Source organism: Microbacterium sp. NPDC057658 (assembly GCF_042799975.1).
In the GTDB taxonomy this organism is placed as follows: Bacteria; Actinomycetota; Actinomycetes; order Actinomycetales; family Microbacteriaceae; genus Microbacterium.
Map to the genome: position 1 here is coordinate 1991809 of NZ_JBHVHT010000001.1, position 223395 is coordinate 2215203.

Below are 223395 nucleotides of genomic sequence, written 5' to 3' on the forward strand. Positions count from 1 at the left end.
AAGTGGGTGCACTATGAGCACTGAGACCCTCGTCCGGCCCACCGGCACCGCCCCGCGGCGTCAGCGCGAGCGGGAGCGGGCCCGCGGAGCGGCGACAACGCCCGGCGCGCGTGCCCGGCTGATCCTCGCGCACGTCACCATCTACGTCGCGGCGCTCATCTTCATCGCGCCGCTCGTCTACGCGTTCTTCTCGGCCCTCAAGCCGAACTCGGAGATGTTCTCGATGCCGCCGACCCTGGTGGGCTCCGAGATCCGCTGGAGCAACTTCGTCGACGTCTTCGCCTACGGACCGTTCCTGACGTACATCATGAACTCGTTCATCGTGGCGATCGGCGGCACCCTGGTCGTGCTGGTGGTGTCGACCACGGCCGGATACGCGTTCGGGCGCCTGCGGTGGAAGGGCAGGGACGCGGTGTTCGTCCTCTTCCTCGCCACGCTGATGGTGCCCGCCGAGGTGCTCGTCATCCCCATGTTCCAGGTCATGCAGTGGTTCAACTGGGTCGACACCTATCAGGCGCTCATCCTGCCCTTCGCGTTCGGCGCCTTCGGCACGTTCCTGATGCGGCAGTTCTTCCGCGGCATCCCCTACGAACTGGAGGAGGCGGCCCGTGTCGACGGCGCAGGTCCCGTCCGGTCGTTCCTGCAGATCATCCTGCCGCTGTCGAAGTCCGCGGTCGCCGTGCTCGCGGTCTTCACGTTCCTCTCGTTCTGGAACAGCTACCTCTGGCCCCTCATCGTCACCGTCGACTACAACGCGCATGGCACGCTGCCCGTCGGTCTGGCGAGCTTCGCCGGCCTCACCGGCACCCGCTGGGACCTGCAGATGGCCGCCGCCATCATCTCGATGATCCCCACCACCCTGCTCGTCATCGTGCTGCAGAAGCACCTGGTCAAGGGCATCGCGATGGCCGGGCTGGGCGGACGATGAGCGCGGTCGGGCAGCAGACGGACGACCCTCGACGAACCACCACGGGCCTCGCGGCCGACCTGGCGCTGGCGGGGGTGGACATCGGGGGCACGAAGATCGCCGCCCTCGTCGTGGACGCCTTCGGAGCCGTCCTCGCACGCGGAAGCGTGCCGGCGCCCGCGAGCGTCGGCGGCGCGGCGATGGCGGATGCGGCGGCCGGTCTCGTCGCGCGGCTCGCGGCCGAGGCCGGTGTCACGGTCGCCGCGGTGGGGGTGGGTGCCGCGGGGGTCATCGACCACGAGAGCGGCACCATCCGCGCCGCGTCCGCCCTGTTCGCGGACTGGGCGGGTTTCCCGCTCGGCCCGGAGCTGGCGCAGCGCCTCGGCGTCCCGGTGCGGGTGGAGAACGACGTGAACGCCTTCCTCCTCGGTGAAGCCGCCGCGGCGGGTCCGAGCGTGCCCGATGTGCTCGGTGTGATGCTCGGCACGGGCGTCGGCGGCGCGCTGGTCATCGGCGGGGAGCTGCACCACGGCCCGCACGGCGCGGCCGGGGAGATCGGGCACACGCCCGGCTACAGCGACCTCGTCTGCACCTGCGGGCAGACCGGCCACCTGGAGACCCTGGCCTCCGGGACGTCGATCGCCCGGCGCTTCGCGGAGCGCACCGGGCGCTCGGTGAACGATGCCAGGGAGGTCGCGGAGGCCGCCAGGGCCGGCGACGCCGACGCCCGCGCGGTGTTCGACGCCGCCGGACGTGCGCTCGCTCTCGCCTGCGCCAGTGCGGCGACGCTCCTCGACCTGCCGACCGCCATCGTCGGCGGCGGGGTCACGGCGGCCTGGGACCTCCTGGCGCCGTCGATCGAGCGAACCCTTCGCACCGACGCCCCGGTGTCCGGCATCGCGCTGCGCATCGTCCCCGCCGTCCTGGGCGCTGACGCCGTCGCGCTCGGCGCCATCGAGAGCGCCCGGCGCGCCCTCGCCCCCGTTTCCTGACCACGACTGCGACCGCAGAGGAGAACAGCACCGTGACCGCACGCCCGGAAGCCCACGAGATCTGGATGGGTCCGCTGCCGCCGCTCGCCGAGGGCGGGCTCGCGCGGCCCCGGATCGGCATCGGCGGCATCTCCATCGAGTCGAGCACCTTCTCCCCGCACATCTCCGGGGACGAGGCCTTCACGATCCGGACCGGCGACGCGTTGCGGGCGTACTACCCGTTCCTCGATGCCGGGCGTGAGCTCGCCGAGGCCGCGGAGTGGGTCCCGCTCACCCACGGCCGGTCGCTGCCCGGCGGCGCCGTGGACCCGGACACCTATCAGCGGATGAAGGATGCGCTCGTCGAGGGGATCCGCGCGCAGGGGCCGTTCGACGGCTTCTTCTTCGACATCCACGGCGCGATGAGCGTCGTCGGGATGGACGATGCCGAGGGCGATCTGGCCCTCGCGGTGCGCTCGGCGTTGGGGGCGGACACCCTCGTCTCCACGTCGATGGACCTGCACGGGAACGTGTCGGAGACGCTGCGCGACGCGGTGGATCTGCTCACCTGCTATCGCATGGCCCCGCACGAGGATTGGCTGAACACGAAGGAGCGAGCGGTGTGGAACCTGCTCGACCGTCTCCGTGGCCCGCACGGCGGCGACGTGCAGGCGCGGCGGCCCTTCACCGCCTGGGTGCCCGTTCCGGTGCTGCTACCGGGGGAGAAGACGAGTACGCGGCTGGAACCCGCGCAGAGCATCTATGCCGAGCTCCCCGGGATCGAGGCCCTGCCCGGTGTCGTCGACGCCTCGGTGTGGATCGGCTACGCGTGGGCGGACGAGCCGCGCTGCCAGGCCTACGTCGTGGTCACCGGCGACGACCGGGAGGTCATCGCCCGGGAGGCGGAGCGCGTGGCCCGGATGTTCTGGGAGGCGCGGGAGGACTTCGTCTTCGTCGCGAAGACCGGAAGCCTCGACGACGCACTGGAGGAGGCTCTGGCGTCCGGAGCCCCGCGTCCGTACGTGATCTCCGACTCCGGGGATAACCCGACGGCCGGGGGAGCGGGCGATGTGACCTGGACCCTCGCCCAGCTGCTCCAGCGACCCGAGCTCACCGACGGGACGCACACGACGCTGGTCGCCTCGATCTTCGATCCGCGGGCCGTCGCCGAAGCCGTGGAGGCGGGCGTCGGTGCGACGGTCACGCTGTCCGCCGGAGCTGCGGTCGACTCCGGGCCCCACGGACCGGTCGAGATCACCGGCACGGTGTTCTCCGTCACCGACGGCGACCCGGACGCCGGCACCCAGGTGGTGATCGCTGTCGGCGGGCTGCACGCCATCGTGACCGCGCGCCGCAAGCCCTTCCACCATCTCTCCGACTTCCGGATGCTGGGGCTCGAGCCGACGACGGCCGACGTCGTGGTCGTGAAGATCGGCTATCTGGAGCCGGAGCTGTACGAGCTGGCGGCGGGATGGACGCTGGCGCTCACCCCGGGCGGGGTGGACCAGGACCTGCTCCGCCTCGGACACCATCGCTTGCGCCCCGGGGTGTTCCCGTTCGACACGACCGGCGACCCCGACCTGACCGCGGTGGTCGTGCGCCGCGGCGCCGAGGAGGAGGACACGGCATCATGATGAACTTCGAGAAGCGCACCGGCCCCGACTTCGGTGCGGCGGCCCCGGTCTACCCGGCGAACGGCGTGCCGGACTGGTACCGCGACGCCAAGCTCGGCTTCTTCGTGCACTGGGGCCTGTACTCCGTGCCGGCGTGGGCCGTGCAGCACGGGGAGGGCGTGAACATCCCCACCGAGGACGCCTATGCGTGGCACCAGTACGCGGAGTGGTACGGCAACACGGTCCGCATCCCGGGCAGCCCGACGTGGGAGCGCCACCAGCGCACCTACGGACCCGGGACCTCCTACGAGGACCTCGCCGACCGATGGGACGCCGCCGCGTTCGATGCCGACGCCTTCGTCGGCGAGCTCGTCGCGGCCGGGGCCCGCTATGTCGTGCCTACGACCAAGCACCACGAGGGGTTCTGTCTGTGGGACACCGCCACGACGGGATTCAACGCCGTCGCGCGCGGCCCTCGTCGCGACCTCATCTCCGAGTTCCACGACGCCACGCGGCGGGCCGGAGCCAGGTTCGGTGTGTACTACTCCGGAGCGCTCGACTGGCACGTGAGCGACTTCCCGCCGATCGAGTCGGACACCGACCTGTTCCGGTTCCGTCGCAACGACGCCCCCTTCTCCCGGTACGCCGCCGCGCAGCTCGAGGAGCTCGTGGAGCGGTTCGCGCCCGACGTGCTCTGGAACGACATCGAGTGGCCGGACGGCGGCAAGGGCACGGAGGACTACGCCGTGGCCGCACTGCTGCGGCGTTACTTCGACGCCGTCCCGGACGGCGTCGTCAACGACCGGTGGGGCGTGCCGTACCACGGCTTCCTCACCCGCGAATACACGGACATCCCGGACATCATCCCCGAGCCCTGGGAGTCGACCCGCGGGCTCGGCTACTCGTTCGGGTTCAACCAGGCGGAGGACGAGCGGCACTCGCTCTCCGGGGCGGCCCTGATCAGGCTCCTCGTCGACGTCGTCGCGAAGAACGGCAACCTGCTCATCAACGTGGGCCCCGCGGCGGACGGGTCCATTCCGGCGCTGCAGCGGAAGGCGATGCAGGAGCTCGGCGACTGGCTGGCCGTGAACGGCGCGGCGATCTACGGCACGCGGCCCTGGACGCGGATGGGGGAGCGGACGGGGGCTCCTCGTCGCTACACCACGTCGACGGATGCGGTGCACGTGCACGCGCTGGACCCGGCGGCAGGCGAGTTCGAGCTGCCGTCCGAGCTCGCGGGCGCTGCGCTGTCGTGGGCGGACGGGACTCCGGCCCAGACGTCCGCGGACGGCGGTTCGACCCGCATCGTGGTCCCGGCCGGACTCCGCGAGGCTCCGGTCGCCGTGCTCACCGCGCACGGCGCCTGACACAGGCGCCGCAGAAGGGCCCCCGTCGGTGATCCGACGGGGGCCCTTCGTCGCTGGACTAGTGGCGCGTGCGCTCCTCGAGCACCTCGATCACGTGGCGGTACGGGCGGCCGGTGGCGCGGGTCATGCCGATCTCGCAGGTGCGGTTGGCCGACACGAAGGCGTCGAAGCCGCCGCGGGCCGCATCGGCCGCGGAGACCTCGGCCGATTCCTGCGCCGTCGCGCTCGCGGTGAGCTCGGGGTGCAGCATTCCTCGGTCGCCGGCGAACGCGCAGCAGCCCCAGCCGTCGGGCACGAAGACCTCGTCGGCGACGGCGGCAGCGATCGTTGTCAGCGCGCCCGTCGCGCCGAGCGCGGTCGTCGAACAGGTCGGGTGCACGGCGATCGAGGGGAGCTTCGCATCGACGGAGAGGCGCGGCAGCACCTCCCGCGCGACGAACGTGGTGGCGTCCTCGATGCGCAGACCGGCGTACTCCGGATGGGCGGCGACGGCCTGGGTGAGCATCACGTCGAGGCCCTCGGTGCAGGAGGCGGCGTCGCAGACGACCGGGAGCTCCCCGTGGCGGCTGGCGTCCCAGAGCGAGGCCAGCACCCGGTCCGACATGAGGCGATAGCCGTCGAGGTGTCCCTTGGACTTCCACGGCGTCCCGCAGCAGAGCCCGCCGTTCTCCTCGGGGACCACGACGGGGATCCCGGCGCGGTCGAGCAGCGCGCGCAGGGCGTCGCGGGAGCCGGGGCCCTCGTCCTCCGGGCCGAACATCGTGCCGATGCAGGCGCCGAAGAAGACGGCCTGCGCATCGGGCGGGGACAAGGGTCGCGCCGGAGCAGTGCCGCCGCGGGGGAGGCCGCCGTCATAGAGGGGCACGGTGTCGGCGCCGAGCACCGCCCGTCCGATCCGCGTCGCGCCGCGCACGAGCGGGACGGGAAGCGCGTCGGCGACCGTCAGGGCGACGCCCCCGGCGCGCGTGACGGTGCTCCAGTGCTTCGCCGCCGTTCCCCACGCGGCCCCCTCCACGGCGTTCTCCTGCTCGGCGCGGAGGCGGCGGACGAGGTCGCCGGTGTTGATGTCCACCGGACACGCGACGCCGCACATGCCGTCGACCGCGCAGGTCTGCACGCCGTCGTAGTCGTAGTCCGCGCGCAGGTCCCGCAGCAGCGTCGTGTCGCCCTGCTCCTCGGCCCAGGCCATGTCGCGGCGCAGCACGATGCGCTGCCGGGGTGTGAGCGTGATGCTCTTGCTCGGGCACGTGGGTTCGCAGTAGCCGCACTCGACGCAGCGGTCCACCTCCCGCTCGACCGTGGGCACGCGCTTCAGATCCTGCAGATAGGAGTCCGGGTCGTCGGACAGCACGACGCCGGGGTTGAGGATGCCGTCCGGATCGAACAGCCGCTTGATCTCCCACATCATGTCGGTGAGCTCGTCGCCGTACTGCCGCCGCACGAACGGCGCCATGATGCGGCCGGTGCCGTGCTCGGCCTTGAGGGATCCCTCCTGCGCGAGGACGAGCTCGACGAGGTCGTCCGTGAAGCGGCGGTACCGCGCCACGCTGTCGGGATCGTCGAAGCGCTCGTTCAGCAGGAAGTGGACGTTGCCGTCCTTCGCGTGCCCGAAGATGACGGACCCCTCGTAGCCGTGCTCCGCGAACAGCTCGATCAGGCGTTCGCAGGTGGCCAGCAGCCGGGGGACGGGGACGACGATGTCTTCGAGGAGGGCGGTCGTGCCGGACGGCCGCGCTCCGGCGACCGCCGTGTAGAGGCCCTTGCGGACGTGCCACAGCGCGGCGCGCTCTGCCGCACCCGTGGTCAGTCGCGGAGTGACGGCAAGGGGGAGGGCGTCGAAGTGCGCCTGCGCGGTCGCGCTCGCGACGGCGAGGGATTCGTCGTCGGCGGCGTGCACCTCGACGAGCAGCGCGGCGTGGCCCTGGACGTCGATCTCGGAGATCGCGGCGGGGACGTCGCTCAGGCCCTGGGCGACGCGCAGTGAGGCGGCGTCCAGGAGCTCGATCGTCGCGAGCCCGAGCTCCGTGAGAGCGGGGAGCGCGGTCATCGCCGCCGACAGCGTGTCGAAGACGAGCAGACCGGTGGCGATCGCGGGGCGCACCTCGATGGTGCGGAAACGGGCCTCCGCGACGAAGCCGAGGGTCCCTTCCGATCCGATGAGGAGGTGTTCGAGGATCCGCACCGGGTCGTCGAAGTCGAGCAGGGCGTTCAGTCCGTAGCCCATGGTGTTCTTCATCGAGAACTGCTGTCGGAGGAAGGCGACATTCTCGGGCGAGGCGAGCAGCCGCTCCCGGAGCGACGAGAGTCCGGCGAACAGGGCGGGTTCCGCGGCGCGGAGCACGTCCGCGGCGTCCGCGCGTCCGGTGTCCAGAATCGTCCCGCTGGGGAGCACGACGACCATCGAGGTGATCGTCTGGTACGAGTTCTCCGTGATGCCGCAGGCCATGCCGCTGGAGTTGTTGGCGACGACACCGCCGATCGTGCAGGCGATCTCGCTGGCCGGATCCGGCCCGAGCTTGCGGCGGTACCGGGCCAGCCGGGTGTTCACCTGCCGGACGGTGGCTCCGGGGCCGACCCGCACCGCGGCGCCGTCGTCCTCGATGTGGATGTCACGGAAGTGGCTGCGCGTGTCGACGAGGATGTCGCCGCTGATGCCCTGTCCGGAGAGGCTGGTGCCGCCGGAGCGGAACGTGAGCGTGCGTCCGGCCGCCCGGACCGCCGAGAACGCGCGGGCGACGCCCTCCGCGTCCGCGGGGGACAGCACCGCGTCCGGGACGAGCAGGTAGTGCGAGGCGTCGTGGGCGCGGGCGAACCGGTCGATGGATCGGGCGTGGACCTGCGTCTCGGCTCCCAGCAGCGCCGGGTCGAGAGGGTGGTCGAGGGTGGTGGGCACGGTGCTCCTCTGCTCCGCTCAAAGATTGTCAGACAAGTGTACTGAACGACGGACGCCTCACTAGACTGTTCCGCATGACCTCGATCGCGGAGCGCCCCCTCGGCGTGGTCGGCGTGGTCGACGCCGTGACCGGACAGCTGCGCACCCGGATCCTCTCCGGCGAGATCCGCTCGGGGGAGCCGCTCACCGAGGCGGCGGTCTCCCAGGCCTACGGCGTCGCCCGTCCCAGCGCGAAAGCGGCCATCGAGCAGCTGGTGGCCAGCGGGCTGCTCGTGCGGACGGCGCATCGCACGGCGCGCGTGGTCGGCATCGAGGCGGAGACCGTTCGCGACGTCTACCGCACGCGGATCCGGCTGGAGAGCGCGGCGCTGCGCGAACTGGCGGAGACCGCCGCCGTGCCGGCGGCCGCTGTGGCGGCGAACGCCGAGCTGCAGGCGATGGCACCGGGCCCCGATCCCGCGACGGTCGACCCCGACCTCCGTTTCCACACGGCCCTCATCGACGGGCTGGGCAGCGAGCGCACCAGTCGCATGTACCGGAGCGTGCTGGACGAGGTGCGGCTGTGCATGGCGCAGGTGCAGGGGCGGCGTCTCCTCGACGCGGAACTCATCGCCGCGCAGCACGCGGAGATGCTCGAGGCCGTCGCCGCCGGGGACGCGGAGCGCGCGGCCGCGGTGCTGCGTGCCCACCTCGCCTCGGCGGAGGATCGTCTCGTCGAGGCCCTGGGCGCCTCCTGACGTCAGCCCGCGTCGGCGGGGGCGTCCTCGATCTGGATCGGGGCATCCGTCGGGTCGGCCCAGACCGGAGCAGGCAGAGGCGTGTCGACCTGGCCGGCCTGGATCGCGCGGAGGGCTTCGGTGATCTCGTCGGCATTCTCGGGCACCGCCAGGCCGCAGGTGCGCAGCTCGGACGCGAACTGCAGGGTGAGCCGGATCTTCCCCGCCTCGATGGCCTCGGAGGTGGTGCCGGTGCGGATCTCGCTGCCGGTCTGGATCGCGGGCACCTCGTCGCAGACGTGATAGACCTTGCCGCCGTCGACCCACACGACCTCATCGGCCCCGAGGAGCTGGATCACGGCGGACTGGTCCGCGGTGTACTGCTCGACGGACGGCGGGGCGAGGCTCGTCCCGACGATCGCGGCGAGGACGGCGAGGACGATGCCGACGATGCCGGCGGTCGCCTTCTGTCCCTTGTCCATGTCCTTGTTCAGGAAGATGAGGATGACCAGGGGGAGGAAGGCGACGACCGCGATGATCGCGCCGAGCTGGTTCTGGACGAAGAACCGCGTCCTGTCCGCGCGCCGCGCCGGGTCGAGGGTGTTGGCCTTCTTCCACAGGATCGAGCCGATGATCGACAGTGCCGCGATCACGACCAGCAGGACGAGCAGGGCGATGAACGCCCACTGCGGGAACTGCGCCGTCGCTCCCTGCTCTTCCAGGAGGCCGGTGTCCGGATCGCGGACGAGCGCGCCGCCCTCGTCGACGAACTCGCGCTGGCGCAGGAGCCAGAAGATGCCGACGGCCTCGCCCGCGATCGCGAGCGCCCAGAGGAGCGCGGCGATGATGCGGAAGCGCGTCGCGGAGGCCTTGGCCTCCGGGCTCGGCGTCCAGCCCGCGGGCGGTTCGCCGGTCGTGGCACGACGCGGCGCGGCGGAAGACGTCTGCTCGTTCTCGGCCATGGTTGTCCTTTCCCCCGAAAGTGCCCGGCGACCCCGCCGAGGCATCCCCGAGCCTAGTGGCCGCGGTGTCCTACGCTGGAGAGATGACATCCGATTCGGACGACGCCCTGAGCTGGGAGGGCGACGACAGCGCGGAGCGACGCCCCCGGGACGCCGCACGGCGCACCACGCCGGCTCCGGAACCGACCCCGGCCGAGGCCGTCACCCCCGCGGCGTCCGCACCGGCGTCGGGGGACGAGACGACCGCGGCGCCCTCCGGGCTCAGCAACGCGATGCTGGTACTCGTCGGCGTCGTCGGCGGCGTCTACCTGCTCTACACCCTCGGCTGGATCGCGGGCGGTCTCCGGCTGCAGCCGCTCGCCTCGTTCCTCGTCGCGGATTTCATGTTCCTGCCCTGGTTCGTGCTGGCGATCGCCGCCCCCGCGCTGTGGTTCCTCGCGACATGGGTGCTGACGCGGGGCCGGGCCTCCTGGATCCGAGCCGCCGTGCTCCTGGCGGGCGTCGTGCTGCTCGTGCCGTGGCCGTTCGTGACCGTGGGGGTGATCGGCTCATGACCACTCCGAAGTCCCCGTCCGCGGTGGCGACCGGCTCGCCGCGCTGGCTCGTATGGACCGTCGTCGCCCTCGCCGGGCTCTTCTACGCCTACGCGGTGTGGAACGCGGTCGCCCACCTCATCACCATGGCCCAGACCGGCCTCACCGGCACCGGATGGGCGACGCTCCTGTTCGGCGTGGTGTTCCCCGTCCTCGTGTTCGGGTTCGCCTTCGCGATCGGTCGGCGGCGGCGGGTGGGCGAGCTCGCTCTGACGTTCCTCGCCGGACTCGGGATCGTCGCGGTGTTCTGGATGAGCCTGCTCGCGCTGAGTCTGACGCTGCCCAGCGCCTGAGCAGGATCCGTCACGCCGTCACACGGCACGGAGCGGTCCCGGCGCTCCGGTAGAGTTGTCGCGATCGCGCCCCCGACGGTGTGCGGCGCATCGGCCCCTCCCGCCTGTCGCGCTGCCCCGAAGGATCCACTGTGCCGAAGCCTGTCGTGCTCATCGCCGAAGTACTCTCTCCCGCCACGATCGAGGCGCTCGGCCCCGACTTCGACGTCCGCCACGTCGATGGCACCGATCGCGAGGCGCTCTTCGCCGCCCTCGCGGAGTCGGACGCGGTGCTCATCCGCTCCGCCACCCGCATCGATGAGGAGGCGCTGTCGCACGCGCCGAAGCTCAAGGTCGTCGCGCGGGCCGGTGTCGGCCTCGACAACGTCGACATCAAGGCCGCGACCGCGGCCGGCGTCATGGTCGTCAACGCACCGACGTCGAACATCGTCTCCGCCGCCGAGCTGACGGTCGGCCACATCCTCAGCCTGGCCCGCCGGATCCCGGCCGCGCACGCCTCGCTGTCCGCCGGGCAGTGGAAGCGCAGCTCCTTCACCGGCGCCGAGCTCTTCGAGAAGACCGTCGGCATCGTCGGACTCGGCCGGATCGGCGCTCTCGTCGCCGCTCGCCTCGCCGCCTTCGACATGCGCGTGGTCGCGTACGACCCCTACGTCACCTCGGCGCGCGCCCAGCAGCTCGGCGTGCAGCTCCTCTCGCTCGACGAGCTCGTCGCCGAGGCCGACTTCCTCACGATCCACATGCCCAAGACCCCGGAGACGACGGGCATGATCGGCGCCGAGCAGTTCGCCGCCATGAAGCCGACCGCCTTCGTCGTCAACGTCGCCCGCGGCGGGCTCATCGACGAGGAGGCGCTGCACGAGGCGCTCGTCGCCGGCGAGATCGCCGGCGCCGGCCTGGACGTCTTCACCTCCGAGCCCCCGGCCGAGGGTGGCAGCGCCCGCGCTCTGCTCGACCTCCCGAACGTCGTCGTGACCCCGCACCTCGGTGCGAGCACGGAAGAGGCGCAGGAGAAGGCCGGCGTCTCGGTCGCGCGCTCGGTGCGGCTCGCGCTCGGCGGCGACCTCGTCCCGGACGCGGTCAACGTCGCGGGCGGCGTCATCGATCCGTACGTGCGTCCCGGCATCTCGCTCGTGGAGAAGCTCGGCCAGATCTTCGCCGCGCTGGCCACGTCGCCGCTCACGAGCCTCGACGTCGAGGTGCACGGCGAGCTCAACGACTACGACGTGAGCGTGCTCAAGCTCGCCGCCCTCAAGGGTGTCTTCACGAACATCGTGAGCGAGACCGTGTCGTACGTGAACGCGCCGCTCCTGGCGGAGCAGCGCGGCATCACGGTGCGCCTGCTCAAGGACGACGTGAGCGAGGAGTACCGGAACGTCATCACCCTCACGGGGGCGCTGTCCGACGGATCGCAGCTCTCGGTGTCGGGCACGCTGACCGGACCGAAGCAGGCCGAGAAGCTCGTCGGCATCAACGACCACGCCCTGGAGCTGCCGATCGAGAAGCACCACGTCGTGATGCTCTACACCGACCGCCCCGGCATCGTGGCCGTCTACGGGCAGAAGTTCGGCGAGGCCGGGATCAACATCGCCGGCATGCAGATCTCGCGGCTCGCAGCGGGGGACCAGGCGCTCAGCGTGCTGACGCTCGACTCGCCCGTCTCCGAGGAGTTGCTGGACGACGTGCGCGGCGCCATCGACGCCGACCTCTTCCGCCAGATCGAGATCACCGAGGTCTGACACCGCAGAGCGGGGGAGAAGGGCGGGAGCGCGATGCTCCCGCCCTTCTCCGTATCTGCAGCCTTTTCCGGCGTCAGGCGGTGGCCCGCAGCACGAGCGCGATGAGATCGGCGAGCTCGTCGCTCCGCGGGACCAGGCGCTCCGGGCCGTGCACGTCGAGCGAGTTGTTGAAGTAGAGGCCGTCGCTCACGAGCATCACGAGGTCGAGGCTGGCGGTGTCACGGACGTGCGGACGGATCGTCTCCGCCCAGCGGCGCCGGGTATCCCGGAGCATGTCGGACGCGGCGGTCGAACCGCCCTGGGCCAGCCGGGTCGTGGCGATGAGCGCCCGATCGAGGGCGTCGTCCTCCATCACCGAGGTCCGGACGTAGTACGCGACGGGACCTTCGTCGGCGGTGCGCATGCGCTCCAGGTCGAGCGTGGTCAGGTGGTCGAGGCGCTCCAGGAGCCCGGCCTCGAGGTCGTCCTTGGAGCGGAAGTGGTAGAGCAGGCCGCCCTTCGACACGCCCGCGGCCTTCGCCGTGGCCTCGAGCGTCGCGGCGCGTTCGCCCTCGTCGATGAGAATCGCCTCGAAGGCGTCGAGGACCTTCTCGCGGGCGAGGGGAGGGCGGGGCATCGGTCATCCTCTGAGCGGAAACGGGAGGGCGGCATCTGTTACTATACCAGCCGGACGGTTTAGTAACGAGTCGTCCGCAGGAAGGAAAGGTGTTCCATGACCCGTACTGCGTCGATCCCGACGACAGAGACGGAAGCTTCCCGCGTCGGGGCTCGGGGGTGGGCGGCGCTCGTCGTCCTCATGCTCCCGGTGCTGCTGGTGTCGGTGGACAACACGGTGCTGAGCTTCGCGCTGCCCGAGATCTCGATCTCGCTCGCGCCGAGCGGGGCCGAGCAGCTCTGGATCATCGACGTCTATCCGCTCGTGCTCGCCGGACTCCTGGTGACCATGGGAACGCTCGGGGACCGCTTCGGGCGTCGCCGCCTGCTCCTCATCGGCGCCACCGGATTCGCCGTGGTCTCCGCGCTGGCCGCCTTCGCGCCGACCGCGGGCCTGCTGATCGCCGCCCGTGCGCTGCTCGGCTTCTTCGGCGCCATGCTGATGCCGTCGACGCTGTCGCTGCTGCGATCGATCTTCCAGAACCGCGACCAGCGCCGCATGGCCATCGCGGTCTGGGCGTCCGCGTTCTCCGCCGGATCCGCGCTCGGCCCGATCGTCGGGGGCTTCCTCCTCGAGCACTTCGCGTGGGGCTCGGTGTTCCTCATCGCCGTCCCCGTCCTCATCCCGTTGCTCATCGCCGCACCGCTGCTCGTGCCGGAGAGCCGTGACCCCAACCCCGGCCGCATCGACCCGCTCAGCATCGCCCTCTCGATGGCCGCGATGATCCCGGTCGTCTACGCGATCAAGTCGTTCGCGGTCGACGGTCCGTCGCTGTACGCCGGGGGATGGGCTCTGCTCGGTCTTGTGATGGGGACGCTGTTCGTGCGCCGTCAGCTCCGCGCCGACACCCCGATGCTCGACATGGCGCTGTTCCGCCGTGGGTCGTTCTCGGGCGCGATCCTGGTGAACCTGCTCAGCGTCGTGGCCCTCGTCGGGTTCCTCTACTTCGTCTCGCAGCACCTGCAGCTCGTGCTGGGGCTCTCGCCGATGGTCGCGGGCCTCGCTCTCGTGCCCGGGATGGCGGCCATGATCGTCGCCGGACTCACGGTGGTGCCGATCTCGCGGCGGGTTCCGCCGCATGTGCTCATCCCGGCGGCGCTGGTGTTCTCCGTCGCGGGGTACCTCATCGTCGCCTTCACGACGCACGAGCACGGCGTGGCACCGCTCATCCTCGCCTTCGTCGTCCTCGGCATCGGCATCGGTGCGGCCGAGACCATCTCGAACGAGCTCATCCTCTCCAGCGCCCCCGCGGCGAAGGCGGGTGCCGCGAGCGCGGTGTCCGAGACGGCGTACGAGCTCGGCGCCGTGCTGGGGACCGCGATCCTCGGCGGCATCATCACCGCGTTCTACCGCGGCGCGCTGGTGCTGCCCGAGGGGCTTCCGGCCGAGGTGGCCCGCGCTGCGCAGGAGACGCTGGCCGGCGCGTACACCGCCGCCCACGAGCTCCCGGCCGCGCTCGGCGACGCCCTGTGGCAGGCGGCGGCCGACGCGTTCGGCTCGGGAGTCACGGTCACGTCGCTCATCGGTGCGGGCCTCGTCGTCGTCGCGGCGGTCATCGCGGCCGTCACACTGCGCAAGGCACCCACGCACTGACCACTACGCTGGGGGGACCGGCCCGTCCGACCCGCGGTCGCGCCGCGGCCGGTCCACCCCCGTGCAGTGCGCAAGGAGTCTCATGTCGCGTGTCGTGAAGCTGGCCGTCATCCCGGGTGACGGCATCGGTCCCGAGGTCATCGCCGAGGCGGAGAAGGTGCTCGACGCCGTCACCGCCGACAGCGCCGTGACGTTCGACAAGACCCGCTTCTCGCTCGGTGCCGGCCGGTACCTCGAGACCGGCGACACGCTCACCGACGACGACCTCGCCGCGATCTCCGCCCACGACGCGATCCTCCTCGGCGCGGTCGGCGGCACGCCGGGGGACCCGCGCCTGAGGGACGCGAACATCGAGCGCGGACTCCTGCTGAAGCTCCGGTTCACCCTCGACCACTACGTGAATCTGCGCCCCTCGAAGCTCTTCGCCGGAGCGCCCGGTCCGCTGTCCGACCCGGGCGAGGTCGACTTCGTCGTGGTCCGTGAAGGGACGGAGGGGCCCTACGTCGGCAACGGCGGAGCGATCCGGAAGGGGACGCCGCAGGAGGTCGCGAACGAGACCTCCGTGAACACGGCGTTCGGCGTCGAGCGGGTCGTCCGCTACGCCTTCGCGCTTGCCGAGCGCCGCCGTCAGAAGCTCACCCTCGTGCACAAGACCAACGTGCTCGTGCACGCCGGTGCGATCTGGCAGCGCATCGTGAACGAGGTCGCCACCGAGCACCCCGACGTCGCCGTCGACTACCTGCACGTCGACGCCGCCACGATCTTCCTCGTCACCGATCCCTCGCGTTTCGACGTGATCGTGACGGACAATCTCTTCGGTGACATCCTCACCGACCTCGCCGGCGCCGTCACGGGCGGCATCGGCCTCGCCGCCTCGGGGAACATCAACCCCGATGGCGCCTTCCCGTCGATGTTCGAGCCCGTGCACGGCTCGGCTCCGGACATCGCGGGTCAGCAGAAGGCCGACCCGACCGCCGCGATCCTCTCCATCGCGCTGCTGCTCGACCACCTCGGCCTGACGGCCGAGTCGGCGCGTGTGAGCGCCGCGGTCGAGGCGGACATCGCCGCCCGCAGCGGTGCCCGCACCACCGCGGAGATCGGCTCCGCGATCACTGCCCGTCTCTGAACGGCGGGCGTAGGCTGACAGGGCGCGAGGATGCGCCCACCCCACGAGGATTGGATGACGACATGACGACGATCGACGCCGAGACGAGCGTGGCTCCCCTGGAGTTCGCCGTGACGAAGAACCTGAACGCGGCCTCGCCGGCACGCGTCGCCGAAGTGCTGGAGAACCCCGGTTTCGGGGTCGTCTTCACCGACCACATGGTCGACATCTGCTGGTCGGCCAAGGGCGGCTGGCACCGTCCGCGCGTGCAGCCCTACGGCCCGATCCCGCTCGACCCCGCGGCGTCCGTGCTGCACTACGCGCAGGAGATCTTCGAAGGCATCAAGGCCTACCGGCACGCGGACGGTTCGATCCACACCTTCCGTCCCGACCGCAACGCCGCGCGCCTGCAGGCGAGCGCCCGCCGCCTGGCGCTGCCGGAGCTGCCGACGGAGTACTTCATCCAGTCGCTGCGCGAGCTCATCGCCGTCGACGGCCGCTGGGTGCCCTCCGGCGCCGACCAGAGCCTGTACCTGCGGCCGTTCATGTTCGCCAAGGAGGCCTTCCTCGGCGTGCGCGCGGCGCAGAAGGTCGCCTACTACGTGATCGCGAGCCCCGCCGGTGCGTACTTCACGGGAGGCGTGAAGCCCGTGCGGATCTGGCTCTCCGAGGACTACGCCCGCGCGGGTCGCGGTGGCACCGGCAAGGCGAAGACGGGCGGCAACTACGCCTCCAGCCTCCTGCCGCAGGCCGAGGCCAGTGCGAAGGGCTGCGACCAGGTCGTGTTCCTCAACGAGAACCGCGATGTCGAGGAGCTCGGCGGCATGAACGTCGTGTTCGTGTTCAAGGACGGTCGCGTCGTCACGCCCGAGTCGGACAGCATCCTCGAGGGCATCACGCGCGACTCGCTGCTGCAGCTGGCCGAGGACCGCGGCTACACGGTCGAGAAGCGTCCGATCTCGATCGACGAGTGGCGTGAGGGCGTGGCCTCCGGTGACATCGTCGAGGTGTTCGCCTGTGGCACGGCCGCGGTCGTGACCCCGATCGGAGCGCTCGTGGGCGAGGGCTTCGACGAGCCGCAGCCGCTGGGCGAGCTGGCGCTGTCCCTCCGTGAGGAGCTCACCGACATCCAGTACGGGCGCCGCGAGGACAAGCACGGCTGGCTGCTCCGCCTCGACGCCTGATCCGATTCCCCGAGACCCCGTCTTCCCGCCGACACCCCGCCGTGTCGACGCGTGGAAGGCGGGGTCTCGGCGTGTACCGGGGGGCTCGCGCGCTGGGACTGTTCCTGCACAATGCGGGGGGAGTGGGGGAAGAGAGGTGGGGGGTGTGGAGAACGAGAGGTGAGGGGAGTAGGCGGGGGAGAGTGAGGGGATGTCGCGGCGCCTCTCGTTCTCCGAAGCCTGGGATCTTGTGCGATCGCGGGAGGACGTCCTCGACACGGGGGTCACGGAACGGGAGCTGGGGGAGGCGGTCGCACACGGCAGGCTGCGGCGCGTGCACCGCGGGGCGTATGTCGACGGGGAGGTCTGGGACCAGCTGTGGCCCGAGGGAAAGCAGCTCGTGCGGGTGTGCGCCGTCCGTCGGGCCAGCCTCGGCGGAGGTCCGGTGTTCTCGCATCTCTCCGCGGCGGCGCTCTGGGGGCTGCCGCTCGTGGGGCCGATCCGGGACGACGTGCACACCGCGATCCGCAGCCGTCGGCACAGCAGGACCGAGGCCGGGGTCGTCCGACACCAGATGGCGCTCGACGAGGGCGACATCGTCCGGCGGCACGGGCTCCGGTGCACCTCGTTGATCCGTACCGTGGTCGACCTCGCCCGGCTGCTGCGTCCGGAGGCCGTCGTCGCGGCCGGGGACGCGGCTCTGCGGATGGTCTCGATCGACGGACACGAGGTTGACCACGGTGAGGTCGACGCCTGGCGGGCCGAGGTCGACCGGCTGTGCGTGGCGGGGCTCCGGGGTGTGCGTCGCGCGCGGTGGATCGGAGCCTTCGCCGACGGACGGGCGCAGCTTCCGGGCGAGAGCGTGAGCCGCCTGCAGCTCCACCGACTCGGCTTCCGGGACATCGATCTGCAGATCCCCGTCGTCGGCCCCGACGGCGCGCGGTACTTCGCCGACTTCGGGTTCCCGCGGTCGCAGGCCTTCGGGGAGTTCGACGGGGAGGACAAGTACCGGGACGCGGAGCTGCGGACGACGCCCACGGCGGCCGATGCGGTGATGGCGGAGAAGCACCGCGAGGACGAGATCCGTGGGGTCACGGGGTGGCGCGTGGTGCGCTGGGGCTCCTCGCACATCCGCACCCCCGAGGATCTCGGGCGCCGGCTCGCCGCGTTCGGCATCCGCCCGCCCGGCTGAGGTCTGTCGAGCCCCCGGGGTCGCGTCGAGACCCCACCCCGCCTCCGCACGTGAGCCGGGGTCTCGACGAGAGAGCGGGGTCTCGACGGGGGAGCAGGGGATCTAGGGTGGAGGGATGAAGATCGCTCGGTTCCGCCACGACGACGCCATCATGTACGGGATCATCGACGACCGCGAGCTCGTGGTCCTCGCCGGGGACCCGATGTTCTCCGGGTACGAGACCACCGGCGCGCGTATCCCGCTGACCGAGGCCACGCTGCTCGCGCCCGTGATCCCGCGCTCCAAGGTCGTGTGCGTCGGGAAGAACTACCACGACCACGCCGCCGAGATGGGCGGAGTGGCCCCCGAGGAGCCGCTGCTGTTCCTCAAGCCGAACACCGCCGTGATCGGCCCGGACGACGCGATCGTGCGTCCTGTCGCGCTGTCCGAGCGGACGGAGTACGAGGGCGAGCTCGTAGTCGTGATCGGACGGATCGCCAAGAACGTGAAGGCGGAGAACGCCCTCGACCACGTGCTCGGCTACACGATCGGCAACGACGTCACGGCGCGCGACCTGCAGCGCAAGGACGGGCAGTGGTCGCGGGCGAAGGGCTTCGACACGTTCTGCCCGCTCGGCCCCGTGATCGAGACGGACTTCGACCCCGCGCAGGCCACCATCGAGACGCGGGTGAACGGCGAGGTCCGCCAGCATGCGCCGCTCACGGACATGATCCACTCGGTCGCCGCGATCATCGAGTACGCCTCCGCGGTGTTCACGCTCCTTCCGGGCGACGTCATCATGACGGGGACTCCCGCCGGCGTGGGCACCTTCGCGGCGGGCGACACGGTCGAGGTCGAGATCTCCGGACTCGGCATCCTCCGCAACACCGCGCGCGACGCCGCTCCCGCGTCATGACCGAGGTCGCCCTCACGGCGACGCAGCAGCAGGCGGTCCAGCGTCGCACCGTGCTCGTGCTGTCGCTGGGGCAGGTGCTCGGCGGTATCGCGTTCGGAGCCACCGTGTCGCTCGGTGCGCTGCTCGCCGCGGACATCTCCGGCAGCGACGCGCTCTCCGGACTCGCGACGGCGTCGGTGACCCTCGGAGCCGCGGTCTGTGCGATCCCGCTCGCCCGGATGGCCGCGCGCCTCGGACGGCGTCGCGCCCTCACCCTCGGCAACCTCTTCGCCCTCGTCGGCATCGCCGTGGTGATCCTCGCGGCATCCGTGCGCGTCTTCCCGCTCCTGCTCGTCGGCATCCTGCTGATCGGTGCGGGGAACGCCGGCAATCTGCAGTCCCGGTTCGCGGCCACGGACCTCGCGGCCCCGCAGCATCGTGGGCGCGACCTCTCGATCGTCGTGTGGTCCACGACGATCGGCGGCGTGGCGGGCCCGCTGCTGCTCGGTCCGGGGGAGATCGTCGGCCAGGCGATCGGCATGCCGCCGCAGACCGGCTCGTACGTCTTCTCGTTCGTGGCGCAGGGCGCGGCGCTCGCGCTCTACCTCGTCGCCCTCCGCCCGGATCCGCTGCTCGCCGCGCAGCGACTCGCGCAGGCGGCGGCCGCCACGACGAGCGCCGCCGTGGCGGACCGCCCGCGCGTGGCCCGCTACGCGATCTTCGCGATCGCGGGCTCGCACGTGGTGATGGCCTCGGTCATGGCGATGACCCCGGTGCATCTGTCCCACATGGCGCACGGCGCCCACGGTGCGGCGGCGACCCCGGCCGACGTCTCGGCACTCGTCGGCATCACCATCGCGCTGCACGTCGGCGGCATGTACGCGCTCTCGCCGGTGTTCGGAGTGCTGGCCGACCGCTGGGGCCGGCTGCGCGTGGTGCTGCTCGGGCAGGCGCTGCTCGGCGGTGCCCTGGCCTTCGCCGTCTTCGCGGGCACCGAGGCGTGGGGTGTCATGGTGGCGCTCATCCTCCTCGGCCTCGGGTGGAGCGCCGGCACGGTCGCCGGCGCCGCCCTGCTCACCGAGGCGTCGGCCCCCGACGTCCGCACGCGGCGACAGGGACGCAGCGACTCGCTGATGAGCCTGTCAGCCGCCGCCGGGTCGGTCCTCGCCGGCGTCGTGCTGTCGAACTTCCAGTACGCCGGGCTCGGCATCGCGGCCTCCGTGCTCGTCCTCGCGATCGTCGCGCTGTCGCCGCTCGCCCGGAGCAGCGCGCGGTGAAAGCCTGGGACGGCGTCGGGGAGGCCTATGCCGCCTCGTACGCCTCCCTGTGCGCGGGCACGGTCGATGTCCTCGCCGCAGCCCTCGGACCAGCGGAGGGTCGCAGCGTCCTCGATGTCGGGGCGGGGGAGGGTGGCGTCGCGGCCCGCTTCGCCGGTCTGGGGTGGAACGTCACGGCCTGCGAACCCGAGCCGACCATGCGCGCCGTCGCCCGCCGGCGGCACCCGACGCTGCGCATCATCGACGGCGGCCTGCCGACGCTGCCCTTCGACGACCGTTCCGTCGACGCCGTCGTGGCGAACTTCGTGCTGAACCACGTCTCCTCCCCGCGGACCGCCGCCCGGGAGCTGGGGCGGGTCGCACGGGAAGCGGTCGCCGCGACGACTTGGACCCGTTCCCCGTCGTGGTTCTGGACAGAGGTCGTCGAACGCGCGGGGCTGCCGCCGTCTGCGGGGGAGAGGCTTCCGGCCGAGGAGGACTTCGATCGCACGGCGGACGGCTTCGCGGCCATGCTCGTCGAGGCCGGACTCCCGGAGGTGGCGGTCAGCGAGCACACCTGGACCTGGCGCGCCGACCCGGACGCCCTGTGGGTCTCGGTCGAGGGCGGTGTGGCCGGCGCCGGGGCGCAGTATGCCGGGCTCTCCTCCGCCGAGCGATCCCGGTTCCGCGCGGGGTTCGAGGAGACCGTCGCGGCGCATCGGGTGGGAACGGTGCTGCCCCTGGAGCACCGCGCGGCCGTGGCGGTCTCGCGCCGGGGCTGACCGGCCCGCACCCGTAGAATCGAAGGGCTATGGCTACTCCGCATCCCCTCACCACGACCGCCAGCGGCGCCGACGTCCGCGTCCGCTTCTGCCCCTCCCCGACGGGGCTGCCGCACGTCGGCATGGTCCGCACGGCTCTGTACAACTGGGCGTACGCCCGTCACAACGGCGGCAAGATGGTGTTCCGCATCGAGGACACCGACGCCGCCCGCGACAGCGAGGAGAGCTTCCGCCAGCTCGTCGACGCGCTCACGTGGCTGAAGATCGACTGGGACGAGGGCGTCGAGGTCGGCGGACCGCACGCCCCGTACCGCCAGTCCGAGCGGCACGACATCTACCGCGAGGTCATCGACAAGCTCCTCGCGACGGGCGCGCTCTACGAGAGCTACTCGACGGCCGAGGAGATCGACGCCCGCAACGAGGCCAACGGCCGCGCGAAGCAGCTCGGCTACGACAACTTCGACCGTGGCCTCACCGATGAGCAGAAGGCCGCCTTCCGCGCCGAGGGCCGGCAGCCCGCCCTCCGCCTGCGGGTGCCGGACGAAGACCTCACGTACGTCGACCTCATCCGCGGCGAGGTCACCTTCCCCGCCGGCTCCTTCCCGGACTTCGTCGTCGTGCGCCCCAACGGCGTGCCGCTATACACCTTCGTGAACCCCGTCGACGACGCGCTGATGGGCATTACCCACGTGCTCCGCGGCGAAGACCTCATGCCGTCCACTGCGCGACAGCTCTCGCTCTACGCGGCTCTCATCGACGCAGGTGTGACGACGTTCGTGCCGCGGTTCGCCCACATGCCGCTCGTGCTGGGGGAGACCGGAAACAAGAAGCTCTCCAAGCGCGACCCGCAGGCCGATCTGTTCCTGCACCGGGAGCGCGGCTTCATCCACGAGGGCCTGCTGAACTACCTCGCGCTGCTGGGCTGGTCGATCGGCCCGGACCGCGACGTCTTCTCGCTCGACGAGTTCATCGCCGCGTTCGACATCGAGAACGTGAACCCCAACCCGGCCCGCTTCGATCAGAAGAAGGCCGAGTCGATCAACGGCGACCACATCCGCATGCTCGACGTGAAGGACTTCGCCGAGCGCACGGTGCCGTACCTCGCCGCGGCCGGCCTGTTCGACGAGCCGACCCACGAGCAGCTCGTCCTGGCGTTCCGTGCGGCTCCGCTGGTGCAGGAGCGCGTGCAGCTGCTGGGCGAGGTGCCGGGCATGCTCGGCTTCCTGTTCCGCGACGAGGTGTCGTACGACGCGGATGCGCTCAAGGGGCTGCCGGCCAACGCCGCCGAGGTGCTCGACGCCTGCGTCACCGCGCTGGAGCCGGTCACGGACTTCACCCCGGAGAAGATCCAGGAGGCGCTGTCGACGGCGCTCGTGGAGAACCTCGAGCTGAAGCCGCGGGTGGCCTACGGGCCGCCGCGTGTGGCCATCACCGGACGCCGCGTCTCGCCGCCCTTGTTCGAGTCGATGGAGCTGCTGGGCAAGGACGAGTCGTTGCGGCGCCTGCGCGCGCTCTCGGCGTTCCTCGCGAACTGATCCGCGACGCGCCCGAGCGGCGACACGGCACCGGTGGTTTTGGTGATCGGTCGCCGCTCGGGTAAGCTTGACTCTCGGTGCGAGGCTCCGGTTTCGCCCTTGGGGTATGGTGTAATTGGCAACACGGCTGATTCTGGTTCAGTTGTTCTTGGTTCGAGTCCAGGTACCCCAGCACTTCGAAAACCCCCGCTCCGGCGGGGGTTTTTCGCTTCCGGCACGGTGGCCTCAGTGCACGAAGACCTTCAGCACGATGAAGACCATGCCGAATGCCGCGGTGCCCGCGGCGCCCAGCAGCCGTACCCACCAGACGCTGCCCCGTCCGAGGAAGGCGATGTAGCCGAGCAGCGCCAGAATCACGACGCCGGACCAGAGGGCGGCGTCGTTGGCGAGGTCGTCGGGGATGAGCCGCGTCGTCCCGGCGGTGAGGATGAGGCACGGTATGGCCGCGGCGCCGAGCATCCCCAGGGAATCGGCGAGGGAGTGGCGGAGGGCCGCTCCGATGCCGATCACGTGGCCGTCGACCTCACCGTGCCGGGCCACCGTGCCGGCGTACACGTGGGCACCCCAGAAGACCAGCACCGTCGCGATGACCGTGAAGAGCACCGACGCCGACGTCTCGCCATGGGAGGAGGACAGCGCGACCAGACCGCTCACCAGGATGGTGCCGTACACGGCGGACTCGGTGCCGAAACCGGGACGCAGGGTGCGGCTGGCGTTCAGCAGGGCGGCGCTGGCGGGGTCGGGTCGCGGAGCCGGGTCGCTCATCGCCGTCACCTCCCTCCTCGCGTCGTCGGCCGTGGCCGTGCGGCGCGCACGCCGACGCGTCGAACCGTAGCGGGGAACCGGTCAGGGCACATCACCCCGGGAGTGTGACGGCTCAGGTCTCCGCCGCGCGGCCGGGATCGTCATCGACGGCGTCCTCCCGCAACCGCGGGCGCCGTTCCCAGCCCGTCACGACGCGCGCGACGACGGTGACGAGGAAGAGCTGCCCGACGACGGCCTCGCAGATCGCCACGCTCTGGGCGCCGGCCTCGACCGGGACGACATTGCCGTAGCCCGTCGTCGTCATCGTCGTGAACGAGAAGAAGAGCACGTCGGTGATGGCGTCCGGCTCGCGTCCTCCGAAAAGCGGGCCGCCGGTCAGCGCGATCGCGCTGAAGACGTAGGTGAAGAACATGCCGATCAGCAGGTAGGCGCAGACCGCCGCCCAGAGGGTCCGGGCGTCGATGCGCCGCCCCCGCAGCTCCGAGGCGATGATCACCACCAAGGCGAACAGGTAGGCGGCGGCCGCGGCGACGCTCAGCCCGACCGCGAGCACGGTGCCGGGCTGTCCCATCGCGAAGGCGGCGATGGTGACGAGCAGGACGATCCCGAGCGCGGCGTCGCCCACCGCTTCCGTCCTCCGCCGCACCCCTGCGGCGTGCAGCGCCGCCGCGACGGTGAGCAGCTGCGCGGCGAGCGCGACGAGACTCGGGCTCGCCGACGCCTGCGCCGCCGTAAAGCCGTACGACACGACGATCGAGGCCAGGACCAGCGGGTAGCCGCGCAGACGCCTCCACGTCGATCGCGTGCCCATGGCCTCAGCGCGCTCGATCGAGCCGGTCGTTCAGCGACAGTGCCGCGTCGATGAGGGCGAGATGCGTGAAGGCCTGCGGGAAGTTCCCGATCTGCTCCCCGGTCGGCGAGATCTCCTCCGAGAACAGCCCGACGTGATTGGCGTACGTGAGCATCTTCTCGAAGACGAGCCGTGCCTCGGCGACGCGCCCCGCACCCGCGAGCGCCTCCACGTAGAGGAAGGTGCAGAGGGAGAACGTGCCCTCCGAACCGGCGAGCCCGTCGGGGGACGCCGCGGGGTCGTATCGGTAGACAAGGCTGTCCGAGAGCAGCTCGTCGCCCATGGCGTCCAGCGTGGACAGCCACATCGGATCCCTCGGCGCGATGAAGCCGACCTGCGCCATCTTCAGCAGTGAGGAGTCGAGCACCGTGTCGCCGTAGTGCTGCACGAACGCCTGCCGCTCGGAGTTCCAGCCGAGCGCCATGATCTGCGCGTACACGGCGTCCCGCTCGCGGATCCACCGATCGAGCGGCGCCGGCCGACCGTGGACTGTCGCGAGACGGATGCCGCGGTCGAAGGCCACCCAGCACATTAGCCGTCCGTAGGTGAAGTCCTTGCGGCCGCCTCGGGTCTCCCAGATGCCCTCCTCGGGCTGATCCCAGTTGTCGACGAGCCAGTCGAGCAGTTCGCAGACGGTGACCCATCCCGGATGGCCGATCGGCGCCCCGTGCTGATCGAGGTACCAGATGGCGTCCAGGGCCTCCCCGTAGATGTCGAGCTGCAGCTGGTCGGCCGCGCCGTTGCCGATGTGCACGGGGGAGGAGCCGCGATAGCCGCTCCAGTGGTCGAGGGTCTCCTCGCGGAGGTCGGGGGACCCGTCCACCCGGTACATGATGGCGAGCGGGCCGGCGGCATCCGACGCGCGTTCCGCGACCCGGTCCTTCAGCCAGCCGCCGAGCGTCACCGCCTCGTCGTGGAACCCCATCCGCAGCAGCGCGTGGACCGAGAAGGAGGAGTCCCGCACCCAGGTGTACCGGTAGTCCCAGTTGCGTTCGCCGCCGATCTGCTCCGGCAGTGCCGCCGTGGGAGCGGCGACGAGGCCGCCGCTCGGCGCATAGGTCATCAGCTTCAGGGTGATCGCGGAGCGATGCAGGAGTTCGCGCCAGCGGCCCGAATACGGTGACTGTCCCACCCAGTCCTGCCAGAATCTCGCGGTGTCGTCGTGGAGCCGCTGGATCTCCTCGGGGCTGATCTCCCTCGGGACGGCGTCCGGGCTGGTCTCGAGCACCACGCCTCGGACGTCACCCGTGTGGAGCGTCACCGTGAGCGTCAGGTCTCCGTCGTCGTCCCTGAGCGCACCCGTCGACCGCTGATCGGTGGGATGGCGGACCACGCTGACGGCGAGCCGTGCGTCCTCGGCGACGAAGAGCGCACCGGCGTCGCTCACCTCGAGCGTGTGCGCCCGCCGGCCGTAGTCGAACCGCGGGGCGATCTCGACCGCGAACGTCACGGTTCCGCGGACGCAGCGGAGGAGACGGATCAGGCTGTGTCCTTCGCGGGCGGATTCCCCTGCCGTGGGCATGAAGTCGACGAGCTCGGCGACGCCGTCGTCCGTGAGGAACCGGGTGATCAGGATCGCGGTGTCGGGGAGATAGAGCTGCTTCTTCGTGAAGGAGTCGGTCTCCGGGCGGATGCGGAACCTCCCGCCGTCCTCGTCCAGCAGCCCGCCGAAGATGCTGGGCGAGTCGAACCGCGGGCTGCAGAACCAGTCGATGGTGCCGTCGGTCGCGACGAGGGCGGCCGTCTGCAGGTCGCCGATGAGCCCGTGCTCGGCGATGGACGCCGGCGCCTCGGGGGCAGGGGCGTTCATCTCGGCCGTCCCGGTTGGTCGTGCCGCGCGTCGGCGGGTGGCGGTGCGGCACCGTCCGCCTCCTGGCGCAGGAGCGCGGAGATGTCGATCGGCTGCGTGTCCGTCGCGGTGGGATCCATCGTGCGCATGGCTACTCCCTCGTTCGCGCGCCCCCGGTGGGCGCACGGCGCCACCGTACGTCCGGGGCGTGCGGAGTCGGATCACTCGGAAGGGGTGATAGTGGGACGGCGGACCGCGTCAGGTGTTCGACGGCAGCGAGCCGCGGTGGATCTCGTAGGTGCGCGTGACCCCCGGCGCCGCGGGATCGTCGACGATGGGCCGATCCGCCATGAACAGGCGGATGACGTTCGCCAGCTCGCGGGGGTTGCTGTAGTTGATGGCGTGCGCCGCCCCTTCGATGACCACCGCGAGGACGTGGTTGTCCGTGCGCGACGCCACCGCTTGCAGCCGCTCCGGTCCCGGCATCAGCGGATCCCGGTCGCCGATGACCACCAGGGTGGGGATGTCCAGGGCGAGGAGCCGCTCCAACGACGGGTAGTGGGTGAGGGCCCGGAACAGGCGCACGGTGCTCGACACCCCGAAGCGGAGGTAGTCCGGGCCGGCGATCCGCATGAGTCCCGGCGGCTCGCGCACGCCGTCCCTGGCGAGCTGCAACATGGCGCGCTGCACAGGCTGGTTGTGCACGCCGCCCGCGGGCGACACCAGGACCGCCCGGTCGATGCGGTCGGGATGAAGGCGCGCGAACTCGCAGATGACGGGGCAGCCCATCGAGTTGCCGACCAGCGTCGCGCGCTCGACCTGACGGTCGTCGAGGAAGCGGGCGACGGCGTCGGCGAGTCCGGGGACGTCGAGAGGGGTGCGGGGCCTCGCGCTGCGACCGGAACCCGGCAGATCGGGCACGAAGGTGTGGAAGTCGTGTCGGAGCACCTCCGCGGTGGGGAGCAGGTAGCGGCCGGACAGACCGAAGCCGTGGATGTGCATCATCGTGCGGGAGACCGCCGGTGCGGGGGCCTCGCGATAGAACACGTCCACCCCGTCGATCGTGGTCCAGCACTCGTCCAGAGCGGAGGCGCGGTGGCGGGGCAGACGCCGCGCACGGGGCGGGGCCGGCGCGGGGGCGGGCGCCGGGCGGGCGGCCAGCCACCGCCGGTAGTCGTCGTACGGATCGTCCGGTTCGTTCTCCGGGCTCGTGTTCCAGGGGTGCCCCCGGCGTCGGCGGTGGCTCATGGCGATGCCTCACCTCCTCCGACCGGACGACGGATCGCGCAGCACCTCGCGTGCGGTCGAGGGTACTCACGACACGCGCCGCCGACGTCATCCGTCGCGGATGATGATGGCGCGCCGAGCCACTCCGGGAAAGTCACCCTGATCGGGTGATCCGCATCTCCCGGGGTGGTGTCACCCTCAGTAGGCTCCATCGCCACGGGAACTTCGCTGTCCCCCTCTCACGGGACCTCAGAGGAAGCGTCGCTGAATGTGCTGAAGGTCGTAAGCGGTCAGTTCATCCCCTCCTACGCCGTCGACAGGCCGGCGGCGCGCGGTGAACTCGACGGCGCGCTCCTGCGGCCGCTCACGCTCGTCACCGCGCCCGCCGGCGCGGGCAAGTCCGTCCTCCTGAGCCAGTGGGTCCGTGCGCATCCCGAGCGCCGGTTCGCCTGGGTGGACCTCAGCGACGACGACAACGATCCGCACCTCTTCGTGAAGCACCTCATCGACACCGTGCGGCGGATCGCCCCGGAGATGCGGTCGGTTCCGGAGCCCGATCGCCGCGGGGGCGCCCCGGACGACGATCCTCTCCTGCTGCGGGGCGTCGCCGCGCGTCTCGGAGCCGTCGGCGAGACCGGGATCGTGCTGGAGAACCTGCACGCCGTCCAGAACAGGTCGATCGTCACGGAGCTGAGCACGGTGGCCGCCCTGCTCCCGCCGACAGTGCACCTGGTCATCTCCAGCCGGATCGACACCCCGGAGGTGTGGAACGAGAACAGGCTTCGCGGTGAGGTGGGGGAGATCGGGCAGTCCAGCTTCGCGCTCGACCTCGACGAGGCCGCCACGCTCCTCGCCACTCTCGCGGGCCGTCGTCTGGACGCCGAGGAGGTGGCGGTGCTGCTGGAGCGCACCGAGGGGTGGGTGACCGGCCTGCAGCTCGCGGCGTCGGAGCTGCGCCAGCGCTCAGACACTGCCCGGTTCGTCGCCGAGTTCCACGGGGCGGATCGCCTGGTCGCGGGCTATCTGACGAGGGAGGTCCTGGATCCGATGGCGCCCGCGGCCCGCCGTACACTGCAGGAGCTGTCGGTGGTGGACCGCTTCGACGTCGATCTGGTCACCGCGCTCGGCCACCCGCCGTCCACGTGGGATCTCGTCGGCCGACTCGAGCAGGGGGAGCTGTTCGCGACGCCCCTCGACGACTCCCGGGAGTGGTTCCGTCTGCATCCGCTCCTGCGTGAGCTCCTGCAGCATCAGCTGCGCGCGGCGGACGCGGGGGCGGAGACGCGCGTGCTGCTGCGCGCGGCCACCTGGCACCTCGATCGCGGAGAGTCCGGCACCGCGATCGAGTACCTCCTCCGCGCGCACGCCTGGGATCGCGCGATCGACGCGATCGTCGCCTGCAACGTCGATCTGTTCGAGCAGATCGACACCGTCGCGGTGGCCCGCCAGCTCAACGAGATCCCCGACTCCGCCCTCTCCGGCCGCATCGACGTGCAGCTGCTGCGTGCGGTCCTGACGGCGACGACCGGTGCCACCGCGCTCGCCGAGGACCGCCTGCGGGCGATCCTGGCGACGCCGGGCATCACGGCGGGGGAGACGACCTACGCCCAGACGTTCCTGGCGAGCCTCGTGCACTGGCGCTCCCGGCCCGACGTCTCGATCGAGTTCGCGGAGCGCGCCCTGGAGGGAATCGACTCCCTCGTCGCCCCGGAACTTCCGGCCACCTTCCTCTCACCTGCCATCCTCCGCACGATCGCACTGATGTCCCGGGGACGCGCGTACCTCTTCGTCGGGGACTTCCCCCAGGCGCAGCAGTCTCTCGAGGAGGCGCTCCGGTCGGAGGGCGCCGGCTACTCCGTCCTGCGGATCGGTGCCCTGGGCGCCCTCGCGCTCGTGCATGCGTGGTGCGGGCGCACCAGGGAGGCGAGCGACTTCGCGGCGGAGGCGCAGGCCCTGGCCCGGGAGCGCGGGCAGCAGGACCACCCCGCTACCGCGGAGGCGCATCTGGCGACCGCGCTGGTCGCCCTCACCAAAGGAGGGCTGGACCGCGCCGAGGCCGCGCTGCGGGTGGGAGCCCGACTGGCGAGCACGGACTGCCGCGCCTCGCTGAGCTGGGTGGCGTTCGCCGCGGGGTCCTCTCTCGACGACCTCCGCGGCAGCGACCAGATCCGTACGACGCCGCTCGGCTCACCGCCCCCGCTCGTCGCGGAGGCGCTGCTGGCACGCCGCGCCAGGGCGATGCGGCTGAACGGCTCTCCGGAGGGCGCGCGTCGTCTGCTGAGCACCGCACCGACGCTCACGACCGCTGTGATGTTCGAGAAGGTCGCGGCCGAACTGACGCTCGGACAGCTCCCGGAGGCGCAGACACTGCTCCGGGAGTTCACGACGCTCCCCGATGCGCGGAGTCCGCTCGGCCGCGTCCGCGGTCTGCTCCTCGCGTCGTGGTGCGCCGCGGAGGGCGCGATGGGCGGTCGCGCCCGTGCGCTTCTCCAGGAGGCCCTGCAGCTCGCCGAGGCGGACGTGCTGGTGACGGTGTTCGTCCACGCCGGTCCCTCGACGCTGCGGAGAGTGGTCGAGCTGACCGAGGGGTACCCGGCACCGATCGCCGAAGCGGTGCGGGCGCTCGCGCCGTACGGGATCGAGGCCCAGCGCGCCGACGGGCCGCCCGTGCACCTCACCGAGCGCGAGCGGGAGCTGCTCGCGCTGCTCCCCACGCGCTTCACCAACGTCGAGCTCGCGGAGAGGTTCTACGTCTCGGTCAACACGATCAAGACGCACACCGCCCACATCTACGGGAAGCTGGGCGTCTCCACGCGGAGCGAGGCCATCGCCCGCGCCACGCAGCTGGGTCTGCTGAGCACCCGCAGCACCCCCGTCCTGTCGTTCGTCGACCGCGACTACTGATCTCCCGCCTCATTCTCCGCGGGTGATGTCGGTCGTCCGCCCTGCGACCTACCCTCGATCGGGAAGGGAGCGGCACGATGACAGATTTCCCGTACGGACCCGTCGAGATCTACCTGATCGGATTCGACGGTGACCGCCCGGGCAGGGAGGTCGCCGCCGCGATCATCGACCTCGTCGGGGCCGGCACCGTGCGGGTGCTCGACCTGCTTTTCGTGTCCCGGCAGTGGGGCGGGACGATGACCGTGCGGGAGCTCGAGGAGGTCATCGACGATCACGGCCTCGCGGGGCTCGAGTTCCTCGAACTGGGCCTGACGGGCGAGGAGGACATCCGTCAGCTCGGCGCCGCCATCGAACCCGGCACCTCGGCGGCGATCCTCGTCGTCGAGCACGTCTGGGCACGGCGTTTCGCCCAGGCGCTGTTCGACGCGGGTGGGCGCGTGCTCCAGACGCAGGAGATCCCTGCCGCGGTCGTCAACGAGTTGGTCGCCGTCACCTGACGGCCGTGCACAGGAGAGGAGGGGGGATGTTCGGTCGCAGAGCGGGGCGGGGAGGGCTCATCCGCGCGGCCGCGGCCACGACGGTGGTCACGGGGACGGCCACGGCGGTCACCGGGGGCGTCCGGGCCCGTCAGGATTCGCGGGTGCCGCAGGACGTCCTCGACGAGGCGTACGCGCAGCAGCGGCAGCAGGCGCAGATCGACATGACGGCGCAGCAGGCCGTGAGCGCGCAACGGCAGCGGTGGGGGTCCCCGTCACCGGAACCTGTCTCGGCGAGCAGGGCCGGGAGCGAGCTCGTCGCGCAGATCCAGGCGCTGGCTGATCTCCATGAACGCGGACTCCTCACGGAAGACGAGTTCATCGCCGGCAAGGCCCGCCTGCTGATCTAGCCGCGCGTCGGAAGGTCGACGGCGCGGCCGGGCGAGCGCGGCGCGCCACGGGGGCGCGGCCATCGGCGTTCCGGCGCGGGAGGCGGGGCGGCCGTCGTCTCGCGGGCGGCGGCGGCGATCACGTCCTCGCGCGACCCTCCCGCGGCGAGCACAGCCCGCTGCCGGGCGGCGCCGGTGCCCCCGGCGAGGACCTCCTGCACCACGCCGACGGCGAAGCGCTCCTCCGCGTCGTCGACGAAGTGGGCGCGGACGTGGGCGAGCAGAGCGTGCACGGCGGCGGCCGCCGGGACGGGGAGCAGGGTCCGCGGATGCAGGAGCACGTCGTCGAGTCCCGATTTGCTGGCCCGCCAGGACGCCAGGCGCAGCAGGGCGGCGGGGACCGGATCGGCGTGCTCCCCGGCTCTCCACCGGTCGGCGGAAGAGTCGACGAGCGCCCGCGTGATCACGGCGAGCGCGGCGGACTCCTCCGCACGGAGGCAGACGTCCATGATCCGCGTCTCCACCGTCGGGGCGTGCCGCGACAGGCGGGCGTCGGAGTAGATCATCCCGGCGTCCAGGGAGACCCCGGTCCTGAGCATCGCCTCGGCCGCCGCGTCATACGCCGCCGCCGAGCCGAAGACCTCGTAGGCGCCGGCCGAGGGCCAGCGGCTCCAGGCCTGGTACCGATAGCTGGCGAAGCCCGTATCGATCCCCTGGAAGAGCGGCGAGTTCGCGCTGATCGCGAGGAGCACCGGGAGCCAGGGACGGATGCGGTCCAGCACCCCCACGCCCTCCTCGGCGGACTCGACGGCGACGTGGACGTGCAGTCCGCAGGTGAGCTGCTCCGTCATGGTGAGGCCGAAGCGCTCCTGCATACGGCGGTAGCGCAGTACGGGGGCGAGGTGCGATTCGAACGGGACGGTGCCCGTCGCCAGAGCGACCGCGCGGGCGCCGACCGTTCGCGCTGCGGTGTCCGCGGCCGCCCGCCCTCGACGTACGGTCGCGACGATCTCCTCGACCGTGGTCAGGGGTGGGCTCACGACCTCGATCTGCTCCTGCTTCACCTCGAACTCCAGGGCGGGGCCGAGAGGGTCACCGTCCGCGGTGGCCGCCGCCCGGACGATCCGTCCGGCGACCGGCACCGGGATCAGGGTCCGGGCGTCGACGAGGAGCAGCTCCTCCTCGATGCCGACGGTCCGCGGCGGACGCGCCGGGCCACCGGAGGTGCGGGAACCCTCACGCCGCTTCGAGGAAGGGCTCATGGCGATAGCCCGTGTCGTCGAGGATCGAGACCGTCGACTCGGGAACCTCCTGGAACACCCCCGGCAGGTCGTTCAGCGGTTCGGAGACGATGACGTGGGCGCGCCGGCCGAACGCCCGCAGCCGCTCGGCCTCGGGGTACATCTGGCGAAGGGTCTCGATGTCGGTCGAATGGTAGAGCGAGCGCGAGCGGCCGACGCTGGAGTAGCGGAAGGCCCACAGGGTGGTGCCGTCGGACACGGCGAAGGTCCCCTGCACCGGGAAACGGATGTCGTGCGCGTGCCCGATCCGCTCGGTCTCCCGGATCGCGGCCCGCATCCCCGCGATCGGATCGTCCTGCAGGCCGAGGGTCAGCGCGAGGTAGAAGAGCACCTCGGAGTCGGTGGTGCCCTGGATCTCCGGGTACAGGGAGGGGTCGACGGCGAGAGTGAGGTCGCGCTTGATCGTCAGGAAGTCCGCCAGGCCGCCGTTGTGCATGAAGAGCCAGTTCGCGTGCCGGAACGGGTGGCAGTTGGTCTGCTGGACCGGAGGGCCGGCCGCCGCGCGGACGTGGCTGAGGAACAGCGGGCTCCGGACCGTGCGGGAGATCTCGCGCAGGTTCTGATCGTTCCAGGCCGGCTCCATGCTGCGGAACAGGGTGGGCTTCGGAGGCTGCCCGGCATCGTCCGGGCCCGGCTCCGGATACCAGCCGAGACCGAAGCCGTCTCCGTTCACGGTCTCCGCACCCAGCGGTGAGTCCAGCGACTGCGCCACGAGGGAGTGCCGCGAGTCGAGGATCACCTCCGAGGGGTGCAGCGGTTCTCCTGCGTACGCCAACCACCGACACATGTCGACACCTCATCCCTGACCCGGTCGGGTCCTGGCCCGACGATACGATCGGTCGGCCGCCGGGTCGTCATCCGCCGCGGGTGATGCTGACCGTCCCACGCCGCGGGCGGGGCGCGATCTTCTCACCCGGCGAGGATGAGATCCCTCGGGAGCCGGCGGGAGGCCTTCCGCTTCCGCGTCCGACCTGGCTACTCTGCCGCTGAGCGCCGGAGCGGCGGGGTCGAAGGAGCGGGCGATGATCGATGACGGCACCCTCACCGCCGAGGCGCGGGTGGTCTCGCTGGACGGACGCCGCTTCCAGTTCGCCGGGCCGTTGGAGCCGGGCTTCGAGCCGGGAGGTTTCGTGACGCTGCGCCCGGCCACCGGAGCGCTCCAGCTCGGCCAGGTCGAGGACGTCGGGTTCACGATCGGCGGTGACGTGCACGGTGGTGGACGGATCCTGGGGGCGATCCCCGGGGAGGGCGGCGCCCCCGACAGCCGGCTGTCCGTCCCGTTCCCGATGGCCGACATGCGCCCGGCCGCGGCCTCGATGATCGCGGCGCTGTACGACGGCGTCGCGGCGTCGCTCGACATCGGGTCGCATCTCGTCGACGGCGACGTCCCCGCGCACCTGCTGCCGCGCCGCCTGAACCGGCACACGTTCTGGTGCGGTCAGAGCGGCTCGGGCAAGACGTATGCTCTCGGCGTGCTCCTCGAGCAGATCCTCCTGCGGACCGCCCTTCCGATGGTGATCTTCGACCCGAACGCCGACTTCGTCCGCATGCGCGAGTCCGATGGGGGGAGCGCGCCGCCCGCGGCCCGGCGCCTGCTGGCGGAGCGCGACATCCGTATCCTCCGGCCGACCGCCGACGGTGCGGATGCGCTGCGCGTGCGGTTCGTCGACCTTCCGATACAGTCCAGGGCGGCGGTGCTCCGTCTGCATCCGCTGGACGATCGGGCCGAGTACAACGAGCTGGTACGTCTGGAGGAGACGGTCGGCACGCTCGACTCGCACGCGGTGGTGCCGCGGCTGCTCGAACGGCGGACTCCGGCGGCCCTGGATCTCGCGGCCCGCATCCAGAACCTCGGTCTGATCGACTGGAACGTCTGGGCGCGGGGGTCGGAGCCCGTCACCGCGGTGATCGATGCGCGTCCGGATGCGACCGTGCTGGATCTCGGAGGGTTCACCGCTCCGGACGAGCCTCTGGTCGTGGCCCTGGCGGTGCTGGACGACCTGTGGGCGCAGCGCGAGCGACGGCGGCCGATCCTGATCGTCATCGACGAGGCGCACAACCTCTGCGCCCCCGACGGCGGCAGCCCGTTGCGCGCCCTCGTCCGGGAGCGCATCGTGCAGATCGCCGCCGAGGGCCGCAAGTTCGGCCTCTGGCTCCTGCTCTCCACGCAGCGGCCCTCGCGGATCGATCCGAGCATCCTGTCCCAGTGCGACAACCTCGCGCTCATGAAGATGACCTCGGCGGTCGACCTCGACGACCTCGCCAGGACGTTCGGGTTCGTCCCCGCGGGCATCCTCGCGCGGGCGACGGGGTTCCGCCAGGGCGAGGCCCTCTTCGCAGGGGGGTTCGCACCGGCGCCGTCGGTGGTGCGGGTGGGGGTACGCCTCACCCGTGAGGGCGGCGCGGACGTCCCGGTGCCGGTGCGGGGCGGCTGAGGTTCACAGCGGCTTCGCGCGGCGCTGCCGTTCCTCCTTGCGCGCCACCCGCGTCGCCTTCCGGTCGGCGTCTCTGGCCTCGATCAGCTCCTTGGCCTCGTCGATGTCCCCGGTCAGCGGGCGCCACAGTCTGGCGCGCGGATCGGCATCGATGAGGATGGTCCGCACCAGCAGCGTGAGCGGGACGGCGAGCAGAGCGCCGACGGGGCCGAGGATGACGGCCCAGAACAGCACGGACACGAAGGTGAGCGTCTGGTTCAGCGCCACGACGTTGGCCACCAGGAGGGGTTGCACGATGGACTGGACGATCACGTTGATGATGCCGTAGACGACGATGACCGCGATGCCGGTGGGCCAGCCGCCCGCGAGGAACCCGAAGACGGCCGGCGGGATGATGGCGATGAAGTAGCCGACGTTGGGGATGAAGCTGCAGATGAAGGACAGCAGCGCCCAGAGGAAGGCGGCCGGCACCTGGAGCACCGCCAGCGCGATCCAGTTCAGGGTGCTCTGCAGGACGCCGAGTCCCGTGGCGGCGATCATGTAGCGGCGCACGCTCGTGGCGAAGCCGGCGAAGGCCCCCACGAGGTCGGGACGGCGCGGACGCATCTGGTCCAGGAGTGCGGGCAGGTAGGCCCCGTCCATCGCCATCAGCATCACGAGGGTCAGGATCACGACGAGTCCGAACACGATCCCTGTCACGCCGCCGAGGAGCCCCGCGGCGAAGTCCAGGAGGTTCGACGGCTCGAGACCCGAGACGATCGTCTCCGCGGACGCCGCGTCGATCCCGAGGCCGGACAGCCACGCGCCGATGTTCGCGCCGATCTGCTGGAGCTGAGGCGTGTACTCCGGGATCAGCGTCGTGAACTGGGCGAGCGCGATGACCAGCGCCGCGGCGAACGCCGCCAGCAGGGCGAAGACGAGGAGCATGGCGATGACCGTCGCCGCGCCGCGGGGGACGCGGATCCGCTCCAGGACGGCGCGGATCGGGTGGGCGCAGATCGTGAGGACGAGAGCGAGCAGGACCGGTGCCGCGATCCCGCGCACGGCCCAGAGACCGAACGCGGCGGCTGCCGCTCCACCGCAGCCCATGAGGATGAACGCCACCCGGGGCGGGCCCGATGCGGTGGGGAGGGGATCGGCAGCCACCGGCGGGGCTGCGCCCCGGTCCGGAGCAGCGCCCGCCCCACGCCGCCAGAAGCGGAGGTTCATGGTCCGACCCCTGGCGCGGTGCTCATCCCGCCTGGAGCGCTCTGCGCTTCAGATCCGCGAACTCCTCGGCGGTGATCGCTCCGGCATCGAAGAGCGACTTCGCCTTCGCGATCTCGTCGACGGAGCTGGACCCCGCGACGCCCCGGATGTAGTCGTCCGTGGCCTGGCGGGTCTCGATCGCCTCCCGGGTGCTGCGTTCGGCCATGGAGCGCCCCCGGGCGATGAGGTACACGAACAGGGTGAGGAAGGGCACGAAGATCAGGAAGATCATCCACAGCGCCTTCAGCCAGCCGTTCAGGTCGGGATCGCGGAAGATGTCGCCGATCACGGTGAACAGCGCCATGAGGTAGGCGACGAAGACGAAGCCCCAGAAGAACAGCCAGAGGATGTCCCAGAAGGAGTACCAGAAGTTCATGATCCGCCCTTTCGTCATGTGACGAACCCAGCGTGGCCGGGCGGTCATCCGACGGCATCATCCGGGCGGGGTGATTCGGCGCACCGGGATATCACCCCGGCCGGGTGAGGCGGCGGCTGCGCGCGGAACGCCACCCTGATCTCACCATTCCGGGCCTCTCCTGGCCGTGTCGACGAGCGTCCGGAGCAGCGGCTCAGGACGACGAGGAGCGAACATGTCAACTGTCGACTCGCAGGCCGGAGGGACGCCGTCCGCGCCCACCGGCCGGGTGGCCGGACGGCCCAACTACATCAGCTGGGCCGCGCTCGCCCTGATGACCGTCTCCTCGGTCGCCAGTCTGCGCCCCGCCCCGACCATGGCGATCTACGGACTCGCCGCCGTCTTCCTCTACGTCCTGCCGGCGATCATCTTCCTGATCCCGACGGCACTGGTCTCCGCGGAACTGGCCTCCGGATGGTCCGGAGGCGTCGCCCGGTGGGTCGGCGAGGGCATCTCGCCGAACATGGGTTTCGTGGCCGCCTGGCACCAGTACGCGATGACGATCTTCTACTATCCGACGCTGCTCTCGTTCGTGGCCAGCACCCTCGCATACGTGATCTATCCGCCGTGGGCGTCGAGCGGCGTGTGGACGGCCGTGGTCATCATCTCCGTCTACTGGCTGGGCGTGATCATCGCGCTGCGCGGCGGCATCGGCGTCATCGCCAAGCTCGCCTCCAGCGGCGTGATGGTCGGCACCCTCATCCCCGGCTGCCTCCTGGTCGTCCTCGGGGTGATCTACCTGGGGCAGGGGAACGCGTCGGCGGCGCCGATGACGCCGGACCACCTGCTGCCCGCCTGGACCGGCATCGCCAGCATCGTCCTCATCGTCAGCAACTTCGGCGCCTACTCCGGGATGGAGATGAACGCCGTGCACGTCAACCGCCTCAAGGATCCGGGGAAGCAGTTCCCGAAGGCCATGTTCCTGGCGATGATCCTGGTGCTGCTGGTGCTGACCCTGCCGCCGCTGGTGATCAGCTGGTTCATCCCCGCGGAGGAGCTGAGTCTGACGGCGGGGGTGATGCAGGCGTTCGACGCGGTCTTCGCGCACTTCGGCATCCAATGGCTCACGCCGATCGTCGGTCTGGCCATCGTCTCCGCGTCCCTCGCCGGGTTCCTCACCTGGCTGTCCGGTCCGTCCAAGAGCCTGCTGCTGGCCTCGCGCGGGGGAGGGTACATGCCGCCGTGGTTCCAGAAGACGAACGCCGAGGGCGTGCAGATCAACATCCTCGCGGCCCAGGGCATCGTGACGACCATCCTGGCCCTGCTGTTCGCCTTCGTCCCGGCGGTGTCCGACGCGTACTGGATGTTCATGACCATCACGACCTCGGTCTATCTGCTCATGTACCTCTGGCTCTTCATCGCCGCGATGAACCTGCGCCGGCGCCAGCCGGATCACCCCCGGGGCTACCGCGCGCCGTTCCTCAACCTGCTCTGCGTGGTGGGCTTCACCGCCTCGCTCGCCGCGATCCTGATCAGCTTCGTGCCGCCGTCCCAGTTCGGTGACGGGAACCCCCTGATCTTCGTCGCCATCGTCGGCGGCGGAATCCTCCTGCTCGGCTTCGTCATTCCGTTCCTGCTCGTGAAGCTGCGGCGTCCGAGCTGGCAGGTCGCCCCGGCGACCACGTCCGAGGAGGCACCATCATGACCCATCGAATCATCTATTGGAGCGTCGGCGCCGTGATGGCCCTGCTCCTGGTGACGATGCTGATCACCTTCAATTACAACCGATCGACCGAGGAGGCCCTCGACAAGGCGCAGGAGCTCAACGTGGCCTTCCAGGAGGCCGGGTTGCCGGAGCTGCGGGACCCGGTCGAGGTGGCCAGGGTGCTCGGCACGGACGGCGGGTCGGTGTGCGACGCGGTGGAGCCGGGGGTGGGGCGCGGACTCGCGAAGCTGAACATGTCGGTCGGGGGTGCGTTCTTCACCCGCGCCGTCATCGCCGACCGCACCCTGGCCACCGGCCTGCTGGCCATCGTGCAGACCTACTGTCCCGACAGCATCCCCGACGCCGAGGACTTCATCGACGGCCTGAATCTCAGCGACACGATCCGCCGCTGAGTCGGAGGCCGGTGCGGAACCCGACGAGAGAGAAGACCTGATGTCCGAAGAGAAGCTGCGATCGACCATCCACGACCTCATGCCGCAGGCGCAGCGCGACCTCGCATCCATGGTGGCCTTCCGGTCGGTGCACGATGCGGAGCAGTTCCCGCCCGAGGAATGCCAGGGGATGATCGACTTCCTCGTCGACACCTTCCGCGACCTGGGCTTCCAGGACGTCCGGGGATACGAGACGCCCGACGGCAGCCAGGCGGTCTGCGGGCACAGACCGGGTCCGCCCGGCGCGCCGACCGTGCTGCTGTACTTCCACCACGACGTGCAGCCGCCGCTCGACGACGCGGCATGGGACAGTCCGGTGTGGGAGCTGACGGAGCGGAACGGCAGATGGTTCGGACGGGGAGCGGCGGACTGCAAGGGGAACATCGCGATGCACCTCACCGCGTTGCGCGCGCTCGGCGACGATCTCCCGGTCACCGTCAAGATCGTGGGGGAGGGCTCGGAGGAGCAGGGCACGGGAGGCCTGGAGGCGTTCGTCCCCGAGAACGCCGATCTGCTGCGGGCCGACGCGATCCTGGTCTGCGACACCGGCAACTTCGCGGTCGGAGTGCCGAGCCTCACCACCAGCCTGCGGGGCATGACCAAGGTCGTCCTCACCGTCCGCGCCCTCACCAGTCCCATGCACTCCGGCATGTTCGGAGGCGCCGCGCCGGACGCGCTCGCCGCGCTCATCGCTATCCTCGCCACTCTCCGTGACGAACGGGGGAACACGACCGTGACCGGGGTGGACGCCTCGCAGCGGTGGGACGGCGCCCGGTACGATGCCGAGCGGTTCCGTGCGGATGCGAACGTCATCGAGGGGGTGGACCTGCTCGGCGACGCCGTCGCCGACATGGTGTGGGCGCGCCCGACCGCGACGGTCCTCGGGATCGACTGTCCCGACGTCGTCGGCTCCTCCGCCGCGATCCAGGGCTCGGCCCGTGCGCGGATCGAGCTCAGGATCCCGCCGGGCACCGACCCCGCCGAGGCGCAGGAGGCCCTGATCGCGCACCTCACCGCCGCGGCACCGTGGAATGTGGAGGTCGAGATCGAGCCGGAGGCGGAGGGGGCGCCGTTCCAGTCGACGCTCGCCGGCCCGGGCTTCGAGACGATGCGTGCGGCGATGCACGACGCGTACGGTCGCGAGCTCATCACGCAGGGTCAGGGAGGATCGATCCCGCTGTGCGCCGTGTTCGCCGAGACGTTCCCCGACGCGGAGATCATGCTGATGGGGGTCGAGGAACCGCTGTGCCTCATCCACGCGCCGAACGAGAGCGTCGATCCCACCGAGATCGAGAACATGGCACTCGTCGAGGCGCTCTTCCTCGAACGGTACGCGGCGGCTGTCGCGGGCGATGCCTGAGCGCACCGGTCCGCGCGGACGCAGAAGGGAGTGGCGATGAGCAGCACACCGACCGCAGCGCGGACCGGAGGGGTGCTCGCGGCGACCTGCCTGTCGACCCTCGTGGTCAACGCCAACACGTCCGCCGTCAGCATCCTGCTTCCGGCGATCAGCGAGGACACCGGCATGTCCGTGACCGACCTGCAGTGGGCGGTCACCGGGTACTCCCTCGTCGGAGCGGCCGTCATCATCACGTCCGGCTCGCTCGGCGACGTGTTCGGTCGCCGACGCGTCTTCCAACTGGGCCTGCTCCTCTTCGTCGCCTCCTGCGTCCTCATCGCGCTGTCGCCGAACGGGGGGATGGTGATCGCGGGCCGGATGATCCAGGGCGCGGCGGGTGCGACGATCCTCGCCTGCGGCATGAGCCTGCTGTCGGTGGCGAACAGCGGTCAGGCACAGCTGCGCGCCGTCTCGCTGTGGGGGGCGGCGGCCGCGGTCGGTGCGGCGGCGGGACCGCTGCTGGGGGGCCTGCTGGTCGGGATCACCGGCTGGCAGGGCCTGTTCTGGGTGGATGCCGTCGTCGGCGTCGTGTGCATCGTCATCACCGCCGCCACGGTGTCCGAGTCCCGGGATGAGAACCGCTCGCACTCGATCGACTACGCCGGCACCGCCCTGGTCGCCCTCACCCTCGCTCCGATCATCCTCGCCATGAGCAAGGGGGCCGAGTGGGGCTGGGGCTCGCCGGCGACCCTCGGGTCCCTCGCCCTCGGGGTCGTCGCCGGCATCGCGTTCGTGCTCGTCGAGCGCCGGGTGAAGGTCCCGCTCCTGGATCTCGCCCTGCTGCGAAACCGGGTCCTGGTCGGCTCCACGGTCGCGATCCTGATCGGCGCCGGCACCGTGAACGCCCTGATGTACCTCCTGAGCCTGTACTTCCAAGACCCGGCGAGCCTCGGATTCAGTCCGCTCCAGGCGGGTCTGGCCACGTTGCCCGCCACGGTCGGCCTCGTCCTGGTCGCGCCCCTCGTGCCTCGCCTCGCCGCACGTCTGGGCGGCAGACAGGTCGTCGGCGCCGGATTCGCCATCTCCGCGGCGGGCTTCGCGGTCATCGGCTTCACCGGCGCCTCCTGGACGTACGCCGTCTTCGTCCTCCCGCTGATCGCCGTCGCGGTCGGCATGGGACTCTCGAACGGCCCTGCGTCGTCGGCGGCGACGGCGGCGGTGCCCGCGAATCAGGTCGGCGAGGCGTCCGGCGTCTCGAACATGGCGCGGTACATCGGCGCCGCCGTGGCCACGGCACTCGCGGCGTCGATCTACGGCTCGGTGATCGCGTCTCGGACCGCAGGCGGCGTCGACGCGTCCGACGCGCTGGCGGACGGTCTGGCGGCGACCTCGTGGGTGATGGCGGGATTCAGCCTCGCCGGCGTGCTGATGGCCGTCGTCATGGGGCGGCACCGTCCGGCGGAGGGAACCGTCGCGGATGCCGCCGCCGCGGCCGCGGCGATCAGCATCACCCTGCCGACCTCGGCGACGGCGTCCGGCGACGGGGAGCCAGCCGGGGGTCCGGCGGGCCGGGCACGCTGACGGCTCGCCGGGTCGGGATCCGGCGCGCCGACCCCGTCACTCGTACGCGCCGTCGACGGCGCTGTCGAGCTCGTCCTGATCGACGGAGAGCTCGCGCCGCGTCACCCGGGTCGCGTGGACCAGCAGCTCCTCGACCTCGGCCGCGTCGGCGGGGTCGACGACGAAGACGATGCCCGCGCTTCCTGCGTCCAGGGTCTCGCTGATGGCCTCGAGGTCTTTGGAGGGCGTCTTTCGGCCGATGTGCCCGGCGACGGCTCCGATACCGGCGCCGGCCCCTCCGGCGGCCACGACGGCCGTGCCCACGGCGACGGCGGGGAACAGCGCGAGCGCGAGCCCGCTCGCGAGTCCGATGGCCAGGCCCTTGCGGGCTCCGTGGCTCCTGCCGCCGTCATCGCGCTCGACGATCGTGAGCCTGCCGTCCAGCGCGCGGGCGATCACCGCCGCGTCGAGCGGCCCGTGTTCGTGCCTGTCATCCTCTCGGTAATGCGCGCGGATCGCGCCGAAGTCCTCGACGGCGCGCTCCTGGTCGGCGTACTGCGCCGCGACCGCGACATAGGTCTCGTCGGACATGGGTCACTCCTTCTCGTCAGCATCGACATCACGGGACCCGGCGGGTCGTCCCCGCGCTGGTCACGCGAAGCCTAGGACCGCGCGGGAGTCCGCGACATCCTCCCGATGAGGTGACGTCCGACGGGGGAGCACGGGGCCGCGAGGCGCTACTCGCACTCCCCGAGGAACCCGAGATAGCACACGGCCTCATGCGTGACGGCCGGCTCGGCATCGTCGTTCGAGACCTGGCGCGTCGCCGTCTCCGGCGTCCGGGTGAGGTGCCCGAAGTCGCCGAGGGAGGCCACGTACATCCCGTCCGCGTCCTCCGCGATCATCCGGTCGATCTCGGTACGGTGCTGCGCGCACAGGTCCGCGGACGCCGGGACGAGGTCGACCCCGGCGCATGCTCCCGCGTACTCGGCCTCCATGAGCCCGATGCAGTCCGTCCAGTCCTGGTCCACCGCGCACGGGCTCACGCCGTCGTCGGCGACGAGGTACTTACCGGTCTCGTACTCCTCGCTATGGAAGGTCTCGGGCTTCTCCGGTACGTCGATCTTGGTCCAGTGGCGTGCGGTCGCGAAGGCGAACACCGTCACGATCGCGGCGATCAGGAGCAGCGCGCCCACGATGCCCAGCGTCACCCAGAGTCCGACCCGGCTCTTCCGCTCCGGGCTCTCCGCGGGTGCGGGGGGCCACGGGTCGGCGGCGGGTGCCGGCGGGGGTGCCGCGGCGAAGGCCGGCGCGGCGGCGACGGGGAGCTCGTGTCCTCCGAGCGGTGCCGCCGCCGGGGCGGTCGGCGCCGGCGCCGTGGTCGCGAGGAAGTAGTCGTACCAGGCCCGGCTCGCCTGCTCGTCCGCGGCGACCTGCTGCGCCTCGGCATCGGTGAGCACGAGGCCCCAGGCCTCACGGGTCGGTGCGTGGAGCAGGGCGGAGCGGAAGTCTTCGAACGACACGGGCATGTTCGCAGAATATCGGCTTTGCTCCCGGGAGCCCGGCGGTCATCCGATGTCCGCGGCTCCTGGAACAATGACGAGGTGATCGGTATGAAGTCCTTCTGGAACGCGTTGCCCACCGAGGGACGCTGGCTGCTGTCGACCGTGGCGATCCAGACCCTCGGGCGGGGGATGACGCTGCCGTTCACGATCATCTACCTCCACGAGGTCCGCGGCTTCGACCTCGGGTTCTCCGGAGCGCTCATGAGCCTCATCGCGATCACGGGGCTCGTGGTCACGGGTCCCGGTGGCACGCTCATCGATCGCTTCGGCGCCCGGCGCGTGCTGATCGTGGGACTGCTGGCGATGATCGCGGGGTGCACGCTCCTCGCCTACGCCACGCATCCCGCCGTCGCGACCGTCGCGGTCGTGCTCATCGGGATCAACTTCGGGGTCTCCTGGCCCGGCTTCAACGCCCTCATCGCCTCGGTGGTCGACGGCGAGGTCCGTCAGCAGTACTTCGGCGTGAACTTCGCCCTCGTCAACCTCGGCATCGGCGTTGGCGGGATCATCGGCGGCTTCTTCGTCGACGTGACGGAGCCGTCGACGTTCACCACGATCTTCCTCATCGACGCGGCCACGAGCCTCATCCCGCTCGCTCTGCTCCTCGGCCCGCTCCGGCACGTGCGCACCCAGGCGGACCCGGACCCGGCCGTGACCACCGAGGGCGGTTACCGGGAGATCCTGCGGCGCCCTGCGGTGCTCTGGATGACGCTGCTGACCTTCTTCTCCGTCTTCATCGGCTACGGACAGATCGAGGCGGGCTTCCCCGCCTACGCCCGTCAGATCGCCCAGGTCTCGACCGCCGTCGTCGGCATCTCGTTCGCGGTGAACACGGCCGTCATCGTGCTGCTGCAGTTCGCCGTCCTCCGGCTCATCACCGGGCGCCGGCGCACCAGGGTCATGCAGGTCATGGCCCTCATCTGGGCCGTCTCCTGGGTCATGCTCGGCGCCGCGGGCCTGCTTCCCGACTCGGTCACGGCTGCGATCGCCGTCATCGCGTTCATGGGCGTGTTCGCCTTCGGGGAGACGATGATGCAGCCGACGATCCCGGCCATCTACAACGATCTCGCGACGGACCGCACCCGCGGGCGCTACAACGCCCTCAACTCCGCGGCCTTCCAGGGCGGTGCCATCCTCGGTCCGCTCGTCGCGGGCGTCCTCCTCGGCGTCGGCGTGAGCGGTTGGTTCATCGCGGTCATGGTCGCGGGCAGCCTCGCCGTCGGCGTGCTGGCGGTCGTACTGGAGCGGGTGCTCCCGGCAGCGGCCAACGGCAGCAGCGCCGAGGTCCATCGAACGGACGAGGTCGAACGGACGCCGCCGGTCTAGGCTCCGAGCATGGCCCTCGAACCGCTCTTCCTCCGTCTCGACCGGATCGCGGGTGGGCGGCAGGCCGGTGTGCTGATCAGCGACGCCGGTCGCACCCATCCGCGGACCGTCCGTGCCTTCACCTGGATCCTCTGGCTGCTCGTCGCCGAACTGGTGCTCGGGGTCGGCGCCGTGGTGGTCGCCCTGGTGCTCGCCGCCGACGGCGACAGCGTGCCGTTCGCCGTGTGGATGCGCACCCTCGTGGTGCTGGCGATGACGGCGACGCTGTTCTACTTCGCCTGGCGCGCGCGCCGCGGATGGCGTTGGGCCTACCTCCGGCTGCGGTTGTTCGCGCAGATCTTCCCCGTCATCACGCTCGTCATGGCGGCGATCCCCGGCCTCTACCCGGTCTGGATGGTCACCGAGCAGATCGTCTTCAGCCTGATCATGATCGGCATCGCGGACTTCCTCACCAGCGACCACATGCGGGCGGTCTTCGCGAAGGACGCCGACGCGGATAGCACGCCGGCGGGGTGAGACGCCACTCCCTTCCCGCCGAGACCGCGGTCACTCCACACTCGGAGGAGCTGCACGGCGGGAGGAGAGACGCATGGCGCGACTGGTGCGAGTGGTACCCGGCCAGGACCCGGGTTTCACACGGAAGCGGACGAGCTCGGGATTCCGGTACGTCGATCCGACGGGGGAGCCGGCGCCCGAGGCGGATCGCGAACGCATCAGCGACCTGGTGATCCCGCCGGCATGGCAGGACGTGTGGATCGCGGCCGACCCGCTCGCGCACATCCAGGCCGTCGGGATCGACACCGCCGGGCGCAAGCAATACCTGTATCACCCGCTCTGGCGGGTCTCCCGCGACCGTCGCAAGTTCGTCCGTGCGCTGGACCTCGCCGCAGCTCTGCCCAGCGCTCGGGCGCAGGTCACCAAGGCGCTCAAGGAGGACGGGCAGACGAAGGAGCGCGCCCTCGCGATCGCCTTCCGCCTCCTCGACGACGCCGCGCTGCGGATCGGTTCGGAACGCTACCTGGCGCGTCACGGCAGCCGTGGCCTGACCACGCTCCGCCGCCGCGATGTCCGCATCGACGGCGGCGACGTCGCCCTCTCCTTCCCGGCGAAGAGCGGACAGACTGCCGCGATCGAGATCACCGACGAATCCCTCGCCGAAGCCCTCACCGACTTCGCGAGCGGTGCCTCGACCGCCTTCCTCCTGGCGTACCGGAAAGGCCGGCGGCGGGTGAAGATCACGCCCGCCGAGGTCAACACGTACCTCAAGGAGGTGCTCGGGGCCAGCTTCTCGGCCAAGGACTTCCGGACGCTGCACGGCACGATCATCGCCGCAGACGCCCTCGCCCGCATCGGAGCCCTCGACCGCCGCGGTCAGCGGAACCAGGCCGAACGTCTCGCGGTGCAGGCGGCGGCGACCGCCCTCGGCAACACGACCGCGGTCGCCCGCAACAGCTACATCGATCCCCGTGTGTTCCGGCAGTACGGTCGGGGGCGGACGCTCGACCTCGACGTGACCCCCGAGACGGCGATCCGGCGACTGCTGGGTGGACCGGAGACGTCGCGGAAGGTCAACCGGCGAGGCACAGGGCGGCGCGGCTGAACGCGCCGACGCTCCCCGGTCGTCCCCGGGAAGATGCCAGGATGGGGGGATGCACACCGCGAACCTGACCCGTGAGGAGACCGCGGCGCGATCCGCTGCGATCACCCTGCACCGCATCCGCGTCGAGCTGGACCTGACCGGAGCCCCGGAGCGAGCGCGCACGGGCTTCCCGACCACGACCGTCCTGGAGTTCGATGCGACCGTCCAGAGCACGTGGCTGGACTTCATCGGCGAGGAGGTCGTCCGCGTCGAGGTGAACGGGGAGCAGCGGGACGTCGTCTACGACGGGGCGCGCCTGACGATCGACGGCCTCGCGGCCTCGAACGTCGTCCTGGTCGAGGCGGTCGGTGCCTACAGCCGGTCGGGGGAGGGTCTGCACCGGTTCCACGACCCGGCAGACGACCGCACCTACCTGTACACCCAGTACGAGCCCGCGGACTCCCGCCGGGTGATGGCCTGCTTCGAGCAGCCGGACATGAAGGCTGAGTACACCTTCGTCGTCGACGCGCCGTCCGGGTGGGAGGTGCTCTCGAACCAGTCGCCGGCTCACGTCGACCTCGGCGTCGGCGTGCAGCGGGTGCAGTTCGCCCCCACCCTGCCGATCTCGAGCTACATCACGGCGATCGCGGCCGGCCCCTATGCCCGCGTCGACGGGGAGTGGACCAGAGACGAGCAGCAGGTCGCCCTCGGGGTGTTCGTCCGCCGCTCGCTCGTCGATCACCTCGAGGCCGACGAGATCCTCGAGGTCACCCGGCAGGGGCTCGACTTCTTCACCGACGCCTTCGCCTATCCCTATCCGTGGGGCAAGTACGACCAGGTCTTCGTCCCTGAGTACAACCTCGGTGCGATGGAGAATCCCGGTCTGGTCACCTTCACGGAGGGCTACCTCTCGCGCGGCGCCGCCACCGAGGCGCAGCGGGCGAGCCGGGCCAACACGATCCTCCACGAGATGGCGCACATGTGGTTCGGCGACCTCGTCACGATGACGTGGTGGGACGACCTCTGGCTCAAGGAGTCGTTCGCCGACTACATGGGCTCGCACGCCTCGGCGGTGGCCACCCGGTTCCACGACGCGTGGGTGACGTTCGCCATGCGTCGCAAGGCCTGGGCCTATCAGCAGGATCAGCTCCCCACGACCCACCCCATCGTCGCCGACATCCCCGACCTCGAGGCCGCGAAGCTGAACTTCGACGGCATCACCTACGCCAAGGGCGCTTCGGTGCTGAAGCAGCTGGTCGCCTTCGTAGGCGACGAGGCGTTCTTCGAGGGGGCTCGCCGGTACTTCGCCGCCAACGCCTTCGGCAACACCACTCTCGACGACTTCCTCGTCGAGCTCAGCGCGGTCTCCGGCCGGGACATGACCGACTGGGCGGCCGCCTGGCTGCAGACGACGGGCGTCTCGACGATCTGGACGGAGACCGACGCCGACGGAGGACACCACCTCGTGCAGGACGACGTCCGTCCGCACCGCCTGCGGATCGGGCTGTACGACCGCGTGGATGGCCGCATCGTGCGGCGGGAGCAGCGGGAGCTGGACCTGATCGGGGAGCGCGTGGACATCGACCTCCCCGAGGCCGATCTCGTGCTGCTCAACGACGACGACCTCACCTATGCGAAGGCGCGCCTCGACGAGCGGTCCCTCCGCACCGTCGAGGAGTCGCTGTCCGACATCGAGGACCCGCTCGCCCGTGCGCTCGTGTGGTCGTCGCTCTGGAACGCCACCCGTGACGGCGAACTCGACGCGGCTCGCTTCGTCGCGATCGTGCGGGCGCACGCGCCGCGGGAGTCGAACGGCGGTCTGCTGGCCGCAGCGCTCCTCGACGCCGCTTTCGCGCTGCGGCATTTCGTCCGCGACGACCGACGCGACGCGGAGCAGCGCGCCTGGACCGAGGCCACGTGGTCGACGCTGCAGCAGGCGGACGCCGGCAGCGACGCCCAGCTCTCCTGGGCGCGCGCGCTGGCGGCGGCCTCGGCTTTCGATGACATCCATCACGCCGAGGTCCGTGCCCTGCTCGACGGCGATGTGCCCGAAGGGCTCGTCGTGGATCCCGACCTGCGCTGGCAGCTCCTCACGGCCCTCGTGTCGACCGGCCACGCCGATCTTGCGGACATCGCTGCGGAGGAGGAGCGGGACGACACCGGCGACGGACGCACCGCCGCCCGCCGCGCTCGCGCCTCCGTCCCCGACGCGGCGGTGCGCGCGGCCGCCTGGACGGCCGCGTGGGACGACCGGTCGCTCACCAACGACCACCTCGATGCCGAGATCGGGGGCTTCCGCGCCGGCGGCCGCCGCGAACTCATCGAGTCCTTCGACGAGGAGTACTTCGAGCGGATCGGGACCGCGTGGTCGGAGCGGAGCATCGAGATCGCTCGTCGCCTGGTGATCGGTCTGTTCCCCGCGCGGTCCTCGCTGGACCTGGTCGATGCCTGGCTGTCGGCCACCCCCGAGGCCCCGGCGGCGCTGCGACGACTCCTCATCGAGCAGCGCGACCACCTCGCGCGTGACCTGCGGGTGCGGGGCGCTCAGGGCTGACCGACAGCGATCCCGGCAGCGGTCAGCGCCTCAGGCTCTTCGCGATGGCCTTGCCCTCAGGGGACTCTGCCAGCGTGTCCCAGAGGTGCGGAGCTCAGCGACACGTACACCCCTGGCGCGCCCTGCTCGCCGCAGCCGTCCCCGTAGGACACGACGCCGATCTGGTAGGCGGTGTCGCGCGCCGGAGGTCGGCGGAAAAGCGGCCCGCCGCTGTCTCCCTGGCAGGAGTCCTTGCCGACGACGCCGGCACACATGTTCACTCCCGGGCGGAAGGAGTCGTAGCTGAGCTCGCACTCCTCCGTCGCGAGCATCGGCACCTGGACCTGACGGAGCCGGTCCGGGAAGTTCCCGAGAGCGGTGTCGGTGTTGCCCCAGCCGATGACCGTCGCCGACTGTCCAGGACGGAGGAGGGCGTCCGTCCCCTTGGTGGGCAGCTTCACGGGCACGATGCCCGAGACCGGGCGGTCGAGCGTCACGAAGGCGAGGTCGTAGGCCTCATCCCCCTGGAGGTACCGCGGGTGCACGACGACCGGGCCGCCGGCGTCCGCGCCGGCGAGACCGCGATCCTGACCCTGACTGCCGTCGGACAGCACGGTGCGGCCGACCGTCACCGTCACTCCGTCCACGTCGGGCACCGGGAGCCCGCTGAGGGGGTCGGCGCCCGTGACGCAATGCGCGGCGGTCATCACGACGCGCGGCGCCACCAGCGAGCCGCCACAGAAGGCCTCGCCGGCGAACTGGAGGGACGCCATGAACGGATAGGCGTCGTTCGGCACCGCCGTGCCTCCGATGATCCGCGAGCTGGCCCGTTCCTCGCGGTCGCCGGAATCGTCGTCCGCCCGTGCCGTCGCCGTCGTGCCGACGAGGCCGGACGCGACGAGGGCGACGCCGGCGAGGGCGAGCCCGATCCTCTTCCTGCTCTGGTGAACTCCGGTCATCATCATGAGGACTGTTCCTTTCGTGACAGGTAACACGTTACGAGCGCCCAGTACAGCATCCGGTCACGACCGGAGCAAGAGTGCCCCGGTATCCTGGCCCGCAGTCAGGAGGCGCGGCCGGCCGCGTCCTCCACGGTCATGCCCATCACGGTCCGCACGATCCATGGATGGGCGTGGTCATCGGCGATGTGGCTCATGCCGAGCTTCTCCGCCACGCCTCGTGACGCCTGGTTCTCGGGGTGGATGATGGCGGTGAGGAGTATCGGCGCGAACGTCTGCGCGACGAGGTCGACGCAGGCGCGCGCCGCCTCGGTCGCATAGCCGCGCCGCTGGCGGTCGGCGCGGACGTGATAGCCGACTTCGAGGACGGGGGAGTCGTTCACCGACTGCCAGGTGAGACCGCAGTCGCCGAGGAACTCCCCGTCGTGCGTCTCGATGATCCAGAGACCGTGGCCGTCCTCGCGGTAGCGCTGCTGCATGCGCGCGATCCACGCGGCGGCTTCGGTTCGCGACTTCGGCGCCGGGTAGTAGGCCATGACTTCCGGATCCCCGAGGAGCGCCGCCATCTCGTCGAGGTCGTCGGCGGTCATCTCCCGGAAGGCGAGCCGCGGCGTCGGGGCGGGCAGGAGGCGTCGCGGTGCGGTCACAGATCCACGGCGTCGCCGGGTTCGAGCACGAGGAACTCGCCGCCGCCCTGCTCGGTCGCCCACTGCAGCCGCTGGCGGTGCATGTTCTTGCCGATCACGGACAGGGTCATGTCGTGCGTGCCGAACGCGCGGCGGGGCTTCACGGCGAGCACGTAGTCGATGGCTTCCCCGATCTTGAGCCACGGGGCTCCGAGCGGCGCGGCGAGGGTGCCGACCTCGACGCCCTCGGGCACCGCATAGGAGTCGCCGGGGTAGTAGAACGTGTCGTTGACGAGCACGCCCACGTTGTCGATGGTCGGGATCGACGAGTGGATCACCGCGTGCGTGCCGCCGAAGAAGCGCAGGGTGAAGGCGCCGACCTCCACGGTGTCGCCGGGGGAGACGACGGTGACCTCGTAGCCCTCCGCCGCCTTCGCCACGCCCTCCGGCCCGAAGATGGGGGTGCCTGGGGCCGCGCGGAGGATCCGGTCGAGGTGCTCCGGCGTCCAGTGGTCGGGGTGCTCGTGCGTGAGCACGATGGCGACCAGTCCGCTGAGATCGTGCAGCGGGGCGGTGAAGGATCCGGGATCGATCAGGAGGGTGTCGTCGTTCTGGTCCAGGCGAAGGGTGGCATGTTCGAACTTGGTGACGCGCATGAGAAGAGTCAACTCCTTCCCGGGGTCTGCGGCAAACGGAAATCGGCGCGCCACGCCCGGGATCTCGGGTGAAGCGGCCTCGATTTGGCGCAGTGAGAATCGCCGTGGCATACTTGAACGGTTGTCGCGGAACGGAAAAGTTCCGCAAGACGGCCCCATCGTATAGCGGCCTAGTACGCCGCCCTCTCACGGCGGTAACGCGGGTTCGAATCCCGCTGGGGTCACACAACACGACGAAAGCCCTCCGGTTCTCCGGGGGGCTTTCGTCGTTCCCGAGCGTGCGCGTCAGTCGTCCGCGCAGCGACAGGGTCCGGAACGCGCGAGCCCGGAGCGGCACGAGCATGAGCGCCATCATCGCGCCACCGGCCACGACGAACGGCACCCAGAGGGCGGTGACGGTCGCGAGCGCGCCGAAGCCCGCCATCGCGAGCGGCATCAGGCAGTCGTCGCCGAGCCGGGTGAGGGAGCCCATCCGGCCGAGGAACGCGGTGTCCACCGTCGCGGCGAACGTCGCGCTCAGCAGCACGGAGGCGTATCCCGCGGTGGCGCCGACGACGGTGGCGGCGACGGCCACCGTCCAGACGGGGCCGAACCCGAGCGCGACGATGCCCGCTCCCTGGACGAGGAGAGCGCCGAATCCTCTCCGCGCCTCGTGGCGCGGCCGCCATCTCGCGACCGCGGCAGCGCCCACGGCGGCGCCGAGGCCGAGGAGGCCCTCGAACAGGCCGACCGCGGGAGCCCCCCAGCCTTCGGCGTGCGCCCGCAGGGCCAGGCCGATGCCGACGGCCGGGCCGACCGCGAGGTTGAGCCCGGAGAGGGCGATGACGAGCGTGCGCGTCGTGGGGTTCGCCCCGAGGTGCGCGAACGCCGCGCCGATCGCGCGCAGGGACGACGTGCGCGGGGCCCTGGCGAGCCGGAACCGCGGGCGCAGGCCGATCGCCAGGAATCCGACGACGAGGGCGAAGGTCACCGCGTTCGCCGATGCGCTCCCCGCGAGACCGGCCTGGGCGACGAGCAGGCCGCCCAGAGCGGCGCCCCCCATCGTGCCCAGGCGTGATGCCGTCTGGATGACAGCCGCATAGGAGGGGAGATCGTCGGTGCGTACCAGCTGTCGCCCGATGGTGCCGGCCGAGGGTTCGTAGAACGCGTCGCACACCCCGAACGCCATGGCGGCGGCGAGCAGGACGGGCACGGTGGGCGCGTGCGAGACCGTCCACACGGCGGCGGCGACGAGCACCCCCACGCGCACCGCGTTGCAGACCATCATCACCCGGCGGGCGTCGGCGCGATCCGCGATGACTCCTCCGAAGAGCAGGACCAGGGCGCGCGGAATCGTGCCGGCGGCGACGATGAGTCCGGCGAGGGCGGGGGAGGCGATCTGCACGGCCGTCCACGCCACCGCGATCGTCCACACGGCGTCGCCGGCATCGGACAGGGCCTTCACGCCGATCCACGCGTGCACCATCCGGTCGCGCCGGAACGCAGGAGGGGCCGAGAGCTCGAGGGGCGGGGTGAGTGCGGTCATCACGGTTCCGTGGGGAACGCGTGGGCGAAGAAGAACACGGGCGTGCGCTCCTGGCCGTCGTCCTCGTCGATCGATGCCTGCCAGTCCCGCAGCGCCTGCAGGACGCGTGCGGAGAGATCGCGCAGCTCGTCCGGGGTCGCCCAGGCGGTGGCCTCCGTGTTGGAGGCGTCGTAGTCCGCCACGGCGGGATCGCCTCGGCGGCGGTGCCAGCGCTGCAGACGGTCGATCTGCATACGGATGCCCTGCCGCTGTGCCTCCCGGGCGAGGAGCGCATCGCCGGGGGAGTCGGCGAAGTCCTCCACCGACCAGGTGAGGCCCCGCCGTGCGACCGTCCACCAGCTCGTGCGCCGATCGCCGGTCGGGTCGGGGGCACGCGCGACGATCCCGGCGCGCTCGAGCATCCGGAGGTGATGGCTGATGCTGCCGACCTGGCTGTCGAGCGCGCGGGCGATCGCCGTCACCTGCGACGTGCCGTAGAGCAGGAGGTGGTCGTAGATGCGACGTCGCAGCGGATGGTGCACGGCGGTGATCACGGAGATGTCTTCCACGCCCCGAAGGCTATGCAGCGGTTCGGAGACGCACAAGACTTCTTGTATACCTCGGAAAGTCGGGTTAGTCCTCCGCGCGGGGCTCAGCGGACGCGGCCCTCCGGCGCCGTCGGCCGCGGCGGACGAGCCAGACGACCAGGACGACGACGGCGGCCACCGCGAGCCAGGGGAGGAGGAAGCCGAACGCGATCACCAGGGCGTTGAGCGAGACGACCAGACCATTCCATCCGGCCCGCAACCCGTCGCCGAAGCCCGCGGGGTCCGCTGCGGCCGGAGCGTCCGCCCGCGACAGCTCCACCGTGAGGGTCGACAGGGCCACCTGATCCTCCAGTGCGGCGAGCTGCTGTTCGTACGACTCGAGCTGCGCCTGGCGATCGGTGAGTGCGACCTCGGCCTCGATGAGATCGGCGACCGAGCCCGACTGGCTCATGAGCTCCGTGAGCCGCTGCACCGAGGCGCGGGTCGACTCCACCCGGGCGCGGAGATCGATCGCGGTGGCGGTGACGTCCTGCTTCGTGACGGAGGACGACAGGACCTCCCCGGTGTCGCCGAGGGCGGCGATCACGGTGGTCAAGTCTTCGGCGGGGACGCGGACCGTGATCCAGCCGTACCCGGAATCCGCAGGGACCCGCTCGGCGGGAGCATCCGTCGCGAGCGCCTTACCGACCTCGGTGCTCTCGACGTAGCCGCCGTGTTTGACAGCGAGGTCGCCGATGGCGGCGGCGGCATCGGCGATGTCCTTCACCCGCAGAGAAGCCTGGGCCGTGGCGACGATCTCCCTGGCATCCTCGGCGGATGCCGCCGCGTCCGATCCGACGGCCCCAGGGAGGGTCGCCCCTTCGACGGCCCGGTCCGGCACGGCCGAGCCCGCCTCGTCGGTCGACCAGCCCACGACGCCGTCCGCGATGGATACGGACGAGCCGCCGCCTCCCACGGCACCGAGGATCGGCGGCGTCACCAGGACCCCGACGACGAAGGCCGCCGCGATCCCGCCGGCCGTGAGCCACCGGCGTCGACGTCTCCTGGCGCGCTCTGCGCGCGGCGGAACCGGCGGCCGCTCACCCTGGATCTCGCTGAAGACGGCGTCCTCGATCCGCGCGACGGTCGCGTCGGACACGGGCGGGAGGCTCTGCTGCGGGGTCTGGTCGTTCATGCGTCCCTCACTTCCTTGACGGCGCCGCGCAGCTGGGTGCGCACGCGCGAGAGACGGTTCCGGACGACGGCGTGCGTCACGCCGAGCTCGTCGGCGGCGGCCTGATAGGCGTAGCCCTCGGACGCGCACAGCCGGAAGATCTCCCGGTCGAGCTCGTTCAGGGTGCCCACCTCCGCGGCGATCCGCGCGGCGAGCGCCGCCGTGATCACCTGGTCCTCGACGCTGACGACGTCGGGGAGCTGGTCGTCGGCCGCGTCCGTCGTGTGCGCCTGGTCGCGGCGCCGCTGACGCAGACGGTTCGCCGCTTGGAAGCGGCAGATCGTCGCGAGCCAGGGGAGGATCGATTCTCCCTGCAGCTCCAGGCCCGGAAGCTTGCGCCAGGCGACCACGAAGGTCTCCTGCGTCACATCCTCCGCGTCGGCGGCGGCGCCGAGGATGCCGTGGGCGATCCAGTACACGGGGCGCACGTGGGCGCGGTACAGCGCGCGGAAGGCGCTCTGGTCGCCGGCCGCCGCCTGGGCGGCCCAGCGCTGGTCACTCGTCTGTCCGGGCATCCTGGTTCCGTTCGGTGTCTCTCCCTGGAGAGTGTCGGCGGATGTCCCATCGTCTCAGCACGGACGCGGATCCGCCGTCGTGTGTCGACTTCCTCGTCCCGATGACCCCCACCTCCGGTAGCATGGCCCGGGCGAGAGGGAGTATCCCGAATCCGCGCGTAACGTCATCACGAGCACCGACATCGCTGCTCCGGGCGCGCGCCGCACATCTGCGGGGGAGAGACTTTCGACTCATTCCCGACCCCTCGCGAAAGGTGCACAGCGCCCGTGGACATCCCCGTCTGGTTCGAGATCACCTCGATGGTCGTCCTCACGATCATCCTGATCGGCGACCTGCTCCTCATCCGGCTGCGCCCGCACATCCCCTCCACCAAGGAGTCGACCCTCTGGGTCGTGTTCTATGTGGGCCTCGCCCTGCTCTTCGCGGTGCTGCTGGGGACCGTGGGCGGATGGCGGAACGCCGGGGACTTCATCACCGGGTGGGCGCTGGAGTACAGCCTCTCCGTCGACAATCTCTTCGTCTTCGTGCTGATCATGGCGCAGTTCGCGGTGCCGCGACGTCTGCAGCAGCAGGTGCTGATGGTCGGGATCATCATCGCGCTGGTCCTGCGCGGGCTGTTCATCCTCGTCGGCGTGACGATCATCGAGAACTTCTCGCCGATCTTCTACCTGTTCGGCGCCTTCCTCGTCTACACGGCCATCCGGCAGGCGATGCCGGAAGGCGAGCACGAGGACGACGTCAAGCGCGAGAACTTCATCGTCCGGCTGCTCCGCCGCCGGATCGACATCAGCGAGACCTACGACGGCTCGAAGATCCGCACGACCGTCGACGGGAAGCGGATGTGGACGCCGATGATCATCGTGTTCATCACGATCGGCGTCACCGACCTCATCTTCGCGATCGACTCGATCCCCGCGATCTTCGAGATCACGACCAACGGCTTCCTCGTCTTCGCCGCCAACATCTTCGCTCTCATGGGGCTGCGCCAGCTCTACTTCCTCCTCGGCGACCTCCTGGACCGCCTCCGCTACCTGCACTACGGCATCGCCGTGATCCTCGGGTTCATCGGCATCAAGCTGATCCTGCACGCGCTGCACGTCAACGAGCTCCCGTTCATCAACGGCGGCGAGCACGTGGAATGGGTGCCGGACATCGACAACATGGTGTCGCTCGCCGTCATCCTCGTGTCGATGACGGTTGCGACGATCGCGAGCCTGATCGCCTCGTCCCGGGAGAAGCGCGCCGAGAAGCGCACCATCCCGGTCGGCGACTGAGTCCGCGCGGAGCGGGTCAGAACGCCTGCAGATTCGCCTGCAGACCGCCGTCCGCGTAGTCGCGGCGGAGGAGCCCGCGGCGGCGGAGGATCGGCACCAGCTCGTCGAGGGTGCGGTGCAGGGTCACGGGATGGAAGTCGCCCCAGAGGAGCACGCCGTCGTTGCCCCACTCGCCCAGTTCCTCCACGAGATCGGCGAACTCCTCCGCGGTACCCACGAACCCGCTGCGGTCGCGCAGCCGGCCGGTGCGGGCGAGTGCGATGAGGTGCGCGCGGAGCGGGGCGTCCTCGCCCCGATCGCCGATCAGGCGCTGGATGCTCCCGCGGGAGACGTGCGCTCCGAAGATCGACGTGTCGAGGGGGCGGTCCAGATCGAGGGTCGTGAGATCGGTCTCCAGATCACTCGACTGCTTCCGGGCGATCTGCGCGAGTGCGGCGTCGTCCGGGTGTGCGGAGGCGGCCACGATCCGGTCGGCCTCCTCGGCGGACGCCGTGATCACGGGCTGGATCGCGAAGAGGATCTTGACGTCCTCGGCCCGGCGTCCGCGGGCGAGAGCCGCGTCGTGCACCCGCTGCCGGTACTCCCGCACCGACTTCTCGTGCAGGGGAGCGAGCGCCAGCTGGACGTCGGAGTTCGCTCCCGCGAACGCCAGGCCGCGTCCGGAGCCGCCGGGGAGACGATGGCCGGCTCGCCGTCCGTGAAGGGCAGGGCGTTCAGAGGGCCGTCGAAGTCGTAGTGGGCGCCGCGGTGCTGCACCGGACGCATGCGCGTGCCGTCCGCGTAGACCCCGGAGACGGGATCGGCGACCAGCGCACCGTCGTCCCAGCTCCGCCAGAGCGCGCGGATGCCGGCGAGCCACTCCTCGGCACGGTCGTACGCCTCGTCATGGCCGAGTTGCGGGGCCGCCGAGAAGTGCCGGGCGCTGCCGGTGTCGGTGACCACGTTGAGGCCGAGCCGGTGCCCGCTCAGGTGCTGCAGGGTCGCGAACTGCCGGGCCGAGGTGTAGGGCAGCGAGGCCGCGGGGTTCACGGTGGGCACCACCCCGAGGTGACGGGTCGCCTGGAAGAGGTACGGTGCGAGCAGCAGAGGATCGTGCTTCGGGCCGCCGAACGCATGACGCACGCGCAGGTCGATCGTGTCCGCCGAGCCGAGCGAGGGGCTATCCTCGATGATCACGAGGTCGAAACCGGCCTGCTCCAGGGTGCGGGCGGCTTCCTGGTAGACCTCCGGTCGCGTCCAGTCGTAGTCCCAGTCCAGGGACGGATATCCCCACCCCTGAGGACCGAAGCCCCGGGCGAGGAACCACCCGAAGTGCTGCAGGCGGCTCATGCCACCGTCTCCCTGACGCTCTCGAGCACCCGCGCGAGGTCGCCGATCAGGTCGTCGACATCCTCGATGCCGATCGACAGCCGCAGCGTGCCGGGGCCGACGCCGAGGACCCGACGCTCCTCGTCGGTGCGCTGCGCGTGGCTGGTCGTGCCGGGGTGCAGCACGAGCGACCGCACGTCGCCGATGTGCGTCATGTGGGTGAACACGGACACCTCCTCCACGAAGCGACGGGCCGCGGGGAGACCGCCGCGCAGCGTGAAGGTGAAGATGGAGCCGAATCCGCCGTCGAGGTAGCGCAGCGCGGTCTCGTGGTGAGGATGCGAGGGCAGGCCGACGTAGTCCACGCTCTCCACGGCGTCGTGTGCGGCGAGCCAGCGTGCGACGGCGAGGGCGTTCTGCGACTGGCGCTCCACGCGCAGGCTGAGCGTCTCGGTGCCCTGGCCGATGAGGAACGCATTGAGGGGCGAGGGCGAGGCACCGAACCGCGGAGCCACCGACTCCCTGGCGTACCCGATGCGTGCGCGGCCGCCGTGCCGGGCGAAGACGCTGGGTGCGCCGCCCCGCCCCGGCAGCACGAGGTGCGGGGCGTTGTGCCCGGCGCGCTCCGCATCGAACCGGCCGTCGTCGATCACGACGCCGCCGAGCACCGCGCCCTGCCCCGCGAGGAACTTCGACGCGGAGTGCACCACGATCGCCGCGCCGTGCTCCAGCGGTCGGAGGAGGGCGGGCGTGGCCAGGGTGTTGTCGACGATCAGGGGGACGGCGATCTCGTCGGCCACGGCGCTCACCGCCGCCACGTCGAGCACGTCGTTGCGGGCGTTGGCGAGCGACTCCGCGAACAGCGCCCTGGTCGTCGGGCGTACGGCCTCCCGCCAGGCATCCGGGTCGGCGATGTCGTTCACGAACGTCGTCTCGATGCCGAGTCGGGCGAGGTTGTCCAGGAACAGCCCGCGGGTGCCCTCGTAGATGTGGGTCGAGGAGACGATGTGGTCGCCCGCCCCCACGACCGAGAGCAGAGCGGTGGTCACCGCGGCCTGTCCGCTGGCCACGAGCACGGCGTCGGCACCGGACTCCAGGCTCGCGAGCTGCCGCTCCACCGCGTGCACCGTGGGGTTGCCGGTGCGGGTGTACCCGAATCCGGTGCCGGTGCCGAAGTGGTCGGCGGCGTGATCGAAGTCGTCGAACTCGAACCCGGCCGTCAGGTAGATCGGCGTCACACGGGAGGCGGCAGCGGCTCGGCCTCTCGCGGCGTGGACGGCGCGGGTGGCGAAGCGGGCGGTCTCGACGGTCATGCGGGGGCCTCTCGGTCGATCGGGTGAGCAACAGAGTGTCACGGCGTGTCTCGGCGTGTCCGAGCGGTGGTAACCTGACGTCATGCGGACCGTGCTCCTTCTTAGCGGCCGCGGCGAGACCTCGATCTGAGCCCCTCCTCGTCGCGGAGTCCATCGTGGGCCGAACCGCCATCCACAGGAGACACGCCATGACCACCACCGCCGGTGCGGATTCCGCACGCCCCAGGACGCTCGCCGAGAAGGTCTGGGACGACCACCTCGTCGTCAAGGGCGAGGACGGCCAGCCCGACCTCATCTACATCGACCTGCACCTCGTGCACGAGGTCACCAGCCCGCAGGCCTTCGACGGCCTCCGCAGCGAGGGACGGCCGCTCCGCCGGCTCGACCTGACCATCGCCACGGAGGACCACAACACGCCGACGTGGGAGATCGACAAGCCCATCGCCGACCTGACCAGCCGCACGCAGATCGAGACGCTGCGCCGCAACGCCGCCGAGTTCGGCGTGCGTCTGCACTCACTGGGGGACGCGGAGCAGGGGATCGTCCACGTCGTCGGTCCGCAGCTCGGCCTCACCATGCCCGGGATCACCGTGGTCTGCGGCGACTCGCACACGTCCACGCACGGCGCGTTCGGCGCGATGGCGTTCGGCATCGGCACCAGCGAGGTCGAGCACGTCATGGCGACCCAGACGCTGCCGCTGAAGCCGTTCAAGACGATGGCCATCAACGTCGAGGGCACGCTGCGTCCCGGCGTCACGGCGAAGGACATCATCCTCGCCGTGATCGCCAAGGTCGGCACCGGCGGCGGTCAGGGCTACGTGCTCGAGTACCGCGGTAGCGCGATCCGCGCGCTCTCCATGGAGGGCCGCATGACGATCTGCAACATGTCGATCGAGGCGGGCGCCCGCGCCGGCATGGTGGCTCCGGACGAGACGACGTTCGCCTACCTCGAGGGGCGTCCGCACGCGCCGAAGGGCCAGGACTGGGACGACGCGGTCGCCTACTGGCGCACGCTGCCGACCGACGAGGGCGCCACCTTCGATGCCGAGGTCTTCATCGACGCCGACGAGCTGGAGCCGTTCGTGACGTGGGGGACGAACCCCGGCCAGGGCAGCTCGCTCTCCGCCTCGGTGCCGAACCCGGCGGAGATCGCCGACCCGAACGAGCGGGCCGCCGCCGAGCGGGCGCTGGAGTACATGGACCTGACGCCGGGCACGCCCCTGAAGGAGGTGCCGGTCGACGCGGTGTTCATGGGCTCGTGCACGAACAGCCGCATCGAGGACCTCCGGGCCTTCGCCTCCATCATCCAGGGCAAGAAGAAGGCCGACGGCGTCCGGGTGATGGTCGTTCCCGGCTCCGCCCGCGTGCGACTGGAGGCCGAGGCCGAGGGCCTGGACCAGGTCATCAAGGACTTCGGAGCGGAGTGGCGCTTCGCAGGATGCTCGATGTGCCTGGGCATGAACCCCGATCAGCTCGCCCCGGGGGAGCGCTGCGCCTCCACCTCGAACCGCAACTTCGAAGGGCGCCAGGGCAAGGGCGGCCGCACGCACCTCGTGTCGCCGCTCGTCGCGGCGGCGACCGCCATCCGCGGCACCCTGTCCAGCCCGAGCGATCTGGAGGCCTGACCATGGAGAAGTTCACCACCCACACGGGCATCGCCGCGCCGCTGAAGCGGTCGAACGTCGACACCGACCAGATCATCCCCGCGGTGTTCCTCAAGCGCGTCACCAAGACGGGCTTCGAGGACGCGCTGTTCCACGGCTGGCGGCAGGACCCGGAGTTCGTGCTCAACCAGGCGCCGTATCAGGGGGCGTCCGTCCTCGTCGCCGGGCCCGACTTCGGCACCGGTTCCAGCCGTGAGCACGCCGTCTGGGCGCTTCGCGACTTCGGCTTCAAGGTCGTGCTGAGCCCGCGGTTCGCCGACATCTTCCGCGGCAACGCGGGCAAGCAGGGCCTCCTCGCGGCGACCATCTCCGAGGCGGATCTGGAGCGGTTCTGGGCGATCATGGACGCCGATCCCGGCGCGCGCATGACGGTCGACCTCGAGGCGCGCACCGCCGCCATCGGCGACCCCACCGGAGGCGCGGAGGCCCGCTTCCAGGCCGACATCGGGATCGACGATTACACTAGATGGCGGCTCCTCGAAGGGCTCGATGACATCGGGCTCACGCTGCGCAACGAAGACAAGATCGCGCAGTTCGAGGCCCGTCGCGAGTCGTGGCGGCCGCGGACCCTCCCCGTCCAGTGAGACGGAGGGGGCGGGGGAGCCAGGGGTAACCCCGCCCCCGATGAATGAAGTGAGGCCCCGAATGACGACACCCGTGCGCGACGCTCTCTCCGACGACGTCCCCGCGCTGACCGGAGACGTCCTCGCCATCCGCGGAGGTCGTCCGCTGCGCGGACGGGTCGACGTGAAGGGCGCGAAGAACCTCGCCACCAAGGCGATGGTCGCGTCCCTGCTCGGGGAGACCACGAGCGTCCTGCGCGACGTGCCGGCCATCAGCGACGTCGCCGTGGTGCGCTCGCTGCTCGAGGTGCACGGCGTCCGCGTGTCGGAGGGCGACGAGCCCGGCTCCCTGGTCTTCGACCCCAGCGATGTCGAGTCGGCCCACTTCGAGGAGATCGACGCCCACGCGGGCGCCTCCCGGATCCCGATCCTGTTCTGCGGCCCGCTGCTGCACCGCCTCGGCCAGGCCTTCATCCCCGACCTCGGCGGGTGCCGCATCGGGGACCGTCCGATCGACTTCCACCTGGACGCGCTGCGCAAGTTCGGCGCGATCGTCGAGAAGCTCCCGAGCGGCATCCGCCTCTCCACGGGAGGAACCCGCCTGCACGGGGCGAACATCCACCTCCCGTACCCGAGCGTCGGCGCGACCGAGCAGGTGCTGCTGACCGCCGTCCGCGCCGAGGGCGTCACGGAGCTGCGCAACGCGGCGATCGAGCCCGAGATCATGGACCTGATCGCCGTCCTGCAGAAGATGGGCGCGATCATCTCCTACGAGCCGAACCGCGTCATCCTCATCGAGGGCGTCGAGAAGCTCCGTGGCTACGACCACCGGTCGATCTTCGACCGCAACGAGGCGGCCTCGTGGGCCTCGGCCGCCCTGGCCACGGACGGCGAGATCTTCGTCGGCGGTGCCAAGCAGCAGGAGATGCTCACCTTCCTCAACGTCTTCCGCAAGGCGGGCGGCTGGTTCGACATCCAGGAGGACGGCATCCTCTTCCGCCGCGACGGCGACATCAAGCCGGTCGTGATCGAGACCGACGTGCACCCGGGCTTCATGACCGACTGGCAGCAGCCGCTCGTGGTCGCCCTCACCCAGGCGCACGGCCGCTCGGTCGTGCACGAGACCGTGTACGAGAACCGGATGGGCTTCACCGAGGCACTGGTCAAGATGGGGGCCGACATCGTCGTGCATCCGCGCGGCCTGCAGGACGGCCCGCGGCGCGTGCCGCGTCGTGACCTGGAGCAGGCTGCCGTCATCACCGGTCCCACGCCCCTGCACGGCGCCGACATCGTGGTGCCCGACCTGCGCGGCGGCTACAGCCACGTGATCGCGGCGTTGACGGCCACCGGCGAGTCGAAGGTGTCGGGCGTCGACATCCTGAGTCGCGGATACGAGAAGTTCCTCGCCAAGCTCGACGCGCTCGGCGCCGACTTCGACGTCCTCCGGTGAGCCCGATGGCTTCCCGGTCGCCGGAGAAGACACGGCCGAGCGTATTCTGGCCGCTCGCGGCGATCGTCGTCCCGCTGGTGTCGCTGATCGCGAAGGTCCGCATCATCGGGGCGGAGAAGCTCCCGCGAGAGGGTGCTTTCGTCCTCGCGCCGAACCACTACTCGGAGTTCGATCCGCTGATCGTCGCCTTGGCGGTCTGGCGGATCGGGCGCGCTCCGCGGTTCATGGCCAAGGAGAGCCTCTTCCGCGTGCCCGTGCTCGGGTGGTTCCTGCGCAAGACGGGGATGATCCCGGTCGCACGCACCTCGTCGGCGTCGTCCGCGAAGCAGACGATGGCGCAGTCGGCAGCTCTCGTGGAGCACGGCCGCGGCGTGATCGTGTACCCGGAGGGCACGCTCACCCGAGACCCCGACATGTGGCCGATGCGCGGCAAGTCAGGCGCGGTGCGGCTCGCCCTCGCCGACGGCATCCCGCTCATCCCCATGGCGCAGTGGGGCACGCAGGCGATCATGGGCCGCTACCAGAAGGGGCTGAGCCTCTGGCCGCTCCGCAAGCCCGTGACCGTGATCGTCGGCGACCCCGTCGACATCTCCGACCTCCGCGGTCGCGCCGGCGAGCCGGCGGCTCTCACGGAAGCCACCAACCGACTCATGAACGCGATCACCGCGCTGCTGGAGCAGGTGCGCGGCGAGAAGGCCCCCGCGGAGCGCTGGAACCCGGCGAGCCACGGCCAGAAGGAGACCGGACGCCTTGACCCCTAAGAGAACCGCGCCGGCCGGACCCCGCGTCGCCGTGATCGGCGCCGGCAGCTGGGGAACGACGTTCGGCAAGATCCTCGCCGACGGCGGCGCCCACGTGACGATGTGGGCGCGCCGGGCCGAGCTCGCGCATGAGATCGACGAGGCGAAGCGCAACTCGCGTTACCTGCCGGGCATCAACCTGCCCCGCACGATGGCGGCCACGCACGAGCTGGCGACCGCGCTCGACGGCGTCGACCAGGTGTACCTGTCCGTGCCGAGCCAGTCGCTGCGGGAGAACCTCAAGGCACTGCGCCCGCTGATCGCTTCGGGCGACGCCAAGATCGTCAGCCTCATGAAAGGCGTCGAGCGGGGCACCGGCCTGCGCATGAGCCAGGTCATCCAGCAGGAGCTGCAGTGCGATCCCGACCGGATCGCCGTGGCCTCCGGACCGAATCTCGCCCTGGAGATCGCGCGGGAGCAGCCGACCGCTGCCGTGATCTCGTCGCGCAGCCAGGAGACCGCGGACGTCGTGGCCCGGGCCGCGCGCAACTCCTACTTCCGGACGTTCGTGAACACGGATGTCATCGGCACGGAGTTCGGCGGAGTGCTCAAGAACCTCATCGCCGTCGCCATCGGCATCGTCGACGGCGTCGGCTACGGCGAGAACACCAAGGCGTCGATCATCACCCGCGGCCTCGTCGAGATGACCGACTTCGCGGTCGCGAACGGCGCCCAGCCGGAGACCCTGCAGGGACTGGCCGGTCTCGGCGACCTCATCGCGACCTGCCAGTCGCCCCTGAGCCGCAACAACACCGCCGGGCGGCTGCTCGGGCAGGGCTACAGCTTCCAGGACGTCGTGAAGCAGATGCAGCAGACGGCCGAGGGGCTCGCCTCGGTCGCGCCGGTGCTGCAGCTCGCCCGCGAAGCCGATGTGCACATGCCGATCGTCGAGCAGGTGAAGATGGTGCTCGACGGCAAGATGGATCCCCGGGACATCGCCCCGCATCTCACGACGGACGACGACACCCCGCAGGGGGAGAGGACCAACCATGGACAAGCAGACGGTGGTGGTGCTCTTCGGAGGGCGCTCCAGCGAGCATTCGATCAGTTCCGCAACGGCGGGGGGAGTGCTGGGCGCGATCGATCGTGACCGGTATGCCGTGATCCCGGTGGGGATCACCCGCGAGGGTGCCTTCGTCCTCGAGGACGACGACCCGGCGAAGTTCCCGCTCGACGCCGCCCATCTCCCGGAGGTCGTCGACAACGGCACCCGGGTGCTCTGGCCGGAGCCCGGGGGCGACCGCACCCTGCGGGTGGTGCATCCGGGCGGCGAGACCGAGGGACTCGGCGAGATCGACGTCGTGCTGCCGATCCTGCACGGACCGCACGGCGAGGACGGCACGATCCAGGGCTACTTCGACACGCTCGAGGTGCCCTACGCCGGTGGCGGCGTGCTCGACTCGGCGCTGTGCATGGATAAGCACTTCATGAAGATCGCCCTGCAGGCCGCCGGGATCGCGGTGGCGCCGGGTGTGACCGTGCGCCGTCGTGAGTGGGATGCGGATCCCGATGCCCTCCGCGCCCGCGCCGCCGACTTCGGCCTGCCCGTCTTCGTCAAGCCCGCTCGCGCCGGGTCGAGCGTCGGCGTCTCGAAGGTGTCGGCGCCGGAGGAACTCGACGCCGCCCTCGCCATCGCGTTCGCCGAGGACGACAAGGTGCTCATCGAGGCCGGTGTCACCGGCCGGGAGATCGAGGTGGCCGTCCTCGAGACGGCCGACGGCGTCCGCGCCTCCCTCCCCGGCGAGATCGTGCTGACCGACCGCGGCTTCTACGACTTCGAGGGGAAGTACCTCGGCGGCGACGGTGTCGACGTGGTGTGCCCGGCGGAGCTGACCGAGGCAGAGGTGGCCGCCGTCCAGGAGGCCGGCGTCCGGGCCTTCCAGGCGGTCGACGGTCGCGGCCTCGCCCGGGTGGACATGTTCCTCACCCCGACCGGCGAGCTCGTCGTGAACGAGCTCAACACCATGCCCGGATTCACGCCCATCTCGATGTTCCCGAAGTGCTGGGTGGCGTCGGGACTGAGCTACGGCGACCTCATCACCGAACTGGTCGAGGCGGGCCTGCGCCGCTGACGGCGTGGTTCCCCGCGCGTTCTCAGCTCGCGGGGAACTCCACCCGTTCCGTGCACTGCGCGGTGGCCGGCGCCAGCCCCGACTGGATGTTCGACGACAGGCTGTCGACGATCGACTGGAAGTCGACCTGCTCGCCGCGGCGGATGATCACCTCGATGGCCGGTTCGCGACCGTAGGTGACGAGGCGCTGGCGCTCCTCCTCCTGCTCCAGGACGAGCCAGTCGACGCCGCCGAGTGTGGTGCAGACGAGATCGGACGGGGCGGGCGGCTCCACGCCGCATCGCAGGACGACCGTGGGGTCTCCCCAGGCGCCCGTGGCCTGCGCGTCGGTCCACACGCGCTCGTACCCGCCGACGGTGTCCGGCAGGAGCACGGAGACGTTCGCGCAGGCCGGGTCGTTCGCGTCGGCCGCCGGCTCGAGGTGCACGGTCGTGGAGCATCCGGCGAGTCCGGCGGCGAGGGCGATCGCCCCCGCGACGGCAGCGAGGCGGCGGGAACGAAGCATGTATCCAGGCTACCTTTGACGACATGCCCTCCCGACCCGACTCCGACGATCCGCGCCTGGGAGATCTCTCGGAGGGTCGCATCCTCCGCTCCATCCTCCAGCGCACCGCACCGGGCGCGCACACGCTCCTCGGTCCCGGGGACGATGCCGCCGTGGTCGCCGCCCCCTCGGCATCGGTCGTCGCGACGACGGACACGCTCGTGCACGGGCCCGACTTCCGGCTCGCCTGGACGAGCGGGTACGACCTCGGCTGGAAGGCGGCGGCGGTCAACCTCGCCGACATCGCCGCGATGGGCGCACGCCCGACCTCGCTGCTCGTGGCCCTGGCGGTGCCGCGCGACCTCCGGCTGTCCTTCGTGGAGCGCCTGGCCGACGGCTTCCGCGAGGCCTGCGCGGCGCTCGCCCCCGGGTGCGCGGTGGTCGGCGGGGACCTCACGGTGTCCGAGGTGCTCACGGTCGCTGTGACGGCTCTGGGCGACCTCGAAGGCCGCCCCCCGGTGACCAGGGCGGGGGCACGACCGGGCGATGTCGTCGCCGTCGCCGGAGAACTGGGTCACGCCGCACACGGGCTGGCCGTGCTGTTCGGACGCTTCCGAGACGGCGAGATGCCGGTCCCGGTCGATCCCGCGGCTCTCGCACCCGGGGAGAGCGCTGCGGTCGCCGCGCAGCTGCGGCCGTCGCCGCCCATCGGCCTCGGCGTCGTCGCGGCCGCGGCCGGCGCGACCGCGATGATGGACGTCTCGGACGGCCTCGCCCTCGACGCGCGGCGCCTCGCGGAGGCCTCCGGCGTCACCCTCGCGCTGGACGGCGCCGCGCTCGGCGCGAGTCCGCAGCGGGCGCTCGCGGGCGGCGAGGACCATGCGCTGCTCGCGACGTTCCCCGACGGCGTGCTGCCGCCGGGCTTCCGTGCGATCGGCGTCGTGCGTCCGCGCGGCGAGGAGGACCTGCTCTGCGACGACGGTCCCGTGGACGTCAGCGGCTGGGACCCCTACCGGGACTGGGACTCCGTCTCGGGCTGAACGTCCGCCGACGCGGCGTCCTGCGGGCCGGGCTCCGCCCACCACAGGGTCGTGTCGCCGTAGGTCTTCTCCCGGAACACCCGGAGCCCGGCGGCTGCGAAGTCGGGGGCGGCGGAGCGCCGGGCGCGTTCGACGACCACCACGGCATCGTCGCTGAGCAGCGGAGCGAGGGCGGCGAGGTCGCCGTCCATCGCCTCATCGTCGATGTCGTACGGCGGATCGGTGAACACGAGGTCGTAAGGCCCGGACGCGCGGCCGAGGAACGCTCGGACCGTCGCCTCCTGCACCCGTGCGGTCGCGGTACCGGAGGCCTTCGCGACGGCCGCGGCGTTGCGCCGCACGACGGCTGCGGCCTGCCGGCCCCGCTCGACGAGGTCGGCGCTCCGGGCGCCGCGGCTCAGGGCCTCGAGCCCGAGCGCTCCCGAGCCCGCGTAGAGGTCGAGCACGCGGGCGTCCGCGATCGCGTCGAGCGACTCCAGGGCGCCGAACAGGGATTCGCGCACGCGGTCGCTCGTGGGCCTGGTCCCGGCGCCGGGGACGTCGAGCCGGGTGCCGCGTGCCGTTCCGGCGATGATCCTCGTCACCCGTTCACGATACGACAGGCCGCGGACGGTCGTGTCCGTGCGGTTCCCTAGACTCGGAGCATGTCGCTCACGCTCGAATCCTCGCTCGAGGAGGCCCTCGGTGCGGCGTCGGCCAAGACGCTCGACCGCGCCTTCGGCATGAAGACCGTCGGCGACCTGCTCGCGCACTACCCGCGTCGGTACGCCGACCCGGGGGAGCTCACCCCCATCCGCGACCTCCCGATCGGGGAGACCGTCACGATCGTCGCCGAAGTCCTCTCGTCGAGCTTCCGCCGGATGCGCAATCGACCGGGGGCCATGGTCGACGTCGTCATCGGCGACGGCGTCGGTCGCATGTCGCTGACTTTCTTCGCGAAGAACGTCGGCGCGGCGGAGTGGCGCTCCAAGGACCTGGCGGTCGGGCGCCGTGGTGTGTTCTCCGGCAAGGTCGGCGAGTTCAACGGCATGACCCAGTTCGCCCACCCGGAGTACGAGCTGTTCGACGACGAGGACGCGGCGCGCCGGCGGGCGGATGCGAGGGCGGCGGTCCCGATCCCGATCTATCCGGCCACCTCCGCGATCCAGACGTGGCAGATCGCCCGGCTCGTCGGGCGCGTCCTCGACGACCTGCCGTCGGTCCCCGACCCGCTGACCCCGGAGATCCGCACCCGCGAAGAGCTGCTGACGGCGCGGGAGGCCCTGGAGGCGATCCACCGCCCGCGCTCCCGCAACGAGATCGATCCCGCGGTGCGCACGCTGCGCATGCACGAGGCGCTCACGCTCCAGACGGCCCTCCTCCAGCAGCGCGACGCGGTGCGCGCCCTGGCCGCCACCTCGCGGCCGGCGGCGCCCGGCGGGCTGCTGGAGCGCTTCGACGCCGCCCTGCCCTACACGCTCACGCCGGATCAGCAGACCGTCGGCGCCCAGATCGCAGACGATCTCGTCGGCTCCTGGCCGATGAACCGGCTCGTGCAGGGCGAGGTCGGTTCGGGAAAGACGCTGGTGGCGCTGCGGGCGATGCTGCAGGTCGCCGAGAGCGGGGGACAGGCGGCCCTGATCGCTCCGACGGAAGTCCTCGCGGCGCAGCATCTGCGTTCGATCACGAAGATGCTCGGCCCGCAGCTCGCCCCGCTGCTGATGCCGACGCTGCTCACCGGGCAGATGCCGGCGGCGGATCGCCGCAAGGCCGCGCTGCGCGTCGCCTCCGGCCAGGCGCTGATCGTGGTCGGCACCCACGCGCTCCTCGGGGAGAAGACCACGTTCGCCGACCTCGGTCTCGTCGTGGTCGACGAGCAGCACCGCTTCGGAGTCGAGCAGCGGGAGGCGCTGCGGGCGAAGGGGTCCAGCCCGCACGCGCTCGTCCTCACCGCGACCCCGATCCCGCGGACGGTCGCGATGACGGTCTTCGGCGACCTCGACACCTCGGTCATCCGCACGATGCCGGCGGGGCGCGCCGGCATCGAGTCGTACGTCGCGCCGTTGGCCGAGCACCCGGGCTGGTTCAACCGGGTGTGGGAACGGGCGGCGGAGGAGATCGCGCAGGGCCGGCAGGTGTTCGCGGTCTGCGCGGCCATCGACACCGCGGCGAAGACGGCCGAGGCGGGGGAGCAGGCGCTGCTCGCCCCGGAGGGCGGCAAAGGCCCTCGGTGGGGTGTCGTGCAGCTCGACGAGGCGCTGGCCACGCATCCGACCCTCGGCGGTCTGCGACGTGCGGTGCTCCACGGGAAGATGCCCTCGGAGGAGAAGGACGCCGTCATGCAGGCCTTCGCCCGCGGGGAGATCGACCTCCTGCTCGCGACGACCGTGATCGAGGTGGGCGTGGACGTCCCCAACGCGTCGACGATGATCGTGCTGGACGCCGACCGTTTCGGAGTGTCCCAGCTGCACCAGCTCCGCGGTCGGGTGGGACGAGGGGGCGTCCCGGGTCTCTGCCTGCTCGTGACCGAGGCCGAGGCCGGATCGGTGGCCCGCGAACGCGTCGATGCGGTCGCCGCCACCCTCGACGGGTTCGCGCTGGCCGAGGTCGACCTCGAACTCCGCGGCGAAGGCGACGTGCTCGGCGCGGCACAGGCCGGGGTGCGGTCGTCCCTCAAGCTGCTGCGTGTCGTGAAGGACGCCGCTCTCATCACCCGGGCCCGCGAGCTCGCGGAGGACATCCTCGCCGCCGACCCCGAGCTGGCCGCTCACCCCGGGCTCCGGGAGGCCATCGGGCGGCGCGTCACCGACGAGGATCGCGCGGCGCTGGCGAAGAACTGATCGCCGTTCCGGGTGCCCTAGGCTGGATTCCATGAGCAGCCGGATCGCCGTCGTCCCGGGTTCCTTCGATCCGCCGACCCTGGGTCACCTCGACGTGATCCGGCGCGCGGCCGCCCTCTACGACGAGCTGCATGTGCTCGTGGTGCACAACCCGGGCAAGGAGGCGATGCTGCCGATCGCGCAGCGGCTCTCCCTCCTGGAGCGTTCGATCGCCGAGGACGGCATGGCGGGCAACATCGTCATCGGCTCCTGGAGCATGGGACTCCTCGTCGACTATGCGCGCGACGTGAACGCCGGTGTGCTCGTGAAGGGCATCCGCTCGCAGGTCGACGTGGCGTACGAGTCGCCCATGGCGATCGTCAACCGGCACCTCGCCGACATCGAGACCGTCTTCCTGCTGCCCGACCCCGCGCATGCGATGGTCTCGAGCTCGCTGGTGCGTCAGGTCGCCGGTCTCGGGGGCGACGTCTCGCCGTTCGTCCCGCCGGCTGTCGCCTCGTTCCTCGACACCGGCGCGCGCGGTATCTGATCCGCGACCACGGTCCCGTTCCCGGCGGTCTCCCGGCCCTCCTCACCGGTGACCCGGGTAGCATGGCGGGGTGCGTTCCCGACTCAACAGCCCTTTCGTCCTCCCCGTCCGTGACATCGTCCGGCGCCCGGGGGAGATGCGCGAGCACTCCTTCTCGGTGCCCCTGACGGAGCAGTGGGGGGAGGGCATCGTCTCGTTCGAGGCGGGCTCGGAACTCGATCTCGACGTGCGGCTGGAGTCCGTCCACGAGGGCATCCTCGTCACCGGAGAGGCGGAGGGCGAGTACGTCGGCGTGTGCGGTCGATGCCTCACCGACATCGCTCGGCCCGTCGAAGTCGAGTTCCAGGAGCTTTTCGCGTATCCTGGTGAGGAAGAAACTGACTTCGAGGTTCAAGACGACCACGTGGATCTTGAAACTCTCGTCAGGGATGCGGCCGTACTGGCCCTTCCTTTTCAGCCGGTGTGTCAGCCGGATTGCCTCGGGCTCGACCCGGTCACAGGCGAGAGGCTGACCGAGAGCACCGGAACGGAGCAGGCCGCTCCCATCGATCCTCGGTGGAGCGCGCTCCAGCAGATCACAGACCAGGACGGCACGGCAGAACGCGGTGCCGCCGAGAAAGAAGAGAGCTAGTCATGGCTGGTAACCCCCCGAAGCGCAAGGTCTCCCGTTCGAACACCCGCTCGCGCCGTGCGCAGTGGAAGGCCGAGGCCCCCGCGCTCGTCAAGACCATCGAGAACGGCAAGGTCGTCTACAGCCGTCCGCACCAGGCGAAGGTCGTCACCGACTCGCAGGGCACCGAGCTCTTCCTCGAGTACAAGGGCCGCAAGGTCGCCGACGTCTGAGTCGCGAACCGTGACGGAGGTCCCCGGGGGGACGAGGCCTCTCCCAGATAAGCTCCGCGTCGAGATCGACGCGGAGCTTCTGGAGTTGGCCCTCACCCACCGCTCCTACGCGTACGAGCACGGCGGCATCCCGCACAACGAGCGTCTCGAGTTCCTCGGCGACTCGGTGCTGGGTCAGGCCGTGACCGTCATGCTGTTCACGCGGCACCCCGAGCTCGACGAGGGGGAGCTGGCGAAGCGCCGGGCGAGCGTCGTGTCGACGGTCGCGCTGGCGGAGGTCGCTCGCGGCATCGATCTCGGCAGCCACCTGCTGCTCGGGCGCGGTGAGGAGCAGACCGGTGGGCGTGACAAAGACTCGATCCTCGCGGACACCATGGAGGCCGTCATCGGCGCCACCTATCTGTCCGCCGGGCCCGAGGCCGCGACGGCGCTCGTCCTGCGTCTGACCGAGCCGCTGCTCGCCGACCCCGAGCGGTACGGCGCGGCGATGGACCCGAAGACGAGCCTGCAGGAGCTCGCGGCCCGCCTCGGCGCCACGCCTCCGCAGTACTCGGTCGAGGCCAGCGGCCCCGACCACGACCGGCGCTTCACGGCGACCGTCGCCGTCGGCGACGTGCGGATGACGGGCGCCGGCAGCAGCAAGAAGACGGCGGAGATGGCCGCGGCCCTCAGCGCCTGGCGTACGCTCAGCGAGCGTGCCTGAGCTCCCCGAGGTCGAGGTCGTCCGCTCCGGCCTCGCCCCTGCCGCGGTCGACGCGGTCATCACAGGCGTCAGCGTCTTCGACGAACGCGCCCTCACCCGGCATACCGCCGGAGCTGCGGACTTCGTCCAGCGTCTGGAGGGTCGCCGCTTCACCGCGGCCGCGCGGAGGGGCAAGTTCCTCTGGCTCCCCGTGGACGATGGCGACTCCGCTCTGATCGCGCATCTGGGCATGAGCGGCCAGATGCTGCTCCGCGCGCCGGACGCGCCGACCGAGCGCCACGAGCGTGTCCGCCTCGGGATCGAGCATCCCCGACACGGCGAGCTCGCGATCGTGTTCGCGGATCAGCGGACGTTCGGCTCCCTCGCCGTCGACGCTCTCATCGCCGACGGCCCCTCCCGCATCCCGACACAGGTCGCGCACATCGCTCGCGACCCGCTCGACCCGTTCTTCGACGACCGGGTCTTCCGGGCCGCTCTCGCCCGGCGGCACAGCGCGATCAAGCGGGTGCTGCTGGACCAGGGCGTGGTGAGCGGCATCGGCAACATCTACGCCGACGAGTCGCTGTGGGCGGCCCGCATCCATCCGGAGACACCGGCCGACGCTCTGCCGACCCGAGCCGTGAATCGCCTGCTCGCGGAAGTGCGGTCGGTCCTGCAGAAGGCTCTCGCCGAGGGCGGCACGAGCTTCGACGCCCAGTACGTCAACGTCAACGGGCAGGCCGGTTACTTCGCGCACTCCCTGAACGCCTACGGTCGCGGAGGGAAGCCCTGTCCGCGCTGCGGCACGCCGATCACCCGTGCCGCGTTCATGAACCGCTCCTCGCACTTCTGCCCACGCTGCCAGCGGAGGCGCTGACCGGGGCCGAGTCGCGCGTGGCGGGCCGGATGCACCCGGCCCGCCACCGTCTCACGCCGGGGCGAACGCGCGATCCAGCAGCGGGCGGGTCGCCCAGGTGCTCGCCCACACGACGCCGATGCCGACGGCGACGACGGTCGCGATCGTCATCAGCGAGAGGGGCGCGACGATCAGCGCGATGCCCACCAGCGGGAACACGAGCACCGCAGCGCACAGCGCGGATCCGACCGCCGTGACCAGCAGTGGCGACATGATCGCGCGACGGCGCGCGCGGTCCACGGTCTCGACGGGCATGCCCAGGTGGTGCAGGCTCGCGTGCAGGTCGCTCTTGTCGAGCACGTCCGAGGCCTGATTCACGCCGACGGAGGCGGCCACCATGAGGAACGACCCGATGAGGGTGATGATGAGCCCGGTGCGGATGTCCTCCGCGAGCGCGATGCTGGAGGGATCGTCGCTCGCCCCGATCGTGTCGAGGAGCGCGACGCCGGTGCCCGCGAAGACGGCCATGAAGCTCGCCATCGCGATGCCGCCGACCTGACGCCAGGCTGCCTTCGGAGAGTCGAGAACGAGGCGAGCGGCGAGCAGCCGCTCCGGGCGCTCCGCCCGCCGGAGCTGGCGTCCCGCCGAGACCTTCAGCACCCACGGACCGAGCAGATTGAGGACGCTCAGCGCGAGGGCGAACATCGCGGCGAGCACAGCGATCGTCGCCACGACCCCGCCGATCATCGGGAAGACTTTGATGAGCACGAACGCGGTGGCGATGCCCGCGACCGCGATGACGGCGCGGATCCAGTGCACGCTCGTCGGCGCTGTGCGCGTGCGGACCCCGAGCGGCGAGATCACGACCCGACGCAGCCCCACCACGGCGCTTCCCGCGGCGAGCAGCAGGACGCCGCCCACGACGGCGGCGATCATCACCGGGGAGAGAACGACCGCAGCCAGCCCGAGAGGCTCGCCGCGGAACGGTATCAGACCGATGAGCGGGCTCAGGGCCAGGTGACCCCCGATACCGATGACGGCGCCGGCGGCAGCGACGAGGACGGATTCGACGACGGTTGCCGTCGTCACCCCGCCGGGCGTCACGCCGAGCAGACGAAGAGTCGAGAGGCGCTCGTCGCGGCGCCGTGCCGCGAGCCGGGCGGCGGCGCCGCCGAGCGAGGTCAGCGGCACGACAAGCAGGACGAGAGCGATGGCGGCGAGGCCCTGATAGAGAACAGCCTCGTCGTCGGTCCACGTCCAGAAGGCCTGGGCCCCGCCGACGACGGTGAGGACCAGGGTCGTGACCACCGCGAAGGCGACGATCGGGAGCGCGAGGACGCTGCGCTGTCCGGGAGCCGGGCGCAGGAGCAGGCCGAGGACGGAGAGATTCATGCGTTCACCGCCGAGCCGAGGATGCGGCCGTCCCGGACGGCGACGGTGCGCGTGCAGCGTGCGGCGACGTCGGCGTCGTGCGTGACGACGATGAGGGTGCGGCCCTGCCCGGTCGTGGACCAGAGGAGAGCGTCCATGACCTCGGCGGAGGTGTGCGAATCCAGAGCGCCGGTCGGCTCGTCGGCGAAGACGAGGTCCGCACCCGTCGCCTGGGCTCTGGCGATGGCCACGCGCTGCGCCTGTCCTCCGGAGAGCTCGCCGATGCGTCGTTCCTCCATACCGCCGAGACCCAGCGCCGCGAGCCACGACGCCGCGTGGGGGAGGGCGTCCTTCTTGGCGACGCCGTTGATCATCGAGGCGAGGGCGACGTTCTCCACCGCCGTCAGCTCGGGGATCAGCAGTCCCTGCTGGAAGACGAACCCGAAGCGCTCGCGACGCAGCCGGGAGCGCGCCGCCTCACCCAGCGCGGTCACGTCGATGGCCGTGCCCGTCGAGGGCTGGAAGACCACGCGGCCGCTGTCCGGTGCGGTGATTCCCGCCAGCACATGCAGGAGCGTCGTCTTCCCCGAGCCCGACGCGCCCATGATGGCGACGGACTCGCCACGGTGCACCGCGAGGTCGACACCGGCGAGGGCGTGGGTGACGCCGTAGGTCTTGACGAGGGCGTGGGCTTCGATCACGGGTGTGTTCATGTTCCCAGCCTCGCCGTGGGGCCGTGCCGGTGTCGTCGGCCCGGCGGATGAAGCTGAGCGGTGGCCGTCATCCGGGAGGATGACGACCACCGCTCGTCGTCAGATCTTCTTCTGCCACGCCCCTGCGTACGACACGGGCACGAAGCCGATCGCCTCGTTGATGTCGAGCATCGGCCGGTTCTCCTCCGCATTGAACGTCGAGACGACGGTCGACCCGGGGACGAGCTCCCGCCAGCGCAGGAGGTTGGCGCATTTGACGATCGTGCCGAGGCGGTGACCGCGGTGATCCTTCGCGACCAGCGTCCCGAACTGGTGGGTGGTCCCGGTCTTCTCCGCGCCGATCAGCAGCTCGTTGTACGCGACGAGCGTGCCGGACGGGACATGCTCCACCGCCACGACGGAGACGGTCTGACCAGCGCCCGTGAGACGCGCATCCCGGCGGATCACCCGCTCCGCGTCGTACACCTCGGCGACGAAATCCATATCGCCACTGGGCGCATCGGTCGACAGTCGCGCGAGGACGGCGGCGTACCCGTCGCGGAGCTCCGGCGGGGTGGGCAGCTCCCACTCGACCACGCGGTAGTCCGGCCCCGCGGCCGCGAGGGCCGCATCCAACGCGCGGCGCAGGGGCTCCGGATCGGCGCGCAGATCGAGTTCGCTGTTGCGCTCGACCTGCTCCAGGGTGAAGCCGTGGGCCTCGACGACATCGCTCAGCGGTGTCGCCGGGATCCGTCCCCAGCCGGTCCGGGGCTGGAGCATGCGGTCGGCCTCCTCGGGCCGGTGCAGGGTCCAGATCTGCAGGACGCTCCGGCCCCGCTCCCTGGCCTCGGCCTCGGCGCGGTCGAGCAGCGCTTCCTCGACACCGCGCCCGGCGTGGGCGGCCGGGACGAGGAGATCGAGCTCGGCGGCGCGCGCGTCCTCCTCCTGCGGGAAGGACACCGTCACCATACCGATGATGTCGTCCCCCTCCCTGGCGACGAATCCGAGGTCCAGCGAATCGGAGTCGTCCTGCCAGTTGGGCAGCATCTGCGCGGCGTCCGGGGCGAGCTCGGGGAGACCGACCTGCTCGTCGCAGATCCGTCGGTTCAGGGCGCCGTACGCGCGGAAGTCCGCGGCGTTCGCATCGTCGAGGGTGGCCGGGACGATCAGCGGCGTGATCGTCAGTGCGGCGGTCGTCATGTCAGGTCCTTCGTGTCGGAGGGAGGAGGAGGTGCCGGGTGTCCCGGCGCCCGTCCGCGGGTGTACGGACGGACGCCGGGCCGGCGTCGATGCGGTCGTCATCGCCCGGTCAGCGCATCCCGCGCTGCATGTCGTACATGAGGAGGGCGTGCGACTCCGCGGCCGAGCGGTGACGCTGCTCTCCGACGAGGAACAGGTCGCCGGGATCGACGATCCACGACCGGCGCGGACGACGGGGCCGCTGCGCCCGCTGGAACAGCCAGAGGCCGATCCGGAGCGAGAGGCGGTCCGCGATGCCGAGTTCACGGAGCTCGTCGTCGCGGGGGATCTGGAGGACCTCGCGGTCCTCGGTATCGGGCGGATGGGTGGTGCTGCGTGACAGCGTGATGTTCACGATGGTTCCTTCGAAAGGGGTGGATGGGTGCGGAAGCACCACGTCAGGACCGAGTCGTCGGCCGCGGCGGGTGCGGACGAGAGCAGCGCCTGCGGAGCCGCGGAATGCGGAGGCCGGAGGCGGCGGGGATCCATGATCCGAGGGGATCAGAGGGTGGGACGCGACAGAACGGGCGGGAGAAGACCCGGATCGGGCCTGCGTTCCCAGACTGCGGTTCTAGCCGAGCGAGCCGTGACGGACGCCGGCGGTCACCGATGCCGCGAGGCGCGGCGCAAAGTGCGCGGGCGCGGCGAGGCCAAAGACCTCTGCGGTGTGCTGAGTGATCATCATCGGTAACCTCCTTTCATGTGGCGATCCGGAGGCCACCGTAGCGAAACTCTCAGGAGATCGTCAAGCATTTCGTGGTAGCACCGGCGTGTCGCGGTGGAGGCGGGGTCCGCGACGACCGCGCGGGATACCGGCCGTTCCGCGGGATTCCGGTAGCGTAGCGGCGTGAATCTCCCCGGACGAGCGGTCGCCCCATGCACCTGAAGAGCCTGACGCTCAAGGGGTTCAAGTCGTTCGCGCAGCCCACGACCTTCGTGTTCGAGCCCGGCGTCACGTGCATCGTCGGACCGAACGGCTCCGGAAAGTCCAATGTCGTCGACGCCCTCGCGTGGGTGATGGGGGAGCAGGGGGCGAAGACACTCCGCGGCGGGAAGATGGAAGACGTCATCTTCGCCGGCACCTCGACCCGCGGTCCCCTCGGGCGCGCCGAGGTGCAGCTCACGATCGACAACGCCGACGGCGCGCTGCCGATCGAATACGCCGAGGTCACCATCAGCCGCACGCTCTTCCGCAACGGCTCCAGCGAGTACGCCATCAACGGCGAGAGCTGCCGTCTGCTCGATGTGCAGGAGCTGCTCAGCGACTCCGGCCTGGGGCGGGAGATGCACGTCATCGTGGGTCAGGGGCGGCTCGACACCGTGCTCCAGGCCTCGCCGGAGGATCGCCGCGGCTTCATCGAGGAGGCGGCCGGCATCCTCAAGCACCGTCGTCGCAAGGAGAAGACGCTGCGCAAGCTCGACGCGATGGAGGCCAACCTCACGCGTCTGAGCGACCTCGCCGGGGAGATCCGCCGACAGCTCAAGCCCCTCGGGCGCCAGGCGGAGATCGCGCGTGAGGCGCAGACCATCGCCGCCGTCGTGCGCGATGCCAAGGCCCGCCTGTTCGCCGACGACGTCGTGGCGCTGCGCACAGCCCTCGCGGACCACACCCGGACCGAGCAGGAGCGGCACACCGAGCGGCTCGTGCTGTCCGACCAGGCAGAGACCGTGCGCGCCGGGATCGCTCGGCTGGAGAAGAACCAGAACTCGATCGCGGTCGACGAGGCACGCAGCGTCGCGTTCGGACTCGAACAGGTGCAGGAGCGGATGCGCGGGCTGTACACGCTCGCCAACCAGCGCCTCGCGCTCCTCGGGTCCGAGGAGGACGACGCGGCCGTGACCGCGGTGACCGTCACGCAGGCGACCATCGACGAGGCGAAGGAGGACATCGAGACGATCTCCTCCGGCCTCGGCGACGCTCAGGACGCCGCGGCCGCCGCCAGCCGCGAGGTCGTGAACGCCCGTGCCGAGCTGGACACTCTCGACGTCGACATCGCGGAGCAGAGCGCGCTCGTCTCCGAGTACGACATGCGGCTCTCCTCGCTCCGCGGGAACGCCGATGCGGCCGCGTCCGCACTGGCCGCCGTCCACGGTGCGGTGCTCCGTCAGGAGAACGCCCTCGAAGCAGCGCACGCCCGGCGGCGTGAGGCCGAAGAGGCCCTGGAGGCGATCGACGACGCGGAAGCTCCCGAGGGCACGGCCGTCGAGTATGCCGCCGCCTACGAGAGCGCCCAGCGTGCGGCGACGGCGGCGGAGGCGGAACGGGAGAGCCTTCGCGAGCGCCTGCACGCCGCGGAGCGTGAGGTCGACGCCCTCACGGCGAAGGCCGCCGCGTTGAGCAGTGCGCTGTCGCTGTCGGGAGGTGCCGCCGAGATCGTCGCGGAGGGCGGCCCCGGAATCCGCGGTCTCGTCGGCGATGCCGTGCAGGTGCGGGCGGGATACGAAGCCGCGATCGCGGCGGTGCTCGGTCCCCTGGCCGAGGGTGTGCTGGTCGGTTCCGCAGAGGACGCGTTCCTCCTGGCGGCGGAGGCCGCGGAGCGCCGCCGTGGGGTGGTCGACTTCGTGGTCGCCGAGGCCCCGAGGGAGCGGGCGCCGCATCCGGCCGTCGACGGCGTGATCGCCGCGACCGAGACGGTGACCGCGCCGGACGGCGTTCTCGGGATCCTGGCCCATGTGCTCATCGCCGACGACCTCGATGCGGCGCGGGCCGCACGGCGCGCTCTGGACGCGGCGGGTGACACCGCGACCACGATCGTGACGACCGGGGGCGACGTCATCACCGCCCAGACGCTGCGGACCGGCTCCGGAGGGGAGCGCTCTCGCCTCGAACTCGCGGCCGAGCGCGATGCCGCGACCGAGCGGCTCACCGAGATCCAGATCGTCGTCGACTCCCTGCGCGAGGCGCGCCTCGACGCCGACGAGGCCGTGGAGGAGACGCGGCGGCAGGCGAAGGACGCGCTGCGCGCCCTCCGCGAGCACGACGCCGCCCTCGCGACGCACGCGGAGCAGGTCAACAAGGTGACCGTGCGCCATGAGGCCGCTGTCGCCGAATGCGACCGCCTCGAGACCGGTCTCGCCCAGGCGCAGGCCGCCGTGGCGGACGCGGAGGCGAAGGCGGAGACCGCGAAGGCGGAGCTCGACGCTGCCGTCGCGGCGCCGCGTCCGGTGCTCGACGCGTCTGCGCGGGATGGACTGCTCGAGGCGCTGGAGCGCGCCCGCGAGGGCGAGGTCCGCGCCCGCCTGGAGGTCGAGACCCTGCGCGAGCGGGTCCGGGCGGCGCAGTCGCGGGTGACCGCGCTGGAACGGCAGCGCGAGCAGGAGCGGGACGCCGCGGCGGAGGCCGCCCGCCGCGCTGTCATCCGCCGGGCGCAGCGCGAGGCGGCGTCCGGAGTCGTGGACGAGCTGCCGCGCATCCTCGACTCCCTCGACCGCTCGGTCACCGAGGCCCGCGTCGCCCTGGCGGAGGCGGAAGCCGCTCGGTCGGCGCAGAACGAGGAACTGGTCGCCCTGCGCGCCCAGGAGTCGTCGCTGCGGGAGCGTCTGGCCGGGCTCACGGAGAGCGTGCACGGCCTGGAGCTGCAGATCCACGAGAAGAAGCTCCACCTGAACAGCCTCTTGGAGCGCGTGTCCTCGGAGCTCTCGCTGGACGAGGACGTGCTCGTCGCCGAGTACGGTCCTGATCAGCTCGTGCCGCGGGATCCCGGGACGGAGCCGGCCGACGGCGAACTGCTCGACGACACCGCGATCCCGTTCGACCGGCGCATCCAGCAGCGGCGCCTCGCGGACGCGGAGCGGAAACTCGCCCAACTCGGGCGGGTCAACCCGCTCGCGCTGGAGGAGTTCGCCGCCCTGGAACAGCGCCACGCGTTCCTCACCACGCAGCTCGCGGACCTGACGCAGACCCGGCAGGACCTCTTGACGATCATCGCCGACCTCGACGAGCGCATGCAGACGATCTTCGCCAGCGCGTTCGAGGACACCAAGGAGGCGTTCGGTCAGGTCTTCCCGCTGCTGTTCCCCGGCGGCACGGGCAGCATCTCGCTGACCGATCCGGAGAACATGCTGACGACGGGGATCGAGGTCTCGGTCCGTCCCGTCGGGAAGAAGATCGAGCGACTGTCGCTGCTGTCCGGCGGCGAGCGGTCATTGGCCGCGGTGGCGCTCCTGGTGGCGATCTTCAAGGCGCGCCCCAGCCCGTTCTACATCCTCGACGAGGTCGAGGCCGCCCTGGACGACGCGAACCTCGGCCGGCTCCTCACGGTGTTCGAGCAGCTGCGCGAGAGCTCCCAGCTCCTCGTCATCACGCACCAGAAGAGGACTATGGAGATCGCCGACGCCCTCTACGGTGTGTCGATGCGCCAGGACGGCGTCTCCGCGGTGGTCGGTCAGCGCGTCGGCGACCGCGCCGCCGCCGCCGTTTGACTCGCCCCAGGCACAGCTGCGGAGATCGTGGCCCGCACCTGGCGTGTCGACGGTCGGATCCCGCGTGTCGCCCGCGGTCTCCGAAGCTGTGCTCGGACGGACCGGGGGAAGGTCACATCGTGAGGGACTGTTCGAATGCGGTCACGGCGGCGGGGAAGCCGGGGTGGTCCTGGGGGCGGTGAGCGAAACCGGAGAGGACGATGTGGTCGGCCCCGACATCGACGAGCCGTCGGGCGATGAGCTCGTACTCCTCGTTCCAGCCGCCGGTGACCACGAGGGTCGGCACTCCGGCGAGAGAATGCTCCCGGATGCCATGTCCCCAGGGGAGATTCGCGGCCGCCCAGTGCTCCGCGACCGCGCGTTCGTCCGGCCAGGACTCGCGGTCCAGCGGGCCGCCGAACATGAGCGGGCGCAGGATCGACCAGAAGCCGTAGAGGTCGTCCTCGGCCGCGCGTGATCGCGCCTCCGTGACCACGGCGATATGCCGCTCGATCGGTGCGTCACCGCGAGCGATGTCGTACAGGGCGGGCTCGACGAGGACGAGGCCCGACACCCGCAGGCCGTCGGTGACGGCGCGGACGGCGGTCACCGCGCCGATGGAGTGCGCGAACAGGAGCGGCGTCCGGTCACGTTCTCCCTCGACGAGAGCGCCCGCCTGCGCTTCGACGGACGACTCCGGCGGGAAGCTGAGGAAGGTCCCCGACTCCGGATCCTGCGAGGGCCATGCGGCAGTGCCGCGCCTCCCGGCGCCATGGAGGAACACCCGGTGCGGGAGCGGCGCGCGGTGCATCCCTGGATGCTACCCGTAGGCTGGACGCATGGCAGAGAAGTCCTGGTCTCTCGGTCGCGCGCTGCGCGGCATGTTCGTGAAGCCCACCATCGACGAGACGACATGGGAAGACCTGGAGACGGCGCTGATCACGGCGGACTTCGGCCCCGACATCAGCGAGCGCATCGTCGAAGAGCTGCGCGACAAGGTCGCGAAGTACCGCACCACCGACCCCAAGGACCTCCAGCGCATGCTGCGGGAGACCCTGGAGGAGCACTTCGCGAAGTTCGACACCACGCTCAAGCTCACCGAGCGCCCGGCCGTGGTCCTCGTCGTCGGGGTGAACGGCGTGGGCAAGACGACCACGATCGGCAAGTTCACGAAGTTCCTCCGCGGCTACCAGCGGAGTGTGGTCGTGGGAGCCGCCGACACCTTCCGGGCCGCGGCCGTGGACCAGCTCGCCACCTGGGCCCAGCGCGGGGGAGCGGCGATCGTCCGCCCGCAGCAGGAAGGCCAGGACCCGGCTTCCGTCGCCTTCCAGACCGTCGAGTACGCGAAGCGCGAGGGTATGGAGATCGCGATCATCGACACGGCGGGACGCCTGCACACCAAGGGCGGACTCATGGACGAACTGGGCAAGATCCGCCGTGTCGTGGAGAAGCAGGCTCCCATCAGCGAGGTGCTCCTGGTCCTCGATGCGACGACGGGGCAGAACGGCGTCATGCAGGCGGAGACCTTCCTGCAGCACGCCGGCGTCACAGGTCTCGTGCTCACCAAGCTCGACGGCTCGGCCAAGGGCGGCTTCGTGCTCGCGGTGCAGGAGCGCACGGGCATCCCGGTGAAGCTCCTCGGCCAGGGCGAGGGCATCGACGATCTGACCGGTTTCACGCCGCACGTCTTCGTGCAGGCGCTGGTCGGCTGACACAGGGCTTCCGCCCCGAGCACCAGGCTGGTTTCATAGCGTTATGGCGATCGAACACGACTACTTCGGACTGCTGTCGTCGGGCCCCGACGGCTCGATCTTCTGGTCGGAGACGGTCGAGCTCGGCGACCAGAGCGTGACCGTGGATCTGACGGCCCCGGACCAGGACGACGTCTCCGCCGACGCCCTCGACATCGCCGCCGGGCTCATCGCCGGCCTGGAGAACGTGGACGCGACCGCACGGCGCGGGATGCTCGCCGAGGTGGACGACCGCACGAGCGAGGTGACCGAGTACATCCTGCAGCAGCAGGAGGTGTTCGGCGACGACCTCCCCGACGTCCTCATCGACGTGTCCGGGGACGCGGCCGTGGACATCATCCGATCACTGCGACTGATGAGCATGACGATCCTCGCGGACGAGCACGGCGGCTCCGAGCCGTTCGCCGTGCTGGAGTACGCGCTCGACGACAGCGCCACCGACGACGTGCTGCTGGTGAACCTGGGGTCCGACGGCAGCGTGCAGTCGGTCATGAGCGCCGACTGACCGCCGCTCGTCAGACCGCCTGCGCGAAGCCGAGGTCGGCGCTCTCCGCGATGTGCGCGAGGTGCGCGGGGATCTCCCGTCCCTTCGAGGTCATCGACTGCGCCCAGAGCCGTCCGGCCCGGTACGAGGAGCGCACCAGCGGACCGGCGAGCACCCCGAGGAAGCCGATCCGCTCCGCCTCCTCCTTGAATTCGACGAACTCGGCCGGCTTCACCCACCGCGACACCGGGAGATGACGCGGGGTCGGGCGGAGGTACTGGGTGATGGTGATGATGTCGCAGCCGGCGTCGTGGAGGTCCTGCAGCGCCTGGACGACCTCCTCCGGCTCCTCGCCCATGCCGAGGATGAGGTTCGACTTCGTGATGAGTCCGGCGTCGCGGGCCTGGGTGAGAACGTTCAGCGACCGCTCGTAGCGGAACGCCGGACGGATGCGCTTGAAGATGCGGGGCACGGTCTCCACGTTGTGCGCGAACACCTCCGGACGGGCATCGAAGATCTGGCCGAGGAAGGCCGGGTCGGCGTTGTGCTCGTTGGCCAGCAGCTCCACGCCGGTGTTCGGGTTCAGCTCGTGGATCTTGCGCACCGTCTCGGCGTTCAGCCAGGCACCGGTGTCGGGGAGGTCGTCGCGGGCCACGCTCGTGACGGTCGCGTAGCGGAGGTTCATCCGCTGCACGCTCTCGGCGACGCGTCGCGGCTCGTCGGTGTCGTAGTCGGCGGGCTTGCCGGTGTCGATCTGGCAGAAGTCGCAGCGACGCGTGCACTGCGACCCCCCGATGAGGAACGTCGCCTCGCGGTCCTCCCAGCACTCGTAGATGTTCGGGCAGCCGGCCTCCTGGCACACCGTGTGCAGATCCTCGCTCTTCACGAGCGAGTGCAAGGCGGAGTACTCCGGCCCCATCTTGGCCTTGGTCTTGATCCACTCGGGCTTGCGCTCGATCGGGGTCTCGGCGTTGCGGATCTCGAGGCGGAGGAGCTTGCGCCCCTCGGGTGCGGCGGTCATGCCGGGACTCCTGTCAGGTCGGGTGCGTGCGCGGTGCGGAAGGCGTCCTGCACGGCGTCGACGAGGTCGAGCGGGCCGACCACGCGGCCGGACACCTCGCTCACCGTGGTCACGCCGGCGTCGGTGATGCCGCAGGGGATGATGTCGCGGAAGGGGGCGAGACTGTTGTCGCAGTTGATGGCGAAGCCGTGCATGGTCACGCCCTGCTGCACCCGCACGCCGATCGCGGCCACCTTGTCCTCAGAGAGCGGTCGGCGCACCCACACACCGCTGCGCCCCTCGACCTGGTGCCCGTCGACCCCGAACGGACGCAGCACCTCGATGAGGATCCGCTCCAGACGCCGGACGTGTGCGACCACGTCCATCGGCTCCGGCAGCCGGAAGATCGGATACCCGACGAGCTGCCCCGGCCCGTGCCAGGTGATCTTCCCGCCGCGGTCGACGTCGATGACCGGGGTCCCGTCCTGGGGGCGCTCATGGTCCTCCGTGCGCTTGCCCGCGGTGTAGACGGCCGCGTGCTCGAGCAGGATGAGCGTGTCGGGGCGGGCACCGGACACGACGTCCGCGTGCACGCGGCGCTGCAGGGCCCAGCCGTCAGGATAGGGGACAGGGGTCGGCATGAAGCCGGGGGTGAGGATGTCGAGCATGCGTCGTCGCTTCCCTCTAATACATGGATTGCGTCCAACAATACATCCTCGTCCGGGGTGCGGCGCGGCGCGCGGTACCGTGAAGTCATGAACCGGACTGGTCGCGCCGGCCGCCCGAAGGCCTCCTCGCGCGAGACCCTCGCCGAGGCCGCCTGCGAGCTCTTCCTGGAGCGCGGGTACGAGGCCACGTCCATCGCCGACATCACGCAGCGGGCGGGGGTCAGCCGGTCGAGCTTCTTCAACTACTTCACGTCTAAGAGCGACGTGCTGTGGTCGGGTATCGATGAGCGCATCGGCGTCGCGATCGCCGCGCTGGACGACCTCGGCCGCGAGGCCACGGGGGAGCGGGTGCGGCTGATCCTCCACGGCATCGTGCAGGACTTCGCGCCGGATCCTCTGGCGCTGGCCCTGCGGAACGCGGCGGCCATGGCCCTCGAGGAGGAGCTGGTGCGGGAGACGGGCGTCCGTCTGGCCCGCCTCTCCGCCGCCGTCTCCCGGGCGGCGTGCGCGGCCGGGATCGACGTCATGCGCGCCGACGTGCTCGGGGCCGCGCAGGCGGCCGCTGTCATGTCGGCGCTCCGGGTGTGGGCGGAGGAGGGCGCCGGCCGCGGCACTCCGGAGTCCGTGCTGCACGAGGCCCTCGCCCGCGTGCACGATCTCCCCTGGCGGGACTGACCGCCCTCGCGAGACCCCGGTTTCGCGCCGAGGCCCCGGCGTGCTCACGCTTGCGGGGCGGGGTCTCGACAGCGAGGCGGGGTTTCGGCGAGCCGCCTCCGTGCCGCGCTGAGCGTGGAGGCTCCGCTCGCGTAGAATCGTAGGCACCATGGCTACCTTTGGCACGCTCTCCGATCGGCTCACCGACACCTTCCGCAATCTGCGCACGAAGGGAAAGCTCACCGCCGCCGACGTCGACGGCACGGTGCGCGAGATCCGTCGCGCTCTGCTCGATGCCGACGTCGCGCTCGCGGTCGTCAAGGACTTCACCGCCAAGGTGCGCGAGCGCGCTCTCGGCGACGAGGTCAACAAGGCGCTGAACCCCGCGCAGCAGGTGGTGCAGATCGTCAACGAGGAACTCGTCCAGATCCTCGGCGGTGAGCAGCGGCGCCTGCAGTTCGCCAAGACGGCGCCGACCGTGATCATGCTCGCCGGCCTCCAGGGTTCGGGAAAGACGACGTTCGCCGGCAAGCTCGCCAAGCAGCTCGAGAGCGAGGGCCACACGCCGCTCCTCGTGGCCGCCGATCTCCAGCGTCCGAACGCCGTGAACCAGCTCCAGGTGGTCGCAGAGCAGGCCGGAGCCACCGTGTACGCGCCCGAGCCCGGCAACGGCGTCGGCGATCCCGTGAAGGTTTCGCGCGACGGTGTCGAGCACGCCCGCCGGCAGCAGCACGACGTGGTCATCATCGACACCGCCGGCCGCCTCGGTGTCGACGCCGAGCTCATGAAGCAGGCCGCCGACATCCGCAAGGCGGTCAACCCGGACGAGGTGCTCTTCGTCATCGACGCGATGATCGGTCAGGACGCCGTCAACACCGCCAAGGCCTTCCAGGAGGGCGTGGACTTCACCGGCGTCGTGCTCTCCAAGCTCGACGGCGACGCGCGAGGCGGAGCGGCGCTGTCGGTCGCCTCGGTCACGGGTCGCCCGATCATCTTCGCCTCCACGGGCGAGCGGCTGGAAGACCTCGAGCCGTTCCACCCCGACCGGATGGCGAGCCGCATCCTCGACCTCGGCGACATCCTCACCCTCATCGAGCAGGCCCAGCAGGCCTTCGACGAGGAGGAGGCACGCAAGGTCGCGGAGAAGCTCGCGAACGAGGCCTTCACCCTGGAGGACTTCCTCGAGCAGCTCCAGCAGATGAAGAAGATGGGCTCGATGAAGAAGATGCTCGGGATGCTCCCGGGCATGGGCCAGATGAAGCAGCAGCTCGAGGACTTCGACGAGCGCGAGATCGACCGCACCGAAGCCATCATCCGGTCCATGACGCCGGTCGAGCGTCGCAACCCCAAGATCCTCAACGGCTCGCGCCGTCTTCGCATCGCGCGCGGTTCCGGCATGACCGTCACGGACGTCAATCAGCTTGTCCAGCGCTTTGAGCAGGCCGCGAAGATGATGAAGACGGTCGCCCGTGGCGGCACGCCGAACATCCCCGGCATGGGCCCGGTGCCCGGCATGGGCAAGCCCGGCGCCTCGTCGAAGCGCGGCAAGAAGGGCAAGGGTGGCGGCGGCAACCGCTCCCGTTCCGGCAACCCCGCGAAGCGCGCGGCGGAGAACGCCGGCCTCGCAGCCTCGTCGGCACCGACCGGCTCGGGCTTCGGACTCGGCGGGGGAGGCGCGGCCCCCTCGGAGGCGGACCTCGCTGAGATCCAGAAGCTGTTCGGCAAGGGCTGAGCGGCCGGGACCTCAGCGCACGGCGACCGGCGCGGCCGAAGGATCGACCGTGGTCGCGGGCGTGCCTCGCGGCCGTGCCGCGAACTGCCCGCCGATGAGGGCGGCGAGCGTGATCACGATGCCCGCCACCTGGACCAGGGTGAAGCTCTCGCCGACCACGAGCACGCCGAGCAGCGTCGCGACGATCGGTGAGAGCAGCGCGAGGAGCCCGGGCACGATCACCGGCAGGCGCTGGATCCCGCGGAACCACAGTGTGTACGCGACGATCCCTCCCGCCGTCGCGAGCCAGAGATAGCCGAGGAGCGCATCGGCGTCGAGGGCAGGAGGCGGGCCCTCGACCGCGAAGGTGAGGGGGAGGAGCAGCAGTCCTCCCGCGGTGAGCTGCCAGCCGGCGTAGGCCACCGGACCGACGCCGGCGGGGCGTCCCCAGCGCTTGGTGAGGATCATCCCGAGGCCGGTCGCGGTCACCCCGCCGAGAGCCGCGACGAGGCCCCAGAGGTCCAGCGCGGCGGCAGGGCCGAGGACGACGAGGGCGACCCCCGCCGCTCCGAGCACGGCTGCCGCGGCGGACACCGGGCGGATGCGCTCTCCAAGCACGAGCGCTCCGAGTCCCAGGACGATGAGCGGCTGCGCTCCGGCGACGGCGGCGGCGACCCCACCGGGGAGGCGCTCAGCCGCGAGGAACAGCAGCGGGAAGAACGCGCCGATGTTGAGGGCGCCGAGCACGACGACCCTGCCCCACCAGGCGCCGTGCGGCAGGCGCCGGGCCAGCAGCACCGCGAGGAGACCCGCAGGAAGCGAGCGGAGGAGGCCGGCGAGGAGCGGATGCCCGGCGGGGAGCAGCTCCGTCGTCACCAGGTAGGTCGTACCCCACGCCGCGGGCGCGAGGGCCGTGACGAGGGTGAGCGTGAGGCGGTTCATGCTCCCAGCCTGCGCGCCGCATTCAGATGAGTCCAACGCATTGTTGTCACGCTATCCATGACGAGCGATCATGGAGCTATGGAACTCCAGCAGCTGCGATATGTCGTCGCCGTGGCGGACACCGGCTCGTTCACCCGCGCGGCGGAGCGCTGTCACGTCACGCAGTCGGCGCTCAGCCATCAGGTCGCCGCACTCGAACGCGAGCTGGGCGTGCGGCTGTTCGCGCGCACCAGTCGCAGCGTCCGTGCGACCGAGTCCGGAGAGGCGTTCCTCCGCTCCGCGCGTCCCGCGGTGCGCGCCGCGGATCAGGCGCGGGAGGATGCCGCGGCCGCTGCGGGCGAAGTCGTCGGAACGCTCCGGCTCGGGATCATCCCCACGGTGACCGCCGTCGACGTCCCCGCGCTCCTCGTGGCCTATCGCACCGCGCATCCGGCCGCCCGCGTGGAGCTCCGCGAGGGGAACAGTGACGGCCTCATGGCCGCGATCCGTCAGGGCGACCTCGATGTCGCCTTCCTCGGACTTCGGGAGGGCGTGGAGCCCCAGGGTGTGGCGTCCCGACCCCTGTCCCACGAGCCGCTGGTAGCGGTGCTGCCTCGCGGGCACCACCTTGCCGCGAAGCGGAGGGTGCGCCTGAGCGACCTCGCGGACTCCGCTTTCGCCGACTTCCCCGCCGGAACCTCGGGACGCGCGCAGAGTGACGCGGCATTCCTGTCCGCGCGGCTCGAGCGGGACGTGGCCTTCGAATCCGACACGGCTGCGAGTCTGATCGGCCTGGTCGCTGCGGGCCTCGCCGTCACGCTGCTCGCGCCCGGGGTGGTGCGGGGCTATCGAGACGTCGTCGACACGGTGGCCATCCAGGACGGCCCCGTTCGTGTCGAGCACCTGGCCTGGGACGCCGCCGCACCGCGCAGCGCCGCCCGCGCCTTCCTCGACATCGTCGCCACGGCCTCCTGAGCCGATGTTCCGGCTGCACGACCCGCGAACGGATGCACGACGGAATCCCCGGAACGGGCGGGCCACCGTATCCGGATCGTGCAGGCGACTCCGCAGAACGTTGAGCCGGAGACGACGAGGCGGGCCCGGGAAGAACCCGGACCCGCCTCATCGTGTGGTGATCAGCGCACGTCGTCGTCGACCCAGTCCATCGACTTGGTGACGGCCTTGCGCCACAGGCGCAGCTGGCGGTCGCGCTCGGCCTCGTCGAGCGAGGGCTCCCAGCGGCGGTCCTCCTGCCAGTTGGCGGACAGGTCGTCGAGGCCGCTCCAGAAGCCGACCGCGAGGCCCGCGGCGTAGGCCGCACCGAGCGCGGTGGTCTCCGCCACCACCGGACGCACGACCGGGACGCCGAGGATGTCGGCCTGGAACTGCATGAGCGCGTCGTTGGCGACCATGCCGCCGTCGACCTTGAGCTCGCTGAGGTCCACTCCGGCGTCCGCGTTGACCGCGTCGAGCACGTCGCGGGTCTGGAAGGCCACGGCCTCCAGCGCAGCGCGCGCGATGTGGTTCTTGTTCGCGTAGCGGGTGAGGCCGACGATCGCGCCACGGGCGTCCGGACGCCAGTACGGTGCGAACAGACCCGAGAACGCCGGGACGATGTACACGCCGCCGTTGTCCTCGACCTTCTCGGCCAGCTCCTCGACCTCAGGGGCGGAGGAGATGATGCCGAGCTGGTCGCGCAGCCACTGGATGAGCGAGCCGGTGACGGCGATCGACCCCTCCAGCGCGTAGTGCGTGGGCTGGTCGCCGAGCTTGTAGCCGACGGTGGTGAGCAGGCCGTTCTTCGAGCGGACGATCTCCTCGCCCGTGTTGAAGATGAGGAAGCAGCCCGTGCCGTAGGTGTTCTTGCTCTCGCCCTTCTGGAACGCGGCCTGCCCGAACGTCGCCGCCTGCTGGTCGCCGAGGATGCCGGCGATCGGCGTCTCGCGCAGCAGCGACGAGCTCTCGGCGGCACCGTAGACCTCGGAGGAGGAGCGGATCTCCGGCATCATCGAGCGCGGCACACCGAACGCCTCGAGGATGTCGTCGCGCCATTCCAGCGTCTCGAGGTCCATGAACATCGTGCGCGAGGCGTTCGTCACGTCGGTCGCGTGCACGCCGCCGTCGATGCCGCCGGTCAGGTTCCACAGGACCCAGGTGTCGGTCGTGCCGAAGAGCAGGTCTCCAGCCTCGGCCTTCTCGCGGGCCCCCTCGACGTTCTCCAGGATCCAGGTGATCTTGGTGCCGGAGAAGTAGGTCGCCAGCGGGAGGCCGACGATCGACTTGAACCGGTCGACGCCCTCGTCGCCCGCGAGGCGGTTGACGATCTCCTGCGTGCGGGTGTCCTGCCAGACGATGGCGTTGTAGACCGGCTTGCCCGTGGTCTTGTCCCACACGACGGCCGTCTCGCGCTGGTTCGTGATGCCCACGGCGGCGATGTCGTGGCGGGTCAGATCGGCGCGCCCGAGGGCCAGACCGATCACCTCCTGGACGTTGCGCCAGATCTCGGCGGCGTCGTGCTCCACCCAGCCGGCCTTGGGAAGGATCTGCTCGTGCTCCTTCTGGCCGGTGGCGACGATGCTGCCCTTCTTGTCGAAGATGATCGCGCGGCTCGACGTCGTTCCCTGGTCGATCGCGATGATGTAGTCAGCCATGTGTTCTCCTTTGAATTCCCGAGCGGTTGAGGGGGATCAGCCGGCGAGGCTGAGCAGGCCGGGGGCGGCGAGGGCGGCGATGACACCACCGATGAGCGGACCGACGACGGGCACCCACGAGTAGGACCAGTCGCTGGAACCCTTGCCCTGGATCGGGAGGATCGCGTGGGCGATGCGGGGACCGAGGTCACGAGCCGGGTTGATGGCGTAGCCGGTCGGGCCACCGAGCGACGCACCGATGGCGACCACCAGCAGGGCCACCGGGAGAGCCGTGAGCGGGCCGAGGCCACCGGGCGTGCCGACCTCGATGTCGCCGTAGTCCGCGAACGCGAAGATGACGAAGACGAGGACGAAGGTGCCGATGATCTCGGTGACGAGGTTCCAGCCGTAGGAGCGGATGGCGGGGCCGGTGGAGAAGACGCCGAGCTTGTTGGCGGCCTCCGGCTCCTCGTCGAAGTGCTGCTTGTAGGCGAGCCAGACGACGATCGCGCCGATGATCGCGCCGAGGAGCTCCGCGGCGGTCGCGGTGAGGAACATCGCGAAGGTGATCTTGCCGGCGACCAGCAGGCCGATGCCGACGGCCGGGTTCAGGATGGCACCGGAGTACGCCGAGACGAGCACACCCGCGAACACCGCGAGACCCCATCCCCAGTTGACCATCAGGAAGCCGCCGCCGAAGCCCTTGTTCTTCGCCAGGGCGACGTTCGCGACCACACCGCAACCGAGCAGGACCAGCATCGCGGTGCCGACGAGCTCGGAGAGGAAGTAGAGACCGAGATTGACGTCAGTCATGTCTTCGTTGACCTTTCTTGCGGGTCGGGGCCCCTCTGCCCCGACCCCTTATGGGGTAGCACCGCGAGGAGGGCGCGGTGGTCGGAGCCCCGTCAGCCGCGGGCGCGGGACGGGATGTGGAGTCCGTGTCGCTCGTTCAGCAGCACACGCGTCTGCTCCACCTCGGCTTCGTGACGCTCGCGGTCCCATCCGAGGAGGGGAGCCAGGGCGTCGGCGACCTCGTCGAGCACCTCTGCCCGGGCGCCGCCGGTGAAGGCGATGCTGGTGCGGCGGAGGATGACGTCCTCGAGACGGGTGACCATCTCCTCGTTCACCATCCACTCCAGCTCGCGCGTCGACAGGTCGCCGCCGGCGAGGGGCGCGTCGTCCCCCTGCTCGACGAAGGCCCACACGGCCGCTGCCCGGGTGCCGTAGCGCGCGAGGAGCTGCTCGGCGCGAGCGCCGGCGCCGGGGAGGTTCTCCTGGATCCAGATCCGCTTCGCCTTCTCGGTGCGCGGGAACTCGCGTCCGCCGCCGATCGCGCGACCCGCCGTGGACACGGTGCGCGTGCGGCCGAGGAGGCCGAGCACCGTGTCGGAGAGGGACTCGCCCAGGGCGCGGAACGTGGTCCACTTGCCGCCGACCAGGCTCACCAGCGGGACGGCGCCCTGGCGGTCGACCTCGACGCGGTAGTCGCGCGAGACGAAGCCGGGAGCGGTGTCCTCGTGGCGGGGGAGCGGGCGGATGCCGGAGAAGTTGTAGACGATCTGCTCACGCGTCACCGCGATGGACGGGAACACGTGGTGGACGAGGTCGAAGAAGTAGTCGATCTCCTCCTCCGTGCACACCGGCACCTCGCGCGGGTCGGCATCGATGTCGGTGGTGCCGACGAGGACGCGGCCCTTGAGCGGGTAGATCAGCACGATGCGGCCGTCGGAGTGCTCGAAGAAGATCTCGCGACCCCGCGTCGCCGCCAGCAGCTCGGGGTTGTCGAGCACGATGTGCGATCCCTTGGTGCCGCCCATGAAGTGCGTGTCGGTGCCGAGGGCGTCGTTCGTGAGGTCGGTCCAGGGGCCGGAGGCGTTCACGACGACATCGGCGGTCACGGTGAACTCGGTGCCGCTCTCGCGGTCCCGGAGCGTGATCTGCTCGCCGTCGCGGCCGATCGCCTCGACGTAGTTCAGTGCCACGGCACCGGGGTGCGCGGCGCGGCCGTCCTGCAGCACATCGAGCGCGAGGCGCTCGGGGTCGTGCATCGACGCGTCGTAGTACGTGGCCGTGTACTTGATCTTCGGATCCATCGACGGCAGCTCGGCGAGGGACTTCTTGCGGCCGAGGAAGCGGTGCCGGGGCACGGTGCCGCCGTCGCGGGAGAACGTGTCGTAGATCGTGAGGCCGACCTTGATGAGGAAGGCGCCGCGCTCCTTCGGCTTCCCGCTCTTGTGCGTGAGGAAGCGGAGCGGAGCGGAGACGATCCCGGAGAACGTGGAGTAGATCGGGATCGTCGTCTGCAGCGGCTTGACGTAGTGCGGAGCGATCTTGAGCAGACCGTTGCGCTCCTCCACCGACTCGCGCACGAGGCGGAACTCGCCGTTCTCCAGGTAGCGGATGCCGCCGTGGATCATGTGGCTCGACGCCGCGGAGGCACCGGAGGCGAAGTCACCGCGATCGACGAGGACGACGTCGACGCCCTGCAGGGCGAGGTCGCGGAACGTGGAGATGCCGTTGATGCCGCCGCCGATAACGAGGACACTGGTGCGCCCGGATTCGCGGAGCGCGCGGACCGCGTCCCGCTCCGGGGACGTGTGGGTGGAATCGATCATCGTCGACCCTCTCTTCCTTGCTTGCCACCAGCATCGACCTCCGTGACGCCGCGCGCAAGCTCGCTGCACATATGTGCAAGGATCGAGGGAGAGGAGGTCATCATGGCGGGATCCGGAGCGCCATCGCGCGACGGCAAGCTGGTCGCCGCGCTCACCGCTGCGCAGCTCTACTACATGCAGGACAAGACCATGGAGGTCATCGCGCAGGAGCTCGGCACCTCGCGATCGTCCGTGTCGCGGCTGCTCAGCTTCGCGCGGGAGAGTGGCCTCGTCGACATCCGCATCAATTCGCCGCTGGAGCGCCTCGGGATGCTCGAGCAGCGCATCAGGGACCGGCATCGGGTGGTGGCGCATGTGGTGCCGATGGCCGAGATCGTCAGCGAGGTCGAACGTCTGGAGCGCGTCGCTCTGACCGCGGGACGACTCCTCTCGCAGTTCGTGGACTCGAACATGATCGTCGGCGTCGCGTGGGGATCGACGATCAGCGCGGTCAGCCGCGGTCTCACCCAGAAGGAGACGCACAACACGACGTTCGTGCAGCTCAACGGCGCCGGGAACACCCAGACGAGCGGTGTGGAGTACTCCAGCGACATCCTGCAGCGCTTCGGGAGCGCGTTCGGGGCGCAGGTGCAGCAGTTCCCGGTCCCCGCGTTCTTCGACGACCCCGCCACTCGCGAGGCGATGTGGCGCGAGCGCAGCACCCGGCGCGTCCTCGACCTGCAGGCGAAGATGGACATCGCCGTGTTCAGCCTCGGGTCCCCGGCCGCGGAGGTGCCCAGCCGGGTGTACGTCGGCGGCTACCTCGGTCGGGAGGACTACCGCAGTCTGCGGGAGGACCACGCGATCGGCGACGTGGCGACGGTCTTCTTCCGCGCCGACGGCTCCTGGCGCGACATCCGGCTCAATGCGCGGGCGACGGGGCCGGGCCTCGATCGGCTGCGGCGCGTGCCGAGGCGGGTCTGCGTCGTCTCCGGTGTGCCCAAGCTCGCGAGCCTGCGCGCGGCTATCGCCGCCGAGCTCATCACCGACGTGGTCCTGGACGAGGGGCTCGCGCGCCGGCTCGTCGAGGACTGAGGGGCGTTCGCGTCACTCGCCTTCGATCGAGGACTGCGGTCCGGTCCGGAACTCCCGGATGAGGTGCTGGACCACGGCGCGGAGGTCCCCGTCCGTGGCGTCGGCGACCGCGAGCTGACGGGCGTAGCTCGCTCCGCCGTCGAGGATCGTCGCGATGCTGCCGAACTCGCGCACGCACCCGAGCTCGACGGCGACCGGGGCCAGTTCCTCGATCTTCTCGGTCAGGTGCTCGCGCACGGGGCGCTGCGTGCCGATCGTGTCGACGATGACCCGGGCGTCGAGGCCGTATCGGGCCGCGCGCCACTTGTTCTCGCGGTGGAACCACGCGGGGAGGTCGGGCAGGGCGGCCCCTTCATCCAGGAGCCGGGAGAAGTGCTCGACGAGGACCTGCACGAGCGCGGCCACCGCGGCCATCTCGGAGAGCGTGGACAGGCCGTCGCACGCGCGGACCTCGATCGTGCCCCAGCGCGGGGCGGGACGGATGTCCCAGCGCACTTCCGTGGCATCGGCCATGACACCGGTGCGGACCATGTCGTCCAGGTAGCGCTCGAACTCCGACCAGTCGCGCAGCGGCCAGGGAAGGCCCGCCGTGGGCAGCTGCTGGAAGACGAGAGCGCGATTGGAGGCGTACCCCGTGCGTTCCCCGGCCCAGAACGGGCTGGACGCCGACAGCGCCTGCAGGTGGGGGAGATAGGCCGACAGTGCGTTGATGATGGGGAAGACCTTGCGCTGCTCGTCGACGCCCACGTGCACGTGGATGCCCCAGATCATCATGTTGCGCCCCCACCACTGGGTGCGCTCGATGAGGGTGTGGTACCGGGTCTTGTCGGTCACCGACTGGTCGTACCACTGGGCGAACGGGTGGCTTCCGGCGGAGAGCAGCTCGATCCCTGCCGGATCGGTGGCCGACCGCACGGCCGCGATCGCGTTGGCGATGTCGTCGACGGCGTGGGCCACGGAGTCGCCGATCCCGCTGGTCACCTCGATGGTGTTGGTCAGGAGCTCGCCGGTGACGGTGTGGCGTTCGTCCTCGCTCTCCGCCTCCAGCGCGGCGAGGAGCTCCGGCGCGCGACCGACGAGATCACCGGTCTCGGGATCGGCGAGCATGATCTCCCACTCGAGACCGACGGTGGAGCGGGCCGAAGCGGCGAAGTCGAGCTGCACGGGGACAGTCTGACACGGGGCCGGGCCTGCTCCGCAACGCCGTGTCGCCGGGTTTCGCACAAGGCGCACGCATCTGGCAGAATAGAGGGTCGGACGACGTGCTCGACCCTCTATCCAGCGCTCGTCCTCCTCATTTGAGCTTCCGCCGGGTGTGCACCCCACGCTCCAGGCGACCGGTTCGTTTCCTTCCACACCATTCAGGAGAATCGTGGCTGTCAAGATTCGTCTCAAGCGCATGGGCAAGATCCGCGCGCCGTACTACCGCATCGTCGTCGCCGACTCGCGCACCAAGCGCGACGGTCGCGTGATCGAGGAGATCGGCAAGTACCACCCCACCGAGGAGCCCTCGTTCATCGAGGTCGACTCCGAGCGTGCGCAGTACTGGCTCTCCGTCGGCGCGCAGCCGACCGAGCAGGTCACCGCCATCCTCAAGATCACCGGCGACTGGGGCACCTTCAAGGGCGACAAGGACGCGAAGTCCACCCTCAAGGTCGCCGGCGAGAAGGCCGCGTTCGAGGCCGACGCCTCGAAGAAGTCGGTCATCAAGCCCAAGGCGGAGAAGAAGGAGGAGGCCCCCGCTGCGGAGGCCCCCGCCGCTGACGCCGACGCGGAGGCCGCTGAGGCTCCCGCCGCCGACGCCGAGTAATCCATCGTGCTCGCCGCCGCGCTCGAACACATCGTCAAGGGGATCGTCGATCACCCCGAAGATGTGCGCATCCACGAATCCTCGTCGCCCCGTGGCGACCTGCTCGAGGTGCGTGTGCACCCCGACGACCGTGGACGCGTGATCGGGCGCGGCGGCCGCACGGCCAAGGCCCTGCGCACTCTCGTGAGCGCCCTCGCCGACGGGCGCCGCGTCCGCGTCGACGTCGCGGACGACTGACGTGGTGTCGCAGGACCGCATCCAGGGCCGCAACCAGCTGCGCGTCGGACGCCTGGTCAAGGCTCACGGGCTCAAGGGCGCCCTGAAGCTCGAGCTCTACACCGACAACCCGGAGCGGCGATTCGTCCCCGGGGCCGCGTTCACGTTGCAGGTGCCCGAGGCATCTCCGTGGCATGGCAAGGAGATCGTCGTCCGCGAATACCGCGTGATGAACGGCAACCCCGTCGTCTTCTTCGAGGACGTGGACGATCGCAACGCGGCCGAAAGCCTCGTCCGCGCCATCCTCTGGATGGACCAGGACGAGGACGAGACCGAGGACAACGCCTGGTTCGACCACCAGCTCGTCGGTCTGGACGTGGTCCGCGACGAGACCGTCGTCGGCCGCGTGGTCCGCGTCGAGCACCTGCCGGCGCAGGACCTCCTGATCGTGAAGCCGTCGACCGGCGGCACGGACGAGGTGATGGTCCCCTTCGTCGAGGCCATCGTCCCCACCGTCGACGTGGCGGCCGGCCGCGTCATCGTGACCCCGCCGGCCGGGCTCTTCGAGGAGCTTCCCGAGTCGGAGGACGGGACCGCCGCCTCCGACGGCGCCGAGTGACCGCTGATACGGTTCCCCCGTGCGCATCGACGTCGTCTCCATCTTCCCCTCGTACTTCGACGGACTGACGCTCTCCCTGCTCGGCAAGGCGCGAGGCTCGGGTCTGCTCGACCTCCAGGTGCACGATCTGCGCGACTGGACGCACGACCGCCATCGCACCGTCGACGACACCCCGTACGGCGGGGGAGCCGGCATGGTCATGAAGCCGGAGCCCTGGGGCCTCGCCCTCGATGAGCTCACGGCGGACGCCACCCCCGCGCCGACCATCATCTTCCCGTCGCCGGCCGGGGAGGTCTTCACCCAGGCGACCGCGCGGGACCTCGCGGGACGCGAGCACCTCGTGTTCGGCTGCGGGCGCTACGAGGGCATCGACGAGCGCGTCTTCGAGTACGCCGCCGAGCGTGGCGAGGTGCGGCTGCTGAGCCTCGGCGACTACGTGCTCAACGGCGGCGAGGTGGCGACGATGGCGATGATCGAGGCCATCGGTCGGCTGATCCCGGGTGTCGTCGGCAATCCGGAGAGCCTGGTGGAGGAGTCGCACGAGGACGGCCTCCTCGAGTACCCGTCCTACACGAAGCCGTCGGTCTGGCGGGAGCGCGCCGTCCCCGACGTGCTCCTCAGCGGCAACCACGGCGCGATCGCGGCATGGCGGCGTGAGCAGCAGCTCGTCCGCACCCGCCTGCGACGCCCCGATCTGCTGCCGGACGCGCCGACCGACGGCTGACCCTGCCATCCGTCGCGACGAGTGCTGTTAGCGTCGAGGCATGGTGGATGTGACACGCGCGCGATCGTTCGAGAGCATCGGCGAGGAGTACGACCGCTACCGGCCGGGGTTCCCGGAGCGCGCGGCCGACATCATCGTTCCGGACCGCGTGGCGACGGCGCTCGACCTCGGCGCCGGCACCGGGAAGTTCACGGGCCTGCTCGTCGCGCGGGCGACGCAGGTGATCGCGATCGAGCCGTCCGCGCCGATGCTCGCCGTGCTCGCGCGGACGCTCCCGACGGTCGACGCGCGGCCGGGGACCGCGGAGAGCATCCCCGTTCCGGACGGCTCCGTCGATGCCGTCAGCGTCGCGCAGGCGTTCCACTGGTTCGATCGGGACGCGGCGGCGGCTGAGATCGCCCGCACGCTCGTCCCTCACGGAACGCTCGGGCTGCTGTGGAATCGCGCCGACCCCGCCTGTGCCTGGGATCTCGCGTGCCACCGGGTGGCGCATCCCGCGGTCGGCGCGGACGACGACACCTCCGCGTCGGCGACAGACCTTCCCGGTTTCGTCCTGGAGATCCACGAGGAGGTGCGCTGGACCGAGCGGATCACCCGCGAGGACTACCTCCGACGGTGGGGCACGGTGAGCAGCTTCCTCGTGGCGGACGAGGCACAGCGCACGGCGATGGTGGCGGCCCTGGAAGCGGTGCTGGACGGCACGGATGAGACGCGGGGGAAGGTGGAGTTCGATCTGCCGCACCTCACCGACGTGTTCCGTTACCGCCGCGCATGAGGATCTGGTCGCTGCATCCGGAGTACCTCGACCGTCAGGGGCTCGTCGCCTGCTGGCGGGAGACCCTCCTCGCTCAGGCGGTGCTCGCCGACGCCACGAAGGGGTATCAGCGACACCCGCAGCTCGAGCGCTTCCGGGCGACGGCCGATCCCGTGGCCACGGTGGGTGCGTACCTGGTGGGCGTCGCCGATGAGGCGGACGAGCGCGGCTACCGTTTCGACCGCACTCGTATCCGGCGCGCGGAGTCGGCGGTGCCGTCGATCCCGGTCACCACGGGTCAGCTGGCACGCGAGTGGGAGCATCTGCGGGCGAAGCTCGCCGAGCGCAGTCCGGACGTGCTCAGCCGACACGGGTCTGTGGAGCTCCCGAAGGCGCACCCGCTGTTCGTCGTCGTGCCCGGGCCGGTCGCGCCCTGGGAGCGCGCCGACCCCGCGGCCGGAGTCAGTCGACGCCGAGGAACGAGCGATCCGTCAGGATGATCGGTCCGTCCTCGGTGATGGCGATGGTGTGCTCGGAGTGCGCGCCGCGGGAGCCGTCCGCGCTCCGCAGCGTCCACCCGTCGGGGTCGGTGACCAGCTCGTCCGTCGTCGCGAGGAACCAGGGCTCCAGGGCGAGCACGAGGCCGGCGCGGAGCGGGAAACCGCGTCCCGCGCGGCCGTCGTTCGCCACATGAGGGTCGCCGTGCATCGTGCGTCCGACGCCGTGGCCCCCGAAGTCGGTGTTGATGGAGTAGCCCTCGCCGTGCGCGACGTCGGCGATCGCGGCGGAGATGTCGCCGATGCGCTTTCCGACCACCGAGGTCTCGATCGCGGCGGCCAGCGCGCGTCCCGTGGTGTCGATGAGACGGAGGTCCTCGTCCCGCGGCGTACCCACGACGAAGGAGACCGCGGAGTCGGCGACCCAGCCGTCGACCGAGACGGCGAAGTCCAGGGTGACGAGGTCGCCGTCCCGGAGCGCGTAGTCGTGCGGCAGGCCGTGCAGCACGGCGTCGTTCACCGAGGTGCAGATGACCTTGCCGAAGGGGCTCGCCCCGAAGGACGGGTGGTAGTCGATGTAGCAGGACTCGGCGCCGGCCTTGCGGATCATGTCATGGGCCCGGCGGTCGATCGCCAGGAGGTTGGTGCCGACCTTCGTCTCGTCGCGCAGGGTCGCCAGCGTCTCGGCGACGAACCGGCCTGCCGCGCGCATCTCATCGATCTCGGCAGGGGTGCGCAGTTCGATCATCAGTGTCCTCTCGTCGTCTCCATTCTCCCTGATCGGACGGGGTGCCCGGCGCCTGCCGCTCTCAGCGAACACCCGTGACGCGCAGGCGCGGTCGCCGTAGCATCGGAGCATGTGGATCCGACAGGCCTTCTTCCGCTGGCTGCTGCCGTCGGCGTTCCTCCTGCCGCTGTGGCTGCTCATCGGCTGGGCCGTCTTCCAGGGCGGCTGGTCGATCCTCTGGGTGCTGCTCATCGCGATGCCCTCGGTGTTCCTGGGGCAGCTCCTGCTCACGCTGCTGACGCGCTCCCGTCCGTCGGTCCGCGCCGAGCGTGCCGTCTCGTGGTGGGACGTCGCCGGGTTCGGTCTCTGGCACGCGCTCACGATCGCGGTCGGCTTCTTCATCGACGGGGCGTTCGGCTGGCTCCTCGCGGCCGCCATCGTCGTAGGCATCGCCCTGGTCTGGCTGCAGCTGTGGCAGCTCTGGGACGAGGCGCGGGGGAGTGGGACGCGCATCCGCGAGACCATCTCCTGGTCGACGATGACGCCGCCGCGCACCGAGAGCCCGCAGACGAGCGTGCACGAGGTGATCGTGGTGCGGGAGACCGACGACCGGCTCTGACCCGCCGTTTTGGCCGGGCCTGTCATCCGTGGCAGAATGGTTCTTTGTGCCGTGACCGGCTCTGCCCCAGGGGAGCCCGCGGACGCGTCAGCGCCGTTCGGCACACTCCCATTCTTGTTCCTTCCTAATCCGTGCATCCGACCTGAGGCGAGTGCAGAGAGAGACGATCATGCAGATCCTCGACGCCGTCGACGCGGCTTCGCTCCGTTCCGACATCCCCGAGTTCTTCCCCGGTGACACCGTCAAGGTGCACGTCAACATCACCGAGGGCAACCGCTCCCGTATCCAGGTCTTCCAGGGCGTCGTCATCGGCCGCCAGGGTGACAGCGTCCGCGAGACCTTCACCGTCCGGAAGATCAGCTTCCAGGTGGGTGTCGAGCGTACCTTCCCCGTGCACTCCCCGGTGATCGACCACATCGAGGTCGTCACCCGCGGTGACGTGCGTCGCGCCAAGCTCTACTACCTGCGCGAGCTCCGCGGCAAGAAGGCGAAGATCAAGGAGAAGCGCGTCAACAACTGACGCGAAGCTTCTTCACAGCACCCCGGGACACGATGTCCCGGGGTGCTTTCGTTCTGTCCCCGGTGTGCGAACCTTGTTACTGCCGTGCGCTCACGGTGCACTCTTCGAGAAGGAACCAGATGACTGACTCTCCGTCCGCACGCCCGACACGACGGCGGCGCGGGTTCCTGGTCTTCCTCCGAGACGTGCTGGTCATCGTCGTCATCGCCGCGCTGGTGTCCTTCGTGATCAAGACGTTCGTCGTGCGCTCGTTCTACATCCCCTCGGCCTCCATGGAGCGGACGCTGCTGATCGACGACCGCATCCTCGTCGACGAGCTCACGCCGCGGTGGACCGGCTACGAGCGCGGCGACATCGTCGTCTTCAAGGATCCGGGCGGGTGGCTCGACCCGATGCCGCAGGCGCCGGCACAGCCGCCGCTGGTCAAGGCCGTCGACTGGGTTCTCACCTTCGTGGGCATCTCGGCGACCGACACCCAGGACCACCTCGTCAAGCGCGTGATCGGGGTCGAGGGCGACCACGTGGTGTGCTGCAACGCGCTGGGGCAGATCACGATCAACGGCGCCCCGATCGACGAGCTGAGCTACCTGAACCTCCCCGAGGGGGACACCGCGGCCTCCAACGAGCCGTTCGACGTCGTCGTGCCGGAGGACTCCGTATGGCTCCTCGGCGACAACCGGGACCGCTCCCGCGACGCCCGCGCACACCAGGAGCTGCCCAGCGGCGGTTTCGTCCCCGTCTCCAACATCGTGGGCAAGGCGTTCCTGACGACCTGGCCGCTCGACCGATTCGGACCGATCGACGGCCACCACGACATCTTCACCGGAGTGCCGGACCCCGAATGACCGTCATCACGCCTCGACTGACCCTGGAGCGGAAGCTCCTGGGGGAGTGCGACCTCATCATCGCCCTCGATGAGGTCGGTCGCGGCGCACTGGCGGGACCGGTGGCCGTCGGAGCAGCCGTGATGGACGCCACAGGCGCCCGCCGTCGGGTTCCGGAGGGCCTGCGCGACTCGAAGCTGGTCCCCGAGCGCCGGCGCCCCGACGTCGCCGCCCGGGCGGCCTCCTGGGTGCAGGCCTCGGCTGTCGGCTGGGCGACCGCGGCGGAGGTCGACGAGGTCGGGATCATGCGGGCGCTGGGGCTCGCCGCCTCGCGGGCCGTGGAGGGGGTCGTGGCGCTGGGCGCGACGGTCGAGAACGCCCTGGTGCTCCTCGACGGCAACCACGACTACGTCTCGCGTGTGCATCCCGTGCCCCTGCGTGTGCGGCCCGTCATCAAGGCGGATCGCGACTGCGCCTCGGTGTCCGCGGCCTCGGTGATCGCGAAGGTCGCGAGAGACGGTCACATGGCGGAGCTGCACGAGGGTCACCGTGACTACCAGTGGGATCGCAACAAGGGGTACGCGAGCCCGGAGCACCGGGAGGCCATCCGCTCGTTCGGGCTCTCCCCGTTCCACCGGTCCTCGTGGGCGATCGCCGAAGCGCCGACGCTGTTCTGAGAGGCCGCGCCCGGGATGCCGCGACCGGCGCCGGACGACCATAGGATGGACTCATCATGGATGAGGAAGCCTTCGACGACTACGACCGCGAGCTGGAGCTCGCGCTGTTCCGCGAGTACCGCGACGTCGTCTCTCAGTTCCAGTACGTCGTGGAGACCGAGCGTCGCTTCTACCTGGCCAACGAGGTCAACGTCGTGCGGCGGGACACCGAGCACGACTTCTACTTCGAGATCTCCATGAGCGACGTGTGGGTGTGGGACATCTACCGGGCCGACCGCTTCGTGAAGGCCGTCCGGGTGCTCACGTTCAAGGACGTGAACGTCGAGGAGCTCCAGCGTCGCGAGTTCGAACTGCCGCAGGAGCTCTCCCTCGACGGAGAGTGACGCGGCGCGCCGTTCCTGCACAGCGGTGACATTCTGCGCCGTTTCCACAGCCTCTGGACTGGTCGCGCGGGACCACGGCGGTGACAGGGTGCTGACGTCCATCCTTTCGGGATGGCAGCGAAAGACGACCTCGGGCGAGCCGGGGAGCAGCAGGCAGCGGACTATCTGACGACACGCGGGTATCGGATCGTCGATCGCAACTGGCGGTGTCCCCAGGGGGAGCTGGACATCGTGGCGATCCTCGGGGCTCACCTGTCCGTCATCGAGGTGAAGACGCGGCGGTCGACGGCGTTCGGGCACCCGTTCGACGCCATCGACGACCGGAAGCGTCGGCGGCTGTGGCGGCTCGCTCATGCGTGGCGGGCGGAGCATCCCGAGCTGGCGCGCGGACGGGTCCTCCGGGTGGAAGCGATAGGTATCACCGGTGCATCCCCGGAGACAGCCACCGTCGAGCACCTCGAGGACATCGCATGAGCACCGCACGCACGTGGTCCGTGGCGCTCACGGGAGCGGACGGGCACGTGGTCGAGGTCGAGGCCGACCTCTCCCCGCAGACGCCGGAGTTCCGCATCATCGGGCTCCCGGACAAATCCCTCGGGGAGGCGGTGCAGCGCGTGCACAACGCCTGCGTGAACTCCGGACTCCCGCTTCCGCAGCGGCGCCTGACGGTGAACCTCTCACCGGCGAGCCTGCCCAAGCACGGCTCCGCCTTCGACCTCGCGATCGCGGTGGCCTGCCTGGCCGCGAGCGATGTGATCGCTCGGCGCGCCGTCCGGCAGACCGTGCACCTGGGGGAGCTCGGGCTGGACGGGCGCCTGCGTCCCGTGCCGGGCGTGCTTCCCGCCGTCTTCGCCGCCGCCCGTGCGGGGTTCGAGCGTGTGATCGTGCCCCACGGCAACGCGACCGAGGCGGGTCTCGTCGCCGGCGTGGAGGTGCGTGCCGCCGCCTCGCTCGCGGAGGTCGCCACCTGGCACGGCGCGGAGGTGGACGTGCCCGACGTCGAGCCGGTCCCGGGGCCGCACCCGCCGGAGGACGACCCCGATGAGCGCGATCTGAGCGATGTCCTCGGACAGGAGGAAGCCGTCGAGGCGCTCATCGTCGCGGCCGCCGGTGGCCACAACATGCTCCTGAGCGGTCCGCCAGGCCAGTGACCTCAATCGAACATGATGAAACGACGTCGGTTCGGGGCCGAGGAGAGGGCTTTTGGGTGCGACGATGATCGGGCAACAGCGTTGATCGATCCGCACGAGCTCGCGTATGGGGGATACGATCCGCGGACGCAACACATACGGCGTGTCGTTTGGCGCGACCAATGTCGGAGGCCGGCCCTATCTTCGGGGATCATGGAACGACGAGGGGAAGGGAGTTCCGGGATGAGCACATTGTTCGACGAGGTTGAGGCGCTCACCGCTGCCGTCCTCAAGAACGTGCCGGTTGGAAGCACGATCCGGGTGAGCTTCATCAAGGGTGCCCCACGGGTGCAGCGCCGTGTGGCGGGCGCTGAGGCGAGCGAGCTGCTCATCGAGCAGGCGCGTGCGATCCGTTCAGCTGAGGGGATCCCGTTCTGGCACGCGCTGTTCATCGCAGGTGAGCTGGCGCCCGCTGGCGTGCCGACCGACATCCTTCGTTCGGCGATGTACCACCAGGACCCGTCGCAGCATGAGACGGTCGAGATCGCGACGTCGGATGAGACTCCCGCGCAGCTCGCGGAATTGGCTTCTCGCACGCCGGCGCATGGGCGCGACTCGATCGCGTTGCAGTCACGCGTGACGCTCGCCGACGGTGAAGACCGATTCCTACCGATGCTCGACTTCACCTCGAAGGCCGTCCGTCCAGGGTCCGCTTCAACCGTGCGTGCTGCGGTCGAGGTGCTCGACACCGCGGGTATCCTCTGCTCGTCGGCGCGCTCGTTCCACTTCTACGGGCACCGGCTCGTGTCCAGAGACGAGCAGCTGGACTTCTGGGCGCGGGCGCTATTGCTTACCCCGATCGTCGACGAGCGGTGGATCGCACATCAGATCCGTGGGCAGGTGGGTGCGTTGCGGTTCTCCGCGAATGAGCGCGGGATTGTGCCCAAGGTGATCGCAGAGATCACGCCGTCCGAAGATGTTCCGGCATGACCGTCTCAGCCAAGGAACTTGTGGCGAAGTACGCGGAAGCGGTCGCCGTTGGAGACGCGGCGCTCTTTGTCGGTGCCGGTACATCTCAAGGCGCGGGGCTTCCGGGGTGGACTGAGCTCATTGAGGAGGCGCGCGCCGCGGCGGACGTTCCGAGCCAGATCTCGGACGCTGTGCTCGCAGCGCAGTACATCGCCAACACTGACGGCCCAGCCGCGCTCCACGCGGCCATTCGACGGAAGATCGATGTCGATGTCCGGCCGACGGACGTGCATGCGCTGCTTTCGCATCTGCCGATCCGTGACTTCTGGACCACGAACTACGACCTTCTCGTCGAGCAGTCACTGGAAGCCGAGCATTTCGACTACCAGTGGGTCGTGGGGGAGCAAGACTACGTGGTCAAGCCTGCCGCGGGCACGTGGGCGAAGCGGGTCACGAAGATGCATGGTTCTCTCACCAAGGGGACGCCGGGAGAGCGGGGCTGGCAGGTCGACCCGGTGATCACTCGGTCCGACTTCGAGCGCTACGAGGAGCAGCATCCGATCACGTGGACGCGCCTGCGCGCGTCGTGGCTGACGAACAGCTTCCTCTTCCTCGGGTTGAGCTTCGACGACCCGAACCTAAACCTGCTGCTACGGCTGTCGCGCTCCCTGCCTGCGCACATCGACGCGCCACCGCACTATGTCGTGTTCGCCGAAAAGGCGGACCCGGTGGAGAAGAGACTTCAGCAGCTTCGCGTGTCAGACTTGGAGAAATCCGGGGTGAACGTGCACATGATCCAGTCACATGCAGACCTTCCAACGCTCCTGAGCCAGCTCGAGGTGAGATGCCGCGAAGCGCTCCTCTTCGTCTCAGGAAGCTTCGCCGCAGACGGGACGAGCGATCAGGATCGGTTCGCGACGACGGTCGCTCAGAACATCGCGACGACGCTCGCCGCGTCGGATCCTCGGACAAGGCCGATCGTGGCGTCGTTCGGTGGCCCAGCTGGGCAGGTGGTGAGCCGTCAGTTCCGAGACGCGCTGGCCCCGTCCGAGTACCGGCCCGAGCTGGTTCGCTTCTACTATCGCAAAGCGGAGACAGGCGATGAGTCGATCCCGGTCGAGCACCGCGTCGGCATGGCCATCTTCACCGAGCGGACGCTCGACGACATGCGTGCCTTCGTCTTTCCGCAGGCACGCGCGATGGTCGTGATCGCTGGCAGCGCCCGGACTGGCGAAGAAGCAGGAGTGGCACGTCAGCACGGCGTTCTGGTGATCCCGGTCGGCGCGACCGGGGGAGCGGCGAAGGCCCTTTGGGACACCATGACACCCGCCGACCTCGGACTCGACAGCGAGGACGAGTTGGCGTGGTGGGATCAGCTGAACAGCGGATCGGCCACGCTCGCCGCTCATGCCGCCGGGATGTTGATCAAACGGCTGATGTTCGAGTAGCGTCGCGCACGCCGACCGCCCAGGTGAACGGCGCAGCGGACTGCTGTGCGAAGACGGCGGCGCTCTGCTCGCTGTAGCCGGGGTTGTACCGACGGCCGATGACGCAGAGCGCGGCGACTTCGGCACCGATGCGCCGGAGCGCGTACGCGGCGCTCTGCGCACGAGCGCCGGATGTGTAGACGTCATCGAGGAGGAGAACCCGCCGTCCGCGGAGGTCCTCGGTAGCCGCGAACGCGCCCTTGTTCGGTTGGTTGTGGCCGAGGCTCTCGGGCGTCCGACTCAGTCCGTACGTGACCTCGAACGGCAGCGATCCCCGCTCCTGGAGAAGCACTGCCAACGGGTGCGGGGGAGGGCGGAGCGTTGAGGGAACGATGATCGCGCCATCCGCCCCAAGGGCGCCGGCCCACTCATGGTTCTCGGCGAAGAACCGCTCCAGCACAGTCCCGATCGCCGCCCGAGCGTTCTCATCAGCGGCGACGTCGCCGTCATCCTTGTAGAACGTGAGCCAGTCACGCAGACGGCTCGGCTTCGCGTACAACGAGATCGGGATGATCGGCTGGACGTTGCCGTCGAGCGCGCGCGAGTTCTCGTCGCAGTTAAAGCACATGTCGATCCGACCGGCGAGCAGGCCGTGGCACCACGGACACACGCCCAGAGCGGCACCTGGGGGCAGCACAAGAGCCGTGTCCTCGTCCCCCGCGCAGAAGGCGATGGGAGCGTCCGCGGCATCGTGCACGCGATCGAGCGTAGCGGCGATCGAACGGACGTAAGGATGTCCAATGTCACCGCTACGCTAAGCGGAATCGGCGGTGGCGCCGAGGTGAGTGGAGCGCCGGATGCCGATTGAATCCCAGACAATCCGTAAATGGGCGCTCCGAGTGGTGCCACAGGCTCGCTGGGAGGCTCCCACTCATGTCTGATGAACCCGAGCCCGCGGAAGGCGCTCAGGACCATGAAGAGCGATCTGAGAGCCCAGGGGGCCGGGTCGACTCAGATGGAGGATTGGTGGTTCTTGGGGGACAACCTGCCGCATTTCGAATGCCGGGCGGTTTCACCAAGTCGCTGTTCCCGTCGGGCTTCTCGGCGGTTGACCTGATTGCGCCGATTAACGCCAGGCTGCAGGAGCAACTCGGTTCGCTGATCAGCCCGATGACCGAGCGCATGATCAACCAGATGACAGCAGCGCTGCCGACCGCCAGCCTGCTCAAGTCATCGGCAATCAGGTCGCCGATCTTCGAGCCTCTGTCGAGTCAGTTCAGCGTGATGCCCAAGCCATGGGTTGCGAACCTGCCGACATTGAATCTTGTTAGCCCCGCGACCACTTCGATCCTCAACAGCATCGGCGAGCGGTACACGAAGATCGTGGAGGGGCTGCACGCCTCCATCGGGCCGCTGATCGACCCGAAGGTAGTCCAGAGCCTTAGACTTTCGCTCTTGCCTCCGAACCTGCGGAGCGTCGCTGATGAGATCGGCTTCACCGACGTGCACGAGTTCATCGAGCAGGAGGGCATCCCGCTCTATCTCGTTCCGCGCGGGCGGACAGCTGTGCGGCTTCTTCGTGCCAAGGACAGAGCAGCCCGGCGTCGTGTTCTGGGCGAGTGCTTTGCGACCCTGATGGATGACTGCGAGGCAGTGCTCACGAACGTGACGCACACCGGCCTACGTGAGGAAGTGGCGTTCGCCCTCGATGGGCTGGGTGCGATGAGGGCGGGACATACGCGTTCGGCCCAGGCGATGTTCACGGTGACGCTCGACACGCTGATCTACGGCTTCTACCCGGATCGGAACGAGCGCAAGGCACTCACGAATCGGAAGAAGGACGCGGACGTTCCCGAGTCGTTCAATGACATGGGCGTTCATGAGGCGATGGTGTGGTTGCCGATCTGGAACGCGCACGAGCAGTTCTGGAAGGACAAGGGCGACGAGATCCCGCGACACTACTCGCGACATGCCAGCGTGCACGGCGTCTCCTCACGCCAGTTCAGCAAACGAAACTGCGTACAGGTGCTCATGCTCGTGACGAGCCTGATCGGGCATGCGGAGCGAGTCATGGGTGAACGATCCGGTGCTCGTTAGGTGAGAGCTCACCCGCCCGTATCCTCGGATCATGGGCAGGATGAACGAGATCTCCGCGCAGATGCGTGCTGACATCTTCGACTGGCTGGCGCTCAGTCCGTATCACTGGTCCGGCACCGAGGACGAGGATGACTTCCTCTCGCGCATCTACGACCTCTCCGCTCTTCCATCAACAGATTCTCGACCGCAGTTCCGGACCGCCGCTGAAGACATCTGGCAGCATCGTGTCCGCAACCACGACTGGGATAGCAACTGGGTCTTCGGAGACACACGATTCAACCTCCGGCATGTCGAGGACGAGGAGTTCCTCCGGTTCCTCGTCGATACGGTCAACCCGACAGTCAGGCGTGACCCGAGCGCGGCGTCCACGATGGTCGCCAGCTACAACGGTGTCCTCCGTACGAGCGGCTACGAACTCGTCCAGGATCGCAAAGTCGGAGACTCCGTGTACTACCGGGCGCGCACGACACTCACGGGAATCAACTCCCCAGGCGAAGTCCAGGTAATCCAGCTGGACACGACAAACTCGACGGTGCTCCACACGCAGCTTCGGCGGCTCAAACGGGACATCGACACCGACCCTTCGGCGGCGATCGCTCACTGCAAGGAGCTGATCGAGAGCCAGTGCAAGATCGTCCTCACCGCTCTGGGCCAGTCGTACGGCGGGGGAGACGAGCTTCCAAAGCTCTATCGATCGGCGTCGGTAGCTCTGGGGATCCACGCCGATTCGGTTCCTGGCAACGCACGAGCCTCGGAAGCTGTGAAGGGGGTGATGCGCAGTCTGTCCGCGGTCGTGCAGAGCGTCGCAGAGGCGCGAAACGCGATGGGCACGGGGCACGGGGGTGAGAGCGAGAGCCCGGCGACACGAGCCCACGCCCGGCTGATCTTCAATGCAACGGTGGCGATCACCGAGTTCATCGCCGATACCTGGGTGACACGTTAGCCGCCACACGGCTGCGATGGGAAACTGATGATGGTGCGCGGTATCGAGGCAACCGACGCCGAGCGGGAGCGTGCCAACGCTCGGACCGAGTCGGTCGTACTGAAGACCCTCTCGTCACCCGTGCTCGATGCCGCGAAGTCCACCGAGGGCATCGTGCTGCGTTCGAACTATCGAACCCCGATGCAGAGGTCGATTCTGGACCGTGCGTTCACGGAGGCAAAAACGCTGAACGCGACCGGCCATCTCACGGACGCTGTACTCCAAGCCGAGTACGGCATGCTCAGCGCTGTCGATCACGCGAGGGCATTTGCGACTCTCATCCGGAGTGCACTACGTCACTCCACAGCACTCTTGACGCTCACCCGCGGAACGCTTGAAGCGCTTGCACGGCCTCGCTGGATCATGCATGATCTTGACTTCCTTCAGCTGGCTCATCGTTCGCTCTCGCTGCTCTACTCAGATCTTCGGTATCCGGAGCGGCTTGGAGAGTTGTTGGTAAGTCGCGACGGCGAGGATGTCGATCCGGGCGAACGGCGTCGGCACCATGAGTCCGAGCTTGAACGACTGGGACTGCCGCGGCCGATAAGGGTCGATAGCTCGACGCTTGTCAGCGAACTCGTCGACAGCGACCTCGCGCATCAAGACGGAAAGCGCTTGTATTCATTGCTCTCCGCAGTCGCCCACGGTCATCGATTCGCGGTCAACGCTTTCATTCGAACCTCGCAAGACAACACGATCTTGGGGCTGTCGCCGACGCTCCCGATCGTGACCGAGTTTGCTTTCCAGATCGCGGTCACGTTGATCAGTACCGCGGAGGCGATGGTGCGATGGTCCGGAGATCCCAGTGACGAGCGATCCCGGATCGATGCGACCTGGACCCGGTTCGGCGCCCGATTGGACACGCTTCCCACCGAAGCCTTTGGGCAGAAGGAGCTCTGAACCGCTCCCGGCCACGATCTACATGATCCCGACGCGAGCGACACGCCGGACCACTTCTGAAGCAAAAATGCACGGATTATGTGTCAGACTAAAGTGAATCGACGGACGGATCTCCACCCGTCGAGCCCGACTTTGGAGGTCCTCTGATGGTTCCGAACTCGCCCGCTGATGCTCTTGGGCCGCACGCCGCTGATGCCCGTGATCTCCTCGTCGAGGTCGTGCACGCGCGGCACGATCGAGCGGCGGAGGCTCATGATGCCGCGGCGACCCGATACACGATCGGGTTCGGCGGGCAGTGGCGCGACCTGCTCGAGGACACGGTGGACGCGTTCAAGGACCGCGGCCATCTGCCCTACAAGCTCAGGCCGGCGGGTTACCGGCTCCCGATCGTCAACGGATGCCTGGTGTTCGTCTGGCGAGTGCCCGCGACGCCTGACGCGGTGAGCGGGTTCGCGTCGAGCGTGACGAGGATGAACGGCTTCTTCGCACAGGAGCCGATCGACTTGTTCGGGTCGAGCTTTGTCGACGGCGGTGAAGAGATCCGCAATGAGAGGGAGCAGGCCGAGTTCGAGCGCGCCCTCAAGGCGGCTGGTGCGGTCATGCCTGTAGTGCTCGTCATGGTCCATTCCACGCCCCGCCAGCTGACCTCCATCGACTGGGCAGTCGCCGAGTACGCGAACGGCGCGGTGCGTCTGCACGGCGAGGAGACCATTTGGGAGTCCACGCTCGGCGATGAGACTGCGACTGTCAATGTCGAGTCGTTCGACAGCGGCACGCCCGTCGCGCCGGCCGTGGAGCTGCAGACGCAGGACCGGCGTTCGGATGCGTGACGATCGACCAGGCTTGTTCGAGCTGCCGGGATCTCCCGTCAACCACGGCAGGTTTGAGCCCGCACGGTTAACCCAGGCGCGTGTGCGACAGGGGATCAGCAAGACGGATCTCGCCGGTTCGGTGGGCGTGTCCGCGGCTGCGATCGGGCAATACGAGGCAGGGGTCAACTCGCCTCGACCCGATGTGCTCGACCGTCTCGCCGTCACGCTGAGTGTGCGTCCGGACTTCTTCAGCGTGGGGCGGCCGTTGGCGCGCATCGACACCGTGAACGCGCACTTTCGCAGCCTGCGCTCCGCTCGCGTCAGTGACCGGCAACGCGCCCTGGCAACGGCGACCCTGGTATGGGAGCTCACCTTCGTGCTCGAACGATACGTGCGTCTCCCCGAGGTCGACCTGCCTAAGCTCTCTCCGGGGACGAGCCCGGCGGACGCTGCGTCCGCACTTCGGCGTCACTGGGGCTTGCCGGACGGGCCGGTCAAACACCTGGTCGCCACCGCTGAGTCGCACGGGATCGTGGTCGCCGTACGACCGCTCGGCGAGGTTGACGCAGTCGACGCGTTCTCTGTGGTGATCGTCGATCGCCCGATCCTCCTCACGACGCCGCGACGGAGTGAGAACGTGTTCCGGCACCGGTTCTCGATCGCCCATGAGATCGGACATCTGCTGCTGCACGCAGATACGGGGGAGCAATCCGCTGCGATCGAGCGAGAGGCCGACGAGTTCGCGGCGGCGTTCCTGACGCCTGCAGCGTCGATGGACGTGGCGCTCCCGCAACGCCTCGACCTCGCCGCCCTGGATCGGCTCGGGAGGACGTGGGGCGTGTCGCCGCACTCGCTGGTGCGGCGGATGGTCGAGCGCGGACGCACCACCGATTCGTCCGCGCGACGTGCATACCAGCGCCTGGCCATGGTCAATGACCCGGCTGCAGACCCGACGAGCGCGTATCCCGGGGAAGTACCCACGTTGCTGAGCAAGGCAGCGGAACTCGCGGCGGACCATGGCGTCGCCGTGCCCGCGCTGGCGGAAGCGCTCAAGCTGACGCCTGCACAGGTGCGCGACTTGCTCGGGCAGCCGGACCGACGACCGGTGCTCCGGATCGTCGGTGACGATGCTTGACAGGTGACGCGAGCGGCGCAGGCATTCCCGGATCGATAGGCTTGTCACAGTTCCGCCCGTCGTGGTCTGGGTCGGGGTGCTGGTTCGAGGCCAGTGACGGGACGCCTGTGTCACTTCTGTTCTGCATGATCGCTCTGCTCTTCATCCACTACATCGCCATCAGTCCGCGACCGAAGAAGAAGTCATCGATCAACTGGGAGGAGAAGGCTATGAACGCGATCACATCAATGTTCTGCGCGGTGGCGTCTCTGAGGGAGTGGTTCCCGCTCCAGACCAGGACGAGCGGCCGTATCTAATCACTCGTCTCGGGCGCGGATCTGCCTCTGGTGATCGCAGTTCCTAAGTTCCGACGACATCCAGGATCGCGAGCGGGCCGAGGTAGTCGTCCGCGATGGGGACCTGCTCCCAAGCGATCGTGTCACGCGGTGCGGGGTAGATCTGAAGGGCCGTGTCTATCTTGACGTCCGTCGGTCGGAGACCTTGCGGAACGTGCACCACGACGCCCACGAGGTCCGCGACTCGAATGTGGGTGACGAGAGTCAGCTCCGTGGCGCGCAGGACATCCTCAGCGCCGAGTTCTCCGGAAGTTGCTATCTCGGGAGACTTCTGAAGCCAGTCGAATACTCCGTCCTGGGTGCGGACTCGGAACAGGGGTACCGCGAAGCGTTCCGGGATCTCGGTCGCGAGGCCGTGCCGCGATTCCGCATCCACGAGCAGTCTGAACGGCTGGGAGACGTTGAGGTTGACCGCTGTCTTGGCGAACCAGCGCGCGAGCGTCTCGGCTTCGGTCGCGGTGATCGTCCCGGTCGGTGCGGGCGCCGTGAGGACTGGCGTGACGGCGCGTTCCAGTGCGGACATCCATCCGTTGTTGCAGGTGGCGCAGACTTCGCCGTTGACGTGGGCGCGAAGCGGGCGTTCGCCGCGTTCCGAGAGCTTCGCGCCGCCGAGGAGGACACTGATTCTGTGGGGCTGCACGCGTTCATCCATCGCACCGTGATGCCTGAGCAGCCACTGCGGGAAGATGTGCTCCTTCGTTCGTCTGCCGGCCCGAGCATCGCAGAACCAGCAGAACGGGACAGGCTCGATCACGCGCGCAGCCCGCAACCCTCCAGACGAGTGGAGGTTCTGGTCGAACTTCCGCAGCATCGCCGGATCGATCGAGTTCTCGGGCACCGGCTACGCCTCCTGCTTCGTGTTGAAACGGCCAGTTGTCGCCTTGAGCACGGCGCGAGCATCCTCGTGCGACATGTCGCCCAGCGCAACGCTCTGACGGAGGATGAACAGCTCTCTTGTGTCGATCAGTCCGCCGCCGTGATTCTCGGCGAATCCCGCGAGGTCGTCATCACGGTTGTCGAGAGCCCGGGGGCGTTGCGCCGGATCCTCGTTTCGGAACCCGTTGACTACGTACCAGAGTGCGTCTGGCACGCGTCCTTCGGCTGCTGCGTACGCCGCCGCTGCGGCCGCGAGCTGCTGAAGGTCGTTCGACTTGGCGGCGCCGGCGTAACCCTTCACTTCGACGAGGGCGACCCAGTCGCCGTCGGAGACTCGGAGGTCCTCCCGCTTCTTCCCCTTGTGCTGAGGGAGCGCGTCAGCATCGACAACCGCGAACCCGAACCCTTCAAGGGCCGTCTTCACAGCAGCGACGAGCTCGTCGCCGGCGTCGGAGACCAACGACCGCCAGACCTCCCCAGCCGACAAGCTCGCGTCCAAGCCGTCCGTAAGCTGCCGACGCCGGGCGGCGGCCTTGGCAACGCGTTCAGCCTCCGCCTCATCGAACGCGACGAGGCGCGCTCGCGCATCAAGCTCGGCGGGTGCGCTCCACGCGTCCGACGTCCGCCACTCCGCTCCCTCTGGGAACGCGTCGGGGTCATGGGCACGCCAGTGGGCGAACGCAACCCGAACCCAGTCCGCAAGAAACGCGCGCGCGATATCCGGCAACCAGAATGCCGAGTCGCTGCGCGTCGGGTCATCAACCGTTTCGAGGAGCGCGGCGAGGCACATACCGTTAGTCAGGCGCTCTCGGAGAAACGGTGTCTCCTCGCGATCTGGGTAGACCGGGGTAGTAAATCCAGAATAGGTAGCGCCCTGGGCGGGGCGACAGGATCGCTCGACAAGGCTCGCCACGCCGAGACTCCGCGCCTTCTCGGTTACGTCGAAGTCACGCGCGGGCTTGAACCGGGTCCGACTCGCGGTGGGCGTTCGGCCACTCCCATGCACGCCACCAGAACTCGGCGCGACACGGGGGCGCTCTTCCGGAGGTTTCGCCGCGGCGGCGAACGCGATCCGCCGATTCATGAACCATGATGAATCACTGAAGTTCGCGCCAGTGTGGATGAGCACATCGTGTTCCTCGGCATGAACGTCGTAGATGCTCGAGGCTTCCACGATGCTGCCTGCGACTGGCCGGATCGCCTGGATCTCGTCGGGCGTCAAGCCGATGGCGAGAACGCGCGGGCGCGTGGCGTCGGCAGAGAAGAGTGCTACGTCTCGCGGGTTTTGCTGCGCCTGGTCTGTCGGAGACAGGACGGTTTCCTGCTCGCGTACCTCCTCTGCCATGGCACGGACCCTTTCGATTCACCGTTGCTGACGAGAATATCGTCGGGTCAAATCAGTACATCGGACGGCCCGACATGTCCTGGAGAATTCACTTACGACTCTCGTCGCTGGTGCTGACTGCCTCGCTGATCTTTGCGACGCGGAGCTGGCGAGTCTCGATCTTCGGTCCCACCGCCGAGCGAGCCGCTGCTGAGGCCCGTTTACCGTCGTCCTTCGAACGGATCGATGAAGGAGTGGACACCGTGGTCTGGGCAGACGAACGCGATCCGAATGCCGGCGCCCTCGATGTCGGTCGGCTCAGGCAGGCAGTCCGCGCCGCATTCGGCACAAGTGCGATAGCCCTCGTTCTTCGGGACGCGGATCTCGAGGCCGTCGGCGCCGTCGAAGCGTTCGTAGTCCATTCGACGACTCTACGCAGGTGCTTAGACCGGTTCGCGTCTGTCGACCGGCCGGGTTTCAGCGCGCCAGATGGACCCCACGGATCAGTACGCCAGGGGCGGTCACGTCGTGCACTCCAGGAATCTGGGGCTCGAGCATCGTCGAGATCGGCACCGGCTCGGGGTCAATGGGATCCAAGGCTTCGCGACCGACGGATACCCACACCCGTGTACCGCTTGCCAGTTCAAGGATCGGCCCGACACGAGTCGGGTGGTCTGGGACGTCGGCATCTGCCTTCGTCATCCAAACGTTGGCCTTGGTCAGCTCGTCCCATCGATCTCGGACTTCGACGCGCTGATACCGCTCAGGCGCGGTCCACGGTCTGAGCGCCGCCCGAGTTACGCCGACCACAGATGCGAGTCGTTGACCGTCGACGAAATCGGGCGGGGCATACTTCCATGGCGCGCGATCGATGTCCGCTGGAAGTCGCGCCTCAGATGAAGAATGGCTCTCCGCAGTCTCGGCGGGGCGCCATGCGACCTCGCCGTGCAGGGAGGTCTTCCACTGGGGCACACCAGGGTCGGCGATGTACGTGTCCTCACGGTGGCACCACACGCGAAACTGCCCCACACCGAGCCCCGCATTGTGGCCGGACTGGATAGCGAAGGTGAATCGAATCGCCTGCGATCGCGCCATGGGGCCATCATGTTGCCAGAGTCACGACCGCGCAATCCCTGCCTTGGTGTTGTCGCCGATGAGTTGGGGCTCGCGGAGCGGACCACGACTGCATAGACCCCCGGTTCCGAAGGGCGCGCTGCCCTCTCGCCCAGCGCGGTGGATCTATTAGGGCCAGACCTGACCGTCGTAATGCCCAACCTGCTCTACGTGCGCCGCGCGCCCCTCGAGCCAGGCCACGACGGCCGGGTCGGTCGCCGCGTCAGCGGCGTGTCGAAGCGCTGCGGCGGCGATGTCTGCGGCGAAGGCTCCGTTGATCGCGTTGAGGCGCGCATGGTGTTTGTGCTCAATGTGCTGCTGTCCGCCTCGCGAGCTTCGGAAGCGTGTCGGCTGCCACGGCTCCGGCGCCCCGCGCCACCCGCATGTGCACACGGGCACGAGATCGCCCTCGACAGCTGCGCGCCGTTCATCGAGCTCGCGAGAGGCCGCCACCTCGAGCGGCGATCGTCGAGTCTCGATCGCTGCCACGAGTTCGCGTTCCTCAGCGCTGAGTTCCCTGGTCAGCGCCCATCCGGCGAACCTATGCTCGGGGAGTTGGGTGCGGCCCGTCATCCGGACATTCTTGCAGTCATCGATTCCCGTCATGCCTCGATCGCGCGGCCGTCGAGTTCCAGCTGGACATCTCTGGCCGCGCGAACGGGGGATTACGCGCGAGACGGTCTGGTGATCACCCACTCCGTGGCCGTCCGATGCGCGACCGGGATCGGCTCGACCTTCCGGTTCACCTCGTAGGCGACGACACTCGCTGGGTCGAGCGTGAAAGCTGGCCCGACGGGTTCGTCGTCGCCAAGCAGATCGGCGGTGAGGCGCGTTCGAGGTATACCGACAGGCTCCACCGGGGCGGAGACGTCCACGACGTTGTCGGCGTCGACGAAGAGGATGTACGTCGACGCACCCGTCTGGCTGCTGCGCATCTCGATGCCGTCGATCTTCGCCGACGGGGCCCAACGGAGGTACTCGGTGAGCACCTGGGTGGGAGCGTACTCAACATGCTGCCGATCATCGGCGATCACAGGACGAGACAGATCGGCGGCGAACTGATCGAGAAATGAGAGCATCCGCATCTCGGCCCAGTGGTCGGGGTCGAGCGGTGACGGTCGTGTTCTAACCTTTGTCAGATCCAGGATCCGCAGGTCGCGTTGGCAGGTGAACTCACCGATGACCGCGAACGGCCGGACATCGTGGACGGCGATCTCCGCCACCGCCGTGACAGGGTCCGCAGAGCAGTAGAACATGGGGATGCCGGCGGGGGACATCCGGTTCGCCGCGGCCTTGTCGCCGGGGGCGGGACCGAGATCTTCTGCCGTGTCGTAGAGCTTGCCAGTGAGTTTCTCCGCGGGGCGGCCACGGTAGACGAGTGTTCCCGGTTCCATCGTGCGCACCAGGCTGTGCTCGCCCTCGACGTAAAGGAGGAGCTCCCCAAGAAATGACGAGACACGCGCCATCGGGGATCGGCCATCCTCGTCGCCAGGGACGATGAATCGCGACACGTGCCTCGCAGTATGGACGAACTCGGACCAGCTGAGCTCCAGATCGTCGGTTGCCATTCGACTGAACCAAGTTCCCACTTCCGGGTCCCCGATCGCCTTGGTCAGCGCATCGGCGACGTGGTCGACCACGCTGTCGTCGAAGATTCCTTGCGCGAACTCGTTCACAGTGAGCCCTGTGTCCTCCAGCCCTTGGTACTCATGATCCCAATAGGGCGCGTCGTCGGCTCGTGTGTAGAAGGTCCAGAATCCGTTCATGAAGATCTCCTGGACACCGCTGAACGACACGGCAAAGGCGTCGTCTTCGCGCGTGCGGCCACAGAAGGAGCACGATGCCTCGGAGGCGAGGCCAGCATGGGTGAGGAGATATGAGTCCGTGAGGTGATCCAGGCAGATCGTCATATCGTCGAGTGAGTCGTATCCGCGTTCGTGTGCCGCGATCGCTTGCTGCTTCGCCATGCCCATAGCCGCGATCTAAGCACATCGCTCGTCCCGCCTTCACTGCGGTGAGTGCGCCGGCGAGCGCGCGGTACGTCCCCAATTCTGCTGCGGGTGCGAGCTCCGCGTCGTACGGGAGCCGACGCCTGACGCCTCACGACTACAGCAGTATGAGTCTCCTGGTCCGAAGAACTTAATCTTGACCGATCGGGGTTTCCTCTGGCTCTTCTTCGTTTGACTCGTCCGCGCTAACCAGCACCTGTCGTTCAACGGGGGACCGCCCCAGGTCCGCGCGGGCTGCGGCGAGGAACGCGTCGATGAGGTCTCGTTTCCGGTTCATCGTGAGCGGGACCGGCGGCATCTTCTCGCGTCGTGGATTGCTTGCAGCCAACTCTTTGTCATATGCGTCGGCCGCGCGGAGCACATCGTGGGACGCGACCAAGCGCATTGTCGCGAGCGGCCCCCAGGACTCCGCCCGGGTTCGATCGATCTCATCGCTCGCGAGTCTGAGACGTGCCTCGATCTCCGCCACGCGAGCGTCCTCCTCTGGCGTCCCCTTCTTGAACGGCGTGTGTGAGAGCTGTTTCCGAACGTGGGCGTAGTCGGCAAACGCGTCGGAGCGCGCGCTCTCGGCGACTAGGAAGTCCGAGTACGCGGCAGCGCGTTCACGCCGATCGGCATCCTCAGCTCGATGCCGATCTGCGCGCTCGATCGCCTCCACCCGTTGATGCTCGGCGAGTGTTCGCGCTTCAGTTGCTTCCTTCATCAACCGTGCTTGTCGATTCGCTTCCGTCTTGCGTGCTTCATTGGCGGCGTTCCGTTCTGCACGGTCTTTCACGAACTGCCGCCGAAGCGCGACGACGGCGACGATTACTGAGAGGAACGTGACGGACGACGTGATGATCGCAGCGGTGATGGTCTCCACGGCAATGACTCTGTCAGGCCATCAGCACGGCGGCAACGCCGCCGTTACCCATCGCCCCGTCTGGCCTTTCGGACGAGGACGGACCGTTCGCATTGGTCAATAGGGAGTCCGCAAGGGCCTCAAGGCACAATCTGCCCGAGCGGGTCCTCAATGTCTTCAGAGAGCGCGGCAGCGAGCGTGGGGTCCGAGTGGATGCGTGCCGTGTTCATCCAGTCCTCGAGCAAGTCGAAGAAGTCGTCGTACCGGTCTGTGGTCATGCACGACGAAAAGGTCGCGGCCGATTCCTGGAGAAAGCGAGCCCTCTCCGCGGTGGGGAGGGACGCGGTCCAAGAGATCGAGTTCGTCTCGTCACAGTCCATGAATTGGGAGTCGTTGAAGGAGCGGTTTGGTGCGAGTGAGCCGAGGCCACGGTGGTCGTCGAGGCGGGCTGGCGCAGCGGCTCCCTCAACACGGCGGGGCATGCGGCGACGCTGGGCAGGCCGCTCGGCGCGGTACCCGGTCCGGTGACGTCTGCGTCCTCGGCCGGCTGTCACCGGCTGCTGCGCGAATACGACGCGGTGTGCGTCACCTCCGCGGCGGAGGTCGCCGAGATGCTCCCTGTCGGTGCCCGGTCGCCCCGGGGACGTGAAGCGACGGACGAGGGGCGGGTGGGGCTCCTCCGCGCGCTGAGCACGCGGACCGCTCGGACGGAGGCGGAGCTCGCGCAGCGCGCGGGTCTCACCGTCGAGCGGACGAGGGCCCTGCTCGGTCTGCTCGACCTCGACGGGCTCGCTCGCCGCGACGGGGACGGCTGGCGCGGAAGGGGCGCGGCGCCCTAGGGGTACGCGCTGACGGTGTGCGGGGCGCTCGTCGTCGGTCGCGCCCGGCGGGGCGCGTCGCTCTGAAGGCGGGGGAGCGGCAGGCTGGGGATATGGACTTCGCGGTCGCCGTCGAGGCGTTCGCCGACCACCTCGAGAAGGTACGTCGGCTCTCTCCGGCGACCGTGAAGGCGTACCGCTCCGATCTGCGAGACCTCGGGGCGAGCGTCGGGGGCGGCCCGGTCGACCGGATCGACCTGGAGATGCTGCGCGAATGGCTCTGGCAGGCGACCCAGCGTGGTGACGCCCGGGCGACGCTGGCCCGACGCGCAGCCACCGCGCGGGCGTTCTTCGGCTGGACGCGCGAGCAGGACATCGTCCCCCTCGACCCCAGCCTGCGGCTCGTGGCGCCGAAGCGCGCGAAGACGCTGCCGACGGTGGCATCGAAGGACGCGATGACGGAGCTGTTGGAGCGACACCGGCAGGCGGCGTCCTCGGGCGATCCCACCGCCCTCCGCGACCATGCGGTGCTGGAGCTCCTCTACGGCGCCGCGGTCCGCGTCTCCGAGCTCTGCGGCCTCGACATCGACGACCTGGATCTCGATCGGGGCACGGCCCTCGTGCGGGGCAAGGGCGACAAGGAGCGCGTCGTCCCGTTCGGCGCGCCGGCGCGGGATGCGCTCACCGCCTACCTGCGCCGCGCTCGACCGGCTCTGCTCGCGCGGTCCGGCGCCGCGTCGCCCGCCGTCTTCCTCGGCAGTCGCGGGGGACGTATCGGTCCGCGGACGGTCTACGAGGTGGTCGCCCGTGCGCTCGCGCCCGTCGTCGGCGCCGAGACCGTCGGTCCGCACGCCCTCCGCCATACGGCGGCGACCCACCTGCTGGACGGTGGTGCGGATCTCCGCGCGGTGCAGGAGATCCTGGGGCACGCGAGCCTGGGCACCACCCAGATCTACACGCATGTCTCGGCGGAGCGGCTGACGGCGACGTATCGTCTGGCGCACCCTCGGGCCTGAGCGCGAAGCCCGCGCGTCGGGTCATCCGTCGCAGCAGGGCAGGAGGCGCGCCCGCAGGAGACCGCCGAACAGCACCATCGGGTTGAGGTACTCGCCGTCGCGTCGCACCCCGATGTGCAGCGCGCCCGGGGGAGTGTGACCGCCCGTGGCGACACGGCCGATGTCCTGGCCCCGGCGGACCGGGTCTCCCGCGCGCAGAGGCGACTCCAGGGGCTCGAACGTGCTCACGAGACCGTCGGCGTGTCGGATCGTGAGCAGCGGGCGATCGACGACGACGCCCTGGTACGCGACCACCCCCTCCGCCGGGGCGAGGACGGCGTCGCCCGCGCTCGCGACGATATCCATACCGCGGTGCCCGGGACCGTAGGCGTGCGCCGGCGCGCGGTAGGCGACGCTCACGCGCCGAGTCCCCTCGACGGGCCACCGCCAGGGAACGTCGGAGACGAACTCGTCGGGCACGGGCGTGAGGCCGTGCGGTGCCGACGCCGCTCGCGCGGCGGGAGGAGACGGGAACGGAGCACCGCCGCACAGGAGCACGACAGCGGCGAGCACGGTGGCGATCAGCACCCGGAGCAGCGAGGGGTGCGGGAAAGAGCGAGGGCGAGGAGGGGATGGAGGAGTCATCACGCGAGTGTGCGTGGCCGGTGCGGGCCGGTGGAGCGGGTTCTCTCCGCCGGGGCCGGAGGCAGGGGAGAAGACCAGGAATTGCGCTGCTGGGGAGGACGAGCTGTGGGCGCATGATCCTGTATGCTGGACGAGCACCTCGATCTCGGGGTGACTACGCGTGCCCAGAGCGACTCCGTCGTGGCATCCACTCCCGCAGGTCCCGTCTCCGAACGGGTGGGCGTGAGCCGGGCACCAGGATGTCCGACCGTCCGGTCGGCATGACAACCTCAACGGCGCGTCCCGCGCCAGAATCAGGAGACGACCATGGCTGTGGTCACCATCCGTCAGCTGCTCGACAGCGGCGTGCACTTCGGACACCAGACCCGTCGGTGGAACCCGAAGGTGAAGCGCTTCATCCTCACGGAGCGCAGCGGCATCCACATCATCGACCTCCAGCAGTCGCTCGGCTACATCGACAAGGCGTACGACTTCGTCAAGGAGACCGTGGCGCACGGCGGCACGATCCTCTTCGTCGGCACCAAGAAGCAGGCGCAGGAGATCCTCGCGGAGCAGGCCACGCGCGTCGGCCAGCCCTACGTGAACCAGCGCTGGCTCGGCGGCCTCCTCACCAACTTCTCCACCATCGCGAAGCGTCTCGCCCGCATGAAGGAGCTCGAGGAGCTCGACTACGAGAACCCCTCCGCCTCCGGCTTCACGAAGAAGGAGCTGCTGCTCAAGAAGCGCGAGCTGGACAAGCTGCACAAGTCGCTGGGCGGTATCCGCAACCTCACCAAGACGCCGTCCGCCCTCTGGGTCGTCGACGCCAAGCGTGAGCACCTCGCCATCGACGAGGCCAAGAAGCTCGGCATCCCGGTGATCGGCATCCTCGACACCAACGCCGACCCGGACGACTTCCAGTACCCGATCCCCGGCAACGACGACGCCATCCGTTCGGTGTCGCTGCTGACGCGCATCATCGCCGACGCCGCCGCCGAGGGCCTGCAGCAGAAGCACAACCCGGAGTCGGGCGACGCCGAGCCGCTGGCCGAGTGGGAGAAGGAGCTTCTCGAGGCTCCCGTGCAGGAGTCCGCTGACGCCGCCGAGGTCGTGACCGCGGATGACGAGGCCGCCGTCGTCGAGACCCCGGCCGCCGACGCCACCGCCGCCGACGAGGCCGGTGCCCAGGCGCACGACGAGGCGATCGCCGCCGCCGAGGCCGCTGACGCCAAGTAATCCCTCGTACACCCACACAACGAAGCAAGGAGCCACCACACATGGCCAACTTCACCATCGCCGACCTCAAGGCGCTGCGTGAGCAGCTCGGCACGGGAATGGTCGACACCAAGAAGGCGCTCGAGGAGGCTGACGGCGACGTCGAGAAGGCCACCGAGATCCTGCGCCTGAAGGGTGCGAAGGGCAACGCCAAGCGCGCCGACCGTTCGACCAGCGAGGGCCTCGTCGTCGCTCGCGAGCAGGACGGCGCCGTGACGCTCGTCGAGCTCGCCTGCGAGACCGACTTCGTCGCGAAGAACGAGCGCTTCATCGCGCTGGCCGACAAGGTCGCCGACGCCGTCGCCGCCGTGAAGGCCGACTCGGTCGAGGCCGCCCTGGCCGCTCCGGCGGGCGACAAGACCGTCGAGCAGCTCATCTCGGAAGAGGCCGCCATCATCGGCGAGAAGGTCGAGCTCCGTCGCGTGCGCACCGTCACCGGTGACAGCGTCGAGGTCTACCTGCACCGCACGAGCAAGGACCTGCCGCCGCAGATCGGCGTCGTCGTCGCCTACACGGGTGACGACGCCGCGACCGCGCGCAGCATCGCCCAGCACATCTCGTTCGCCAACCCGTCGTACCTGTCCCGCGAGGACGTTCCGGCGGACGCGGTCGAGAAGGAGCGCGAGATCGTCACCGAGATCTCCCGCAACGAGGGCAAGCCCGAGGCCGCCCTGCCGAAGATCGTCGAGGGCCGTGTCGCCGCGTTCATCAAGCAGGTCGCCCTGCTCGAGCAGGACTACGCGAAGGACAACAAGCTCTCCGTCGCCCAGGTGGCGAAGGACGCCGGTATCACCGTGACGGACTTCGCGCGCTTCAAGGTCGGCGCGTAGCACTGTCGAAGGGGTTCGGATCACTCGATCCGAACCCCTTCTTCATGCCCACCAGGCACTATCTTGAATCGGGACGAGAGGACATCCCCCATGACTGAACGCACCGGACGCCGCCGCGTCCTCCTGAAGCTCTCCGGAGAGGCGTTCGGCGCCGGTCAGCTCGGCGTGAACCCTGACGTGGTCAGCCAGATGGCGCGGGAGATCGCCGCCGCGGTCGACCGCGTCGAGGTGGCCGTCGTCGTCGGCGGGGGCAACTTCTTCCGCGGCGCGGAGCTCAGCCAGCGGGGAATGGACCGCGGACGAGCGGACTACATGGGCATGCTCGGCACCGTCATGAACGCGCTCGCGCTGCAGGACTTCCTGGAGCAGGCGGGCGCCGCCACCCGCGTGCAGTCCGCGATCTCGATGACCCAGGTCGCCGAGCCCTACATCCCGCGTCGCGCAGAGCGCCACATGGAGAAGGGCCGCGTCGTGATCTTCGGCGCCGGCGCAGGCCTGCCGTACTTCTCCACCGACACCGTGGCCGCACAGCGCGCCCTGGAGATCGGCGCGCAGGAGGTGCTCGTCGCCAAGAACGGCGTCGACGCCATCTACACCGCCGACCCGAACAAGCACGCCGACGCGGAGCGCATCGAGCGCGTGACCTACCGCGACGCGCTGCAGCAGGGACTCAAGGTCGTCGACTCCACGGCGTTCAGCCTGTGCATGGACAACAACATGGACATGCGCGTCTTCGGGATGGAGCCGGCGGGCAACGTGACCCGCGCGCTCCTGGGCGAGCCCATCGGCACGCTCGTCACGGCCTGAGCGCCTGCACGGGACGGGAGCCCGCTCCCGATAGAATTTCCAGAACACCCCGACGATAGGAGCCACCGTGATCGCGGACGTCCTCGCTGAAACCACCACCCGCATGTCCCGGGCCGTCGAGGCTGCCAAGGAGGACTTCTCCACGGTGCGCACGGGTCGTGCGAACCCCCAGCTCTTCCAGAAGGTGCTGGTCGACTACTACGGCACGCCGACGCCGCTGGCGCAGCTCGCCTCCCTCGCCAACCAGGAAGCGCGCACGCTCATCATCACGCCGTACGACAAGTCGGCGCTCAAGGCGATCGAGCAGGCGATCCGCGACATGCCGAACCTCGGGGCGAACCCCACGAACGACGGCAACCTCGTGCGGGTCACGATGCCCGAGCTCACCGCCGAGCGGCGCAAGGAGTACGTGAAGCTCGTGAAGTCGAAGGCCGAGGACGCCAAGGTCCACGTCCGCGGCATCCGCCGGAAGGCGAAGGACGAGCTCGACGCTCTGAAGAGCGAGCTCGGCGAGGACGAGATCGCCCGCGGCGAGAAGGAGCTGGACGCGCTGACCCGTCAGCACGTCGACCTCATCGACGACGCGCTCAAGCGCAAAGAGGCCGAACTCCTCGAGGTGTAGCTCGTATGTCCGATGAATCGCGCGGCGCCGAGGAGGGCACTCCGGTGACCCGCCGGGAGGCACAGCCGGACCGGGTCTCCGATGGGGGTGCCCCGCTCGGCGATGCGTCGTTCCCGGGATTCGACGCCGGGAGCGTGCCGCCGCGTCCACCTCTCCCCGTCACGCCTCCCGCTCCTTCCGTCACGGCGGAGCGGCTGGACACCGCGGATCACAACGCGATCCGCGAGCAGTGGCGCCAGGCGCGGGACGAGTTCGGGACGCACGTGTCGCACGCCCGCGACCAGCTCGATCAGGCCAACGAACGCATCAAGCAGCGCACCGGCCGCGACCTCGTGCTCGCGATCGTGATCGGGCTCGCTTTCGGCGCCGCCCTCCTCGGATCGCTGCTGTTCATCAAGGCGCTGTTCGTCCCGTTCGCGCTGGCCGCCGCCCTCCTTGGCGTCTACGAGTTGTCCCGGGCGCTGCGGGCGGCCGGACGCCGCGTGGATGTGATCCCGCAGCTGGTCGCGGCCACCTTCCTGGTGCTGTCCGCGTACTTCGCCGAGCCGTGGCTGAGCTGGGTCATGCTGTTCGTCGCCGTGGCCTTCGTCATAGTGTGGCGGCTGCTCGCCCAGATGGTCGCCAAGGACGGTCGCACCTACGGTGACGTGCTCACTGACGCTGTGATCGGCGGTTTCATCCAGGTGTACGTGCCGTTCCTCGCCGGCGTGGCCCTCATCCTGCTCGAGCAGGAGGGCGGCCAGTGGTGGGTGCTGAGCTTCATCGCGATCGCGGTGGCGGCCGACACCGGGGCGTACGCCGCGGGTCTGGCGTTCGGCCGGCATCCGATGGCGCCCCGGATCAGCCCGAAGAAGACCTGGGAGGGCTTCGGCGGGGCCGTGGTCGCCTCCTTGGCGGCGGGTGTGCTCCTGGCCCTGTTCCTCCTCGATCTGCCCTGGTGGGGCGGCGTGATCTTCGGGGCGGCGATCCTGCTGTCCGCGACGCTCGGCGACCTCGGCGAGTCCATGCTGAAGCGCGACCTGGGCATCAAGGACATGAGCTCCTGGCTCCCCGGCCACGGCGGTCTCCTGGATCGCCTGGACAGCATCCTGCTGTCGACCATCCCCGCCCTGTGCCTGTACTTCCTCCTCTCTCCCTGGTTGGTGCTCTGATGAACGACAGCGGTGCTGTGATCAACGACGACGGGGTCGACACCTCTGCGCGCAGCACGGCGAAGCCTGCGTTCGCGCTCACGAGCGGTCGCACCAAGGGCTACCACCGTGCGGCCGTCGACACCTTCCTCGCCTCGGCGCGTCAGGCGTTCGAGGGCGGAGGAGACGACCTCACCGCCGAGGACGTGCGCACCGCCTCGTTCCCCCTCGTGAAGGAGGGGTATGCGGTGGCAGAAGTCGATGCCGCGCTCGGCCGGGTCGAGGATGCGTTCGCGGCCCGAGAGCGCGAGCGCGCCGTGCGCGCCCGCGGAGCGGGAGCCTGGGTGGAACAGGCCAGGGCCGATGCACAGGTGATCCTCGACCATCTCGCGCGTCCGCGGCGTCATCGGTTCGCCCGCACCGGAATCCTCACCTTCGGGTACCGCGTCGACGAGGTCGATCACGTCACCTCCCGCATCGTCCGGTACCTCCGCGACGGCGACGCGCTGACCGCCGAACAGCTGCGGTCCGCGGCGTTCCGCATGCAGCGCGGCGGCTACCGCGAGGAGCAGGTCGATGCGCTGCTCGACGCCACGATCGACGTCATCCTGGCGGTCCGCTGAGCCTGCCTGATGGCCTGTTCAGGTAGGTATGCGTAGACTGTCCACCATCGTGAACTCCCGAAACGACATGATTCCCGAACGAAGCGACGCCGCGCTGGTACCCGCAGCGACGGCAACGTCCGCCTCCCGAGGCACGCGACGCTGGTCGCGTCGCCGGGGTGTCGCCGGTGTCTTCAGCTCTCTCGCGGTCGTCGGATTCGCCGCCGCGATGGTCGCTCCGACCGGCGTCGCCCTCGCGCAGCCGGTCGCCACGGAAGCTCCGGACTCCGTGTACGCGGCGGCTCTCGCGGACACGCAGAACCTCACCGTCACCGTGGAAGGCGCAGCGATCACCCCCGTCGAGCGCGGGTCCTTCGAGGTGTACGTCAAGCCGAAGCCCAAGCCCAAGCCGAAGCCGGCGGCTCCCGCGAGCACGCCGTCGTCCGGTTCGCAGGGCGGGTCCTCCGGCGGGGGTCTCCCGCCGTACAGCGGCGGCGGTGCGCCGGCGGAGTGGATGGCCGCGGCCGGCATCGCTCAGGGCGACTGGCAGTACGTCGACTACATCGTGTCGCGGGAGAGCGGGTGGAACCCGAACGCCACCAACTCCTCCTCCGGTGCCTGCGGGCTCGTCCAGGCTCTTCCCTGCAGCAAGGTGCCCGGCAACGGCTACAACCCGGTGGACAACCTGCGCTGGGCCACCGGCTACGCCACCGGTCGGTACGGCAGCTGGGCCGGCGCGTACAACTTCTGGGTCACCAACCACTGGTGGTGAGCCGGCACCATGCCCCGCTCACGTCGTCGTCCTTCCGCGCGCCCTGAGGGCGAGGATTCGTTCGATCGCCTCCTCGCCGGGTGGAAGCGCACCGAGGTGCGTCGTGGCGTGGAGTGGACGGTCCAGCCGGTCTCCGCCGTCCAGGCGCAGAAGGCCTACGTCTGCCCAGGCTGCGGCCGGTCCGTCGACCCCGGGACGGCGCATCTCGTCGCCTGGCGGGCGGATGGCATCCTCGGCGAGGCGGCGGCGCTGGCCGACCGCAGACACTGGCACACCCCCTGTTGGAGGATCGCATGACCATGGAGATCCGCGGACCGCTCGAGCTCCCCGCGACGCGTGAGGACATCGAGCTGTACACCGCAGACGGGCTCACGCTGGTGGGCGAGCTGGCGGTGCCCGAGACGGCCGCCCCGGTGGCCACGCTGGTGACGCTGCATCCGCTGCCGACGGCGGGCGGCTTCATGGACTCGCACATCATCCGCAAGGCGTCCGCACGCCTGCCTGCCCTGGCCGATCTCGCCGTCCTGCGGTTCAACACGCGCGGCACGACGTCGCCGCGCGGCACGAGCGAGGGCGCATTCGACGGTGGGGCTGCGGAGCAGTTCGACGTCGCCGCCGCCATGGACTTCGTGCGTGACCGCGGACTGCCTCGCCCCTGGCTCGTCGGCTGGTCGTTCGGAACGGAACTCGCGCTGAAGTACGGCGCCGACCACGACATCGAGGGCATCATCCTGCTCTCGCCGCCGCTGCACCGCGCGACGGCGGAGGAAGTCGCCGCTTGGGGGACGACCGACCACCGCGTCGTCATCCTCGTCCCCGAGCTGGACGACTACCTGCGCCCCGCCGAGGCCCGGGAGCGGTTCGCGAGCATCCCGCACGCGCAGCTGATCGCCGTCGACGGCGGGAAGCACCTGTGGGTGGGGGAGACGCAGACGAGGCGCGTGCTCACCGAGATCGTCGCCGCGGTCAACCCGTCGGCCCTGCCGCTGCCGACGCACTGGCCCGTCGAGGGCTGACGCGGAGCGACGGTCCGGTCACCGCTCGTTCATGCGGGGGATCAGCACCTGCCGGTAGATGATGAGGATGCTGGCCGCCACGGGGATCGCGATGAGCGCGCCGAGCAAACCGAGCAGGCTTCCTCCGGCGAGGGCGGCCACGACCACCACGGCGCCGGGCACCGACACGGCGCGGCTCATGATCCGCGGCGAGATCACGTACGCCTCGATCTGCATGTAGATGAGGTAGTAGATCGCCGCGGCGAGAGCCGTGCCGGGGGAGCCGAGACCGGGGATCAGGCAGACGAGGACGATGATCGTCGAACCCGTCAACGTGCCGACGAGGGGGATGAGCGAGAAGAAGAAGGCGACGACGGCGAGGACGGCGGGGAACGGCGCGTCGATGATCGTGAGGTAGATGGCGCTGAGGATGCCGTTGATGACTCCCTGGCTGACCTGCCCCATGACGTAGTAGCCCACGGAGTCGGTGATCTGCTCGGAGAGGTCGATGAAGCGGTCCCGCTTGGACGCCGGCACGAGCTGGTACACCGCGCGCTTGAGCGAGGGGGTGGAGGCCGTGAGGTAGATGGTCAGGATGAGCACGATGAAGGCGCCGAACACCCCGCTCAGCACGGCCCCGCTGGCGACGAGCACGCCTTGACCGATCGATCCGCCGATCTCGGCGAGGTTTGTCGCCAGCCAGTCCTCGACGTAGGCGAACACGTCGTCGACGCGGAGGTTGGGGAAGGTCTCCTGGATCCACGTGCGCAGGTCCTCGATGGCGGTTCCCCGCTGCACGATCGCCGTGATCTGCGCGATGAGCTGGGAGATCTGGTCGACCAGCACCGGGAGGACGATCAGCACGATCCCGCTGAAGACCGCCAGCACGGCGACGATCGTGACCAGGACCGCGAGCCAGCGGGGCAGGCGCCGTCGCTCGAGGAACGTGACGAGCGGATCGAGCCCGAGGCTGAGGAAGAGAGCGGTGCCGATGTAGAGCAGCACCGTGGACAGCGTCTGCACGCTGCTGATCAGCACGATGCCGAGGCCCACGCCGAGTGTCGCCACGAGGGCGGTGCGGAACGGGTTGTGGATCTTCATGCAGACTCCTCGGAACGGCTGCAGCAAGGCTACCCATGACCGGCCACGACGCGTCGCCGACGTGCCGCAGCGTCGCCAGGGGAGGGGCCTCGTGGTCAACACACAGGTGACTTCGCTAGTCTGAAATGTCGAGTGTGGCGTCACGGGCGGGAAGCCGTGGTGCGTGAGGAGACTATTCGTGCGTTTCGTATGGGCCGTCGTGGCCTTCGTGCTGGCTGCCGTGCTGATCGGTGCGGGGATCGCCCAACGCACCGTCTTCGTCGGTCCTTCGTCCCAGGAGGCCCGCGTCGACATCGAGGAGCCCGCTCCGTACGTGCTGATGGACGGCGATGTGCTCCGGATGAACCCGGGCGCGCAGAAGGTGCTGATCCGCGGCGAGGGCGAGATCTTCGCGAGCTACGGCCGTACGGCCGACATGGAGGCGTGGCTCTCTGACGCGGAGTACAACCACGTCTCGGTCGGCGACGACGACGAGCTCCTCGTCGAGCACGTCGCGGCCCCGGACCCGGAGGAGTCGGACGAGACCCCCGCGCCGGAGGACTCCGAGACCCCCGCGCCGGAGGACGAGGAGTCCGCCGAGCCCGCCGGCCGCAATCCGGCCGGGTCGGACCTGTGGCTCGACTCCTTCAGCGAGAAGAACTTCCTCTCCACCGACACCATGCAGCTCCCCGAGGGGACGAGCGTGCTGATCGCCTACGACGGCACCGAGGACGCGCCGGACGACATCGTCGTCTCCTGGCCGCTGGACACGCGGACCCCGCTCGCCGGTCCGCTCATGGTCGCGGGCGGAGTCGTGCTGCTGGTGGGGCTCGTGCTCTACGTGCTCGCGATCCGCCACCAGCGCCGTGGCCGCGGCCCGCGCCGGAAGGGGCCGGGGCCGCTGCCCACGACCCAGCCGATCGACGTGGCGGCGCTCCCGCCGTCCGAGCGGGAGGCGCTGGAGGCCGCGGACGGCACGGAGCCGAAGACTCCGGCGCGGAAGGACGACGCGGAGGACGCGGAGGTCGTCGACGAGAAGCCCACGGAGGGGAAGAACGCCATGCAGAGTGTGCGCCCGCGCCGTCGTCGGCGTCTGCTCGTCGTGCCCGCGCTCGGTCTGACCGCGGTGCTGGCCGCCGGCTGCAGCGCCGAGTCCTGGCCGGAGTTCGGGGATGCCTCTGCGTCGCCGTCGCCGAGCCCCACCGTCATCGCGCCCGACAACCAGAAACCCCCGGCGGTCACCGAGACGCAGGCCGACCGCATCCTCGGGGAGATCTCCGAGACGCTGGTGAAGGCCGACGAGGAGAAGGACCTCGATCTCGCGGCGACCCGCCTGGACGGGACCGCTTTGGCGACCCGCACCACCGACTACGCCCTGCGGGAGAAGCTGCCCGACCGCCCCGCACCGGCGGCGATCCCGACCGACGACGTCGAGGTCGTGCTTCCGGAGGCGACCGACCGCTGGCCGCGCACCGTCCTCATGCTCTCGAAGAGCACCGGCGACGACACCGTGCCGCCCGTGGTCCTCACCATGACGCAGGCGGACCCCTGGTCCAACTACAAGGTGACGAACATGGCCGAGATGTCCGCCGACGCGGCCTTCCCCGAGGTGGCGGCGAGCTGGCTCGGCACCTCCCTCGTCCCCGCGGACTCCGCGTTCCTGTCGGTGCCCCCGGACGAGGTCGCCGCCGCCTTCGCGGACGTCGTCGACAACGGGGAGAAGAGCGAGTCGTACGGGCAGTTCGACGAGCTGGCACTCAACCTCGCGAAGTCGATCACCGACAGCCGCCAGAGCCTGGTGCAGGGGCTGGCCGACGCCGGTGCCGCGGAGACCTCGACGGCGGCCTTCGACATGACGCCGACGGAGGAGGACCCGGTCTCCCTGACGACCCTGGACAGCGGTGCCATCGTCGCCGTCTCCGTGCTGGACGTCGAGACGATCACTCCCACCTCGTCCGATGTGGTGATCCGCTTCGGCGACAACGAGGAGGCCAAGGCCCTCACCGGTGCCAACGAGTCCGCCAAGGGCGCCGAGACGACCTATGCATTCCAGCTGTTCTTCGCCGTCCCCTCGCAGGGATCGAGCGACCCGATCCGGCTCCTGGCGTCGCGCCAGGACCTCGTGTCCGTGAAGGTGATCAAGTGAGCGAGATCTCTCCCGCCGCCCTGCGCGGTGCCGTCGACCTGTCCAGCCTGCGCCATCGCCCCTCCGCCCCGGCAGGCGGCTCGGCGACCGCTCCCGCCGGATCTCCGGTCACGGATGTCGTCGTCGACGCGACCGATGAGAACTTCGGCCAGGTGCTCGAGCTCTCCCGCACGGTGCCGGTCGTCGTCGACCTCTGGGCCGAGTGGTGCGGGCCGTGCAAGCAGCTGAGCCCGATCATCGAGAAGGTCACCCGTGAGCTGGGCGGACGCGTCCTCCTCGCCAAGGTCGACGTCGACGCCAACCCGCAGCTCGCGCAGAGCTTCCGCGCGCAGTCGATCCCGATGGTCGTCGCCCTCATCGCCGGTCAGCCGGTCCCCATGTTCACGGGCGCGGTTCCGGAGCAGCAGGTCCGCGAGGTGTTCGCGCAGCTGCTGCAGGTGGCGGCGCAGAACGGGGTGTCCGGGTCGCTGCCCGTCGGAGAGGGCGAGGCGGCCGAGGCCGCCGCCCCGGCCGAGCCCGAGCTGCCGCCGCTGCACGCGGAGGCCTTCGCCGCGATCGAGCGCGGGGACTACCGTGCCGCCATCACCGCCTACGAGAAGGCCCTCGCCGAGAACCCGCGCGACGAGGACGCCATCGCCGGTCTCGGTCAGGTCCGCCTGCTCGACCGCGTGCAGGGGCTCGACCTCCAGGCCGCGCGCGCAGCAGCCGCCGCCGCACCGCAGGATGTGCAGGCGCAGTTCGACGTCGCCGATCTGGACCTCGCCGGCGGACACGTCGACGACGCGTTCGGCCGTCTGCTCGACCTGTTCGCGCAGCTGCCGTCGGATCAGCGGACGCCTGTGCGCGAGCGCCTCGTCGAGCTCTTCGGTCTCATCGGAGCCGGAGACCCGCGCGTGATCGCGGCCCGCAACCGGCTCTCCTCGCTGCTCTTCTGAGCGGTCTGCGCGGGGGAACGCCCCCGCGCAGACCCCCGTCAGCCGTTGTTCACGGTGGGGACGTGGGGCTCCGGCTGATAGCGGAGCCACAGCGTCGATAGGGCCGGCAGCGTGATCGAGGCCGTCGCCGCGCCCCCGTCTCCGGATTCGGCGACCACCATCCCGAGGTTGCCGGAACCGCGTCCGCCGTAGACGTCGGCATCGGAGTTCAGGATCTCCTGCCAGACGCCGGGGCGCGGCAATCCCAGGCGGTACCCGGTGCGCTCCACGCCGGCGAAGTTGCTGACCACGACCAGACGGCCGCCGTGCGCGTCCCGCCGTTCGAAGGCGATCACGGACGGATCCCAGCTCGGTGCCCCGAGCCGCGTGAACCCCGAGCCGTCGCTGTCGCGCTCCCAGAGCGGTGCCTGCGCCCGGTACACCCCGTTCATCGCGGCGACGAAGTCCTGGAGCTGGGCGTGCGAAGGCTGGTCGCGGAGCCACCAGTCCAGCTCGCGCCCCTCCGACCACTCGGCGAGCTGTCCGAACTCCTGACCCATGAACAGCAGCTTCTTGCCCGGATGCCCCCACATGTACGCGAGGTAGGCGCGGACGTTCGCGAGCTTGTGCCAGTGGTCGCCGGGCATCTTCGACAGCAGGCTGCCCTTGCCGTGCACGACCTCGTCGTGACTGATCGGCAGCACGTAGTTCTCGCCGAACGCGTAGACGAACGAGAAGGTGATCTCGCCCTCGTGGTGCGCCCGGTACATCGGGTCTCTGCCGATGTACTGCAGCGAGTCGTTCATCCACCCCATGTTCCACTTGAATCCGAACCCGAGGCCGGCGTGATCCGTCGGCGCGGTGACACCGGGGAAGCTCGTGGACTCCTCGGCGATCATGAGGATCCCGGGGTGCAGGCGGTAGGCGGTGGCGTTGACCTCCTGGAGGAAGCGGATCGCCTCCAGGTTCTCGCGTCCGCCGTGGATGTTCGGCTCCCACTCACCCTCGCGACGCGAGTAGTCGAGGTAGAGCATCGAGGCGACGGCGTCGACGCGCAGACCGTCGACGTGGAACTCCTCGAGCCAGTACAGCGCGTTCGCGACGAGGAAGCCGCGGACCTCGGGACGACCGTAGTCGAAGATGAGCGTGCCCCAGTCCTGGTGCTCTCCGCGCCGGGGGTCGGGGTGCTCGTACAGGGGCTGACCGTCGAAGCGCGCCAGGGCGAAGTCGTCCTTGGGGAAGTGGCCCGGCACCCAGTCCATGATGACGCCGATGCCGGCCTGGTGCAGGCGGTCGATGAGGTAGCGCAGGTCGTCGGGGGAGCCGTACCGGCTCGTCGGCGCGTAGTAGCCGCTGACCTGGTATCCCCAGGATCCGCCGAACGGATGCTCGGCGAGCGGCATGAACTCGACGTGAGTGAACCCCGTCTCCTGCACGTGCGCGATCAGCGGATCCGCCATATCGCGGTATCCCAGGCCGCCCCGCCAGGAGCCGACGTGCACCTCGTACACCGCCAGCGGCTGCGCGACGGCATGCGTGGCGGCGCGACGCGTCATCCACGCGCCGTCCTCCCAGACGTAGGACGACGCCGTCACGACGGAGGCGGTCTCCGGCGGCACCTGCGCCGCCAACGCCATCGGGTCGGCCTTGAGGATCCAGCTGCCGCTCCGCGTCCGGATCTGGAACTTGTAGCGGGTCCCGACGGGGAGGTCGGGGATGAAGAGCTCCCAGACGCCGCTCGCGCCGAGCGAGCGCATGGCGTGGCTCTCGCCGTTCCAGCCGTTGTGATCGCCCACCACACGGACGGCCGTGGCATCGGGCGCCCAGACGGCGAAGGACACGCCCTGCTCGTCGCCCTGCGTGCGGGGATGGGCTCCCAGCGCTTCCCACAGCCGCTCGTGCCGGCCTTCGGCGATCAGATGAAGGTCCAGGTCGCCGAGGGTCGGCGCGTGACGGTACGGGTCGCCCGCGACGCTCTCCTCCTCGCCGCGGTAGCGCGTCGCGAGGCGGTAGCGGAGCGGCGGTCCCGGATGCGTGCCCTCCCACACCCCGTGCGCGACGTGGGTGAGCGTCAGGCGGCTGCCGTCGTCGAAGACGGCCTCCACCGTCTCGGCGAGCGGACGGCGAGCCCGGATCACGGTGACAGTGCGATCCGCCGCATCCTTCGCGGGGTGGGCGCCGAGCACGGCGTGCGGCGCGTGGTGCCGCCCTTCCGCCACGGCCTCCCAGTCGGCGTTCGCGGTGTCGTCGATGCCGCTCATGCGCGCTCCCTCACCTTCAGGATGTGGACCGGCTCGGCAAAGGCGTCGAGCCGGACGTAGTTGTGATCGGTCCAGGTCCAGACGCTGCCCGTGAGCAGGTCCTCCACCTCGTAGCTCTCACCCAGGGGGACGCCCCAGCGTGTGGTGTCGAGATGGACGGTGGTCTCGCGCACCGAGTGCGGGTCGACGTTCGCGACGACGATGAGCGTGTCCGGCCGCCCGGTTCCGGTGAAGGCGGCGTCGAGATGCTTGCTGAACACGAGGATGGCGTCATCGTCGCTCCAGTGCAGCTCGAGGTTGCGCAGCTGCCGCAGGGCCGGATGCGCCGCGCGGATCTCGTTCAGCCGCCGCAGGAGCGGAGCCAGCGATTCCCCGCGTTCCTCGGCCCCCGCCCAGTCGCGGAACTTGTACTCGTACTTCTCGTTGTCGATGTTCTCCTCGGAACCCGGGCGGGCCACGTTCTCGATGAGTTCGTATCCCGCATACACGCCGTACACGGGGCCCGCGGTGGCAGCGATGCAGGCGCGGATCCGGTAGGCCGCGCGTCCGCCGAACTGGAGGTATTCGGTGAGGATGTCGTGCGTGTTGACGAAGAGGTTCGGGCGCATGTAGTCGGCCGTCTCGTGGGAGATCGTCGTGAGGAACTCCTCCAGCTCCGCCTTGGTGTTGCGCCACGTGAAGTAGCTGTAGCTCTGTTGGAAGCCCACCGCGGCGAGCGCGCGCATCACCGCCGGTCGGGTGAACGCCTCGGCCAGGAAGATCACGTCGGGATCCGTCTCGTTCACCGTCGCGATCAGCCACTCCCAGAACTGCAGCGGCTTGGTGTGCGGGTTGTCCACGCGGAAGATCCGAACCCCCTCCGCCACCCAGTGCCGGACGATCCGGAGCATCTCGGCGGCGATCCCCTCCGGGTCGTTGTCGAAGTTCAGCGGGTAGATGTCCTGGTACTTCTTCGGCGGGTTCTCGGCGTACGCGATCGTGCCGTCGGGGAGGGTGGTGAACCACTCCGGGTGGTCGCGCACCCAGGGGTGGTCGGGAGAGGCCTGCAGCGCGAGGTCGAGGGCGACCTCCAGTCCCTCCTTCCGCGCGGCCCGCACGAAGGCGCGGAAGTCCTGCGGGGTGCCGAGGTCAGGGTGGATCGCATCGTGCCCGCCCTCCGCCGCTCCGATGGCGTACGGCGAGCCCGGGTCCCCGGCCTCGGCGACGAGGGTGTTGTTGCGACCCTTGCGGTTGGTCGTGCCGATGGGATGCACGGGGACGAGGTAGATCACGTCGAAGCCCATCCTGGCGACCTCGGGCAGGCGCTTCGCTGCAGTACGGAACGTGCCGCTGCGGACCGTTCCGTCCTTGAGGCGGCGGGCTCCCTCCGACCGCGGGAAGAACTCGTACCAGGCGCCGACTCCGGCGCGGGTGCGCTCCACGCGGAGGAGCTGCTCCGCGGAGGCGGAACGGAGCGTCGTGACGGGGCGATCGCGGAAGATCGCCGCGAGGTCGGGGTCCACGGCCCGTTCGGCGGCGACGACGGGGTCGCCGGCCCGGAGTTCCTCCGCCCAGGTCCTGAGGCGCGTGCGCTGCGCTGCGGGGCGGTCCTTCTCGGCAGCCGCCCGCTGCAGGAGCTCGGCTCCGAGGGCGGCCATCACGGGGACGTCCACCCCGGCGGCGATCTTCACGTGCGCGGCGTGCGCCCAGGTGGCGAAGTCGTCGGAGAACGCCTCGAAGCGATACCGCCAGAGACCCTCCGCATCGAGGGCGATCTCCGCCTCCCAGCGATCGGTGCCGTCGGCGAGCGCCGTGAGCCGGTGCAGGCTCTCTTCGCCGGCCGGTGAGGTCAGTCGCACGTGCACGCCGATGAGGTCGTGCCCTTCGCGGAACGCCACGACGCGGAAGGGGACGACCTCGCCCGCGAACGCCTTGGCGGGGAAGCCTCCCGGAACCACCGGCGTGCCGTCCAGCAGCGGGATCCGGGTGGTCCGAAGAGCTCCGGGCTGGTCGGCGTCGACGGCGCGCGTCGGGATCTGAACGGGGCTCCGCAGAGCCGTGGGTCGGGTTCCAGCACGAGCAGTCACATGCCGAATCTACCGCTCGGCCCTGTCGGAACCTACCGCTCGACCCCGGCGCCGAACCGTGCTATCACACCACCCGGAACAGGCGCATGGATGTGCCGGGGATCGGCAGCACGTCACCCGGAGCGTACGTCTCCTCGGCCTCCGACGGGCGCTCGTCGGTGCTCGACCAGAGGGAGACGAATCGGCTGGCACCCTCGATCTCCTCCGGGAGCCGCACGTCGATCGGCGCCTCCGTCCCGTGCACGATCAGGAGGATGCGGTTGGCGGGTTCCTTGTCCGGTGTGGAGGCGGCGACGTACTGCAGCGTGCGATTGCCGGGATCGGTCCACTGCCCCGGTTCCATGGTCGCACCGTCCTGGTCGTACCAGTCCATGACCGAGGCGTTCGGGATGTGCTCGCCGAGGCGCGCATACCGACTCGGCCGCAGCGCCGGATTCTCCTCGCGCAACCGGGCGAGGCGCGCGACGTGGGCCCGGAGGTCGTCCTGCCAAGGCTCGAACTCCCAGGAGAGCCAGGACAGCGGCGAGTCCTGCGCGTAGGCGTTGTTGTTGCCGCGCTGGGACCGCCCCACCTCGTCCCCGGCGGTGAGCATCGGGATGCCGGCCGAGAGGAGGAGGGTGCCGAGCAGGTTGCGCATGGCCTTGCGCCGGGCGGTGAGGATCGCGGGATCGTCGGTCGGTCCCTCGACGCCGTGGTTGAACGAGCGGTTCAGGTCGGCGCCGTCGCGATTGTGCTCGCCGTTGGCTTCGTTGTGCTTGACGTCGTACGACACGAGGTCGTGCAGCGTGAACCCGTCGTGCGCCGTGACGAAGTTGATGCTCGCGAGGGGTCCGCGGTCCTCGCTGAAGGTGTTGGACGATCCGGCGAGCCGGGTGGCGAAGCCGCCGATGCCGACCGGCGCCGAGGCTCGCCGTGCGTAGTCGATGTCGCTCAGCCAGAAGTTGCGCACGCGGTCGCGGTACCGGTCGTTCCACTCGTGCCACCCCGCAGGGAAGTTGCCCGTCTGCCAGCCGCCCAGTCCGACGTCCCAGGGCTCCGCGATGAGCTTGGTGTCCGCGAGGACGGGGTCGGCGGCGATCGCCTGCAGCAGCGGATGATCCGGAGTGTAGGCGTGAGCGCCGTCGCGCGCGATCGCCGTCGCCAGGTCGAAGCGGAAGCCGTCGATCTGCATCTCCTCGGCCCAGTACCGGAGCGAGTCCAGCACCAGTCGTGCGCCCGCGTCGGTGGCCGTGTTGAGCGTATTGCCGCATCCCGTGGTGTCGATGTAGACGCCCGCGTCGTCCTGTCGGTAGTACCGCGCGTTGTCGATACCGCGGAGACTGGAGCGCGGCCCGCCGATGCCCTCCTCCGACGTGTGGTTGTACACGACGTCGAGGATCACCTCGAGGCCGGCCTCGTGCAGCAGACGCACCATGCCCTTGAACTCGGCGATGATCGCCTCGGGGCCCCGTTTCCTGGCGTCTTCCGTCGCGTAGGCGGCGTGGGGCGTGAAGAAATTCAGGGTGTTGTACCCCCAGTAGTTCGTCAGCCCCCGCTCCAGCAGCCGCGGCTCCGGGACGAAGGCGTGGACGGGGAGCAGCTCCACCGACGTCACCCCGAGCGTGCGGAGGTACGCGATCATGGCCGGATGCGCGAGGCCCGCGTAGGTGCCGTGCAGCGCGGGCGGGATGTCGGGGTGCCGCTTGGTCAGTCCCTTCAGGTGGCCCTCGTAGATCAGCGTCCGGTCGGCGGGGATCCGCGGCTTCGTGGAGCCGCCCCAGTCGAAGCCGTCCTCGATGACCACGGCTCGCCATTCCTGGTAGCCGTGTCCCTGGGCGAGGCCTCGCGCATACGGGTCGAGGAGCAGCGTCTCCGGGTTGAACGTGTTGCCGGGCCCGTGCGGACCCTCGACGCGGAGCGCGTAGCGGACTCCGGGCTGCAGCAACGGCGTCGTGATCTCCCAGACGCCTCCGGGCCGCCGTTCGAGCGGAGCCTGGTCGACGACCCAGTCGAGGTCCGTCGCGTCGAAGACGACGAGCTCGACGGCGGAGGCGTTCTGCGACCAGACCCGCAGCGTGCCGACGCCGTCGTGCAGCCGGACGCCGAGGTTGTCGAGGATCGCCCCACCGGGCACGACGGAGTCGGGGGACGAAGACATGGATACACCCTAAACGTGTTGCATTTCAGTCTCATGACAGGACGCACCCGGTCTCACGCGCAGACGGACCGCTCGGGGCGCGGATCGGGGAGAATCGAAGCATGCGGCACTATCTCGACCACGCGGCGACGACCCCGTTGCGCCCGGAGGCCAGGGACGCGTGGCTGGAGGCGTCGGTCATCGTCGGCAACGCGTCGTCGACGCATGGAGCGGGGCAGGACGCGCGCCGGGTGCTGGAGGAGTCACGGGAGCGGATCGCCGCGGTCCTCGGGTCCGATCCCATCGAGGTGGTGCTGACCTCCGGTGGGACGGAATCCATCAACCTCGCCCTCCAGGGACTGTGGCACTCGCGTCGTCCGGAGACGACCGCTGTCGTGGTGCCGGACGGCGAGCATCACGCGACGATGGACACGGTCGCAGCCCTGGTGGCCGACGGTGCCGAGGTGCGGGCCGTGCCCGTGTCGGCCCACGCGCGCATCGACGAGGATCGCTTCGCCGCGGCCCTGCCGGGGGCCGCGTTCGCGACCGCGCTCGTCGCGAACAACGAGACCGGGACGATCAACGGTGCGCCCGCGCTGGCGGCGGCCACGGCCGACGCCGGTGTACCCCTGCACCTCGACGCCGTCGCCGCTCTCGGGCATCTGCCGCTGTCCTTCCGGGACCTCCGCGGCCGCGCGGACGACGGCGTGGGTCTCGTGGCGCTCAGCGTCGCCGGACACAAGGTCGGCGCACCGGTCGGCGTCGGCGCGCTGGTGGTGGCCCGGTCCGCCCGGCTGACCCCGCTCCTGCGGGGCGGGGGCCAGCAGCGGGGTCTGCGTGCGGGCACGCAGGACGTGCCGGGAGCGGCGGCGCTGGCGACGGCGCTCGAACTCGCCGAACGGGAGCGGTCCGCCGAGAGGGTCCGGGTGGGCGGTCTGCGCGACCGCCTGGTCGAGGGCATCCGTGCGCGGGTGCCGGCGGCCGAGCTCCTGGGCGATCCCGATCACCGTCTTCCGGGTACCGCCCATCTGCTCTTCCCCGGTGCGGTGGGAGAGAGCCTGCTGTTCCTGCTGGACGTGGCCGGCGTCTCGGCCTCCACGGGCTCCGCGTGTCAGGCGGGGGTCGCCGAGCCTTCGCACGTCGTGATGGCGATGGGGCGCAGTGAGGCGGACGCCCGGAGCGTGCTGCGCTTCTCCCTCGGGCGCACGTCGACCGATGCCGATGTGGATGCGGTGCTGGCGGTGATCGGAGATGCCTACGCACGGGCATCCGGGGCCCGTGCAGCCGAGCGCTCGTAGACTGGACCCATGCGAATCCTTGCGGCCATGAGCGGTGGTGTGGACTCCGCCGTCGCGGCCGCCCGGGCCGTCGAGGCGGGGCACGATGTGGTCGGCGTGCACCTCGCGCTCTCCCGCGCCGGCGGGACCTTGCGCACCGGGAGCCGCGGCTGCTGCACGATCGAGGACGCCCTCGACGCGCGTCGCGCCGCCGACCTCCTCGGCATCCCCTTCTATGTGTGGGACTTCTCGGAGCGGTTCCGCGACGACGTGATCGACGACTTCGTCGCCGAGTACCGTGCGGGTCGGACGCCGAACCCGTGCATGCGGTGCAACGAGAAGATCAAGTTCGCTGCCCTGCTGGAGCGCGCCCTGGAGCTCGGTTTCGACGCCGTGTGCACCGGGCACTACGCGACCCTCGTCGACGGCCCGGCGGGACTCGAGCTGCACCGCGCCTCGGACAACGCGAAGGACCAGTCCTACGTGCTCGGCGTCCTCACGGCCGACCAGCTCGCCCACACCTATTTCCCCCTGGGTACCACGCCGTCGAAGGCGCTCGTGCGGGCGGAGGCGGAACAGCGCGGTCTCAGCGTCGCCCAGAAGCCGGACAGCCACGACATCTGCTTCATCCCGGATGGGGACACCCGGGGCTGGCTGGCCGAGAAGGTCGGCACGGCCACCGGTGAGATCGTCGACCGCACCGGTGCCGTCGTCGGCGCGCACGAGGGCGCCCACGCCTTCACGGTCGGCCAGCGGCGCGGACTCAAGCTCGGCGTCCCGGCGGCGGACGGCAAGCCGCGCTTCGTGCTCGAGGTGCGCCCCGTATCGAATACGGTGGTCGTCGGCCCGAAGGAGGCGCTGGCGATCGCCGAGATCGCGGGGGAGCGGTTCAGCTGGGCCGGCGCCGCGCCGACCTCGTCGTCGTTCGCGTGCGACGTCCAGATCCGCGCGCATGCCGAGCCGGTGCCCGCCACGGCCACGGTGACGGCCGAGGGCGTCCGCGTCGTCCCGGACACGCCCCTGGACGGCGTCGCCCCGGGGCAGACCGCCGTGCTCTACATCGGCACGCGCGTGCTCGGGCAGTTCACGATCGATGCGACCGTCTCCGCGGTCCCGGTCGGCGTCTGATCCGGGCGGATGTCGGTCGCCGCTCCTAGACTGACGGAGTGCCGGAGAACATCTCACTGGAAGACGCCCGCCGCGAGGCGGAGGAGCTGACGACCCGCATCCTCGAGGCGAAGGACGCGTACTACGGGCGTGACACGTCGCTCGTCGACGACGCCACGTACGACGGCTGGATGCGGCGCCTGGAAGAGCTCGAGCGCCTGCATCCCGAGCTGCAGGGACAGGACTCGCCCACCCAGATGGTCGGCGCGGCCGAGGCGACGGGGCTCGCGACCATCGAGCACGCCGAGCGGATGCTCAGCCTCGACAACGTCTTCTCGATCGACGAGCTGCGCGAGTGGGCGCAGAAGACACGAGCGGCCGCCGGGCGCGACGTCGACTGGCTGACCGAGCTCAAGATCGACGGCCTCGCGATCAACCTGCGGTACGAGGACGGCGTGCTGACGTCGGCCGCGACCCGTGGCGACGGGCGGATCGGCGAGATCGTCACCGAGAACGCGCTCCGACTCCCCGAGATCCCGGAACGGCTCGCCGGGGAGGGGCACCCGCCCATCGTCGAGGTGCGCGGAGAGGTCTTCATCCCCGTCGCCGCGTTCGAGCGGCTGAACGCGGCGCAGGCGGCGTTCCGGGACCGCGCGTACACGGACGCCCTCGCGCGCTGGGAGGCCAGGGGCGGCGCGAAGAAGCCGTTCGACGAGGAGAAGGCGCGCACCGCGGCGGCACGGCGCTTCCCGGCCTTCGCGAATCCCCGCAACGCGGCCAGCGGCGGCCTGCGTCAGCAGATCGACAAGAAGGACGGCCTGGAGTTGGAAGCGGGTCTGCTGCGCATCGAGTCGCTCGCGCTGTACGTGCACGGCATCGGTGCCTGGACGAACCCGCCGGTCGCGGCCCAGAGCCAGGTCTACGAGCTGCTGGCCGCCTGGGGGCTGCCGACGAGTCCGCACACGAAGGTGTGCCGCAGCATCGACGACGTCGTCGCCTTCGTCGAGCACTACGGCGAGCATCGGCACGACATCGAGCACGAGCTCGACGGCATCGTGGTCAAGGTCGACGAGCTCGACCTGCATGACGAGCTGGGAGCGACGAGCCGGGCGCCCCGCTGGGCGATCGCCTACAAGTACCCGCCGGAGGAGGTGCAGACGAAGCTGCTCGACATCGTCGTCTCCGTCGGTCGCACCGGTCGCGCGACGCCCTTCGCGGTGATGGCGCCGGCTCACGTCGCCGGATCCGTGGTCCGTCAGGCCACGCTCCACAACAAGGACGTGGTGAAGGCCAAGGGCGTTCTCATCGGCGACACCGTGGTGCTGCGCAAGGCGGGCGACGTGATCCCCGAGGTGCTCGGCCCGGTGGTCGAGAAGCGGGACGGGACCGAGCGGGAGTTCGTCATGCCCGCCGACTGCCCCGAGTGCGGCACGCCGCTGCGCGCCATGAAGGAGGGGGACATCGACCTCCGGTGCCCGAACGCCCGGTCGTGCCCCGCCCAGGTGCGCGGACGCGTCGAGCACATCGGCTCGCGGGGAGCCCTCGATGTCGAGGCCCTGGGCGAGGTGACGGCGGCGGCGCTGACCCAGCCCACGAGTCCGGCGGAGCCTCCCCTGGTGACGGAGGCGGGCCTGTTCGCCCTGACCCTGGAGCAGCTCGTGCCGATCGAGGTCGTCGTGCGCGATGCGGAGACGGGTCTGCCGCGCGAGGACGAGGACGGCCTCGTGAAGACCCGCGCGCCGTTCCGACGCAACCCGACCGCGGCCGAGAAGAAGTCGGGTCTGGAGGGTCCGCAGCCGTCTTCCCAGGCGCTGACCCTGCTCGCGGAGCTGGAGAAGGCGAAGACGAAAGACCTCTGGCGGCTTCTCGTCGCGCTCAACATCCGTCACGTCGGACCGGTCGCGGCGCGGGCGCTCGCGCAGTGGTTCGGGTCGCTCGACGCGATCCGGGAGGCATCGCGGGAAGAGCTCGCCGCGGTCGAGGGCGTGGGCGGCATCATCGCGGACTCCTTGCTCGCGTGGTTCGACGTCGACTGGCACCAGGACATCGTCCGCCAGTGGGCGGACGCGGGCGTGCAGTGGGCGACGCCGGGTCACCCCGGCCCCGGAGCGGCGGTCGCGGCCGGGGGAGTGCTGGAGGGCCTCACCGTGGTGGCGACGGGGTCCCTCGACGGGTACACCCGCGACGGGGCGCAGGAGGCGATCATCAAGGCCGGCGGAAAGGCGGCCTCGAGCGTGTCCAAGAAGACGGACTTCGTGGCCGCGGGGCCGGGAGCCGGCTCCAAGCTCGCGAAGGCGGAGGAGCTCGGCATCCGCATCCTCGACGCCGCGCAGTTCCACGTCCTGGTCACCGAGGGGCCCGCGGCGCTGGACTGAGGGTCAGGCGCTCTCCGGCGCTGCCGTGGTGGGAGCCAGGAACTGCCGCAGCCGTGGGGAGTCCGCGAACCCCAGCTCCTGATAGAGCCCGACGGCTGCCTCGCTCGAATGCACGGTGATCCGTTCGGCGCCGACGGACACCGCGTGGGCGCAGGCCGCGGCGACGAGACCGCGGCCCGCTCCTCGTCCCCGATGCTCGGGAAGGACGAAGACGCTCTGGATGTCCGCGGAGAGGCGGTGCGGAGCGCCCGGCCGCGGCACGCGGGGCACGAGGGCGACCCACGCTGCGCCGACGATGCGGTCGTCGTCATCGCGCCGCGCGACGAAGGCCACGTGGGTGCGGTCGTGGGCCCGCCACCAGTCGCCCAGCTCGGCGGTGAAGGCGTCGAGCGATCGACCGGCCGTCAGGTCCGCGGGCACGTCCTCCCACTTGAGCTGGGCGAGTGCGGCGAGATCGTCCCTGCCGGCGCGGTCGATGCGCATCGTCGGTCCGCTCAGGCCTTGTGGCGGGGCTTCCGGAAGGGCTTCTCCTCGCGGTCGCGGTGCGGCGGGCGCTCGTCACGGTCGCGGCGGTCGGTCCGGTCGTAGCGGGCCGGCCGGCCGCGGCCGTCGCGCGAGGACGAGCCCCGCCGTGCGCCGGGACCGCGGTCAGGAGCGATCTCGATCAGCCGTCCGTAGATGCGCGTATCGCGGAGCTTGTCGAGGACGGCGGGGTCGAGGTTCGCCGGGAGCTCGACGATCGAGAAGTCGGGACGGATGTTGATCGCGCCGAAGTCGTCGCGGCCCAGACCGCCCTCGTTCGCGAGCGCGCCCACGATCTGCCGCGGCTCGACGCGGTGCCGCCGACCCACCTCGATGCGGTACGGGGTGTAGTCGCCCCGGCTGCGACGCTCCCGGGGTTCCCGGGGCTCCCGCGTCTGCCGCTCGCGCTGCGGGCGGTTGTCGGCGGCGACCGCCTGCGACAGGGCGTCGTCTGCGGGGTCGAGGAGTAGCGGCGTGGAACCCTGGGCGACCACGGCGAGAGCGGCCGCGACGTCGCCCTCCGGCACGTCATGATGCCGGACGTAGTGGGCGATGATGTCGCGGAACGCGTCGATGCGCGACGTCTCCGACAGTGCGGTCGTGATGGCGTCGTCGAAGCGGGCGAGCCGCGTCGTGTTCACGTCCTCGGTGCTCGGCAGCTGCATCTGCGTGGGCTGCTGCCGCGTCGCCTTCTCGATGTGCTTGAGCAGGTAGCGCTCGCGCGGGGTGATGAAGCTGATCGCGTCGCCCGTCCGCCCGGCCCGCCCGGTCCGTCCGATGCGGTGCACGTACGACTCGGTGTCGGTGGGGATGTCGAAGTTGACGACGTGACTGATGCGCTCGACGTCGAGTCCGCGGGCGGCGACGTCCGTCGCGACGAGGATGTCGAGCTTCCCGTCCTTGAGCTGATTGACGCTGCGCTCGCGCTGCACCTGCGGCACGTCGCCGTTGATCGCGGCGGCGGAGTACCCGCGGGCGCGGAGCTTCTCGGCCAGGGTCTCGGTCTCGTTCTTCGTGCGGACGAAGACGATCATCCCGTCGAAGTTCTCCACCTCGAGGATGCGGGTCAGGGCATCCACCTTCTGGGCGTAGGAGACGACGAGGTAGCGCTGGGTGATGTTCGTGTTGGTCGCGGTCTTGGACTTGACCGTGATCTCCTCCGGGTCGCGGAGGTACTGCTGCGCGAGGCGGCGGATCTGCGCGGGCATCGTGGCGGAGAACAGGGCGACCTGCTTCTCCTCGGGGGTCTGAGCGAGGATCTGCTCGACGTCCTCCGCGAAGCCCATCTTCAGCATCTCGTCCGCCTCGTCCAGCACGAGGTACTGGAGCTCGGAGAGGTCGAGGGTGCCCTTGGCCAGGTGGTCCATGATGCGGCCGGGGGTGCCGACCACGACGTGCACGCCGCGGCGGAGGGCGGACAGCTGCACACCGTATCCCTGACCGCCGTAGACGGGCAGCACGTGCACGCCCTTCATGCGGGAGGCGTAGGACTCGAACGCCTCGCAGACCTGCAGCGCGAGCTCACGGGTCGGGGCGAGGACGAGGGCCTGCGGCGTCTTCTGCGCGACGTCGAGCCGCTCCAGCACGGGCAGGGCGAAGGCGGCGGTCTTGCCGGTTCCGGTCTGCGCCATGCCGACGACATCGCGGCCGGCGAGGAGGGTGGGGATGGTCGCGGCCTGGATGGGCGACGGGGTCTCGTAGCCGAGATCCTTGATGGCCTTGAGGACCGGCCCGGTGATGCCGAGGTCCTCGAATCCGGGGGTGGCAGGGGACTCGTCGGGGGCGTCGGCGGGGGTCACTTCTTCAGGGGTCACTTCCCAAGGGTAGCGCGCCCGGCCCCCCGCTTCCTGTGGGGCCGGCTCAGACCCCCGACGTGAGGGCGAGCAGCTTCTCCTTCACCTGCCGGCGGAGCACCTTCCCGATCAGCGACTTCGGCAGCTCGTCGACGACGAAGACGCGGCGCGGCACCTTGTACGGGGTGAGGATGCTCCGCGCGTACTCACGGATCGCCTCCACGTCGACATCGGCTCCGGGGTCGACGACGATCGCCGCGACGACCTCCTCGCCCGAGTGGTCGCTGGGGAGTCCGACGACCGCGGCGTCCGCCACCGACGGATGCTGGCGCAGCGCGTTCTCCACCTCGGTCGGGGCGACGTTGAAGCCGCCGGTGATGATGAGCTCCTTGATGCGGTCGACGATGCGGACGAAGCCGGCGTCATCGATCGTGACGATGTCGCCGGTCCGGTACCAGCCGTCGACGAACACGGCCTCGGTCTCCTCGGGCTTGCCGTAGTAGCCGGAGAAGACCTGAGGACCCCGCACGATGAGCTCCCCGGCGGAGCCCTCCGGCACATCCTCGGTGGGATTCTCCGGATCGACGATGCGGCACTCCGTGCCCGGGAGAGGGAGTCCCACGGTGCCGGGAACCCGGTTGTCGGCGACCGGGTTCGCCATGAGGACGGGCGAGCACTCGCTCAGCCCGTAGCCCTCGACGAGGTAGCCGTGCGTTGCGGCCTCGAACGGGACGACGAGCTCGTGCGGGAGGGCCATGGCCCCGGAGATCGCGACCTCGATGCCCTCGAGGGAGACGCCCTTGGCGTTGGCGGCCGCGAGCAGCCGGTCGGCGATGGGCGGCACGAGCGGGAGGAACGTCGCCGGATGCTTCTTGACGACGTCGAGCACGAGGTCCGGGTCGAACTTCGGGAACAGCACCAGACGCGCGCCCATCGACATGGCGAAGGTGAGGCAGAGTGTCAGCCCGTACGCATGGAACATCGGCAGCACGGCGTACACGACGCAGCCCTTGCCGCGCTGGATCGACGGCACCCAGGCTTGGGACTGGGCGGCATTGGCGAGGAGGTTGCGGTGAGTGAGGGCGGCGCCCTTCGGTGTGCCGGTCGTGCCGGACGTGTACTGGATGATCGCCAGGTCGTCGGTGTCGGGCTGAGGATGCGAGGCGGGGATCGGGGTGCTGGCCACCACCGACTCCCACAGCACGGTGCCGCGGACGCGCTCGGTCAGCGCCGCCCTCGACTCTCTCGCCTTCGCGACCGGCAGCCGGAGGGCGAAGCGGGTGAGGGCCGGCATCGCTCGCGTCACGTCGACCGAGATGAGAGTCGAGACGGCGAGGTCGCTCGGGAACTCCTGCACCGTCGCGACGACCTTGTTCCAGACGATCGCGTGCTTGGCGCCGTGGTCCTCGAACTGCTTGCGCAGCTCGCGAGGGGTGTAGAGCGGGTTGTGCTCGACCACGACCGCACCGAGACGCAGCACGGCGTAGAACGCGACGATGTGCTGCGGGCAGTTCGGCAGGACGATCGCGACCGGGTCGCCCGCACGGACGCCGAGATCCCGGAGCCCCGCGGCGGCGCGATCGATCGCCTCCTGCAGCTGCGCGTAGGTGGTCTCCCTGCCGAAGAACTGCAGGGCGGGGGCATCGGGATAGTCCCGCGCCGACGCGGCGACGATGTCCACGAGGGAGCCGCTGACGGGGGCGAGGTCCTCCGGAACGCCGTCGGCGTAGCTGGCGATCCACGGGCGAGGGGGCTGGAACGTGCTCACGCGCCCAGCTTAGGCGGGCCGCGCCGCGCCGAGCGGCGGGCGGCTCGCCAACTAGACTGGGGGTGTGTCTGAAATCACCCCTGATCTTGTGCGCCATCTCGGCGTGCTCGCGCGCATCCAGCTGAACGACGACGAGGTGACGCGGCTCACGGGCCAGCTCGACGCCATCGTCGACAACATCGCCAAGGTGTCCGAGGTCGCGACCGCCGATGTCGCCGCGACGAGCCACCCGATCCCGCTGAGCAATGTGTTCCGTCCCGACGTGGTCGGCGAGACGCTCACGCACGAGCAGGTGCTGCAGAACGCCCCGGATCAGGCCGACGGCCGGTTCCGCGTCACCGCGATCCTGGGAGAAGAGCAGTGAGCGACATCATCCGGCTGACCGCGGCGGAGCTCGCCGACAAGCTCGCGACGCGGGAGGTCTCCAGCGTCGAGGCCACGCAGGCGCACCTCGACCGCATCGCCCAGGTCGACGGCGACGTCCATGCGTTCCTGCACGTCAACGAGCACGCGCTCGACGCGGCGGCCGAAATCGACGCCCGCCGCGCCGCGGGGGAGGACCTCGGGCCGATCGCCGGTGTCCCGCTCGCGATCAAGGACGTGCTCGTCACGACGGATCAGCCGACCACGAGCGGCTCGCGGATCCTCGAGGGGTACCGCTCGCCGTACGACGCGACGGTCGTGGCCCGATCCCGTGCCGCCGGACTCATCCCGCTCGGCAAGACGAACATGGACGAGTTCGCGATGGGCTCCTCGACGGAGCACTCCGCCTACGGCCCGACCCGCAACCCCTGGGACCTCGACCGGATCCCCGGCGGCTCGGGTGGGGGCTCCGCCGCGGCCGTCGCCGCCTTCGAGGCCCCGCTCGCCCTCGGCTCCGACACCGGCGGATCGATCCGTCAGCCGGCGCACGTGACCGGCACGGTCGGCGTGAAGCCGACCTACGGCGGCGTCAGCCGCTACGGCGCGATCGCACTGGCGTCGAGCCTCGACCAGGTCGGCCCGGTCACCCGCACGGTGCTCGATGCCGGTCTGCTGCACGACGCGATCGGCGGGCACGACCCGAAGGACTCCACGTCGCTCGACGAGCAGTGGCCGTCCTTCGCCGCGGCCGCACGCGAGGGTGCGCGCGGGGACGGCCTCAAGGGCCTCCGTGTCGGCGTCATCCGCGAGCTTCCCGACAGCGGCTTCCAGCCGGGGGTTGCGGCCTCCTTCCGCAGCGCCCTGGCCCTGCTGGAAGCGCAGGGTGCGGAGATCGTCGAGATCGGTGCACCGCACTTCGAGTACGGCGTCGCCGCCTACTACCTGATCCTCCCGGCCGAGGCCTCGAGCAACCTGGCCAAGTTCGACTCGGTCCGCTTCGGTCTCCGGGTCACCCCGGCGGGCAACCCCACGGTGGAGGACGTGATGTCCGCCACGCGCGACGCCGGTTTCGGCGACGAGGTCAAGCGCCGCATCATCCTCGGCACCTACGCGCTGTCGGCGGGATACTACGACGCGTACTACGGCAGCGCGCAGAAGGTCCGCACGCTGATCCAGCAGGACTTCGCCGCGGCCTTCGCCGATGTCGACGTCATCGCCACGCCGTCGGCCCCGACCACGGCCTTCAAGCTCGGCGAGAGGATCGACGACCCGCTGCAGATGTACCTGAACGACATCACGACGATCCCGGCGAACCTCGCCGGCGTCCCCGGCATCTCGATCCCCAGCGGTCTCTCGGACGACGACGGGCTGCCCGTCGGCATCCAGTTCCTCGCGCCGGCGCGGGAGGACGCCCGCCTCTACCGGGTGGGTGCCGCCCTCGAGACGCTGCTCGTGGATTCCTGGGGCGCGCCGCTGCTGTCCCGTGCCCCCCAGCTGGAAGGAGGCGCGCGCTGATGGCCGCCGCCACGCTCATGGACTTCGACAAGGCGCTCGAGCTGTTCGAGCCCGTCCTCGGTTTCGAGGTGCACGTCGAGCTCAACACGAACACGAAGATGTTCTCCGACGCTCCCAACCCCGCGAACGAGGCGTACCACGCGGCGGAGCCGAACACGCTGATCGCCCCGGTCGACCTGGGACTGCCCGGTGCCCTGCCGGTCGTCAACGAGACGGCCATCCGCTCGTCGATCAGCCTCGGCCTCGCGCTCGGCTGCTCAATCGCGGAGTCCAGCCGGTTCGCCCGGAAGAACTACTTCTACCCGGACCTGGGCAAGAACTACCAGATCTCCCAGTACGACGAGCCGATCGCCTTCGAGGGGTCGGTCGAGGTGGAGCTCGAGGACGGCACCATGGTGACGATCCCGATCGAGCGCGCACACATGGAGGAGGACGCCGGCAAGCTCACGCACATGGGCGGCTCGACCGGCCGGATCCAGGGCGCCGAGTACTCGCTCGTCGACTACAACCGCGCCGGCGTCCCGCTCGTCGAGATCGTGACGAAGACGATATTCGGCACCGATCACCGGGCTCCCGAGGTCGCCAAGGCGTACGTCGCCGCGATCCGCGACATCGTCCGCGGACTCGGCATCTCCGAGGCTCGGCTGGAGCGCGGCAACCTGCGGTGCGACGCCAACGTCTCGCTCCGTCGTCGGGGTGAGGAGAAGCTCGGCACGCGCACCGAGACGAAGAACGTCAACTCCATGCGATCGGTGGAGCGCGCGGTGCGGTACGAGATCCAGCGTCAGGCGCAGATCCTCGCCGACGGCGGCACCATCATCCAGGAGACCCGGCACTGGCACGAGGACACCGGGACGACCTCTCCCGGACGTCCGAAGTCGGACGCCGACGACTACCGGTACTTCCCCGAGCCGGATCTGCTTCCGGTGCAGCCGCCGCGCGAGCTGATCGAGGAGCTGCGCGCCGCCCTGCCCGAGCAGCCCGTCGCCCGTCGGCGCCGGCTCATGGACGAGTGGGGCTTCACCCCGCTGGAGTTCCAGGACGTGCGCAACGGCGGTCTGCTCGACGTCGTCGAGGCCACGATCGCCGCCGGGGCCACGCCGGCCGCGGCACGGAAGTGGTGGACGGGGGAGATCACCCGCCTCGCCAATGCGCAGGAGAAGGACGCGGTCGACCTCGTCAGCCCGGAGAACGTCGCGGCGCTGCAGCAGCTCGTCGACGCCGGGACGCTGACCGACAAGCTCGCACGCCAGGTGCTGGAGGGCGTGATCGCCGGGGAGGGCACGCCGCAGGAGGTCGTCGACGCGCGCGGTCTGGCCGTGGTCTCGGACGACGGTGCGCTCATCGCGGCGATCGATGAGGCCCTCGCGGCGCAGCCCGATGTGATGGCCAAGATCCAGGACGGCAAGGTCCAGGCCGCGGGTGCCATCATCGGGGCGGTCATGAAGGCCATGAAGGGCCAGGCCGACGCCGCCCGCGTCCGCGAACTCATCCTCGAGCGCGCCGCGCAGTGATTCGTTTTTCCCTGGGCCTCGATGTCGGAGGCCCAGGGGACAATGGGCTCATGGGACACGGTGATGGCAGAGGCCGCATGGTGTCCTCGGCCGATGCCGACGACTCCGGGACGCGCATCCTCCACGTCGACATGGACGCGTTCTATGCGGCCGTCGAAGTGCTGGACGACCCGAGTCTCCGCGGGCTGCCGCTGATCATCGGGGCTCCGGACGGGCGCTCCGTGGTCTCCAGCGCCTCCTACGAGGCACGGCGCTACGGCGTCCGTTCGGCCATGCCCGTGTCGCAGGCCCTCCGGCTGTGCCCCACGGCACGGATCGTCCCGCCGCACTTCCACCGGTACCAAGAGGTGTCGCGGCAGGTGATGGCGATCTTCGAGTCGTTCACGCCGCTCGTGGAGCCGCTGTCGGTGGACGAGGCGTTCCTCGACGTACAGGGTGTGCGCCGGCTCTGGGGGAGCCCCGCCCGGATCGCGGCCCAGATCCGTGAGCGCGTCCTCGCGGAGGTCGGCATCACGTGCAGCGTCGGCGTGGCCGCGACCAAGCATGTGGCGAAGATGGCGTCGACGATGGCCAAGCCGGACGGGATGCTCGTGGTCGCGGAACACGACACTCTCGCCTTCCTCGCGCCGCGCCCCGTGCGAGCGCTGTGGGGCGTGGGGCCGAAGGCGGCGGAGGCCCTGGAGGCCCGCGGCCTCCGCACGATCGGAGACCTCCGCACCGCATCGCCCGAGATGCTGGACCGCGCCGTGGGGCCGGCGCTGAGCGCGAGGCTCGCGCAGCTGGCGCGGGGGGAGGATGCGCGTGGGGTCGACACCGAGCGCGTCGAGAAGAGCATCGGACACGAGGAGACCTTCGACCACGACGTCACGGATCGAGCCTTCCTCCGCGCGGAGCTGCTGCGGCTCGCCGATCGCGTGGGCGCGCGCCTGCGCCGGGCCGGGTGGGAGACCTCCACGGTCGCGATCAAGATCCGCTTCGACGACTTCCGGACCGTCACCCGCTCCCAGACGTTGCCGGAGCCGACCGCGGTCGGCCAGCGCATCGGCGAGGCGGCCCAGAGCCTGTTCGCGCTCATCGAGCGCAGTGATCCGGTCCGCCTCGTGGGCGTCCGGGCGGAGAACCTCCGGCCGGCGGGAGGCAGCGCGCTGGCGCTGTGGGACGAGGACGAGGACTGGCGCAAGGTCGAAGGGGCCGTCGACGAGGCCATGGCGCGGTTCGGTTCGGCGACGATCAGCAGGGCGCGCCACATCGGACGCGGTGAAGGACGGGGCGCCGCGCGGCATCCGAAGGACCACGGCGTCGATTGACCGCGCGCCGCAGGCCGCCGTCGGCTACCGTGGGAACATGCCGAACATTGCACTGGAACTCGGGAATCAGGTCGCGTCCTTCGGCGTGAAGAGCGCGTACGGAGAACCGCAGGAGATCGATGGCGTCACCGTCACTCCGGTGGCGTTCACCTACGCGGGCTTCGGCGGAGCCAGCGGGGACGGCGGAGAAGGCGGCGGAGGTGGCGGCGTCTCGGTGCCGGTGGGCGTCTACGTGCGGCGCGAGGAGGGCCTGCGCTTCGAGCCGAACATCGTGACGCTCCTCGTCGTGGCCGTCCCCTTCGTCTGGGTCGCCGGTCGGGCCCTCACGCGCATCATCCGTGCCCTCAAGAAGTGACGATGCGGTCGCAGCGGCGCTCTCGCACGCGGCGACGCTGATCGCGGAAGACGTCCGCGCACTCGCGGCATCCAACCCCGTCGTGCTGATCGACGGCGGGAGCGGCGCAGGCAAGACCTCTCTGGCCGCGCGCGTGGCGGGGGCCTGGCCGGTCACCGGACGCGTGCAGGTCATCGCGTTGGACTCCCTCTATCCCGGCTGGGATGGCCTCGACGACGGGGCGGAGCGCGCGCTCGAGGGCATCCTCCGTCCCCACGGACGCGGGCTTCTCGGGGCGTGGCGTCGCTGGGACTGGGAGCACGGCGAGGAGGCGGAGACCCACGCCGTCGATCCGGCCCTCGGCGTCATCGTCGAGGGCAGCGGGATCCTGCGACCCTCGACGGCACGCCTGGCCGACATCCGGATCTGGGTGGAGTCCGGCGAGTCATCGCGGAAGGCCCGTGCGCTGGCGCGGGATGGCGACACCTACCGCCCGCACTGGGACCGGTGGGCGGCGCAGGAGCGCCGTCACCTCGAGCGAGACCGTCCGAGGGAACTCGCCACTCGCGTGATCGAGGTCCCGTGATTCCGCTCAGCGGAGGGCGTCGGCGTCGCTCTCGTCCACGGCTTCGATGAGCAGCTCGAGACGGTATCCCAGCCAGTCGTAGACGGCCTGGCCGTCACCGCCGACGTCGGGTTCGTCGTCGGTGATGCCGAGCCGCGTGGCGATGACGAGCCGGATGGCGGTGAGGGTGCGGAGCCACGCGTCCACGTCCTCGCGCCGTACGAGGACGTCGCGGGGAACGCGGGCGCCCTCATCGGTCACCTCGGCGTCGGGGTCGAACACCTGCAGCGCCGTGCGCATGACCCGCGCATCGTGCAGCCGTCGGTCCAGGAGGTCCGCGCGGGTTGCCGAGGCGAACGCCGCCGCGGCGTCGTCGTCGTCCGGATAGGCGTTCGGCGTCAACCGGGCCACGCCCGGGTCGTCGCCTTCGGAATCCCGGAGCAGGTCCATGAAGTCATCGACGAGCCGGGCCAGGTGCATGCCCTCGATCGTGGCGACCGAGACGGTGATCGGTGGGGTCTTCATGCGGCCTTCCTGACGGTGGCCCAGAGCCCGTAGTCGTGCATCGCCTGCGCGTGCACCTCCATGGTCTCGCGGGGTCCGGTGGCGACGATCGCGTGTCCGTCGTGGTGGACGGCGAGCATGAGGCGGGTGGCATGCTCGCGGGTGTAGCCGAAGTAGGTGCGGAAGACGCGGACGACGTAGCTCATCAGATTCACCGGATCGTTCCACACGACGACCTCCCAGGGCTCCAGGGGCGCAGCGGAGAGATCGGTGGCTTCATCGATCTCGGGAAGAGCAGTCGACACGGTCAGGCCCATCCGAGCTCGTGCAGGTGGGCGTCGTCGATGCCATGGAAGTGCGCGATCTCGTGGACGAGGGTGGTGTGGATCTCGTCGCGGAGTTCGTCGATGTCCTCACACTGCGCGAGGTGCGGTTCCCGGTAGACGATGATGCGATCGGGCAGCTCACCCATCCCGTACTGCGTGCGCTCCGGCAACGCGAGGCCGTCGTACAGGCCGAGCAGATCGAGGCTGCCGTCCTCGGGACGATCCTCCACCACGAAGACGACGTTCTCGAGCTGCTCGACCATCTCGTCGGGCAGCTGGTCGAGTTCGTCGATCACGAGGGCCTCGAAGGCCGCGGCGTCCATGTCCATCCCCTCCAGCCTACGGGGACGACGACGGGTTCCTCAGTGCAGGAGGACGAGCAGCGCCGCGACGCCGATGAAGAGGCTTCCGAACACGGTGTTGAGGATCCGCTGGCCGTGCGGAGAGCGGGTCAGGCGCCGGAAGGGGCGTGCGGCCGTGGCGAAGAATCCCCACATGACGAGCACGTCGACCACCACGACGGTCGCGACGAGGGCCAGGTACTGGGGGAGCGGAGGCTGGTCCAGCCGTATGAACTGCGGGATGAACGCGAGGAAGAAGACGATCGCCTTGGGATTCAGCAGGTTGACCCAGAAGCCTCGGCGCATCATCGACCAGTGGCTCTCCCGGGCATCCACGGGATCCGGCGCGTCATCGAGCGCCGGAGCGGGGCGGGTCAGGATCAAACGGATGCCGAGGTACACCAGGTAGGCGGCGCCGGCGTATCGGATGAGGTTGAACAGGACGTCCGAGCGCGAGACGAGGAGCCCGACGCCGGCAGCCACGATCACGACATGCACGATGAGCGCGATCTGCTGGCCGATGATTCCCCAGATCGAGCGCTTCCAGCCCTGCGTGAGGGAGTTGGACATCGTGTTGATCGCGCCGGCCCCCGGCGTGAAGCTGATCACCACGGATGCGGTGAGAAGAGAGAACCAGACCGCCAGTGACACCAGGACAGTCTAGGGCCCGCGTGAGAGGCGAAGAGGCTCGGACCGAACCGGTCCGAGCCTCTTCGAGCTGGGGTGAGTAACGGGGCTTGAACCCGCGACCTCCTGGACCACAACCAGGCGCTCTACCAACTGAGCTATACCCACCATGCGCCCGTCGAAACAGGCAACCCCACGAGTCTATTACATGTTCGGGGCGAACTCCGACACCGTGCGCGCGGCGATCTCCTTGGCGTCGTCGCTGGAAGGGCCCGGCTCGTCCACGAAGACGGCCTCCCGGTAGTAGCGGAGCTCGCGGATCGACTCCAGGATGTCGGCCAGCGCGCGGTGGCCCCCGTCCTTCGCCGGAGCCTGGAAGAACACGCGGGGGTACCAGCGGCGGGAGAGCTCCTTGATGCTGGAGACATCGACGTTGCGGTAGTGGAGCCACTGGTCGACCTGAGGCATGTACTTCGCGAGGAACATCCGGTCGGTGCCGATCGTGTTGCCGGCGAGAGGGGCGCGGCGCTCGAGGGGGACGAAGCGGCGGATGTACGCCAGCGTCTGCTCCTCCGCCTCCTCGAGGGTGACTCCGTGCGGGATCTCGTCGATGAGCCCCGAGGTCTCGTGCATGGCGGTGACGAAGTCGTTCATGTTCGCGAGCGCGTCCGCGCTCGGACGGATGACGACCTGGAATCCGGGGTCGAGCGGACGGAGCTCGAAGTCGGTGACCACCACCGCGATCTCGACGAGCTCGTCGACGGCGAGATCGAGCCCCGTCATCTCGCAGTCGATCCAGACGAGGCGGTCGTTCTCCGAAGCAGTCACCATGTCGCCATCCTATCGACGGCCCCGACATCGACCCGCGGGGCGCGGTACGGTAGAGACGTCCGCCTCCGTAGCTCAGGGGATAGAGCAGGAGCCTTCTAATCTCTTGGTCGCAGGTTCGAATCCTGCCGGGGGCGCCACTGATCGCCCGTCACATCGACGGCTCTCAGCAGTGCCGCAGCGCGTCGACCGCGTCGTCTGCGCGCCAGAACTCGCCGATCAGCCGGAACCCGCCCGTCGCCAGATGAAGCCGCTCCGCGCGGTAGCGGACGCCGAGGGGATCGGCCACCGCGCGGAGGTGACCGAGGACATGCTCGCGGCTGTCCTGGACACGCCACAGGTGATCGGCGGCACGGACGAGGTGCTCTCGACGGGACGCGAGCGGCGGGGCTGCAAGCGGGACTCCGGGAGCGGGGGTCGAGGTGGTGGTGGCGGTCATGGTCTCTCCTTCCATGGTTCGAACATACGACCGGCCACCGACATTCGTCCGGGTGTCGATATCCGGCGGTGACCGGGCCTCTTCTGCACGGACCCTCTCCGCTGTCGACCTTCCACAGAACGCGCGATCGCGCCCTCGCGCACCCGTCGGCTCGGTGCACGCTGGAGGTCATCCGGCCGCCGAGCCGGCACCGAGAGGACGAACACATGATCGACACCGTGACCATCGTGGGCAGAGTCGCGACGGACCCCACCCCCGGGCGGACGAGCGCCGGAGTGCCCGTCACGAACTTCCGGCTGGCGAGCACGCACCGGCGCTTCGACCCGGCGAGCGGGACCTGGGTGGATGCGGGGACCAACTGGTTCTCGATCGCCGCCTTCCGACGGCTGGCGGAGCACGCGCGGGCATCGCTGCGAGTGGGCGACAGCGTCATCGTCTCCGGGCGACTCCGGGTGCGCCCGTGGGAGAGCAACGGCAAGCAGGGGACGAGCGTCGACATCGACGCGGACACCATCGGACACGATCTGCGGTGGGGGACCACGGCGTATCGGCCGAGCCCCCGGCCGTCATCCGGGGAGGCGGGGGAGAGCGCTGATCTCTCGACGGTGGATGACGAGGCGCACGACGCGTGGGATCAGCCTGCAGAGACCGAGGCGGCCTAGACTCTGCTCGTGCTCCGATCGGTCCTCCCGTCCCGCGCTGCGGCGCTCGTGCTCGTCGCCGGTGTCTCGGCCGCCGTCCTCGCCGGATGCGCGCCGGAGCCCTCGGCGACGCCGACTCCCACGGCGGCAGCCACCGCTGATCCGACGCCGTCCGCCGCTCCTGCTCTGGTGCCGGACGGGAGCGCCGAGGACAACCTCCCCGTCTTCACGGCGGTGGCGGAGCAGGTCTGGGGGACGGAGCAACGCGGGGAGGGGCGCGCGTACGTCGACGGTCTCGTCGCGGCGGGATTCGATCGGGACGCCATGCAGCTCACGCCGGACCAGTCCACGGTCGGGAACCCGGCGGAGAGCATCCAGTTCTCGGTCCGCTGGGGCGAGGAGGAGTGCCTGATCGGACAGGTCGGTCCCTCCACCGGTGCCGTCGTGACCACGGTCATGCCCCAGCTGGCCGGCGGGCGGTGCCTGGTGGGCGCGACGCGGCCGATCGACTGGTGACTCGCGTACACAGATAAGCCCACTCGCGGCCGGTAGGCTGGAGTGTCGATCTTCGACGCCAACAGAAGGAGCGGTTTTCGGTGGCTGAGTACATCTACTCCATGGTTCGTGCCCGCAAGGCGGTGGGTGAGAAGCTCATCCTGGACGACGTCACGATGGCGTTCCTGCCGGGCGCGAAGATCGGCATGGTCGGCCCCAACGGCGCCGGAAAGTCGACGATCCTCAAGATCATGGCCGGGCTCGACACCCCGTCCAACGGTGAGGCCAAGCTCTCGCCGGGGTACTCCGTCGGCATCCTCATGCAGGAGCCGGAGCTCGACGAGTCGAAGACGGTCCTCGAGAACATCCAGGACGGCATCGCCATCAAGGCCAAGGTCGACCGGTTCAACGAGATCTCCGCGCTGATGGCCGATCCGGACGCCGACTTCGACGCGCTCCTCGCGGAGATGGGGACGCTGCAGGAGGAGATCGACGCGGCGGACGGCTGGGACCTCGATTCCCAGCTCGAGCAGGCGATGGACGCCCTCCGCACCCCGCCCGGCGACGCGGCCATCGCTCCGCTCTCCGGTGGTGAGAAGCGCCGTGTGGCGCTGGCCAAGCTGCTGCTGCAGAAGCCCGACCTGCTGCTCCTCGACGAGCCCACCAACCACCTCGACGCGGAGAGCGTGCTCTGGCTCGAGCAGCACCTCCAGTCGTACAAGGGCGCCGTGATCGCCATCACCCACGACCGGTACTTCCTCGACCACGTGGCCGAGTGGATCGCCGAGGTCGACCGCGGACGCCTCATCGGCTACGAGGGCAACTACTCGACGTACCTGGAGAAGAAGGCCGAGCGCCTCGACATCCAGGGCAAGAAGGATGCCAAGCTCGCCAAGCGCCTGAAGGACGAGCTCGACTGGGTCCGCTCCAGCGCGAAGGGCCGTCAGACGAAGTCGAAGGCGCGTCTGGCACGGTACGAGGAGATGGCGGCCGAGGCGGAGCGCACCAGGAAGCTGGACTTCGAGGAGATCCAGATCCCCGCCGGTCCTCGACTCGGCAACGTCGTCATCGAGGCCAAGAACCTCAAGAAGGGCTTCGACGGCCGCTCGCTCATCGACGGCCTGAGCTTCAGCCTTCCGCCGAACGGCATCGTCGGCGTCATCGGCCCGAACGGCGTCGGAAAGACGACCCTGTTCAAGACCATCGTCGGGCTGGAGCCGCTGGACGGCGGCGACCTCAAGATCGGCGAGACCGTCAAGATCAGCTACGTCGACCAGTCGCGGTCGTCGATCGACCCGAACAAGACCCTGTGGGAGGTCGTCTCCGACGGCCTGGACTTCATCACGGTCGGCAAGACCGAGATCCCGTCCCGTGCCTACGTCTCGAAGTTCGGGTTCAAGGGCCCGGACCAGCAGAAGAAGGCCGGCGTGCTCTCCGGTGGTGAGCGCAACCGTCTGAACCTCGCGCTCACCCTCAAGGAGGGTGGCAACCTGCTCCTCCTCGACGAGCCGACCAACGACCTCGACGTCGAGACGCTGAGCTCCCTGGAGAACGCGCTGCTCGAGTTCCCCGGCTGTGCGGTGGTCATCACCCACGACCGGTGGTTCCTCGACCGGATCGCGACGCACATCCTCGCCTACGAGGGCACGGACGAGAAGCCCGACCAGTGGTACTGGTTCGAGGGCAACTTCGAGGCCTACGAGCAGAACAAGATCGAGCGTCTCGGCCCGGATGCGGCGAAGCCCCACCGGTCGACGCACCGCAAGCTCACCCGCGACTGAGGCGGCCATGAGCACCGACTCGCCGGGTTCCCGCCTGCACATCCCGATCCACCTCCGTTGGGGCGATCTGGATGCGTTCAACCACGTCAACAACACCTCGATGCTCAAGCTGCTCGAGGAGGCGCGCGTCCGCGCGTTCTGGCGTGCGGGACCCGGCGAGGAGGCGCCGTCCACCGCCGTCCTCGACTCCGGGATCGAGGAGGGGATCCTGACGCTCATCGCGCGGCAGGAGATCGAGTACCTCGCTCCGGTTCCGTACCAGCGGCGCCCGCTCGAGGTGCAGATGTGGTTCGGGAAGCTCGGCGGGTCCAGCGTCGAGGTCTGCTACGAGGTGCACAACGACCCGGCCGCCGAGCCGCGTGAGCTCTACGCGCGATCCACGGCCATCATCGTGCTCGTCGACGCGGGCACGGGACGGCCGACACGCCTGACAGCGGAGATGCGCGAGGCGTGGGAGCCGTACGTCGGTCCCTCCATCGAGTACGCACACCGCTGAGCGCAGCGTCAGCGATCCTCGGGAACCCGGATCATGATCTCCTGAGCGACGCTCGCCACGAGCGTGCCCTCTCGGGTGTACACGCGCCCCGTGGCCAGGCCGCGACCGCCGCGGGCGCTCGGCGACTCCTGCACATAGAGGAGCCACTCGTCCACGCGCGCCGGACGGTGCCACCACATCGCGTGGTCCAGGCTCGCGACCTTCAGGCCGGGAAGTGACCAGGAGACCCCGTGAGCGCGCAGGATCGACTCCTGGATCGTCATGTCGCTGAGGTAGGCCAGCGCGGCACGATGCAGCCGCTGGTCGTCGGGGAGCGGGGCGCGCAGTCGCATCCACACCGCCTGCCGGGGGACCCGTTCGTCATCGTTCGGCAGATAGAGGGGGGAGTCGACGTGGCGGATGTCGGCCGCACGCTCGCTCAGCATGCGTCGCGCGCCTCCGGCGAGTCCGGGCACACGGTCCTCATCGGGGGCGAGGTCTTCCGGGACGGGCACACCGGCGGGCATGGGCTCGGCGTGCTCCACCCCGGGGTCGGCATCCTGGAACGAGGCGATCATCGAGAAGATCGGCACGCCGTTCTGGTACGCCTGGGTGCGGCGGGTGGAGAACGAACGTCCGTCGTGGATCCGGTCGACGGCGATGGTGATCCCCTGGCTCGCATCGCCGGGACGGAGGAAGTAGCCGTGCATCGAGTGGACGGCGCGGTCCTCCGGAAGCGTGCGCTCCGCGGCCACGAGGGTCTGCGCGAGCACCTGTCCGCCGTAGATGCGGCCGCTCGGCATCGGGTGCGACGAGCCCGTGAAGATGTCCTCGGTGGTCCGCGCCTGGGTGGCGTCGAGGTCGAGGACGTCGAGAAGACGCTCCACGGTCTGGATGGCGTGCTCGTCGGCGCTCATGTGTTCCCCTCCGCGGCCCGGGGTCGCCGCTCGTTGGTAGTTTAGAACGCGTGACCCCTCAGCTCCTGCTCGCCGATCCGGACACGGCGAAGGATGTCCTCACGTTCACCGGCCGCGCGGCCCGGGTGTCCGACGAGGGTGTGCGTCTCCAGGCTCATCAGGGCGTCCTGGCGCTCACCACGGCGGTCCTCGCGCCTCAGGGGCTCTTCGATCAGACGCCGACGATCCTTGCCATGCGCATCGTCCGTGCCGACCCGGAACTCGCGTGCGACCTCGTGATCGACGCCCTGAGGTCGACGGACGACCCGCAGCGCCTCGCTCTGCCGGAGACCGCTCTCTCGCCCGCGTGGGCCGGTGTCGCGCCCCCACGACAGGGGTGGGCGCTGGAGTCGACCCTTCCCGCCTCCGTCATCGCGCAGCGCGCGCAGTGGGGCATCTCCGCGGTCGCGCACGGCGCGGGACCGGGATCCGGCGAAGAGGCGGTGCGTGCGCTCCGCGCGGCGATCTGGGGCGAGCCGGACGACGACCTCGGCGGCCTGCCGCGCGGCGTCGCTTTCGCGGCCGACGCGCTCGGCTTCATCTCCGGCGAAGAGGACGTGCCCGTGACGCGTTCCGGTCGTTGGACGCGGCTCGCGTTCCGCCGCGGCCACGTGCTCGCCCGCGGTCCCGTGGCCTCCGGGCTGACCGGCGTGCGAGCCACCGGCACCCGCGCCTGACGGGACCACGGGACCGGCGGGCAGCTCCGGATCAGCCGAGGGCAGCCGCTGCGCGTCCGGCCTGACGGCCGGAGAACAGGCACCCGCCGAGGAACGTGCCCTCCAGGGCTCGGTAGCCGTGCGCGCCACCGCCGCCGAAGCCGCTGGCCTCGCCCGCGGCGAAGAGACCCGGAATCGGCGCGCCGCTTCCTTCCAGGGCGCGACCGTCGAGATCCGTGTTGATCCCCCCGAGGGACTTCCTGGTGAGCACGTGCAGCTTGACCGCGATCAGCGGCCCGGCGGCGGGGTCCTGGAGCCGATGCGGGGCCGCGGTGCGGATGAGCTTGTCCCCGCGATAGGCCCGCATCGAGCGCAGCATGCCGATCTGCGGGTCCTTGCTGAAGTCGTTGGCCATCTCCCGGTCCCGGGCGACCACCTCGCGGCGCACGTCCTCGATGTCCAGGAGCTCGCCCCCGGGGTGGGCCGCCATCTGCTCCAGCAAGGACTCCAGGTCGTTCTCGACGATGAAGTCCTCGCCCTCGTCGAGGAACGACTGCACGGGTCCGGTCGGCCCTTTCGCGAGGCGGGACTTGAGGAGCAGGGCCACGTCCTTGCCGGTGAGATCCGGGTTCTGCTCGCTGCCGGACAGCGCGAACTCCTTCTCCACGATCTGCCGCGAGGTCACGAACCAGGAGTGGTCGTGGCCCGTCCGCCGCAGGTGCTCGAGCGTGCCGAGGGTGTCGAAGCCGGGGAAGAGCGGAACGGGGAGCCGGTGTCCGGTCGCGTCGAGCCACAGCGACGAAGGCCCGGGCAGGATGCGGATGCCGTGCTGCGGCCACACCGGGTCCCAGTTGGTGATGCCTTCCACGTAGTGCCACATCCGGTCGCCGTTGATGAGGCGGGCGCCGGCGGCGGCGCTCACGCTCTGCATCGAGCCGTCGACATAGGCGGGCACGCCGGAGAGCATGTGCGCCGGGGGAGTGCCGAGGCGCGAGGGCCAGGCCGCGCGGACGAGGTCATGGTTTCCGCCGATGCCACCGGAGGCCACGATCGTCGCCGTCGCGTCGATCTCGAACGCGCCGATCACGTCTCGGGACGAGGGGACGCCCCGGGCGGCACCGTCCGACGCCAGCACGCTCCCGCGGGCACCGGTCACGCGCCCGCCGGTGAGGACGAGTTCCTCGACGCGGTGTCGGGCGAGGACGGTGAGCCGTCCCTCGCGCTCTCCCTGCTCGACGGCGGCCGCGAACGGGGCGACGATCCCCGGCCCGGTGCCCCAGGTGATGTGGAAGCGAGGGACCGAGTTCCCCGGACCGAGGGCGCCGTAGCCGCCCCGCTCGGCCCAGCCGACCACCGGGAAGAAGCCGACGCCGCGGGCGCGGAGCCACGAGCGCTTCTCACCGGCCGCGAACTGCAGATAGGCCTCTGCCCAGCGCCGGGGCCACTCGTCCTCGGGGCGGTCGAATCCGGCGGTGCCGAACCAGTCCTGGGTCGCGAGCTCGAGCGAGTCGGTGATGCCGAGGCGGCGCTGTTCCGGAGAATCCACGAGGAACAGCCCGCCGAAGGACCACCACGCCTGCCCGCCCAGGTTCGTCCGCGGTTCCTGGTCCACGATGACGACCCGACGTCCGGCCTCGAGGGCTTCCGCGGCGGCGACGAGACCGGCCAACCCCCAACCGATCACCAGGACGTCTGCGGTCGGGGGTGTGGTCGTCATGGGGTCTCCGTTGATTCCTGACGGGAGCGGGTCTCCAGGGTCGTGCGCCCCTGGGGTGCCGTGCCGATGCCGGACGGCTCGAATGTGTTCACCATGGCATAGGCGGCGCGCTCCAGGTAGTCCCAGAGAGTGGTTTCGTGCAACGGGGACAACTGCGCCTCGTCCACGGCGGTGCGCATATGACGAAGCCAACGATCGCGGGCGTCGGGGTCGACCCGGAAGAGCATGTGACGCATCCGCAGGCGGGGATGGCCGCGGGTCTCGCCGTAGGTGCTCGGGCCGCCCCAGTACTGCTCGAGGAACAGGAGCAGGCGCTCCTCGGCCGGACCGAGGTCCTCCTCCGGGTACATCGGCTTGAGCACGGGGTCGAGGGCCACCTCGCGATAGAACACCGAGACGATCTTCGCGAACGTCTCGCGCCCACCGACCTCGTCGTAGAACGTCACTTGTCTGCACTCCCGTCGCCGCCGGTGTTCTTCTTGCGCCGCCAGATGCCGCGATCCGGGATGACGGGCACCCCGGTGACGGCGTTGGGGCGCGTCTTCGGCGGGTTGGCGCCCCGGACGCGGCGCGCACCCTCCAATCCGGTGGGCACGACGTCCGCGAGACGTGGCACGTCGATCTCCTTCTCCAGCAGAGCGGCTCGAAGGCGACGTCGGAGCTCCTGCGCCACGTCGTCTCGCGCGTTCGCTCTGGTCTTGATGACGGCGCGCACCACGAGGGCGTCGCCGTCCACCGACTCCAGGCCCCACAGCTCCGGCTTCTCCACGATGCGGGTGCGCCACTTCGGGTCCTTCGCCAGGCCCTGCGCCGTCTCCAGCAGGATGTGCTCGACCTGTTCGAGGTCGGAATCGGGTGCCACACCGATGTCGACGATCGCGCGCGCCCAGCCCTGCGACATGTTCCCGATCCGGGTCACTTCGCCGTTGCGCACGTACCAGAGGGTCCCGTTCACGTCCCGCACCTGGGTCACGCGCACACTGACGTACTCGACGACGCCGCTCGCCAGCCCGAGGTCGACGACGTCGCCGATGCCGATCTGGTCCTCGGCGACGAGGAAGATGCCGTTCAGCACGTCTTTGACGATGTTCTGGGCACCGAAACCGAGGCCGGCACCGACCGCCGCCGTGAGAAGGGTGAGCGATCCGAGGAGAGCATTGTCGATCGCGTTGACGATGAGGATGATCGCGATGATCACGAGCATCACGTTGACGATGTTCTGCAGGATGGTGCCGAGTGTGCGTGTGCGCTGGACCAGTCGCATGTCGGCCAGCGGGGAGCGTTCGAGTGCCTGGGTGTCGTCGACGGCGGCCTTGTTCTTGGCGGTGTCGACGATGCGGTGCACGACCCGCCTGATCACCCGGCGCAGTACGAGCGCGATGAGGACGCAGGCGCCGATGATCAGGGCGATCTGCAGGAGCTTGCCGCCGACCGTGGTCAGCAGCGTGAGCATGTCCTCCACCCAAGGGGGGAGCTCGGTCGGCGTCGGCGTGGGGGTCGTCTCAGCGGAAATCAGCATCGTCTCGATGGTACCGAGAGGGCCTCTGCGCCGGCTGGAAGAGCGGCGGCAGAGGCCCGTGTCGGTGTCGGCGGTGGAGGGTCAGTCCTCGGCGTCGCGGGACTGCGCGGCGAGGGCGCGCTCCACGTCCGCGAGGTTCTCCAGCACGAGACGGCGCAGAGCGGGCGGCGCGTCCTGGTGCTCGGAGAGCCAGCCCCGCGTCGCGTCGCGCAGCGCGACGTCGGCGAGAGCGGTGGGAAAGAGCCCGACGATCAGGTACTGCGCGATCTGGTAGGTCCGCGACTCCCACACCGGCAGGAGCATGTCGAAGTACTGCGGCACGAAGGCGCCCAGCACCTCCGCACCCGCCGGGTGGACGAAGCCGAGCGCCGCCGAGCGGACAATGGTGTTCGGGGCGTCGTCGCGCGCGATCAGCGCATCCCAGGCCTCCTGCTTCGCGGCCGCGTCCGGAAGAGCGGCGCGCGCCTGCGCGGCGAACTCCGCACCCTTCGCGGTGTTGTCGGCGGCGAGCGCGGCGTCGATGGCCCCGGCGTCGGTCGCACCGATCGTCGCGAGGCCGACGAGCAGCTGCCAGCTCAGGTCGGCGTCCACGTCGAGCCCGGGGAGAGTCTCCTCACCCGAGCGCAGACGCCCGACGATGCCGGCGTGCTCCGGCGTCACCAGGTTGTTCGCGAAGGCGGTGACGAACTGGAGCTGGCTGTCGCTGCCGGCCTCCGCCGACTCGGCGAGTGCCCAGAGGCCATCCGCCACCTTCAGCCGTGCCGCTTCGCGCTCCGCCGGGGCGACGTACAGGGTCGCGGCCGTGCGCAGCTGGGCGAGGGTGGTGCGGACCGTGGTGGACTCGGTCTCCCGGCCGATGTTGCCGAGAACGAGGTCGATGTAGTCGGACGCCGCCGTCTCCGCGTCGCGGGTCTGGTCCCAGGCTGCTCCCCAGACGAGCGAGCGGGCGAGGGGATCGTGGATGTCGGCGAGGTGGGCGATCGCGGTCGCGAGCGACTTCTCGTCGAGACGGATCTTCGCGTACGCGAGGTCGTCGTCGTTGAGGAGGATGAGGTCGGGACGGTCGAGGCCCTGGAGCTCGGGGACCTCGGTGCGGTCGCCGTCCACGTCGACCTCGATGTGATGGGTGCGCGTGAGCGCGCCGTCCTGCAGCGAGTAGAAGCCGATGCCGAGACGGTGCGGACGGATGGTCGGGTAGTCGGCCGGAGCCGTCTGGGTGATGGCGAAGCGCGAGATCCTGCCGTTGTCGTCCTCGGCCACGACGGGCTCGAGGGTGTTCACACCGGCCGTCTCCAGCCACTTCTTCGACCAGGTGCCGAGATCGCGGCCGCTCGTGGCCTCCAGCTCCGTCAGGAGGTCGCTGAGCTCGGTGTTGCCCCAGGAGTGCTTCTGGAAGTACTGCGAGACACCGGCGAAGAACGCCTCGACGCCGACCCACGCGGCGAGCTGCTTGAGGACCGAGCCGCCCTTGGCGTAGGTGATGCCGTCGAAGTTGACCTGCACGTCCTCGAGGTCGTTGATCTCGGCGACGATCGGGTGCGTGGAGGGGAGCTGGTCCTGGCGGTAGGCCCAGGTCTTCTCCATCGCGTTGAAGGTGGTCCAGGCCTCGGTCCACTCGGTCGCCTCGGCCGTTGCGATGGTGGACGCCCACTCCGCGAACGACTCGTTGAGCCAGAGGTCGTTCCACCACTTCATGGTGACGAGATCGCCGAACCACATGTGGGCGAGCTCGTGCAGGATCGTCACGACGCGACGCTCCTTGACGGCGTCGGTCACCTTGCTGCGGAAGACATACGTCTCGGTGAACGTCACCGCTCCCGCGTTCTCCATCGCGCCGGCGTTGAACTCGGGCACGAAGAGCTGGTCGTACTTGGCGAACGGGTACGGCACGCCGAACTTCGACTCGAAGTAGGCGAAGCCCTCACGGGTCTTGTCGAAGATGTAGTCGGCGTCCAGGTGCTGCCAGAGGCTCTTGCGTCCGTAGACGCCGAGCGGGATCACGCGGCCCGAGGCGCTGGTGAGCTCCGAGAAGGTGGCCTCGTACGGTCCGGCGACGAGGGCCGTGATGTAGGAGGAGATCCGGGGCGTGGGCTCGAAGCCCCAGGTGGCCGAGACCCCGTCGTCGTGGACGATGGGCTCCGGGGTGGGGGAGTTGGAGACGACCTTCCACTCCGCGGGGGCGGTCACCGTGAACTGGAAGGTGGCCTTGAGGTCGGGCTGCTCGAAGACGGCGAACACGCGACGGGAGTCGGGCACCTCGAACTGCGAGTAGAGGTACACCTCGCCGTCCACCGGGTCGACGAAGCGGTGCAGGCCCTCGCCGGTGTTGGTGTACAGGCAGTCGGCGTCGACGACGAGGACGTTCTCCTCCTGCAGCCCGGCGAGTGCGATCCGGGAGTCGGCGAAGACCTCGCGCGGGTCGAGCTGCTCTCCGTTGAGCGAGATCTCGCGCACGTCGCGGGCGATGAGGTCGATGAAGGTGAAGCTGTCGGGGGACGCGGAGAAGCGCACGACGCTCCGGGAGCCGAAGACCTCCGCGCCCTTGGTCAGATCGAGGGCGACCTCATAGGAGTGCGTGTCGACGACGTCGCGGCGCTCCTGCGCTTCGATTCGGGTGAGGTTCTCTCCAGGCAAAGCTGTACTCCCAGGGGTGAGGGGATGTAACCGGGGGTCGGCGCAGTTGGCGCCGACGGCAACCATGACAGCCTACGCCAGAGCGACGCGCGCGCCGTCGATCCTCACGAACCGGGGATAGTCACGGTCGTGCGGACGCTCGTCGTCCGCGGAGATGGGAAGATGGAGGGGTGACCGCGATCGAGCCGAATGTCGTTCCCTTTGCCTCGCCCGCCGCTGCCGGCGGCGACCCCTATGTGACCACGCCCGTCGCCTACGACGCCATCCTCTTGGCGAGCTTCGGCGGCCCGGAGGGCCAGGAGGACGTGATCCCCTTCCTCCGGAACGTGACGCGTGGTCGGGGCATCCCGGACGAGCGGCTGGAGGAGGTCGCGCACCACTACCGTCACTTCGGCGGCGTGAGCCCGATCAACGGCCAGAACCGCGTGCTCAAGGAGGCGCTGGAGAAGGCGCTCGTGGCCCGGGGGATCGACCTCCCGGTGTACTGGGGCAACCGCAACTGGGGTCCGTACCTCGAGGACGTGCTCCCCGAGGCGTCGGCCAACGGCCACACCACCCTCCTCGCCTTCGCAACGAGCGCCTACAGTTCGTTCTCCAGTTGCCGCCAGTACCGCGAGGACTTCGCCCGCGTGCTGACCGACACCGGCCTCGGCGAGACGGTCACCATCGACAAGATCCGTCCCTTCTACGACCACCCCGGCTTCGTCGAGGCCTTCGAGGCGGGCGTGCGGGAGTCGGTGCAGGGCTACCTCGACCAGGGGTTCGCGCCGACCGAGATCCAGGTCCTCTTCTCCACGCACAGCATCCCGACCGCCGACGCCGAGCGCTCCGGCGCCCGCGACATCGACTGGGGCGAGGGCGGGGCCTACGCCGCCCAGCACCTCGCCGTGTCGGAATGGACGATGGAGCAGGTGCGGGCCGCCGTCCCGGGAGCCGCCGACGTGCCCTGGGAGCTGGTCTACCAGTCGCGTTCCGGCCCCGCGTCGCAGCCCTGGCTGGAGCCCGACGTCTGCGACGTGATCGCGGAGCTCCCGGCGCGCGGTCGCAAGGCGGTCATCGTGGTCCCCGTCGGCTTCATGAGCGACCACATGGAGGTCCTCTGGGATCTCGACACCGAGGCCGCCGAGGCCGCGGAGGAGGCGGGCCTCGCCTTCGTCCGCACGCCGACGCCCGGTGTCCGCGAGGCTTTCGTCGAGGGCATCGTCGACCTCATCGAGGAGCGCCTGCAGGGTCGCCCGAACGCGGAGCGTCCGCACGTCACTGATCTGCCCGGTGCGTTCGACGTCTGCCGTCCCGGGTGCTGCGAGAACGTGCGCGCGGGGTTCAAGCCCGCGGCTGCCGGCATCGCCCCCTGAGTCGCGGACGGAGCGGATCCTAGGATGGAGAACATGCGCATCCACATCGCCACCGATCACGCCGGACTCGAGTTCTCGACCCAGCTGCAGGAGCATCTCCGCGCCGCGGGGCACGAGGTGATCGACCACGGTCCGGTGGAGTACGACGCGCTCGACGACTACCCGGCCTTCTGCATCCGGGCGGCGCAGGCCGTCGTCGTCGATCAGGCGACAGGGGTGCCGGCGCTCGGGGTCGTCTTCGGGGGCTCGGGCAACGGCGAGCAGATCGCCGCGAACAAGGTCGCCGGGGTCCGCGCAGCGCTCGTCTGGAACCTCTCCACGGCCGAGCTCGCGCGGGAGCACAACGACGCGAACGTCATCTCCATCGGAGCTCGTCAGCACACCTACGACGAGGTCACGGCGTTCATCGACCGGTTCATCGCCACGCCGTTCTCCGGCGACGAGCGGCACGTCCGGCGCATCGGACAGATCGCCGACTTCGAGCGCGACGGCTCGCTCCTCCCGGACCCCCGAGCCTGACATGCCCGAGGGACATTCCGTCCACCGCATCGCGCGGCAGTTCGATCGCAACTTCGTCGGCAAGACGATGAGCGCCTCCAGCCCGCAGGGACGCTTCGCCGAGGGCGCCGCGGTGCTCGACGGACGCCAGGCCGTGAGCGTGCAGGCCGTGGGCAAGCAGATGTTCCTCGAGGCGGAGGGTGACCTCTGGCTGCGCGTGCATCTCGGTCTCTACGGTGCCTGGGATTTCGCGGGGGAGATCCTCGTCGACCCCACCATCGCGTCGGCCAACGGCAGGATGGGCCAGACCAATCAGCGCGGCACCACTCTCGACGAGGCGATCCTCGACGACGCGGGGGAGAACTCCCTCGCCTCGATCGGGGCGCCGCGGCGCGCCAGGGTCCACGTGCGGATGTCCGAGCAGACCAAGGGGCTGACCGACGAGGTCGACGAATGGCCGCCGCCTGTGGTGGGTCAGGTGCGGCTGCGCCTCATGACCGACATCACGGTGGCCGACCTGCGCGGTCCCACCGCGTGCGTCCTGCAGACTCCCGAGGAGATGCTGGCGACGGTGGCCAAGCTCGGTCCCGATCCGCTCGTCGGCGATCCGGCGGAGAACGAGGAGCGGTTCGTCCGCGCCGTGCGGAAGAAGGCGACCCCGATCGCGCTGCTGCTGATGGACCAGGCGGTCGTCAGCGGCATCGGCAACGTGTACCGCGCCGAGATGCTCTACCGGCAGCGGCTGAACCCGCACACGCCCGGCCGCGACGTGCCGGAGGATGTCGTCAGGGCGCTCTGGCATGACTGGGTGCGATTGCTGGCCATCGGCGTGGAGACGGGTCAGATGATGACCATGGACGGGCTGTCTCCCGAGCAGTACCGCGCCGCGATGGCGAGCCGCGACGATCGTCACTGGGTCTACCACCGGGCCGGCCTGCCGTGCCGGGTCTGCGGGACAGAGATCGCGCTGGAGGAGATCGGCGCCCGCAAGCTGTACTGGTGCCCGCGCTGTCAGGCCTGATGGCGGGATCCCCGGGGCTCCCGCCGCTCTAGGCTGGGATCCATGCGACAGAATCCGAGCTTCACGCTCGCCGATGTGGCCGAGATCCGCCGCGTCATCGACGCCAACCCGTGGGCGACGGTGGTGAGTGCGCCTGAGGACGGTCTAGTCGCCTCGCACTATGCCGTCCTCCTCGACGACGACCGCGATGATCTGACGGTCGTGGGGCACGTGGGCCGCCCGGACGACGCCATCCACGGCCTGGGGGAGCGGGAGATCCTGCTCGCCTTCCAGGGGCCGCACGGGTACGTCTCCCCGGGCTGGTACGGCGACGTTCCCGCGGTCCCGACCTGGAATTACACCGCGGTGCACCTGTCGGGCGTTCCCGAGATCCTCAGCACCGCGGAGAACCTCCGTGTGCTCGATGCCCTGGTCGCGCGGTTCGAGTCGCGCCTGCCCGACCCGCGGCTCATGTGGGAGCGTCCGAACGACGCGGCCTTCATCGAAAGACTCGAATCCGGAACGGTCGGCTTCCGCCTCACCCCGACGAAGGTCGTCGCCAAGCGGAAGCTGAGCCAGAACAAGCCCGCGGAGACCATCGAGGCGGTGATCGCGGCGCTGCACGCCGAAGGGCCGTATGCGAACGCCGCCCTCGCCGCGGAGATGCGTCGTGCACAAGACGCACGGACGGGTGGAAGGGCGTGAGCGCCCTGGGAGTCGAGGTCGGAACGGTCCGTGCCGTCCGCCCCGTCGGTCCGGGGCGGGAGTTCCTGCTGGATGATGAGCCGGTCGACCTCCACCTCGCCGACGGACGCATCGTCGACATCGCGCCGACCGGGGCCCTGCCGACGCGCGGCGAGGTCATCGAGGCCGACGGTGCCTGGGCGGTGCCGGGGCTCTGGGACAACCATGTGCACACTGTGCAGTGGGCCCTCGCCGCGGAGCGCGTGCCGCTTGGCGCGGCGGACTCGGCCGCCGGGGCCGCGAGGTTGATGCGCGACGCGCCCGTGCTGCCGGACGGCCGACGGATCGGCACGGGGTTCCGGGACGCGCTGTGGCCGGATCGGCCATCCGTGGCCGCGCTCGATGCCGAGACCGGCGTCGTGCCCACCTACCTGATCAATGCGGACGTGCACAGCGTCTGGCTCAACTCGGCGGCCCTGGCGCGCGAAGGCTTCCGCGGAGACGACGGTCTCCTCCGCGAGGAGGACGCGTTCGAGATCTCCCGTCGACTCAATGCCGTCGATCCTGCCCACAGCGATGAGGCGGTCATCCGTGCGGGGGCGGCCGCCGCGGCACGGGGCGTGACCGGTCTGGTCGACTTCGACATGGCGTGGAACGCCGATGCCTGGCCGCGACGGATCCTCGCGGGCTTCGCCGCGCACCGTGTCGAGTTCGCGTTCTACCCGGCGGATCTCGATCGGGCGATCGCCGCGGGCCTCCGCACGGGGGAGCGCCTTGCGGTGACGGATCCGACCGGGCTTGTCGGGTCCCTCGTGCGGGTCGGGTCGTTGAAGGTGATCAGCGACGGCTCGCTCGGCACCCGTACGGCGGCGTGCTCACACTCCTACCCCGGCGACCCCGCGAACTTCGGGGTGCTGACGGTGCCTCCGGACGAGCTCACGGCGCTGCTGACCACTGCGGCGGGAGCGGGGATCGAGGTCGCCGTGCACGCGATCGGCGATCGCGCCGTGACGGCGGCCCTCGACGCGTTCGGCGCTTCCGGTGCCACGGGGTCGATGGAGCACGCGCAACTGGTGCGGCACGCCGACCTCGCCCGATTCGGCCGGCTCGGGGTGCGCGCGAGCGTCCAACCCCAGCATGCGGTGGACGACCGCGACCTCGTCGAGCACCACTGGGCGGAGCAGACCGCGATCGGCTACCCGCTCGCCTCGCTGCTGTCGGCGGGTGCGGAGGTGCGCTTCGGCTCCGATGCGCCGGTCGCGCCGCTCGACCCCTGGCATGCGATCGCCGCGGCGGTCTGGCGGACCGACGACGACCGGGCCGCCTGGCATCCGGAGGAGCGGGTGACGCTGGATCAGGCCCTCGAAGCGAGTGTCCGCACGTCGCTCCGGCCCGGTCAGAGCGCAGACATCGTGCTCCTCGGGAGTGATCCTCGCACCGCTGACGCGGCGGGGCTCCGGATGATGCCCGTCACCACCACGCTGCTCGGCGGTCGCCTCACGCACGTCGCCTGAGGCAGCGCGCACACGACGAAGGGCGGCCCCGGATCGGAGCCGCCCTTCGTCGTGTGCGTGGTATCAGGCCGCGATGTGCGACACGAGGAACCAGCGGTCCTTCTCCAGCCCGCGCTGGATCTCGATCGCCACGTCCTGGCTCGTGAGGTCGACCTCGTCGAGGCCCTCCACGGCCGCCTTCACATCGACGAGGATCGCGTCGATGTCGGCGATCACGGCGCGGATCAGCTCGTCCGACTGCGCGAAGCCGGCCGGAACGCCGGTGGCGCCTGCCTTCTCGGCGACGGCGTTCACGCGCGCGTCGATCGGAAGGCCCAGAGCGACGATGCGCTCGGCGGCAGTGTCGGCGAAGTCTCCGGCGTGGGCGACGATCGTGTCGAGCAGCTCGTGCACGCCGACGAAGTTGGCGCCGCGGACGTGCCAGTGCGCCTGCTTGCCGTTGACGGTCAGCGCCTGGAGGCCGAGGACGACGGGGGAGAGGAACTGCGCCGCACCGGCGGCCACAGTCGGGTCGATGGCGGTGGTGGAAACGGTCTGGGCCTTGCTCATCTTCTTGCTCCTCCGAATGAAGTTCTCTGTCTGACGAGTACAACGTTACTCAGGCTCAGGCATTCCGCAAGGAAGCTGAGGCTCCACTCACTTCCGCGTGATTCCGGGGGCGTGAGGGTAGTCTCGCCTCATGAGCATCGCTGCCGGAGCCTCCGTCCTCGCCCTCCCGGATCGCACCCCCGAGCTCGACGACACCGCCTTCGTCGCTGACGGCGCGCGCATCGTCGGCGCGGTGTCTCTCGGAGCCGGTGCCAGCATCTGGTACAACGCGGTGCTCCGCGGTGACTCCTCGCCGATCGTCATCGGACCGGGCAGCAACGTGCAGGACAACGTGTCGATCCACGTCGACGGCGGGCATCCCGTCCTCGTCGGGTCACGGGTGTCGATCGGGCACAACGCTGTCGTGCACGGCTGCACGATCGGTGACGGCTCTCTCATCGGGATGGGGGCCGTCGTCCTCAGCGGCGCCGTGATCGGAGAGGGCTGCCTGATCGCCGGCGGTGCCGTCGTGCTGGGTGGGACCGAGGTGCCGCCGGGTTCCCTCGTGGCAGGCGTGCCGGCGAAGGTGCGCAGGGCGCTCTCCGACGACGAACGCGCCGCGCTGCTGGCGAATGCCGCGATCTACCTGGAACACGTGGCCACGCACACGCAGGCGAGCGAGGCGTGAGACCTCCCCCCGCTAGGCTGGGCGGTACGGGGCGGTGGCCAAGCTGGTTAAGGCAGTGGGCTCATAACCCAACGATCGTCGGTTCAAGTCCGACCCGCCCTACTCCCTGGCCTCGTCTGTCGTAATCGTCGCGGCGCTCTCCTGTCTCTTCTCTGGAGGTCTCGACGCCCGTCAGCCTCCGGATCGGAGCAGGAGCCATGACGACAACGAGTGTGCCGAACGCGGAGACGCGTCGTCGGATCGAGGATGTGGGGCAGTTCGCGTTGCGTCTCGCGATCGCGGCGAGTTTCGCCCTCGCCGTCGCCGACCGTTTCGGCGTCCTCGGCGGCCCGCGGGCAGATGGTGTGTCGTGGGGCTCGTGGACGATCTTCCGTGCGTACACCGCGCAGCTCGTCCCTGTCCCCGTCGACGCAGTGGTCGACACGGCGGCGGTGCTGGCGACGACTCTGGAGACCGTCCTCGCCCTGCTTCTGGCCGTCGGGCTGTGGACCCGGATCGCGGCGGGAGTCGCTGCGCTGCTCACGGCGACGTTCGGGGTGACGATGCTCGTCTTCCTCGGACCGCTTGCGCCGTTCCGGTACCCGGTCTTCGTCTTCACAGCCGCCGCGATCCTGCTCGCGGGGCTGAAGCGCTACCGGTGGAGCATCGATGCGCTGCGAAAGGAGGTGCCGGGAGCGGGGAGAGACAACGATGCCCCCGGCACCAGGTAGACGGCGAATGCCTCTACAGACGGACGGACGCGTCGGAAGGGGAAGCGATCCGTCACGGGAGAGATGACGAGGTGACCGTTTCATGACGCCGTTTTCCGCAGGATCACGGCGTATTGCGTGTGCCGCGAGAAACCCGTTCGGCCGAACCGCGTAACAGAACGCGCCGTTCTGCATCCCTTCCTGGGGACATCACTCGCGCGGAAGAAGCCAAATGCGCGAGTTCATCGATCATCTGGGGAGTCGAAAGTGCCAGTCATTCAGCATGCAATCAGATCGGGCGCGCGGGGAACGCGCCTGACGACGTTCGTGGGTGCTCTGCTCGCGATCTGTCTGGCGGCCCTGGCGGCCGTCATCGCGACGCCGGCCACGGCCCGCGCTGCGGAGGTGGCGGGGATCACCTCGTTGACCATCACCGAACCCACCGACCAGATCAAGGTCTGGGACCGGATCGCGTTCGAAGCGACCTGGGCAGTGCCGGACACGGCGACCGCGGGGGACACGTTCCGCCTCGCCTTTCCGACGAGCCCGAGCCTGACCGGGGTGCGGGATTCCTTCGCCCTGACGGCTCCGGATGGCCAGACCATCGGAATGTGCGAGGTGTCGACCGGTGAGCTCGTGTGCACGCTCACGGACTACGTCGACAGCCACACCGACGTCAGCGGCACACTGCACTTCCGTGCCAGGGCCGACGAGGAGACCACACTGACGGAGATCCCGTTCACCACGGGCGGCGGAACCGTCGTCCCGGTCGACGTCCCGGGCGGGATCGGACCGGTCCCGGAGTTCCCGGCGCCGACGACCCCGACCAAGTGGGGCGACGTGACGCTCGACGGTCGGAACATCGCGTGGGGCGTGAACATCCCGTCCTCCGCGCTGGCCGGGGAGGCTCCGACGCTCACCGACACGTTCACGGCCGGCCTCGTGCTCGATCCCGCGTCCGTCACCGTGGCGTACGTGCTCGCGAAGGACTGGGCGGGAGGCAAGTACACCGTGTCGACGGGGCTACAGTCGGGCAGCGATTTCACCGTCACGGAGGTCAGCTCCGAGTCGTTCACGGTGACAGTGAACGCGCCGATCGTCGCCGACGCGATCTACGTGCTCCGCTACAGGACGGCTCTGCCCACCGACGTCCGTCCCGGTGATGCGTTCCACAACACCGTGACCGGTTCCCGCTGGGTCACCGAGAGCACACCGGTCATCTACTCCCAGGGCGGGGGCGATGGCGAAGGGGTGCTCCCGGTCGGCGGATTCACCGTGACCAAGGAGGTCAGCGGTGCCGGCGCGGCTCTGGTGCCCGACGACCGCGAGTTCCGGGTGGCCTACTCCTATCAGCGTGCCGGACAGACGGTGGAGGGCGAGCTCGCCCTGCGGTCCGGCCAGACCGATGGCCTGAAGGATCTGCCGGTGGGCACGGTCGTCACCCTATCTGAGGTCACGCCGGCGGACGTCGACGGCGTGACCTGGCAGGCGCCGGTCTTCTCCGGCACCGGTGTGGCGATCACCGATGGCGGCGCGACCGTCACCATCGCACGGGGGGCGACGGTCGCGGTGACGCTCACCAACCCGACGACGGTCACGCCGCCGCCGGTCGGGGGCTTCACGGTGACCAAGAACGTCACGGGCCCGGGGACGTCGCTGGTCCCTGCGGACCAGACGTTCACGGTGGAGTACTCGTACGAGCTCGCGGGACAGCCCGTCACCGGTGAACTCGCGCTCCGCGCTGGGAAGAGCGACGGACTCGCGGATCTGCCGGCGGGAACGGTCGTCACGCTCCGCGAGAAGGCGCCGAGCTCCGTGGAGGGCGTCACGTGGAAGAGCCCGCGCTTCACCGGCGCGGGAGTCGACGTCGGCGACGGCGGTGCCACGCTCACGATCTCCGAAGACGCGACGGTCGCGGTCGTGCTCACCAACGGGACCGCGGTCACTCCTCCGCCCACGCCGGGCGGTGAGCTCGCCCTGACCGGGGCCGAGGGGCCGACCGGCCCGATCCTCCTGGGAGCGCTGCTGCTGCTCGCCGGAGTCGTGGCGCTCGGCGTCCGTCACCGGGTCTCGGGTTCGCGCACCGGCGACTGAGGGCCGGGAGGGGCCACGCCGATCGATCACGCAACGACTTCACCGTCGTCGCGTGATCGATCGCGCCGTTCAGCGTCCTGTCGTCGTCGAGGGGCTCTCCCTCGACGACGACGTCGACGCCGCAGCGCGTCGGAGAAAGGCACCTCTCATGACCAAGACGCTCCTCGCCCGTACCTCGGCCACCCTCGGCGTGGCCGCCGCTCTCTCGCTCGGCGGGGCGGTGCTCGCTTCCGCCGCTCACGCCGAGTCGACGCCCGCGGATCCGACGGCGTCGAGTACGCAGAGCACGGGCGTTCTCACGCAGCGCGTCGGGGCGGCGTGTCTCTTCTTCCAGTACACGTTCAACATGAGTCCGACCGATCCCCAGGTGGGGGACACCGTGACGTACACCATGCAGTTCCTCAACAACGGCGAGGTCGACTCGACGAAGAGCGCGCTCACGTTCCGCCTGGACGGCCTCCTCGACGACTCGACCTGGGCAGCGTCGGCCCTGGAGGCGACCTCCGGTCGCGCTTCCGTCGCGGGGAATGCCGTCACGTGGAACGGGCCGCTCGATGCCGGAGACAGCGTCGTGCTGCGCTTCACCGGCGTGTGGACCGGCGACGGCGATGGGCTCGCGTTCCCGCGGGTCGAGTCGTACGGCTACGTGAGGTGAAGGGCGGCCGCGCGCCGCGGCCTCGTTTTCCACGGTATCCGCGGCGGCGTGGCGCGCTCGTCGTCGAGAGGCTGAACGGACACCGACCGAAAGGCAGTCATGCAGCTCTCCACGGACTCCGAAGTCATCGTCCGCGCCACCGCCGGCGTCGTCGCCGCACACGCCGACGAGATCACCGCCCTGTTCTACCGGCGGATGTTCGAGGCCCATCCTGAGCTGTTGAACGTCTTCAACCGCGCGCATCAGGTCCAAGGCGATCAACCCAAGGCGCTGGCGGCGTCCGTCGTGGCGTTCGCGGTGCACCTCATCGATCCGGACGCGCCGGACTTCTCCCCGGTGATGCGACGCATCGCCCACCGCCACGTCTCCTTGGGTATCTCGGCGCGCCAGTACACGATCGTGGGCCGCTATCTCCTGGCCGCGGTCGATGACGTACTCGGCGACGCGATCACGCCGGCAGTGCATGCGGCGTGGGACGAGGTGTACTGGCTCTTCGGCTGCTCCCTCATCGCCGAGGAGGCGCGGCTCTACGCGGACGCCGGCACGGACCCGGACAACCCGTGGCGACCGCACCGGGTCGTCGACCGCGTGGAGGAGGCTCGCGACGTCATCTCCCTCAGCCTGGAGCCGGTGGACGGTCGCCGAGCGCCCCATCGCATCGGGCAGTACGTGGCCGTCGCCGTCGACCTCCCTGACGGCACGCGCCAGCCCCGGCAGTACACAATCTCCTCGTCGACGCCCGAGGCCTCACTGCGCGTCACCGTGAAGCGCGTGCGCGGCGCGGACGGCGCACCAGACGGGCAGGTGTCGACCTGGCTGCACGAGAACGCCCACGTCGGAACGGTGCTCGACGTCTCCCAGCCTGCCGGGGACCTGCTCCTCGATGACTCCGATGATGCGCTGGTCCTCATCTCGGCGGGAATCGGCATCACGCCCGTCGCAGCGATGGTGGGCGACCTCGCGCGACGGCGTCCCGACCGGCCGGTGCACCTGTTCCACGTGGACCGCGAGCCGGAGACCCACGCCCTCGTCTCGGACGTGCGCGCCCACGCGCAGCGGTTGAACGACGTCCGCACCCTGACCTGGTACACCGAGGGCGCAGCGGAGTGGCCGGCGGTGCGTTCCGGCCGGATGGATCTCGCCGGCATCGACCTCCCGCCGACGGCGCGCGTGTTCCTGTGCGGGCCGCTGCCGTTCATGCAGGCGATCCGAAGCGCTCTGACGGCACGCGGCATCGCGCCGGAGCGCATCGAGTACGAGGTCTTCGGTCCGGATCTCTGGGCTCGTCAGCCGAAGACCGCCGCGGCCTGACCCCACTGCGAAAGACCTGCGTGCAGCCGTGTCAAGCCCCTCCTCGAGGCCGCCGCGAACTGACATGCTCCCCGAGAGCGGCACCGCGCCGCGAGAACGGGAGAGACTATGAGCATCGGCAGCGGAATCGCGCTCTTCGTCATCGGAGCGATCCTCGTGTTCGCGATCAACGTCGACGTGCCGTGGGTCGACCTGGACATGGTCGGCTACATCCTCATGGGTGCCGGCGTGATCATCTTCCTCATCGGCATCGTGCTTCTCGCGCGTCGGCGTCGCACGGAGACGGTGTCGCGCACGTACGTCGACCCGGCGACGGGTGAGCCCACGACCCGGCGTTCCGTCAGCTCGAGCTCCGACGACGGGCTCTGAGCGCACGCAGACGGAAAGGAGAAGGGCCGCGGGAGAACCCGCGGCCCTTCTCGTCAGGTGACGTCCGCGCCTTCGAGGTGCTCCTCGACGAGGGTGATGCCTCCGCTCGAGTTCGCGGAGTGCGCGAGTTCCTCGATCCAGCGCCGGCTCAGCTCGGGTGTCTCGGCCTCCTCGAAGACGAAACGGAGGGGGATGGAGGGGTGCAGCCAGAGTGTGGAGCGGCCGGGGGCATCGCCCTCGGGGTGGCGCCAGGAGAGCGTGAAGCTCTCGTTCCGGCGCAGCTTCGTGGCGATGACCACCTTGAGGTGAGCGAGCGCACGGTCTTCGATCTGGATCGGCGTCTGGGTGTCGCCGTAATACAGGCTGCCCATGGTCAGCCGACCTTCGCGGCGGGGGCTGCGGGAATGTTCATGGCGCTCCTTGGGAACGTGGGGGGAAGACGGCAGACCGCTCCCGGGGATACTTGGACTCTAGCCAATTTGCGCACGACATCGTGCGCATCAGGGCGACGCGCCGTCTGCTGCGAACAGAGTATGCGCGCGGTGTCAGTCTCCCGTCACATAGCGGTGAGAGCGGGCGGATTCCCGTACGCTTCGCGATAGGCCACGGCGAACCGGGAGACGTTGCTGAACCCCCACCGGCGCGCGATCGCGGACACCGATGCGCCCTTGCCGTGTCGCAGATCGCGGTGCGCGCCGTCGAGCCGGGCGCGCCGCAGGGCCTCGTTCGGTGTCATGTCGAGCGCGCGGCGGAACGCGTACTGCAGGCCTCGGGTGGACATGAAAGCCGCCGCCGCGACGTCGTCCACCGTGATGGGCAGGTGTGCGTTGTCCTCGATGAACGCGAGGGCGCGACGCACCGAGGCCGGCGCCGCGGAGCGTTGGGCCGGACGGTGCAGCGACTCGCTGAAGGTGGTGGGGAACGCCGACATGGTCAGCAGCAGGGCGTGGCGCTCGAGCTCGGCGGCGATGAGGGGGGCGGCGCCATCCGGACCGAACGAGCCGTCGATGTAGGAGAACATCCGCTCCCACCGTGCCCCGTCCTCCCGCGTGTGCGGAGCGAGTCCGGTGGCGCGGAGCTCGAGGCGGTCGTCGCCGGTGATCTGCCTGATCGAGTCACGCGCCGCCGCGCGATCGAACACGAGAGCACGGACGCGGGCGACCTGGTTCCACTTCGCCTCGACCCGGACGCCGTCCGTGAGCCACGGCTGACCGGCGTCGAGTCCTTGCCGGCCCGACCAGATCCGGGCGTCGGCGGCATCGACGCGACACACCAGCAGCTGATCCTCCGGTTCGGCGCGGGAGTGCACCTGGGCCGCGAGCTGGTAGCGGACGAGCGACATGGACGCCGCCTCCACCGAGCGCCAGTCGAAGCGGAACCGGCGGGGGTCCACGTCCTGGAGGGTCGCCGAGGGCACGAACTGCTGCCAGGTGGACTCCACCTGCTCGATGTCCGTGGATGTGAACTGCACCGACACTCCTTGCTGCGCCTCGTCCGGGTGGCCGGGGCTTCTTGGACACTAACCCACGCCACTGACAAGACGGTGGGGACGCCCCGGGGGTATCCGTCGGGAAGGCGGGAGTGCAGAGGCCTCGTAGACTCGGACCATGAGTGTGCCTTCCCCGTATGCGGAGCGATTGAGCCGGATTCCGGTGCAGCGCCAGGAGGTGGAGGTGCGCGGGGGAACGACGGCGTACTGGGTCTACGGTCCGGACGACGCCGAGACGACCGTCATCGCGGTTCACGGCTTCCGAGGCGAGCACCACGGCCTCGAGTCGGTCCTCGCCTTTCTTCCGGAGCTCCGCGTGCTCGCGCCTGATCTGCCCGGGTTCGGGGAGTCCGCACCGCTGCCCGGTCGTCGCCACGACCTTCAGGAGTACGCGGGGTGGTTGACCGACTTCGCCGCGGCCACAGCGCCGGGGGCGGTCATCCTCGGCCATTCCTTCGGCTCCATCGTGGCCGCCGCCGCTGTGGCCGGAGGGCTCGAGACGCCGCGGCTGATCCTCGTGAACCCCATCGGCGCACCGGCGCTGGAGGGTCCGAAGGGCGTCATGACCCGACTCGCAGTGCTGTACTACGCGCTCGGCGCCAAGCTCCCGCCGCGGATCGGGACCGCGCTGCTGCGGAATCGGGTGATCGTCCGCGTGATGAGCATGACCATGGCGAAGACGCGGGACCCCGAGTTGCGGCGCTTCATCCACGACCAGCACGACACCTACTTCTCGCGGTTCTCCGATCGCGACGTGCTGCACGACGCCTTCGTCGCGAGCGTCTCGCACGACGTCAGGGAGTTCGCCCCCGCGATCGACGTGCCCACGCTCCTCATCGCCGCACAGCGCGACGACATCACCCCGATCGAGGCGGAACGGAAGCTGGTGACGCTCTTCCCCGACGCGTCTCTCGTCGAGATCGCCCAGGTGGGTCACCTGATCCACTATGAGACGCCGGCGGAAGCGGCCGGCGCAATCCGTCGGTTCCTCAGGATTCCCGTCGCGCGAGGCCGATGAGCCCGGCCACTCGGAACGGGATCACCTCACCCATGGCGAGCGAGGTCTCGGTCCGCTCCACACCCTCGATCGAGAGGATCCGGGCGTCCGTGTCGAACAGATGACGGGCGTCGCGGCACGCCACGCGCGCCAGCAGGTCGATGGAGCCGCTCAGACCGTGTGCCTGGACGACCTCCGGGATGCGCGCCAGCTCGTTGATGATGCGGGGGAGCTCGGTCTGGCGGACGCCGATGCTGACGAACGCCTGCAGCGGGAACCCGAGGACGTCGGGGGAGAAGGCGCGCTCGTAGGAGAGGAAGACGCCGCTCTGCTCCAGCCGGGCCATCCGCGCCTGGATGGTGTTGCGCGACAGGCTCATGCGCTCGGCGAGAGCGACGATCGTCACGCGCGGGTCGTCGGCGAGGGCGGCGAGAAGCTCCAGGTCGATCCGGTCCAGTCCAGGCATAGTGCCAAACCCTAGCAGCACGGCATCGGAGAAAAATGAGCAACATGCTCAATCGGCGTTGAGTTGCTTGAGCGAGGTGTTGACCAGACGTACCCTCAGACCATGCCGGTGATGACGCCGGCTCCATTGTGCGTCGCCCCACGAGGGCCGCCAGGGACGAGGAGGACGATGATGTCGCCGCAGACCACCCCCATCGCGGACACCGCCCAGGATCTCGAGCTGTCGGAGCGGATCCTCGCTCCGGACGGGACCCGCGTCGCGAACGCCCGCCTCGACCCATTCGTCGCCGATGTCGACGCCGCGCAGCTGCGCGCCCTGCATCGCGACATGGTCATCCTCCGCCGGATCGACGCCGAAGGTGTCGCCCTGCAGCGCCAGGGGCAGCTCGGTCTCTGGGCGCCGTGCCAGGGGCAGGAGGCCACGCAGATCGGCACCGCCCGGGCCCTCGATCCGCAGGACTACGTCTTCCCGAGCTACCGTGAGACCGGCGTGATCTACGCCCGCGGCGCCCAGCCGGGGGACTACGTGCGCATGTGGCGCGGCGAGGAGGGTGCCGCCTACGATCCCGCGGTCCTGCGGGTCGCTCCGCTGCAGATCATCATCGGCGCCCAGACCCTGCACGCGGTCGGGTACGCCCTCGGCATCCGGCACGAGAAGGCCCCGGAGGTCGCCGTGACCTACTTCGGAGACGGGGCCACCAGTCAGGGGGACGTGAACGAGGCGATGATCTTCGCCGCGTCCTACCAGGTGCCGGTCGTGTTCGTCTGCCAGAACAACCACTGGGCCATCTCCGAGCCGGTCGCGGTGCAGTCGCAGTACCCGATCGCGGGACGCGCCCCCGGATTCGGGATCCCGAGCCTCCGCGTGGACGGCAACGACGTCCTCGCGTGCCTGGCGGCGATGCGCTGGGCGCTGGAGCACGCACGCTCCGGGAAGGGGCCGGCCTACATCGAGGCGGTGACCTACCGGATGGGTCCGCACACCACCGCGGACGACCCCACCAGGTACCGGGACGAGGCCGAGCTGGAGTCGTGGCGGCGCCGCGACCCCATCGCGCGCATCGAGGCGTACCTCCGCGCGACCGGCGACCTCACCGCGGAGCACGTCGCCGAGACGCAGGCGGCTGCGGACGCCATCGCCAAGGAGATGCGCGCGACCTGCCTGGGCATGGTCACCCGTCCGCCGCTGGCGGTCTTCGACGGCGTCTACGCCGAGCCGCACACGGGTCTGGAGCGGCAGCGCGACGAGTACGCCGCCTATCTGGCGTCGTTCGAGGGTGAGGCGTGACCATGACCGAGCTCACTCTCGGCAAGGCGCTCGGCGCCGGCCTGCGTCAGGCGATGCGCGACGACGAGAAGGTGGTGCTCCTGGGGGAGGACATCGGCAAGCTCGGCGGCGTCTTCCGGATCACGGACGGCCTCCTCGACGAGTTCGGGGCGGCCCGGGTCATCGACACCCCCCTCGCGGAGTCCGGGATCGTCGGCACGGCCGTCGGCCTCGCCTTCCGCGGATACCGCCCGGTCGTCGAGATCCAGTTCGACGGGTTCGTCTACCCGGCCTTCGACCAGATCGTCTCCCAGGTCGCGAAGCTCCACTACCGCACCCAGGGGCGGGTGAAGATGCCGATCACCATCCGGATCCCCTGGGCCGGCGGCATCGGTGCCGCGGAGCATCATTCCGAGTCTCCGGAGGCGTACTTCGCGCACACGGCCGGCCTTCGGGTGGTCGCCGTGTCGAACCCGGAGGACGCCTACCGGAGTCTTCGCCAGGCGATCGCCTCGGACGACCCCGTCGTGTTCTTCGAGCCCAAGCGCCTCTATCACCACAAGGGGGAGGTCGACCTAGAGGCCCCGCTCGCGGATGCCCCGCCGATGGGTGTCGCGCGGGTGGTGCGCCCGGGCACCGACGTCACCGTCCTCACCTACGGGGCCATGGTGAGCACCGCGCTGCAGGCGGCCGAAGCCGCGGAGGACGAGGGCATCGCCCTGGAGGTGATCGACCTGCGGTCGCTCTCGCCGGTGGACTACGACTCCGTCGCCGCCTCGGTGCGCAAGACCGGGCGTGTGGTCGTGGCGCACGAGGCCTCCCGGGAAGCCGGACTCGCCGCAGAGGTCATCGCGAGCGTGACGGAGCGCTGCTTCGAGTACCTGGAGTCCGCTCCGCTGCGGGTCACCGGCCACGACGTGCCCTACCCGCCGGCCAAGCTCGAGAAGTACCACCTGCCGGACCTCGACCGGATCCTCGATGCGGTCGACCGCGTGATGGATCGCCCGCACAGCCTGACGGGAGCAGACGCATGATCGCCGAATTCCGTCTCCCCGACCTCGGCGAAGGACTCACCGAGGCCGAGGTGGTGCAGTGGCTCGTCGCGCCCGGCGACAGCGTCGCGCTGAACCAGACCCTCGCGGAGGTCGAGACGGCCAAGGCCGTCGTCGAGCTGCCGTCGCCATACGAGGGCACGGTGTCGACCCTGCACGCGGACGCGGGAGAGACCGTCGCCGTGGGAGCGCCGCTGATCGCCTTCGACATCGAGGGGGACGACCCTCCGGCGGCGCCGTCCGGTGGCGAGCAGGAGTCCTCCGCGGAGAAGGCGCAGCCGAACCTCGTGGGCTACGGGGCCGCCCCGACCTCGAGCGGACGCCCCGCGCGCCGGGCGCGGCGCCGGAGTGCCGCCCCGGTGGCCTCGGCGGCCGACACGGCCGTTCTCGAGGCGGCTCCGCACGACGCGACGCCATCGGTCGCGGTCGAGCCCGTTCTGGAGCGACCACGGTCCACCCCTCCGGTGCGCGCCTACGCCAAACGACGGGGCGTCGACCTCGTCCTCGTCGCCGCGGAAGTCGGTGACCGCGTGATCACGAGGGCAGACGTGGATGCGTACGCGGAGCGCATCGGAGCGGAGCCGGCACGGCCCGCCGGGACGCCCGAGCGCGAGACCACCCCGATCTCCGGAACTCTCCCGCGCGCGGAGGAGAGGCCGCGGGAGACGCGCATCCCGATCCGCGGGGTCCGCAAGCACACGGCGGCGGCGATGGTGCAGAGCGCGTTCACCGCCCCGCACGTCACGGTGTTCCACACGGTCGATGTGACCGCGACCATGGAGATGCTGGCACGTCTCCGCGACGACCGAGCGCTCTCGGAGCATCGGATCGGCCCGCTCGCCGTCGTCGCGAAGGCGGTCTGCCTCGCCCTGCGCCGTGCTCCGGGCCTGAACGCGCGATGGGACGAGGAGTCCGGGGAGATCGTCGAGTACGGCTTCGTCGACCTGGGCATCGCCGCCGCGACCGAGCGTGGTCTCATCGTGCCGATGATCCGGGACGCGGAGCGGATGAATCTGGTGGAGCTGTCCGCAGCGATCCGTGCCCTCGCGGAGACCGCGCGTGCGGGGAAGACCTCGCCGGCCGAACTCGCCGGAGGTACGTTCTCGCTGTCGAACATCGGGGTGTTCGGGGTGGACGCCGGAACACCGATCCTCCCGCCGGGGCAGTCCGGAATCCTCGCGGTCGGCGCCGTGCGTCGGCAGCCGTGGGAGTACCGCGGGGAGATCGCGCTGCGTCAGCTCATGACGCTGAGCCTGTCCTTCGACCACCGCCTCGTGGACGGGGCCGAGGGCGCGACGTTCCTCAAGGACGTGGCGGACATCCTCGAGGACCCGGGGCGGGCGATGCTGCTCAGCTAGCGGCGCGCAGCGCGGCCTCGGCCATCGCGACCAGCACGGTCGCGGTGGCCGCGTGCCGTCTCGTCGCGGCGCGTGTGCTGTGCGGGGTGGAGTTGATGAGACCGAAGCACGCCTGCACGCGCAGCCGCAGCTCGTCGCGGTCCAGGGGCTCCGGATGATCCAGGGCGGCGAGCGCATCCATCCAGAGCTCGATGTAGGCGCGCTGCAGGCGACGGACCTCGGCGCGGTCGTCGTCGTCGAGGAAGGCGAGGTCCCGGTCCTGCACCTGGATCACCTCGGCGTTGCCGAGCGCGAACTCGACGTGGAAGCGGATGAGTCCGCGCATCCGCTCGTCGGCTGCCGTCGTCTCCGCGGACACGCGTCGTCCGCCCGCGACGAGGTCCTGACTGACCTTGACCAGGACCGCGCCGAGAAGGGCCTGCTTCCCGGCGAAGTGGCGGTACACGGCAGGCCCGGACACGCCGACGGCGGCGCCGATGTCCTCCAGGCTCACGCCGCTGTACCCGCGCGCGGCGAAGAGCCGTGCCGCGGCATGCAGAAGCGCGTCGGAGCGTTCCGCCTTGGCGCGGTCGCGGGCGGTGGCGGGGCTTGTCATCTCAGTTAATCCTCGCTAACCTGAATCAACGGGTTAGTGAACACTAACCGAGAATGCATGCAGCGCGCCAGGCTCCCACCCGGCGCGACGTGGGTCGAGGAGGACGTCACGATGCCGGCAACCCAGGAAGCGCTCGCCCAGCAGCTCCGCGACCGTCTCGCCGCGGCAGCGCAGGGCGGGCCGACCGCCTCGCGTGAGCGACACGTCGCCCGCGGCAAACTGCTTCCTCGCGACAGGGTGGCGCGCGTCCTCGACGAGGACAGTCCGTTCCTCGAGGTCGCGCCGCTCGCGGCCGACGGCCTGTACGGCGGCGAGGCACCCGGGGCCGGTGTCATCGCCGGCATCGGCCTGGTCCACGGCCGGCACGTCATGGTGGTCTGCAACGACGCCACCGTGAAGGGCGGGACCTACTATCCGCTCACCGTGAAGAAGCATCTGCGCGCGCAGGAGATCGCCCTCGAGAACCGCCTGCCCTGCCTCTACCTCGTCGACTCGGGCGGCGCCTTCCTTCCCCGCCAGGATGAGGTGTTCCCGGATCGGGAGCACTTCGGACGCATCTTCTTCAACCAGGCGCGGCTGTCCGCGCAGGGCATCCCGCAGCTCGCAGCGGTCCTCGGCTCGTGCACGGCCGGGGGCGCCTACGTTCCGGCGATGAGCGACGAGACCGTCATCGTCCGGGGACAGGGCACGATCTTCCTGGGCGGGCCGCCGCTGGTGAAGGCGGCGATCGGCGAGGTGGTCACGGCGGAGGAGCTCGGGGGAGGGGAGCTGCACGCCCGTCGCAGTGGCGTCGTGGATCACCTGGCCGACGACGACGAGCACGCCCTGGAGATCCTCCGGGACATCGTCGCCACGCTTCCGCCGCCGCCCGCCCCGGCCTGGGACGTCGGCGACAGTCGACCGCCCGCGGAGGCCGGCTCCCTGTATGACGTCGTTCCGGTGGACGTCAACGCCTCCTACGACGTGCGCGAGGTCATCGCCCGCCTCGTCGACGGCGACACCTTCCATGAGTTCAAGGCCGAGTACGGCACCACGCTGGTGACGGGTTTCGCGCGGCTGCACGGCCACCCCGTCGGCATCGTCGCGAACAACGGCGTGCTGTTCAGCGAGTCGGCGCTCAAGGGCGCGCACTTCATCGAGCTCTGCGATCAGCGGGGCATCCCCCTGCTCTTCCTGCAGAACATCACCGGGTTCATGGTCGGCTCCGATGCGGAGGCCGGTGGCATCGCGAAAGACGGGGCGAAGATGGTCACGGCCGTCGCGACCACCCGCGTCCCGAAGCTCACCGTCATCATCGGGGGCTCCTTCGGAGCGGGCAACTACTCGATGTGCGGACGTGCCTACTCTCCGCGGTTCCTCTGGACCTGGCCCGCGAGTCGGATCTCGGTCATGGGCGGACCCCAGGCCGCCTCGGTGCTCGCCACCGTGAAGGACGACCAGCTCTCGGCGCGAGGGGAGTCGTGGACCGCGGAGGAGCGTGCGGCGTTCGAGGAGCCGATCCGGGCGCAGTACGAAGAGCAGGGCGAGCCGTACTACGCCACCGCACGGCTCTGGGACGACGGCATCGTCGATCCGGAGCAGACCCGTGACCTCCTCGGACTCGCCCTGGACGTCGTCGCCCGCAGTCCTCTGCCCGAGCCGCGCTTCGGCGTCTTCCGGATGTGAGCCCCATGTCGCCTTCACCCGAACTCTCGTTCTCCTCGGTCATCGTCGCGAACCGTGGCGAGATCGCGCGCCGGATCATCCGGACCCTCCGCGACCTCGGCATCCGCAGCATCGCGGTCTACAGCGACGCGGACGCGGACGCGCCGCACGTCCGCGAGGCGGATGCCGCCGTGCGGATCGGTCCGGCACCGGCTGCGGAGTCGTACCTCGACATCGATGCCGTCATCGCGGCGGCTCGTGCCTCCGGAGCGGAGGCCGTCCATCCCGGCTACGGATTCCTCTCCGAGAGCGTCGGGCTCGCGGAGGCGTGTGCGGAGAGCGGCATCGTCTTCATCGGTCCCACCGTCGAGGCGCTGCAGATCATGGGGGACAAGGCGCGAGCCCGTGAGCACGTGAGCCGCAGCGGCGTGCCCGTGGTGCCGGGGTTCGACGCGCGCGGGCTGTCCGACGCGGAGATCCGCGAGGAGGCGGAGGCTGTCGGATTCCCGCTCCTCGTGAAGCCGAGCGCGGGCGGCGGGGGGAAGGGCATGGAGGTCGTCGCCGACAGCACGGGTCTGGCGAGCGCGCTCAGCTCCGCCCGACGGGTCGCGGCATCCGCCTTCGGCGACGACGCGCTCATCTTGGAACGTCTCATCCGTCGACCGCGACACATCGAGGTGCAGGTGTTCGGCGACGCCCACGGCACCGTCGTGGCGCTCGGCGAGCGCGAGTGCACGCTCCAGCGTCGTCATCAGAAGGTGATCGAGGAGGCGCCGTCCGCCGGGATCCCGTCCGCGACCCGCGACCGGCTGCTCGCGGCGGCGGTGCGGGCAGCGGAGAGCGTCGCCTACGTCGGGGCCGGCACCGTGGAGTTCCTCGTCGACGCGGACGCCCCGGAAGACGTCTTCTTCATCGAGATGAACACCCGGCTGCAGGTGGAGCATCCGGTGACCGAGGAGGTCACCGGACTCGACCTCGTCGCGCTGCAGCTCCGCATGGCCGATGGACAGCCGCTCGACGTCGAGCCCCGCACGACCGGCCATGCCGTGGAGGCGCGGGTGTACGCCGAGTCGCCGGACCGGGGGTTCCTGCCCTCGACGGGGACCGTGCTGCTCTTCGAGGCGCCTCCGGGCGTCCGGGTGGATGCGGCCGTCGAGTCCGGGAGCGTGGTGAGCGGGTTCTACGACCCGATGATCGCGAAGGTCATCGCGTGGGCGGAGGACAGGGAGACGGCGCTGCAGCGCCTGGACGACGCCCTCGCCCGCACCGTGGTGTTGGGCGTGGAAACGAACATCGCGTTCCTGCGCCAGCTGCTTCAGGACCGCCGTGTGCGCGAGGGAGACCTCGACACCGGACTCATCGAGACCCTGCTCCCGCTCGCACCGGTGCCTCCGTCGGCGGCGCAGCTCGCGGCGGCCGCCGGCGTGGTGCAGACCCGCTCCGCGACGGTCACCGCGCGCGAGAGCGCCGGCCCGCTGTGGCACAGCCTCCCGGGATGGCGTCTCGGAGCGGCGCCGTGCACCCCCGAACCCGTCGCCCTGCTCACCGACTACGACGAGATCGCGCGCGCGACGCCGCCCCTGGTGCGCTCCGACCGGGTGCACGTGGCCCGCGACGCCGAGGGCGCGGTATGGGTCAGCGAGGAAGGACGGACGCTCCGGCTGCGTCCCCTGGACCGCCGCGGCCGGATGCGCAGGCGCCTCGCCGCCGCGGAACGCGAGGCCAGGGCCACGGAACCCGAGGCTCGCGCGCCCATGCCCGGCGGCGTCGTGGCTGTTCATGCCGCGGACGGCGAGAGGGTGCGTGCGGGAGCGCCTCTCGTGTCGATCGAGGCGATGAAGATGGAGCACCCCGTGCTCGCGCCGCACGACGGCGTGGTGCGGCTGCTGGTCGCGGTCGGCGATCAGGTGCGGCGCGACCAACCGGTCGCCCGCGTGACGATGACGGAGGAGGACCGATGATGCACGATCTCACCGAGGAGGAGCGCGAGCTCGCCGCGATGGTACGCGAGTTCGCCGACACGGTCGTCGCGCCGCAGGCGTACGAGGCGGATCGCACGCACACGCTCTCCATGGACGTCGTGCGGCAGATGGGGGAGCTCGGTCTCTTCGGACTCCCCTTCCCCGAGGAGTACGGCGGGCAGGGCGGTGACTACACGGCGCTCGGCCTCGCCATCGAGGCTCTGGGACGGGTCGACCAGTCGATCGCGATCACCCTCGAGGCCGGGGTGAGCCTCGGGGCGATGCCCGTCTTCCGCTTCGGCACCGAGGAGCAGAAGCGCGAGCTGCTGCCGGATCTCCTCGCCGGTCGTGCCCTCGCCGGGTTCGGGCTCACCGAGCCCGAGGCCGGGAGCGACGCCGGGGCGACGCGCACGACGGCGCGGCTCGACGGCGACGAGTGGGTGATCGACGGCTCCAAGCAGTTCATCACCAACTCGGGCACTCCGATCACCCGTTTCGTCACGGTCACCGCGGTCACCGGCCAGAGCGAGGGACGCAAGGAGATCTCGACGATCATCGTCCCGAACGGTACGCCGGGATTCACGGTCGAGCCGCCCTACGACAAGGTGGGGTGGAACGCGTCGGACACCCATCCGCTGACGTTCGACGGAGCGCGGGTGCCGGCGGGCAATCTCCTCGGCGAGCGGGGGAGCGGGTTCCGCAACTTCCTCAGCATCCTGGACGAGGGCCGCATCGCGATCGCCGCCCTGTCGACCGGCGCGGCGGAGGGGTGCCTGGAGGCGGCGGTCGAGTACGCCAGGAGCCGCACCATCTTCGGCAGCCCCCTCAGCACGCGGCAGAACGCCCAGTTCACGCTGGCGCGGATGAGGGCGCGCGTGCATACCGCACGGCTCGCCTGGCTCCACGCTGCACGCCTGCGTGACGCGGGAGAGGCGTTCGCCGAGCAGGCGGCCATCGCGAAGCTCGTCGCGGGCGAGGCCGCGATGGACAACGCCCGCGATGCGACGCAGATCTTCGGTGGCAACGGCTTCATGAACGAATTCCCGGTGGCGCGCCACTACCGTGACTCCAAGATCCTCGAGATCGGCGAGGGGACCACCGAGGTCCAGCTCCTCGTGATCGCCAGGGCGCTCGGACTCGCCCGGTAGCGTGGAGGCATGACCATGCGCGAGGTCGTGCAGCGCGGCCTGTACTACGAGGAGTTCGAGACCGACGTCCGGTACGTGCACCGCCCCGGTCGCACGGCTACGGAGGCGGACAACGTCCTCTTCACGACGCTGACGATGAACACCCAGGCGCTGCATCTGGACGCGGCGTTCGCGGATGCCCAGGAGCCTTTCCACGCGCGCCTCATGAACTCCATGTGGACGCTGTCGACGATGGTGGGCTCCTCGGTCGCCCAGCTCACGCAGGGGACGCTGGTGGCGCAGCTCGGCCTCGGCGACATCGCCTTCCCGCATCCGCTGTTCGCCGGGGACACGCTCACGACCGAGAGCGTCGTCGTCGACAAGCGGCTCTCGTCGTCCCGTCCCGGCCAGGGCGTCGTGCAGATCGCGCACACCGGACGCAATCAGGACGGCACGGTGGTCGCGACGGCCGTCCGGACGGTGCTGGTGCGCTGCCGGCCGGAGGAGGACGCCGCATGACCTTCGAACTCGGCCCTGCCCTGCTGTTCTGCCCGGCGGACCGCCCGGAACGCTTCGCGAAGGCCCAGGAGCGGGCGGATGCCGTGATCCTCGATCTGGAGGACGCCGTGTTGCCGGAGGCGAAGAGCGAGGCCCGCGAGAACATCGTCGCCGCGGACCTCGACCCCGCGCGCGTCATCGTACGGGTGAATGCGCCGGACTCCGCGGCGTTCGCGGACGACCTCAAGGCCCTGGCTCGCTCGCCGTTCCGGACCGTGATGGTGGCGAAGACGGAGAGCGCGGAGGGCCTGGACGCCTTCGACGCGGGCTTCACCCTCCTCGCGCTGTGCGAGACGGCGCGCGGAATCCATGCGGCGCCCGAGATCGCCGCGCACCCGGCGGTCGCCGGACTGATGTGGGGCGCGGAGGATCTGGTGGCCTCCCTCGGCGGCACCTCGTCCCGCAACACGGAGGGCGGCTACCGCGACATCGCGCGCTACGCCCGCTCCCGGGTGCTCCTGGAGGCCGGTGCGCACGGCAAGGCGGCGATCGACGCGGTGCACGTCGACATCGGCGATACCGCGGGGCTGGAGCGGGAGGCGAACGATGCGGCGGCGTCGGGGTTCCGCGCGACGGCATGCATCCATCCGAGTCAGGTCGCGGTCATCCGGGCGGCATATGCCCCGGACGCCGAGACCGTGGCATGGGCGCGCGAGGTGCTCGCCGCTGCGGCGCAGGAGCGCGGTGTGTTTCGCTTCCGGGGGCGCATGGTGGACGAGCCCGTCCTGCGCCACGCGCGCGCCGTGGTCTCCCGCGCCGGCTGACCGTCCCGTCAGAGGACGGGCGTCTCCTCGAGCAGTCGGAGGTAGCCGGGTGCCGCGACGAACCGGTGCGCGGAGCCGTTGCGCAGCACCTCGCCGTCCCGGGGGAGCGTACCGCCGGAGACATGGTCGATGACGGCGCGGATGACTCCGCCGTGGGTCACCACGAGCACCGACTCCGCCTGCGGCGCCGACCTCCGCCGGGCGTCGCGCGCGATGCGGTGGAGCGCCGCGATGGCGCGGACGCCGACCTCGTGCAGCGATTCCGCGCCGGGGACCTCCGCGTGCCAGTCGCCGTAGGTCGAGATGTAGTCGGGGACGAGCATGCCCTCGCCCTCGCCGAACTCCCGCTCCCGGATGTCGGGGACCACGCCGGCGATCTCCAAGCCCAGGCGCTCCGCGATGATGCCGGCGGTCTCGCTCGCCCGCACGAGCGGGCTCGTGTAGACGGCATGGTGCGTCGTGCCGGCGAGTTTCTCTGCCGCCCACCGCGCGTCCTCGCGGCCCGTCTCGTTCAACGGGATGTCGGTCGACCCCTGGATGCGGCGGGCGAGGTTCCAGTCGGTCTGACCGTGGCGGATGAGGGTGAGATAGGTCACGACAGCATCTCCTGCAGGGCGGGGAGCACGTCGCTGGTGCCGGCGGCGATGGTGACATCGGCCCAGGCGTCCGCGCGGGTCGGCTCGCGATTGACGATGATCAGAGGGATGCCGCGTCGACGCGCCCGGTTCACGAGGCGCACGCCGGAGTTCACGACGAGAGAGGAGCCGGCCACGATGAGCGCGTCGCTGGAGCGCAGCAACGATTCGGCGGCACGGAAGCGATCCTGCGGCACATACTCTCCGAAGAACACCACGTCGGGTTTGAGCATGCCCGCGCACACGGTGCAGGTCGGGACCACGAAGCCCTCGGTGCTCTCCGGGAGCACGTCGCCGTCCGGGGCCAGCGCCACGTTCTCCGGGACGGTGATCCAGGGGTTGCGCTCCTCGATCTGCGCGGCGATGTCACGACGGTCGAACACCTGACCACAGTGCAGGCAGAGCACGCGGCGCATGGTCCCATGCACCTCGATGACGTGCGAGCTGCCCGCGCGGAGGTGCAGTCCGTCGACGTTCTGGGTGATGACACCCGAGGCCACGCCCCTGGACTCCATCTCCGCGAGGGCGCGGTGGCCGGGATTCGGGGCGGCCTGCGCGAACGCCCGCCAGCCGAGGTGGCCGCCGACCCAGTAGCGGCGCCGGGCGGCCTCGTCGCCGAGGTAGGTCTGGATCGTCATGGGGTCGCTGCGGGTGCGCGCCCCCTCGCCGCGGTAGGCGGGAATGCCGGAGTCGGTCGAGATCCCGGCGCCGGTGAGAAGGGCGATCCGCTTGCCGCGCAGCAGGTCGGCGGCGTGGGAGAGCTCAGCCGACGGCTCAGCGGTGTTCGTCACGCTCACAGGACCTCCTCGATCGAGTCTACGGGGCGCGGGGTGGACGAGAACCGGGATGGCAGAGTGGAGCGGTGTACCTCCAGCATGTGACCGACATCGACGACCCGCGGCTGGACGACTACCGCGGCCTCACCGACACCGCCCTCCGCGCCGTCCGCGAGCCCGCGGAGGGACTCTACATCGCCGAGACCACCAAGGTGATCGAGCGCGCGCTGGCCGCCGGGCACGAACCCCGATCGGTGCTGGCCTCGGCCCGGCGCGTCGACGAGGTGCGGCGCATCCTGGGGGAGCGCGCCGTTCCGGTGCTCGTGGTCCCGGACGAGGTCGCGGAACAGGTCACCGGCTATCAGGTCCACCGCGGAGCCCTCGCCGCCATGCGCCGTCCGTCTCTGGCGCCGGTCGCCGACGTGGTGCGCGACGCGCGGCTGGTGCTGGTGCTGGAGAACCTGGGCGATCACACCAACGTCGGCGCCGCCTTCCGCGCCGCCGCCGGCCTGGGGGCGGATGCGGTGCTCGTGTCGGCGCGCTGTGCCGACCCGCTCTACCGTCGCAGCGTCCGGGTGAGCATGGGCACGGTGTTCCAGGTGCCCTGGACCCGGATCGACGAGTGGTCGTCGGCGGTCTCGGATCTCCGTGAGCAGGGCTTCGACATCGCTGCCCTCGCACTCAGTGACACAGCCGTGGATCTCCGGATGTATGCCGCACAGCGGCCCGAGAAGGTGGCGCTGCTCTTCGGAGCCGAAGGCGACGGTCTCACGCGGACCGCGCTCGACAGCGCGGACACCGTGGTCACCATTCCGATGGCCGGCGGCGTGGATTCGCTCAACGTCGCCTCGGCCGCCGCCGTGGCGCTGTGGGCACTCGCTCCCGCGGAGTGAGAGTGCGCGTCACTCCTTGCCGGGGAGGATGACCGGGGAGGGCTCGGGGCGCTTGGCAGCGATGTGGTCGCCGGACGACTGGTGGCGCAGCCGGCGGAGCACCCAGGGCACGAGGTGCTCCCGGGCCCAGCCGAGGTCTTCGCTGCGGGCGGCACGCCAGGTCCGCAGCGGCAGCGGCTCGGGCTGCATGGCCTCGAGGTCGTTCGGAACGTTGAGGGCGCGGAGCACCATCCGCGCGACCTCGTGGTGGCCGAGCGCGTTGTAGTGCAGGCGATCGTCGTCGAAGAATCGCGCATCCTGCACGACCTTCAGTGCCCACTGGTCCGCGACGATGCAGTCGTGGCGCTCCGCGATCGCGCGGACGTTCTCGTTGTAGATCGCGACTTTGCCGCGGAAGGGACGGAACACCGGCGTGAACCCCGTGTCGATGCCGGTGAACACGACCACGGCCGCGCCGGTGGACGACAGGCGCGCCACCGCGTCCTCCAGCTGCGCGGCGATGGCATCCGGATCGGTGCCGGGGCGGATGACGTCGTTGCCGCCCGCGCAGATCGAGATGAGGTCGGGGCGCAGCGCGACGGCGGGCTCCACCTGATCGGCGACGATCTGCGCGATGAGCTTCCCCCGGACGGCGAGGTTGGCATAGGCGAAGTCGTCAACCTGCTGGGCGAGCACCTCGGCGACGCGATCGGCCCAGCCGCGGTGACCCCCGGGGGCCGCCGGGTCCGGGTCGCCGATGCCCTCGGTGAACGAGTCGCCGATCGCGACGAACCGGCGCCACGGGTGCGGAGTCTCGTTCGCGACGTACGGGGTCCTGGTCGATTCCTGATCGCTCATCCGGCTCTCCTTCGCGAAGGCGTGCGCGCACGATGGTGACCGCCGCGCAGTGACCGAGCCTACCCGTGCCGGTGCCTTCGAGGGGGGACGCGCGCGGCACCCCCGCGGATGCCGCGGTGTCGGTGGGAGCGATTATCGTGGAGTCGATGCTCTCTCCGTCCTTCCCTCAGCGCGCCCCGTGGGGAACGGCGAACAAGCTGCGGGCATGGCAGCAGGAGGCTCTGGACGCGTACTTCCAGGCCGACCAGCGTGACTTCCTCGTGGCCGCCACACCGGGCGCCGGCAAGACCACGTTCGCGCTCACCCTTGCGGTCGAGCTCATGCGCATGGGCGAGGTGAACCGGGTCATCGTCGTGGCACCCACGGAGCACCTGAAGACCCAGTGGGCCGACGCCGCCGCCCGCGTCCACATCCGGCTCGACCCGCGCTTCCGCAACAGCGACTGGGCACCGGCGCGGCACTATCACGGCGTCGTGGTCACGTATGCGCAGGTCGCCGCGAAGTCGTCGGTGCACCGTCACCTGACGGAGGACGCGAAGACCCTGGTCATCCTCGATGAGGTGCACCACGGCGGCGACGCCTTGAGCTGGGGCGACGCGATCCGCGATGCTTACGGACCTGCGAAACGCCGACTGCTGCTCTCGGGGACCCCGTTCCGGAGCGACACCGCACCGATCCCGTTCGTGGAGTACCTCCCGGACGAGACCGGAGCCCGGGTCTCCAGCACCGACTACGCCTACGGGTACGGCCGCGCTCTCGCGGACGGCGTCGTCCGTCCCGTGCTCTTCCACATGTATGCCGGGAAGATGCGGTGGCGGACGAGTGCCGGCGACGAACTCGAGACCCATCTGGGACAGGACAACACGAAGGACGTCACCTCGCAGGCCTGGCGAACGGCCCTCGACCCCGAGGGCGACTGGATGCCTGCTGTGCTCTCCGCGGCGGATCGCCGTCTGACCGAGATCCGGCACCACATCCCCGATGCCGGCGGACTCGTGCTGGCGACGGATCAGACCGTCGCCCGGGCCTACGCCAAGATCCTGCACAGCATCACCCGCGAGCAGCCGACGATCGTGCTGTCCGACGACGCCACCGCCTCCGAGCGTATCGAGAAGTTCTCGGAGGGCACCGCCCGGTGGATGGTCGCGGTGCGCATGGTCTCGGAGGGCGTCGACGTGCCGCGGCTCGCGGTGGGCGTGTACGCGACGTCGTCGTCCACCCCGCTGTTCTTCGCTCAGGCCATCGGCCGCTTCGTGCGGGCGCGTCGTCGAGGCGAGGCGGCGAGCGTCTTCCTCCCGCACGTCCCCGTGCTGATGAAGCTCGCGAACGAGATGGAGAAGCAGCGCGATCACGCGCTCGACCGTCAGTCGAAGGACGACGACCGCCTCGAGGACTCGCTGCTGGAGAGCGCGAACCGCGAGGACGAGGCCTCCGACGCGCTGACCCAGGAGTTCAGCTACCAGGCGATCTCCTCCGTCGCCCACTTCGACCGCATGGTGTTCGACGGGAAGGAGTTCGGCCAGCTCGCCGAGCCGAACACGCCCGAGGAGGAGGAGTTCATCGGCTTCCCCGGTCTGCTCGAGCCCGAGCACGTGCACGAGCTCTTGATGCAGCGGCAGGCCCGCCAGTCCCGGCACCGCGAGGTCCGGGAAGCCCAGGCCGACCCGACGCAGACGACGACACTGCCGGCGCCGCTGCATCGGACACTGCGCGAGCAGCGCCAGCTGCTGAACAGCCTGGTGGGCCTCTACGCCCGGCAGTCGGGCCAGCCGCACGGCGCCGTGCATGCCGAGCTCCGTCGTATCTGCGGCGGTCCGGCGGTGGCGCAGGCGACCGTGACGCAGCTGCAGTCCCGCATCGAGGTGCTGCGCAAGCGCGTCCGCTCCTGAGCACTTTCCGGTCGCTGCTTCGGATCCCCGAAATGCTGGCAATCCGTGCCAGGACGCGGCCGGGGCGGCACCGCGCGGATAGCGTGGAACGGTTGCCCGGATGCCGGGCACCGTGACACCTGGAGGTTCCATGACAGCCCCTGCCGCAGCCGATTCCACGGCCGCCGATCGACGGCGCTGGGCTCGCTATCTCGTCGAGGAACGGGCGGAGGGCGCCGTCTATCAGCGCCTCGCGGCCCGCCGGTCGGGGGAGGAGCGGGCGATCCTGCTCGGGCTCGCCGAGGCCGAGCGCCGCCACGAGAAGCACTGGCTCGACCTGCTGGGCGGCGAACCGACGCGCCTGCCGCGGGCCGGGGTCCGTTCCCGCCTCCTGGGGTGGATGGCCGGCCGTTTCGGCTCGATCTTCGTCCTCGCCCTCGCCCAGAGCGCCGAGGCCCGCTCTCCTTACGACGCCGAGCGCTGGGCCACCCCGGCCATGCGCGCCGACGAGAAGGTCCACCACGAGGTCGTCCGCGGTCTCGCCGCGCGCGGCCGCCGGCGCCTCTCCGGCTCCTTCCGCGCGGCCGTCTTCGGGGCGAACGACGGTCTCGTAAGCAACCTCGCCCTCGTGCTCGGCATCGGCGCCACCGGCGTGAGCTCGGGTTTCGTCCTGTTCAGCGGCATCGCGGGTCTCCTCGCGGGCGCACTGTCGATGGGCGCGGGGGAGTTCGTGTCCGTGCGGTCGCAGCGGGAGCTCCTCACGGCCACCGAGGCGAACGAGGATGCCGCGGCGGCCGCGGCCGACCTCGACATCGACGAGAACGAGCTCGCGCTCGTGTACCGCGCCCGCGGCATGGATCAGGGCGAGTCGCTGGCCCGGGCCCGTCGCATCGTCCAGGCGGCCCAGGAAGGCGTCCGGCGTGCGGCTACGGGGCCGGTGGCCGTCCAGGGCGGCGACGCCCACGAGGTCGTCGGCAACGACTGGACGGCGGCCATCTCCAGCTTCCTCCTCTTCGCCTCCGGCGCGATCGTGCCCGTCCTGCCCTGGATCTTCGGCATGGAGGGCACCGCGGCGATCGTGCTCGCGCTCGTGCTGGTCGGCGTCGCGCTGCTCAGCACCGGTGCGATGGTCGGCGTCCTCTCCGGAGGACCGCCGCTCCGGCGGGCCCTGCGGCAGCTCGCCATCGGGTTCGGCGCGGCGGCGGTGACCTACGCGCTGGGTCTGCTCTTCGGCGTCGGCGCGGTGTGACGGTCCTGCGGTCCCGCTCGCGCGGGACCGCAGCGCACCGCCATGACCGCACCGGAAACCACGAAGGCCCCGGATCCGGGGCCTTCGCTCTCTGTGCGCGGAGGGGGACTTGAACCCCCACGCCCTATCGGGCACTAGCACCTCAAGCTAGCGCGTCTACCATTCCGCCACCCGCGCAGGTGTTGGATTTGATCGTTGCCGACCGAAGAATGAGATTAGCACGTTCTCGGAGGCGTCTCGAACCGAGCGTGACGCCCGGGCGTGGCACGCGGTTTCGATAGCCTGAGTCCATGACCGATTCCTCCCTGCCGGAGGTCGCCCGCGTCGCGAGCGACCTCATCCGCATCGACACCTCCAACTACGGCGGCGGCAACGCGAAAGGGGAGCGGGAGGCGGCCGAGTACGTCGGGGCGTACCTGGAGGAGCTGGGACTCGAGGTCGAGTACTACGAGCCCATCCCGCGGCGCACGAACGTCATGGCGCGGGTCCCGGGCCGCGACCGCACCAAGCCGGCTCTCGTCGTGCACGGCCACCTGGACGTCGTGCCCGCGGTCGCCGAGGACTGGACGGTGGATCCGTTCGCCGGCACCGTGCAGGACGGCATGCTGTGGGGTCGCGGCGCGGTCGACATGAAGAACATGGACGCGATGATCCTCACCGCCGTGGCCGACATCCTGCGCGCGGGGGAGCAGCCGGAGCGCGACCTCGTCCTGGCGTTCTTCGCCGATGAGGAGAACGGCGGGGTCGAGGGCTCCGCGCTCGTCGTGAAGGACCGGCCGCAGTGGTTCGCCGGGGCGACGGCCGCGATCAGCGAGGTCGGCGGCTACTCCATCTCGGTGGACGACCGTCGGGCGTACCTGCTGCAGGTGGGCGAGAAGGCGCTGATCTGGATCCGCCTCGTCGCCACCGGCCGGGCGGGGCACGGCAGCCGCCTGCACGAGGACAACGCCGTCACGAAGCTCGCCGAGGCCGTCGCCGCCATCGGCCGCACGCGGTGGCCGGTCCGGCTCACGCCGACGACGGAGGCGCTGCTCGAGGGCCTGAGCGCGCTGAGCGGCCGGAGCGCCGACGACCCCGACGCCCTCGCCACCGCGGCCGGCCCGGCTGAGGCCTTCCTGCGGTCGACGTTCCGCACGACGACCAACCCGACGGCTCTCACCGCCGGCTACAAGCACAACGTCATCCCGGAGCGCGCCGAGGCGCTGATCGACGTCCGCGTGATCCCGGGGACCGAGGACGACGTGCTCGCGGAGCTCCAGCGCATCGTGGGTGACGACATCCGGATCGAGACCGTGGTCCGTGACATCGGCATGGAGACGCCGTTCACAGGGGAGCTCGTCGAGGCGATGGTGGCGGCGCTGGGGCGGCACGACCCCGGTGTCCCCGTCATCCCGTACCTCCTGGGCGCGGGAACCGACAACAAGGCGCTGGCCACGCTCGGCATCACCGGCTACGGCTTCGCCCCGCTGCGCCTGCCGGCCGATCTCGACTTCACCGGGATGTTCCACGGAGTCGACGAGCGGGTGCCCGTAGACTCACTTGTCTTCGGTCAGCGGGTGCTGGCCGATCTGCTGCGCACGTACTGAGCGGCGTCAACGCGCTCCGTGCCGCCCCGAAAGACGAAGGCCTCTCCATGCACCTGCTCGAAGCACTGATCCTGGGAATCGTCCAGGGTCTCACCGAGTTCCTGCCGATCTCCTCCAGCGCCCATCTGCGGGTCGTGGGGACGTTCCTGCCCTCCGGGGAGGACCCGGGCGCGGCGTTCACCGCCATCACGCAGATCGGCACGGAGGCCGCCGTCGTCGTGTTCTTCTGGCGCGACATCGTCCGCATCATCTCCCAGTGGCTCCGGTCCCTCGCCGGAAAGGTGCCGCGGAACGACCCGGACGCGCGCATGGGGTGGCTCATCATCATCGGCAGCATCCCGATCGTGCTGCTCGGACTCCTGTTCCAGGACCAGATCGAGACCGTCTTCCGCTCGCTCTGGATCGTGGCGATCATGCTCATCGTGTTCGGCATCCTCCTGGGCATCGCCGACCACGTCGGAGCCAAGCGCCGCACGCTCGACGATCTGACCTACCCGCACGGCATCGCCTTCGGACTCGCCCAGGCACTCGCCCTCATCCCCGGGGTCTCGCGGTCCGGCGGCACGATCACCATGGGGCTGTTCCTCGGCTACGAGCGCGCCGCCGCCGCCCGCTACGCGTTCCTGCTGGCGATCCCGGCCGTGTTCGGCAGCGGCTTCTACCAGCTGTTCAAGAGCTGGGGCGAGCCGTCCTTCTTCTCGCTCGGCGACACGATGGCCGCGACAGGGGTCGCCTTCGTCGTCGCGCTCGGCGTGATCGCGTTCTTCATGAACTGGATCTCGAAGCGCAGCTTCCTGCCGTTCGTGATCTACCGGATCCTGCTCGGCGGCGTGCTGCTCGTGCTGCTCGCGATGGGCGTGATCCCGGCCTCGGCCTGAGCCGGACGCCTGATCAGCGCTTGCGGTCGCCGCGGCCGTCGTCGCGGCGCCGCAGGTAGCGCTCGAAGGCCTGGGCGATCGCGTCTCCCGACGCATCGGGGGAGTCCCATGTGTCCCGCGTGCGCTCCAGCTGCCGGATGTACTCCGCCATGTCCTCGTCCTCGGATGCGGCGGCATCGATCGACGCCTCCCAGGCCGCGGCTTCCGTGCGGAGGTGCCGGCGGTCGACATCCACCCCGGTCAGCTCCTCGAGACGGTCGAGGAGGGCCAGGGTGACCTTCGGCGAAGGGGCGGCGGAGGCGACGTAGTGCGGGACGCTCGCCCAGAGGCTCACGGAGGGGATGCCCGCGTTCTCGGCGAAGTGCTCGAGAACGGTGAGGATGCCGACCGGGCCCTCGTACACCGACCGCTCCAGCGCATGCGCCTCCCGGACCTGCTCGTTCTGGCTCGACGCGAAGATCGAGATCGGGCGAGTGTGCGGCACGTCGGAGAGCATGGCGCCGAGGGTCACGAAGCCGGTGATGTCGTCGCGCAGGGCGACGTCGATGAACTCGGACGCGAACGCCTGCCAGGTGCGCGCGGGCTCGGCGCCGGTGAGGAGCCAGAACTCCGGGCCGGGTCCGGGCTCGCGCGGACGCCACAGCCCCGCCTCCGGCCACGTCATCTGACGGCGGCCCTCGGCGTCGAGCCGGGTGGCGGGTCGCGTGTACTGGTAGTCGAAGTAGAGTTCCGGGTCGACCGAGTGCACGAGGTCGTAGCCGCCCGCCGCCTGCAGCGCGCCGACGGCTCCGGTCGCGGCCTCACCGGCGTCGTTCCAGCCGTCGAAGGCGGCGATGATGATGCGCGAACCGAGAACGTCCATGCCGTGCTCCCTTCGAGGTCGTGGCTCCGTCCCCCCAGGCTAGCCCGCGTCGAGGGGATGTGGGCGGGCCCGGCTAGCATGGGTTCAGTGAGCAACAAGCCCCGCGCGGTCCTCTGGGACATGGATGGAACACTCGTCGACACCGAGCCGTACTGGATGGCGGCCGAGACCGCACTGGTGGAGTCGTTCGGCGGTACGTGGTCCCATGAGGACGCCCTGCAGCTCGTGGGCAGCGGCCTCATCGACAGCGCGATCATCCTCCAGGGCGCGGGGGTCGACATGGCCCCCGAGGCGATCGTCTCCCACCTCACGACGGCCGTGCAGGAGTCGCTGCGGGCCCAGGGCGTCCCCTTCCGGCCGGGCGCCCAGGAGCTTCTCCGCGATCTCCGTGCCGCCGGTATCCCGACCGGTCTGGTGACGATGTCGCTGCGCCGGATGGCTCTCGACGTGGTCGGGCTGATCGAGTTCGAGGCCTTCGACATCGTCGTGGCCGGAGATGACGTCGACAACCCCAAGCCGCACCCGGAGCCGTACCTCCAGGCCGCCGCGCTCCTCGACGTCGACATCGCCGAGGTCGTGGTCATCGAGGATTCCCCGACCGGTCTCCGCGCGGGCCTCGCCTCCGGCGCTCTGACGCTCGGCGTGCCCCACATCGTCCCGCTCGACGGCCTCGGCGCCCACGAGCTGTGGCCGACCCTCGACGGCCGCGGTGCCGCCGACCTCGTGGAGCTCTTCGGCTCCCGCGCTGCGATCACGGAGGCCACCCGATGACGACCACGTCCGCCCCGCGCCCCAGCGGCCCCTTCCGGGAGGGCGACCGCGTACAGCTCACCGGCCCGAAGGGTCGCCTGCACACCGTGACGCTCCGCGAGGACGGCGAGCTGCACACGCACCACGGGGTCCTCCGGCACCGCGACCTCATCGGGCTCCCTGATGGCTCGGTCGTGGCGAACAGCTCCGGGCACGAGTACCTGGCGCTGCGGCCGCTGCTGCGGGACTTCGCGATGTCGATGCCCCGCGGTGCCGCGATCGTGTACCCGAAGGACGCGGCGCAGATCGTCATGCAGGCCGACATCTTCCCGGGCGCCACCGTCGTCGAGGCCGGTGTCGGGTCCGGTGCTCTGTCGCTCTCGCTCCTCCGGGCCGTGGGCTCCACGGGGCGCCTGCTCTCCTTCGAGCGCCGCGAGGACTTCGCCGAGGTCGCCCAGGCCAATGTGGAGACCTTCTTCGGGGAGCGCCCCGACTCCTGGCGCGTCGTCGTCGGAGACCTCGTCGCCGCGCTGCCCGTGGAAGTCGAGCCCGGCACCGTCGACCGGGTGGTGCTCGACATGCTCGCGCCCTGGGAGTGCATCGAGGCGGTCGCGGAGGCGCTGACCCCCGGCGGTGTCGTGCTCTGCTACATCGCCACCGCCACGCAGCTCTCCCGCGTCGCCGAGTTCATCCGCGGCACCGGGCTCTTCACCGACCCCGAGGCGTCGGAGACCATGGTCCGCGGGTGGCACGTGGAGGGGCTGGCTGTCCGGCCGGACCACCGCATGGTCGCGCACACGGGGTTCCTCCTCACGGCTCGCCGGCTCGCCCCGGGTGCCGTGGCCCCGTCTGTGAAGCGTCGGGCCTCGAAGAGCAGCTACAGCGACGAGGACGTCGAGCTGTGGACGCCGGGCGCGGTGGGCGATCGCGAGATCACGGACAAGAACCTCCGCAAGCGCGCGCGAGAGGCCGGGAAGGCGGCTGAGGGCGCGCGGCTGGCGGCGGCATCGCGCGAATCCGAGCACACGACGGAATAGACTGGAGCGCGTGCGTAAAACGTCCGCCGTTCTGGCCTCCCTCAGCCTCGCCGCCCTCGCTCTGACGGGGTGCAGCGTGACCTCTTCGTCCGCCGACGCCTCGTGCGATCGTGGCGGACACGCCAACGGCATCGACAGCGCCGTCACCGTCTCCGGTGAGGTCGGCTCCGAGCCGGACGTCGAGATCTTCGCGCCGGTGCGCCTCACGGAGACGTCCTATGCGGACGTCGTCACGGGGGACGGCCGTGCACTCGTCGACGACGCCCAGCCGCTCGTCGCCCAGATCTCCATCTACGACGGGGCGACCGGCAAGCAGGTTTTCGCGACCACGTACGACGAGGACACCACGCGCGCCTCGACCATCGGGTCCTGGGCCGCGCAGTCTCCCGGAATCGCCGATGTCCTGGAGTGCGCGACCGGCGGCAGCCGCATCGTGGCGGGTCTGACCCCCGAGGACTTCGGGGAGGCGAATCTCGGCGGCTTCGGCATGGGCCAGGACGACATCGCGGTGTTCGTCATCGACGTCGTCGACGCGTTCCTCCCGAAGGCCGAGGGCACGCTGCAGTTCAACGACGCGCAGGGCATGCCGACCGTCGTGCGCGCCGACGACGGCACTCCCGGCATCATCATCCCCGACAGCGCCGCCCCGGACGAGCAGGTCGTCCAGACGCTGATCCGCGGCGACGGCGAGGAGCTGACGGAGGAGCAGACGCCGCTCGTGCACTTCACCGCGGTGAACTGGGACGACAAGACCGTCGTACAGAGCACCTGGGGCCAGTCCGCCACCGACGGCATCCGACAGATCGCCGCGCCGGTCGCGGATGCGCTGGTCGGGAAGCCGGTCGGCTCGCAGGTCCTCGTCGTGCTCCCCAAGACCGAGAGCTCCCCGGCCATGGCCGTCGTGGTCGACATCCTCGGCGTGTCCCCGGTCGCCGCACCCTGATGGCCGCCCGGATCCCTGCCGAAGAGCGCCTGACGAATCTCGTCGTGGCGCTGATGGCCACGGAGATCGGGCTCACCAAGCAGCAGATCCTCGACAACGTCTCCGGCTACCGCCAGCGCGCCGACGCGGGGACGCGGTCGGATGCGCTCGAGAAGATGTTCGAGCGGGACAAGGACGAGCTCCGCTCGCTGGGTGTCCCCATCGAGACCATCGGCGACGCGGCGGACCCGAACGACCTCCGTGAGGCGAGGTATCGCATTCCGCAGGCGGAATACGATCTGCCAGGGGACATCGAATTCTCGCCTGCCGAGTTGGCCGTGCTCCGCCTCGCGGGCAGCGTCTGGAGTGCGGAGTCGGTCTCGGGAGACGCACAGTCCGGTGTCCGCAAGATCCGGGCCCTCGGCATCGACGGCGACGAACCGATCATCGGCTTCGCGCCGCGGATCACCGCCCGCGACCCCGCGTTCGCCCCGCTGCAGGACGCGATCGAACGCAGCAGGGTGGTGTCCTTCGACTACGTGAAGCCGGGCGAGGACGCTCCTCGACGGCGTCGGATCCGGCCCCTCGCCCTCGTGGACTACGAAGCGCGCTGGCACGTGTACGGCGTCGACGTCGACATCGACGAGGACCGGACGTTCCTGTTGAGCCGCATCGTCGGCGACGTCGTCGTCAGCACGAGTACCTTCGACCCCGCGTTGCGCGAAGGGGCGGGGGAGCGGGCTCTGCGAGGTCTGGAGCGCGTCGCCGCGGAGAACTCGGCACTCCTGGAGGTGACGCCCGGCACTGAGGCCGCGTTGCGGCTCGGGCGGCGGGCGACGCCCGCGGCGCAGGGTATCCACGTCCCCTTCGTCGATCTGCACATCTTCGCGGACGAGCTCGCGTCCTACGGTCCCGAGGTCCGCGTCGTCGAGCCCGCACGACTCCGCGATGCCGTGATCGGCCGCCTGCGCGCGGTGGTCGAAGCCCACACCGATGCGGAGGTGTCCGCATGAGCGCGGCTCCGAAGCCTCTCCTCGCCGCGGAGCGCGTGCGTCTCTACCTGACGCTCGTCCCGTACCTGCTCGAGCACGGACAGGTTTCGCTCGCCGAGGCCGCCGAGGAGTTCGGCGTGACCCCGCGGGAGATGCGGGCCATGGTCGAGAAGCTGACGGTCATCGGCCTGCCGGGCGAAGCGGGCTACTGGCAGCAGCCGCAGGAGATGTTCGACATCAACTGGGATCTCCTCGACCTCGAGGACGTCATCGAGATCACGAACGACGTGGCCCTCCGCCGCGTGCCGCGCTTCACCGCACGAGAGGCGGCAGCCCTGCTCGCCGGTCTGCAGATGGTCGCCGCCGTCCCGGCCGTATCCGACTCCGGCCTCGTCGCCGGCCTCATCTCGAAGCTCTCGCGCGGAGCCGCCGATGCGCCGGCCGACGTCGTCGTCGCCCCGACCGCAGTGGACGAAGTGCGCGAGGTCGTCGCCCGCGGCCTGCAGAACGGGGTGGCCGTGTCGTTCACGTACCAGGCTCCCGATGCCGAGCCCACCACGCGCACTGTGGATCCCGTGCAGATCCTCATCACGAACGGACAGTGGTACCTACAGGGCTGGTGCCACATGCGCGAGGCGATGCGCACATTCCACCTCGATCGCGTCAGCGCGCCCACCCTCACCGACATCCCCAGCACGCACGGCGGCGACCGGGTGCCGGAGGCGTTCGCCGGGCTGGAGGAGGAAAGGGAGGTCACCGTCCGCGTCCCGGAGCGCCTCGCTCCGCTGCTCGGCGGTTTCGTGCCCACGGAGACGCTCCGCGCCGGCGACGGGATGGTGACGACGCAGCTCCACCTCGCGGACCCCCGCGGCATCAAACGGCTCGCGGCCCGTTTCGGCGGTGCGATGGAGGTCACGGATCCGGGGATCGCGCGGACCGCCACCCGGGAGTGGGCTGCCGCCGGACTCGCGCTCTACCACCGACCTGACGCCGAGGTTTGATCTGTAGACTGGGGCGGAAAGCCCCCCTACGACGGGATTGTCGATATGTTCGCTGGAATGCAAGGCTGGCACCTGCTCATCGTGCTGGCCGTTATCCTCCTCCTCTTCGGCGCTGCCAAGCTGCCGGCTCTCGCGAAGAGCATGGGCCAGTCGGCCCGCGTCTTCAAGGGTGAGATGAAGGCCATGAAGGAAGAAGACGCGGTTCGTGCCGAGTCGGCTCCCGCGGAGCCGACGACGGTGAAGGACTCGGGCACCGACCCTGAGACTCCGCCTCGCGCCTGACCGGCCGTGGCAGCCATCGAACCGACCGTGATGCCGACGGCGGATCGGGATCGGCGGATGTCGCTGGGCGCACATCTCGTCGAACTGCGCAAGCGCCTCATGTATGCGGCGATCGCTCTGGTCGTCGGCATGGTCGTGGCGTTCATCATCGCGGACCCGGTCATCCACTTCATCACCGGTCCCATCCGCATCATCTCGGAACAGCGAGGTGATGACTTCAGCGCCCTGAACTTCGCGACAGTGACGTCCGCGTTCGACATGCGTATGCGCATCGCCTTCACGATCGGCCTGTTCCTCTCTGCACCCGTCTGGCTGTGGCAGATCTGGGCCTTCATCATGCCCGGCCTCACCCGCAAGGAGATCCGCTACACCGTCGGCTTCGTCGTCGCCGCGGTGCCGCTGTTCTTCGCGGGGTGCTATCTCGGGGTGCAGATCATGCCGCACGTCATCGAACTCATGTGGAGCTTCACGCCGGAGGGCGGCACCAACTTCTACTCCGCGCAGGAGTACTACGACTTCGTGTTCAAGCTGATGATCGTCATCGGCATCTCGTTCGTCCTCCCCGTCTTCCTCGTCGCGCTCAACCTCGCCGGCGTGATGTCGGGCCGCGCCATCCTCAAAGGGTGGCGGGTGGCGATCCTCATCGCGACGATCTTCGCCGCGCTGGCGACCCCGGCAGCGGATGTGGTGAGCATGCTCATGCTGGCCGGCATCCTCATCGTCCTCTTCTTCGCAGCGGCAGGACTCTCCCTCCTCTTCGACCGACGCAAGCGCAAGCGGGACACCGCCGCCGGACTCGTCCCGGACGCCACATGAGTTCGCCGTCCGAGCGGTACGCGCAGGCTCAGGAGAGCGCCGCGCACCCGGAGACGGCGGCGTTCGCCGCGCGCCAGCGCTTCCAGCTCGATCCGTTCCAGCTCGCCGGCTGCCACGCCCTGGAGAACGGACGCAGCGTTCTCGTGGCCGCCCCCACGGGTGCCGGGAAGACCATCGTGGGGGAGTTCGCCATCCACCTGGCGATGCAGACCGCGACGGACAAGGCGTTCTACACCACGCCGATGAAGGCGCTGTCCAACCAGAAGTTCCGCGAACTCGTCGATGTGTACGGTGCGGACGACGTCGGTCTGCTGACGGGCGACACCAACATCAACGGCAACGCACGCATCGTGGTCATGACCACCGAGGTCCTGCGGAACATGATCTATGCCGACTCCGCGGCTCTGCGCGACCTGCGCTACGTCGTGATGGACGAGGTGCACTATCTGGCCGACCGCTTCCGGGGTGCCGTGTGGGAAGAGGTCATCATCCACCTCCCGCCCCGCGTGCGCCTGGTCTCGCTGAGCGCGACGGTGTCGAACGCCGAGGAGTTCGGCGACTGGCTCGACACGGTTCGCGGTGACACCGAGGTCATCGTCTCCGAGATCCGTCCGGTGCCGTTGGAGCAGCACGTGCTCGTGCGCGACGACCTGCTGCCGCTCTTCGACGACCGTGCCGGCATCGCCACGGCGCAGGTGAACCAGGAGCTCATGCGCATCCGGTCGTTCACCGGCTCCACCTACGAGAGCAACCGTCAGGCGCAGTCGTATCGCAGCAACCGGCACGCCGGGCGGCAGGCCCCCCGACCGCCTCGGGGCGGGCGCCGCCCCGTGCGCGCGGCGAACGCGCGCCGGATCGAGCGCATGGACCGCCCGGACGTGGTCGAGCTGCTGGAGCGCTCGAACCTGCTCCCCGCCATCTTCTTCATCTTCAGCCGCGTGGGCTGCGACGCCGCGGTGCAGCAGGTACGGCGATCCGGGCTCCGCCTGACCTCGGCGGAGGAGCGGGCCGAGATCCGGGCCATCGTCGAGGAGCGCACGCGCACTCTGCAGGACGAGGATCTCGGGGTGCTGGGCTACTGGGAATGGCTGGACAACCTCGAACGGGGCGTGGCCGCCCATCACGCGGGCCTCCTGCCGGCCTTCAAAGAGGTCGTCGAGGAGCTGTTCCAGCGCAAGCTGCTCAAGGTCGTCTTCGCGACCGAGACGCTGGCCCTCGGCATCAACATGCCGGCGCGGACGGTGGTGCTCGAGAAGATGGAGAAGTTCAACGGAGAGGCTCGCGTCGCGATCACCTCCGGTGAGTACACACAGCTCACGGGCCGCGCCGGGCGCCGCGGCATCGACGTCGAGGGGCACGCGGTCGTGCAGTGGAGCGAGGGCATGGACCCACAGGCCGTCGCCGCCCTCGCGTCGCGGCGGACCTATCCGCTCAACTCCAGCTTCCGGCCGACGTACAACATGGCCGTCAACCTCATCGACCTGTTCGGCCAGGCGAGAGCCCGGGAGATCCTGGAGTCGTCGTTCGCCCAATTCCAGGCGGACCGCGCCGTGGTCGGGCTGGCCAGACAGGTGCGGGAGGCCGAGGAGTCGCTGGCCGGCTATCAGTCGGCGATGGCGTGCGAGCACGGCGACTTCCCGGAGTACGCCGCCATCCGCCGCGAGCTGAGCGACCTCGAGAAGAAGAACCGGCAGGACACCCAGGCCCCGCGCGCTGCTCGGGACAAGCGGATGAAGCGGATCCAGACGCTCCGCACGCGGATGCAGCGCCACCCCTGCCACCGCTGTCCTGACCGCGAGAAGCACGCCCGGTGGGCCGAGCGCTACTGGAAGCTCAAGCGCCAGACCGATCGCACGCGCCGTCAGATCGAGACCAGGACCGGCACGGTGGCCCGCGTCTTCGACCGTGTCGTCGAGGTGCTGGAGACACTGGACTACGTCCGTCGCGACGAGGACGGGATGCACCTGACCGACGCCGGGCGCACGATGCGGCGGATCTACGGTGAGCGCGACCTGCTCGTGGCCGAATCGCTGCGTCAAGGCCTCTGGAAGGGGCTGGACGCGCCGTCGCTGGCCGCGATGGCATGCTGCCTCGTGTACGAACCGCGCCGCGACGAAGCGAACGCGGGGGAGCGGGGCCTCCCGAGGGGCGCCTTCCGAGCGGCATACGAGAAGACGACCGCTCTCTGGGCCGAGCTCGACGACCTGGAGCAGGACCATCAGCTCCCGGGAAGCGAGCCGCTGGCCGCCGGGCTCGCGGGTGCGATGCACGCCTGGGCGCGCGGCGGGATGCTCGACCGCGTCCTCATCGATGCCGACATGGCGGCAGGCGACTTCGTGCGGTGGGCGAAGCAGACCATCGACCTCCTGGATCAGCTGTCCATCGTCGCGGAAGACGCCGCGCTCGCACGCACCGCCCGGGCTGCCCTCGACGGTGTGCGCCGTGGCATCGTCGCCTACTCCTCGATGTGAGATCCGCCCGCATGACCGAAGCCTCCGTCCGTCGACGCGCCCTCCTGCCCCTCTGGGCCGCCGTTCCCCTGGCCGGCCTGGCTGCGCTGCTCATGGACCTCACGTTCCCCGAGGCGGCGATCTGGATCCTGGCCTTCCCTGCCACCGCCCTGCTTCTGGTCGCGCTGATCGGCCGTCGGGCCGGGGGAGCGCTGCTCGTGGCTCTCGTGTACGGCGTCGTGTTCTTCGCGCTGCTCGTGTCGTGGACGTCTCGATACCTCGGGCCGCTGCCCTGGGCGGCTCTGAGCGTCGTCGAGGGCGTCCTCACGGCCGTCGGACTCATCCCCGTGACCCTCGCGTACCGGTGGCTGCCCCGAGCCTGGCCGGGCGTGGCGGGACGTCTGCTGACCCTCCCGGCCGTCGTCGCGGCGCTGTGGGTGGGGCGGGAGCTGTTCCTCGGCTGGTGGCCGTACGGCGGCTTCCCCTGGGCTCGTCTCGGGATGAGCCAGGCCGAGAGCCCCCTCGCCGAGCTCTCCTCCTGGATCGGCGTGAGCGGGCTGAGCTTCCTCATGGTCTTCCTCGTCGCGATGGTGATCGAGATCATCCGGATGGGGCTCTGGCGGCGACCGATCACCCTGCTCGCGCCGGCCGCCCTCGTCCTGATCCTCTTCTTCACACCGCTGTTCCCGACCACGCCGTCGGGCTCGATGCGCATCGCTGCGGTGCAGGGGAACGGGCCGACCGGCTACTTCGACGAGCGCGAGCCCTTCGCCGTGATCCAGGCGCAGACGGAGGCGACCGAGCCGCTGTACGGCGAGGACGTCGACCTGCTCGTGTGGCCGGAGGGCGGGCTCGATACGGATCCCTTCGCGAACTCCGTCATCGCGCGACGGATGACCCTGGTGTCGAACCGCATCGATGCGCCGCTGCTCGCCAACGCCGCCACCGGCCGCGGGAACCTCTACTACAACACCTCGATGCTCTGGCTGCCGGACGGCACAGCGCGGCAGAAGCACGACAAGCGTCATCCCGTGCCCTTCGGCGAGTACGTGCCGGATCGGGCCTTCTTCAACGCCCTGGTCCCGGATCTCATCGGGCTGATCCAGCGCGAATACACCCCCGGAACCAACCCGCCGATCGTTGAGGTGGGCGATGTCCGCGTCGGTCTGGCGATCTGCTTCGACGTGATCTACGACGACGTGATCACGGAGGGGTTGAACGGCGGCGCCGAGGTCCTGGTCTTCCAGACGAACAACGCCGATTTCCGCGGCACGGACGAGAATCTCCAGCAGCTCGCGTTCGCACGGATGCGCGCGATCGAGACGGGCCGGAGCGTCGTCAACATCTCCACGGTCGGCACGAGCCAGGTCATCCTCCCGGACGGGCGGACGGTCACGAGCCTGGACGCGGATGAGGCCGGAGCGATGCTCGAGGATGTCGAGCTGCGCTCCGGCCTCACGGCGGGAATCGTCCTGGGCCCCTGGCTGCAGCAGGTGCTGCTCTGGGGCGGTCTGGGCGCGCTCGGTCTCGGGTGGTGGCGCGCCCGTCGGCGCTAGGCGCCGATCTTCTCGCGGGTGGGGTCCTCGCCGGCACCGCGCCGGGCTCGGATGTACGCGAGGCGCTCTTCGAGAAGCTCCTCCAGCTCCGCACGGGTACGGCGCTCCATGAGCATGTCCCAGTGGGTGCGGGCGGCCTTCTCGTCGGTGGCCTCGAGGGTGACGGCCTCGCCGTCGACCTTCAGGCGGGCTTCCGCTCCGCAGGAACGGCACTCCCAGGTCTGAGGCGGTTCGGCATCGGCGGCGAACATGAGCGTGGTGTCGTGTCCGCAGGTGTCACAGGTGTAGGTGGTCTCACGGCGCTCCATGAAAACGACGCCCTCTTCGCTCTGTAGGCTCTGGGCGCCGAGTCGGATGCCGCGCAGGCTGCGATCTGCCATTGTGTGGTCCTCTCGTCGCTGTCAGGTATAACGTTCGAGCCTGTGCGCTTCATCCACGTCGGGGCGTTCTGCGCGGTATTCACAGGGGAATCCCAGCGCCGGAGGATATGGGGCGCTCAGGGCTTCCGGAACGTGGCGACGGCGAGGTCGGCGCGGTCGGTCACGACGCCGTCCACACCCGCGTCGATGAGGCGCCGCATGTCGTCCGCGTCGTTCACGGTCCAGACGTGGACCTCGGTGTCGGCCCGGTGGGCGGCGCGGAGGAGTGCGGGCGTCAGCACCCTGATCGCGCCGTGACGCTCGGGGATCTGCAGGGCGTCGATCTCCCGGAGCAGTCTGCCGGGGGAGAGGCGCACGGCGGAGAGCGAACGCAGGGCCGCGATCGTCCGACTCCCGCCGGAGGTGGCGGGCCGGAGCGCGGTGCCGGTCTGCCGCACGGCCTCCAGTGTCGCCCGCCGGTTGGCATCCGAGAAGCTGGTGACGAGGACACGATGCGTGTGCGCGGCGAGGATGGGGCCCAGCGGCGCCGCGGCGGCCGGTGTCTTCACGTCGATGTTGAACCGGGTCTCCGGGAATGCGGAGAGCGCCTCGGCCACCGTGAGCAGGCCGCCGTGCTCGGCGAACAGCGCGCTCAGCTCCCGCGTCCTGACCTCGTGGACGGCGCGCGGATCGTCCACGAGACGGCGCAGATCGTGATCGTGGAAGAGCACGACGTCACCGTCGGCGGTGACCTGGCAGTCCGTTTCGATGTACTCGGCCCCGGCGGCATGCGCCGCGGCGAAGGCGGCTGCGGTGTTCTCCCAGACGCCGGATTCCCGCCCCTCGGCGGTCACCAGGCCCCGATGGGCCAGGATGCGCGGCTGCTCGGCCTTGACGAAGTACGGGTGCGTCACGCGCCGGTGGGGGGAGTGGTCGAACCCGGGCCCGTCTTGGGAGTGAAGGCCGTGCCGATGCCCTTGAGCGCCTCGGTCAGCTCGCTCGGGATGATCCAGAGCTTGCTGGACGGGCTTTCGCTGATCTTCGGGAGCATCTGCAGATACTGGTAGGCGAGGAGCTTGTCGTCCGGCGCGCCCTGGTGGATCGCGGTGAAGACGCTCTGGATCGCCTCCGCCTCACCCTGGGCGCGCAGGACGGCCGCCTGCTTGTCACCCTCGGCTCGGAGGATCTCCGCCTGACGAAGGCCCTCCGCTTCGAGGATCGCGGACTGCTTCGTCCCCTCGGCGGTGAGGATCGCGGCGCGGCGGTCCCGCTCGGCGCGCATCTGCTTCTCCATGGAGTCCTGGATGGACACGGGCGGGTCGATGGCCTTGAGCTCGACACGACCGACGCGGATGCCCCACTTGCCGGTCGCCTCGTCGAGGACCACGCGGAGCTGCCCGTTGATGTTGTCGCGGCTCGTCAGGGCCTCTTCGAGGTTCAGACCACCCACGACGTTGCGGAGAGTCGTGGTGGTGAGCTGTTCCACGGCGCCGAGGTAGTTCGCGATCTCGTACGTCGCGGCGCGGGCATCGGTCACCTGGAAGTAGACGACGGTGTCGATGGAGACGACGAGGTTGTCCTCGGTGATCACGGGCTGCGGCGGGAAGGACACCACCTGCTCGCGCATGTCGATCAGCGGCCTCAGGCGGTCGATGAACGGCACGAGGATGTTGAGGCCGGGGGAGAGGGTCTTGTGGTACCGGCCGAGCCGTTCCACCACGCCGGCGGTCGCCTGCGGAATGATGCGGATCGCCCGCGCGATCGTGACGATCACGAAGATGATGACCGCGATCACCAGGATCCAGATGATCACGGTCGGGATGATCGATGCGTCGTCCACGCGTGCTCCTAGTCGTTGAGGGGTCGGACGATGGCGGTCGCGCCGTTGATCGCACTGACGGCGACAGGCGCCCCCGCGGGGATGGCCATCGGGGTAGTCGTTCGGGCCGTCCAGGTGTCGCCGTTCGCGAGCTTCGCCTGACCGGAGATCTGCGTGATCTCACTGAGCGCGATGCCGCGGAGGTCGACCAGCGCCTCGACGTTCGATCGCGTGGGATCGGCTCCGCGGTGCAGGCGGCGCAGGAGGGGTGGCCGCAGGAAGAGGATGAAGAGGGCGGATGCCAAGGCGGCGATGAGGATCTGGATCCAGACCGGGAGGCCGACGAAGTCGGTGACGAGACCGATCACGCTCCCGAAGCTCAGCATCAGGAAGGTGAAGTCGAGGGAGAGCATCTCGATGACGAGGAAGACGGCGATGAGGACCAGCCATCCGATCCATGCCCAGTGGTCGATGAACGTGACGAACGTCGAGAAGTTGTCCATGCGGCCTCCTTTGCCGTCAACGTATCACGCGCGGCGACAGCGGACCGGCCGCCACCGCGCCCCGTTGGTAATCTGTGAGAGCCGTGCGCTCACGGCGTTCCACGCACCATGAGGAGTCACCCGTGACCGACGTTCTTCCCGCAGGATCCCTCGACGGCAAGGTGGCCCTCGTCACCGGCTCATCGCGGGGGATCGGCGCCGACACCGTGCGGTACCTCGCCGAGGCCGGCGCCGACGTCGTGATCAACTACCGGAACAAGGCGCCGCGCGCGGAGAAGCTCGCGGCGCAGCTGCGCGAGCTCGGCCGTCGGGCGCTGGTCGTCGGTGCGGATCTCACCGACCCCGCGTCGGTCGCCGAGATGTTCGACGCCGTCCGCGCCGAGTACGGGCGCCTCGATGTGCTCGTCCTGAACGCGTCGGGAGGCATGGAGTCGGGCATGGCCGAGGACTACGCCCTGAAGCTCAATCGTGACGCGCAGCTCAATGTGCTCGACGCCGCGACGCCGCTGCTGTCGGACGGCGCACGCGTCGTGTTCGTCACCAGCCACCAGGCGCACTTCATCCGCACGACGCCGACGATGCCGGAGTACGAGCCCGTCGCGCTCTCCAAGCGCGCCGGTGAGGACGCGCTGCGGGAGCTCATCCCCGGTCTCTCGGAGAAGGGGATCGGCTTCACGGTCGTCTCCGGCGACATGATCGAGGGCACGATCACCGCGACGCTGCTCGAGCGCGCGAACCCGGGCGCCATCGCCGAGCGCCGCGAGTCCGCCGGCCGCCTCTACAACGTGTCCGAGTTCGCCGCCGAGGTCGCCAAGGCCGTGGTCGACCCCGTCCCCGCGGACAACACCCGCCTCGTCGGCGACGTGAGCGCCTTCGCCGCGGAATAGTCGTCAGACGCGAAACGCCCCGGACCCGCTGCTGCAGGTCCGGGGCGTCTCACTTCTGCGGATCAGACGGCGGCAGCGCCCGTGGTGAAGGCCTTCTCGTCCTTGCCGAGCGTGATCGCGCGGATGATCTGCACGATGCCGAGCACGACGAGCGAGATGCCCAGGAGCAGCCAGAGCGCGAAGCCGGCGATGACCGGCGAGAAGAGGACGATGATTCCGGCGATGATGCTGAGGATCGCGTAGATCAGCGTCCAGACCCGCGATCCGTCGCTACCGAGCAGCGAGAGCGCCACGACGCCGTCGACGATCCAGCTCACGCCGATGAAGATCACGACGACCAGCGCGAGGGTGGCGGCGGCGACGTTCAGGTTGAAGAACGCGATGACGCCGGCGACGATGTAGAGCAGGCCGAGCACGATGTGTCCGACGCGCGACCAGCCGCCCTTCGCGCGGGAGAAGATGCCGAGGCCGATGTACACGACTCCCGCGACGATCAGGTAGGACGCGAAGATCGCCGTCACGATGACGGCCGACTTCACCGGCCAGACCAGCAGCGCGATGCCCGCGAGCAGCGCGAGAACGCCGGAGACCGCGAGAGCGACGCGGATGGATTTGAAGAACGACTTCGTTTCAGCGAGTGCTTCAGACATGGCTGGGAACCCCTTCTGAGAGAATCCTGTGAGGATGCCCCCAGGGTAGCGCCGGATCTCCGGCAGCGGGGGAGGAGGGCCTCCGCGCGTCGCGGATGGTCATTCCGCGTCTTCCGGCGTCATGGCAGGATCATGACGTGACACCGGTGGATGATGCTCGCCTGCGGGAGCTTGTCGTGATGAGGAAGGTCCGCGACCGCATCGATCGCGAGTACGCGAAGCCCTTGGACGTCGAGGCTCTGGCGCGGGGCGTGCACCTGTCGGCCGGCCATCTCAGCCGGCGGTTTCGCGAGACGTACGGCGAATCTCCGTACTCCTATCTGATGACCCGCCGCATCGAGCGTGCCATGGCGCTGCTGCGTCGCGGCGACCTCAGCGTCACCGAGGTGTGCTTCGCGGTGGGCTGCTCCTCGCTGGGCACGTTCAGCACCCGGTTCTCGGAGCTGGTCGGTGTCCCACCCAGCGTGTACCGTGAACGCGCCGCGAACGTCGAGGGCATCCCGTCGTTCCACGCCAAGCAGGTCACCCGACCGATCAGGAATCGAGAAGCGCCGCGCCCCGAGGCGCACCTAACGTGAGCATCATGAAGATCAGCATCCACTACGCCTTCCTCCCGCACACCGACGCCGACGCCGCCCTCGGCTTCTATCGCGACGCCCTCGGCTTCGAGGTGCGCAACGACGTCGGATACGACGGCCTGCGCTGGCTCACGGTCGGCCCGGTCGGCCAGCCCGAGACCTCGATCGTCCTCCACCCGCCGGCCACCGACCCCGGCATCACCGAGGCGGAGCGGCAGACCATCCTGGAACTCATCGCGAAGGGCAGCTATGGCGCTCTCACCCTCGCGAGCGATGACCTGGACGCCCTGTTCGAGCGGCTGGTCGCTGTCGGCGCCGATGTCGTCCAGGAGCCGATGGACCAGCCCTACGGCGTCCGCGACTGCGCTTTCCGCGATCCCGCCGGCAACCTGCTCCGTATCAACCAGGCCGCCTGACGGCGCCACCACCACGAAGGACGCCGCATGACCGCTGTCGAGCACCCCGCGGACACCCACGACCTCATCCGCGTGCAGGGCGCGCGCGAGAACAACCTCAAGGACGTGAGCGTCGACATCCCGAAGCGACGCCTCACGGTGTTCACCGGTGTCTCGGGGTCGGGGAAGAGCTCTCTCGTCTTCGACACGATCGCCGCCGAATCGCGTCGGATGATCGACGAGACGTACAGCGCCTTCGTGCAGGGCTTCATGCCATCGGTGCCGCGCCCCGACGTCGACGTGCTGGAAGGGCTCACCACGGCGATCATCGTGGACCAGGAGCGTCTCGGCGCGAACCCGCGGTCGACCGTCGGCACCGTGACGGATGCCAACGCCATGCTCCGCATCCTGTTCAGCAAGCTGGGCCAGCCCTACATCGGCGGTCCGACGGCGTTCTCGTTCAACATCCCGACGCAGAAGGCCAGCGGCGTCATGACCGGGCCGGGTGGCGAGAAGAAGATCGTGAAGGACGCGATCTACCTCGGCGGCATGTGCCCGCGATGTGAAGGCAGGGGAGTGGTGTCGGACCTCGACCTGTCCCAGATCGTCGATGAGTCGAAGTCCCTCGACGAGGGCGCGATCATGGTGCCCGGGTACACCGCCGACGGCTGGATGGTGAAGGGGTTCTCGCAGTCCGGGTTCTACCCGGGGGACAAGCCCATCTCGTCCTTCACCGACAAGCAACGCCACCTCTTCCTCTACGGAGAGGTCACGAAGGTCAAGATCTCGGGTATCAACATGACCTACGAGGGTCTGATCCCGAAGATCACGAAGTCCATGCTCTCGAAAGACCTCGACGCGCTCCAGCCGCACATCCGTGCTTTCGTCGAGCGCGTGGCCACCTTCGCGGTGTGCCCGGAGTGCGACGGTACTCGTCTCACCGAGGGCGCGCGATCCTCGAAGATCGACGGCGTGAGCATCGCCGACGCGTGCCGTATGCAGGTGACGGATCTCGCCGCGTGGGTCCGCGGCCTGGATCTCCCGGGAGCCGGGCCGCTGCTCCAGGCGCTGAGTGCCAACCTCGACGCCTTCGTGACCCTCGGCCTGGGGTACCTGAGCCTGGACCGGCCCTCGGGGACGCTGTCCGGGGGAGAGGCGCAGCGGATCAAGATGCTGCGGCACCTGGGGTCCTCGTTGACCGACGTCACCTACGTGTTCGACGAGCCGACCATCGGGCTGCATCCGCACGACATCCAGCGGATGAACGGCCTGCTGCTCCGACTCCGCGACAAGGGGAACACGGTACTCGTCGTCGAGCACAAGCCGGAGACCATCGCGATCGGCGATCACGTCGTGGACCTGGGGCCGGGTGCGGGAAGCGCCGGGGGAGAGATCTGCTATCAGGGGAGCGTCGAGGGTCTCACAGCCAGTGGAACACTGACGGGGCAGCACCTTGACGACCGTGCACAGCTGAAGGACGCCGTGCGTGGCCGCACCGGCGCGATCGAGGTGCGCGGCGCATCCACGAACAACCTCCAGAACATCGACGTCGACATCCCGACCGGCGTCCTGACCGTCGTCACCGGTGTCGCCGGCTCCGGTAAGAGCTCGCTCATCCACGGTTCGGTGACCGGACGCGAGGGCGTGGTGGCGATCGATCAATCCGCCATCAAGGGCTCGCGTCGCAGCAACCCCGCGACGTACACGGGGCTGCTCGAGCCCATCCGGAAAGCCTTCGCGAAGGCGAACGGCGTGAGGCCCGCCCTGTTCAGCGCGAACTCCGAGGGCGCCTGTCCTACGTGCAAGGGCGCGGGTGTCATCATCACCGAGCTCGGGTTCATGGACACCATCGAGACCCCTTGTGAGGACTGCGGCGGTAAGCGCTTCCAGGCGGCGGTGCTGGAGTACAAGCTCGGCGGCAAGGACATCACCGAGGTGCTCGACCTTCCGGTCTCCGAGGCTCGTGTGTTCTTCAGCGAGGGCGAGGCCAAGCTCCCGGCCGCGGCTGCCATCCTCGGACGCCTGGAGGACGTGGGGCTCGGGTACCTGTCGCTCGGCCAGCCGTTGTCGACCCTGTCGGGCGGTGAACGACAGCGCATCAAGCTCGCGATCCAGATGGGCGAGAAGGGCGACGTGTACGTGCTGGACGAGCCGACGACGGGTCTGCATCTCGCTGACGTCGACACGATCCTCGGCCTGTTGGATCGACTCGTCGACGCCGGCAAGACGGTGGTCGTCATCGAGCACCACCAGGCCGTCATGGCACACGCCGACTGGATCATCGACGTCGGACCGGGAGCCGGCCACGACGGCGGCCGCATCGTGTTCGAGGGAACGCCTGCCGAGCTCGTCGCTGACGCGTCGACACTGACGGGCGAACATCTCGCGGCGTACGTCAGTCGGTGAGGGGAAAGTCGAGCGATCCGGGCCCGCTCTCGCGCTCCCTACCCTTCATACGGATTATCCGATAATGCACATTATGTCAGCTTGAGGAAAGAGCGCCACCCCGACCATCTCCCCGTCATCCCTCGATCGCCCACCCCATGATCGCCTGCTGCACGCTCTTCAGGTGACGTTTGAACTCGTAGCCCACGAACGCGGGATGGTTGGCGGCAGCGACCGAAACCTCACGCCCGCGGACGAACGGCGGGCACGGCGCGAAACGGACACCGTCAGGGGCGCTGTCGAGGAGATCCGCAGTGATCCGATAGGGCGCCATGGCCGCGGTGTGCTCCCCCGGCCCATCCGTGATGATCACGTCGGCCTCCTGCACGGCATCGCTGAGATCCTCCTTCCACGGCAGCGCGGGTGTGCGGACCTCCTCCGGGCAGGCCTGCACGACATCGATTCCGAAAGCCCGATGGGCTTCCTCCCAGGCTCGAGCGATGTTGCCGTCTGGTCCCACCACGAGGACTCGGAGTGAGCGGACATCCGTCTCGCGCGAGAGCGCGAAGAGATCGGATAGCACCTCGCACGGGTGGTTCGCGTTGGTCATCGCGTTGACCACCGGGAGAATCCCAGGGGCAGCGAGCTCACGAAGCACGTGGAGATCGGCATGCCGGACGACGAGGAGTTCGACCCACGCCGACAGGTATCCGACGATGTCGACCGCGTCCTCGACGGTGTCGAGCGCCTCCGGAGGGAAGACGATCGGCTGCAAACCCATCTCCGCGGCGCCGCGTTCGAACGAGGCACGCGTCCGCAGGCTCGAGGAAGGGAAGAACAGGGCGGCCGCGCCGTCCCTCCTCGCCAGGGTTCCCGCTTCGATCCGCGCGGCGCGCGCGAAGATCTCCCTCAGATCGTCCCCGGTGAGTTCGGTCAATGAGAGAAGGTGGCGCACTCCCCTATTGTCGCGGACGGCTCCAGCCTCATGACGTCGTGAAGATAACCTGTGCTCGCGCCACGATGTCATCCACTCGCGATTGGAGGAACGGGCCGGGACACTCCGTTCCCGACCACGTCTCCTGGTGGGTGATGACGTGCTCTCGGTCGATCCGGAAGCGCACCGGAACGCCGTCCAGCGTCCGGCCGTCGAAGCCTGCGAGCCACGCGATCATCTGCGCGATCTCCTCCACCTGCGCGGTGGTCACCGTGTACTCCGGGGCTCCGGTGAAATCCAGCGTCTCCACCGCCACGGAGCGCCAGTTCCAGTCCGCGCCGGTCGACGACGGCTTCGCTCCCGGGCGGATCGTCTCGATGACCGAGCCGTCGTGCCGAAGATAGAACGTGGGAGCCGATGATCTCCTGTTGCAGCGGGAGAAGAAGTCCAACTGGTCCGTCGTCGTGCCGGTGTGGTGGATGACGAAGCGGTCGATGACCGGGCTCACGGTTCGACGTTCGCTTCCCGCGATGCTCCGGTCAGCGCGTACCGTCGGGTGGGCGCAGTCCTCGAAACCGAGCGGTACCTCGAGGCCCGTGACCGCGCGGTCGTAGACCGGCTCGTACTCTGGCAGCCCTCGGGGGTTGTCCGGGCGGCGTCCGGTGTCGTCTGCCTCTCCCCCGGAGCTCGTGGAGAGCCAGATGCCGACACCGGTCACCGCGATGCCGGTTCCGGCGGCGATGAGGAATCCCCGCCGCGTGTGCGCCGGCACGTGCTCATCGGCGTCCCGTGCTCCCGGGTCCTCCGGCTGCTGACCCTCCCCGCGCGTACTCACGCGGGCTGGTCGCCGTCTCGGGGTGCTCGGAACTCACGCGGCCGGCGTCGTCCTGGCCAGACGAAATGCGCGACCGAGAAGGCGAGGACCGTCCAAGAGACGACAAACGCCCACCACGGGAGCGCCGCTCCCCCGCTTCCGCCCGCCAGCATGACCGACACGATGCAGGCGCTGAGTCCGACGACGACCCCGACGACGGTGATCTCGCCGTGCGCGAGCCACCGCGCGCGAAGCGCCGAGACGAGGCGAAGGGGCAGGCCGATCACCAGGGCGGTGATCATCGACACGACGGACAGGACGACGGCGATGATGCTCGCCCCGATGAAGGACGTCACCCCGTCGTACTCTTCCGCAGCTCCGAGCGCGAGGAAGAAAGCCACGATGAACAGGAAAAAGCCACCGACGAAGAACTGGCCGAGGATGAGCGAGGCGGTCGAATCGTCGGCTCCCCGAAAGCCCCCGCGTTTCCGCAGGTCTGCCGGGACACGGCGAGGCGAAGTCATATCGTGATCCTACGAGTCGTACCCCTTCGCTGGGAGCATACTCGCGCTACCCTCATCCGTCTCAGGTCCGGCTCGCCAGGAACCAAGCCCATGCGGGGTACTGCCTCGTGATCCTGCGGGAGCACGTGACGGACATGGGTCTCCTGACGACAGACCAGTTGCGCGGTTTCTGGGACGATGTGCAACGTGCGGGGCGAGCGATCGACTCCGTGTACAGTCCGCGGAAGATCGACTACCTGGTCATGGGCCATCGGATGCCGCATCTGCACGCTCACGTCTTCCCCCAGCACTCCCATGATGATCCGAAACGGAACGTGGACATCGCCGACGGGCCTGTGCTCCCCTCAGCTGACGATCTCCGAGGCGGGGTACACGCTCTCCGGAGGGCATGGAGTGCGATCGCAACAGGTCCTGCGGAACGGTAGGTTCATCCTCAGGAACAGGCACATTTCGGCCTCGGCAGGATCGAGGGGCCTGAACTTCCGCCTGCTGACTGGGGAGATGTGGGGCGGGCGGATGGACGCGGATGACGAGAGGGCGGGAGGGCTGCTGACGCCCACCGTGGTGGGCTTGGCGCTGGCGATTTTCAGCGCAGCGGTGGCGGTGGCCTCGACATTCGTGATCGCCGATCCTCGAATCGGCGTTCTGGCCGCAGTGACGCTGTCTTTCGGGTGCGTCGGAGTGGCGGCCGGCCTCCTGCTCACGAGGCGAAGGACCTGGGGCGACCCCTCGTGGCCTCCAGGCACGGAGCCGAAGCCCTGGACGGCCCGACGCACCCGTCGGGTCTTCTTGCTCTACGGGGTCTTCCTTCTCCTCATCTCCGTAGGTGGGGTGGTCACACTGGCGGGGACCGATCAGAACGAGGCCGACGACCCGCTGCGCGGATGGGTGCTGTCCGCCGTGCTCGGTGTGGTGGGCCTGACGTCGATCATCAGAGGGGTGCGACGGCAGCCTCAACCGGTGCACTCGTCCGATCGCCCGGAGAGCGAGCCGAACGTCGACGTACAGGAGTGGATGCCGTTAGGGCCCTCTCGTTCGCGGACTCTCTTTCCCTGGTGGGCTCTTCACGTCTTCTCCGGACAGCCGCTTCTCCTTGCGATGATGATCGGCGCGTTCCTCATCCCGGTGGCGGCGGGACCGCTCGGCGCATGGACGTGGCCGCTCGCGGCTGCGCTGCTGGCGGCCGTGGCGATCACCGTCAGCGCCGTCGTGCGGCGACGTTCGCGACCGCCGCGCATCTCACGCGACGCCACCCGTCTGCTCGTCGGCACGAAGGAGATCCCGACCGCGACCCTCACGACGGCCATGGTCATCGCACACCCCTGGGAGCCGGACGCCACAGCCCGGAGTATCGCGGTCGTCCTCACGGCATCGGATCGCTCGCGAGCAGTGGTGGGCTTGCGAGAACGAGGGCTCCTCGTGTTGACCGATGAGCAGACGGAACTCCTCATCGCGGCGATCGAGCGAGCCCACATCGATCTCCCCCGCGACAAAGACGATCCGCGCGGAAGGTTCTCACGGATGCTGTACCCCAACCATCTGACGAAATCGGATGCCCTTCAGCTCGTGCAGGAGCCCCCGGGTGACGGCGAGCCGCTGCCGGTGGGGTCCTCAGTCACGTGAGCCAGAGCGCCGGCTCGGATCCCGCTCTCACTTCGCGAAGAGAGTCCTGACAGTCAAGATGTTTCGACCGTGGACGGAGGACGGGCGTTCCCGTCCGGATTCGACGAAGCCGAGCTTCTCGAGCACGCGCCGGGACGGGAGGTTCCACTCCCAGACGCCGGCCCAGACGCGGTCGATTCCCACCCCGGCTGCCCATGCCAGGACGCTCTGGGCAGCTTCGGTGGCGTATCCCCGGTTGTGCTCGGCACGGAGCAGCTCGAACGCGAGCTCCGGTTCCTCGCCCACCCCCTCGCCGCCGTAGACGAGACCGCAGTACCCGATCGGTTCCCCGGTGTCGATCCGTTCCACGGTGAGAAGTGGCGAGGCCTCAGCGCCCTGGATATGCGCACGGATGTCGTCCGTGTCGGGGCGGCCGTCCGTGTCGAGCCTTCGGTGCGCGGGGACTCGTTCGTCGCGTTCGGTCCACAGGTGCCGGAAGACGGGTGCGTCCTCGATCGTCTGCCGGCGCAGGCGGAGGCGCAACGTCTCCATCTCCGGGATGCGGGGCAGGTGACTCATCCTCGCAGTCTGGCACTCATCCGCCCCCGCGCTGTGATCTGCAGCGCCTAATGGGAGGACCAGACGCCGAGCTCGTTGCCGCTCGGGTCGGCGAAGTGAAGGCGCCGGCCACCGGGGAACGCATACGGCTCCTGCAGGATCCGGCCGCCTGCGTCCTGGATCGCCGCCTTCGTCGCATCGAGGTCATCGGAGTAGAGCAGCACGAGCGGACCGCCGACGGGTCGCGGTGCGTCCGCGAGCAGGAGGCCGCCGACCTCGCTCCCGGCTCCGCGGGGCGAGAGGATCCCTGCATAGCCAGGGCCGTAGTCCTGGAAGCTCCACCCGAAGGCGGTGGTGAAGAAGCGTTTCGCCACGTCGAGATCCGTGACGACGAGCTCGACATAGTCGAGGGCGTGGTGCTGCGAGGAGGCTGTCATGCGGGCACTCTAGCCACGGCGTCGGACATCGTCGGTCAGGAGTAGCGTGGAAGGGTGCCTCAGGTCTCCCACTCCCCCGTCTCCACGCCGGGGTGGCGGGCCTGGGCGATCTGGTCCGTCGGCGTCGCGGCCTACGTTCTCGCCATCACCAACCGCACCTCTCTCGGCGCCGTCGGTGTCGAGGCCGCCGACCGCTTCCAGGCGGACGCCTCGACGCTCGCGCTGTTCGCGGTCGTGCAGCTCGCCGTCTACGGCGGGATGCAGATCCCGGTGGGCGTCCTCCTCGACCGCTACGGATCCCGTCCGATCATCACGGCGGGGATGCTGCTCATGGCGGCCGGACAGCTCACCATGGCCCTCTCCCCCAGCATCGGCATCGCGATCGTCGCGCGTGTCCTCCTCGGAGCCGGCGATGCCGCCGTCTTCCCGGCCGTGCTGCGACTGGTGGCCACGTGGTTCCCCGCGCAACGAGGGCCCGTCATGGTCCAGTTCACCGGGATCATCGGGCAGGCCGGGCAGCTGATCGCGCTGGTGCCGGTCGCCGCCCTGCTGCACGCCACCACCTGGTCGATCACGTTCGGCAGCATCGCCGGTCTCGGCCTGCTCTTCACGATCCTCGTGTGGCTCATCGTGCGCAACAACCCCGCGGAGAGCGGCCCCGACGTGTCGGTGAACACGGACACCGGAGTCGTGCGTGTCGTGACGTCGGCGATCGACACGGGCGTCGGCATCCGGGCGGCGTGGGCACATCCCGGCACGCGGCTCGCGTTCTGGTCGCACTTCACCACTCCGTTCGCCGGCACGGTGTTCGTGCTTCTGTGGGGCATGCCGTTCCTCACGGCAGGCGAGGGCCTGACCACCGCCCACGCGGCGGGGATCATCTCGATCTACGTGGTCGCGGGCATGATCCTTGGCCCGATCATCGGCGATCTCTCCCGCCGCCTGCCGAACCATCGCTCGCTCGCCCTCGTCCTTCCCGCTGTGGGTGTGCAGATGGCCGCCTGGATCGCGGTCATCGCCCTCCCCGGCCCTGCCCCGGACTGGCTCCTCTGGGTCCTGGCGATCGCTCTCGCGACCGGGGGCCCCGCGTCGATGATCGCCTTCGACCACGCTCGCACGCACAACCCCGCGCACCGCCTCAGCACGGCGACCGGAGTCACGAACGCGGGGGGCTTCATCGCAGCCCTGATCGCGGTCTTCGTGATCGGCCTC

221 protein-coding genes, 6 tRNA genes and 3 pseudogenes (2 of these 230 cut by a window edge) are annotated in these 223395 nt (G+C 70.0%); 143 read left to right on the plus strand and 87 right to left on the minus strand.

Features of this window, described 5'->3' with window-relative positions:
• The 5 genes from ACFU8V_RS09440 to ACFU8V_RS09460 all read left to right on the plus strand — a co-directional run.
• Positions 1 to 24, plus strand: the end of a protein-coding gene (locus tag ACFU8V_RS09440; protein ID WP_025103273.1) for a carbohydrate ABC transporter permease. It extends 882 nt beyond the left edge of the window; the window shows 24 of its 906 coding nt (coding positions 883-906); its start codon lies off the left edge, out of view; it ends in the stop codon at positions 22 to 24.
• Complete coding sequence (locus ACFU8V_RS09445; protein ID WP_025103274.1) at positions 14 to 928, plus strand: carbohydrate ABC transporter permease; 915 nt, start codon at positions 14 to 16, stop codon at positions 926 to 928. Before ACFU8V_RS09440 ends, ACFU8V_RS09445 begins: the two co-directional genes overlap by 11 nt.
• Positions 925 to 1899 (plus strand): ROK family protein, encoded by a 975-nt coding sequence (locus tag ACFU8V_RS09450; RefSeq protein WP_081811553.1) that lies wholly within the window; start codon positions 925 to 927, stop codon positions 1897 to 1899. Before ACFU8V_RS09445 ends, ACFU8V_RS09450 begins: the two co-directional genes overlap by 4 nt.
• Positions 1900 to 1964: 65 nt before the next feature.
• On the plus strand, positions 1965 to 3512 hold the full coding sequence (locus ACFU8V_RS09455) for a M81 family metallopeptidase (protein WP_302183168.1): 1548 nt from the start codon (positions 1965 to 1967) through the stop codon (positions 3510 to 3512).
• A complete protein-coding gene (locus tag ACFU8V_RS09460; protein ID WP_025103277.1) occupies positions 3509 to 4858 on the plus strand; it encodes an alpha-L-fucosidase in 1350 nt (449 codons plus the stop codon). The genes ACFU8V_RS09455 and ACFU8V_RS09460 overlap by 4 nt, the downstream gene beginning before the upstream one ends.
• Positions 4859 to 4916: 58 nt before the next feature.
• Here ACFU8V_RS09460 and ACFU8V_RS09465 read toward each other — a convergent pair whose 3' ends face one another.
• A complete protein-coding gene (locus ACFU8V_RS09465; RefSeq protein WP_025103278.1) occupies positions 4917 to 7751 on the minus strand; it encodes an FAD-binding and (Fe-S)-binding domain-containing protein in 2835 nt (944 codons plus the stop codon).
• A gap of 74 nt (positions 7752 to 7825) precedes the next feature.
• On the opposite strand from ACFU8V_RS09465, the gene ACFU8V_RS09470 reads away from it, so the two are divergent.
• The gene (locus ACFU8V_RS09470) at positions 7826 to 8488 is read left to right on the plus strand and encodes a GntR family transcriptional regulator (RefSeq protein ID WP_029989224.1); all 663 of its coding nucleotides are present in this window, start codon (positions 7826 to 7828) and stop codon (positions 8486 to 8488) included.
• 2 nt (positions 8489 to 8490) lie between these two features.
• On the opposite strand, the gene ACFU8V_RS09475 is transcribed toward ACFU8V_RS09470, so the two are convergent.
• A complete protein-coding gene (locus ACFU8V_RS09475; RefSeq protein WP_025103280.1) occupies positions 8491 to 9429 on the minus strand; it encodes a hypothetical protein in 939 nt (312 codons plus the stop codon).
• An 83-nt stretch (positions 9430 to 9512) separates the two neighbouring features.
• Here ACFU8V_RS09475 and ACFU8V_RS09480 point away from each other — a divergent pair, with 83 nt between their 5' ends.
• The 3 genes from ACFU8V_RS09480 to serA all read left to right on the plus strand — a co-directional run bounded on the left by ACFU8V_RS09480 (position 9513) and on the right by serA (position 12051).
• Positions 9513 to 9983 carry a hypothetical protein gene (locus ACFU8V_RS09480; protein ID WP_025103281.1) on the plus strand — a complete coding sequence of 157 codons (471 nt, stop codon included), beginning with the start codon at positions 9513 to 9515 and terminating at the stop codon, positions 9981 to 9983.
• Positions 9980 to 10315: a hypothetical protein gene (locus ACFU8V_RS09485; protein WP_025103282.1), complete on the plus strand. Its 336-nt coding sequence runs from the start codon at positions 9980 to 9982 to the stop codon at positions 10313 to 10315. The genes ACFU8V_RS09480 and ACFU8V_RS09485 overlap by 4 nt, the downstream gene beginning before the upstream one ends.
• Before the next feature lie 131 nt (positions 10316 to 10446).
• Positions 10447 to 12051 (plus strand): phosphoglycerate dehydrogenase, encoded by a 1605-nt coding sequence (serA, locus tag ACFU8V_RS09490; RefSeq protein ID WP_025103283.1) that lies wholly within the window; start codon positions 10447 to 10449, stop codon positions 12049 to 12051.
• A 73-nt stretch (positions 12052 to 12124) separates the two neighbouring features.
• Here the strand turns inward: serA and ACFU8V_RS09495 are convergent, their stop codons facing one another.
• Positions 12125 to 12667 (minus strand): TetR/AcrR family transcriptional regulator, encoded by a 543-nt coding sequence (locus ACFU8V_RS09495; RefSeq protein ID WP_025103284.1) that lies wholly within the window; start codon positions 12665 to 12667, stop codon positions 12125 to 12127.
• 96 nt (positions 12668 to 12763) lie between these two features.
• On the opposite strand from ACFU8V_RS09495, the gene ACFU8V_RS09500 reads away from it, so the two are divergent.
• The 9 genes from ACFU8V_RS09500 to ACFU8V_RS09540 all read left to right on the plus strand — a co-directional run bounded on the left by ACFU8V_RS09500 (position 12764) and on the right by ACFU8V_RS09540 (position 22378).
• Positions 12764 to 14299 (plus strand): MFS transporter, encoded by a 1536-nt coding sequence (locus ACFU8V_RS09500; RefSeq protein ID WP_025103285.1) that lies wholly within the window; start codon positions 12764 to 12766, stop codon positions 14297 to 14299.
• 82 nt (positions 14300 to 14381) lie between these two features.
• Complete coding sequence (locus tag ACFU8V_RS09505; RefSeq protein WP_303709517.1) at positions 14382 to 15425, plus strand: 3-isopropylmalate dehydrogenase; 1044 nt, start codon at positions 14382 to 14384, stop codon at positions 15423 to 15425.
• A 62-nt stretch (positions 15426 to 15487) separates the two neighbouring features.
• Entirely contained in the window at positions 15488 to 16588 is a 1101-nt protein-coding gene (locus ACFU8V_RS09510; protein WP_062634807.1) for a branched-chain amino acid aminotransferase, read from the plus strand.
• Between the two features lie 190 nt (positions 16589 to 16778).
• A complete protein-coding gene (locus ACFU8V_RS09515; RefSeq protein ID WP_378870678.1) occupies positions 16779 to 17759 on the plus strand; it encodes a hypothetical protein in 981 nt (326 codons plus the stop codon).
• Between the two features lie 115 nt (positions 17760 to 17874).
• Positions 17875 to 18654: a fumarylacetoacetate hydrolase family protein gene (locus tag ACFU8V_RS09520; RefSeq protein ID WP_303709519.1), complete on the plus strand. Its 780-nt coding sequence runs from the start codon at positions 17875 to 17877 to the stop codon at positions 18652 to 18654.
• A complete protein-coding gene (locus tag ACFU8V_RS09525; RefSeq protein WP_315105271.1) occupies positions 18651 to 19910 on the plus strand; it encodes an MFS transporter in 1260 nt (419 codons plus the stop codon). Before ACFU8V_RS09520 ends, ACFU8V_RS09525 begins: the two co-directional genes overlap by 4 nt.
• Positions 19907 to 20671: a class I SAM-dependent methyltransferase gene (locus ACFU8V_RS09530; protein ID WP_303709521.1), complete on the plus strand. Its 765-nt coding sequence runs from the start codon at positions 19907 to 19909 to the stop codon at positions 20669 to 20671. Before ACFU8V_RS09525 ends, ACFU8V_RS09530 begins: the two co-directional genes overlap by 4 nt.
• Before the next feature lie 29 nt (positions 20672 to 20700).
• Positions 20701 to 22206, plus strand: a complete 1506-nt coding sequence (gene gltX / locus ACFU8V_RS09535) for a glutamate--tRNA ligase (RefSeq protein WP_249521971.1) — start codon at positions 20701 to 20703, stop codon at positions 22204 to 22206.
• Between the two features lie 100 nt (positions 22207 to 22306).
• Positions 22307 to 22378 (plus strand) — tRNA-Gln (locus ACFU8V_RS09540).
• A 53-nt stretch (positions 22379 to 22431) separates the two neighbouring features.
• Here the strand turns inward: ACFU8V_RS09540 and ACFU8V_RS09545 are convergent.
• The 5 genes from ACFU8V_RS09545 to ACFU8V_RS09565 all read right to left on the minus strand — a co-directional run bounded on the left by ACFU8V_RS09545 (position 22432) and on the right by ACFU8V_RS09565 (position 26858).
• Positions 22432 to 22971, minus strand: a complete 540-nt coding sequence (locus ACFU8V_RS09545) for a hypothetical protein (protein WP_144881004.1) — start codon at positions 22969 to 22971, stop codon at positions 22432 to 22434.
• A 112-nt stretch (positions 22972 to 23083) separates the two neighbouring features.
• Positions 23084 to 23782, minus strand: a complete 699-nt coding sequence (locus tag ACFU8V_RS09550) for an ion channel (RefSeq protein ID WP_303709523.1) — start codon at positions 23780 to 23782, stop codon at positions 23084 to 23086.
• A gap of 4 nt (positions 23783 to 23786) precedes the next feature.
• On the minus strand, positions 23787 to 25631 hold the full coding sequence (locus ACFU8V_RS09555; protein ID WP_303709524.1) for a glycoside hydrolase family 15 protein: 1845 nt from the start codon (positions 25629 to 25631) through the stop codon (positions 23787 to 23789).
• A complete protein-coding gene (locus ACFU8V_RS09560; RefSeq protein ID WP_303709525.1) occupies positions 25628 to 25759 on the minus strand; it encodes a hypothetical protein in 132 nt (43 codons plus the stop codon). The genes ACFU8V_RS09555 and ACFU8V_RS09560 overlap by 4 nt, the downstream gene beginning before the upstream one ends.
• Positions 25760 to 25868: 109 nt before the next feature.
• Positions 25869 to 26858, minus strand: a complete 990-nt coding sequence (locus tag ACFU8V_RS09565; protein WP_303709526.1) for an alpha/beta fold hydrolase — start codon at positions 26856 to 26858, stop codon at positions 25869 to 25871.
• Between the two features lie 249 nt (positions 26859 to 27107).
• Here ACFU8V_RS09565 and ACFU8V_RS09570 point away from each other — a divergent pair, with 249 nt between their 5' ends.
• The 3 genes from ACFU8V_RS09570 to ACFU8V_RS09580 all read left to right on the plus strand — a co-directional run bounded on the left by ACFU8V_RS09570 (position 27108) and on the right by ACFU8V_RS09580 (position 30627).
• Complete coding sequence (locus tag ACFU8V_RS09570; protein WP_378870687.1) at positions 27108 to 29741, plus strand: LuxR C-terminal-related transcriptional regulator; 2634 nt, start codon at positions 27108 to 27110, stop codon at positions 29739 to 29741.
• A gap of 77 nt (positions 29742 to 29818) precedes the next feature.
• A complete protein-coding gene (locus tag ACFU8V_RS09575) occupies positions 29819 to 30238 on the plus strand; it encodes a DUF6325 family protein (protein WP_303709528.1) in 420 nt (139 codons plus the stop codon).
• Between the two features lie 26 nt (positions 30239 to 30264).
• Entirely contained in the window at positions 30265 to 30627 is a 363-nt protein-coding gene (locus ACFU8V_RS09580; protein WP_303709530.1) for an SHOCT domain-containing protein, read from the plus strand.
• Here ACFU8V_RS09580 and ACFU8V_RS09585 read toward each other — a convergent pair.
• Complete coding sequence (locus ACFU8V_RS09585) at positions 30624 to 31868, minus strand: glutamate--cysteine ligase (protein WP_303709531.1); 1245 nt, start codon at positions 31866 to 31868, stop codon at positions 30624 to 30626. The two genes, ACFU8V_RS09580 and ACFU8V_RS09585, sit on opposite strands and share 4 nt — an antisense overlap.
• Positions 31843 to 32682, minus strand: coding sequence for a class II glutamine amidotransferase (locus ACFU8V_RS09590; protein WP_378870692.1), 840 nt, complete (start codon positions 32680 to 32682; stop codon positions 31843 to 31845). Before ACFU8V_RS09590 ends, ACFU8V_RS09585 begins: the two co-directional genes overlap by 26 nt.
• 247 nt (positions 32683 to 32929) lie before the next feature.
• Between ACFU8V_RS09590 and ACFU8V_RS09595 the strand changes: the two genes are divergently transcribed.
• On the plus strand, positions 32930 to 34342 hold the full coding sequence (locus tag ACFU8V_RS09595) for an ATP-binding protein (protein WP_303709534.1): 1413 nt from the start codon (positions 32930 to 32932) through the stop codon (positions 34340 to 34342).
• Positions 34343 to 34345: 3 nt separating this feature from the next.
• On the opposite strand, the gene ACFU8V_RS09600 is transcribed toward ACFU8V_RS09595, so the two are convergent.
• Both ACFU8V_RS09600 and ACFU8V_RS09605 read right to left on the minus strand, forming a co-directional pair.
• Positions 34346 to 35551 carry an AI-2E family transporter gene (locus ACFU8V_RS09600; protein ID WP_303709536.1) on the minus strand — a complete coding sequence of 402 codons (1206 nt, stop codon included), beginning with the start codon at positions 35549 to 35551 and terminating at the stop codon, positions 34346 to 34348.
• Positions 35552 to 35573: 22 nt separating this feature from the next.
• Positions 35574 to 35984 (minus strand): SHOCT domain-containing protein, encoded by a 411-nt coding sequence (locus ACFU8V_RS09605; RefSeq protein ID WP_247640846.1) that lies wholly within the window; start codon positions 35982 to 35984, stop codon positions 35574 to 35576.
• 196 nt (positions 35985 to 36180) lie between these two features.
• Between ACFU8V_RS09605 and ACFU8V_RS09610 the strand changes: the two genes are divergently transcribed.
• The 4 genes from ACFU8V_RS09610 to ACFU8V_RS09625 are packed head-to-tail and all read left to right on the plus strand — an operon-like array spanning position 36181 to position 41022.
• The gene (locus ACFU8V_RS09610; protein ID WP_144881014.1) at positions 36181 to 37650 is read left to right on the plus strand and encodes an APC family permease; all 1470 of its coding nucleotides are present in this window, start codon (positions 36181 to 36183) and stop codon (positions 37648 to 37650) included.
• A complete protein-coding gene (locus tag ACFU8V_RS09615; protein ID WP_085606960.1) occupies positions 37647 to 38063 on the plus strand; it encodes a hypothetical protein in 417 nt (138 codons plus the stop codon). The genes ACFU8V_RS09610 and ACFU8V_RS09615 overlap by 4 nt, the downstream gene beginning before the upstream one ends.
• Before the next feature lie 40 nt (positions 38064 to 38103).
• A complete protein-coding gene (locus tag ACFU8V_RS09620) occupies positions 38104 to 39462 on the plus strand; it encodes a dipeptidase (protein ID WP_303709537.1) in 1359 nt (452 codons plus the stop codon).
• A gap of 36 nt (positions 39463 to 39498) precedes the next feature.
• Positions 39499 to 41022: an MFS transporter gene (locus ACFU8V_RS09625; protein ID WP_303709538.1), complete on the plus strand. Its 1524-nt coding sequence runs from the start codon at positions 39499 to 39501 to the stop codon at positions 41020 to 41022.
• A 36-nt stretch (positions 41023 to 41058) separates the two neighbouring features.
• Here ACFU8V_RS09625 and ACFU8V_RS09630 read toward each other — a convergent pair whose 3' ends face one another.
• Both ACFU8V_RS09630 and ACFU8V_RS09635 read right to left on the minus strand, forming a co-directional pair.
• Positions 41059 to 41592 (minus strand): DUF1269 domain-containing protein, encoded by a 534-nt coding sequence (locus ACFU8V_RS09630; RefSeq protein WP_085606966.1) that lies wholly within the window; start codon positions 41590 to 41592, stop codon positions 41059 to 41061.
• Between the two features lie 146 nt (positions 41593 to 41738).
• Complete coding sequence (locus ACFU8V_RS09635) at positions 41739 to 42530, minus strand: hypothetical protein (protein WP_378870701.1); 792 nt, start codon at positions 42528 to 42530, stop codon at positions 41739 to 41741.
• 84 nt (positions 42531 to 42614) lie between these two features.
• Between ACFU8V_RS09635 and ACFU8V_RS09640 the strand changes: the two genes are divergently transcribed.
• The 4 genes from ACFU8V_RS09640 to pepN (ACFU8V_RS09655) all read left to right on the plus strand — a co-directional run bounded on the left by ACFU8V_RS09640 (position 42615) and on the right by pepN (ACFU8V_RS09655) (position 48025).
• Positions 42615 to 43892 carry an MFS transporter gene (locus ACFU8V_RS09640; RefSeq protein ID WP_062634792.1) on the plus strand — a complete coding sequence of 426 codons (1278 nt, stop codon included), beginning with the start codon at positions 42615 to 42617 and terminating at the stop codon, positions 43890 to 43892.
• A 9-nt stretch (positions 43893 to 43901) separates the two neighbouring features.
• Positions 43902 to 44408 carry a hypothetical protein gene (locus ACFU8V_RS09645; protein ID WP_071328486.1) on the plus strand — a complete coding sequence of 169 codons (507 nt, stop codon included), beginning with the start codon at positions 43902 to 43904 and terminating at the stop codon, positions 44406 to 44408.
• A gap of 73 nt (positions 44409 to 44481) precedes the next feature.
• Positions 44482 to 45492 (plus strand): DNA topoisomerase IB, encoded by a 1011-nt coding sequence (locus ACFU8V_RS09650; protein WP_303709021.1) that lies wholly within the window; start codon positions 44482 to 44484, stop codon positions 45490 to 45492.
• A 49-nt stretch (positions 45493 to 45541) separates the two neighbouring features.
• Positions 45542 to 48025, plus strand: a complete 2484-nt coding sequence (pepN, locus tag ACFU8V_RS09655; protein WP_378870705.1) for an aminopeptidase N — start codon at positions 45542 to 45544, stop codon at positions 48023 to 48025.
• 56 nt (positions 48026 to 48081) lie between these two features.
• On the opposite strand, the gene ACFU8V_RS09660 is transcribed toward pepN (ACFU8V_RS09655), so the two are convergent.
• The 3 genes from ACFU8V_RS09660 to ACFU8V_RS09670 all read right to left on the minus strand — a co-directional run bounded on the left by ACFU8V_RS09660 (position 48082) and on the right by ACFU8V_RS09670 (position 50245).
• Entirely contained in the window at positions 48082 to 48969 is an 888-nt protein-coding gene (locus ACFU8V_RS09660) for a S1 family peptidase (RefSeq protein WP_378870708.1), read from the minus strand.
• Positions 48970 to 49067: 98 nt separating this feature from the next.
• Positions 49068 to 49610 (minus strand): GNAT family N-acetyltransferase, encoded by a 543-nt coding sequence (locus ACFU8V_RS09665; RefSeq protein ID WP_274543239.1) that lies wholly within the window; start codon positions 49608 to 49610, stop codon positions 49068 to 49070.
• Positions 49607 to 50245: an MBL fold metallo-hydrolase gene (locus tag ACFU8V_RS09670; RefSeq protein ID WP_025103300.1), complete on the minus strand. Its 639-nt coding sequence runs from the start codon at positions 50243 to 50245 to the stop codon at positions 49607 to 49609. The genes ACFU8V_RS09665 and ACFU8V_RS09670 overlap by 4 nt, the downstream gene beginning before the upstream one ends.
• Positions 50246 to 50396: 151 nt before the next feature.
• Between ACFU8V_RS09670 and ACFU8V_RS09675 the strand changes: the two genes are divergently transcribed.
• Positions 50397 to 50469: transfer RNA gene (locus ACFU8V_RS09675), tRNA-Glu, on the plus strand.
• Between the two features lie 137 nt (positions 50470 to 50606).
• Here the strand turns inward: ACFU8V_RS09675 and ACFU8V_RS09680 are convergent.
• From ACFU8V_RS09680 to ACFU8V_RS09695, 4 genes and pseudogenes are all read right to left on the minus strand, one after another.
• A pseudogene (locus ACFU8V_RS09680) lies at positions 50607 to 51770 on the minus strand (MFS transporter); the annotation flags it as partial.
• Positions 51770 to 52318, minus strand: a complete 549-nt coding sequence (locus ACFU8V_RS09685; RefSeq protein WP_303709027.1) for a helix-turn-helix domain-containing protein — start codon at positions 52316 to 52318, stop codon at positions 51770 to 51772. The pseudogene ACFU8V_RS09680 and the gene ACFU8V_RS09685, both read right to left, overlap by 1 nt.
• 64 nt (positions 52319 to 52382) lie before the next feature.
• Positions 52383 to 53471 carry a DUF4349 domain-containing protein gene (locus ACFU8V_RS09690; RefSeq protein ID WP_378870713.1) on the minus strand — a complete coding sequence of 363 codons (1089 nt, stop codon included), beginning with the start codon at positions 53469 to 53471 and terminating at the stop codon, positions 52383 to 52385.
• The gene (locus tag ACFU8V_RS09695) at positions 53468 to 54025 is read right to left on the minus strand and encodes an RNA polymerase sigma factor (protein ID WP_126892999.1); all 558 of its coding nucleotides are present in this window, start codon (positions 54023 to 54025) and stop codon (positions 53468 to 53470) included. The genes ACFU8V_RS09690 and ACFU8V_RS09695 overlap by 4 nt, the downstream gene beginning before the upstream one ends.
• A 267-nt stretch (positions 54026 to 54292) precedes the next feature.
• On the opposite strand from ACFU8V_RS09695, the gene ACFU8V_RS09700 reads away from it, so the two are divergent.
• Positions 54293 to 55300, plus strand: a complete 1008-nt coding sequence (locus tag ACFU8V_RS09700; protein WP_025103305.1) for a TerC/Alx family metal homeostasis membrane protein — start codon at positions 54293 to 54295, stop codon at positions 55298 to 55300.
• Between the two features lie 16 nt (positions 55301 to 55316).
• Here ACFU8V_RS09700 and ACFU8V_RS09705 read toward each other — a convergent pair.
• Both ACFU8V_RS09705 and ACFU8V_RS09710 read right to left on the minus strand, forming a co-directional pair.
• Positions 55317 to 56629: pseudogene (locus ACFU8V_RS09705) on the minus strand (LLM class flavin-dependent oxidoreductase).
• Positions 56626 to 57921 (minus strand): O-acetylhomoserine aminocarboxypropyltransferase/cysteine synthase family protein, encoded by a 1296-nt coding sequence (locus tag ACFU8V_RS09710; RefSeq protein ID WP_378870718.1) that lies wholly within the window; start codon positions 57919 to 57921, stop codon positions 56626 to 56628. Before ACFU8V_RS09710 ends, ACFU8V_RS09705 begins: the two are co-directional and overlap by 4 nt.
• Before the next feature lie 188 nt (positions 57922 to 58109).
• Here ACFU8V_RS09710 and leuC point away from each other — a divergent pair, with 188 nt between their 5' ends.
• The 6 genes from leuC to ACFU8V_RS09740 all read left to right on the plus strand — a co-directional run bounded on the left by leuC (position 58110) and on the right by ACFU8V_RS09740 (position 64470).
• Positions 58110 to 59546, plus strand: coding sequence for a 3-isopropylmalate dehydratase large subunit (gene leuC / locus ACFU8V_RS09715; protein ID WP_378870721.1), 1437 nt, complete (start codon positions 58110 to 58112; stop codon positions 59544 to 59546).
• 2 nt (positions 59547 to 59548) lie between these two features.
• Positions 59549 to 60169, plus strand: coding sequence for a 3-isopropylmalate dehydratase small subunit (gene leuD, locus ACFU8V_RS09720; protein WP_025103309.1), 621 nt, complete (start codon positions 59549 to 59551; stop codon positions 60167 to 60169).
• Between the two features lie 61 nt (positions 60170 to 60230).
• On the plus strand, positions 60231 to 61598 hold the full coding sequence (murA, locus tag ACFU8V_RS09725) for a UDP-N-acetylglucosamine 1-carboxyvinyltransferase (protein WP_025103310.1): 1368 nt from the start codon (positions 60231 to 60233) through the stop codon (positions 61596 to 61598).
• A 5-nt stretch (positions 61599 to 61603) separates the two neighbouring features.
• Positions 61604 to 62359 (plus strand): lysophospholipid acyltransferase family protein, encoded by a 756-nt coding sequence (locus ACFU8V_RS09730; RefSeq protein ID WP_378870726.1) that lies wholly within the window; start codon positions 61604 to 61606, stop codon positions 62357 to 62359.
• Entirely contained in the window at positions 62349 to 63488 is a 1140-nt protein-coding gene (locus tag ACFU8V_RS09735) for an NAD(P)H-dependent glycerol-3-phosphate dehydrogenase (RefSeq protein ID WP_060922899.1), read from the plus strand. Before ACFU8V_RS09730 ends, ACFU8V_RS09735 begins: the two co-directional genes overlap by 11 nt.
• On the plus strand, positions 63388 to 64470 hold the full coding sequence (locus ACFU8V_RS09740) for a D-alanine--D-alanine ligase family protein (RefSeq protein WP_036292401.1): 1083 nt from the start codon (positions 63388 to 63390) through the stop codon (positions 64468 to 64470). The genes ACFU8V_RS09735 and ACFU8V_RS09740 overlap by 101 nt, the downstream gene beginning before the upstream one ends.
• 22 nt (positions 64471 to 64492) lie before the next feature.
• Here the strand turns inward: ACFU8V_RS09740 and ACFU8V_RS09745 are convergent, their stop codons facing one another.
• A complete protein-coding gene (locus ACFU8V_RS09745; RefSeq protein ID WP_303709038.1) occupies positions 64493 to 64975 on the minus strand; it encodes a DUF3515 domain-containing protein in 483 nt (160 codons plus the stop codon).
• 23 nt (positions 64976 to 64998) lie between these two features.
• Between ACFU8V_RS09745 and thiL the strand changes: the two genes are divergently transcribed.
• A complete protein-coding gene (gene thiL / locus ACFU8V_RS09750) occupies positions 64999 to 65994 on the plus strand; it encodes a thiamine-phosphate kinase (RefSeq protein ID WP_303709039.1) in 996 nt (331 codons plus the stop codon).
• On the opposite strand, the gene rsmD is transcribed toward thiL, so the two are convergent.
• Positions 65964 to 66578 carry a 16S rRNA (guanine(966)-N(2))-methyltransferase RsmD gene (gene rsmD, locus ACFU8V_RS09755; protein ID WP_378870731.1) on the minus strand — a complete coding sequence of 205 codons (615 nt, stop codon included), beginning with the start codon at positions 66576 to 66578 and terminating at the stop codon, positions 65964 to 65966. The genes thiL and rsmD overlap by 31 nt on opposite strands.
• 60 nt (positions 66579 to 66638) lie before the next feature.
• Between rsmD and ACFU8V_RS09760 the strand changes: the two genes are divergently transcribed.
• The 6 genes from ACFU8V_RS09760 to mutM all read left to right on the plus strand — a co-directional run bounded on the left by ACFU8V_RS09760 (position 66639) and on the right by mutM (position 71744).
• Positions 66639 to 68813, plus strand: a complete 2175-nt coding sequence (locus ACFU8V_RS09760; RefSeq protein ID WP_378870734.1) for an ATP-dependent DNA helicase RecG — start codon at positions 66639 to 66641, stop codon at positions 68811 to 68813.
• A 31-nt stretch (positions 68814 to 68844) separates the two neighbouring features.
• Positions 68845 to 69342, plus strand: coding sequence for a pantetheine-phosphate adenylyltransferase (gene coaD / locus ACFU8V_RS09765; RefSeq protein ID WP_025103318.1), 498 nt, complete (start codon positions 68845 to 68847; stop codon positions 69340 to 69342).
• Between the two features lie 136 nt (positions 69343 to 69478).
• Positions 69479 to 69973, plus strand: coding sequence for a DUF177 domain-containing protein (locus ACFU8V_RS09770; protein ID WP_025103319.1), 495 nt, complete (start codon positions 69479 to 69481; stop codon positions 69971 to 69973).
• A gap of 2 nt (positions 69974 to 69975) precedes the next feature.
• Positions 69976 to 70185, plus strand: a complete 210-nt coding sequence (gene rpmF / locus ACFU8V_RS09775; protein ID WP_013586329.1) for a 50S ribosomal protein L32 — start codon at positions 69976 to 69978, stop codon at positions 70183 to 70185.
• A 10-nt stretch (positions 70186 to 70195) separates the two neighbouring features.
• Complete coding sequence (rnc, locus tag ACFU8V_RS09780; RefSeq protein WP_029989233.1) at positions 70196 to 70888, plus strand: ribonuclease III; 693 nt, start codon at positions 70196 to 70198, stop codon at positions 70886 to 70888.
• On the plus strand, positions 70881 to 71744 hold the full coding sequence (gene mutM, locus ACFU8V_RS09785; RefSeq protein WP_025103321.1) for a bifunctional DNA-formamidopyrimidine glycosylase/DNA-(apurinic or apyrimidinic site) lyase: 864 nt from the start codon (positions 70881 to 70883) through the stop codon (positions 71742 to 71744). Before rnc ends, mutM begins: the two co-directional genes overlap by 8 nt.
• 51 nt (positions 71745 to 71795) lie before the next feature.
• On the opposite strand, the gene ACFU8V_RS09790 is transcribed toward mutM, so the two are convergent.
• The 4 genes from ACFU8V_RS09790 to ACFU8V_RS09805 all read right to left on the minus strand — a co-directional run bounded on the left by ACFU8V_RS09790 (position 71796) and on the right by ACFU8V_RS09805 (position 75380).
• Positions 71796 to 73115, minus strand: a complete 1320-nt coding sequence (locus tag ACFU8V_RS09790) for an FtsX-like permease family protein (RefSeq protein WP_378870738.1) — start codon at positions 73113 to 73115, stop codon at positions 71796 to 71798.
• Positions 73112 to 73807 carry an ABC transporter ATP-binding protein gene (locus ACFU8V_RS09795; protein ID WP_025103323.1) on the minus strand — a complete coding sequence of 232 codons (696 nt, stop codon included), beginning with the start codon at positions 73805 to 73807 and terminating at the stop codon, positions 73112 to 73114. Before ACFU8V_RS09795 ends, ACFU8V_RS09790 begins: the two co-directional genes overlap by 4 nt.
• A 99-nt stretch (positions 73808 to 73906) precedes the next feature.
• Positions 73907 to 74986: a GNAT family N-acetyltransferase gene (locus ACFU8V_RS09800; protein ID WP_303709045.1), complete on the minus strand. Its 1080-nt coding sequence runs from the start codon at positions 74984 to 74986 to the stop codon at positions 73907 to 73909.
• 109 nt (positions 74987 to 75095) lie between these two features.
• Positions 75096 to 75380, minus strand: a complete 285-nt coding sequence (locus tag ACFU8V_RS09805) for a hypothetical protein (RefSeq protein ID WP_303709046.1) — start codon at positions 75378 to 75380, stop codon at positions 75096 to 75098.
• Between the two features lie 521 nt (positions 75381 to 75901).
• Between ACFU8V_RS09805 and smc the strand changes: the two genes are divergently transcribed.
• The gene (gene smc, locus ACFU8V_RS09810) at positions 75902 to 79447 is read left to right on the plus strand and encodes a chromosome segregation protein SMC (RefSeq protein ID WP_378870743.1); all 3546 of its coding nucleotides are present in this window, start codon (positions 75902 to 75904) and stop codon (positions 79445 to 79447) included.
• 112 nt (positions 79448 to 79559) lie between these two features.
• On the opposite strand, the gene ACFU8V_RS09815 is transcribed toward smc, so the two are convergent.
• Positions 79560 to 80237 carry a hypothetical protein gene (locus tag ACFU8V_RS09815; RefSeq protein ID WP_378870746.1) on the minus strand — a complete coding sequence of 226 codons (678 nt, stop codon included), beginning with the start codon at positions 80235 to 80237 and terminating at the stop codon, positions 79560 to 79562.
• Between the two features lie 28 nt (positions 80238 to 80265).
• Here ACFU8V_RS09815 and ftsY point away from each other — a divergent pair, with 28 nt between their 5' ends.
• On the plus strand, positions 80266 to 81138 hold the full coding sequence (ftsY, locus tag ACFU8V_RS09820; protein ID WP_025103328.1) for a signal recognition particle-docking protein FtsY: 873 nt from the start codon (positions 80266 to 80268) through the stop codon (positions 81136 to 81138).
• A gap of 43 nt (positions 81139 to 81181) precedes the next feature.
• Positions 81182 to 81682, plus strand: a complete 501-nt coding sequence (locus ACFU8V_RS09825; RefSeq protein WP_060922216.1) for a DUF2004 domain-containing protein — start codon at positions 81182 to 81184, stop codon at positions 81680 to 81682.
• A gap of 10 nt (positions 81683 to 81692) precedes the next feature.
• On the opposite strand, the gene lipA is transcribed toward ACFU8V_RS09825, so the two are convergent.
• Both lipA and lipB read right to left on the minus strand, forming a co-directional pair.
• Positions 81693 to 82682: a lipoyl synthase gene (gene lipA, locus ACFU8V_RS09830; RefSeq protein ID WP_025103330.1), complete on the minus strand. Its 990-nt coding sequence runs from the start codon at positions 82680 to 82682 to the stop codon at positions 81693 to 81695.
• Positions 82679 to 83329 (minus strand): lipoyl(octanoyl) transferase LipB, encoded by a 651-nt coding sequence (gene lipB, locus ACFU8V_RS09835; protein ID WP_025103331.1) that lies wholly within the window; start codon positions 83327 to 83329, stop codon positions 82679 to 82681. The genes lipA and lipB overlap by 4 nt, the downstream gene beginning before the upstream one ends.
• Positions 83330 to 83416: 87 nt before the next feature.
• On the opposite strand from lipB, the gene ACFU8V_RS09840 reads away from it, so the two are divergent.
• A complete protein-coding gene (locus tag ACFU8V_RS09840; RefSeq protein WP_085607014.1) occupies positions 83417 to 84004 on the plus strand; it encodes a TetR/AcrR family transcriptional regulator in 588 nt (195 codons plus the stop codon).
• A gap of 148 nt (positions 84005 to 84152) precedes the next feature.
• Complete coding sequence (ffh, locus tag ACFU8V_RS09845; RefSeq protein ID WP_025103333.1) at positions 84153 to 85715, plus strand: signal recognition particle protein; 1563 nt, start codon at positions 84153 to 84155, stop codon at positions 85713 to 85715.
• Between the two features lie 12 nt (positions 85716 to 85727).
• Here ffh and ACFU8V_RS09850 read toward each other — a convergent pair whose 3' ends face one another.
• Positions 85728 to 86636, minus strand: coding sequence for an EamA family transporter (locus tag ACFU8V_RS09850; RefSeq protein ID WP_378870753.1), 909 nt, complete (start codon positions 86634 to 86636; stop codon positions 85728 to 85730).
• A gap of 78 nt (positions 86637 to 86714) precedes the next feature.
• Here ACFU8V_RS09850 and ACFU8V_RS09855 point away from each other — a divergent pair, with 78 nt between their 5' ends.
• Positions 86715 to 87590, plus strand: coding sequence for a LysR family transcriptional regulator (locus ACFU8V_RS09855; RefSeq protein WP_249521951.1), 876 nt, complete (start codon positions 86715 to 86717; stop codon positions 87588 to 87590).
• 161 nt (positions 87591 to 87751) lie between these two features.
• Here the strand turns inward: ACFU8V_RS09855 and glpK are convergent, their stop codons facing one another.
• From glpK to ACFU8V_RS09870, 3 genes are all read right to left on the minus strand, one after another.
• Positions 87752 to 89266, minus strand: a complete 1515-nt coding sequence (gene glpK / locus ACFU8V_RS09860; RefSeq protein ID WP_060922209.1) for a glycerol kinase GlpK — start codon at positions 89264 to 89266, stop codon at positions 87752 to 87754.
• Positions 89267 to 89302: 36 nt separating this feature from the next.
• The gene (locus ACFU8V_RS09865; protein WP_025103336.1) at positions 89303 to 90058 is read right to left on the minus strand and encodes an MIP/aquaporin family protein; all 756 of its coding nucleotides are present in this window, start codon (positions 90056 to 90058) and stop codon (positions 89303 to 89305) included.
• 92 nt (positions 90059 to 90150) lie between these two features.
• Positions 90151 to 91860 carry an FAD-dependent oxidoreductase gene (locus tag ACFU8V_RS09870; protein WP_378870758.1) on the minus strand — a complete coding sequence of 570 codons (1710 nt, stop codon included), beginning with the start codon at positions 91858 to 91860 and terminating at the stop codon, positions 90151 to 90153.
• A 102-nt stretch (positions 91861 to 91962) separates the two neighbouring features.
• On the opposite strand from ACFU8V_RS09870, the gene ACFU8V_RS09875 reads away from it, so the two are divergent.
• Complete coding sequence (locus ACFU8V_RS09875; RefSeq protein ID WP_025103338.1) at positions 91963 to 92934, plus strand: sugar-binding transcriptional regulator; 972 nt, start codon at positions 91963 to 91965, stop codon at positions 92932 to 92934.
• 12 nt (positions 92935 to 92946) lie between these two features.
• Here ACFU8V_RS09875 and ACFU8V_RS09880 read toward each other — a convergent pair whose 3' ends face one another.
• On the minus strand, positions 92947 to 94098 hold the full coding sequence (locus ACFU8V_RS09880; protein WP_025103339.1) for a glutamate--cysteine ligase: 1152 nt from the start codon (positions 94096 to 94098) through the stop codon (positions 92947 to 92949).
• A gap of 208 nt (positions 94099 to 94306) precedes the next feature.
• Between ACFU8V_RS09880 and rpsP the strand changes: the two genes are divergently transcribed.
• Genes rpsP through ACFU8V_RS09910 form a run of 6 tightly spaced genes read left to right on the plus strand, consistent with a single transcriptional unit; the run spans position 94307 to position 97557 of the window.
• Entirely contained in the window at positions 94307 to 94744 is a 438-nt protein-coding gene (rpsP, locus tag ACFU8V_RS09885) for a 30S ribosomal protein S16 (RefSeq protein ID WP_025103340.1), read from the plus strand.
• 6 nt (positions 94745 to 94750) lie between these two features.
• Positions 94751 to 94981, plus strand: coding sequence for an RNA-binding protein (locus ACFU8V_RS09890; RefSeq protein WP_025103341.1), 231 nt, complete (start codon positions 94751 to 94753; stop codon positions 94979 to 94981).
• Position 94982: 1 nt separating this feature from the next.
• Positions 94983 to 95579: a ribosome maturation factor RimM gene (gene rimM, locus ACFU8V_RS09895; protein ID WP_126892983.1), complete on the plus strand. Its 597-nt coding sequence runs from the start codon at positions 94983 to 94985 to the stop codon at positions 95577 to 95579.
• Between the two features lie 19 nt (positions 95580 to 95598).
• Positions 95599 to 96303 carry a tRNA (guanosine(37)-N1)-methyltransferase TrmD gene (trmD, locus tag ACFU8V_RS09900; protein WP_249521949.1) on the plus strand — a complete coding sequence of 235 codons (705 nt, stop codon included), beginning with the start codon at positions 95599 to 95601 and terminating at the stop codon, positions 96301 to 96303.
• Positions 96304 to 96343: 40 nt separating this feature from the next.
• Positions 96344 to 97078 (plus strand): class I SAM-dependent methyltransferase, encoded by a 735-nt coding sequence (locus ACFU8V_RS09905; RefSeq protein ID WP_249521948.1) that lies wholly within the window; start codon positions 96344 to 96346, stop codon positions 97076 to 97078.
• Positions 97075 to 97557 (plus strand): pyrimidine dimer DNA glycosylase/endonuclease V, encoded by a 483-nt coding sequence (locus tag ACFU8V_RS09910; protein ID WP_249521947.1) that lies wholly within the window; start codon positions 97075 to 97077, stop codon positions 97555 to 97557. The genes ACFU8V_RS09905 and ACFU8V_RS09910 overlap by 4 nt, the downstream gene beginning before the upstream one ends.
• Here ACFU8V_RS09910 and map read toward each other — a convergent pair.
• Positions 97520 to 98302 (minus strand): type I methionyl aminopeptidase, encoded by a 783-nt coding sequence (map, locus tag ACFU8V_RS09915; protein WP_249521946.1) that lies wholly within the window; start codon positions 98300 to 98302, stop codon positions 97520 to 97522. The genes ACFU8V_RS09910 and map overlap by 38 nt on opposite strands.
• 109 nt (positions 98303 to 98411) lie before the next feature.
• Between map and ACFU8V_RS09920 the strand changes: the two genes are divergently transcribed.
• The 9 genes from ACFU8V_RS09920 (at position 98412) to ACFU8V_RS09960 (ending at position 104851) form a co-directional block, all read left to right on the plus strand.
• Positions 98412 to 98900 (plus strand): MFS transporter permease, encoded by a 489-nt coding sequence (locus ACFU8V_RS09920; RefSeq protein ID WP_249521945.1) that lies wholly within the window; start codon positions 98412 to 98414, stop codon positions 98898 to 98900.
• Between the two features lie 169 nt (positions 98901 to 99069).
• Positions 99070 to 99420 carry a 50S ribosomal protein L19 gene (rplS, locus tag ACFU8V_RS09925; RefSeq protein WP_025103348.1) on the plus strand — a complete coding sequence of 117 codons (351 nt, stop codon included), beginning with the start codon at positions 99070 to 99072 and terminating at the stop codon, positions 99418 to 99420.
• Between the two features lie 119 nt (positions 99421 to 99539).
• A complete protein-coding gene (gene lepB, locus ACFU8V_RS09930; protein WP_025103349.1) occupies positions 99540 to 100265 on the plus strand; it encodes a signal peptidase I in 726 nt (241 codons plus the stop codon).
• A complete protein-coding gene (locus tag ACFU8V_RS09935; protein ID WP_249521944.1) occupies positions 100262 to 100921 on the plus strand; it encodes a ribonuclease HII in 660 nt (219 codons plus the stop codon). The genes lepB and ACFU8V_RS09935 overlap by 4 nt, the downstream gene beginning before the upstream one ends.
• Before the next feature lie 56 nt (positions 100922 to 100977).
• Entirely contained in the window at positions 100978 to 101304 is a 327-nt protein-coding gene (locus ACFU8V_RS09940; RefSeq protein WP_017204525.1) for a DUF2469 family protein, read from the plus strand.
• A gap of 111 nt (positions 101305 to 101415) precedes the next feature.
• On the plus strand, positions 101416 to 101778 hold the full coding sequence (locus ACFU8V_RS09945) for a YraN family protein (RefSeq protein WP_249521943.1): 363 nt from the start codon (positions 101416 to 101418) through the stop codon (positions 101776 to 101778).
• Positions 101775 to 102455 carry a magnesium chelatase domain-containing protein gene (locus ACFU8V_RS09950; protein ID WP_308195772.1) on the plus strand — a complete coding sequence of 227 codons (681 nt, stop codon included), beginning with the start codon at positions 101775 to 101777 and terminating at the stop codon, positions 102453 to 102455. The genes ACFU8V_RS09945 and ACFU8V_RS09950 overlap by 4 nt, the downstream gene beginning before the upstream one ends.
• A gap of 222 nt (positions 102456 to 102677) precedes the next feature.
• Positions 102678 to 103424, plus strand: coding sequence for a hypothetical protein (locus ACFU8V_RS09955; RefSeq protein WP_249521942.1), 747 nt, complete (start codon positions 102678 to 102680; stop codon positions 103422 to 103424).
• Positions 103421 to 104851: an SIR2 family protein gene (locus ACFU8V_RS09960; protein ID WP_378870770.1), complete on the plus strand. Its 1431-nt coding sequence runs from the start codon at positions 103421 to 103423 to the stop codon at positions 104849 to 104851. The genes ACFU8V_RS09955 and ACFU8V_RS09960 overlap by 4 nt, the downstream gene beginning before the upstream one ends.
• Here ACFU8V_RS09960 and ACFU8V_RS09965 read toward each other — a convergent pair.
• Positions 104829 to 105587 (minus strand): ComF family protein, encoded by a 759-nt coding sequence (locus ACFU8V_RS09965; RefSeq protein WP_249521940.1) that lies wholly within the window; start codon positions 105585 to 105587, stop codon positions 104829 to 104831. The two genes, ACFU8V_RS09960 and ACFU8V_RS09965, sit on opposite strands and share 23 nt — an antisense overlap.
• 176 nt (positions 105588 to 105763) lie before the next feature.
• Between ACFU8V_RS09965 and ACFU8V_RS09970 the strand changes: the two genes are divergently transcribed.
• From ACFU8V_RS09970 to ACFU8V_RS09990, 5 genes are all read left to right on the plus strand, one after another.
• Positions 105764 to 106927: a hypothetical protein gene (locus ACFU8V_RS09970; RefSeq protein ID WP_249521939.1), complete on the plus strand. Its 1164-nt coding sequence runs from the start codon at positions 105764 to 105766 to the stop codon at positions 106925 to 106927.
• 40 nt (positions 106928 to 106967) lie between these two features.
• Complete coding sequence (locus ACFU8V_RS09975; protein WP_378870774.1) at positions 106968 to 107870, plus strand: abortive infection family protein; 903 nt, start codon at positions 106968 to 106970, stop codon at positions 107868 to 107870.
• A gap of 27 nt (positions 107871 to 107897) precedes the next feature.
• Positions 107898 to 108809: a hypothetical protein gene (locus ACFU8V_RS09980; protein WP_249521937.1), complete on the plus strand. Its 912-nt coding sequence runs from the start codon at positions 107898 to 107900 to the stop codon at positions 108807 to 108809.
• Between the two features lie 146 nt (positions 108810 to 108955).
• Positions 108956 to 109639 carry a hypothetical protein gene (locus tag ACFU8V_RS09985; RefSeq protein ID WP_249521936.1) on the plus strand — a complete coding sequence of 228 codons (684 nt, stop codon included), beginning with the start codon at positions 108956 to 108958 and terminating at the stop codon, positions 109637 to 109639.
• 13 nt (positions 109640 to 109652) lie between these two features.
• Positions 109653 to 110756: a helix-turn-helix domain-containing protein gene (locus tag ACFU8V_RS09990; RefSeq protein ID WP_378870778.1), complete on the plus strand. Its 1104-nt coding sequence runs from the start codon at positions 109653 to 109655 to the stop codon at positions 110754 to 110756.
• A gap of 339 nt (positions 110757 to 111095) precedes the next feature.
• Here ACFU8V_RS09990 and ACFU8V_RS09995 read toward each other — a convergent pair whose 3' ends face one another.
• From ACFU8V_RS09995 to ACFU8V_RS10030, 8 genes are all read right to left on the minus strand, one after another.
• Positions 111096 to 111929, minus strand: a complete 834-nt coding sequence (locus tag ACFU8V_RS09995) for a hypothetical protein (protein WP_378870781.1) — start codon at positions 111927 to 111929, stop codon at positions 111096 to 111098.
• 3 nt (positions 111930 to 111932) lie between these two features.
• Positions 111933 to 113312, minus strand: coding sequence for a hypothetical protein (locus ACFU8V_RS10000; protein WP_249521932.1), 1380 nt, complete (start codon positions 113310 to 113312; stop codon positions 111933 to 111935).
• 200 nt (positions 113313 to 113512) lie between these two features.
• Positions 113513 to 113713: a hypothetical protein gene (locus ACFU8V_RS10005; RefSeq protein WP_249521931.1), complete on the minus strand. Its 201-nt coding sequence runs from the start codon at positions 113711 to 113713 to the stop codon at positions 113513 to 113515.
• Positions 113714 to 113768: 55 nt separating this feature from the next.
• A complete protein-coding gene (locus ACFU8V_RS10010) occupies positions 113769 to 114386 on the minus strand; it encodes a hypothetical protein (RefSeq protein WP_378870785.1) in 618 nt (205 codons plus the stop codon).
• Positions 114387 to 114533: 147 nt separating this feature from the next.
• On the minus strand, positions 114534 to 115010 hold the full coding sequence (locus ACFU8V_RS10015; RefSeq protein WP_378870788.1) for a hypothetical protein: 477 nt from the start codon (positions 115008 to 115010) through the stop codon (positions 114534 to 114536).
• A 59-nt stretch (positions 115011 to 115069) separates the two neighbouring features.
• Complete coding sequence (locus ACFU8V_RS10020) at positions 115070 to 116371, minus strand: RES domain-containing protein (protein WP_249521928.1); 1302 nt, start codon at positions 116369 to 116371, stop codon at positions 115070 to 115072.
• A 172-nt stretch (positions 116372 to 116543) separates the two neighbouring features.
• On the minus strand, positions 116544 to 117275 hold the full coding sequence (locus ACFU8V_RS10025; RefSeq protein ID WP_249521927.1) for a hypothetical protein: 732 nt from the start codon (positions 117273 to 117275) through the stop codon (positions 116544 to 116546).
• A gap of 119 nt (positions 117276 to 117394) precedes the next feature.
• Positions 117395 to 117736, minus strand: coding sequence for a hypothetical protein (locus ACFU8V_RS10030; RefSeq protein ID WP_249521926.1), 342 nt, complete (start codon positions 117734 to 117736; stop codon positions 117395 to 117397).
• Between ACFU8V_RS10030 and ACFU8V_RS10035 the strand changes: the two genes are divergently transcribed.
• Positions 117686 to 118093, plus strand: coding sequence for a DNA-processing protein DprA (locus ACFU8V_RS10035; protein ID WP_308195770.1), 408 nt, complete (start codon positions 117686 to 117688; stop codon positions 118091 to 118093). The genes ACFU8V_RS10030 and ACFU8V_RS10035 overlap by 51 nt on opposite strands.
• A gap of 92 nt (positions 118094 to 118185) precedes the next feature.
• Positions 118186 to 119088, plus strand: a complete 903-nt coding sequence (locus tag ACFU8V_RS10040) for a tyrosine-type recombinase/integrase (protein WP_249521925.1) — start codon at positions 118186 to 118188, stop codon at positions 119086 to 119088.
• Between the two features lie 21 nt (positions 119089 to 119109).
• Here the strand turns inward: ACFU8V_RS10040 and ACFU8V_RS10045 are convergent, their stop codons facing one another.
• Complete coding sequence (locus ACFU8V_RS10045) at positions 119110 to 119712, minus strand: murein hydrolase activator EnvC (RefSeq protein WP_249521924.1); 603 nt, start codon at positions 119710 to 119712, stop codon at positions 119110 to 119112.
• A gap of 306 nt (positions 119713 to 120018) precedes the next feature.
• Here ACFU8V_RS10045 and rpsB point away from each other — a divergent pair, with 306 nt between their 5' ends.
• The 9 genes from rpsB to ACFU8V_RS10090 all read left to right on the plus strand — a co-directional run bounded on the left by rpsB (position 120019) and on the right by ACFU8V_RS10090 (position 126745).
• Positions 120019 to 120927, plus strand: coding sequence for a 30S ribosomal protein S2 (rpsB, locus tag ACFU8V_RS10050; protein WP_378870794.1), 909 nt, complete (start codon positions 120019 to 120021; stop codon positions 120925 to 120927).
• A 41-nt stretch (positions 120928 to 120968) separates the two neighbouring features.
• Complete coding sequence (gene tsf / locus ACFU8V_RS10055) at positions 120969 to 121796, plus strand: translation elongation factor Ts (protein WP_025103357.1); 828 nt, start codon at positions 120969 to 120971, stop codon at positions 121794 to 121796.
• 90 nt (positions 121797 to 121886) lie between these two features.
• Complete coding sequence (gene pyrH, locus ACFU8V_RS10060; RefSeq protein WP_025103358.1) at positions 121887 to 122603, plus strand: UMP kinase; 717 nt, start codon at positions 121887 to 121889, stop codon at positions 122601 to 122603.
• Positions 122604 to 122670: 67 nt separating this feature from the next.
• On the plus strand, positions 122671 to 123225 hold the full coding sequence (gene frr, locus ACFU8V_RS10065; RefSeq protein ID WP_062766584.1) for a ribosome recycling factor: 555 nt from the start codon (positions 122671 to 122673) through the stop codon (positions 123223 to 123225).
• A gap of 5 nt (positions 123226 to 123230) precedes the next feature.
• The gene (locus ACFU8V_RS10070) at positions 123231 to 124376 is read left to right on the plus strand and encodes a phosphatidate cytidylyltransferase (protein WP_025103360.1); all 1146 of its coding nucleotides are present in this window, start codon (positions 123231 to 123233) and stop codon (positions 124374 to 124376) included.
• A complete protein-coding gene (locus ACFU8V_RS10075) occupies positions 124376 to 124978 on the plus strand; it encodes a DivIVA domain-containing protein (RefSeq protein ID WP_139833330.1) in 603 nt (200 codons plus the stop codon). Before ACFU8V_RS10070 ends, ACFU8V_RS10075 begins: the two co-directional genes overlap by 1 nt.
• A 67-nt stretch (positions 124979 to 125045) precedes the next feature.
• A complete protein-coding gene (locus ACFU8V_RS10080) occupies positions 125046 to 125729 on the plus strand; it encodes a transglycosylase SLT domain-containing protein (RefSeq protein ID WP_025103362.1) in 684 nt (227 codons plus the stop codon).
• A gap of 9 nt (positions 125730 to 125738) precedes the next feature.
• Positions 125739 to 126026 (plus strand): hypothetical protein, encoded by a 288-nt coding sequence (locus ACFU8V_RS10085; RefSeq protein WP_025103363.1) that lies wholly within the window; start codon positions 125739 to 125741, stop codon positions 126024 to 126026.
• A gap of 2 nt (positions 126027 to 126028) precedes the next feature.
• On the plus strand, positions 126029 to 126745 hold the full coding sequence (locus ACFU8V_RS10090) for an alpha/beta hydrolase (RefSeq protein ID WP_085607415.1): 717 nt from the start codon (positions 126029 to 126031) through the stop codon (positions 126743 to 126745).
• A gap of 18 nt (positions 126746 to 126763) precedes the next feature.
• Here ACFU8V_RS10090 and ACFU8V_RS10095 read toward each other — a convergent pair whose 3' ends face one another.
• A complete protein-coding gene (locus ACFU8V_RS10095) occupies positions 126764 to 127825 on the minus strand; it encodes an AI-2E family transporter (protein WP_025103365.1) in 1062 nt (353 codons plus the stop codon).
• Positions 127826 to 128003: 178 nt separating this feature from the next.
• Between ACFU8V_RS10095 and ACFU8V_RS10100 the strand changes: the two genes are divergently transcribed.
• Positions 128004 to 129950 (plus strand): glycosyl transferase, encoded by a 1947-nt coding sequence (locus ACFU8V_RS10100; protein ID WP_153244976.1) that lies wholly within the window; start codon positions 128004 to 128006, stop codon positions 129948 to 129950.
• Positions 129947 to 130885 carry a tetratricopeptide repeat protein gene (locus ACFU8V_RS10105; protein WP_025103367.1) on the plus strand — a complete coding sequence of 313 codons (939 nt, stop codon included), beginning with the start codon at positions 129947 to 129949 and terminating at the stop codon, positions 130883 to 130885. The genes ACFU8V_RS10100 and ACFU8V_RS10105 overlap by 4 nt, the downstream gene beginning before the upstream one ends.
• A 38-nt stretch (positions 130886 to 130923) precedes the next feature.
• On the opposite strand, the gene glgB is transcribed toward ACFU8V_RS10105, so the two are convergent.
• From glgB to glgX, 3 genes are all read right to left on the minus strand, one after another.
• The gene (gene glgB / locus ACFU8V_RS10110; RefSeq protein WP_378870803.1) at positions 130924 to 133125 is read right to left on the minus strand and encodes a 1,4-alpha-glucan branching protein GlgB; all 2202 of its coding nucleotides are present in this window, start codon (positions 133123 to 133125) and stop codon (positions 130924 to 130926) included.
• On the minus strand, positions 133122 to 135191 hold the full coding sequence (locus tag ACFU8V_RS10115; protein WP_126892974.1) for an alpha-1,4-glucan--maltose-1-phosphate maltosyltransferase: 2070 nt from the start codon (positions 135189 to 135191) through the stop codon (positions 133122 to 133124). Before ACFU8V_RS10115 ends, glgB begins: the two co-directional genes overlap by 4 nt.
• Positions 135192 to 135255: 64 nt before the next feature.
• Positions 135256 to 137328 (minus strand): glycogen debranching protein GlgX, encoded by a 2073-nt coding sequence (glgX, locus tag ACFU8V_RS10120; RefSeq protein ID WP_085607423.1) that lies wholly within the window; start codon positions 137326 to 137328, stop codon positions 135256 to 135258.
• A gap of 101 nt (positions 137329 to 137429) precedes the next feature.
• Between glgX and ACFU8V_RS10125 the strand changes: the two genes are divergently transcribed.
• Genes ACFU8V_RS10125 through ligA form a run of 3 tightly spaced genes read left to right on the plus strand, consistent with a single transcriptional unit; the run spans position 137430 to position 142066 of the window.
• Positions 137430 to 138605, plus strand: coding sequence for a cysteine desulfurase family protein (locus tag ACFU8V_RS10125; protein ID WP_315105094.1), 1176 nt, complete (start codon positions 137430 to 137432; stop codon positions 138603 to 138605).
• Between the two features lie 9 nt (positions 138606 to 138614).
• Positions 138615 to 139712 carry a tRNA 2-thiouridine(34) synthase MnmA gene (mnmA, locus tag ACFU8V_RS10130; protein ID WP_081811554.1) on the plus strand — a complete coding sequence of 366 codons (1098 nt, stop codon included), beginning with the start codon at positions 138615 to 138617 and terminating at the stop codon, positions 139710 to 139712.
• Positions 139713 to 139750: 38 nt separating this feature from the next.
• Positions 139751 to 142066 (plus strand): NAD-dependent DNA ligase LigA, encoded by a 2316-nt coding sequence (ligA, locus tag ACFU8V_RS10135; protein ID WP_378870809.1) that lies wholly within the window; start codon positions 139751 to 139753, stop codon positions 142064 to 142066.
• A gap of 3 nt (positions 142067 to 142069) precedes the next feature.
• Here the strand turns inward: ligA and ACFU8V_RS10140 are convergent, their stop codons facing one another.
• From ACFU8V_RS10140 to ACFU8V_RS10150, 3 genes are read right to left on the minus strand one after another with little or no spacing between them, the layout of a single operon-like run.
• Positions 142070 to 142549, minus strand: a complete 480-nt coding sequence (locus ACFU8V_RS10140) for a GNAT family N-acetyltransferase (RefSeq protein WP_025103374.1) — start codon at positions 142547 to 142549, stop codon at positions 142070 to 142072.
• A gap of 11 nt (positions 142550 to 142560) precedes the next feature.
• Positions 142561 to 144402 (minus strand): DEAD/DEAH box helicase, encoded by a 1842-nt coding sequence (locus ACFU8V_RS10145; RefSeq protein WP_378870813.1) that lies wholly within the window; start codon positions 144400 to 144402, stop codon positions 142561 to 142563.
• A gap of 46 nt (positions 144403 to 144448) precedes the next feature.
• On the minus strand, positions 144449 to 146149 hold the full coding sequence (locus ACFU8V_RS10150) for a long-chain-fatty-acid--CoA ligase (protein WP_378870815.1): 1701 nt from the start codon (positions 146147 to 146149) through the stop codon (positions 144449 to 144451).
• 64 nt (positions 146150 to 146213) lie between these two features.
• Between ACFU8V_RS10150 and gatC the strand changes: the two genes are divergently transcribed.
• Genes gatC through ACFU8V_RS10180 form a run of 6 tightly spaced genes read left to right on the plus strand, consistent with a single transcriptional unit; the run spans position 146214 to position 151768 of the window.
• A complete protein-coding gene (gene gatC, locus ACFU8V_RS10155; protein ID WP_025103377.1) occupies positions 146214 to 146513 on the plus strand; it encodes an Asp-tRNA(Asn)/Glu-tRNA(Gln) amidotransferase subunit GatC in 300 nt (99 codons plus the stop codon).
• On the plus strand, positions 146510 to 148027 hold the full coding sequence (gene gatA, locus ACFU8V_RS10160) for an Asp-tRNA(Asn)/Glu-tRNA(Gln) amidotransferase subunit GatA (RefSeq protein ID WP_378870818.1): 1518 nt from the start codon (positions 146510 to 146512) through the stop codon (positions 148025 to 148027). Before gatC ends, gatA begins: the two co-directional genes overlap by 4 nt.
• Positions 148027 to 149541 (plus strand): Asp-tRNA(Asn)/Glu-tRNA(Gln) amidotransferase subunit GatB, encoded by a 1515-nt coding sequence (gene gatB, locus ACFU8V_RS10165; RefSeq protein WP_025103379.1) that lies wholly within the window; start codon positions 148027 to 148029, stop codon positions 149539 to 149541. Before gatA ends, gatB begins: the two co-directional genes overlap by 1 nt.
• 50 nt (positions 149542 to 149591) lie before the next feature.
• Positions 149592 to 150848 carry a DNA polymerase IV gene (locus ACFU8V_RS10170; protein WP_378870822.1) on the plus strand — a complete coding sequence of 419 codons (1257 nt, stop codon included), beginning with the start codon at positions 149592 to 149594 and terminating at the stop codon, positions 150846 to 150848.
• Between the two features lie 37 nt (positions 150849 to 150885).
• On the plus strand, positions 150886 to 151203 hold the full coding sequence (locus tag ACFU8V_RS10175) for a hypothetical protein (RefSeq protein ID WP_060922768.1): 318 nt from the start codon (positions 150886 to 150888) through the stop codon (positions 151201 to 151203).
• A complete protein-coding gene (locus ACFU8V_RS10180) occupies positions 151187 to 151768 on the plus strand; it encodes a hypothetical protein (RefSeq protein ID WP_378870826.1) in 582 nt (193 codons plus the stop codon). The genes ACFU8V_RS10175 and ACFU8V_RS10180 overlap by 17 nt, the downstream gene beginning before the upstream one ends.
• Before the next feature lie 6 nt (positions 151769 to 151774).
• Here ACFU8V_RS10180 and ACFU8V_RS10185 read toward each other — a convergent pair whose 3' ends face one another.
• From ACFU8V_RS10185 to orn, 6 genes are all read right to left on the minus strand, one after another.
• Positions 151775 to 152272, minus strand: a complete 498-nt coding sequence (locus tag ACFU8V_RS10185) for a DUF2017 family protein (protein ID WP_315108009.1) — start codon at positions 152270 to 152272, stop codon at positions 151775 to 151777.
• Positions 152269 to 152568 (minus strand): ATP-dependent Clp protease adapter ClpS, encoded by a 300-nt coding sequence (clpS, locus tag ACFU8V_RS10190; RefSeq protein WP_025103384.1) that lies wholly within the window; start codon positions 152566 to 152568, stop codon positions 152269 to 152271. The genes ACFU8V_RS10185 and clpS overlap by 4 nt, the downstream gene beginning before the upstream one ends.
• Positions 152559 to 152906 carry a metallopeptidase family protein gene (locus ACFU8V_RS10195; RefSeq protein ID WP_025103385.1) on the minus strand — a complete coding sequence of 116 codons (348 nt, stop codon included), beginning with the start codon at positions 152904 to 152906 and terminating at the stop codon, positions 152559 to 152561. Before ACFU8V_RS10195 ends, clpS begins: the two co-directional genes overlap by 10 nt.
• Positions 152907 to 152939: 33 nt before the next feature.
• A complete protein-coding gene (locus ACFU8V_RS10200; protein WP_085607447.1) occupies positions 152940 to 153569 on the minus strand; it encodes a LysE family transporter in 630 nt (209 codons plus the stop codon).
• A 68-nt stretch (positions 153570 to 153637) separates the two neighbouring features.
• A tRNA-His gene (locus tag ACFU8V_RS10205) sits at positions 153638 to 153713 on the minus strand.
• Positions 153714 to 153749: 36 nt separating this feature from the next.
• Positions 153750 to 154376 carry an oligoribonuclease gene (orn, locus tag ACFU8V_RS10210; RefSeq protein ID WP_025103387.1) on the minus strand — a complete coding sequence of 209 codons (627 nt, stop codon included), beginning with the start codon at positions 154374 to 154376 and terminating at the stop codon, positions 153750 to 153752.
• Positions 154377 to 154437: 61 nt separating this feature from the next.
• Between orn and ACFU8V_RS10215 the strand changes: the two genes are divergently transcribed.
• Positions 154438 to 154513: transfer RNA gene (locus ACFU8V_RS10215), tRNA-Arg, on the plus strand.
• A 26-nt stretch (positions 154514 to 154539) separates the two neighbouring features.
• Here ACFU8V_RS10215 and ACFU8V_RS10220 read toward each other — a convergent pair.
• Positions 154540 to 154812 carry a hypothetical protein gene (locus ACFU8V_RS10220; RefSeq protein ID WP_025103388.1) on the minus strand — a complete coding sequence of 91 codons (273 nt, stop codon included), beginning with the start codon at positions 154810 to 154812 and terminating at the stop codon, positions 154540 to 154542.
• Positions 154813 to 155018: 206 nt separating this feature from the next.
• Between ACFU8V_RS10220 and ACFU8V_RS10225 the strand changes: the two genes are divergently transcribed.
• From ACFU8V_RS10225 to ACFU8V_RS10240, 4 genes are all read left to right on the plus strand, one after another.
• Positions 155019 to 155474, plus strand: a complete 456-nt coding sequence (locus tag ACFU8V_RS10225; RefSeq protein WP_378870833.1) for a single-stranded DNA-binding protein — start codon at positions 155019 to 155021, stop codon at positions 155472 to 155474.
• Positions 155475 to 155483: 9 nt separating this feature from the next.
• Positions 155484 to 155969: a DUF6993 domain-containing protein gene (locus ACFU8V_RS10230; RefSeq protein WP_249521913.1), complete on the plus strand. Its 486-nt coding sequence runs from the start codon at positions 155484 to 155486 to the stop codon at positions 155967 to 155969.
• A gap of 80 nt (positions 155970 to 156049) precedes the next feature.
• A complete protein-coding gene (ettA, locus tag ACFU8V_RS10235) occupies positions 156050 to 157729 on the plus strand; it encodes an energy-dependent translational throttle protein EttA (protein ID WP_025103391.1) in 1680 nt (559 codons plus the stop codon).
• 7 nt (positions 157730 to 157736) lie between these two features.
• On the plus strand, positions 157737 to 158225 hold the full coding sequence (locus ACFU8V_RS10240) for a thioesterase family protein (protein ID WP_025103392.1): 489 nt from the start codon (positions 157737 to 157739) through the stop codon (positions 158223 to 158225).
• 8 nt (positions 158226 to 158233) lie between these two features.
• Here the strand turns inward: ACFU8V_RS10240 and ACFU8V_RS10245 are convergent, their stop codons facing one another.
• Positions 158234 to 159121, minus strand: coding sequence for an acyl-CoA thioesterase II (locus ACFU8V_RS10245; RefSeq protein ID WP_025103393.1), 888 nt, complete (start codon positions 159119 to 159121; stop codon positions 158234 to 158236).
• A gap of 50 nt (positions 159122 to 159171) precedes the next feature.
• On the opposite strand from ACFU8V_RS10245, the gene ACFU8V_RS10250 reads away from it, so the two are divergent.
• Positions 159172 to 159837: a hypothetical protein gene (locus tag ACFU8V_RS10250; protein ID WP_378870839.1), complete on the plus strand. Its 666-nt coding sequence runs from the start codon at positions 159172 to 159174 to the stop codon at positions 159835 to 159837.
• Positions 159838 to 159868: 31 nt separating this feature from the next.
• Here ACFU8V_RS10250 and ACFU8V_RS10255 read toward each other — a convergent pair whose 3' ends face one another.
• The 4 genes from ACFU8V_RS10255 to pepN (ACFU8V_RS10270) form a co-directional block, all read right to left on the minus strand.
• Positions 159869 to 161533 carry an FAD-binding dehydrogenase gene (locus ACFU8V_RS10255; RefSeq protein WP_378870842.1) on the minus strand — a complete coding sequence of 555 codons (1665 nt, stop codon included), beginning with the start codon at positions 161531 to 161533 and terminating at the stop codon, positions 159869 to 159871.
• Positions 161530 to 161979, minus strand: a complete 450-nt coding sequence (locus ACFU8V_RS10260) for a globin (RefSeq protein WP_378870845.1) — start codon at positions 161977 to 161979, stop codon at positions 161530 to 161532. Before ACFU8V_RS10260 ends, ACFU8V_RS10255 begins: the two co-directional genes overlap by 4 nt.
• Positions 161976 to 163052 carry a mechanosensitive ion channel family protein gene (locus ACFU8V_RS10265; protein ID WP_025103397.1) on the minus strand — a complete coding sequence of 359 codons (1077 nt, stop codon included), beginning with the start codon at positions 163050 to 163052 and terminating at the stop codon, positions 161976 to 161978. The genes ACFU8V_RS10260 and ACFU8V_RS10265 overlap by 4 nt, the downstream gene beginning before the upstream one ends.
• 81 nt (positions 163053 to 163133) lie before the next feature.
• On the minus strand, positions 163134 to 165686 hold the full coding sequence (pepN, locus tag ACFU8V_RS10270; protein WP_378870849.1) for an aminopeptidase N: 2553 nt from the start codon (positions 165684 to 165686) through the stop codon (positions 163134 to 163136).
• Positions 165687 to 165856: 170 nt separating this feature from the next.
• On the opposite strand from pepN (ACFU8V_RS10270), the gene ACFU8V_RS10275 reads away from it, so the two are divergent.
• Genes ACFU8V_RS10275 through ACFU8V_RS10295 form a run of 5 tightly spaced genes read left to right on the plus strand, consistent with a single transcriptional unit; the run spans position 165857 to position 170737 of the window.
• Positions 165857 to 167041, plus strand: a complete 1185-nt coding sequence (locus tag ACFU8V_RS10275) for a ferrochelatase (protein WP_025103399.1) — start codon at positions 165857 to 165859, stop codon at positions 167039 to 167041.
• A 33-nt stretch (positions 167042 to 167074) separates the two neighbouring features.
• The gene (locus tag ACFU8V_RS10280) at positions 167075 to 167560 is read left to right on the plus strand and encodes a ribose-5-phosphate isomerase (protein WP_025103400.1); all 486 of its coding nucleotides are present in this window, start codon (positions 167075 to 167077) and stop codon (positions 167558 to 167560) included.
• 1 nt (position 167561) lies between these two features.
• Positions 167562 to 168560: an Fpg/Nei family DNA glycosylase gene (locus tag ACFU8V_RS10285; RefSeq protein ID WP_378870853.1), complete on the plus strand. Its 999-nt coding sequence runs from the start codon at positions 167562 to 167564 to the stop codon at positions 168558 to 168560.
• Positions 168561 to 168602: 42 nt separating this feature from the next.
• Positions 168603 to 169244 (plus strand): FMN-binding negative transcriptional regulator, encoded by a 642-nt coding sequence (locus ACFU8V_RS10290; RefSeq protein WP_025103402.1) that lies wholly within the window; start codon positions 168603 to 168605, stop codon positions 169242 to 169244.
• Entirely contained in the window at positions 169241 to 170737 is a 1497-nt protein-coding gene (locus ACFU8V_RS10295; protein ID WP_378870856.1) for an amidohydrolase, read from the plus strand. The genes ACFU8V_RS10290 and ACFU8V_RS10295 overlap by 4 nt, the downstream gene beginning before the upstream one ends.
• A 63-nt stretch (positions 170738 to 170800) precedes the next feature.
• On the opposite strand, the gene ACFU8V_RS10300 is transcribed toward ACFU8V_RS10295, so the two are convergent.
• Entirely contained in the window at positions 170801 to 171286 is a 486-nt protein-coding gene (locus ACFU8V_RS10300) for a Dps family protein (protein WP_025103404.1), read from the minus strand.
• A gap of 130 nt (positions 171287 to 171416) precedes the next feature.
• Here ACFU8V_RS10300 and ACFU8V_RS10305 point away from each other — a divergent pair, with 130 nt between their 5' ends.
• The 8 genes and pseudogenes from ACFU8V_RS10305 to ACFU8V_RS10340 all read left to right on the plus strand — a co-directional run bounded on the left by ACFU8V_RS10305 (position 171417) and on the right by ACFU8V_RS10340 (position 177071).
• Positions 171417 to 171953 (plus strand): gamma carbonic anhydrase family protein, encoded by a 537-nt coding sequence (locus ACFU8V_RS10305; protein ID WP_085607461.1) that lies wholly within the window; start codon positions 171417 to 171419, stop codon positions 171951 to 171953.
• 28 nt (positions 171954 to 171981) lie between these two features.
• Positions 171982 to 172055: transfer RNA gene (locus ACFU8V_RS10310), tRNA-Ile, on the plus strand.
• A gap of 95 nt (positions 172056 to 172150) precedes the next feature.
• On the plus strand, positions 172151 to 172663 hold the full coding sequence (locus tag ACFU8V_RS10315; protein WP_378870861.1) for a hypothetical protein: 513 nt from the start codon (positions 172151 to 172153) through the stop codon (positions 172661 to 172663).
• Between the two features lie 306 nt (positions 172664 to 172969).
• Positions 172970 to 174736: a DUF5979 domain-containing protein gene (locus ACFU8V_RS10320; protein WP_338566033.1), complete on the plus strand. Its 1767-nt coding sequence runs from the start codon at positions 172970 to 172972 to the stop codon at positions 174734 to 174736.
• Between the two features lie 148 nt (positions 174737 to 174884).
• The gene (locus ACFU8V_RS10325) at positions 174885 to 175391 is read left to right on the plus strand and encodes a hypothetical protein (RefSeq protein WP_315106054.1); all 507 of its coding nucleotides are present in this window, start codon (positions 174885 to 174887) and stop codon (positions 175389 to 175391) included.
• Between the two features lie 96 nt (positions 175392 to 175487).
• A pseudogene (locus ACFU8V_RS10330) lies at positions 175488 to 175865 on the plus strand (globin domain-containing protein); the annotation flags it as partial.
• A gap of 114 nt (positions 175866 to 175979) precedes the next feature.
• Complete coding sequence (locus tag ACFU8V_RS10335; RefSeq protein WP_345817878.1) at positions 175980 to 176702, plus strand: FAD-binding oxidoreductase; 723 nt, start codon at positions 175980 to 175982, stop codon at positions 176700 to 176702.
• A gap of 108 nt (positions 176703 to 176810) precedes the next feature.
• Complete coding sequence (locus tag ACFU8V_RS10340) at positions 176811 to 177071, plus strand: DUF6458 family protein (RefSeq protein ID WP_025103410.1); 261 nt, start codon at positions 176811 to 176813, stop codon at positions 177069 to 177071.
• A 53-nt stretch (positions 177072 to 177124) separates the two neighbouring features.
• Here the strand turns inward: ACFU8V_RS10340 and ACFU8V_RS10345 are convergent, their stop codons facing one another.
• Positions 177125 to 177442, minus strand: a complete 318-nt coding sequence (locus tag ACFU8V_RS10345; RefSeq protein WP_025103411.1) for a hypothetical protein — start codon at positions 177440 to 177442, stop codon at positions 177125 to 177127.
• A gap of 185 nt (positions 177443 to 177627) precedes the next feature.
• Positions 177628 to 178542 carry a helix-turn-helix transcriptional regulator gene (locus ACFU8V_RS10350; RefSeq protein ID WP_378870866.1) on the minus strand — a complete coding sequence of 305 codons (915 nt, stop codon included), beginning with the start codon at positions 178540 to 178542 and terminating at the stop codon, positions 177628 to 177630.
• Between the two features lie 136 nt (positions 178543 to 178678).
• Here ACFU8V_RS10350 and ACFU8V_RS10355 point away from each other — a divergent pair, with 136 nt between their 5' ends.
• Positions 178679 to 179578 (plus strand): alpha/beta fold hydrolase, encoded by a 900-nt coding sequence (locus tag ACFU8V_RS10355; protein ID WP_025103413.1) that lies wholly within the window; start codon positions 178679 to 178681, stop codon positions 179576 to 179578.
• On the opposite strand, the gene ACFU8V_RS10360 is transcribed toward ACFU8V_RS10355, so the two are convergent.
• Complete coding sequence (locus ACFU8V_RS10360) at positions 179550 to 180023, minus strand: Lrp/AsnC family transcriptional regulator (protein ID WP_025103414.1); 474 nt, start codon at positions 180021 to 180023, stop codon at positions 179550 to 179552. The genes ACFU8V_RS10355 and ACFU8V_RS10360 overlap by 29 nt on opposite strands.
• 171 nt (positions 180024 to 180194) lie before the next feature.
• Between ACFU8V_RS10360 and pdhA the strand changes: the two genes are divergently transcribed.
• From pdhA to ACFU8V_RS10375, 3 genes are read left to right on the plus strand one after another with little or no spacing between them, the layout of a single operon-like run.
• Positions 180195 to 181310: a pyruvate dehydrogenase (acetyl-transferring) E1 component subunit alpha gene (gene pdhA, locus ACFU8V_RS10365; RefSeq protein ID WP_025103415.1), complete on the plus strand. Its 1116-nt coding sequence runs from the start codon at positions 180195 to 180197 to the stop codon at positions 181308 to 181310.
• A gap of 2 nt (positions 181311 to 181312) precedes the next feature.
• Positions 181313 to 182323, plus strand: coding sequence for an alpha-ketoacid dehydrogenase subunit beta (locus ACFU8V_RS10370; RefSeq protein WP_025103416.1), 1011 nt, complete (start codon positions 181313 to 181315; stop codon positions 182321 to 182323).
• A complete protein-coding gene (locus tag ACFU8V_RS10375) occupies positions 182320 to 183699 on the plus strand; it encodes a dihydrolipoamide acetyltransferase family protein (protein WP_025103417.1) in 1380 nt (459 codons plus the stop codon). Before ACFU8V_RS10370 ends, ACFU8V_RS10375 begins: the two co-directional genes overlap by 4 nt.
• Here ACFU8V_RS10375 and ACFU8V_RS10380 read toward each other — a convergent pair.
• Positions 183692 to 184294: a TetR/AcrR family transcriptional regulator gene (locus ACFU8V_RS10380; RefSeq protein ID WP_378870872.1), complete on the minus strand. Its 603-nt coding sequence runs from the start codon at positions 184292 to 184294 to the stop codon at positions 183692 to 183694. The genes ACFU8V_RS10375 and ACFU8V_RS10380 overlap by 8 nt on opposite strands.
• Before the next feature lie 111 nt (positions 184295 to 184405).
• Between ACFU8V_RS10380 and ACFU8V_RS10385 the strand changes: the two genes are divergently transcribed.
• Genes ACFU8V_RS10385 through ACFU8V_RS10405 form a run of 5 tightly spaced genes read left to right on the plus strand, consistent with a single transcriptional unit; the run spans position 184406 to position 190348 of the window.
• On the plus strand, positions 184406 to 185959 hold the full coding sequence (locus ACFU8V_RS10385; RefSeq protein WP_085607938.1) for a carboxyl transferase domain-containing protein: 1554 nt from the start codon (positions 184406 to 184408) through the stop codon (positions 185957 to 185959).
• 5 nt (positions 185960 to 185964) lie between these two features.
• Positions 185965 to 187899, plus strand: a complete 1935-nt coding sequence (locus ACFU8V_RS10390) for an acetyl/propionyl/methylcrotonyl-CoA carboxylase subunit alpha (protein WP_378870876.1) — start codon at positions 185965 to 185967, stop codon at positions 187897 to 187899.
• Entirely contained in the window at positions 187899 to 189047 is a 1149-nt protein-coding gene (locus ACFU8V_RS10395) for an acyl-CoA dehydrogenase family protein (RefSeq protein WP_366215662.1), read from the plus strand. Before ACFU8V_RS10390 ends, ACFU8V_RS10395 begins: the two co-directional genes overlap by 1 nt.
• Before the next feature lie 15 nt (positions 189048 to 189062).
• Positions 189063 to 189545, plus strand: coding sequence for a MaoC family dehydratase (locus ACFU8V_RS10400; protein ID WP_371512203.1), 483 nt, complete (start codon positions 189063 to 189065; stop codon positions 189543 to 189545).
• Positions 189542 to 190348, plus strand: coding sequence for a CoA ester lyase (locus ACFU8V_RS10405; RefSeq protein ID WP_025103423.1), 807 nt, complete (start codon positions 189542 to 189544; stop codon positions 190346 to 190348). The genes ACFU8V_RS10400 and ACFU8V_RS10405 overlap by 4 nt, the downstream gene beginning before the upstream one ends.
• A gap of 8 nt (positions 190349 to 190356) precedes the next feature.
• Here ACFU8V_RS10405 and ACFU8V_RS10410 read toward each other — a convergent pair whose 3' ends face one another.
• Positions 190357 to 190944, minus strand: coding sequence for a histidine phosphatase family protein (locus ACFU8V_RS10410; protein ID WP_025103424.1), 588 nt, complete (start codon positions 190942 to 190944; stop codon positions 190357 to 190359).
• A complete protein-coding gene (locus ACFU8V_RS10415) occupies positions 190941 to 191780 on the minus strand; it encodes a Sir2 family NAD-dependent protein deacetylase (protein ID WP_315106033.1) in 840 nt (279 codons plus the stop codon). Before ACFU8V_RS10415 ends, ACFU8V_RS10410 begins: the two co-directional genes overlap by 4 nt.
• A 65-nt stretch (positions 191781 to 191845) precedes the next feature.
• Here ACFU8V_RS10415 and ACFU8V_RS10420 point away from each other — a divergent pair, with 65 nt between their 5' ends.
• Complete coding sequence (locus ACFU8V_RS10420) at positions 191846 to 192652, plus strand: RNA methyltransferase (RefSeq protein ID WP_315106031.1); 807 nt, start codon at positions 191846 to 191848, stop codon at positions 192650 to 192652.
• A gap of 9 nt (positions 192653 to 192661) precedes the next feature.
• Here the strand turns inward: ACFU8V_RS10420 and ACFU8V_RS10425 are convergent, their stop codons facing one another.
• Positions 192662 to 193489: an SGNH/GDSL hydrolase family protein gene (locus ACFU8V_RS10425; protein ID WP_025103427.1), complete on the minus strand. Its 828-nt coding sequence runs from the start codon at positions 193487 to 193489 to the stop codon at positions 192662 to 192664.
• A gap of 146 nt (positions 193490 to 193635) precedes the next feature.
• On the opposite strand from ACFU8V_RS10425, the gene ACFU8V_RS10430 reads away from it, so the two are divergent.
• Positions 193636 to 195378: a DEAD/DEAH box helicase gene (locus tag ACFU8V_RS10430; protein WP_378870884.1), complete on the plus strand. Its 1743-nt coding sequence runs from the start codon at positions 193636 to 193638 to the stop codon at positions 195376 to 195378.
• A gap of 130 nt (positions 195379 to 195508) precedes the next feature.
• The gene (locus tag ACFU8V_RS10435; protein WP_126893227.1) at positions 195509 to 196606 is read left to right on the plus strand and encodes a VIT1/CCC1 family protein; all 1098 of its coding nucleotides are present in this window, start codon (positions 195509 to 195511) and stop codon (positions 196604 to 196606) included.
• 94 nt (positions 196607 to 196700) lie between these two features.
• Here ACFU8V_RS10435 and ACFU8V_RS10440 read toward each other — a convergent pair.
• Positions 196701 to 196783 (minus strand) — tRNA-Leu (locus tag ACFU8V_RS10440).
• Positions 196784 to 196896: 113 nt separating this feature from the next.
• On the opposite strand from ACFU8V_RS10440, the gene ACFU8V_RS10445 reads away from it, so the two are divergent.
• Complete coding sequence (locus ACFU8V_RS10445) at positions 196897 to 198192, plus strand: M20/M25/M40 family metallo-hydrolase (protein ID WP_378870887.1); 1296 nt, start codon at positions 196897 to 196899, stop codon at positions 198190 to 198192.
• A gap of 47 nt (positions 198193 to 198239) precedes the next feature.
• Positions 198240 to 199070, plus strand: a complete 831-nt coding sequence (locus ACFU8V_RS10450) for an undecaprenyl-diphosphate phosphatase (RefSeq protein ID WP_378870890.1) — start codon at positions 198240 to 198242, stop codon at positions 199068 to 199070.
• Positions 199071 to 199083: 13 nt separating this feature from the next.
• Here ACFU8V_RS10450 and ACFU8V_RS10455 read toward each other — a convergent pair whose 3' ends face one another.
• On the minus strand, positions 199084 to 199932 hold the full coding sequence (locus ACFU8V_RS10455; protein WP_025103432.1) for a PAC2 family protein: 849 nt from the start codon (positions 199930 to 199932) through the stop codon (positions 199084 to 199086).
• 87 nt (positions 199933 to 200019) lie between these two features.
• Between ACFU8V_RS10455 and ACFU8V_RS10460 the strand changes: the two genes are divergently transcribed.
• Genes ACFU8V_RS10460 through lnt form a run of 9 tightly spaced genes read left to right on the plus strand, consistent with a single transcriptional unit; the run spans position 200020 to position 209738 of the window.
• Positions 200020 to 200703, plus strand: a complete 684-nt coding sequence (locus ACFU8V_RS10460) for an HAD family phosphatase (RefSeq protein WP_025103433.1) — start codon at positions 200020 to 200022, stop codon at positions 200701 to 200703.
• The gene (locus tag ACFU8V_RS10465; protein ID WP_025103434.1) at positions 200700 to 201719 is read left to right on the plus strand and encodes a tRNA (adenine-N1)-methyltransferase; all 1020 of its coding nucleotides are present in this window, start codon (positions 200700 to 200702) and stop codon (positions 201717 to 201719) included. Before ACFU8V_RS10460 ends, ACFU8V_RS10465 begins: the two co-directional genes overlap by 4 nt.
• Positions 201720 to 201729: 10 nt before the next feature.
• A complete protein-coding gene (locus tag ACFU8V_RS10470) occupies positions 201730 to 202662 on the plus strand; it encodes a hypothetical protein (RefSeq protein WP_378870896.1) in 933 nt (310 codons plus the stop codon).
• Complete coding sequence (locus tag ACFU8V_RS10475) at positions 202662 to 203654, plus strand: YafY family protein (protein WP_025103436.1); 993 nt, start codon at positions 202662 to 202664, stop codon at positions 203652 to 203654. Before ACFU8V_RS10470 ends, ACFU8V_RS10475 begins: the two co-directional genes overlap by 1 nt.
• A complete protein-coding gene (locus ACFU8V_RS10480) occupies positions 203651 to 204634 on the plus strand; it encodes a helix-turn-helix transcriptional regulator (RefSeq protein ID WP_378870900.1) in 984 nt (327 codons plus the stop codon). Before ACFU8V_RS10475 ends, ACFU8V_RS10480 begins: the two co-directional genes overlap by 4 nt.
• A 45-nt stretch (positions 204635 to 204679) precedes the next feature.
• On the plus strand, positions 204680 to 204916 hold the full coding sequence (tatA, locus tag ACFU8V_RS10485) for a twin-arginine translocase TatA/TatE family subunit (RefSeq protein ID WP_025103438.1): 237 nt from the start codon (positions 204680 to 204682) through the stop codon (positions 204914 to 204916).
• 57 nt (positions 204917 to 204973) lie between these two features.
• Entirely contained in the window at positions 204974 to 205732 is a 759-nt protein-coding gene (gene tatC, locus ACFU8V_RS10490) for a twin-arginine translocase subunit TatC (protein ID WP_025103439.1), read from the plus strand.
• Positions 205729 to 208203: an RNA helicase gene (locus tag ACFU8V_RS10495; RefSeq protein ID WP_025103440.1), complete on the plus strand. Its 2475-nt coding sequence runs from the start codon at positions 205729 to 205731 to the stop codon at positions 208201 to 208203. The genes tatC and ACFU8V_RS10495 overlap by 4 nt, the downstream gene beginning before the upstream one ends.
• An 11-nt stretch (positions 208204 to 208214) precedes the next feature.
• On the plus strand, positions 208215 to 209738 hold the full coding sequence (gene lnt / locus ACFU8V_RS10500) for an apolipoprotein N-acyltransferase (RefSeq protein WP_378870905.1): 1524 nt from the start codon (positions 208215 to 208217) through the stop codon (positions 209736 to 209738).
• Here the strand turns inward: lnt and ACFU8V_RS10505 are convergent.
• The 4 genes from ACFU8V_RS10505 to ACFU8V_RS10520 form a co-directional block, all read right to left on the minus strand.
• On the minus strand, positions 209735 to 210118 hold the full coding sequence (locus ACFU8V_RS10505) for an RNA polymerase-binding protein RbpA (RefSeq protein ID WP_060921636.1): 384 nt from the start codon (positions 210116 to 210118) through the stop codon (positions 209735 to 209737). The genes lnt and ACFU8V_RS10505 overlap by 4 nt on opposite strands.
• Positions 210119 to 210234: 116 nt before the next feature.
• Positions 210235 to 211011 carry a glycerophosphodiester phosphodiesterase family protein gene (locus ACFU8V_RS10510; protein WP_378870909.1) on the minus strand — a complete coding sequence of 259 codons (777 nt, stop codon included), beginning with the start codon at positions 211009 to 211011 and terminating at the stop codon, positions 210235 to 210237.
• Positions 211008 to 211937, minus strand: coding sequence for an SPFH domain-containing protein (locus ACFU8V_RS10515; protein ID WP_378870912.1), 930 nt, complete (start codon positions 211935 to 211937; stop codon positions 211008 to 211010). The genes ACFU8V_RS10510 and ACFU8V_RS10515 overlap by 4 nt, the downstream gene beginning before the upstream one ends.
• An 8-nt stretch (positions 211938 to 211945) precedes the next feature.
• Entirely contained in the window at positions 211946 to 212419 is a 474-nt protein-coding gene (locus ACFU8V_RS10520) for an NfeD family protein (RefSeq protein ID WP_025103445.1), read from the minus strand.
• A gap of 122 nt (positions 212420 to 212541) precedes the next feature.
• Here ACFU8V_RS10520 and ACFU8V_RS10525 point away from each other — a divergent pair, with 122 nt between their 5' ends.
• Entirely contained in the window at positions 212542 to 213306 is a 765-nt protein-coding gene (locus ACFU8V_RS10525) for an SDR family oxidoreductase (RefSeq protein WP_374459791.1), read from the plus strand.
• Positions 213307 to 213368: 62 nt separating this feature from the next.
• Here ACFU8V_RS10525 and ACFU8V_RS10530 read toward each other — a convergent pair whose 3' ends face one another.
• A complete protein-coding gene (locus ACFU8V_RS10530; protein WP_025103447.1) occupies positions 213369 to 213956 on the minus strand; it encodes an HdeD family acid-resistance protein in 588 nt (195 codons plus the stop codon).
• A 179-nt stretch (positions 213957 to 214135) separates the two neighbouring features.
• Here ACFU8V_RS10530 and ACFU8V_RS10535 point away from each other — a divergent pair, with 179 nt between their 5' ends.
• From ACFU8V_RS10535 to ACFU8V_RS10545, 3 genes are read left to right on the plus strand one after another with little or no spacing between them, the layout of a single operon-like run.
• The gene (locus ACFU8V_RS10535; RefSeq protein WP_051582213.1) at positions 214136 to 214534 is read left to right on the plus strand and encodes a helix-turn-helix transcriptional regulator; all 399 of its coding nucleotides are present in this window, start codon (positions 214136 to 214138) and stop codon (positions 214532 to 214534) included.
• Positions 214535 to 214539: 5 nt separating this feature from the next.
• Positions 214540 to 214950 carry a VOC family protein gene (locus ACFU8V_RS10540; protein WP_025103449.1) on the plus strand — a complete coding sequence of 137 codons (411 nt, stop codon included), beginning with the start codon at positions 214540 to 214542 and terminating at the stop codon, positions 214948 to 214950.
• A gap of 27 nt (positions 214951 to 214977) precedes the next feature.
• Positions 214978 to 217335: an ATP-binding cassette domain-containing protein gene (locus tag ACFU8V_RS10545; RefSeq protein ID WP_378870919.1), complete on the plus strand. Its 2358-nt coding sequence runs from the start codon at positions 214978 to 214980 to the stop codon at positions 217333 to 217335.
• Positions 217336 to 217450: 115 nt separating this feature from the next.
• Here ACFU8V_RS10545 and ACFU8V_RS10550 read toward each other — a convergent pair whose 3' ends face one another.
• The 3 genes from ACFU8V_RS10550 to ACFU8V_RS10560 are packed head-to-tail and all read right to left on the minus strand — an operon-like array spanning position 217451 to position 219586.
• Complete coding sequence (locus tag ACFU8V_RS10550; protein WP_301178383.1) at positions 217451 to 218269, minus strand: ornithine carbamoyltransferase; 819 nt, start codon at positions 218267 to 218269, stop codon at positions 217451 to 217453.
• A 28-nt stretch (positions 218270 to 218297) separates the two neighbouring features.
• A complete protein-coding gene (locus ACFU8V_RS10555; RefSeq protein WP_315105982.1) occupies positions 218298 to 219083 on the minus strand; it encodes a peptidoglycan recognition family protein in 786 nt (261 codons plus the stop codon).
• On the minus strand, positions 219080 to 219586 hold the full coding sequence (locus tag ACFU8V_RS10560; RefSeq protein WP_085607501.1) for a hypothetical protein: 507 nt from the start codon (positions 219584 to 219586) through the stop codon (positions 219080 to 219082). The genes ACFU8V_RS10555 and ACFU8V_RS10560 overlap by 4 nt, the downstream gene beginning before the upstream one ends.
• 29 nt (positions 219587 to 219615) lie before the next feature.
• Between ACFU8V_RS10560 and ACFU8V_RS10565 the strand changes: the two genes are divergently transcribed.
• Together ACFU8V_RS10565 and ACFU8V_RS10570 are read left to right on the plus strand one after the other, a co-directional pair.
• Complete coding sequence (locus tag ACFU8V_RS10565) at positions 219616 to 220011, plus strand: HIT family protein (protein WP_378871864.1); 396 nt, start codon at positions 219616 to 219618, stop codon at positions 220009 to 220011.
• 91 nt (positions 220012 to 220102) lie between these two features.
• Positions 220103 to 221209, plus strand: coding sequence for a hypothetical protein (locus ACFU8V_RS10570; RefSeq protein ID WP_378870924.1), 1107 nt, complete (start codon positions 220103 to 220105; stop codon positions 221207 to 221209).
• A gap of 27 nt (positions 221210 to 221236) precedes the next feature.
• Here the strand turns inward: ACFU8V_RS10570 and ACFU8V_RS10575 are convergent, their stop codons facing one another.
• The gene (locus ACFU8V_RS10575) at positions 221237 to 221767 is read right to left on the minus strand and encodes a GNAT family N-acetyltransferase (RefSeq protein ID WP_253247452.1); all 531 of its coding nucleotides are present in this window, start codon (positions 221765 to 221767) and stop codon (positions 221237 to 221239) included.
• 47 nt (positions 221768 to 221814) lie between these two features.
• On the minus strand, positions 221815 to 222183 hold the full coding sequence (locus ACFU8V_RS10580; RefSeq protein ID WP_025103457.1) for a VOC family protein: 369 nt from the start codon (positions 222181 to 222183) through the stop codon (positions 221815 to 221817).
• 54 nt (positions 222184 to 222237) lie between these two features.
• On the opposite strand from ACFU8V_RS10580, the gene ACFU8V_RS10585 reads away from it, so the two are divergent.
• Positions 222238 to 223395 carry the 5' portion of a nitrate/nitrite transporter gene (locus ACFU8V_RS10585; RefSeq protein WP_025103458.1) on the plus strand. 168 nt of this gene lie beyond the right edge of the window, so only the first 1158 of its 1326 coding nucleotides appear in the window; the start codon lies at positions 222238 to 222240; its stop codon lies off the right edge, out of view.

Coding starts and splice junctions, on each gene's coding strand:
- ACFU8V_RS10455 (WP_025103432.1), bottom strand. CDS start 199,932: ATGGACGTTCTCGGTTCGCGCATCATCATCGCCGCCTTCGACGGCTGG.
- ACFU8V_RS09795 (WP_025103323.1), bottom strand. CDS start 73,807: ATGAACACACCCGTGATCGAAGCCCACGCCCTCGTCAAGACCTACGGC.
- ACFU8V_RS09985 (WP_249521936.1), top strand. CDS start 108,956: ATGGTTCCGAACTCGCCCGCTGATGCTCTTGGGCCGCACGCCGCTGAT.
- ACFU8V_RS10080 (WP_025103362.1), top strand. CDS start 125,046: ATGATTCCCGAACGAAGCGACGCCGCGCTGGTACCCGCAGCGACGGCA.
- rpsB (WP_378870794.1), top strand. CDS start 120,019: ATGGCTGTGGTCACCATCCGTCAGCTGCTCGACAGCGGCGTGCACTTC.
- ACFU8V_RS09515 (WP_378870678.1), top strand. CDS start 16,779: ATGTCGCGGCGCCTCTCGTTCTCCGAAGCCTGGGATCTTGTGCGATCG.
- ACFU8V_RS10220 (WP_025103388.1), bottom strand. CDS start 154,812: ATGACCGCCACCACCACCTCGACCCCCGCTCCCGGAGTCCCGCTTGCA.
- ACFU8V_RS09940 (WP_017204525.1), top strand. CDS start 100,978: ATGGATGAGGAAGCCTTCGACGACTACGACCGCGAGCTGGAGCTCGCG.
- ACFU8V_RS10305 (WP_085607461.1), top strand. CDS start 171,417: ATGAGCATCGCTGCCGGAGCCTCCGTCCTCGCCCTCCCGGATCGCACC.
- orn (WP_025103387.1), bottom strand. CDS start 154,376: ATGGTGACTGCTTCGGAGAACGACCGCCTCGTCTGGATCGACTGCGAG.
- ACFU8V_RS09480 (WP_025103281.1), top strand. CDS start 9,513: ATGACATCCGATTCGGACGACGCCCTGAGCTGGGAGGGCGACGACAGC.
- ACFU8V_RS10370 (WP_025103416.1), top strand. CDS start 181,313: ATGACCGAGCTCACTCTCGGCAAGGCGCTCGGCGCCGGCCTGCGTCAG.
- ACFU8V_RS10445 (WP_378870887.1), top strand. CDS start 196,897: ATGACCGATTCCTCCCTGCCGGAGGTCGCCCGCGTCGCGAGCGACCTC.
- ACFU8V_RS10520 (WP_025103445.1), bottom strand. CDS start 212,419: ATGGACAACTTCTCGACGTTCGTCACGTTCATCGACCACTGGGCATGG.
- ACFU8V_RS10450 (WP_378870890.1), top strand. CDS start 198,240: ATGCACCTGCTCGAAGCACTGATCCTGGGAATCGTCCAGGGTCTCACC.
- leuC (WP_378870721.1), top strand. CDS start 58,110: ATGACCACCACCGCCGGTGCGGATTCCGCACGCCCCAGGACGCTCGCC.
- ACFU8V_RS09670 (WP_025103300.1), bottom strand. CDS start 50,245: ATGCGCGTCACCAAGTTCGAACATGCCACCCTTCGCCTGGACCAGAAC.
- ACFU8V_RS09555 (WP_303709524.1), bottom strand. CDS start 25,631: ATGAACGCCCCTGCCCCCGAGGCGCCGGCGTCCATCGCCGAGCACGGG.
- ACFU8V_RS09850 (WP_378870753.1), bottom strand. CDS start 86,636: ATGAACCGCCTCACGCTCACCCTCGTCACGGCCCTCGCGCCCGCGGCG.
- ACFU8V_RS10385 (WP_085607938.1), top strand. CDS start 184,406: ATGCCGGCAACCCAGGAAGCGCTCGCCCAGCAGCTCCGCGACCGTCTC.
- ACFU8V_RS09815 (WP_378870746.1), bottom strand. CDS start 80,237: ATGCACCGCGCGCCGCTCCCGCACCGGGTGTTCCTCCATGGCGCCGGG.
- ACFU8V_RS09690 (WP_378870713.1), bottom strand. CDS start 53,471: ATGAACGACCAGACCCCGCAGCAGAGCCTCCCGCCCGTGTCCGACGCG.
- ACFU8V_RS10020 (WP_249521928.1), bottom strand. CDS start 116,371: ATGGCGAAGCAGCAAGCGATCGCGGCACACGAACGCGGATACGACTCA.
- glpK (WP_060922209.1), bottom strand. CDS start 89,266: ATGGCTGACTACATCATCGCGATCGACCAGGGAACGACGTCGAGCCGC.
- ACFU8V_RS09575 (WP_303709528.1), top strand. CDS start 29,819: ATGACAGATTTCCCGTACGGACCCGTCGAGATCTACCTGATCGGATTC.
- ACFU8V_RS09730 (WP_378870726.1), top strand. CDS start 61,604: ATGGCTTCCCGGTCGCCGGAGAAGACACGGCCGAGCGTATTCTGGCCG.
- ACFU8V_RS09460 (WP_025103277.1), top strand. CDS start 3,509: ATGATGAACTTCGAGAAGCGCACCGGCCCCGACTTCGGTGCGGCGGCC.
- ACFU8V_RS09475 (WP_025103280.1), bottom strand. CDS start 9,429: ATGGCCGAGAACGAGCAGACGTCTTCCGCCGCGCCGCGTCGTGCCACG.
- ACFU8V_RS09485 (WP_025103282.1), top strand. CDS start 9,980: ATGACCACTCCGAAGTCCCCGTCCGCGGTGGCGACCGGCTCGCCGCGC.
- ACFU8V_RS10390 (WP_378870876.1), top strand. CDS start 185,965: ATGTCGCCTTCACCCGAACTCTCGTTCTCCTCGGTCATCGTCGCGAAC.
- ACFU8V_RS09825 (WP_060922216.1), top strand. CDS start 81,182: ATGGCGATCGAACACGACTACTTCGGACTGCTGTCGTCGGGCCCCGAC.
- ACFU8V_RS09510 (WP_062634807.1), top strand. CDS start 15,488: ATGACGACGATCGACGCCGAGACGAGCGTGGCTCCCCTGGAGTTCGCC.
- ACFU8V_RS09745 (WP_303709038.1), bottom strand. CDS start 64,975: ATGCTTCGTTCCCGCCGCCTCGCTGCCGTCGCGGGGGCGATCGCCCTC.
- ACFU8V_RS10405 (WP_025103423.1), top strand. CDS start 189,542: ATGACCTTCGAACTCGGCCCTGCCCTGCTGTTCTGCCCGGCGGACCGC.
- ACFU8V_RS10140 (WP_025103374.1), bottom strand. CDS start 142,549: ATGCGCATCGACCGCGCCGGCAGGGACGATCTCGCCGCACTCGCCCAG.
- ACFU8V_RS10075 (WP_139833330.1), top strand. CDS start 124,376: ATGAACGACAGCGGTGCTGTGATCAACGACGACGGGGTCGACACCTCT.
- ACFU8V_RS10175 (WP_060922768.1), top strand. CDS start 150,886: ATGCCGAACATTGCACTGGAACTCGGGAATCAGGTCGCGTCCTTCGGC.
- map (WP_249521946.1), bottom strand. CDS start 98,302: ATGATCGAACTGCGCACCCCTGCCGAGATCGATGAGATGCGCGCGGCA.
- ACFU8V_RS10285 (WP_378870853.1), top strand. CDS start 167,562: ATGCCCGAGGGACATTCCGTCCACCGCATCGCGCGGCAGTTCGATCGC.
- ACFU8V_RS09620 (WP_303709537.1), top strand. CDS start 38,104: ATGTCCGAAGAGAAGCTGCGATCGACCATCCACGACCTCATGCCGCAG.
- ACFU8V_RS09640 (WP_062634792.1), top strand. CDS start 42,615: ATGAAGTCCTTCTGGAACGCGTTGCCCACCGAGGGACGCTGGCTGCTG.
- ACFU8V_RS09905 (WP_249521948.1), top strand. CDS start 96,344: ATGGTGGATGTGACACGCGCGCGATCGTTCGAGAGCATCGGCGAGGAG.
- mnmA (WP_081811554.1), top strand. CDS start 138,615: ATGCGAATCCTTGCGGCCATGAGCGGTGGTGTGGACTCCGCCGTCGCG.
- glgX (WP_085607423.1), bottom strand. CDS start 137,328: ATGTCTTCGTCCCCCGACTCCGTCGTGCCCGGTGGGGCGATCCTCGAC.
- ACFU8V_RS09470 (WP_029989224.1), top strand. CDS start 7,826: ATGACCTCGATCGCGGAGCGCCCCCTCGGCGTGGTCGGCGTGGTCGAC.
- ACFU8V_RS09870 (WP_378870758.1), bottom strand. CDS start 91,860: ATGATCGATTCCACCCACACGTCCCCGGAGCGGGACGCGGTCCGCGCG.
- ACFU8V_RS10570 (WP_378870924.1), top strand. CDS start 220,103: ATGGACGCGGATGACGAGAGGGCGGGAGGGCTGCTGACGCCCACCGTG.
- ACFU8V_RS09790 (WP_378870738.1), bottom strand. CDS start 73,115: ATGAATCTCTCCGTCCTCGGCCTGCTCCTGCGCCCGGCTCCCGGACAG.
- ACFU8V_RS09950 (WP_308195772.1), top strand. CDS start 101,775: ATGAGCACCGCACGCACGTGGTCCGTGGCGCTCACGGGAGCGGACGGG.
- gltX (WP_249521971.1), top strand. CDS start 20,701: ATGGCTACTCCGCATCCCCTCACCACGACCGCCAGCGGCGCCGACGTC.
- clpS (WP_025103384.1), bottom strand. CDS start 152,568: ATGGGCCTGACCGTGTCGACTGCTCTTCCCGAGATCGATGAAGCCACC.
- ACFU8V_RS10195 (WP_025103385.1), bottom strand. CDS start 152,906: ATGGACATGGACGCCGCGGCCTTCGAGGCCCTCGTGATCGACGAACTC.
- ACFU8V_RS10040 (WP_249521925.1), top strand. CDS start 118,186: ATGGACTTCGCGGTCGCCGTCGAGGCGTTCGCCGACCACCTCGAGAAG.
- ACFU8V_RS10575 (WP_253247452.1), bottom strand. CDS start 221,767: ATGAGTCACCTGCCCCGCATCCCGGAGATGGAGACGTTGCGCCTCCGC.
- pdhA (WP_025103415.1), top strand. CDS start 180,195: ATGTCGCCGCAGACCACCCCCATCGCGGACACCGCCCAGGATCTCGAG.
- ACFU8V_RS10015 (WP_378870788.1), bottom strand. CDS start 115,010: ATGACGGGAATCGATGACTGCAAGAATGTCCGGATGACGGGCCGCACC.
- ACFU8V_RS09955 (WP_249521942.1), top strand. CDS start 102,678: ATGAGCACATTGTTCGACGAGGTTGAGGCGCTCACCGCTGCCGTCCTC.
- tatC (WP_025103439.1), top strand. CDS start 204,974: ATGTCGCTGGGCGCACATCTCGTCGAACTGCGCAAGCGCCTCATGTAT.
- ACFU8V_RS10535 (WP_051582213.1), top strand. CDS start 214,136: ATGAGGAAGGTCCGCGACCGCATCGATCGCGAGTACGCGAAGCCCTTG.
- ACFU8V_RS09960 (WP_378870770.1), top strand. CDS start 103,421: ATGACCGTCTCAGCCAAGGAACTTGTGGCGAAGTACGCGGAAGCGGTC.
- ACFU8V_RS09560 (WP_303709525.1), bottom strand. CDS start 25,759: ATGCGCACGATGGATCCCACCGCGACGGACACGCAGCCGATCGACATC.
- ACFU8V_RS10435 (WP_126893227.1), top strand. CDS start 195,509: ATGACAGCCCCTGCCGCAGCCGATTCCACGGCCGCCGATCGACGGCGC.
- ACFU8V_RS09740 (WP_036292401.1), top strand. CDS start 63,388: ATGGACAAGCAGACGGTGGTGGTGCTCTTCGGAGGGCGCTCCAGCGAG.
- ACFU8V_RS09855 (WP_249521951.1), top strand. CDS start 86,715: ATGGAACTCCAGCAGCTGCGATATGTCGTCGCCGTGGCGGACACCGGC.
- ACFU8V_RS09600 (WP_303709536.1), bottom strand. CDS start 35,551: ATGAACCTCCGCTTCTGGCGGCGTGGGGCGGGCGCTGCTCCGGACCGG.
- ACFU8V_RS10125 (WP_315105094.1), top strand. CDS start 137,430: ATGCGGCACTATCTCGACCACGCGGCGACGACCCCGTTGCGCCCGGAG.
- ACFU8V_RS10340 (WP_025103410.1), top strand. CDS start 176,811: ATGAGCATCGGCAGCGGAATCGCGCTCTTCGTCATCGGAGCGATCCTC.
- ACFU8V_RS10400 (WP_371512203.1), top strand. CDS start 189,063: ATGCGCGAGGTCGTGCAGCGCGGCCTGTACTACGAGGAGTTCGAGACC.
- gatB (WP_025103379.1), top strand. CDS start 148,027: ATGGCCGCCGCCACGCTCATGGACTTCGACAAGGCGCTCGAGCTGTTC.
- pyrH (WP_025103358.1), top strand. CDS start 121,887: ATGACTGAACGCACCGGACGCCGCCGCGTCCTCCTGAAGCTCTCCGGA.
- lipB (WP_025103331.1), bottom strand. CDS start 83,329: ATGCTCGACATCCTCACCCCCGGCTTCATGCCGACCCCTGTCCCCTAT.
- glgB (WP_378870803.1), bottom strand. CDS start 133,125: ATGAGCGGCATCGACGACACCGCGAACGCCGACTGGGAGGCCGTGGCG.
- lnt (WP_378870905.1), top strand. CDS start 208,215: ATGACCGAAGCCTCCGTCCGTCGACGCGCCCTCCTGCCCCTCTGGGCC.
- ACFU8V_RS10010 (WP_378870785.1), bottom strand. CDS start 114,386: ATGGCGCGATCGCAGGCGATTCGATTCACCTTCGCTATCCAGTCCGGC.
- ACFU8V_RS10315 (WP_378870861.1), top strand. CDS start 172,151: ATGACGACAACGAGTGTGCCGAACGCGGAGACGCGTCGTCGGATCGAG.
- ACFU8V_RS10375 (WP_025103417.1), top strand. CDS start 182,320: ATGATCGCCGAATTCCGTCTCCCCGACCTCGGCGAAGGACTCACCGAG.
- rpmF (WP_013586329.1), top strand. CDS start 69,976: ATGGCTGGTAACCCCCCGAAGCGCAAGGTCTCCCGTTCGAACACCCGC.
- tsf (WP_025103357.1), top strand. CDS start 120,969: ATGGCCAACTTCACCATCGCCGACCTCAAGGCGCTGCGTGAGCAGCTC.
- ACFU8V_RS09980 (WP_249521937.1), top strand. CDS start 107,898: ATGATGGTGCGCGGTATCGAGGCAACCGACGCCGAGCGGGAGCGTGCC.
- ACFU8V_RS10480 (WP_378870900.1), top strand. CDS start 203,651: ATGAGCGCGGCTCCGAAGCCTCTCCTCGCCGCGGAGCGCGTGCGTCTC.
- ACFU8V_RS09935 (WP_249521944.1), top strand. CDS start 100,262: ATGACCGTCATCACGCCTCGACTGACCCTGGAGCGGAAGCTCCTGGGG.
- ACFU8V_RS10000 (WP_249521932.1), bottom strand. CDS start 113,312: ATGGCAGAGGAGGTACGCGAGCAGGAAACCGTCCTGTCTCCGACAGAC.
- ACFU8V_RS09545 (WP_144881004.1), bottom strand. CDS start 22,971: ATGAGCGACCCGGCTCCGCGACCCGACCCCGCCAGCGCCGCCCTGCTG.
- ACFU8V_RS10300 (WP_025103404.1), bottom strand. CDS start 171,286: ATGAGCAAGGCCCAGACCGTTTCCACCACCGCCATCGACCCGACTGTG.
- lepB (WP_025103349.1), top strand. CDS start 99,540: ATGACTGACTCTCCGTCCGCACGCCCGACACGACGGCGGCGCGGGTTC.
- ACFU8V_RS10465 (WP_025103434.1), top strand. CDS start 200,700: ATGACGACCACGTCCGCCCCGCGCCCCAGCGGCCCCTTCCGGGAGGGC.
- tatA (WP_025103438.1), top strand. CDS start 204,680: ATGTTCGCTGGAATGCAAGGCTGGCACCTGCTCATCGTGCTGGCCGTT.
- ACFU8V_RS09645 (WP_071328486.1), top strand. CDS start 43,902: ATGGCCCTCGAACCGCTCTTCCTCCGTCTCGACCGGATCGCGGGTGGG.
- murA (WP_025103310.1), top strand. CDS start 60,231: ATGACGACACCCGTGCGCGACGCTCTCTCCGACGACGTCCCCGCGCTG.
- ACFU8V_RS10255 (WP_378870842.1), bottom strand. CDS start 161,533: ATGACGACCACACCCCCGACCGCAGACGTCCTGGTGATCGGTTGGGGG.
- ACFU8V_RS10265 (WP_025103397.1), bottom strand. CDS start 163,052: ATGCTGATTTCCGCTGAGACGACCCCCACGCCGACGCCGACCGAGCTC.
- ACFU8V_RS09565 (WP_303709526.1), bottom strand. CDS start 26,858: ATGAGCCACCGCCGACGCCGGGGGCACCCCTGGAACACGAGCCCGGAG.
- ACFU8V_RS09910 (WP_249521947.1), top strand. CDS start 97,075: ATGAGGATCTGGTCGCTGCATCCGGAGTACCTCGACCGTCAGGGGCTC.
- ACFU8V_RS10540 (WP_025103449.1), top strand. CDS start 214,540: ATGAAGATCAGCATCCACTACGCCTTCCTCCCGCACACCGACGCCGAC.
- ACFU8V_RS09800 (WP_303709045.1), bottom strand. CDS start 74,986: ATGACGACCGCCGCACTGACGATCACGCCGCTGATCGTCCCGGCCACC.
- ACFU8V_RS09550 (WP_303709523.1), bottom strand. CDS start 23,782: ATGGGCACGCGATCGACGTGGAGGCGTCTGCGCGGCTACCCGCTGGTC.
- ACFU8V_RS09505 (WP_303709517.1), top strand. CDS start 14,382: ATGTCGCGTGTCGTGAAGCTGGCCGTCATCCCGGGTGACGGCATCGGT.
- ACFU8V_RS09605 (WP_247640846.1), bottom strand. CDS start 35,984: ATGACGAAAGGGCGGATCATGAACTTCTGGTACTCCTTCTGGGACATC.
- ACFU8V_RS10395 (WP_366215662.1), top strand. CDS start 187,899: ATGCACGATCTCACCGAGGAGGAGCGCGAGCTCGCCGCGATGGTACGC.
- ACFU8V_RS10290 (WP_025103402.1), top strand. CDS start 168,603: ATGCGACAGAATCCGAGCTTCACGCTCGCCGATGTGGCCGAGATCCGC.
- ACFU8V_RS10475 (WP_025103436.1), top strand. CDS start 202,662: ATGGCCGCCCGGATCCCTGCCGAAGAGCGCCTGACGAATCTCGTCGTG.
- ACFU8V_RS10580 (WP_025103457.1), bottom strand. CDS start 222,183: ATGACAGCCTCCTCGCAGCACCACGCCCTCGACTATGTCGAGCTCGTC.
- ACFU8V_RS09615 (WP_085606960.1), top strand. CDS start 37,647: ATGACCCATCGAATCATCTATTGGAGCGTCGGCGCCGTGATGGCCCTG.
- ACFU8V_RS09650 (WP_303709021.1), top strand. CDS start 44,482: ATGGCGCGACTGGTGCGAGTGGTACCCGGCCAGGACCCGGGTTTCACA.
- ACFU8V_RS09660 (WP_378870708.1), bottom strand. CDS start 48,969: ATGATGATGACCGGAGTTCACCAGAGCAGGAAGAGGATCGGGCTCGCC.
- ACFU8V_RS09455 (WP_302183168.1), top strand. CDS start 1,965: ATGGGTCCGCTGCCGCCGCTCGCCGAGGGCGGGCTCGCGCGGCCCCGG.
- leuD (WP_025103309.1), top strand. CDS start 59,549: ATGGAGAAGTTCACCACCCACACGGGCATCGCCGCGCCGCTGAAGCGG.
- ACFU8V_RS10505 (WP_060921636.1), bottom strand. CDS start 210,118: ATGGCAGATCGCAGCCTGCGCGGCATCCGACTCGGCGCCCAGAGCCTA.
- ACFU8V_RS09635 (WP_378870701.1), bottom strand. CDS start 42,530: ATGCCCGTGTCGTTCGAAGACTTCCGCTCCGCCCTGCTCCACGCACCG.
- ACFU8V_RS10045 (WP_249521924.1), bottom strand. CDS start 119,712: ATGACTCCTCCATCCCCTCCTCGCCCTCGCTCTTTCCCGCACCCCTCG.
- ACFU8V_RS09920 (WP_249521945.1), top strand. CDS start 98,412: ATGTGGATCCGACAGGCCTTCTTCCGCTGGCTGCTGCCGTCGGCGTTC.
- ACFU8V_RS09840 (WP_085607014.1), top strand. CDS start 83,417: ATGAACCGGACTGGTCGCGCCGGCCGCCCGAAGGCCTCCTCGCGCGAG.
- ACFU8V_RS10170 (WP_378870822.1), top strand. CDS start 149,592: ATGGGACACGGTGATGGCAGAGGCCGCATGGTGTCCTCGGCCGATGCC.
- rplS (WP_025103348.1), top strand. CDS start 99,070: ATGCAGATCCTCGACGCCGTCGACGCGGCTTCGCTCCGTTCCGACATC.
- ACFU8V_RS09865 (WP_025103336.1), bottom strand. CDS start 90,058: ATGACTGACGTCAATCTCGGTCTCTACTTCCTCTCCGAGCTCGTCGGC.
- ACFU8V_RS10085 (WP_025103363.1), top strand. CDS start 125,739: ATGCCCCGCTCACGTCGTCGTCCTTCCGCGCGCCCTGAGGGCGAGGAT.
- lipA (WP_025103330.1), bottom strand. CDS start 82,682: ATGACCGCCGCACCCGAGGGGCGCAAGCTCCTCCGCCTCGAGATCCGC.
- pepN (WP_378870705.1), top strand. CDS start 45,542: ATGCACACCGCGAACCTGACCCGTGAGGAGACCGCGGCGCGATCCGCT.
- ACFU8V_RS09580 (WP_303709530.1), top strand. CDS start 30,265: ATGTTCGGTCGCAGAGCGGGGCGGGGAGGGCTCATCCGCGCGGCCGCG.
- thiL (WP_303709039.1), top strand. CDS start 64,999: ATGCCCTCCCGACCCGACTCCGACGATCCGCGCCTGGGAGATCTCTCG.
- ACFU8V_RS10185 (WP_315108009.1), bottom strand. CDS start 152,272: ATGAAGACCCCACCGATCACCGTCTCGGTCGCCACGATCGAGGGCATG.
- ACFU8V_RS09585 (WP_303709531.1), bottom strand. CDS start 31,868: ATGAGCCCTTCCTCGAAGCGGCGTGAGGGTTCCCGCACCTCCGGTGGC.
- coaD (WP_025103318.1), top strand. CDS start 68,845: ATGAGCAGCCGGATCGCCGTCGTCCCGGGTTCCTTCGATCCGCCGACC.
- ACFU8V_RS10325 (WP_315106054.1), top strand. CDS start 174,885: ATGACCAAGACGCTCCTCGCCCGTACCTCGGCCACCCTCGGCGTGGCC.
- ACFU8V_RS09625 (WP_303709538.1), top strand. CDS start 39,499: ATGAGCAGCACACCGACCGCAGCGCGGACCGGAGGGGTGCTCGCGGCG.
- ftsY (WP_025103328.1), top strand. CDS start 80,266: ATGGCAGAGAAGTCCTGGTCTCTCGGTCGCGCGCTGCGCGGCATGTTC.
- ACFU8V_RS09710 (WP_378870718.1), bottom strand. CDS start 57,921: ATGACCGTCGAGACCGCCCGCTTCGCCACCCGCGCCGTCCACGCCGCG.
- ACFU8V_RS09445 (WP_025103274.1), top strand. CDS start 14: ATGAGCACTGAGACCCTCGTCCGGCCCACCGGCACCGCCCCGCGGCGT.
- ACFU8V_RS10560 (WP_085607501.1), bottom strand. CDS start 219,586: ATGACTTCGCCTCGCCGTGTCCCGGCAGACCTGCGGAAACGCGGGGGC.
- ACFU8V_RS10090 (WP_085607415.1), top strand. CDS start 126,029: ATGGAGATCCGCGGACCGCTCGAGCTCCCCGCGACGCGTGAGGACATC.
- ACFU8V_RS09945 (WP_249521943.1), top strand. CDS start 101,416: ATGGCAGCGAAAGACGACCTCGGGCGAGCCGGGGAGCAGCAGGCAGCG.
- ACFU8V_RS10545 (WP_378870919.1), top strand. CDS start 214,978: ATGACCGCTGTCGAGCACCCCGCGGACACCCACGACCTCATCCGCGTG.
- ACFU8V_RS09975 (WP_378870774.1), top strand. CDS start 106,968: ATGAACGAGATCTCCGCGCAGATGCGTGCTGACATCTTCGACTGGCTG.
- ACFU8V_RS10225 (WP_378870833.1), top strand. CDS start 155,019: ATGATCGACACCGTGACCATCGTGGGCAGAGTCGCGACGGACCCCACC.
- ACFU8V_RS10425 (WP_025103427.1), bottom strand. CDS start 193,489: ATGAGCGATCAGGAATCGACCAGGACCCCGTACGTCGCGAACGAGACT.
- ACFU8V_RS10430 (WP_378870884.1), top strand. CDS start 193,636: ATGCTCTCTCCGTCCTTCCCTCAGCGCGCCCCGTGGGGAACGGCGAAC.
- ACFU8V_RS10030 (WP_249521926.1), bottom strand. CDS start 117,736: ATGCCCCGCCGTGTTGAGGGAGCCGCTGCGCCAGCCCGCCTCGACGAC.
- ACFU8V_RS09970 (WP_249521939.1), top strand. CDS start 105,764: ATGTCTGATGAACCCGAGCCCGCGGAAGGCGCTCAGGACCATGAAGAG.
- ACFU8V_RS09500 (WP_025103285.1), top strand. CDS start 12,764: ATGACCCGTACTGCGTCGATCCCGACGACAGAGACGGAAGCTTCCCGC.
- ACFU8V_RS09695 (WP_126892999.1), bottom strand. CDS start 54,025: ATGCCCGGACAGACGAGTGACCAGCGCTGGGCCGCCCAGGCGGCGGCC.
- ACFU8V_RS10240 (WP_025103392.1), top strand. CDS start 157,737: ATGAGCACCGACTCGCCGGGTTCCCGCCTGCACATCCCGATCCACCTC.
- ACFU8V_RS09630 (WP_085606966.1), bottom strand. CDS start 41,592: ATGTCCGACGAGACCTATGTCGCGGTCGCGGCGCAGTACGCCGACCAG.
- ACFU8V_RS10355 (WP_025103413.1), top strand. CDS start 178,679: ATGAGTGTGCCTTCCCCGTATGCGGAGCGATTGAGCCGGATTCCGGTG.
- ACFU8V_RS10360 (WP_025103414.1), bottom strand. CDS start 180,023: ATGCCTGGACTGGACCGGATCGACCTGGAGCTTCTCGCCGCCCTCGCC.
- ACFU8V_RS09450 (WP_081811553.1), top strand. CDS start 925: ATGAGCGCGGTCGGGCAGCAGACGGACGACCCTCGACGAACCACCACG.
- ACFU8V_RS10530 (WP_025103447.1), bottom strand. CDS start 213,956: ATGTCTGAAGCACTCGCTGAAACGAAGTCGTTCTTCAAATCCATCCGC.
- ACFU8V_RS10005 (WP_249521931.1), bottom strand. CDS start 113,713: ATGGACTACGAACGCTTCGACGGCGCCGACGGCCTCGAGATCCGCGTC.
- ACFU8V_RS09875 (WP_025103338.1), top strand. CDS start 91,963: ATGGCGGGATCCGGAGCGCCATCGCGCGACGGCAAGCTGGTCGCCGCG.
- ACFU8V_RS09520 (WP_303709519.1), top strand. CDS start 17,875: ATGAAGATCGCTCGGTTCCGCCACGACGACGCCATCATGTACGGGATC.
- ACFU8V_RS10095 (WP_025103365.1), bottom strand. CDS start 127,825: ATGAAGATCCACAACCCGTTCCGCACCGCCCTCGTGGCGACACTCGGC.
- ACFU8V_RS09760 (WP_378870734.1), top strand. CDS start 66,639: ATGTCGCTCACGCTCGAATCCTCGCTCGAGGAGGCCCTCGGTGCGGCG.
- ffh (WP_025103333.1), top strand. CDS start 84,153: ATGGCTACCTTTGGCACGCTCTCCGATCGGCTCACCGACACCTTCCGC.
- ACFU8V_RS09595 (WP_303709534.1), top strand. CDS start 32,930: ATGATCGATGACGGCACCCTCACCGCCGAGGCGCGGGTGGTCTCGCTG.
- ACFU8V_RS09610 (WP_144881014.1), top strand. CDS start 36,181: ATGTCAACTGTCGACTCGCAGGCCGGAGGGACGCCGTCCGCGCCCACC.
- ACFU8V_RS09495 (WP_025103284.1), bottom strand. CDS start 12,667: ATGCCCCGCCCTCCCCTCGCCCGCGAGAAGGTCCTCGACGCCTTCGAG.
- smc (WP_378870743.1), top strand. CDS start 75,902: ATGCACCTGAAGAGCCTGACGCTCAAGGGGTTCAAGTCGTTCGCGCAG.
- ACFU8V_RS10380 (WP_378870872.1), bottom strand. CDS start 184,294: ATGACAAGCCCCGCCACCGCCCGCGACCGCGCCAAGGCGGAACGCTCC.
- ACFU8V_RS09525 (WP_315105271.1), top strand. CDS start 18,651: ATGACCGAGGTCGCCCTCACGGCGACGCAGCAGCAGGCGGTCCAGCGT.
- ACFU8V_RS09770 (WP_025103319.1), top strand. CDS start 69,479: ATGCGCGAGCACTCCTTCTCGGTGCCCCTGACGGAGCAGTGGGGGGAG.
- ACFU8V_RS10345 (WP_025103411.1), bottom strand. CDS start 177,442: ATGGGCAGCCTGTATTACGGCGACACCCAGACGCCGATCCAGATCGAA.
- ACFU8V_RS10495 (WP_025103440.1), top strand. CDS start 205,729: ATGAGTTCGCCGTCCGAGCGGTACGCGCAGGCTCAGGAGAGCGCCGCG.
- ACFU8V_RS10280 (WP_025103400.1), top strand. CDS start 167,075: ATGCGCATCCACATCGCCACCGATCACGCCGGACTCGAGTTCTCGACC.
- ACFU8V_RS10070 (WP_025103360.1), top strand. CDS start 123,231: ATGTCCGATGAATCGCGCGGCGCCGAGGAGGGCACTCCGGTGACCCGC.
- ACFU8V_RS10245 (WP_025103393.1), bottom strand. CDS start 159,121: ATGAGCGCCGACGAGCACGCCATCCAGACCGTGGAGCGTCTTCTCGAC.